The organism is Flavobacterium plantiphilum (genome assembly GCF_046000495.1).
Classification (GTDB): Bacteria; Bacteroidota; Bacteroidia; order Flavobacteriales; family Flavobacteriaceae; genus Flavobacterium; species Flavobacterium plantiphilum.
The window spans coordinates 1-230,686 of sequence record NZ_JBELQA010000004.1 but is presented as its reverse complement, the minus strand read 5'-3'; the positions used below and the strand labels follow the sequence as shown (position 1 = coordinate 230,686).

Annotated in this window: 201 protein-coding genes, 5 tRNA genes, 1 pseudogene and 1 riboswitch (1 of these 208 cut by a window edge); of the genes and pseudogenes, 102 read left to right on the top strand and 105 right to left on the bottom strand. The window is 34.1% G+C overall.

Translation table 11 applies throughout. The features are described 5' to 3' along the window. The 6 genes from ABS764_RS08625 to ABS764_RS08600 all read left to right on the top strand — a co-directional run. Positions 1 to 3,287 carry the 3' portion of a LamG-like jellyroll fold domain-containing protein gene (locus ABS764_RS08625; RefSeq protein ID WP_408081388.1) on the top strand. 1,621 nt of this gene lie to the left of the window's left edge, so only the last 3,287 of its 4,908 coding nucleotides appear in the window; the start codon falls outside the window, past its left edge; the stop codon is at positions 3,285 to 3,287. 202 nt (positions 3,288 to 3,489) lie between these two features. Continuing rightward, complete coding sequence (locus ABS764_RS08620; RefSeq protein ID WP_408081387.1) at positions 3,490 to 5,004, top strand: ankyrin repeat domain-containing protein; 1,515 nt, start codon at positions 3,490 to 3,492, stop codon at positions 5,002 to 5,004. A gap of 4 nt (positions 5,005 to 5,008) precedes the next feature. Continuing rightward, positions 5,009 to 5,491 (top strand): DUF2271 domain-containing protein, encoded by a 483-nt coding sequence (locus tag ABS764_RS08615; RefSeq protein ID WP_408081386.1) that lies wholly within the window; start codon positions 5,009 to 5,011, stop codon positions 5,489 to 5,491. Positions 5,492 to 5,503: 12 nt separating this feature from the next. Beyond that, positions 5,504 to 7,684: a PepSY domain-containing protein gene (locus ABS764_RS08610; RefSeq protein ID WP_408081385.1), complete on the top strand. Its 2,181-nt coding sequence runs from the start codon at positions 5,504 to 5,506 to the stop codon at positions 7,682 to 7,684. A gap of 19 nt (positions 7,685 to 7,703) precedes the next feature. Further along, on the top strand, positions 7,704 to 8,711 hold the full coding sequence (locus ABS764_RS08605; protein WP_408081384.1) for an FAD:protein FMN transferase: 1,008 nt from the start codon (positions 7,704 to 7,706) through the stop codon (positions 8,709 to 8,711). 35 nt (positions 8,712 to 8,746) lie between these two features. Continuing rightward, entirely contained in the window at positions 8,747 to 9,304 is a 558-nt protein-coding gene (locus ABS764_RS08600) for a GNAT family N-acetyltransferase (protein WP_408081383.1), read from the top strand. A 27-nt stretch (positions 9,305 to 9,331) separates the two neighbouring features. Here the strand turns inward: ABS764_RS08600 and ABS764_RS08595 are convergent, their stop codons facing one another. Beyond that, positions 9,332 to 9,790 (bottom strand): DUF4442 domain-containing protein, encoded by a 459-nt coding sequence (locus ABS764_RS08595; RefSeq protein ID WP_408081537.1) that lies wholly within the window; start codon positions 9,788 to 9,790, stop codon positions 9,332 to 9,334. Between the two features lie 150 nt (positions 9,791 to 9,940). Here ABS764_RS08595 and ABS764_RS08590 point away from each other — a divergent pair, with 150 nt between their 5' ends. The 5 genes from ABS764_RS08590 (at position 9,941) to ABS764_RS08570 (ending at position 14,179) form a co-directional block, all read left to right on the top strand. Then, the gene (locus ABS764_RS08590) at positions 9,941 to 10,396 is read left to right on the top strand and encodes a DUF4870 domain-containing protein (protein WP_408081382.1); all 456 of its coding nucleotides are present in this window, start codon (positions 9,941 to 9,943) and stop codon (positions 10,394 to 10,396) included. Positions 10,397 to 10,454: 58 nt separating this feature from the next. Further along, positions 10,455 to 10,793: a PadR family transcriptional regulator gene (locus tag ABS764_RS08585; RefSeq protein WP_408081381.1), complete on the top strand. Its 339-nt coding sequence runs from the start codon at positions 10,455 to 10,457 to the stop codon at positions 10,791 to 10,793. Beyond that, a complete protein-coding gene (locus ABS764_RS08580) occupies positions 10,790 to 12,487 on the top strand; it encodes a PspC domain-containing protein (RefSeq protein WP_408081380.1) in 1,698 nt (565 codons plus the stop codon). The genes ABS764_RS08585 and ABS764_RS08580 overlap by 4 nt, the downstream gene beginning before the upstream one ends. Positions 12,488 to 12,489: 2 nt before the next feature. Then, on the top strand, positions 12,490 to 13,269 hold the full coding sequence (locus ABS764_RS08575) for a head GIN domain-containing protein (RefSeq protein ID WP_408081379.1): 780 nt from the start codon (positions 12,490 to 12,492) through the stop codon (positions 13,267 to 13,269). Positions 13,270 to 13,351: 82 nt separating this feature from the next. Continuing rightward, a complete protein-coding gene (locus ABS764_RS08570; RefSeq protein WP_408081378.1) occupies positions 13,352 to 14,179 on the top strand; it encodes a GIN domain-containing protein in 828 nt (275 codons plus the stop codon). A gap of 85 nt (positions 14,180 to 14,264) precedes the next feature. Here the strand turns inward: ABS764_RS08570 and trxB are convergent, their stop codons facing one another. The 5 genes from trxB to ABS764_RS08545 form a co-directional block, all read right to left on the bottom strand. Further along, positions 14,265 to 15,212, bottom strand: a complete 948-nt coding sequence (trxB, locus tag ABS764_RS08565) for a thioredoxin-disulfide reductase (RefSeq protein ID WP_408081377.1) — start codon at positions 15,210 to 15,212, stop codon at positions 14,265 to 14,267. Between the two features lie 118 nt (positions 15,213 to 15,330). Beyond that, positions 15,331 to 15,861, bottom strand: coding sequence for a hypothetical protein (locus ABS764_RS08560; RefSeq protein WP_408081376.1), 531 nt, complete (start codon positions 15,859 to 15,861; stop codon positions 15,331 to 15,333). Between the two features lie 5 nt (positions 15,862 to 15,866). Next, positions 15,867 to 16,205, bottom strand: coding sequence for a hypothetical protein (locus ABS764_RS08555; protein WP_408081375.1), 339 nt, complete (start codon positions 16,203 to 16,205; stop codon positions 15,867 to 15,869). Next, positions 16,192 to 16,581 carry a hypothetical protein gene (locus ABS764_RS08550; protein ID WP_408081374.1) on the bottom strand — a complete coding sequence of 130 codons (390 nt, stop codon included), beginning with the start codon at positions 16,579 to 16,581 and terminating at the stop codon, positions 16,192 to 16,194. The genes ABS764_RS08555 and ABS764_RS08550 overlap by 14 nt, the downstream gene beginning before the upstream one ends. A gap of 8 nt (positions 16,582 to 16,589) precedes the next feature. Continuing rightward, positions 16,590 to 16,868 carry a YtxH domain-containing protein gene (locus ABS764_RS08545; protein ID WP_408081373.1) on the bottom strand — a complete coding sequence of 93 codons (279 nt, stop codon included), beginning with the start codon at positions 16,866 to 16,868 and terminating at the stop codon, positions 16,590 to 16,592. Between the two features lie 379 nt (positions 16,869 to 17,247). On the opposite strand from ABS764_RS08545, the gene ABS764_RS08540 reads away from it, so the two are divergent. From ABS764_RS08540 to ABS764_RS08530, 3 genes are all read left to right on the top strand, one after another. Then, the gene (locus ABS764_RS08540) at positions 17,248 to 18,810 is read left to right on the top strand and encodes an AsmA family protein (protein ID WP_408081372.1); all 1,563 of its coding nucleotides are present in this window, start codon (positions 17,248 to 17,250) and stop codon (positions 18,808 to 18,810) included. 33 nt (positions 18,811 to 18,843) lie between these two features. Then, a complete protein-coding gene (locus tag ABS764_RS08535; protein WP_408081371.1) occupies positions 18,844 to 19,386 on the top strand; it encodes a hypothetical protein in 543 nt (180 codons plus the stop codon). A gap of 268 nt (positions 19,387 to 19,654) precedes the next feature. Next, positions 19,655 to 21,970 (top strand): glycosyltransferase, encoded by a 2,316-nt coding sequence (locus tag ABS764_RS08530; RefSeq protein ID WP_408081370.1) that lies wholly within the window; start codon positions 19,655 to 19,657, stop codon positions 21,968 to 21,970. A gap of 65 nt (positions 21,971 to 22,035) precedes the next feature. Here the strand turns inward: ABS764_RS08530 and ABS764_RS08525 are convergent, their stop codons facing one another. Next, positions 22,036 to 23,499: a glycoside hydrolase family 130 protein gene (locus ABS764_RS08525; RefSeq protein WP_408081369.1), complete on the bottom strand. Its 1,464-nt coding sequence runs from the start codon at positions 23,497 to 23,499 to the stop codon at positions 22,036 to 22,038. Positions 23,500 to 23,912: 413 nt separating this feature from the next. Between ABS764_RS08525 and ABS764_RS08520 the strand changes: the two genes are divergently transcribed. Then, a complete protein-coding gene (locus tag ABS764_RS08520) occupies positions 23,913 to 25,013 on the top strand; it encodes a DNA topoisomerase IB (RefSeq protein ID WP_408081368.1) in 1,101 nt (366 codons plus the stop codon). Between the two features lie 174 nt (positions 25,014 to 25,187). Here ABS764_RS08520 and ABS764_RS08515 read toward each other — a convergent pair whose 3' ends face one another. The 5 genes from ABS764_RS08515 to ABS764_RS08495 all read right to left on the bottom strand — a co-directional run bounded on the left by ABS764_RS08515 (position 25,188) and on the right by ABS764_RS08495 (position 30,795). Then, positions 25,188 to 25,340 carry a DUF1328 family protein gene (locus ABS764_RS08515; protein WP_408081367.1) on the bottom strand — a complete coding sequence of 51 codons (153 nt, stop codon included), beginning with the start codon at positions 25,338 to 25,340 and terminating at the stop codon, positions 25,188 to 25,190. Positions 25,341 to 25,548: 208 nt separating this feature from the next. Next, positions 25,549 to 26,001 (bottom strand): ferritin-like domain-containing protein, encoded by a 453-nt coding sequence (locus ABS764_RS08510; protein WP_408081366.1) that lies wholly within the window; start codon positions 25,999 to 26,001, stop codon positions 25,549 to 25,551. Between the two features lie 41 nt (positions 26,002 to 26,042). After that, positions 26,043 to 28,181, bottom strand: a complete 2,139-nt coding sequence (locus ABS764_RS08505) for a catalase (protein WP_408081365.1) — start codon at positions 28,179 to 28,181, stop codon at positions 26,043 to 26,045. Positions 28,182 to 28,444: 263 nt separating this feature from the next. Next, positions 28,445 to 29,650 (bottom strand): NAD(P)/FAD-dependent oxidoreductase, encoded by a 1,206-nt coding sequence (locus ABS764_RS08500; RefSeq protein WP_408081364.1) that lies wholly within the window; start codon positions 29,648 to 29,650, stop codon positions 28,445 to 28,447. 122 nt (positions 29,651 to 29,772) lie between these two features. Next, complete coding sequence (locus ABS764_RS08495; protein WP_408081363.1) at positions 29,773 to 30,795, bottom strand: helix-turn-helix domain-containing protein; 1,023 nt, start codon at positions 30,793 to 30,795, stop codon at positions 29,773 to 29,775. Between the two features lie 524 nt (positions 30,796 to 31,319). Between ABS764_RS08495 and ABS764_RS08490 the strand changes: the two genes are divergently transcribed. Genes ABS764_RS08490 through ABS764_RS08480 form a run of 3 tightly spaced genes read left to right on the top strand, consistent with a single transcriptional unit; the run spans position 31,320 to position 32,432 of the window. Then, on the top strand, positions 31,320 to 31,484 hold the full coding sequence (locus ABS764_RS08490) for a lmo0937 family membrane protein (protein WP_408081362.1): 165 nt from the start codon (positions 31,320 to 31,322) through the stop codon (positions 31,482 to 31,484). Positions 31,485 to 31,520: 36 nt separating this feature from the next. After that, positions 31,521 to 31,946 (top strand): OsmC family protein, encoded by a 426-nt coding sequence (locus tag ABS764_RS08485; RefSeq protein WP_408081361.1) that lies wholly within the window; start codon positions 31,521 to 31,523, stop codon positions 31,944 to 31,946. A 33-nt stretch (positions 31,947 to 31,979) separates the two neighbouring features. After that, complete coding sequence (locus ABS764_RS08480) at positions 31,980 to 32,432, top strand: response regulator (protein ID WP_408081360.1); 453 nt, start codon at positions 31,980 to 31,982, stop codon at positions 32,430 to 32,432. A gap of 58 nt (positions 32,433 to 32,490) precedes the next feature. On the opposite strand, the gene ABS764_RS08475 is transcribed toward ABS764_RS08480, so the two are convergent. Together ABS764_RS08475 and ABS764_RS08470 are read right to left on the bottom strand one after the other, a co-directional pair. Further along, a complete protein-coding gene (locus ABS764_RS08475; protein ID WP_408081359.1) occupies positions 32,491 to 33,513 on the bottom strand; it encodes an AI-2E family transporter in 1,023 nt (340 codons plus the stop codon). Positions 33,514 to 33,538: 25 nt separating this feature from the next. Further along, positions 33,539 to 33,778 carry a DUF7218 family protein gene (locus tag ABS764_RS08470; RefSeq protein ID WP_408081358.1) on the bottom strand — a complete coding sequence of 80 codons (240 nt, stop codon included), beginning with the start codon at positions 33,776 to 33,778 and terminating at the stop codon, positions 33,539 to 33,541. A gap of 213 nt (positions 33,779 to 33,991) precedes the next feature. Between ABS764_RS08470 and ABS764_RS08465 the strand changes: the two genes are divergently transcribed. Then, positions 33,992 to 34,186 carry a CsbD family protein gene (locus ABS764_RS08465; RefSeq protein ID WP_408081357.1) on the top strand — a complete coding sequence of 65 codons (195 nt, stop codon included), beginning with the start codon at positions 33,992 to 33,994 and terminating at the stop codon, positions 34,184 to 34,186. A gap of 153 nt (positions 34,187 to 34,339) precedes the next feature. Here the strand turns inward: ABS764_RS08465 and ABS764_RS08460 are convergent, their stop codons facing one another. The 7 genes from ABS764_RS08460 to ABS764_RS08430 form a co-directional block, all read right to left on the bottom strand. Beyond that, a complete protein-coding gene (locus ABS764_RS08460) occupies positions 34,340 to 34,876 on the bottom strand; it encodes a lipid-binding SYLF domain-containing protein (protein ID WP_408081356.1) in 537 nt (178 codons plus the stop codon). A gap of 104 nt (positions 34,877 to 34,980) precedes the next feature. Beyond that, positions 34,981 to 35,787, bottom strand: a complete 807-nt coding sequence (locus tag ABS764_RS08455) for a mechanosensitive ion channel family protein (protein ID WP_408081355.1) — start codon at positions 35,785 to 35,787, stop codon at positions 34,981 to 34,983. A gap of 20 nt (positions 35,788 to 35,807) precedes the next feature. Further along, complete coding sequence (locus ABS764_RS08450; RefSeq protein ID WP_408081354.1) at positions 35,808 to 36,551, bottom strand: MlaD family protein; 744 nt, start codon at positions 36,549 to 36,551, stop codon at positions 35,808 to 35,810. Positions 36,552 to 36,557: 6 nt separating this feature from the next. After that, positions 36,558 to 37,304 (bottom strand): ABC transporter ATP-binding protein, encoded by a 747-nt coding sequence (locus tag ABS764_RS08445; protein ID WP_408081353.1) that lies wholly within the window; start codon positions 37,302 to 37,304, stop codon positions 36,558 to 36,560. Further along, entirely contained in the window at positions 37,304 to 38,122 is an 819-nt protein-coding gene (locus ABS764_RS08440) for an MlaE family ABC transporter permease (protein WP_408081352.1), read from the bottom strand. Before ABS764_RS08440 ends, ABS764_RS08445 begins: the two co-directional genes overlap by 1 nt. A gap of 92 nt (positions 38,123 to 38,214) precedes the next feature. After that, a complete protein-coding gene (gene tamL, locus ABS764_RS08435; RefSeq protein ID WP_408081351.1) occupies positions 38,215 to 40,503 on the bottom strand; it encodes a translocation and assembly module lipoprotein TamL in 2,289 nt (762 codons plus the stop codon). Next, the gene (locus ABS764_RS08430; RefSeq protein WP_456264505.1) at positions 40,490 to 45,472 is read right to left on the bottom strand and encodes a translocation/assembly module TamB domain-containing protein; all 4,983 of its coding nucleotides are present in this window, start codon (positions 45,470 to 45,472) and stop codon (positions 40,490 to 40,492) included. The genes tamL and ABS764_RS08430 overlap by 14 nt, the downstream gene beginning before the upstream one ends. Before the next feature lie 481 nt (positions 45,473 to 45,953). Further along, positions 45,954 to 46,105: riboswitch (cobalamin riboswitch) on the bottom strand. A gap of 175 nt (positions 46,106 to 46,280) precedes the next feature. Between ABS764_RS08430 and ABS764_RS08425 the strand changes: the two genes are divergently transcribed. After that, positions 46,281 to 46,742, top strand: coding sequence for an Lrp/AsnC family transcriptional regulator (locus ABS764_RS08425; RefSeq protein ID WP_408081349.1), 462 nt, complete (start codon positions 46,281 to 46,283; stop codon positions 46,740 to 46,742). 65 nt (positions 46,743 to 46,807) lie between these two features. Here ABS764_RS08425 and ABS764_RS08420 read toward each other — a convergent pair whose 3' ends face one another. From ABS764_RS08420 to ABS764_RS08400, 5 genes are all read right to left on the bottom strand, one after another. Beyond that, on the bottom strand, positions 46,808 to 47,890 hold the full coding sequence (locus ABS764_RS08420) for an alkene reductase (protein WP_408081348.1): 1,083 nt from the start codon (positions 47,888 to 47,890) through the stop codon (positions 46,808 to 46,810). 91 nt (positions 47,891 to 47,981) lie between these two features. Beyond that, a complete protein-coding gene (locus ABS764_RS08415) occupies positions 47,982 to 48,998 on the bottom strand; it encodes a bile acid:sodium symporter family protein (protein ID WP_408081347.1) in 1,017 nt (338 codons plus the stop codon). Between the two features lie 98 nt (positions 48,999 to 49,096). Continuing rightward, positions 49,097 to 50,125, bottom strand: coding sequence for a methionine synthase (locus ABS764_RS08410; protein WP_408081346.1), 1,029 nt, complete (start codon positions 50,123 to 50,125; stop codon positions 49,097 to 49,099). Between the two features lie 25 nt (positions 50,126 to 50,150). Further along, positions 50,151 to 51,155, bottom strand: coding sequence for a DUF1852 domain-containing protein (locus ABS764_RS08405; protein WP_408081345.1), 1,005 nt, complete (start codon positions 51,153 to 51,155; stop codon positions 50,151 to 50,153). 731 nt (positions 51,156 to 51,886) lie between these two features. After that, positions 51,887 to 51,961 (bottom strand) — tRNA-Pro (locus tag ABS764_RS08400). Between the two features lie 200 nt (positions 51,962 to 52,161). Between ABS764_RS08400 and ABS764_RS08395 the strand changes: the two genes are divergently transcribed. The 6 genes from ABS764_RS08395 (at position 52,162) to ABS764_RS08370 (ending at position 57,568) form a co-directional block, all read left to right on the top strand. Beyond that, positions 52,162 to 52,929 (top strand): ParA family protein, encoded by a 768-nt coding sequence (locus ABS764_RS08395; protein ID WP_408081344.1) that lies wholly within the window; start codon positions 52,162 to 52,164, stop codon positions 52,927 to 52,929. A 4-nt stretch (positions 52,930 to 52,933) separates the two neighbouring features. After that, entirely contained in the window at positions 52,934 to 53,833 is a 900-nt protein-coding gene (locus ABS764_RS08390) for a ParB/RepB/Spo0J family partition protein (protein WP_408081343.1), read from the top strand. After that, complete coding sequence (locus ABS764_RS08385; protein WP_408081536.1) at positions 53,830 to 54,393, top strand: DUF5683 domain-containing protein; 564 nt, start codon at positions 53,830 to 53,832, stop codon at positions 54,391 to 54,393. The genes ABS764_RS08390 and ABS764_RS08385 overlap by 4 nt, the downstream gene beginning before the upstream one ends. A 54-nt stretch (positions 54,394 to 54,447) precedes the next feature. Then, entirely contained in the window at positions 54,448 to 55,152 is a 705-nt protein-coding gene (gene dapB / locus ABS764_RS08380) for a 4-hydroxy-tetrahydrodipicolinate reductase (protein WP_408081342.1), read from the top strand. Positions 55,153 to 55,216: 64 nt separating this feature from the next. Continuing rightward, positions 55,217 to 56,794, top strand: a complete 1,578-nt coding sequence (gene lepB / locus ABS764_RS08375) for a signal peptidase I (RefSeq protein ID WP_408081341.1) — start codon at positions 55,217 to 55,219, stop codon at positions 56,792 to 56,794. Between the two features lie 147 nt (positions 56,795 to 56,941). After that, complete coding sequence (locus ABS764_RS08370) at positions 56,942 to 57,568, top strand: WbqC family protein (RefSeq protein ID WP_408081340.1); 627 nt, start codon at positions 56,942 to 56,944, stop codon at positions 57,566 to 57,568. 12 nt (positions 57,569 to 57,580) lie between these two features. Here the strand turns inward: ABS764_RS08370 and ABS764_RS08365 are convergent, their stop codons facing one another. The 6 genes from ABS764_RS08365 to ABS764_RS08340 form a co-directional block, all read right to left on the bottom strand. Continuing rightward, complete coding sequence (locus ABS764_RS08365; protein WP_408081339.1) at positions 57,581 to 58,627, bottom strand: endonuclease/exonuclease/phosphatase family protein; 1,047 nt, start codon at positions 58,625 to 58,627, stop codon at positions 57,581 to 57,583. Positions 58,628 to 58,679: 52 nt separating this feature from the next. Beyond that, positions 58,680 to 59,549, bottom strand: a complete 870-nt coding sequence (locus ABS764_RS08360; protein WP_408081338.1) for a rhomboid family intramembrane serine protease — start codon at positions 59,547 to 59,549, stop codon at positions 58,680 to 58,682. A gap of 37 nt (positions 59,550 to 59,586) precedes the next feature. Then, positions 59,587 to 60,339: a rhomboid family intramembrane serine protease gene (locus ABS764_RS08355; RefSeq protein ID WP_408081337.1), complete on the bottom strand. Its 753-nt coding sequence runs from the start codon at positions 60,337 to 60,339 to the stop codon at positions 59,587 to 59,589. Further along, on the bottom strand, positions 60,336 to 62,207 hold the full coding sequence (gene mutL / locus ABS764_RS08350; protein WP_408081336.1) for a DNA mismatch repair endonuclease MutL: 1,872 nt from the start codon (positions 62,205 to 62,207) through the stop codon (positions 60,336 to 60,338). The genes ABS764_RS08355 and mutL overlap by 4 nt, the downstream gene beginning before the upstream one ends. Before the next feature lie 179 nt (positions 62,208 to 62,386). Next, positions 62,387 to 62,962 (bottom strand): 6,7-dimethyl-8-ribityllumazine synthase, encoded by a 576-nt coding sequence (gene ribH / locus ABS764_RS08345; RefSeq protein ID WP_408081335.1) that lies wholly within the window; start codon positions 62,960 to 62,962, stop codon positions 62,387 to 62,389. Between the two features lie 99 nt (positions 62,963 to 63,061). Beyond that, positions 63,062 to 63,838 (bottom strand): tetratricopeptide repeat protein, encoded by a 777-nt coding sequence (locus ABS764_RS08340; protein ID WP_408081334.1) that lies wholly within the window; start codon positions 63,836 to 63,838, stop codon positions 63,062 to 63,064. A 240-nt stretch (positions 63,839 to 64,078) separates the two neighbouring features. Between ABS764_RS08340 and recF the strand changes: the two genes are divergently transcribed. The 13 genes from recF (at position 64,079) to ABS764_RS08275 (ending at position 78,345) form a co-directional block, all read left to right on the top strand. After that, a complete protein-coding gene (gene recF / locus ABS764_RS08335) occupies positions 64,079 to 65,158 on the top strand; it encodes a DNA replication/repair protein RecF (RefSeq protein ID WP_408081333.1) in 1,080 nt (359 codons plus the stop codon). Positions 65,159 to 65,323: 165 nt separating this feature from the next. Next, complete coding sequence (locus ABS764_RS08330; RefSeq protein WP_408081332.1) at positions 65,324 to 65,713, top strand: rhodanese-like domain-containing protein; 390 nt, start codon at positions 65,324 to 65,326, stop codon at positions 65,711 to 65,713. Between the two features lie 18 nt (positions 65,714 to 65,731). After that, positions 65,732 to 66,409, top strand: coding sequence for a DUF2461 domain-containing protein (locus tag ABS764_RS08325; RefSeq protein ID WP_408081331.1), 678 nt, complete (start codon positions 65,732 to 65,734; stop codon positions 66,407 to 66,409). Positions 66,410 to 66,489: 80 nt separating this feature from the next. Next, positions 66,490 to 67,551: a glycosyltransferase family 4 protein gene (locus ABS764_RS08320; protein WP_408081330.1), complete on the top strand. Its 1,062-nt coding sequence runs from the start codon at positions 66,490 to 66,492 to the stop codon at positions 67,549 to 67,551. A gap of 143 nt (positions 67,552 to 67,694) precedes the next feature. Further along, positions 67,695 to 68,708: a UDP-N-acetylmuramate dehydrogenase gene (murB, locus tag ABS764_RS08315; protein ID WP_408081329.1), complete on the top strand. Its 1,014-nt coding sequence runs from the start codon at positions 67,695 to 67,697 to the stop codon at positions 68,706 to 68,708. Between the two features lie 105 nt (positions 68,709 to 68,813). Continuing rightward, positions 68,814 to 69,920, top strand: a complete 1,107-nt coding sequence (locus tag ABS764_RS08310; protein ID WP_408081328.1) for a glycosyltransferase — start codon at positions 68,814 to 68,816, stop codon at positions 69,918 to 69,920. Further along, a complete protein-coding gene (locus ABS764_RS08305; protein WP_408081327.1) occupies positions 69,911 to 70,462 on the top strand; it encodes an RNA polymerase sigma factor in 552 nt (183 codons plus the stop codon). The genes ABS764_RS08310 and ABS764_RS08305 overlap by 10 nt, the downstream gene beginning before the upstream one ends. 231 nt (positions 70,463 to 70,693) lie before the next feature. Then, positions 70,694 to 71,659: an AAA family ATPase gene (locus tag ABS764_RS08300; protein ID WP_408081326.1), complete on the top strand. Its 966-nt coding sequence runs from the start codon at positions 70,694 to 70,696 to the stop codon at positions 71,657 to 71,659. A 15-nt stretch (positions 71,660 to 71,674) separates the two neighbouring features. Further along, positions 71,675 to 72,295 (top strand): hypothetical protein, encoded by a 621-nt coding sequence (locus tag ABS764_RS08295; protein ID WP_408081325.1) that lies wholly within the window; start codon positions 71,675 to 71,677, stop codon positions 72,293 to 72,295. Positions 72,296 to 72,984: 689 nt separating this feature from the next. Beyond that, positions 72,985 to 73,830 (top strand): energy transducer TonB, encoded by an 846-nt coding sequence (locus ABS764_RS08290; RefSeq protein ID WP_408081324.1) that lies wholly within the window; start codon positions 72,985 to 72,987, stop codon positions 73,828 to 73,830. A gap of 368 nt (positions 73,831 to 74,198) precedes the next feature. Then, positions 74,199 to 75,083 carry a lipoyl synthase gene (gene lipA / locus ABS764_RS08285; protein WP_408081323.1) on the top strand — a complete coding sequence of 295 codons (885 nt, stop codon included), beginning with the start codon at positions 74,199 to 74,201 and terminating at the stop codon, positions 75,081 to 75,083. Between the two features lie 74 nt (positions 75,084 to 75,157). Then, positions 75,158 to 76,153 carry a type I glyceraldehyde-3-phosphate dehydrogenase gene (gene gap / locus ABS764_RS08280; protein ID WP_408081322.1) on the top strand — a complete coding sequence of 332 codons (996 nt, stop codon included), beginning with the start codon at positions 75,158 to 75,160 and terminating at the stop codon, positions 76,151 to 76,153. Between the two features lie 8 nt (positions 76,154 to 76,161). Next, the gene (locus ABS764_RS08275) at positions 76,162 to 78,345 is read left to right on the top strand and encodes a tetratricopeptide repeat-containing hybrid sensor histidine kinase/response regulator (protein WP_408081321.1); all 2,184 of its coding nucleotides are present in this window, start codon (positions 76,162 to 76,164) and stop codon (positions 78,343 to 78,345) included. Here ABS764_RS08275 and ABS764_RS08270 read toward each other — a convergent pair. Further along, positions 78,342 to 79,154 carry a purine-nucleoside phosphorylase gene (locus ABS764_RS08270; RefSeq protein ID WP_408081320.1) on the bottom strand — a complete coding sequence of 271 codons (813 nt, stop codon included), beginning with the start codon at positions 79,152 to 79,154 and terminating at the stop codon, positions 78,342 to 78,344. The two genes, ABS764_RS08275 and ABS764_RS08270, sit on opposite strands and share 4 nt — an antisense overlap. Then, complete coding sequence (gene lpxK, locus ABS764_RS08265) at positions 79,126 to 80,151, bottom strand: tetraacyldisaccharide 4'-kinase (protein WP_408081319.1); 1,026 nt, start codon at positions 80,149 to 80,151, stop codon at positions 79,126 to 79,128. Before lpxK ends, ABS764_RS08270 begins: the two co-directional genes overlap by 29 nt. A gap of 74 nt (positions 80,152 to 80,225) precedes the next feature. On the opposite strand from lpxK, the gene ABS764_RS08260 reads away from it, so the two are divergent. From ABS764_RS08260 to rluF, 4 genes are all read left to right on the top strand, one after another. Next, entirely contained in the window at positions 80,226 to 81,320 is a 1,095-nt protein-coding gene (locus tag ABS764_RS08260; protein WP_408081318.1) for a Nif3-like dinuclear metal center hexameric protein, read from the top strand. A 3-nt stretch (positions 81,321 to 81,323) separates the two neighbouring features. Then, positions 81,324 to 82,103, top strand: a complete 780-nt coding sequence (locus ABS764_RS08255; protein ID WP_408081317.1) for a zinc ribbon domain-containing protein — start codon at positions 81,324 to 81,326, stop codon at positions 82,101 to 82,103. Positions 82,104 to 82,143: 40 nt separating this feature from the next. Further along, the gene (locus ABS764_RS08250) at positions 82,144 to 82,986 is read left to right on the top strand and encodes an alpha/beta fold hydrolase (RefSeq protein ID WP_408081316.1); all 843 of its coding nucleotides are present in this window, start codon (positions 82,144 to 82,146) and stop codon (positions 82,984 to 82,986) included. A 112-nt stretch (positions 82,987 to 83,098) separates the two neighbouring features. Further along, the gene (gene rluF, locus ABS764_RS08245; protein WP_408081315.1) at positions 83,099 to 83,911 is read left to right on the top strand and encodes a 23S rRNA pseudouridine(2604) synthase RluF; all 813 of its coding nucleotides are present in this window, start codon (positions 83,099 to 83,101) and stop codon (positions 83,909 to 83,911) included. A 54-nt stretch (positions 83,912 to 83,965) separates the two neighbouring features. On the opposite strand, the gene ABS764_RS08240 is transcribed toward rluF, so the two are convergent. Continuing rightward, entirely contained in the window at positions 83,966 to 86,506 is a 2,541-nt protein-coding gene (locus ABS764_RS08240; RefSeq protein WP_408081314.1) for a TlpA family protein disulfide reductase, read from the bottom strand. Positions 86,507 to 86,685: 179 nt separating this feature from the next. On the opposite strand from ABS764_RS08240, the gene ABS764_RS08235 reads away from it, so the two are divergent. Continuing rightward, positions 86,686 to 88,923 (top strand): response regulator, encoded by a 2,238-nt coding sequence (locus ABS764_RS08235; protein WP_408081313.1) that lies wholly within the window; start codon positions 86,686 to 86,688, stop codon positions 88,921 to 88,923. A gap of 33 nt (positions 88,924 to 88,956) precedes the next feature. Here the strand turns inward: ABS764_RS08235 and ABS764_RS08230 are convergent, their stop codons facing one another. From ABS764_RS08230 to ABS764_RS08195, 8 genes are all read right to left on the bottom strand, one after another. Continuing rightward, positions 88,957 to 90,336 carry a DUF4153 domain-containing protein gene (locus ABS764_RS08230; RefSeq protein WP_408081312.1) on the bottom strand — a complete coding sequence of 460 codons (1,380 nt, stop codon included), beginning with the start codon at positions 90,334 to 90,336 and terminating at the stop codon, positions 88,957 to 88,959. Positions 90,337 to 90,391: 55 nt separating this feature from the next. After that, entirely contained in the window at positions 90,392 to 90,685 is a 294-nt protein-coding gene (locus ABS764_RS08225; protein WP_408081311.1) for a winged helix-turn-helix domain-containing protein, read from the bottom strand. A 3-nt stretch (positions 90,686 to 90,688) separates the two neighbouring features. Beyond that, positions 90,689 to 91,303, bottom strand: a complete 615-nt coding sequence (locus ABS764_RS08220; RefSeq protein WP_408081310.1) for a hypothetical protein — start codon at positions 91,301 to 91,303, stop codon at positions 90,689 to 90,691. Positions 91,304 to 91,423: 120 nt separating this feature from the next. After that, a complete protein-coding gene (locus tag ABS764_RS08215; RefSeq protein WP_408081309.1) occupies positions 91,424 to 92,350 on the bottom strand; it encodes a magnesium transporter CorA family protein in 927 nt (308 codons plus the stop codon). Positions 92,351 to 92,584: 234 nt separating this feature from the next. Next, positions 92,585 to 93,466, bottom strand: a complete 882-nt coding sequence (locus tag ABS764_RS08210) for a bifunctional 5,10-methylenetetrahydrofolate dehydrogenase/5,10-methenyltetrahydrofolate cyclohydrolase (protein ID WP_073240703.1) — start codon at positions 93,464 to 93,466, stop codon at positions 92,585 to 92,587. A gap of 75 nt (positions 93,467 to 93,541) precedes the next feature. After that, positions 93,542 to 94,900, bottom strand: a complete 1,359-nt coding sequence (ffh, locus tag ABS764_RS08205; RefSeq protein ID WP_408081308.1) for a signal recognition particle protein — start codon at positions 94,898 to 94,900, stop codon at positions 93,542 to 93,544. Positions 94,901 to 95,140: 240 nt separating this feature from the next. Further along, positions 95,141 to 95,752 carry an HmuY family protein gene (locus tag ABS764_RS08200; protein ID WP_408081307.1) on the bottom strand — a complete coding sequence of 204 codons (612 nt, stop codon included), beginning with the start codon at positions 95,750 to 95,752 and terminating at the stop codon, positions 95,141 to 95,143. Between the two features lie 25 nt (positions 95,753 to 95,777). Continuing rightward, positions 95,778 to 97,838, bottom strand: a complete 2,061-nt coding sequence (locus ABS764_RS08195; protein ID WP_408081306.1) for a TonB-dependent receptor plug domain-containing protein — start codon at positions 97,836 to 97,838, stop codon at positions 95,778 to 95,780. A gap of 105 nt (positions 97,839 to 97,943) precedes the next feature. Here ABS764_RS08195 and ABS764_RS08190 point away from each other — a divergent pair, with 105 nt between their 5' ends. Next, positions 97,944 to 98,849 (top strand): DUF6607 family protein, encoded by a 906-nt coding sequence (locus tag ABS764_RS08190; RefSeq protein WP_408081305.1) that lies wholly within the window; start codon positions 97,944 to 97,946, stop codon positions 98,847 to 98,849. Positions 98,850 to 99,077: 228 nt separating this feature from the next. Here ABS764_RS08190 and argS read toward each other — a convergent pair whose 3' ends face one another. The 6 genes from argS to ABS764_RS08160 all read right to left on the bottom strand — a co-directional run bounded on the left by argS (position 99,078) and on the right by ABS764_RS08160 (position 105,132). Beyond that, positions 99,078 to 100,856 (bottom strand): arginine--tRNA ligase, encoded by a 1,779-nt coding sequence (argS, locus tag ABS764_RS08185; RefSeq protein ID WP_408081304.1) that lies wholly within the window; start codon positions 100,854 to 100,856, stop codon positions 99,078 to 99,080. Positions 100,857 to 100,988: 132 nt separating this feature from the next. Continuing rightward, positions 100,989 to 101,996, bottom strand: coding sequence for a 3-oxoacyl-ACP synthase III family protein (locus ABS764_RS08180; RefSeq protein WP_408081303.1), 1,008 nt, complete (start codon positions 101,994 to 101,996; stop codon positions 100,989 to 100,991). A 126-nt stretch (positions 101,997 to 102,122) separates the two neighbouring features. Beyond that, positions 102,123 to 102,455 (bottom strand): YegP family protein, encoded by a 333-nt coding sequence (locus ABS764_RS08175; protein ID WP_408081302.1) that lies wholly within the window; start codon positions 102,453 to 102,455, stop codon positions 102,123 to 102,125. Positions 102,456 to 102,538: 83 nt separating this feature from the next. Beyond that, the gene (locus ABS764_RS08170) at positions 102,539 to 103,483 is read right to left on the bottom strand and encodes an ABC transporter ATP-binding protein (RefSeq protein ID WP_408081301.1); all 945 of its coding nucleotides are present in this window, start codon (positions 103,481 to 103,483) and stop codon (positions 102,539 to 102,541) included. Between the two features lie 442 nt (positions 103,484 to 103,925). Beyond that, positions 103,926 to 104,621 (bottom strand): OmpA family protein, encoded by a 696-nt coding sequence (locus ABS764_RS08165; RefSeq protein ID WP_408081300.1) that lies wholly within the window; start codon positions 104,619 to 104,621, stop codon positions 103,926 to 103,928. 34 nt (positions 104,622 to 104,655) lie between these two features. Further along, entirely contained in the window at positions 104,656 to 105,132 is a 477-nt protein-coding gene (locus ABS764_RS08160) for a hypothetical protein (protein ID WP_408081299.1), read from the bottom strand. 182 nt (positions 105,133 to 105,314) lie between these two features. Here ABS764_RS08160 and htpG point away from each other — a divergent pair, with 182 nt between their 5' ends. The 18 genes from htpG (at position 105,315) to ABS764_RS08070 (ending at position 125,495) form a co-directional block, all read left to right on the top strand. Next, positions 105,315 to 107,198 carry a molecular chaperone HtpG gene (gene htpG / locus ABS764_RS08155; protein ID WP_408081298.1) on the top strand — a complete coding sequence of 628 codons (1,884 nt, stop codon included), beginning with the start codon at positions 105,315 to 105,317 and terminating at the stop codon, positions 107,196 to 107,198. Positions 107,199 to 107,429: 231 nt separating this feature from the next. Next, positions 107,430 to 107,951: a hypothetical protein gene (locus tag ABS764_RS08150; protein WP_408081297.1), complete on the top strand. Its 522-nt coding sequence runs from the start codon at positions 107,430 to 107,432 to the stop codon at positions 107,949 to 107,951. Between the two features lie 167 nt (positions 107,952 to 108,118). Then, positions 108,119 to 108,424, top strand: coding sequence for a GIY-YIG nuclease family protein (locus tag ABS764_RS08145; RefSeq protein ID WP_408081296.1), 306 nt, complete (start codon positions 108,119 to 108,121; stop codon positions 108,422 to 108,424). 63 nt (positions 108,425 to 108,487) lie between these two features. Next, complete coding sequence (locus ABS764_RS08140) at positions 108,488 to 109,021, top strand: hypothetical protein (RefSeq protein WP_408081295.1); 534 nt, start codon at positions 108,488 to 108,490, stop codon at positions 109,019 to 109,021. A gap of 58 nt (positions 109,022 to 109,079) precedes the next feature. After that, complete coding sequence (locus ABS764_RS08135) at positions 109,080 to 109,604, top strand: hypothetical protein (RefSeq protein WP_408081294.1); 525 nt, start codon at positions 109,080 to 109,082, stop codon at positions 109,602 to 109,604. A 335-nt stretch (positions 109,605 to 109,939) separates the two neighbouring features. Then, positions 109,940 to 110,509: a YdeI/OmpD-associated family protein gene (locus ABS764_RS08130; protein WP_408081293.1), complete on the top strand. Its 570-nt coding sequence runs from the start codon at positions 109,940 to 109,942 to the stop codon at positions 110,507 to 110,509. Between the two features lie 43 nt (positions 110,510 to 110,552). Further along, a complete protein-coding gene (locus tag ABS764_RS08125; protein ID WP_408081292.1) occupies positions 110,553 to 111,116 on the top strand; it encodes a DUF4256 domain-containing protein in 564 nt (187 codons plus the stop codon). A 38-nt stretch (positions 111,117 to 111,154) separates the two neighbouring features. Further along, complete coding sequence (locus tag ABS764_RS08120) at positions 111,155 to 111,865, top strand: DUF3784 domain-containing protein (protein ID WP_408081291.1); 711 nt, start codon at positions 111,155 to 111,157, stop codon at positions 111,863 to 111,865. A 118-nt stretch (positions 111,866 to 111,983) separates the two neighbouring features. Further along, complete coding sequence (locus tag ABS764_RS08115) at positions 111,984 to 113,402, top strand: DUF1800 domain-containing protein (RefSeq protein ID WP_408081290.1); 1,419 nt, start codon at positions 111,984 to 111,986, stop codon at positions 113,400 to 113,402. Positions 113,403 to 113,427: 25 nt separating this feature from the next. Then, positions 113,428 to 114,594, top strand: coding sequence for a DUF1501 domain-containing protein (locus ABS764_RS08110; RefSeq protein ID WP_408081289.1), 1,167 nt, complete (start codon positions 113,428 to 113,430; stop codon positions 114,592 to 114,594). Positions 114,595 to 114,720: 126 nt separating this feature from the next. Next, positions 114,721 to 115,611, top strand: coding sequence for an EamA family transporter (locus tag ABS764_RS08105; protein WP_408081288.1), 891 nt, complete (start codon positions 114,721 to 114,723; stop codon positions 115,609 to 115,611). A 198-nt stretch (positions 115,612 to 115,809) separates the two neighbouring features. Next, on the top strand, positions 115,810 to 116,088 hold the full coding sequence (locus ABS764_RS08100; RefSeq protein WP_408081287.1) for a DUF2805 domain-containing protein: 279 nt from the start codon (positions 115,810 to 115,812) through the stop codon (positions 116,086 to 116,088). A 92-nt stretch (positions 116,089 to 116,180) separates the two neighbouring features. Further along, positions 116,181 to 118,040 (top strand): M61 family metallopeptidase, encoded by a 1,860-nt coding sequence (locus ABS764_RS08095; RefSeq protein ID WP_408081286.1) that lies wholly within the window; start codon positions 116,181 to 116,183, stop codon positions 118,038 to 118,040. A 101-nt stretch (positions 118,041 to 118,141) separates the two neighbouring features. Next, on the top strand, positions 118,142 to 118,852 hold the full coding sequence (locus ABS764_RS08090) for a DUF4369 domain-containing protein (RefSeq protein WP_408081285.1): 711 nt from the start codon (positions 118,142 to 118,144) through the stop codon (positions 118,850 to 118,852). A 134-nt stretch (positions 118,853 to 118,986) separates the two neighbouring features. After that, positions 118,987 to 123,045, top strand: a complete 4,059-nt coding sequence (locus tag ABS764_RS08085; RefSeq protein WP_408081284.1) for a response regulator — start codon at positions 118,987 to 118,989, stop codon at positions 123,043 to 123,045. Further along, a complete protein-coding gene (locus ABS764_RS08080) occupies positions 123,042 to 123,854 on the top strand; it encodes a CheR family methyltransferase (RefSeq protein WP_408081283.1) in 813 nt (270 codons plus the stop codon). The genes ABS764_RS08085 and ABS764_RS08080 overlap by 4 nt, the downstream gene beginning before the upstream one ends. Then, entirely contained in the window at positions 123,851 to 124,417 is a 567-nt protein-coding gene (locus ABS764_RS08075; protein WP_408081282.1) for a chemotaxis protein CheB, read from the top strand. Before ABS764_RS08080 ends, ABS764_RS08075 begins: the two co-directional genes overlap by 4 nt. Further along, positions 124,401 to 125,495, top strand: a complete 1,095-nt coding sequence (locus tag ABS764_RS08070; protein WP_408081281.1) for a sensor histidine kinase — start codon at positions 124,401 to 124,403, stop codon at positions 125,493 to 125,495. Before ABS764_RS08075 ends, ABS764_RS08070 begins: the two co-directional genes overlap by 17 nt. A 49-nt stretch (positions 125,496 to 125,544) precedes the next feature. On the opposite strand, the gene ABS764_RS08065 is transcribed toward ABS764_RS08070, so the two are convergent. From ABS764_RS08065 to gyrB, 4 genes are all read right to left on the bottom strand, one after another. Continuing rightward, entirely contained in the window at positions 125,545 to 127,005 is a 1,461-nt protein-coding gene (locus ABS764_RS08065; protein WP_408081280.1) for a T9SS type B sorting domain-containing protein, read from the bottom strand. Positions 127,006 to 127,185: 180 nt separating this feature from the next. Continuing rightward, positions 127,186 to 130,158, bottom strand: a complete 2,973-nt coding sequence (gene secDF, locus ABS764_RS08060) for a protein translocase subunit SecDF (protein ID WP_408081279.1) — start codon at positions 130,156 to 130,158, stop codon at positions 127,186 to 127,188. A gap of 223 nt (positions 130,159 to 130,381) precedes the next feature. Beyond that, entirely contained in the window at positions 130,382 to 131,317 is a 936-nt protein-coding gene (gene mdh / locus ABS764_RS08055; RefSeq protein ID WP_408081278.1) for a malate dehydrogenase, read from the bottom strand. A gap of 89 nt (positions 131,318 to 131,406) precedes the next feature. Further along, positions 131,407 to 133,350, bottom strand: a complete 1,944-nt coding sequence (gene gyrB, locus ABS764_RS08050) for a DNA topoisomerase (ATP-hydrolyzing) subunit B (RefSeq protein WP_408081277.1) — start codon at positions 133,348 to 133,350, stop codon at positions 131,407 to 131,409. Between the two features lie 202 nt (positions 133,351 to 133,552). On the opposite strand from gyrB, the gene ABS764_RS08045 reads away from it, so the two are divergent. Beyond that, entirely contained in the window at positions 133,553 to 134,011 is a 459-nt protein-coding gene (locus ABS764_RS08045; protein WP_408081276.1) for an RNA methyltransferase, read from the top strand. Between the two features lie 186 nt (positions 134,012 to 134,197). Here the strand turns inward: ABS764_RS08045 and gatB/aspS are convergent, their stop codons facing one another. The 4 genes from gatB/aspS to ABS764_RS08025 form a co-directional block, all read right to left on the bottom strand. Then, positions 134,198 to 137,530, bottom strand: coding sequence for a bifunctional amidotransferase subunit GatB/aspartate--tRNA ligase AspS (gatB/aspS, locus tag ABS764_RS08040; protein ID WP_408081275.1), 3,333 nt, complete (start codon positions 137,528 to 137,530; stop codon positions 134,198 to 134,200). Further along, entirely contained in the window at positions 137,530 to 138,927 is a 1,398-nt protein-coding gene (locus tag ABS764_RS08035; RefSeq protein ID WP_408081274.1) for an amidase, read from the bottom strand. The genes gatB/aspS and ABS764_RS08035 overlap by 1 nt, the downstream gene beginning before the upstream one ends. Before the next feature lies 1 nt (position 138,928). Then, positions 138,929 to 139,186 carry an Asp-tRNA(Asn)/Glu-tRNA(Gln) amidotransferase subunit GatC gene (locus tag ABS764_RS08030; protein ID WP_408081273.1) on the bottom strand — a complete coding sequence of 86 codons (258 nt, stop codon included), beginning with the start codon at positions 139,184 to 139,186 and terminating at the stop codon, positions 138,929 to 138,931. Between the two features lie 138 nt (positions 139,187 to 139,324). Further along, the gene (locus ABS764_RS08025; protein ID WP_408081272.1) at positions 139,325 to 139,774 is read right to left on the bottom strand and encodes a hypothetical protein; all 450 of its coding nucleotides are present in this window, start codon (positions 139,772 to 139,774) and stop codon (positions 139,325 to 139,327) included. 183 nt (positions 139,775 to 139,957) lie between these two features. Here ABS764_RS08025 and ABS764_RS08020 point away from each other — a divergent pair, with 183 nt between their 5' ends. Continuing rightward, complete coding sequence (locus ABS764_RS08020; RefSeq protein ID WP_408081271.1) at positions 139,958 to 140,503, top strand: DUF2911 domain-containing protein; 546 nt, start codon at positions 139,958 to 139,960, stop codon at positions 140,501 to 140,503. Positions 140,504 to 140,635: 132 nt separating this feature from the next. Here the strand turns inward: ABS764_RS08020 and ABS764_RS08015 are convergent, their stop codons facing one another. Both ABS764_RS08015 and ABS764_RS08010 read right to left on the bottom strand, forming a co-directional pair. Then, a complete protein-coding gene (locus ABS764_RS08015) occupies positions 140,636 to 142,369 on the bottom strand; it encodes a TonB-dependent receptor (RefSeq protein WP_408081270.1) in 1,734 nt (577 codons plus the stop codon). A gap of 79 nt (positions 142,370 to 142,448) precedes the next feature. After that, positions 142,449 to 145,463, bottom strand: coding sequence for a tetratricopeptide repeat protein (locus tag ABS764_RS08010; protein ID WP_408081535.1), 3,015 nt, complete (start codon positions 145,461 to 145,463; stop codon positions 142,449 to 142,451). A gap of 170 nt (positions 145,464 to 145,633) precedes the next feature. Between ABS764_RS08010 and ABS764_RS08005 the strand changes: the two genes are divergently transcribed. Then, positions 145,634 to 146,317, top strand: coding sequence for a cell division ATP-binding protein FtsE (locus ABS764_RS08005; RefSeq protein ID WP_408081269.1), 684 nt, complete (start codon positions 145,634 to 145,636; stop codon positions 146,315 to 146,317). Between the two features lie 6 nt (positions 146,318 to 146,323). Here ABS764_RS08005 and ABS764_RS08000 read toward each other — a convergent pair whose 3' ends face one another. After that, a complete protein-coding gene (locus tag ABS764_RS08000; protein ID WP_408081268.1) occupies positions 146,324 to 146,929 on the bottom strand; it encodes a trimeric intracellular cation channel family protein in 606 nt (201 codons plus the stop codon). Between the two features lie 170 nt (positions 146,930 to 147,099). Between ABS764_RS08000 and ABS764_RS07995 the strand changes: the two genes are divergently transcribed. From ABS764_RS07995 to ABS764_RS07965, 7 genes are all read left to right on the top strand, one after another. Then, positions 147,100 to 147,885, top strand: coding sequence for a TrmH family RNA methyltransferase (locus ABS764_RS07995; RefSeq protein ID WP_408081267.1), 786 nt, complete (start codon positions 147,100 to 147,102; stop codon positions 147,883 to 147,885). A 176-nt stretch (positions 147,886 to 148,061) separates the two neighbouring features. Next, a complete protein-coding gene (locus ABS764_RS07990) occupies positions 148,062 to 150,281 on the top strand; it encodes a RelA/SpoT family protein (protein ID WP_408081534.1) in 2,220 nt (739 codons plus the stop codon). 173 nt (positions 150,282 to 150,454) lie between these two features. Then, a complete protein-coding gene (locus ABS764_RS07985) occupies positions 150,455 to 150,952 on the top strand; it encodes a Fur family transcriptional regulator (RefSeq protein ID WP_408081266.1) in 498 nt (165 codons plus the stop codon). Positions 150,953 to 151,017: 65 nt separating this feature from the next. After that, positions 151,018 to 152,289 carry an adenylosuccinate synthase gene (locus ABS764_RS07980; protein WP_408081265.1) on the top strand — a complete coding sequence of 424 codons (1,272 nt, stop codon included), beginning with the start codon at positions 151,018 to 151,020 and terminating at the stop codon, positions 152,287 to 152,289. 62 nt (positions 152,290 to 152,351) lie between these two features. Next, positions 152,352 to 152,933, top strand: a complete 582-nt coding sequence (gene nudK / locus ABS764_RS07975) for a GDP-mannose pyrophosphatase NudK (protein WP_408081264.1) — start codon at positions 152,352 to 152,354, stop codon at positions 152,931 to 152,933. Positions 152,934 to 153,090: 157 nt separating this feature from the next. Beyond that, the gene (locus ABS764_RS07970; protein WP_408081263.1) at positions 153,091 to 153,675 is read left to right on the top strand and encodes a helix-turn-helix domain-containing protein; all 585 of its coding nucleotides are present in this window, start codon (positions 153,091 to 153,093) and stop codon (positions 153,673 to 153,675) included. A 71-nt stretch (positions 153,676 to 153,746) separates the two neighbouring features. Continuing rightward, positions 153,747 to 154,190: a response regulator gene (locus ABS764_RS07965; RefSeq protein WP_408081262.1), complete on the top strand. Its 444-nt coding sequence runs from the start codon at positions 153,747 to 153,749 to the stop codon at positions 154,188 to 154,190. A 225-nt stretch (positions 154,191 to 154,415) separates the two neighbouring features. Here ABS764_RS07965 and ABS764_RS07960 read toward each other — a convergent pair whose 3' ends face one another. Further along, entirely contained in the window at positions 154,416 to 155,054 is a 639-nt protein-coding gene (locus tag ABS764_RS07960) for a peroxiredoxin (protein ID WP_408081261.1), read from the bottom strand. A gap of 98 nt (positions 155,055 to 155,152) precedes the next feature. Beyond that, entirely contained in the window at positions 155,153 to 156,064 is a 912-nt protein-coding gene (locus ABS764_RS07955; protein ID WP_408081260.1) for an AEC family transporter, read from the bottom strand. Positions 156,065 to 156,205: 141 nt separating this feature from the next. Here ABS764_RS07955 and meaB point away from each other — a divergent pair, with 141 nt between their 5' ends. Beyond that, on the top strand, positions 156,206 to 157,297 hold the full coding sequence (gene meaB / locus ABS764_RS07950) for a methylmalonyl Co-A mutase-associated GTPase MeaB (RefSeq protein WP_408081259.1): 1,092 nt from the start codon (positions 156,206 to 156,208) through the stop codon (positions 157,295 to 157,297). On the opposite strand, the gene ABS764_RS07945 is transcribed toward meaB, so the two are convergent. Both ABS764_RS07945 and ABS764_RS07940 read right to left on the bottom strand, forming a co-directional pair. After that, positions 157,282 to 157,512, bottom strand: a complete 231-nt coding sequence (locus ABS764_RS07945) for a hypothetical protein (RefSeq protein ID WP_073240840.1) — start codon at positions 157,510 to 157,512, stop codon at positions 157,282 to 157,284. The genes meaB and ABS764_RS07945 overlap by 16 nt on opposite strands. A gap of 72 nt (positions 157,513 to 157,584) precedes the next feature. Continuing rightward, complete coding sequence (locus ABS764_RS07940; RefSeq protein WP_408081258.1) at positions 157,585 to 158,961, bottom strand: MATE family efflux transporter; 1,377 nt, start codon at positions 158,959 to 158,961, stop codon at positions 157,585 to 157,587. Between the two features lie 256 nt (positions 158,962 to 159,217). Here ABS764_RS07940 and ABS764_RS07935 point away from each other — a divergent pair, with 256 nt between their 5' ends. Continuing rightward, positions 159,218 to 159,760 (top strand): hypothetical protein, encoded by a 543-nt coding sequence (locus ABS764_RS07935; protein WP_408081257.1) that lies wholly within the window; start codon positions 159,218 to 159,220, stop codon positions 159,758 to 159,760. A 60-nt stretch (positions 159,761 to 159,820) separates the two neighbouring features. Here the strand turns inward: ABS764_RS07935 and ABS764_RS07930 are convergent, their stop codons facing one another. Further along, positions 159,821 to 160,699, bottom strand: a complete 879-nt coding sequence (locus ABS764_RS07930; protein ID WP_408081256.1) for a PPK2 family polyphosphate kinase — start codon at positions 160,697 to 160,699, stop codon at positions 159,821 to 159,823. Between the two features lie 177 nt (positions 160,700 to 160,876). Between ABS764_RS07930 and ABS764_RS07925 the strand changes: the two genes are divergently transcribed. Beyond that, entirely contained in the window at positions 160,877 to 161,713 is an 837-nt protein-coding gene (locus ABS764_RS07925) for a DUF6929 family protein (protein ID WP_408081255.1), read from the top strand. A gap of 12 nt (positions 161,714 to 161,725) precedes the next feature. On the opposite strand, the gene ABS764_RS07920 is transcribed toward ABS764_RS07925, so the two are convergent. Beyond that, positions 161,726 to 162,598 carry a L,D-transpeptidase gene (locus ABS764_RS07920; RefSeq protein ID WP_408081254.1) on the bottom strand — a complete coding sequence of 291 codons (873 nt, stop codon included), beginning with the start codon at positions 162,596 to 162,598 and terminating at the stop codon, positions 161,726 to 161,728. Positions 162,599 to 162,798: 200 nt separating this feature from the next. On the opposite strand from ABS764_RS07920, the gene ABS764_RS07915 reads away from it, so the two are divergent. The 4 genes from ABS764_RS07915 to ABS764_RS07900 all read left to right on the top strand — a co-directional run bounded on the left by ABS764_RS07915 (position 162,799) and on the right by ABS764_RS07900 (position 167,127). Continuing rightward, entirely contained in the window at positions 162,799 to 163,515 is a 717-nt protein-coding gene (locus ABS764_RS07915) for a 3-ketoacyl-ACP reductase (RefSeq protein WP_408081253.1), read from the top strand. 12 nt (positions 163,516 to 163,527) lie between these two features. Further along, on the top strand, positions 163,528 to 164,022 hold the full coding sequence (locus ABS764_RS07910; RefSeq protein ID WP_408081252.1) for a hypothetical protein: 495 nt from the start codon (positions 163,528 to 163,530) through the stop codon (positions 164,020 to 164,022). A gap of 199 nt (positions 164,023 to 164,221) precedes the next feature. Next, complete coding sequence (locus tag ABS764_RS07905) at positions 164,222 to 164,722, top strand: RNA polymerase sigma factor (protein WP_408081533.1); 501 nt, start codon at positions 164,222 to 164,224, stop codon at positions 164,720 to 164,722. Positions 164,723 to 164,724: 2 nt separating this feature from the next. After that, a complete protein-coding gene (locus tag ABS764_RS07900) occupies positions 164,725 to 167,127 on the top strand; it encodes a vWA domain-containing protein (RefSeq protein ID WP_408081251.1) in 2,403 nt (800 codons plus the stop codon). An 87-nt stretch (positions 167,128 to 167,214) separates the two neighbouring features. On the opposite strand, the gene mtaB is transcribed toward ABS764_RS07900, so the two are convergent. Continuing rightward, on the bottom strand, positions 167,215 to 168,543 hold the full coding sequence (gene mtaB / locus ABS764_RS07895) for a tRNA (N(6)-L-threonylcarbamoyladenosine(37)-C(2))-methylthiotransferase MtaB (RefSeq protein WP_408081250.1): 1,329 nt from the start codon (positions 168,541 to 168,543) through the stop codon (positions 167,215 to 167,217). Positions 168,544 to 168,663: 120 nt separating this feature from the next. On the opposite strand from mtaB, the gene ABS764_RS07890 reads away from it, so the two are divergent. The 4 genes from ABS764_RS07890 (at position 168,664) to ABS764_RS07875 (ending at position 171,081) form a co-directional block, all read left to right on the top strand. Then, positions 168,664 to 168,906: a hypothetical protein gene (locus tag ABS764_RS07890; protein ID WP_408081249.1), complete on the top strand. Its 243-nt coding sequence runs from the start codon at positions 168,664 to 168,666 to the stop codon at positions 168,904 to 168,906. Beyond that, positions 168,899 to 169,192, top strand: coding sequence for a type II toxin-antitoxin system RelE/ParE family toxin (locus ABS764_RS07885; RefSeq protein WP_408081248.1), 294 nt, complete (start codon positions 168,899 to 168,901; stop codon positions 169,190 to 169,192). The genes ABS764_RS07890 and ABS764_RS07885 overlap by 8 nt, the downstream gene beginning before the upstream one ends. Before the next feature lie 202 nt (positions 169,193 to 169,394). After that, positions 169,395 to 170,204 carry a hypothetical protein gene (locus tag ABS764_RS07880; protein ID WP_408081247.1) on the top strand — a complete coding sequence of 270 codons (810 nt, stop codon included), beginning with the start codon at positions 169,395 to 169,397 and terminating at the stop codon, positions 170,202 to 170,204. A gap of 289 nt (positions 170,205 to 170,493) precedes the next feature. Next, positions 170,494 to 171,081 carry a hypothetical protein gene (locus ABS764_RS07875; RefSeq protein WP_408081246.1) on the top strand — a complete coding sequence of 196 codons (588 nt, stop codon included), beginning with the start codon at positions 170,494 to 170,496 and terminating at the stop codon, positions 171,079 to 171,081. Positions 171,082 to 171,293: 212 nt separating this feature from the next. Here the strand turns inward: ABS764_RS07875 and ABS764_RS07870 are convergent, their stop codons facing one another. The 11 genes and pseudogenes from ABS764_RS07870 to ABS764_RS07820 form a co-directional block, all read right to left on the bottom strand. Beyond that, on the bottom strand, positions 171,294 to 172,091 hold the full coding sequence (locus ABS764_RS07870) for a Cof-type HAD-IIB family hydrolase (RefSeq protein WP_408081245.1): 798 nt from the start codon (positions 172,089 to 172,091) through the stop codon (positions 171,294 to 171,296). 52 nt (positions 172,092 to 172,143) lie between these two features. Next, positions 172,144 to 172,362 carry a putative signal transducing protein gene (locus ABS764_RS07865; protein WP_408081244.1) on the bottom strand — a complete coding sequence of 73 codons (219 nt, stop codon included), beginning with the start codon at positions 172,360 to 172,362 and terminating at the stop codon, positions 172,144 to 172,146. Positions 172,363 to 172,381: 19 nt separating this feature from the next. Then, positions 172,382 to 173,053 (bottom strand): DEAD/DEAH box helicase, encoded by a 672-nt coding sequence (locus ABS764_RS07860; RefSeq protein WP_408081243.1) that lies wholly within the window; start codon positions 173,051 to 173,053, stop codon positions 172,382 to 172,384. Positions 173,054 to 173,140: 87 nt separating this feature from the next. Continuing rightward, complete coding sequence (locus ABS764_RS07855; RefSeq protein WP_408081242.1) at positions 173,141 to 174,304, bottom strand: sigma-54-dependent transcriptional regulator; 1,164 nt, start codon at positions 174,302 to 174,304, stop codon at positions 173,141 to 173,143. Positions 174,305 to 174,315: 11 nt separating this feature from the next. Beyond that, positions 174,316 to 175,182, bottom strand: a complete 867-nt coding sequence (locus ABS764_RS07850; protein ID WP_408081241.1) for a mechanosensitive ion channel family protein — start codon at positions 175,180 to 175,182, stop codon at positions 174,316 to 174,318. Between the two features lie 5 nt (positions 175,183 to 175,187). Further along, a complete protein-coding gene (locus tag ABS764_RS07845) occupies positions 175,188 to 176,501 on the bottom strand; it encodes an ABC transporter permease (protein ID WP_408081240.1) in 1,314 nt (437 codons plus the stop codon). A gap of 56 nt (positions 176,502 to 176,557) precedes the next feature. After that, entirely contained in the window at positions 176,558 to 177,487 is a 930-nt protein-coding gene (locus ABS764_RS07840; RefSeq protein ID WP_408081239.1) for an ABC transporter ATP-binding protein, read from the bottom strand. Positions 177,488 to 177,641: 154 nt separating this feature from the next. Beyond that, positions 177,642 to 178,754 carry a molecular chaperone DnaJ gene (dnaJ, locus tag ABS764_RS07835; RefSeq protein ID WP_408081238.1) on the bottom strand — a complete coding sequence of 371 codons (1,113 nt, stop codon included), beginning with the start codon at positions 178,752 to 178,754 and terminating at the stop codon, positions 177,642 to 177,644. Positions 178,755 to 178,802: 48 nt separating this feature from the next. After that, a complete protein-coding gene (locus ABS764_RS07830) occupies positions 178,803 to 179,381 on the bottom strand; it encodes a nucleotide exchange factor GrpE (protein ID WP_408081237.1) in 579 nt (192 codons plus the stop codon). 323 nt (positions 179,382 to 179,704) lie between these two features. Then, positions 179,705 to 180,841, bottom strand: coding sequence for a histidine--tRNA ligase (gene hisS, locus ABS764_RS07825; RefSeq protein WP_408081532.1), 1,137 nt, complete (start codon positions 180,839 to 180,841; stop codon positions 179,705 to 179,707). Between the two features lie 270 nt (positions 180,842 to 181,111). Beyond that, positions 181,112 to 181,303: pseudogene (locus ABS764_RS07820) on the bottom strand (ATP phosphoribosyltransferase regulatory subunit); the annotation flags it as partial. A gap of 191 nt (positions 181,304 to 181,494) precedes the next feature. On the opposite strand from ABS764_RS07820, the gene ABS764_RS07815 reads away from it, so the two are divergent. Beyond that, positions 181,495 to 182,736, top strand: a complete 1,242-nt coding sequence (locus ABS764_RS07815) for an ABC transporter permease (protein ID WP_408081236.1) — start codon at positions 181,495 to 181,497, stop codon at positions 182,734 to 182,736. Positions 182,737 to 182,803: 67 nt separating this feature from the next. Here ABS764_RS07815 and prmC read toward each other — a convergent pair whose 3' ends face one another. Further along, complete coding sequence (prmC, locus tag ABS764_RS07810) at positions 182,804 to 183,661, bottom strand: peptide chain release factor N(5)-glutamine methyltransferase (protein WP_408081235.1); 858 nt, start codon at positions 183,659 to 183,661, stop codon at positions 182,804 to 182,806. 102 nt (positions 183,662 to 183,763) lie between these two features. Here prmC and ribD point away from each other — a divergent pair, with 102 nt between their 5' ends. The 3 genes from ribD to ABS764_RS07795 all read left to right on the top strand — a co-directional run bounded on the left by ribD (position 183,764) and on the right by ABS764_RS07795 (position 186,085). Next, a complete protein-coding gene (ribD, locus tag ABS764_RS07805; protein ID WP_408081234.1) occupies positions 183,764 to 184,807 on the top strand; it encodes a bifunctional diaminohydroxyphosphoribosylaminopyrimidine deaminase/5-amino-6-(5-phosphoribosylamino)uracil reductase RibD in 1,044 nt (347 codons plus the stop codon). Next, entirely contained in the window at positions 184,800 to 185,402 is a 603-nt protein-coding gene (locus ABS764_RS07800; protein WP_408081233.1) for an HAD family hydrolase, read from the top strand. The genes ribD and ABS764_RS07800 overlap by 8 nt, the downstream gene beginning before the upstream one ends. Before the next feature lie 77 nt (positions 185,403 to 185,479). Beyond that, entirely contained in the window at positions 185,480 to 186,085 is a 606-nt protein-coding gene (locus ABS764_RS07795) for an IMPACT family protein (protein ID WP_408081232.1), read from the top strand. A 122-nt stretch (positions 186,086 to 186,207) separates the two neighbouring features. Here the strand turns inward: ABS764_RS07795 and ABS764_RS07790 are convergent, their stop codons facing one another. Continuing rightward, the gene (locus tag ABS764_RS07790; RefSeq protein WP_408081231.1) at positions 186,208 to 186,609 is read right to left on the bottom strand and encodes an acyl-CoA thioesterase; all 402 of its coding nucleotides are present in this window, start codon (positions 186,607 to 186,609) and stop codon (positions 186,208 to 186,210) included. Positions 186,610 to 186,808: 199 nt separating this feature from the next. On the opposite strand from ABS764_RS07790, the gene dnaA reads away from it, so the two are divergent. From dnaA to scpA, 12 genes are all read left to right on the top strand, one after another. Next, the gene (gene dnaA, locus ABS764_RS07785; protein ID WP_373405347.1) at positions 186,809 to 188,236 is read left to right on the top strand and encodes a chromosomal replication initiator protein DnaA; all 1,428 of its coding nucleotides are present in this window, start codon (positions 186,809 to 186,811) and stop codon (positions 188,234 to 188,236) included. A gap of 7 nt (positions 188,237 to 188,243) precedes the next feature. Next, complete coding sequence (locus ABS764_RS07780; protein ID WP_408081230.1) at positions 188,244 to 188,711, top strand: low molecular weight protein-tyrosine-phosphatase; 468 nt, start codon at positions 188,244 to 188,246, stop codon at positions 188,709 to 188,711. A 31-nt stretch (positions 188,712 to 188,742) separates the two neighbouring features. Then, positions 188,743 to 189,465: an SAM-dependent methyltransferase gene (locus ABS764_RS07775; protein ID WP_408081229.1), complete on the top strand. Its 723-nt coding sequence runs from the start codon at positions 188,743 to 188,745 to the stop codon at positions 189,463 to 189,465. A 226-nt stretch (positions 189,466 to 189,691) separates the two neighbouring features. After that, entirely contained in the window at positions 189,692 to 190,819 is a 1,128-nt protein-coding gene (locus tag ABS764_RS07770; RefSeq protein ID WP_408081228.1) for a methionine aminotransferase, read from the top strand. 201 nt (positions 190,820 to 191,020) lie between these two features. After that, on the top strand, positions 191,021 to 191,902 hold the full coding sequence (locus ABS764_RS07765) for an SDR family oxidoreductase (RefSeq protein WP_408081227.1): 882 nt from the start codon (positions 191,021 to 191,023) through the stop codon (positions 191,900 to 191,902). Positions 191,903 to 192,010: 108 nt separating this feature from the next. Beyond that, on the top strand, positions 192,011 to 192,472 hold the full coding sequence (locus ABS764_RS07760; protein WP_408081226.1) for a nucleotidyltransferase substrate binding protein: 462 nt from the start codon (positions 192,011 to 192,013) through the stop codon (positions 192,470 to 192,472). Between the two features lie 3 nt (positions 192,473 to 192,475). After that, positions 192,476 to 192,796 (top strand): nucleotidyltransferase domain-containing protein, encoded by a 321-nt coding sequence (locus ABS764_RS07755; protein WP_408081225.1) that lies wholly within the window; start codon positions 192,476 to 192,478, stop codon positions 192,794 to 192,796. A 317-nt stretch (positions 192,797 to 193,113) separates the two neighbouring features. After that, positions 193,114 to 193,908 carry a GIY-YIG nuclease family protein gene (locus ABS764_RS07750; protein ID WP_408081224.1) on the top strand — a complete coding sequence of 265 codons (795 nt, stop codon included), beginning with the start codon at positions 193,114 to 193,116 and terminating at the stop codon, positions 193,906 to 193,908. 155 nt (positions 193,909 to 194,063) lie between these two features. Continuing rightward, positions 194,064 to 194,672 (top strand): uridine kinase, encoded by a 609-nt coding sequence (udk, locus tag ABS764_RS07745; RefSeq protein ID WP_408081223.1) that lies wholly within the window; start codon positions 194,064 to 194,066, stop codon positions 194,670 to 194,672. 151 nt (positions 194,673 to 194,823) lie between these two features. Next, a complete protein-coding gene (locus ABS764_RS07740) occupies positions 194,824 to 195,147 on the top strand; it encodes an FtsB family cell division protein (RefSeq protein ID WP_408081222.1) in 324 nt (107 codons plus the stop codon). 73 nt (positions 195,148 to 195,220) lie between these two features. Then, complete coding sequence (locus ABS764_RS07735; RefSeq protein ID WP_408081221.1) at positions 195,221 to 196,585, top strand: methylmalonyl-CoA mutase subunit beta; 1,365 nt, start codon at positions 195,221 to 195,223, stop codon at positions 196,583 to 196,585. 39 nt (positions 196,586 to 196,624) lie between these two features. After that, the gene (scpA, locus tag ABS764_RS07730; RefSeq protein ID WP_408081220.1) at positions 196,625 to 198,775 is read left to right on the top strand and encodes a methylmalonyl-CoA mutase; all 2,151 of its coding nucleotides are present in this window, start codon (positions 196,625 to 196,627) and stop codon (positions 198,773 to 198,775) included. Between the two features lie 41 nt (positions 198,776 to 198,816). Here the strand turns inward: scpA and ABS764_RS07725 are convergent, their stop codons facing one another. From ABS764_RS07725 to dapF, 5 genes are all read right to left on the bottom strand, one after another. Next, the gene (locus ABS764_RS07725; RefSeq protein WP_408081219.1) at positions 198,817 to 199,455 is read right to left on the bottom strand and encodes a peptidoglycan-binding protein LysM; all 639 of its coding nucleotides are present in this window, start codon (positions 199,453 to 199,455) and stop codon (positions 198,817 to 198,819) included. A 96-nt stretch (positions 199,456 to 199,551) separates the two neighbouring features. Then, entirely contained in the window at positions 199,552 to 200,466 is a 915-nt protein-coding gene (locus tag ABS764_RS07720; RefSeq protein WP_408081218.1) for a DUF2279 domain-containing protein, read from the bottom strand. 2 nt (positions 200,467 to 200,468) lie between these two features. Next, positions 200,469 to 201,509, bottom strand: coding sequence for an endolytic transglycosylase MltG (mltG, locus tag ABS764_RS07715; protein WP_408081217.1), 1,041 nt, complete (start codon positions 201,507 to 201,509; stop codon positions 200,469 to 200,471). A gap of 10 nt (positions 201,510 to 201,519) precedes the next feature. Beyond that, positions 201,520 to 202,053, bottom strand: coding sequence for a GNAT family N-acetyltransferase (locus tag ABS764_RS07710; RefSeq protein WP_408081216.1), 534 nt, complete (start codon positions 202,051 to 202,053; stop codon positions 201,520 to 201,522). 25 nt (positions 202,054 to 202,078) lie between these two features. Continuing rightward, positions 202,079 to 202,861: a diaminopimelate epimerase gene (gene dapF, locus ABS764_RS07705; RefSeq protein WP_408081215.1), complete on the bottom strand. Its 783-nt coding sequence runs from the start codon at positions 202,859 to 202,861 to the stop codon at positions 202,079 to 202,081. 135 nt (positions 202,862 to 202,996) lie between these two features. On the opposite strand from dapF, the gene ABS764_RS07700 reads away from it, so the two are divergent. Then, complete coding sequence (locus tag ABS764_RS07700) at positions 202,997 to 204,397, top strand: trypsin-like peptidase domain-containing protein (protein WP_408081214.1); 1,401 nt, start codon at positions 202,997 to 202,999, stop codon at positions 204,395 to 204,397. A gap of 294 nt (positions 204,398 to 204,691) precedes the next feature. On the opposite strand, the gene ABS764_RS07695 is transcribed toward ABS764_RS07700, so the two are convergent. From ABS764_RS07695 to ABS764_RS07675, 5 genes are all read right to left on the bottom strand, one after another. Continuing rightward, a complete protein-coding gene (locus tag ABS764_RS07695; protein WP_408081213.1) occupies positions 204,692 to 206,068 on the bottom strand; it encodes a peptidoglycan endopeptidase in 1,377 nt (458 codons plus the stop codon). Positions 206,069 to 206,288: 220 nt separating this feature from the next. Continuing rightward, positions 206,289 to 208,556 (bottom strand): aconitate hydratase, encoded by a 2,268-nt coding sequence (locus tag ABS764_RS07690; RefSeq protein ID WP_408081212.1) that lies wholly within the window; start codon positions 208,554 to 208,556, stop codon positions 206,289 to 206,291. 135 nt (positions 208,557 to 208,691) lie between these two features. Next, positions 208,692 to 211,463 carry a bifunctional aconitate hydratase 2/2-methylisocitrate dehydratase gene (locus tag ABS764_RS07685; RefSeq protein ID WP_408081211.1) on the bottom strand — a complete coding sequence of 924 codons (2,772 nt, stop codon included), beginning with the start codon at positions 211,461 to 211,463 and terminating at the stop codon, positions 208,692 to 208,694. 319 nt (positions 211,464 to 211,782) lie between these two features. Beyond that, on the bottom strand, positions 211,783 to 212,736 hold the full coding sequence (locus tag ABS764_RS07680) for an AAA family ATPase (protein WP_408081210.1): 954 nt from the start codon (positions 212,734 to 212,736) through the stop codon (positions 211,783 to 211,785). A 78-nt stretch (positions 212,737 to 212,814) separates the two neighbouring features. Beyond that, positions 212,815 to 214,248 (bottom strand): peptidylprolyl isomerase, encoded by a 1,434-nt coding sequence (locus ABS764_RS07675; RefSeq protein WP_408081209.1) that lies wholly within the window; start codon positions 214,246 to 214,248, stop codon positions 212,815 to 212,817. A 353-nt stretch (positions 214,249 to 214,601) separates the two neighbouring features. On the opposite strand from ABS764_RS07675, the gene ABS764_RS07670 reads away from it, so the two are divergent. After that, positions 214,602 to 216,191 carry a peptide chain release factor 3 gene (locus ABS764_RS07670; protein WP_408081208.1) on the top strand — a complete coding sequence of 530 codons (1,590 nt, stop codon included), beginning with the start codon at positions 214,602 to 214,604 and terminating at the stop codon, positions 216,189 to 216,191. 77 nt (positions 216,192 to 216,268) lie between these two features. Here ABS764_RS07670 and ABS764_RS07665 read toward each other — a convergent pair whose 3' ends face one another. From ABS764_RS07665 to ABS764_RS07595, 15 genes are all read right to left on the bottom strand, one after another. Next, on the bottom strand, positions 216,269 to 216,574 hold the full coding sequence (locus ABS764_RS07665; RefSeq protein WP_408081207.1) for a hypothetical protein: 306 nt from the start codon (positions 216,572 to 216,574) through the stop codon (positions 216,269 to 216,271). A 210-nt stretch (positions 216,575 to 216,784) separates the two neighbouring features. Further along, entirely contained in the window at positions 216,785 to 217,087 is a 303-nt protein-coding gene (locus tag ABS764_RS07660; RefSeq protein WP_408081206.1) for a DUF3467 domain-containing protein, read from the bottom strand. Between the two features lie 96 nt (positions 217,088 to 217,183). After that, entirely contained in the window at positions 217,184 to 221,491 is a 4,308-nt protein-coding gene (gene rpoC / locus ABS764_RS07655; RefSeq protein WP_408081205.1) for a DNA-directed RNA polymerase subunit beta', read from the bottom strand. A gap of 307 nt (positions 221,492 to 221,798) precedes the next feature. Further along, complete coding sequence (rpoB, locus tag ABS764_RS07650) at positions 221,799 to 225,611, bottom strand: DNA-directed RNA polymerase subunit beta (RefSeq protein WP_408081204.1); 3,813 nt, start codon at positions 225,609 to 225,611, stop codon at positions 221,799 to 221,801. A 267-nt stretch (positions 225,612 to 225,878) separates the two neighbouring features. Continuing rightward, complete coding sequence (gene rplL / locus ABS764_RS07645) at positions 225,879 to 226,250, bottom strand: 50S ribosomal protein L7/L12 (protein WP_408081203.1); 372 nt, start codon at positions 226,248 to 226,250, stop codon at positions 225,879 to 225,881. An 87-nt stretch (positions 226,251 to 226,337) separates the two neighbouring features. Beyond that, complete coding sequence (rplJ, locus tag ABS764_RS07640) at positions 226,338 to 226,841, bottom strand: 50S ribosomal protein L10 (RefSeq protein ID WP_408081202.1); 504 nt, start codon at positions 226,839 to 226,841, stop codon at positions 226,338 to 226,340. Positions 226,842 to 226,863: 22 nt separating this feature from the next. Continuing rightward, entirely contained in the window at positions 226,864 to 227,553 is a 690-nt protein-coding gene (gene rplA, locus ABS764_RS07635) for a 50S ribosomal protein L1 (RefSeq protein WP_408081201.1), read from the bottom strand. 13 nt (positions 227,554 to 227,566) lie between these two features. Continuing rightward, on the bottom strand, positions 227,567 to 228,004 hold the full coding sequence (gene rplK, locus ABS764_RS07630; protein ID WP_071185147.1) for a 50S ribosomal protein L11: 438 nt from the start codon (positions 228,002 to 228,004) through the stop codon (positions 227,567 to 227,569). Between the two features lie 66 nt (positions 228,005 to 228,070). Then, the gene (gene nusG / locus ABS764_RS07625; protein WP_408081200.1) at positions 228,071 to 228,622 is read right to left on the bottom strand and encodes a transcription termination/antitermination protein NusG; all 552 of its coding nucleotides are present in this window, start codon (positions 228,620 to 228,622) and stop codon (positions 228,071 to 228,073) included. An 8-nt stretch (positions 228,623 to 228,630) separates the two neighbouring features. Beyond that, positions 228,631 to 228,828 carry a preprotein translocase subunit SecE gene (gene secE, locus ABS764_RS07620; protein WP_408081199.1) on the bottom strand — a complete coding sequence of 66 codons (198 nt, stop codon included), beginning with the start codon at positions 228,826 to 228,828 and terminating at the stop codon, positions 228,631 to 228,633. Between the two features lie 18 nt (positions 228,829 to 228,846). Next, positions 228,847 to 228,917, bottom strand: a tRNA-Trp gene (locus tag ABS764_RS07615). A 54-nt stretch (positions 228,918 to 228,971) separates the two neighbouring features. Beyond that, positions 228,972 to 230,159, bottom strand: a complete 1,188-nt coding sequence (gene tuf / locus ABS764_RS07610) for an elongation factor Tu (protein ID WP_408081198.1) — start codon at positions 230,157 to 230,159, stop codon at positions 228,972 to 228,974. Positions 230,160 to 230,213: 54 nt separating this feature from the next. Next, positions 230,214 to 230,285 (bottom strand) — tRNA-Thr (locus ABS764_RS07605). 87 nt (positions 230,286 to 230,372) lie between these two features. Further along, positions 230,373 to 230,453, bottom strand: a tRNA-Tyr gene (locus ABS764_RS07600). Between the two features lie 157 nt (positions 230,454 to 230,610). Next, a tRNA-Thr gene (locus tag ABS764_RS07595) sits at positions 230,611 to 230,684 on the bottom strand. Positions 230,685 to 230,686 lie beyond the last annotated feature (2 nt).

Sequence of the window (230,686 nt, the reverse complement as noted above, 5' to 3'; positions counted from 1 at the left end):
CTGCTGTATTAAATGCATTACCGGGACAGGCAATTAATTATTCGCTTAAGATTACCAACGAAGGAACTGAAGCCACTAATAACACTATTGTTTCTATACCAATTCCTGCCACAGCAATTTTCGATACTGGTACAAACATAACCTTTAATAAATATCATGGTTTCAGTACTGCAGAGGTACCTCATTATGATTCGGCTACCAATGCGATTATTTGGGATTTAGGAACTTTGCCTATTACCGCAAATCACCCGGAATACATTTATGCCGATTTAAGTTTTGACCTCAATGTTACCACAGACTGTGCCATTATATTAAATGCAGGTTGTGCGCCTGAAGTTTCATTAGAAACCGGTACTATAACGGGTACAGGGGCAACTTCCGGAACAGCGTTTACAAACTATTTTTTCCAGGGTTATGACAATACTACCTGCCAGCAGCCTATCGACGGTTCTATTAAAGTAGCTATTGACGCCAGTTCTTGTTTATCCGGTTTAGCCGGTCCGGATCAGCTTACTTATTGTGGCGGTGAAATAGTAACATTAAATGCTTCCTCTGGAGCTACAGGCTCATGGTCTATTGTAAGCGGTCCTTCGGGGAACGGAGAAATTTTCTCTGATAATACAAGTCCAACCTCAACTTTCTATAGCCCTAACATGGGTACCTACACTTTAAGATGGACCACTAGTTGCGGAACAACTGATGACGTTCTGGTTACCTTTGAACTTTGTAACGTAGTAAATTTTGACGGAGTGGATGATAATATCAACTTTAAAAATAAATTTAACTTAAACAATGGTAATTTTAGTATTGAGGCTTGGGTAAAATCAAATGTTACCAACGGAAATACTCAAACTATTTTATCCAAACATCTTAGTCCTGCAGCTAATGATGGTTATGATTTAAGGATTATTAATAATGTTATTTCTTTCAATTGGAACAACAATTCCATTACTGCCACACATGGTATCGACACAGACAGATGGTATCATATTGCAGTAACTTTTGACGGAAGTAATTATAATTTATACATTGACGGTATATTAGAAAAAACAACTTCCGGTTCAAATCCCATAGCAAATAATATTGATTTTATTATTGGTGCCATGAGCCAAAATACCGATGTCCCTTATAATTATTTTAATGGATGGATTGATGAACTTCGTATTTGGAATACTCCTTTATCTGCAGATCAAATCCGGAGAATGATGAATCAGGAAATAGAAAATGACGGAAGTAATAATGTAAAAGGTGCTGTTATTCCTAAAAACATCAGCGGATTGAACTGGACAAATTTATCCGGATACTATCAAATGAATAATACTGATGATGTTAGCAATGGTTATTTAGTGGATAAATCCGGAAATAATAATAGCGGAAAATTAAAAGGAATCTATACTCCTGAACCTGACACTGCCCCTATTCCTTATACTTCCGGAGCAGACGGTGCGTGGGAAACTGATGCAAGCTGGACACATTATGATGTTTGGGATCCTCCATACAGTTTAGGTATTGACAATTCAACAATAATTGAATGGAATATTGTAGCCACTTCACACAATATTACTTCTGCAGGAAACAAAACTGTTTTAGGATTAGTAGTAAACAGCAATAAAATCAGTGCCAACAATGATTCTAAAATTAAAATCTCCAGTTACCTGAAACTAGATGGAAAAATAGATTTAGTTGGAAAATCACAATTAATCCAAACCATGGACAGTGATTTAGAGGTAAGTAGTTCTGGTTCTATTGAAAGAGATCAGCAAGGGCAATCCAATTTATTTAATTACAATTATTGGAGTTCGCCTGTGGGCGCAATCAGTACTACTGCTAATAATGTGAATTATTCGGTAGGAAGCGTCATGAAAGACGGAACAACTTCCACTCCGAAAAACATTCAATGGATAGGAGGATATAATGGTTCACCTACAACTCCTATAAGTATTGCAAGATACTGGCTATATAAATTTGATAATTATGCCAATGCTTATGCTAATTGGGTACAAATGAACGAAAACTCGTCAGTGAGAGTCGGTCAAGGATATACTATGAAAGGCAGTGGCACTTCCGCCGATACTCAAAATTATACTTTTGTTGGAAAACCTAATAATGGATTAATCTCTTCCAATAGTGTAAGTGCGAATCAATTATTACTGGCCGGAAACCCCTATCCTTCTTCTCTGGACAGCAAAACTTTTATTGAGGATAATGAAAATTCAATTAACGGAACTATTTATTACTGGGAACATTATGCCAGCAACAATACTCACATTTTGAGAGATTATCAGGGAGGATATGCCACACGCAACTTAACCGGAGGCGTTGTTGCTTCATCAGCCAATGTAGATTTTATAAGTAAACTAGGAACACCATCCAGAGGAATTCCTAACCGTTTTATTCCTGTAGGACAGGCTTTCTTTTTAATCGGAAAAGCGGATTCTGGCGGAACAATAACGTATAATAATAATCAAAGAGCTTTTCATAAAGAAGATGACGCTGCTAATTCAAATGTGATGTATAAAATCACTGCTCAGACCAAACAACATTGGCAGAATAACAATAACGATGAAGTGGTGGAGGAAAAGTATAAAAAAGTCCGATTAGGATTTACTTCTTATAACGATTATCACCGTCAGATATTATTAGGATTTATAGACGAAAAAGCTACTGATGCAATAGATTTTGGTTATGATGCTTACAATATGGACAATCTTCCTAATGATATGTTTTTCTTAATTAATGAAGATCAATTTGTTATTCAGGGCGTTGGAGCTTTTGATAAAAATACTTCTTATCCTATTGGTGTAAAAGTAAATGCCGAAGGAATTGTGAAATTTATGATTGATGAAACCGAAAATTTTGATGACAATCAAGCCATTTATATTTTTGACAGCGAAACCAATACGTATCACAATATCAAAAATCAAAATTTTGAAATCAGCCTTGTTGCCGGTTATACTACCCGATTCTCTCTGCGCTTTTACAATCCCGCAGACGCACCAATTGAACCCGAGGATCCAATAGATATGCCTGAAATGAATCCTGAAATGACAATTATCCATATTCAAAAATCAGACAATATCAATATCAACAATCAAATTAAAAACTGTAGTGTTACAAAAGTGAGACTCTACAATGAATCCGGAATTGAAATTGAGAATTGGAAAATTCAGGAAAACCGAAACCAGTCAAACATTCAGGTTCACATCAAAAAAGCAAAATTAGGAGTATACATTGTAAAAGTAGAAACTACAGCAGGCGACTTTACTAAAAAAATAATTATTGAATAAAAACATTTCTGTTATTTACAATTAAATCATCTCAGATTGATTCTTACATCAGTTCGGGATGATTTTTTATTTAAAAAAACAGCTTACAAACTCTAAAATCTCGTTTTTATTTTTACATTTGCATTATTTTTATTTATTCTAAATAGAATAAAGTATTAAACTATACCTATAAATGTTTATCTAATCGAAAAACGATACCATAATGAAGAAAAATCTATTTGTTTCGTTGGCCTTTGCCGCTACTTTTCTGGCTTCGGCTCAACAAAAAAACTCATTGTTAGAGCAATCTTTCTGGAAAGCATCTCCTGATGTTGCAGCTGTAAAAGCAGAAATAGCCAAAGGAAATAATCCATCTGAAAGTACCCGAAATGCTTTTGATGCTGTGGTTTATGCTATAAATAGTGAGGCGCCAAATGAAACTATTAAATTCTTGCTGGAACAGCCCGGTAATTCTGTTAACAAATCAACTCATGACAACCGTATCTATCTACACTGGGCGGCTTACAGAGGCAACGTTGAACTGGTAAATTATTTAATTGCTAAAGGGTCTGATATTAATCTTGAAGACAGCCACGGAACTACACCTGTAACATTTGCTTTGAATGCAGGGCAAACAAATACGAATTTGTATGATGCTTTCTTTAAAGCAGGTTTAGATGTTAAGAAAAAATACAGAGACGGGGCAAATCTTTTATTATTGGCTGTGCCAAATGACAAAGATTTAACTTTAACAAATTATTTCATTTCTAAAGGATTATCGCTTAAAGATACTGATAACAAAGGAAATACTGCTTTTAATTATGTTGCCAGAACAGGAAATATTGAACTTCTGAAAACACTTTTACAAAAAGGGATCAAGCCTACTGATAATGCTGTAATTCTTGCTGCTCAGGGATCCAGAAGAGAAGCAAACACAATTGAAGTTTTTAAATATTTAATTGAAGATTTAAAATTAAACCCAACAGTAGTTTCAGCCGATGGAGAAACGGTTTTACACAGTTTGGTACGTAAACCCAATCAGACTGAAATTATCAATTACTTTTTAAATAAAGGAGTTGATATCAACAAAACCGATAACGATGGAAACACAGCTTTAATGAATGCTGCCTCCGGAAGAGATACTGAAGCATTAGAATTAGTACTTTCAAAAGTAAAAGATGTAAATGCTCAAAATGCTAAAGGAGAATCTGCTTTAGCAATAGCGGTACAATCCGGAAGTCCGGAAGCAGTAACACTTTTATTAAATAAAAAAGCTGATGTATCTGTTTTAGACAAAGACAACAATAATCTGGGATATTATTTAATCCAGTCCTATCGCCCGCAAATGATGGGTGGACGCGGTCAGGAATCCGGGAACACTCCTAAAGAAGATCCTTTTGCAGTGAAATTAAAATTATTGCAAGACCACGGATTGAATTTAACTCAGGCTCAAAAAGACGGAAACACGCTGTATCATTTTGCGTTATTGAAAAATGATTTAAAATTACTTCAAAAAATCGCTTCTTTAAACATCGATATCAATGCCAAAAACAAAGATGGATTAACCGCTTTACATAAAGCAGTTATGATTGCGAAAAATGATACCCTTATCAAATATTTGTTGGAATCAGGTGCTAAAAAAGACATCAGAACCGACTTTGATGAAAGTGCTTACGACTTAGCTAAAGAAAATGAAACTTTAACCCAAAACAACATTTCAGTTGAAATTTTAAAATAATAAAATGAACTCTATTATTAAAACAGCCATAACAGGCGCATTTATCCTTCTTCTTTCTTTTCAGGCAACAGCACAAAGCAGTAAATACAAGTGTATGCTGCAAATGTCTAATTACATGGGTGAAGGCGCTTATGTAGTAGTTTCTTTGATTAATGCCAAAGGAGAATATGAAAAGACACTTTATGTAATGGGAGATGACAAAAAATGGTACAATAGTCTGAAAGAATGGCATAAATTCAATTCAAAAAAACCTTCTAATATTAGTGCTATCACGGGTGCTTCGGTTACAGGGGGCGATCGTAGTATCACCACTATAGAAATAGAAGATTCTAAGATTAATCACGGATATAAATTACGCTTTGAATCTGCTGTAGAAGATCAGAAATACCATGTTAGCGATGTAGAAATCCCTCTGACTGCAGCAGGAATTGCGGCAAAAACAGAAGGAAAAGGATACATCCGTTATGTTCGATTAAACAAAATATAATAGCAGTTCTAAATGACTCTTTCATTCTGGCGGTACTCACACCTCGCGCTGGCGGTATTTTCTGCTGCATTTTTATTTTTGGCATCCGTTACAGGTACTATACTTGCAGTAGATGCAATACAGGAGAAAATACCACCACATCGGGTGGAAAATTTTGATGATATTACATTGGGACAAACCCTGCCTGTACTACGCAAAATTTATCCCGAAATTACCGAAGTAAGTATCGACCACAATCAGTTTGTAAATTTACAGGCAATTGATAATGATGGAAACGATGTCAACGCCTATATCAATCCGCTAACAGGGAAAATCATAGGTACACCGGTAAAAAAAAGTGATTTTATTAATTGGGTTACCGGGCTGCACCGTTCTTTATTTCTACATGAAACAGGACGATTTATTATAGGAATTAATTCTTTTTTATTAGTGCTAATTACTATTTCAGGTTTTGCACTTGTCATTAACAGACAAAGAGGTTTACGCAACTTTTTTTCTAAAATCATTAAAGAATATTTTGCCCAATATTATCATGTTTTACTGGGACGTCTGGCATTGATTCCTATTCTGATTATTGCGCTTTCCGGGACTTATTTGTCTATGGAACGTTTTCATCTTTTCGAAAACAAAAATGAAAACCAAACAGAAACTCCACCAACAACTGCTGCTAAAAAAACATTAGATTTAAAAAATACTTCTTTAGCCGAGGTTACTAAAATAGAATTTCCTTTTTCAGATGATCCGGAAGACTATTATATTTTCGAACTGACAGACCGAAAAATTGAAGTCAATCAATATTCTAACGAAATTATTTCGGAAGAACTTTTCCCTGCAACTCAATTATTATCTGATTTAAGTCTGGATCTGCACACCGGAAGAGCTAACGGCATCTGGGCATTTATCCTAGGCTTAGCATCTTTAAATATCCTGTTTTTTATCTATTCCGGATTTGCTATGACATTAAAAAGAAGAGCAAGCCGGATTAAAAACAAATTCAAAGCGGAGGAAAGCAAGTACATTTTATTAGTAGGTTCAGAAAACGGAAGTTCGCTTCGTTTTGCCAATGCCATTTTGAAACAAATTACTGATAATGGTGAAAAAGCACATTTGGCACAACTCAATAACTACAGCCTTTATCCAAAAGCCGAACATTTACTGATTTTTACTTCAACTTATGGTTTGGGTGATCCTCCTTCTAATGCCGGTAAATTTGTAAATCTTTTAGAAAAATACACACAACAGCAATCCATTCATTATTCCGTGATTGGGTTTGGTTCAAAATCCTATCCTGATTTTTGTGGATATGCTAAAGAAGTGGATACCCTTTTAGCAACAAAAAACTGGGCAAATCGTTTCTTGGCATTGCACACCGTAAATGACAAATCAGCCGAAGAATTCGTAAACTGGGTAAAATTATGGAGTGCCCAAACTGGTATTGCGCTTACCACTACTCCATCGGTTTACAATCATATTCCTAAAGGATTACAGCAACTAATGGTTTTAGACAAAACAGCCATTTCAGCAACCGAAAAAACTTTCCTGTTAACTTTAAGAGCCGGAATACGAAGTAAATTCACCTCCGGAGATCTTTTAGCCATTTATCCTGCCAATGATAATCGCGAACGCTTATATTCTATTGGAAAAAAAGAAGGAAACATCCAGTTAGCCGTAAAATTACATCCTGAGGGTCTGGGTTCGGAGTTTTTATACAATCTGAAACCCGGAGATACTATTAAAGCGCAAATCATCAACAATCATGCTTTTCATTTTCCTAAAAAAACAAGTCAGGTTGCCTTAATATCTAATGGAACCGGGATTGCTCCGTTTTTGGGAATGATTACTCAAAACAGGAAAAAAGTTCCGATTCATTTGTATTCCGGCTTTCGCCAAAAAACCGACATCACTGCGAATTATGAAAAATTTGCCTCAGAAATGATACAAAAACAGTATTTATCACATTTTCATATAGCTTATTCACGTGAAGAAAACCATCATTATGTAATGGATTTAATCCAAATGGATGCTGATTTTTTTGCTGATTTACTAAAAAACGATGGAATCATTATGATTTGTGGTGCACTGGCGATGCAATTTGATGTTGAAGAAATATTAGATACTATTTGTATTTTTAAAAACAATACAACTTTATCTGCTTACAAAGCTAAAGGTCAAATCCTGACGGATTGTTATTAATTTTACGCACTCTATTTGAATGAAAACCAAATCCTTCTTAATTGTAAGCTTTTTTACTTTTCTGCTATTTGGCTTATCCTGTCATTCACAAGTTTTACGAAAAAGAACAACCTTACTTATGGGCGGACGTTTTGATATTAGCATTATTGCTAAAGATTCTCTTACTGCCGAACAAAATATTGATACTATCATTTCCGAAATCAGCCGCATTGAAAACCTCATTTCTGATTGGAAACCCAGCTCACAAGTTTCTAAAATCAATCAGAATGCCGGAATTCGTCCTGTAAAAGTAGATCCCGAAGTGTTTGAGTTAACAAAAAGAGCGCTCCATCTTTCAAAAATTACCAATGGTGCTTTTGACATAAGCTTTGCCGCAATGGACAAGATCTGGAAATTTGATGGTTCGATGACCGAAATGCCTTCGGCGGAAGCCATCAAAAAATCCGTAGAAAAAGTAGGTTATAAAAATATTGTTTTAGACAGTGTCAATTCGACTATTTTCTTAAAATTAAAAGGAATGAAAATTGGATTTGGAGCACTTGGCGAAGGTTATGCCACCCATAAATGCCAACAAATGATGCTGACCAAAGGAATTCAATCGGGAATTATAAATGCTACAGGCGACATGAGTGTCTGGGGAACACAGATTAACGGAAAACCATGGAATATTGGTATTACAAATCCTTTTGAACCAAGCCAGATTTTCGCCGTTGTTACTTTAAAACAAGGAGCTGTGACTACCTCCGGCTCTTATGAAAAGTTTGTAATTTTTAATGGAAAACGGTATTCTCATATCATTAATCCGGCTACCGGCTATCCATCGACAGGTTTGTGCAGCGTAACGGTTTTTGGTCCAAATGCTGAAACAGCTAATGGTTTTAGTACTTCGGCAATGGTTCTTGGAGAGAAACAGGCTGAGGAATTTTTAAAAAATTATCCTGATTATTATTACATTATGTTTACCGACTCCGGTAAAATGATTAAATCAAAGAATTTCCCTAAACATCATTTTAAAAGGTATAAATAGTATGTTTTTATTATCTTTTCAGTAAAATAATTGATATGATAATTAAAAAAGCAGCTCCTGAAGATTCTAAATCAATTGCTCCTTATTTATTGCTGGCAATGGAAAGTATTATTTATACATTCATCGGAGAAAAAAATCCTGCAAAAGCAACTGAATTTTTACTTTATTTTATAGAGAAAGAAAACAATCAGTATTCTTATCAGAATTGTTGGGTTGTGGAAGATCAAAATCAAATTATTGCGGCTGTCAATATTTATGACGGGGAAAAACTGAAAGAATTAAGAAAACCCGTTACAGACTATATAAATAAGCAATATGGACAAAATTTAAATATTGAAGACGAGACAGAAAGTGGCGAATATTATATTGATACTTTAGGTGTAAATCCTCAATATCAGGGAAAAGGTATTGGATCTGAGCTATTGCGTTTTCTTACAAAAGAATACAGCAAGTACAATCTCCCTTTAGGTCTGCTGGTGGATACAGAAAATCCGCTGGCAAAAAAATTATATTTAAAACTTGGTTTTGAATCAATAGGAAGAAAAAAATTAGCCGGGAAAGAAATGGATCACCTGCAAATAAAACCATTTTAAAATTGGAACTTATTTCATAATCATACATTATTTATTTTTCAATTTAATGGTCCATTCAAAATCCATTTCAGAAACGGATTCTCCTTTTTCATTTGTTCCAACAGATTTTAGCCAGAAAGTTTGTCCTTCTCCTGTACTTATCGTTTGATTGACTGCATTTTCAATTTCATTGTTATTTTGGCAAGTAAAAGTAATTCTGCCCGTTGCTTTTTTAGAAAAACTGCTTTTATTAGCAGCCACCAGCATAGCAATATTTTGCCTGCTGTTTTGAATATGGAGCATAACTAAGGCTCCGGTGGATAATTCGGCAGCCATTGCCTGAACAGCAAAATACATCGAATTAAAAGGATTTTGATTTATCCACCGGTGCTTTACTGCTACAACACATTTATTATATACAATCTCTTTCACCCTCACTCCGCAAATAAATGCTGAAGGTAATTTGAATAATAAAAAACGATTAAAATGGGCAGCCGAAAGTTTCATTGTCTTTGATTTTGAACCAATATACAAAATAATCACAACTTTTGAATTCATTATTAAAAGTTAAAAATATGTTAATTTTAAGTACTTTGTAATACATAATACCTTTCTAAAGACATATATTTGTATAAGAAATTACTAAAACTGATAAAAATGGAAACCAATAGTAACAAAACCACTGCAGCAATAACTCATTTGAGTGCTTTAACGCAGTACTTCATCCCTTTTGGAAATTTTATTTTTCCAATTATAATCTGGAGCAGTAAAAAAGAACAATCTGAATTTATTGACTATCACGGAAAACAACTGCTTAATTTTCAATTGAGTATTTTTATTTATTCCTTAATTCTGGGAATCATAGCAATACCGGTATTGCTCTTTTCTCTTTTTAACGGAGTTTCCCTAGACGCACTGATTAATGACAATGATTTTATATTGTCTCAACTGGATTTAGATAATTTAATTGGGGAAATAACTTTTGGTATTCTACTGCTGATAGCTTTCTTTCTGTTAAAAGTTTTTGAGTTTTTCTTACTAATCATTGCTGCTATAAATGCGTCAAACGGAGAAAGATATAAATACCCTATTACAATAAATTTCATTAAATAAGAAACTCATGATATTTATTCATAAAAAACAATCAAATTCAATAACAAAATAAAATCATATGAACATTGAAAACACAAAAGCCCAGATGCGAAAAGGTGTTCTCGAGTTTTGCATCTTATCTGTCTTAAAACAGAAGGATGCCTATACATCCGAAATATTGGAAACCTTAAAAAACGCAAAACTGTTAGTCGTTGAAGGAACTATTTATCCTTTATTAACACGACTAAAAAATGACGGATTGTTAAATTACCGCTGGGAGGAATCCACTTCAGGACCACCCCGAAAGTACTATGGTCTCACTGAAACAGGACAGACTTTTCTGGACGAACTGAATGGAACCTGGACCGAATTATCCAATGCCGTAAACCTAATCACAAATCAAAAAACGGAGTCATGAATAAAACTGTAAACATCAACTTAGGCGGAATGTTCTTCCATATTGACGAAGATGCATACCAAAAACTATCTCGCTATTTTGACGCAATTAAGCGCTCACTTTCAAATTCATCCGGAAAAGATGAAGTTATCAAAGATATTGAAATGAGAATAGCGGAGTTACTGAATGAAAAACTAAAAAATGATAAGCAGGTAGTTATTTTAAATGATATTGATGCCATTATTGCTGTGATGGGACAACCCGAAGATTATATCATTGAAGACGAACCACAATCATTTGAAAACAGACAATATAACACTGCAACTAAATCTAAAAAACTATATCGCGATGGCGAAAAAGGAATGATTGGTGGTGTTGCTTCCGGATTGAGTTACTATTTTGGGATTGATGCAGTCTGGATTCGAATTATATTAGTACTCTTTATCTTTGCCGGTTTTGGAACAGGAATAATCGCCTATATCATTTTGTGGATTGTAACTCCTGAAGCAAAAACTACATCCGAAAAGCTGGAAATGACCGGAGAAGCTGTCAATATTTCGAATATTGAAAAAAAAGTGAGACAGGAATTTGAAAATGTTTCTGAAAAAATAAAAAATGCTGATTATGACAAATATGGAAATCAGATCAAAACAGGTGCTAACAGAGTGGGAAACTCATTAGGAAATTTTATCATCGGTTTTTTTAAAATAATCGCTAAGTTTCTAGGACTTTTCTTAATCATAGCAGGTCTTAGCACACTGGCCTTTTTACTGATTGGTGTTTTTACTTTAGGAACAAATACTTTTATTGAACTTCCGTGGCAGGGATTTGTGGAGACAGGCAATTTTACGGATTATCCTATTTGGGTTTTTGGACTACTGATGTTTTTTGCAGTAGGGATTCCGTTCTTTTTCCTGACTTTATTAGGTTTTAAACTATTGGCTCCTAATACAAAATCAATTGGTTCTATTGCTAAATACACTTTACTGGCTCTTTGGATTATCGCTGTTTCATTAGTTATTGCTCTTGGAATCAAGCAGGCCTCAGCTTTTGCAATGGATGGTCGTATAGTTAAAAAAGAAACTCTTAATCTAGCTGCAAAAGATACTTTGTTTGTCAAATTCAAACACAATGATTTTTTTGCCAGAGATATACATGATCGTTCTGAATTTAAAATTACTACAGATTCTACGAATAACGATGTGATTTATTCGAATGAGGTGCGTTTTCGAATAAAAAAATCAAACGAAAATTATTCGTATATCCAAATTGAAAAAGAAGCTAAAGGGAAATCATTTTCCGAAGCCAGAAAAAATGCGGATCAAATTAATTATCACTATAAAGTTATTGGAAACCAACTCATTTTTGATAATTATCTGTTAACCGAATTAAGAAATAAATACCGCAACCAGCGTATCGAAATTGTCCTGTTTCTAACCGAAGGAACTGTTTTTAAAACAGATTCTTCCGTTAATGATTACGACCGTTCAGACAATGATTTTTTTGACCTGGATCATGACATTAACGAACCTTTATATAAAGTAGGAGCTTTTGAAGTGTCGTGTTTAAATTGTACTGAAACTGACATGGAGAATGACAATGAATCCTCGTCAATAACTATCAATAAAGATGGAATTACAGTAAAAAATGACAGTGTAAACGGGGTTTCTAAACTAAAAGTAGATAAAAACGGTATCATTATTAAAACCAATTAGTTATGCTCAAAACCAAATTCCATCCCTTGCTTTTGTTTTCATTTATAATACTATTATGCACTTCCTGCATTAATTATGAAAGAAATGAAACTATAAAAACAGTAAAATCATCAGGAAATATAACTCATGAAACCAGACATCTTAACGAAGATTTTAATAAAATAAATGTGAGTAGCGGAATCAATGTAATCATTGAACAGTCTGATAATACTGAAATTACTGTTATTACTGATGAAGATTTTCAAAAAAAAATAAAAACAAAAGTAGAAAACGGGACTTTGTATGTGTCGAATACCACCAATACAACTACATTTAAATTTTTTGGTTACAAGCGTACCAGAATACACGATGCAGCTACTAAAAAAGTGATTATTAAACTACCAGTCATTCATAAACTGGAAGCTAATTCGGCATCAAAAATAGAAAACAAAGGAATTTTAAGAGGGGACCATATCGCATTAAAATCCTCTGCTGCTGCAGAAATTAAACTAAACTTAGAATTTGAAAAAATTGAGTCTGAATCCAGTAGTGCCGGTAAAATTGATTTAAAAGGAATGGCTCTTGATTTACTTACATATACCTCAAGTGCAGCCAAAACCGATGCGGAAGACTTACTTGTAAATAATATTATTGCAGAAGCTTCTTCAGGTTCCAAAATAAATGTATATCCTATAGTAAGCCTAAAAGCAAAAGCCAGTAGCGGAAGTAAAATCACCTATTACAACAAACCCCAACAAATTGAAAAAACAACAAATTCCGGGAGTAAAATTAGCTTTGACTAACAAATAATTTGGATTAAAAACAGATATCGCCTCCTGAAAAGAGGCGATTTTTTTATATTTGTATATAAACATATTATCAAACATGAAAAAAATCAGTATCGTCCTTTTAGTCTTTTTATCCACAACTCTTGTTTTTGCACAAAAAAAAGATAAGATAAGCGGATCAAAAAACATCGTAAAAAAACACAAAAACATAGGGAATTTCAATAGTATTGAAGTTGGAGACAATCTAGAAATTTCATTAGAAAGAGGCGAATTTCCCGGAATCGAAATTCAAGCCGATGACAATTTAATGGATATTATCGCTGTTGAGGTTACAGATCATGTGTTACGTCTTTCCACGTCTAAAAGAATTGTAAAAAGTAAATCATTAAAAGTAAAAGTTACCTATACGGCTCAATTCAATACTATTGTATCCAAAAATGATGCTGTTGTTAATGCAATTCAGGAAATAATAACAGATAATTTTACTATTAAAACCTTTGACGATTCAAAAATATTAATGAATGCCAGCACCAAAGTTTTTGATTTACAGGCTGATGGTGATTCGGAAATTGAATTGAATTTAAAAAGTGAAACTATAAAAATTGAAATGAGTAAAGATTCGGAATTAAAATCTTTACTATCAACGGATAATTTAGCTTTAGATATGTATCAGGATACAAAAGCTGAAATTGAAGGTGAGGCTAAAAGCAGTCTTATTCGCTTAGCAAATGACTGTGAACTGGAAGCTTCTAAATTGGAGATAGATAAAATTGAATTAATTACGGAAGGAAAAAGCAAAGCTGCCGTAAATGCAAAAAAAGATATTGTTATCACTGCCAGCGAAGAAACAGAAACAGAACTTTACGGAAATGCAAAACTTGTAATGAATAAGTTTACTGATAAAGCAAAAATTTCTAAAAAATAAGTTTATAAAATATGCTATTAAAAAAGGCTGTTTTCAAACAATGGAGTGAAAACAACCTTTTTTTTTGTAATCAATTAAAATAAAGTTATTCTTTAGCAGCTAAATATCTTTCCGCATCAAGAGCAGCCATACAGCCTGTTCCCGCAGCAGTAATTGCCTGACGGTATACATGATCAGCAGCGTCACCGGCTACAAAAACTCCTTCAATATTAGTTTTAGAAGTTCCCGGTGTATTGATAATATAACCTGTTTCGTCTAATGTTAAATACTCTTTAAAAATATCCGTATTGGGCTTATGACCAATTGCGACAAAGAAACCTGTTGCCGGAATATCATACGTTTCATTTGTTGCTTTATTTAACACTTTGACAGCTTCAACTACCTGACCGTCGCCTAAAACTTCAACAGTATCATGATTGAGCAAAATTTCGATATTTTCTGTTTTACGTACACGTTCTTCCATGATTTTAGAAGCTCTGAATTTTTCACTTCTCACTAACATGGTTACTTTCTTACAAAGCTTTGATAAATAATGCGCTTCTTCACAGGCAGAATCTCCTGCTCCCACAATTACTACTTCCTGATTTCTATAGAAAAAGCCATCACAAACAGCACAAGCCGAAACTCCGCCACCCATTTGTAAATAATGCTGCTCAGAAGCCAAACCTAAATATTTAGCTGAAGCACCGGTTGATATAATTACTGTTTCACAGTGTAATTCGATAGCATCATTAATCCATACTTTATGAATATCTCCTGAAAAATCAACTTTAGTCGCCCATCCGTCACGGATATCAGCTCCAAAACGTTCTGCCTGTTTTTGTAACTGTACCATCATTTCGGGACCGGTAACTCCATCAACATATCCTGGAAAATTTTCTACTTCATTAGTAGTGGTCAATTGACCTCCAGGCTGCATTCCCTGGTATAAAACCGGATTCATATTGGCTCTGGCCGCATAAATAGCTGCAGTATAACCTGCCGGTCCGGAACCTATAATAAGGCATTTTATTTTTTCGATTGTATCAGACATAATAAATTAAGTTTAATTTTAAAACATCACAAAAGTAAGTTTTTATTATTGGAAAATTAAACTTCAACAATCAGTTTTTATTATTCTGAGATAGATAAGTATTTCATGAAATCATGGATTATAAATCAAATCCATAAGCTAATCGCACCATAATCTGTCCTAATCCGTCATCTGCTACATTATCTTTAATAACCGGAAAATCTTTCAGGAATTCATACCTTAAACTGATGTCAACATATTTAGTAGCATATCCCAGACTGGGGCAAAAAAGAAGAGAATTATCACTATAGGCTTTAGTAGTTGAAAATGCACCACCAAATTCTCCCATGACATAAAATTCATTACTAAAAATAAAGGTTTTATATCCTACTTTGACAGGAATATAGCCAAAATTAGTTCCTCCGTCTTCTACGAATAAATTGTTGTAACCTGTTGTTAAACAAATAGAATAGGTTTCAGATATATTATACTGAAGTCTTGCATCAGCTCCCAGATTAAAAGTATAGGGATCATTAAAAGGCAGACCGGCGTTGAGTCCAAATCCTAATTTAAAATTGCGGTTGTAATTTTCTGACTGTAATTGAGCTGAAGCATAATTACTAAAAAGGAATACCATTAGTATTCCTAAAATGTTAATTGTTTTTTTCATATTTATTAGGGATTAGGATTTGTTTTTTTGGCAATAAAACTTGTCATGCCATATTGTAAAATATAGCCGGCAATTTTTTTAAAAAAGGAGTTTGATTTCCCTAATAGTAGTTTTTTAGATAGGTAACCACCTGCTATACTCACTACAATTTGCAACAAATTTGACTTCAAATCCGGCGCATTGTTAAAATCTTCAACGGTTTCTCTGAGTATGTTTACAGGTTTTATACTTTCATAAGTAGTTGCTAACTGCTCTTTTAACTCTTCCAGCTTCAAATCCCTATCCATTTCTAAACGAGCAATTGCTTTATCTAATTCTGTATTTTGATTTTTATAGACTGCCATCCTGATTAGGTTTAGAGTTAACTGATAGTGATTTCTTTTTTAATAATTTTGCAATAACAACATTGGTTAAGGGCTCTTTTATTATTTTGTCTCTGTAAGAATGTAAGATTATTGCAGCCATTAAATAAATACCTGAAACAACTAAGAATCCCAGGTATTCCTGTCCTAACAATTCACCTAAATACAAGCTTAAAGCAATACTAAAAAACAAAATAAATATTGCAACAATCATAATTACTACTAATCTTGCTAATATAGAGGAAATAACATCTGCTGTTTTATCAACTGCATTTAGCTTTGCTAATTCGATATTGATTTCTGCATAATCTTTAGCTTTTTTATAAAGCAGTTCTATGTTTGTTGCAATTGTTTCCATTATATATGCTATTTAATATTATTCTTTGCTGTATCTAATTCTCTATTTACAGTATTAATACCATTTACAGCCATATCTTCTCCTTTATTAATTAAAGAATTGCATTTTTCCGATACAGTGTCCAGCACTCCGTTAAAGCTTTCAAATGCTTTGTTTTTAACATCGTTGCTCTTTTGAGCAATTTTTTTTCTTGTATTTGTTCCTTTATCCGGAGCAAATAAAATTCCTAATGCAGTTCCTATTGCAACTCCGCCTAATACACCGATAATTGTTTCATTTGTTTTCATCTTTGTTTTTTTTAATAATTTAACGAATGTTTATATATAACTCAATAGAATAAACTTAACTTACTTTTTAATTAGCTTTTTCAACAGCCTTTAATAAATATAAAAAAACTGTCAGTCTAATTTTCTATTCTAATGTAACCTCATTGAGATAGTAGTTATGTGTTTTACAAAGATGCGATTCATTGACTCTAAGTTTCTTATAAAATATTTTAGATTTTTTACAGAATTTGCATTTTATTTGTAAAGCTCATACTTTTTGCATTTCCTTTGTAGATCTCATGTCTTAGTCAGAATAAAGACAAACTAAAAAAACAAAAGCGATTAAAACATAACCACTACGTTTAAAAAAATAAAAAACGACCGGTATAAAACAATTTATATGAGTAGCAAAAACAATAAAAGAATTACATTAATAGTGCTCATAGGCAGCTTTTTAATCGTTGGATTTTTTATCACCCAGTGGTGGGTAAAAAATTACATAAAAGATTTCCTTTCTGATAAAACTCCTTCACTTTTTACCGTTGAATATTCAGATTTGGATTTTAGTTTATTACAAGGAAATATTGTTTTGTACCATCCTTCTGTCAAAATAAAAGACAGTGTGGTTTCAAAAAACCATACTTATTTACAGCTCGAAGAAATCCAGCTGAAAGGAATTGGTTATTGGAATTTATTATTTAATAACACGGTTTCGTTAAGCAATTTAACTTTAACAAATCCAAAAATCAATCACTATCCTTACCATCGTATTGTTTCGAAAAAAGACAAAAAAAAACAGCCTGAAAAGGGAATAAAAACAATAACCATTAACGACCTCAATATTATAAATGGTGATTTGAGCGTAATGAAAAACAAAACCGATTCAATATCCGTTTCTGTTTCGTCTTATGATTTAAAAGCTTCAGGTCTCAAATTAAATTTACAAACATTAGCTACCGTACCTTTTGTTTATACCCGTTTTTATGTCAAAGCAAAAAACATTGTTCTAAATCATAGTGATTATGAAAGTTTTAAAATAGACAGCATCAACAGTATTAAAAACAATGTGGTTATAAAAAATTTGCAACTCATTCCTAAGTACACCAAACAGGAACTTTCTAAGCATTTAAAAAAAGAACGAGATCACATGCAATTAAAAATTCCGGAAATTGTTATAAATGAACCCGATATTAATTATGCCGGCAATCGTTTGGGAATTACTACCGAATCGGTTGAAATTACTGAACCAAATCTGGAAATTTACCGGGATAAATTAATTGCCGATGACCTCACTGTTAAACCCTTATACAGTAAATCGTTAAGAAAATTAGGGTTTAATCTCGATATCCGCCAAACAAAAATAAAGAATGGCTATATTTCGTATGCTGAATTAGTGGAAGCTGATAAAAATGCCGGCAAAATATTCTTCAAAAATGTAAATGCTGTAGTTGCTAATATTTGTAATTTAAAAGATGCTAAAAAAACAGAAATTAAAATACATTCTAAATTTATGGGCGAAGCTCCTCTGGAACTTAACTGGAGTTTTGATGTAAACAATCAGGCAGATGCGCTATATGTATCCGGTTCTATTATGAATTTGCCTGCTCCTGTTTTAAATCCCTTTTTTAAACCTAATTTAAATGTAATTACCGAAGGAACTCTTCAGCAGATGTATTTTACTTTTAGTGGGGATAATATAAAATCATCGGGAACCATGAAAATGAAATATGAAGATTTTAAATTCAATATATTACGTAAAAAAACGTCTAAAATAAATAAATTCCTCACGGCAATAGGCAATATTTTTATTAAAGACGGTGATAAGAACACTAATCCTCAAGGTTTCAGGTATGGCACGATTGAAGCAGAACGGGATCCGACAAAGTCATTTTTTAATTACCTCTGGATTAATGTAAAGAGTGGCGTAATCAGTACGCTAACAGGAGACGGTAAAAAAGAATAACAGCTATAATCATTCTAAAACTGAATTATTTTAATGAACAGTAACAATCATACCAGAAGAGCCATATTAGGCGGACTTATCTCATTATTTATAATTCTTTTGGGAAGTTTACTTCTGGGAGAATTAAGTGGTTATGAAGCTAAAATACTGATACAAAAATCGCTGTCGGGTCTTAACACGCTATGCAATACAATAGCCTTAGCATCAGCTACCATTTTAGCGTTATTATTGACTGTTTTGAGCATTAGTTCTAATTCAAAACCCAAACTAAAAAAAGATCATTACATTCATATTCTTCAAATAGCAAAATTAGATACTGCTGTTTTTATTGCTTCCGTTATTTCTTTTTTAATACTCAACTTACCTATCACAGAGTCAGATAATGTCCCTGATAACTGGTACAATTACATCTATTATTCTTCATTAAGTATTTCAAGTATTCTAAGCTCCGGATTAATTGTGGTGGTGTTAATGCTGTATAACATCATTGTGGATATGATAAAAATAATTGGTCTAAAAATGTATGACCATCCTTTATCTGCTATTGATAAAAATGACGAAGTCGCTGATGAATAATTATTACAGAAAAATATAGTTTTTTACGTAAAACCATTCCGTGATTTCAAATCGGCATCTTTGCTGATTTCAGGCAGATACTTTTCATCTGTTTCAAAAGAGCAAAATTTAATCTGATTGGGTTAACAAATTTCTCTTTAAGGCTAATGACAGTTTTTTATTATATATAACTTAGCCTTAACGGATAGTAAATCCTGTGTGTCAATTAATTTTTAACAACTCTATTAAAAACCAATAGGATGGTGTAACAGTAACAAATTTTTAAATCATGAAACGTAATACAACTATAAGAACCAAGGCAAGTATTAAAGCCTTTAAAGACGAAAGTCTGAAAAACACTACTGCTTTTAGCAAAAGTTCCAAAACATTACCTAAAATACAATTTATAGCTACTTATCCTCCCAGAGAATGCGGGATTGCAACTTATACGTATGATTTGAAAAATGCGCTGGAAAACAAATTTGATCGCTGTTTTGATATAAAAATTTGTGCTGTAGAATCTAATACCGAAAGCCATACTTACATTACAGAAGATGTTAATATGGTTTTGAATACCGATGATTCCGAATCTTTCCGGACGATTTCCGACAAAATCAATTCTGATAAAGACACTAAAATCGTGATGATTCAGCATGAATTTGGTTTATTTAAAAACAATGAAGAAACTTTTATTACTTTTTTAAAAGACATTACAAAGCCAGTAATTATTGCTTTTCATACGGTATTGCCACATCCAAATAAAGATTTGGAGAAAAACGTAAAAGACTTAGTTGCAGTGGCAAAAATGGTCACTGTTATGACCAAATCTTCTTCTGATTTACTGAATGATACTTATGGAGTTCCTTTAGACAAAATAAAAATAATTCCTCATGGAACCCATTTAGTAAAACATCAGGACAAGGCTTTTCTCAAAGAGAAATATAATATTTCAGACAGAAAAGTTATTGCTACATTTGGCTTTTTAGGTCCTGGAAAAAGTATCGAAACAACGCTGGATGCTTTGCCTGCTATAATAAAAGTGCATCCTACAATTATGTTTCTTATTGTAGGTAAAACCCACCCTACACTGTTTAATAATGAAGGAGATGCTTACAAAGATTTTTTACAACAGAAAGTAGAAGCATTAAAATTAGAAAATCATGTCAGTTTTGTAAATAAATTTGTTCCTCTTTCTGAATTATTAGAATACCTGCAACTATCAGATTGTTATGTATTTACTTCTAAAGATCCTAATCAGGCTGTCAGTGGCACTTTCTCCTATGCCGTGAGTTGCGGATGCCCTATAGTCTCCACTCCTATTCCTCATGCTACAGAAGTGTTGCAACAGGGAAATGGCCTGTTATTTGATTTTGGAGATGCTGCCCAACTGGCAGAAAAAGTAAATAAACTTCTGGATGATGATGCTTTAAGACATGATATGAAAATGAAAGGACTGCATACCTCAGCTGCTACGTCCTGGGAAAACTCGGCAATATCACACGCACAGCTTTTCTCTGAATTAATAAAGAAAAGTTTTAAATTAAAATATAAAAAGCCTGAAATTAATCTGAACCATTTGCGGGCAATGACTACGGATATAGGAGTTATTCAGTTTTCAAAAATCAATACACCGGATATTGATTCCGGATACACATTAGACGATAATGCCCGGGCATTGATAGCAGCCTGTGATCATTACAAAATAACACAAAGCGACGCTGATTTAAAATTAATAGAAACCTATGCCAATTTTATTTTAAAATGCCAGCGTGACAACGGACTCTTCCTTAATTATGTAGACAAGGATAAAAAGTTTACAAAGCAAAATGAAGATGAAAATCTGGAAGATGCTAACGGAAGAGCTATCTGGGCATTGGGCTACACCTATTACCTGATGGAAGAAGATGTCGATCTAGATGCTACTTTATTGCAAAACATTTTGTTTGCTATCACACAGTTTAATTTAAAAATACATTTATTTAAATCCCCAAGGGCACTGGCATTTGCTATAAAAGGATTGTACTTTTTTAATGTAAAACTCAACAACACAAAAATTATCGGGATTATAAATAATCTGGCAAATAAACTTGTTGATTTGTATAATTTTCATTCGGAAGAAACCTGGAACTGGTTTGAAAATTACCTCACTTATGCCAATAGTGTATTACCTGAAGCTCTATTATATGCCTGGAAAGCTACGGGAGAATTAAAGTTTAAAGCTATAGCAAAAGAAACTTTTGATTTTTTACTTTCTAAAATTTTCAAAAAAGACAGTATCCGGGTAATCTCTAACCAAAGCTGGCTTATTAAAGGTTTTGATGAAAAACTGATTCTGAATGGCGGAGAGCAGCCCATTGATGTGGCCTATACTATACTGGCATTAAAACAATTCCACCAGGCATTTCCTTCAAAAGGCTATGACGATAAAATGGAGATCGCTTTTAGCTGGTTTCAGGGTAACAATCAATTAAAACAGATTATTTACAATCCCTGTACAGGAGGCTGTCATGATGGTTTAGAGAGCTCTAATGTGAATTTAAATCAGGGTGCCGAATCTACTATAAGCTATTGTCTGGCACGGTTTGCCTTTGAAGACATTGTTTAATTCAAAAAGAGATGCCGTTAAATTTATTTTTAACGGCATCTCTTTTTTTATACTTTATATTAAACTTATTTTGCTTTAAGTGCAGCTAATAAATCATCCATATTTACAGTAACGTAAGATGAAGCATAATCAGAAACAGCATAAGGCAGAATTAAATGATTGTTATGTATAATACTACCGCAGGAATACACCACATTTGGTACATATCCTTCTCTTTCCTCTTCCAGAGGAGAAAGTAACGGTTCTTTTAAACGGCCTATTTCTATAGTAGGATCTTCTAAATCCAATAAAGAAGCACCAATACAATAGCGTCTCATTGCTCCAACACCGTGCGTGATTACTAACCATCCTTCCTCTGTATAAATAGGAGAGCCACAATTTCCTATTTGGGTGAATTCCCAAGGATATTTGGGTTCCTGAATTTTTATCGGATCATTCCACAACGTAATTCTGTCTGAATAAAACAGGTAATTATTTACTCCGTCAATTCGGGCTAACATAGCATATTTTCCTTTAATTTTTCTGGGGAAAAGGGCAAAATTTTTATTTTGTGCACCATCACCATGCATCGGCATAATCCGGAAATTTATAAAATCTTCTGTGGTTAGCAATTTAGGAAGTATTGTAAAACCATCATAAGCGGTGTAAGTGGCATAAATTTTTTCGGTTCCGTCATCTTCGGTAAAACGTACAAACCGGGCATCTTCAATTCCGCGACTCTCCGCTGAAGAAATAGGAAATATAACCCTGCCGGAAATTTTAGAATTTTCATTAAATTCCACATCATAATAAGAATCTACCAGCCAGGTCATTTCTTTAAGCGCTTTTCTCTTTGATTCGTCAATGTCCATCTTTAATATATTTCTGACCGCTTCTTTCAGTTCAAAATATTCAAATCTGTCCGGTAAAGAATCCATAATGGGCAATGAATATTCTTTTGGAATATGCATTTCGTCCATCTTTTTTATAAACCGTTTTTTATTATATGCCTTTTTCTTTTTTATGGTGGGAAGATGAATAAACTTATTCACTTCCGTCATTTTTAAATTATTGGAAGCATCCAGTATTCCTTTTCTAAAAACAATAGACGATAAATGTCCTTCTCCTGTGGCTCTGAAAGATATAATAACTCTTTTTTCACCTTCGGCCAAAAAAGACTGGTCAAAATCTTCAATTATCGAAGGATTAAAAAGTGCCGCAGACTCAATCGAATATTCCATTGTGCTATACGACCCAATCAGAAGGCGACGTTCCAGAGAAAGATCCTTATAATTGATTCCTATTTGTTCTTCAATCAAATTTTTATAGTTATCCGCATGTTTCAAGAAAATTTCCGAAATATTCCTGTGCCTTCCTATAAATCCTTTAAAAGTAACATCGAGTTCATGCATTACTTCTGCTTCAGACAGACGCATTATCCGGTTTACTAAATTAATAGTTCTGGCATCGCCATTATTAAAAAAACGGGCTACTACCCTGCTGGAGTCTGGTTTAAAATATATTTTTTTTCGGGTTACAGGAACTGACATAGTATAATTTTAATATTAATGTTTACTCAAAATTCAGACTGATTATTAAAGTTAAGTATTTTATATAAACAAATTTTATAAATTAATAAATAAAAAACTGTCTGTAAATCAGACAGTATGTAAAATCTAAAATATTGTAAAAGAAGTTCAGATAATCTTTTAATGTTTTAATAATGCTGTTTTTTTTTATTACCAGCTTAAAGGTATTTTTTAAAAAAACGAAAGATTAATCTCAAAAATAAAATTCTTAACCCAAATGAGAACTTTTATAATAGTTGAATAAGTACAGAATTGCTGCAATAAGATTATTTTTTTGTGTTTTTAAGTCAAACAAACAACAATCTGATTATTATATTTGATATGACTGTCCTTAAACCTTAACATCCTCTTCAGAGATATACCATACTAAACCAATGCAAAAAATGATTTCTAAAAAAGGACACTTCCAACAATTAATTACGGAGCCGGAAAACATTGTTTCCCAATATAACCTGGTATATGCTCAGGAAGAAGATTTTCTGATAATCAGAAAGAAACAAGGTAAGGGATTTTGTTATTTAAAGAATAATACACCTCTCAAAAAAAAGACCGATTTAAAACGTATTAAAGACTTAGTAATTCCGCCTATGTGGGAAAACGTTAAAATCAGTTGTATAAAAAACAGCCATTTACAAGCTGTAGGGCGTGATAACAAAAACAGAAAGCAGTATTTATATCATGAAGACTGGAAGAGAATAAGAAATAATACCAAGTTTTATAAAATGTATTCTTTTGGTAAAAAACTGCCGCTGATAAGAAAACAAGTTGACAAAGATCTGGAAAAAAAAGGATGGCCTAAAGAAAAAGTGGTAGCCTTGATTATCCGGTTAATGGAAGAAACTCACATTCGTATAGGAAACAGCTATTACGAAAAAACCAATCGGACATACGGACTGACTACCCTGAGAAAACGACATATAAATATTTACAAGGACAAAATGCGAATTGAATTTGTGGGGAAGAAAGGGAAAGAACACAGCATTACTATCCGCAACAAAAAATTAATCCGATTAGTCAACCGCTGTGAAGAACTTCCGGGATGGGAATTATTTAAATTTATTGATGAAAACGGTGAACGTAAAATAATCAAAAGCAACCACATTAATGAATACCTGCAGGCTATTTGCGGAAAAATTTTTACTGCCAAAGATTTTCGAACCTGGTCTGCTTCATTGTCATTTTTTAATACTTTATCAGAACTGGATAAAGCTGAAACCGAAAAAGAAATAAAAGAGAATATTTTAAAAGGATATGAAATGACTGCATCAGCTTTGGGAAATACTAAAACCGTTTGCAGGAAATATTATATTCATCCCATTATTGTGCAGGCATATCAGGACAAACAATTATATAAATCATTTGACAGAATTAAAAATAATAGCAATGTTAACCCTTATTTTTCTCCATCAGAAAAAGAGATTCTGAAACTATTTAAAACCTACACACCTGAATTTCAGACAGACAATTTAATTTAGTTTTGTTGCAAAAAACAGAGAAGGATCATTAGGAATCCTTCTCTGTTTTTTACTATTTGTGTATTTTACAACTTTTTTCTGTACGGAATTATTTTTCCGGGCTGTAAAGATTCAACCCAAGAAAATCTCCCAAATACATGTTTATATTTTGACAAGCAAAGTAATTTTATTCAATTATCTTCCTCTGATTATTGATATAAGAAACAATATGATAAAAATAAAGAATAAAACTTTTGCGATACTTGCCGCTCCGGCTGCTATTCCTCCAAATCCTAAGACTCCGGCAATGATAGCTAAAATGATAAATATAACTGTCCAACGTAACATAATTTCTATTTTTTAAGTTAATACTACTTAAATAAAACCTCCATTTTTGAGGTTTATTTTGTTTGTTATATCTCAAATTTAGAGTAAAAATACTGTTATAGTTAACTCTAATAAGATAAATTGTAACCCAATAAATTAATATGATAATACTTTATAAAAAAAGAGGAAAACTAATTTCCTCTTTTTTTATAAAGTATATGCAGGAAATTTAATCTCTTAAATCTTCCAGCTTTTTTATGGCATCGAGACCGTTTTCTATCAATTCCTTGTGATTCAGTAAAACGGCACGAATACCTATCGGTACGGTTTCTACACTGAGAATATCATTATAATCATCTAATAAAACCTTTTCACCATTAATCGCTTCTTCCAGCATCGATTCCTCATTGTCAAAAGAAAATAATGATTTTATTTCCATCCAGGCTCTGTGTGCAGCACCGGCAACACTTCCGCTATTATCATCATGAACCTCATAAGTATTGAGTACATTATTAAGTTCATGGCTAAACTTTTCTCTCTCCAGAGATTTTTTTTCAAAAAACTTTCTTAAAAACTGATGGTCAGTATGTGTAGAAGCTTTTTTAAAACCTTTTTCACCATCATGAATTCTTTCTAAGAGATTGTTTAGTTTATTTTTTAAATCTGCTGTATACTTTTCCATAATTCTAAATTTTAAAGATTCGACTTTATTTGAATTTTTATTTAAACAGGGATCTTTTTCACCTCATCCATTCTTTCCCAATTTCTGTGTTGGGCAATAGCGTCAATAAAAACCTGAGCTTTCTGATTGATACAGACAGCTTTGTCTTTTTTACAACTCACCATATAAGTGGCATCAAGTAAATCCTCTCCTTCATTATCTGCGGCTATTGCTTTACAGTGCATAAAAGCTTCGTTTATGAATTTTATAAATTTAGCTTCTGTTTTTAATTTGTCTATTGATTTTGTCCCGCCTGGAATGTACACTGCATCATATAGAACACTTTCGGTAGTTAGTATTGCTGCGTCTACCTTATGTTCCATATTTTCATCACACATTACTTTTCCTCCGTGAGGTGCTACAATTTTTACCATAGCCCCTTCGGTAGTTAGCGCATCGTTCATTTTTTTGAAATTTTCCATGGAAAAGCCATCTGCAACCAGAACAGCAACTTTACGGCTGACAATGCTGTCAAATTTAGTATTAGCCTGACTTAAACGTGGAGAAGCATCCAGATAATTTTTCTTTTTTGGAGGCTGATGCTTTTCTACATCTGCATCAGCACCAATTGCCTGATTTACGGGTTGTTCCACTGACTTAGGTATTTCAAGACCTAATCCGGCAGCCACTTTTTGGGCTAACTCTTTATCAATCTGAGCAATAATCCAAAGCATGCGTTCCTGAATAGGTTGTTGCTGGCATTTACCCAACTCAAAAGTATAAGCATCTACTACGTGCTGTTGTTCCCATTTAGACAAGCTTCTGTAAAATAATGCCGGCTGGGAAAAATGATCATTAAAACTTTCGCTTCGGGTTCTGATTTTTTTTGCATCTATTCGTTCTTCATAAGAAGTAAAACCTCCTTCAGCCATTTTAGCCAGATGAGGACAGCCACCACTGATACTATTTGGGAAATAAGCCGTTTGTCCCTTAGGAATTTCTGTCTGCATCATACCGTCACGCTGATTGTTATGAGTGGGCACTACCGGACGGTTTATAGGAATCTGATGAAAATTAGGTCCGCCCAAACGGGATAACTGCGTATCGCGGTAAGAGAATAAGCGTCCCTGTAATAAAGGATCATTCGTAAAATCAATTCCCGGAACGATATGACCCGGTAAAAAAGCCACCTGTTCCGTTTCGGCAAAGAAATTTTCAGGATTTCTATTGAGAGTCATCTTCCCAATAATTTGCACCGGAACGAGTTCTTCGGGTATTAATTTAGTAGGATCTAACAAATCAAATTCAAACTTAAATTCGTCCTCTTCCGGAACAACCTGGATTCCTAATTCCCATTCCGGATATTGACCCGCTTCTATAGCATCCCACAAATCTCTTCGGTGAAAATCAGAATCTGCACCACTTATTTTAACAGCCTCATCCCATAATACCGAATGAACACCCAATTTAGGTTTCCAGTGGAATTTTACAAAATGAGATTTACCTTCTTTGTTTATTAACCGGAAAGTGTGAATCCCGAACCCTTCCATCATACGAAAACTTCGCGGAATACCCCGGTCACTCATTACCCAAATATGATTGTGAAGCGTTTCTGTAGCATGAGATACAAAATCGTAAAAAGTATCATGAGCGGATGCCGCCTGAGGGATTTCTCTGTGAGGTTCAGGTTTCACCGAATGTATTAAATCCGGGAATTTCATAGCGTCCTGAATAAAAAATACAGGCATATTATTTCCTACTAAATCCCAGGTTCCTTCATCAGTGTAAAATTTAACAGCAAATCCACGCACATCTCGGGCTAAATCAGTCGAACCTTTAGAACCAGCAACAGTAGAAAAACGCACAAAAACAGGTGTTTTACGGCTGGTATCATTAAAAATTCCTGCTTTACTGTATTGTTCTATACTTTCATATAACTCAAAATAACCATGTGCGCCGCTTCCTCTGGCATGAACAATACGTTCCGGAATACGTTCATGATCAAAACTGGTTATTTTTTCTCTTAATAAAAAATCCTCTAATAGAGTCGAACCTCTTTCTCCTGCTTTTAGCGAATTATTAGTATCATTTACTTTTAAGCCCTGATTAGTAGTCATACCAGTATCTTTAATCCCTTTTTGATATGCTTTTAAATCTTCTGTCTTTTTAGTTTCCGGGTTGCTATTTTTTTTCTGATTCATAATATTTTTTTTTTAGATTTTTTAAAATAAATTAAGATGAAGTCTAATCATTTAATGAGAAACCTCTACACGAAAGTCTTAATTTTCAAATACATATACTGACGCTAATCATAAAAAAAATACCTCAATAAAAGAGAAATACTTTTTTATTAAGAGAAATTCTGTTTAAATAAGTACAGCCCATTTTTCTATCAAAAAATGGGCTGTACTTCTAAATTTATATTTTAAGGAAAATGTTGTTGAGACTTATTTTTTAAGAATAATTAACGACCAAAACGGTAATATTCCTGTAAAGGATGTACCTTATTTTTTAGCATATCTTTAATTACATGCGTACCAATAACGGAAAAAGTAATGCCATTTCCTCCAAATCCTAAAACAAAGTAACTGTGATTAAAATCCGGATGTTTGCCAATGTAAGGGAGTCCGTCTTTAGTTTCTCCAAAAGTTCCTGCCCATGCAAAATCAGTTGTAAAATGGCATTGAGGCAATAAGCTTTTAAGTTTTTTTGAAAGTTTTTTGCTTTTATCCGCTAATAGTGCATCTCTCTTTTTATCATCAGCAAAATCTTCATCTTCACCTCCTATTAAAATCCGGTTATCATCAGTAGTTCTCATATAGACATACGGATCTTCGGTATTCCAGAAAAGTGTATCATTTAAATGCGATTGATCCTGATAATTCTGTTCGCCAATAATAGCATAAGTAGAAAGTAGCCTGACAAACTTTTCTTTTATCATTTCGGTACTTTCATAACCGTTGCAATAAATTATTTTCTTTGCTTTAATTTTATACCCCAAATCTGATTGAACTTCTACACTGTTTTTTTTATATATAACCGATTTAATTGCTGTTTTATCAAAAATTTTTAAACCTTTTTTATGGTTGTAAGCAAGTAAATCATGGGTAAATTTAAAAACATCTATGCTTCCACCCTGAGCCGATAAAATTCCTCCATAAGATTTCTTGATTTTATAACGGCTCTCAATTTCTTTTTCAGAAAGCCATTTAACATCAAAACCACAACGTTCTCTAGCTTCCAGTTCTTTTTTTAAAAAAGCTGTATCTTTTTGCTTTGCAGCAAAATAAAGAGAATTTTTCTTCTTGAAACCGCATTCTGAATTAATTTTTCTGACCAGAGCACCCAGTTCGTCTATAGCTTTATAACAGGCAATATAATTTGCTTCTGCTGCCGCCTGACCTATCATTTCAGTCAATTGAAACAAAGGAACATCAATTTCATACTGAAGCATACTGGTAGATGCCGAAGTACTGCCGTTTGCAACTTCTCTTCGGTCAATTACTACGGTTTTATAATTTTCTTCCATACATTGATGAGCCATTAAACTACCGGTTATTCCTGCTCCAACAATCAGAATATCGGTCTCTATATTGTCGTGTAACGAGGGATAAGAGCCTAATAATCCATTTTTTAATAACCAAAATGGTTCATTTGATGTAAGATCCATAAATTTAAATGCATTTTGCTTTAAAATAAGCTTGTATTGCAACTGTAAAATTCAATTACAAAATATCCTTAGTTTGTACTTTTAGATCATCTACATCCGGATACTTAGCTACAGATAAACAGTTATAAATAAGATAAAACCGGAAGGTTATTGAGATAATTTTGATAATGTTTTGGACTGCAGTTGTACTTTGCTTTGAAAATTTTAGAAAAATAACTTCTGCTTGTAAGACCAATGGTATACACAATTTCAGAGATATTTAATTCCGTTGTTCTTATAAGATTTTCAGCCGCTTCAACCCGCACATTTCTAATAAAATCAGTTACCGTTCTATTGTGCATTATTTTAAAACCTTCCTGTAATTTAAAAGGAGACAAACCTGATTTCTTACTTAAATATTTTAAACTGTACTGAATTTCAGGATAGTTTTTTATAAACTCAGAAATGTCTTTTATGGCTTCCATATCTGCTTGTGATAGAGAACTACAATAAGATTCTGTATGAATTAAATCGTATTTATGCTGCTCAATTTCTAAAGCCAGAATTAGATATACAGTGCTGTTTATCAACAAATTTCTAACTAAACCGTTTTGACTGATGGTATTAAGATGTTCAATTTTTTCGGCTATTTTCAGGTTAAAAGAACCTACGTATGAAAAAATATTATCCTCCTGTGTGGGTTGAAATATATTTTGTAACTGTGTTCTTAATTCAATATCAGAGACCGATAAAATATCAACGGTAATAACCGATACTTTAACTTCTTCATTCTTTTTAAAGGTTAAAAGCGTACTTGTTTCAGAAGAGCCTGAAAAAATACCAGTCTGAAACTGACTCAGATGATTTTGTATCCCATCTTCCCCAAAACTCTGAGCAAGATGACCTTTGGAACAATATCCAAAATGAATGAGGTTAGAATTTTGAAGTTTACCTTCAAATGAAACATTTTCTTTGAAAAAAATATCATACTCCAAATAGGCAATCGCATTCTCTATTGAAACTCCGGAAATAAAACCTTTGGCAATTTCATTATCGACTACCAGTTTATATTCTTTTGATTTTATTTCAATTTTACCTCCTAACTGTAGTTGCATTTGTTTAAAAATAACGGAGAGATTATTTGATGTTATTGATATCTTTTTCATGTTTTATTTTTTAGGTTTATATACTAATATCTAAGGGGGCAGCTTAGGTTTTTCAGGTCTTCAGAAGTTTTTATTTCTAAAAACCACCGTATTAATAATGTAATCAGCAATAATTTAACCTGAGACAGAAAAGTTCTTTTTAAGAATACAATCTGTTACGCTTTTAAAATTTATTTTTTTCATCTTAATTAGATTTTTAAATTACTCCTATAAATTACTGTGGTTTACAAAGTTGCAATAAGAACCCACCCTTCTTGTTATATAATTTTTTCATTGTTTTATATAATTTTAATAATGCTGGCTGTATCCATAATTCCTGCTGTAATTTTAAAATTTCACAGGATTGTTTTTAATGTTATTTTAGCATTTTTCCCCACTTATGATTGCAATCTTTTTTTAGAAAAGTTTTTTTGATTACGCTAAAAATTCTTTGCATTCGGGTCAAACCTCCCTGATTATTAAATGTAATTTTACCTGCATAGCTTTTTTGCTTTTACATTAACTAACCCTTAAATTTTAAAATCATGAGAAATATTCTTTGGCTTATTGCCGTAATCTGTATCATTATCTGGATACTTGGATTTTTTGGATTTGCTGCCGGAATGGCAACAGGAAACCTTATTCATATTCTGTTAGTGATTGCTATAATTGCAATTTTATACAATATCATTTCAGGAAGAGGAATCTAAAAACGATTAATTTATAAACCTAAAAAAATAAAAAATATGAAAAGATCAAGCACAGCGGTTTGGAGTGGCACATTAAAAGAAGGAAAAGGCTCTCTAATGTCAGAAAGTAAGGCTCTGGAAAACATGCAATATTCATACAACAGCCGCTTTGAAAACGGCACCGGAACCAATCCTGAGGAATTAATGGCAGCTGCACATGCAGGTTGTTTTACCATGCAGTTAAGTGCCGATTTGACAAAAGCAGGTTTCACCCCTGAAGTTTTAGAGACGAAATGTGAAATTTCATTAGAAAATGGAACTATTACAAAATCAAATCTGACGCTTAACGCAAAAGTTCCGGAAATTCAGGAAAACCAATTTCAGGAAATTGCAAAAGGAGCTAAACAAAACTGTCCTGTGAGTAAAGCATACAGCAATCTGGAAATAACACTGGATGCCAATCTGGAAAATCACATAAAATAATTTTTTTCCGTACAACTTTTTAAAATAATTATGATGAGTTATAAACCACTATTAATTTATCTGGCCGACGATGACCCTGAAGACAGCATGCTTTTTGAAGAAGCATTAACAGAAATTGACAGCAAAATCTGCATAGAAACTTTTGATAATGGGGTAACACTCATGGATGCCCTTTTAAATTCTCAAAATGCTTTACCGGATGCCATTTATTTAGACTTAAACATGCCGTTAATGAATGGTGAAGAATGTGTTGAAGACATTAGAAATGAACCCAAGTTTTCACAGATTCCAATAGTTATTTATTCTACTTATATCGATCGTGCAGTGGCAGAAAGATTAAGAGAAAAAGGTGCAAACTGGTACTTAATAAAGCCGAATACCTTCAGAGAACTCAGAAACTTGTTGGGAAAAAGTTTAGACTGTGTGTATACTAATTTGCAAAAAGAAGCTGACAGCCATTTTATAATAAGTGCTACAAGCCGATAAAAAACATCTAAAAAAAATCCTGACTCTTATAAGTCAGGACTCGTCATAAAAAGGGGTATTAAAGTTTCCCCTTATTTTCTTCGGCATATTCTTTTTTATAAATACGCACAATTAACAAAAATAAACTAATCAATAAAGGACCAAAGACAAGCCCGATAAAGCCGAAAAGAGGAATACCTACGATAACTCCTAAAAGAGTTATTAACGGATGAACATCATCTAATTTCTGCAATACATATAAGCGGATAAGATTGTCTGTAAGTCCTACTATTACGAATCCGTACAATAAAACTCCCCAAGCCTGAAAAGTATCACCATTAGATATTGTTAATATAAAAACGGGAATTATCCCTAACATACTTCCAATGAAGGGAACCATAGAACCAATGGTCACCACTATACTCCAAAAAAACGGACTTTCTACATTGAATATCAAAAATCCTATCAGAGCTACGATGCCCTGAGCTATGGCTACTAGTGGAATCCCTAAAGAATTAGAACGAACCGAAGCATGTATTTCTCTGCCTACTATTTTAAGATTCTCTTTGCTTATAGGAATATATTCCATTAATGTATCCCGAAATTCTTTGCGGTTTGTAAGCATATAATACAGTAAAAAATACATAATTGAAACCGCTATAAAAGTATTAACCGCACTCCCCAGAATATTCGTGATTCCGCTGGTTATTTTTTCAGAAATGGAAGAAGCATCAATCTGATCAGTAATTTTATAGCCCAGATGATGTTCCCAGGTTTCCATTTGTTTTTTAACAGCTTTAACTACCTTTTCTGAATTTTGAGCTGCTTTTCCTATTTTATTTCCCAGCATTAATCCCGCACCGGCTACTGGTACTAAAATAGCAATAAAAGATACAAACATTAAAAACCCGGCAGCCCAATTGGCTTTCCAACCTCTGTTTATTAATTTTATCATAGCTCCCTTAAGCAAAACATATAATGTAATAGCTCCTAATACACCTGAGAAATAAGGGGTCATTTCATAAAAAATAAGGCTTCCTGTTAATATAATTAAAAGAAGTATAAAAATTTGACGGATTATCTTGGGGTTTATAATATTCACAGATTATTGGTTTTTTAAATTTTTATTAATTATTTCTTAAAGCATGAATGAGTTCAGCTTTATTCATTTTTGATCTTCCCGGAATACCTACCTTTTGAGCTTGCCCATACAGATCCTGCTTATTCCAGTCTTCATAAGGCTTACTCTTTCCTCCTTTTTTACCGGCATCAGGTGTATTGGCTATTCTCGCGGACTTTTCTTTACTGTATCCTTTGTCCCGTAGTGCCTCATATTGTTCTTCATTTTTAACTGTTGGTATATCCATGATTTTTATTTTTAGGGTGATACTTAAAATTATAATAATTCAAATATGCCTCTTAAATACTAAATCACTTGACCTTATCAGATAATATATTAACTTAAAAAACTCTGCCATTTTTATTGCATCAATAACACTTTGATTAGAGTTAATTTTTCCTACTTAAATCTAGTACTTTTATTTCAGAATAAAAAAACATTAATTTAAAAATTTAATATTATGAATACAGATCAATTAGAAGGAAAATGGAAACAGATTAAAGGTAAATTCAAACAAAAATATGGTGATCTTACTGATGATGATGTTACCTATTCAGAAGGAAAATTTGACGAAATGTTAGGTAAAATTCAGGAAAAAACCGGTAAGAAAATGGATGACTTGAAAAAAGAAATTAATGATTGGCAAGATTCCTAATAGTAATTAGTTAATCATTAGTAATCAAACCCTACTTATGAAGCTGCTTTATCAATTGATACAGCAGCTTTTTTATTACCATCAGAATAAAAAAAGCTGTTTCATATTATTGAAACAGCTTTTTTCTCTAAAATTAATGTTTAACACACTTAATTATTTTTTAAAAGGATGGTACTCAAATTTTTGACCACCAACAGATGCATCAACCATAAGCCCGGCTTTAGGCAAAGCGAAAACGACAACACCGTCTTTATAACTCGCATTCTCTGCTTCACCTTTATCTGCGGCTACCGCAGACATTTCGGCAGAGAATTCATAATTTCCCTGTTTAAATTTAGCCAGCGCAGCCTCAGTCTGAAAAAAGATTACTTCTATAAGTGCCTGTCCGCCGGCCTGAAGACCAATATTCACCTTTTTTAAAGAAGTCATTCCTATTGCAGTTCCATTTTCATAAACCACTCCGTTACCGCTTGCTCCGCCTATAACAAAACCACCTTTCCCAACATTGGGGAAAATAGCATAACCTGAAGCCTCTTTAAAGAACTTTTTCAAACCCATATTTTTGCTTAAAATCATTTCTTTTGCTTTTTCTGCATCATTCATGATTTGAGTGTCTTTTTTATTTTGAGCCATCACTCCCACTGTTACCAGTAGTAAACCCGTCAGTATTATTTTTTTTAATGTTTTCATGATTTTTATATTTATAATTTATTATATAAATTTAAAGCAATTACCTTTTTCAAAATACCTCAATCCTTTCAATTATTGACTCAAAAAATGTCAGTTCCGGAATTTTAGGTATTTCTGACTGATTTAATATACGAATGGATTTTCAACTGCAGCTCTGACTTTAACTGAACTGCAGGAACTCTGTTCTGATCAATGCTATACCAGTAATAAGCAACCAGATTCACAAAATCATTATCAATCGTGTCTATTACAACATAAGGCGGAGGATTTTTTAAAGTATCGGGATTCTCATTTATAATAATATTTATTGCCTTTATGATTGCATCAATCGGATCGTCATATCGTGCTTTAACGATAAGCGTATCGCGCATTAATTCATCGATGGTATAATTCTTTAAATTATTTTTCAAAATGGATCCGTTAGGAATATAAGCATCCACGCCATCAGTAGTTTTTAGTGTTGTGGAACGCAGTTTCATTTCTATAACCCGGCCTTTGATTCCTTCTATTTCTATTAGATCACCTATTCTAAAAGGACGCTGAAAAGCCATCAGTATTCCGGCAATGAAATTTTCTCCAATATCTTTGAGTGCAAAACCAATTATAAAAGTAGTCAACCCTGCGCCTGCAAGAATCTGATTGGTAACATTATCAAATCCTAAAATTCCTAAAGCAATTACCAGTAATAAAACAGTTAATACCAGTGAAATAATACTCAATATAAAATCAGCTATTAAAGGGTCATTAGCCTTTGAAATAATTATTTTTTTGGAGTATTTATTTATCAGCCTGATAAATAACAAGCCAACTAAAAAAACAAATACAGATAATAAAATACTGGGAAAATAAGCTACTAAATTAATCCATGACTGGTAAACAGATTCTTTAAATATATGTACTTCTGAGTTCATATTTTTAAACTTTTCATTGATTATTTCTTTTCTGCTTTATTTTCTGCCGCTTTTTTGGCTTCTTTTTCAGCCTCTTCTCTTGCTTTTTCCTTCTCTCTCTCTTTCTTTTTAAAATAACCTCTTAAAAGAAAATTATGCTTCGCGGCTTCCATATTCTGCTCTAAACCTTTGGATCCTTTTCTTAAATTTTCCATTGTTTTTTCCATATCTTTTGCTACTCCGTCATCATTTAATAACTTACCTAAGGTTCCCTGCCCGTTATTAATCCCTATTAATGTAGTCGCTAATTCATCAGTAATAATTTCTGCATTTTCAGCTGTGACTTTAATAGAAGATAAAATATCATCAAATTCTAATGGCTCAATGGATCTGATGGAACTACCATCTTTAATTTCAGCTGATTTGGAACTTCCCTGAGAAATTACCAGAATTTTGTCGCCAATAACTCCTTCAGACGCTATAGATGCCTTACTGTCTTTTTTTATAAACTTTTTGAATTTGTTATCCATCATTGCCATAACATTTACAGTAGAATCATTAATGATTTCTATATTTTCAATAGTACCTACAGCAATTCCCAGAAATCGCACCTGACCGCCCACATTTAATCCGCTCACATTCCTGAATTGTGTATTTATTTTAAATTTAGAGCTAAACAATTTTTGATTACTTCCGATGAAAAAAATAATTACGAATAGAATTAATATCCCTAAAGACACAAAAATCCCCAATCTTATTTTATATGCACGAGTATTTGTTTTCATGATTTTTTATTTAAAAAATGATTTAATATAAGGATCCTCATCATTTAGGAATTCCTCTAAACTGCCTTCTTTGTATATTTTACCTTCTTTGATCATCGCTATCCTGTCAGCCACTGTTTTTACACAGTCTATATCGTGTGTGATGATGATGGATGAATTATGAAATTTGGCTTTTGTTTCGTTTATAAGGTCACTTATTTCTCTTGAAGTAACGGGATCTAACCCTGTTGTAGGTTCATCAAACAGAATAATTTTTGGATTGACCACTAATGTTCTTGCTAAACCAATTCTTTTTTTCATTCCGCCGGATAATTCCGAGGGCATTTTATCAATGGAATCCGGTAAGCCTACGTTTTCTAAAGCCTCCCTAATTTTTTCATCTGTTTCTTCTTTAGTAAATTCTTTACTGAGTCTGGAAAGCGCAAAATTCAGATTTTCTCTTACTGTCATCGAATCATAAAGAGCCGCACTCTGAAAAAGGAATCCAATTTTTTTGCGTACTTCAATTAATTCATCTTCTTTTATATCTGTTAATTCGTGCTTGCCAACTTTAATACTTCCCGAGTCGTGTTTGAGTAAATTGACAATACACTTAATTAAAACTGATTTTCCCGACCCTGATTTTCCCAATACCACTAAATTCTCTTCTTTATGAAGCTGAAGTGTGATGCCGTCAAGAACTTTCTGATCACCAAAACTTTTTTTGAGATCTTTAATATCTATTATTACCTTATCATTTACTTTTTTTTTCATTATAATAAGTCCGTTATTTGTACAGCTATTAAGTCTACAATAATTAATAATAAGGAAGAAGTTACAACGGCTGAGTTTGCTGCAATACCTACACTTTCAGTTCCTCTTCCGGCATTAAATCCCTTGTAACATCCTACTAAACCAATCACTGCTCCAAAAAAGAATGATTTTATCACCGCCGGAATAATATCAATAAACTCTACATTATCAAATGCCTGAGTCATAAAAAGCCTTAAACTCACGTCATCTTTGATATTTACACCTAACCAGCTGCCAAAAATCCCAATAGCATCAGCATAAAGTGTAAGTATAGGAATCATCACTGTTACAGCCAGCAATCGCGGAATAATTAAAAAATTTATTGGATTCGTATTCGATACTTCCATAGCATCAATCTGTTCTGTAACCCGCATTGAGCCTAACTCGGCTCCCATACTTGAGCCTATCTTTCCTGCACAGATCAGAGCAGTAATTACAGGCCCCATTTCTCTGATGATAGATATAGCAACCATGCCTGGTAACATACCTACAGCTCCAAATTCTACTAAGGGCGGTCTGGATTGAATAGTTAAAACCAAACCAACAATAATACCCGTAATGGAAATTAATCCTACTGACTTATTCCCGCATTGGTAGCATTGCTTTAAAAATTCCTGAAATTCAAATGAATTAGTAAAAAGGTTGCGGAATATTCTTTTAAGATAATCCACTACATTGGCTACGTCTATCAAAAACGCAACACTTTTTTCTTTTATCAGACTAAAGAATGAAGGCTCCTTCAACAAAGTCTTTTCAGCTGGAAACGTAGTTTTAGGCATAATTTTATTGTTATTATAGTAAAATAAAATTACACCCTTTTTTAAGGTTAAGTTTACAAGATTTTAAGATTTTATTATAAAATACCCGTCGCTTAAAAAGGGTACCCAATAGCCAGATTGAAAATCAGATTTTCTTTTCTCCAGCTTCTGTCACCAAAATTAATATCGTCAATCACCCACTCCTGTCCTTTAGGCAAATAAGGTTTTCTGAGCGGAAAAGCCAGGTCAGTTCTGAGAACTAAAAAATCAAAATCAAACCGCAAACCTATACCCGTCCCGATGGCAAGCTGATTGAGGAATTTACCGCTGAACTTAGCACCCGGTTTGTCGCTGTTTTCATTCAGAAGCCAGATATTACCGGCATCAACAAATACAGCACCTTTGACTATTTTATATATTTGCCCTCTTAGTTCAGTACTGAATTCAAACTTAATATCTCCCGATTGATCCGGTAAAAAAGAATTTGAATTTTGACTGCCATCAAAAGTGCCCGGCCCAATTGACCTTGCCCTGAAAGCCCGGATACTACTGGTTCCTCCTATAAAAAATTGCTTGATAAATGGAAGCTCTTTTGAATTTCCATAAGGAATTCCGGCACCTATTATAATTCTGCTGGCTAATTTTGTCTCCTTATCAAAGTTCAAATAATGACGAAATTCCACTTCGGCTTTTGTATATTGACTAAAAGGAACACTTAAAATGTTCTTGGGATTATTATAATCATTTGCCCCTAAAATCAAGCCCAATGAATTCCCGGATAAATCTATCCCTCCTTTAAAATAAATATTATGCTTCCTGTTTTGCTCCATTGTATTGGTATAGGTATACGAATAAGTGGTTCCAAGAATTAATTGTTTATCAATTACTCTTTGTAAAGAAGGATTAGCTGCTATTTGCGACTGATACAGCTCACTCACATTATTTGGCGAAGTATAGGCTATATTAAGAATATTAAGATTGTGTTCCTTTCTTTCATTTTCTTTCCAGATATAACCAAAAGAAGCATTTAAAGTTTTTAAGGAATATAATTTAGTTCTCAGCTGATATTCATATCCTATCGAAGCTTTTGTATTGGGAACATAAGCACTTCCGGAGTTCATTTGAAACGGCGAAATAAATCGTGGCCAGATCAGGCTGGCATCTCCTCCAAAACGGTATACATTAAAACCATTATTTTGTCCGGAAACCTGAACTTCTAAACCGGCAAAAGCAGAAATCTTTAATAATTCAGCTCCTTTAAAAGTGTTACGGTTACTCCAGTTGATGTTTAATTCTGTTCCTGAATAATTTGCCGAGTTCGTTTTAGCTAAAGTTTCAACCTGAATTGATTTTTTTGGCAACGGAGTCAGATAATAATAACTGTCCAGTTGATTTTTTACAGAATCATTTACCTGAAATTCATTTTTAACAAACTTAAAAGTTCCTAAAGTAATGAGTCTGTTTAATGATAAATTATGAGTCGTTCTATTGTATAAATCGCCTTTGTTAAACAATAATGTTTTATCAAAAATAAAAGGTTTAAAAACAGTTTTGTTATCAATGATGGTTAAATCCTGATAATGGATGGTATCCTGTTTTTTTCTGGCAATGGTATCTCTTCTTAAATTAAAGCTTGGATAAACAAAAATATTATTGATTTTATATTGTTTTTTTGCTTTTTCGGGAGTTTCTTTTTTTATTTTTACAATTAGATCTACCTCATGATTTGCTACAGTACTATCCACCTGAATTAACAGATAATTTTCATTAAAGTAATAAAATCCCTGTTCTTTCAGATTAGCATCAATACGGACTCTTTCATTTTTTATATCTTCCAGATCATAAGTGTTTCCTACTTTTAAAAGACTTTTCTCTTTTAATTTATTAATTTCCTGACTAAGAACAACCGAATCTTTTGGAAAAACAACCGACTTTATTTTGTACTGATTATTTAATTTAACCGTATAATTAGCCTTGGCTTTTTTACCTCTTCTTGTCGAATCCGCTTTTGTTTCAGCATTAAAAAAACCTTTGTTTTCTATATAATTCTGAACTACCTGTTTGTTATATTCTAAATCTACTTTACTCATCAAAACAGGTTCTGCTCCTAATTTGTATTTGACCCAATACTTAAATCCTTTTTCTTTTTTTACTTCTCCAATCAAATTATAAAAAAAGATTTCAGGACGCATTCCTAATATGGATTTATTAGGTACAGGACGAATTAATCCATCCAGTTCTGACTTAATCTGCTTTCTTGTTTTTTTTGATTCCTCGCCTTTTTCTATGTCAATAGTATGACCTACATATAATAAATCTCCTTTAGGAATTTTATGAGTTCCACTACAGCTCAAAAATATTGAAACTGAAAAAAACAATAAGATGTAGTTATTTAGTCTCATTTTGTTTCTTGTCTTTTATTCTGTTTTTGCGATTTTTATGAAATAATTCTCTAAACTTATTGTAGTCCATCGTAATGATAAAGGCTACACCCGTTTCAATAACCTGACCTTGCAAGGCTACCTGATAATTATTTTTTCTGTAGGCTCTCAGTTTATAACGACCGTCTTTGGTTATGAGATAATCGGCAGAAACATCTCCTGCAATGTTTGTAGATTGCTCGTTTTGTTGTGGAGCACCCTCCAGCCCAAAGCTGCTTCCTACGGTAACCTTTAAACGGTCATTTAATAGTTTTTTAGAAAGCCCTACATTCAGGTCAGTACGCTCTTGTTTTTGTCCTGAAGTATAATTTTCCGTCGCTTCAAGATCAAAATCCAATTCGAAACCTTTTATTAAATCGCCTGCTAAATTATTCAGCTGTTGCGATAAAATTTTACTGGCACTTTGTTTCGCTAAGAAAGCCCCGCTTACACCACCGGTTTCACTTTCAAAAGGGTTTTCTCCAATAAAACGGTTTAATAACAACAACGCAAAAACCTGTTTGTTTAAAGCGTCTTCGTCGCGTCTTATCTGCTCTAACTTAGCCTGAGTGGTATTAATTACTTCGGCTGAAACCGTATTATTACCTTCCGGTAAAACAATATCAAAAGTGATTTCAGGCTTTAATAATTCACCTTTCATTTTTAATTCTGTTTCAAAAGGGATTCTTTGTTTGTAAGTATTGCGGGCTTCAGCTGTTATACCTTCAACCTGATCACTCACTAAATCTAAGGGTGGTGCATCTACTTTATACACTGCGGTCACATTTACATTTGCAGTGGTAGGTTCTCCGGTCCACAAAATATAACTGCCGGATTTAATATCAAATTTTCTCTTAATCAGATTTAAATTCATCTGATAAGCTCCATCCGTAAATTCATATTTTCCTGTTAAAGTAGTTTTTCCTGACGGATCAATTCCTCCGGTTAATTCTGCTTCTCCTTTTAACTTTAGATAATCCCCATTAGCTTCATCAATGATAATCGAAATCTCTGCATCTTTGTCAATTCCAATATTTACCGAAGCATCAATCCCTTTAAATTCAGTTTGTGTAATCTGTTTTGTCGGGTCTTCTTCAACAGTCACTAAAACCGGCTGATCCTGGTCTATAAATTCTACAATCCCTTCTCTGTCAGCTATCGAAGGATCACTTTGAGGTAATACAATAGTAAATTTAGTGTCTTCATTTATTTTAACTGTACCGTCAATAACCGGGCTGTTTAAAGTTCCTTTTATCCCCAGATTGTTGTCTAAATACAATTCCCCATAAAACAATTTATTGTCTTTAGCGGTAGAGTTTATCGCTCTGAAATTTCTCGCTGTAAGATTCAGATTAAGTCCTAAATTAGTATAATCCCTGCTGTCCAAGGAACCTTTTATACTTAACGGATTTCCATCTTCATCCTGTAATTTAAAATCTTCAAAGACAATAGTATTCTGTTGGAAATTAATGTTATCATTCAGCAGTTTGAACTTGGAATTTAAAGGAACAACAACAAATCCAACCGAATTAAATTTAATATTTCCATTCACATCAGGATTAGATGCTTTTCCGCTCACATCCAGTTTCCCGTTTAAGAAACCTTCGCTTTCTTTGAGGTTTTCTAATGTAAAAGGCTGTACCGATTTCATCTGAAGTTTTTGAATATCAACCATGAAATCTAAACTTTCGGTGCTTACATTGTAATTTCCGTCAATGTTCAGTTGATTTTCTAAACCTGTCAGCGTTACATTAGCACTATACAAATTAGTGGTTTTATTATCCACTTTTGCATTAATATTCCCAACAGTATCATTTTTTACTTTAAAATTCTCAATATCCAGATCTGCAACAAATAAGGGATTTGAAGTAACATTCTTAATCGTAGCTTCCCCGTTTATTATTCCGCCAAGCTCGAAATTTGATTTGGCAATACTTGTTAAGGATTCCAATTCAAAATTTTTAAAACTGGCTACAATGGGTGAATCAGCCGAATTATTTTCAGACTGAACGCCAAATGATTGCTGATCTTTTTGAAGTATAAAATCCCTAACTACAATTCCGTTTTTTCCTAATTTTACTTCATTGTTCGCATTTACTGCCCAGTCTTCATAATTCAGCAGCAGTTTTTCCGGATTAAGATGCACAATAGATGCTCCCAGACTGTCTTTAAAAACACCTGAAATTAAATATTTGTCTTTATCTTCTGCATCTTTAATATTTAAGGCATAATCAATGGTGTTATTTTCTAATTTTCCGATTAATGTCGTCTTAGGAATTTCGAACTGCTCATTTTTAATCTGACCTAAAGACACATTATACATCAGTGCATTGTCCTGCGTATTTATTTTTAAAACACCGGCAGAGATTTCATTATTCGCATAATTTAAACTGGGAACCGAAGCATTAATCATTATAGAATCATTAATAGAATTGTATTTTCCGTCAAGGGTAATCTCTGATAATTCAATAATCTGCGGAGCTAGTTTTTTTAATAATGGTTCATCTTTTATAGTAAATTCAAATGCCAGTTGCTGATTTTCTTTATTTTCAACATACTTTTTATCCAACTGATAGTACTTCGAAACAGAATTCATAAGCGTATTCCCGATAGTCGAAAGCTTATAATTTCCCGAGATTAAACCATTTACAAATTGAGATTTAATAATAATGGAATCTTTTTCAACCGTAGAAACTGCTCTCACCGAAATAGTATCCAGCGGAAATTGTTCCTTTTCTAAAGCAATTAAAAAATTATTAACATTTAATATTCCATTTAAATTATCCGGATTTAAATCATTAAAATCAGCAGTAATATTTCCTCGCATTTTTAAAGGACCGGCATGAAGATTGAGCTTATTCAAATCAATAAATTCAGCATTTAACTCCAAATCCAGTGTTGGTTTTTTAGAATCAGAAGAACCTTCAGCATCTAATTTAAATTTTAAATTAGGATCACCGGAACTCACATTCGCTGCATACACACCGTTTTTAATAGTTCCGCCAATATTTATATTCTGGTAATTGTAATCATTAAATTGTGCTGATACGATTTTAGAAGTCAGTTTTGCCGTTGCCGTTGCAGGATCAAGACTTCTTCCATTGACAGTAGCATTGGCGGTAATCTTTCCTAATTGTCTGTTTTTAATCAATTTCCCTACATCAAAATTAGTAACGCTGGCATCAGCTATATATTTTTCATTATTTTTTCTGGTTTGGTCAAAAGTTGCTTCCACAATAGCATTTCCTAAAGAACTTTTTAAATCCAGATTAGTTTCAAAGGCAGCCACACTTCCTTTAAAGTTTCCTTTTAAATTAAATTTCTGAGGCAGTTGAATCGTGTTCGGAATCGTATTTTTTGGTGTAAAAGCAGTAATATCTTTTGCCGTACTTTCAAAGTTGGCAATAGCCAGATTAAACACTGATTTTTCAAAATCAGGCAATCCCCTGATGGTTCCTTTCACATCCACTTTAGTATTCCCAATCCCCTCAGCCTTGAAAGTGGTAATTTTTAAATCATCCAGTTTTCCGTTTACTGTCGCATTAAAATTCACGATAGTATTAGGATTATTTTTAAAAACAGCATTCGATTCCAGTTGTGGCACTAATAATAAAATATCTTTAAATGCCAGCATACTGTTTTTTAAATGGACATCTAAAGTGAGCTTTTCAGGATTCTTACTAATGGATTCAATAGATGGATAAGTTGCCAAAATGTTATCCTGTAAATTAGTCTGTGGTGTTTTTAACGATAAATTTTTAAGAGATGCTTCCTTTGAAGTATAATTAAATTTTGTTTTTAACGCATCTAACTGAAATCCGCTTTTTTCTTTGAAAGTAAAAGAATTGACCGTTCCGCTGTAATCATTATCTCTTATAGCAATAGCTTTTCCGTCAAAACTCAGTTCATTTAATTTTAGATGATTGTAATCAATTCCTTTTTTAGTCTGAATTTCATTATTATTATCAAATATAAAATTAAGATTGCTGATAGAAACAGCATTCACATCAATTTTCCAGGCTAATCCGGAATTTTCGACAGCCTCTTTGTTCGTTTCTTCTTTTGTTGTTTTTACAGATTTGGTTAAGGTAAGTTCACCATTTGTATTGTTTAATTCCAATGATTTCAGCGCAATGATTTGCTTTTCCAAATCTATTGTTTTCACATTTGTTTTCAATTTTTCAAACCGGATTTTGGTATCCATATTTGTAAGTGCATCTTTATATCTGACGTCAATATTTTCAAGAAGAATATCTTTTAACTGCAATTTTAAAACATTCGTTTCAGCTTCTTCTTCGATTTTTTCAGCCACTTTTTTAGTTGCTTCGACTAAATCCTGAGTTAGATTTAATTGTAAACCGTTTAGGTTTATTTCTGGAATATTAAAAGAGAGATTATTTAAATCAAAATTTTTAATTTGGGTATCAAAGTGATTGACAAATACATCAATATTGTTTTTTGCAACTGTATCATCATATTTAAATTTTATCGAATCAAGGTTTATTTTCCTGATAGAAATTTCCATTCCTTTCTCATCAGTCTTAGGTTTTTCTTCAGTAGCAAAGGCTTTGATGATGTAATCAAAATTATAAACAGAATCTTTATTTACTTTAATATGCGCAGTAACACCTTGCAAATCAATGCTGTTGATTTGAACTTTACTATTTAGCAATTCAAACAGGCTGATGTCTACTTTTAAAGATTTACCCGCCAGTAAAGTATCTTTTGACTGATCTTCAAAATAGAAATCATGCAGAATAATTTTCTTTGGTAACCCAAGTTCAATACTTCCTACTGCTACATTTGTTTTAATTTTTTCATGAAGATAACTAACAGCTTTGTCTTTTATAAAATTTTGTCCAAACGGAGTCTGCAAAGCAATAACTATCAATAAAAAAACTGTTACAACAAACAATAAAATGTATAATAGAATTTTAGCAACTTTTTTCAACTTAAGATAGATATAAATTAAAATAAATCATATTGATTTATTTGTAAAACAGTTCAACTGACCGTGGGTTTAAGCAATTTAAACAACAGCATTTCTCTATAAAACTACAGCTTTGACTGCTCTTTTCAAAACACAAAAACACTTTTGTGAAGATATTGCAAAGCGGCTGGGATGTATTTATAGAATTATAGAAAATTCTTTTAAAATTATAATTTAATTTAAAAACAAAAAAGGCCCGAACAATGTCCGAACCTTTCTGGGATTACCTCCACATACATGCAATCCTATACGAATCTTTTTAGGCAAAGATGCTATCAGTTCGGCCAGAATCTCAGCTGCCCAAAGGCTATTAAAGATTTAGGAATGTTAACACTCATCTTTTCTTTAAAATGATTGTTTATCACTCTAAAAAATTCTTTATCATTTATAGATGTTAAGCGAGAAAAGAAAGAAAATATAGATTATTAAATACAGGACACAACAAAGCTGTTTAAATTAGGTAGGTATCTGACTTGTAACATTCTTTTATATTCTCCCGCCAGCAATGGAGTTTATAAGCGCGACAGTTAGTGATTTTCCCACGATTCCCTTTTCACTTATTATTAAAAAAAAACCTAATTCAATTTGATAAAACAAATAAAGAACCAATCAACACAATTAGTTTAATATTCTTTATAAATTTAGCAAACAAACTCAAAAAGACCATCAAAAATTAAAAAACAAGATAATTAAACTTAATTATACATAAAAAATAGATTCAAAAACTTTTTAATACTTATTTTTGTCACCACAAAAGACAATTAGTACGATGGAAGAATTAGATACAATAGATTTATTATTATTAAAAATTCTGGGAAACAACTCCAATCAGACAATCAAAGAATTAGCTTTACAGGTAAATTTATCACCTACCCCGGTACTTCAGCGGGTAAAGAGGTTAGAAAATAACGGCTATATCAAAAAATATATTGCTTTACTTGATCATGAAAAATTCAGTCATGGATTCATTGTTTTTTGCAATATCAAACTCAAACAGCATGACCGGACAATAGGTCATAATTTTGTTGATGATATTATGAAAATCGATGAAGTAATTGAATGTTATAATGTTTCCGGTGATTATGATTTTATCCTGAAAGTTTTTGCCCGAGACATGAAGCATTACCAAAACTTTGTATTTAACAAGTTAGGCACAGTGGAAAGCATCGGTAGCACTCATAGTTCTTTTGTAATGGCAGAAATTAAAAATCTACACAATATTAGTATTTGATTGCCCAGTGACAAAAAAAGCTTTTCAACAGCCTTCAAACATCTAAATTCACAAAAAATATTTTTTTATCCGTTCCAAAGGGGATAATCAGTGTAACCCTGTTTTCCGCCTCCAAACATTGTTGCTCTGTCCGGTTTACTAAGCCCGGCATTTTTTTCAAACCGTTCAGGCAGGTCAGGATTTGCGATGTACAAAGTACCAAAGGAAATAAGATTTGCAATACCTTTTTCAAGTTCAGCTTCCGCAGAAGCCTTGTCATAACCTGAATTAGCAATAAGTGTCTGGCGTATCATCCTGCCAAAGAATTCAATCTCGTTTTCAGCGGTATAATGTTCTGGCGAAGGAAAATTCGAACTGCGTCTCATGAGTTCCACATGGGCAAAATCTAATTTGTTCAGTTCTTCAATCAGGTAGGTATAGGTAGCGGCAGGGTCATCCAGTATCATGTCACCATAAGTATGAAAAGGAGATAATTTAATTCCCACCTTTTCACTTCCCACCGCTCTGATTAATTCCTGCATTACTTCCAGTACAAAGCGGGCATTTTTAGGTATGCTGCCGCCGTAATCATCCTTCCTTTGGTTGGCACTTTCAGCCAAAAACTGATTGGGCAAATAGCCATTAGCAGCATGAAGCTGAACCCCGTCAAAACCTGCGGCTATGGCATTTTTTGCGGCCTGACCATAATCCTTTATAGTCCGTTTGATTTCCTGAATTGTCATTTCCTGAGGTATTTCGTAATCCTTCTTACCCTGGGAGGTAAAATGCTGCATTCCCCTTACAGGCAAAGGTGATGGTGCAAAAGGGAGCCTGCCATTCCTGTCTACAGAATGCCCCATACGGCCGGTGTGCCAAAGCTGAGCTACAATAACACCGCCTTTATCATGTACTGACGCAGTAACTTTCTTCCAGGCGTCCATTTGCTGATTGGTAAAAATACCCGGAGTAAGCGGACTGCCGGTAGCTTCTTCACTGATTCTTATGGATTCAGTAAGCAGCATACCTGCACTTGCCCTTTGAGTATAGTATTCTACCGTCATATTACCCACTAAGCCATTTATGTCTGTACGGCCTCTGGTCATCGCAGCCATGACCATTCTGTTTTTTAGGCTGACATTGCCTAAATATGTTTTTTCAAAAAGTTTCATACCATTTTTTTTAAAATTATTATTATTTATAAAAGACAAGAAGCTGAAACTTCATATAGTTATCTGCTGAAGATATTTTTTGCCACATCATTTATACAGAATATTTTTGTAAAAATTGTATTTCTTTCCGTTGAGCCATACGCTGAGCGATGATGCTGGCTGCAATCAATTGCAAGGCATGATAAAGCATCAATGGCAGTAATACTATTCCGGTGATGGTACTGTGCTGAAAGAGCACTTTTGACATGACGGTGCCATGTACCAATGACTTTTTAGACCCGCAAAATAAGACCGTTATACGATCTTCATCTGAAAAACCTAAAAATCGGCTGATCAGCCCTATACAAACGAATACAACGAGAAATAAAACCATCATCCCAACAGCAAGTCCTGCAAGTTCAAGGGTAGTAAAACCTTCAAAAAGATGTTCGGAAAATGACTTGCAAAACGACGTGTAAATGATGGTAAGGATAATTGCCTGATCGAAATATTTGAGTTGTTTTTTATACTTTTCGGCAATGGCACCAAAGCGGGAGTTGAGGGTGATGCCAATGATGACGGGCAACAAAACTTGTAAAAACAATTTGATAACGATATTCGAAACATCAAAACTGCCTGTTGCAGAAGCGATGAAAAGCCCAACCCATATCGGCGTAACCACTACGCCAATCAGGCTTGAAATACTCGCATTAAAAATGGCTGCGGGAATATTTCCTTTAGCAATAGAAACCATGACCACAGAAGAAGAAACTGTGGACGGCAAAGCTGCAAGAAAAAATACGCCCAGCCAGAGCAATTCAAAGCCGTTGCTGACAAACACGGGGCGAAATACTAAAACGATGAGCGGAAAAAACAAAAAGGTTGTTAGCTGGACGACAATGTGCATTTTCCAGTTTACAAGCCCGGATTTTAGTTTTTCAACACTCAGGCGCAAACCATAAAACAAAAAAATAAATGACACGCCAATATTGGCAATATCCTCCAGCGAAACAGGCTCTTTGACCATGCCCGGCCACGGCAGAAAATAAGCCAGCAAAATCATGGTGGCTATCATTAGCAGAAAACCGTCGAGACCTGATTTGCTTAATACTTGTAATAACTTTTTCAATTTGATCTTTACTATTTAATTTTTTTTTAAAGCTAATATTCGGGTGATAATGAAGTTTTTCCTAAAATATAATTAAGAATATACATTAAAGATCGGGACTACATCCCAAATTCTTTACGTATAATTTCTGCTCCAGCGCTTAATGCAATTAATTTGCCTCTTGCCACATCCCGTGATAAAGGAGCCATACCGCAGTTTGTTGAAGGATAAAGGTTTTCGACATCTACAAACTCAAGGGTCCTGCGCAGGGTATCAGCGACTTCTTCCGGTGTTTCTATAGTGTTGGTGGCCACATCAATGGCACCGACCATTACTTTTTTGCCGCGAACCAGTTCAATTAAATTAAAAGGCACACGCGAGTTATGGCATTCCAATGAAACAATATCAATATTGGATTTCTGGATTTTAGGGAAAATTTCCTCGTACTGACGCCACTCTGATCCCAATGTCTTTTTCCAGTCATTATTAGCCTGTATTCCATAACCGTAGCAGATATGTACCGCAGTCTGGCATTTTAAACCTTCAATGGCGCGTTCCAATGCTGCCATTCCCCAATCGTTTACTTCATCAAAGAATACATTAAATGCGGGTTCGTCAAACTGGATAATGTCTACACCTGCATCCTGTAGTTCTCTTGCTTCTTCATTGAGTAATTTCGCGAATTCCCATGCCAGTTTTTCACGGCTTTTGTAATGGTCATCGTACAAAGTATCTACCATCGTCATTGGACCAGGGAGTGCCCATTTTATAGGCTGATTTGTCAGCGTGCGTAAAAATTTGACATCTTCAACAAAAACTCCTTTTTGGCGTGCAACCTCTCCAACAACAACTGGAACACTTGCATCGTAACGGTCACGAATTTTTACGATTTTGCGGTTTTCAAAATCTACACCGCTTAAATGCTCGATAAAAGTGGTTACAAAATGCTGACGTGTCTGCTCGCCATCACTAATGATATCGACCCCTGCCAATTGCTGTTCGTGCAGAGAAATGCGCAACGCATCCTGTTTGCCTTCAATTAACTGATCTCCTTCTAATTTCCAGGGCGACCAAAGTTTTTCGGGCGGTGCAAGCCAGGCAGGTTTGGGTAAACTTCCAACAATTGAAGTCGGTACTAATTTTTTCATAATAAAATATTTTTAATGGCTATAATTAAAGATCAAAATTGGCAGACCACTGCTCTAAAACACTTTTGTAAGGCTTAATGAAGTGCTCTTCTGCATATTTACCCTGTTCGACAGCCAGTCGGCTGCGCTCATCGCGGTCATAATCCACGCGGGTGAGTGAATAATCTTCGTGTTTAAGACTCGGCTGATAGATTTTCCCAGCTACTGAATTTGCATTGTAAATTTCAGGACGATAAATCTTCTGGAAAGTCTCCATTGTGCTGATTGAGCTGATTAGTCCAAGATCAGTATAATCAGCAAGCAGATCTCCGGAATGGTAAAAAGCCATCGGTGCCACACTGTTCGCAGGCATGAAAAAACGAACTTTTAAACCCATTTTGAAGAAATATTCATCAGTGAGAGAATACTCATTCTGCAGATACTCAAACCCCAGAACCGGATGCTGATACTCAGTACGTGTATACGTTTTGTTGCCCGATACACTTAAACAAATTATCGGTGACATCTTAAAGTGCTCTTTGTAAGTGACAGAATTCACAAAGCACTTATAAAGTTTTCCATGCAAATCACCAAAATTTTCAGGAATACAAAAACTAGGTTTATTTTTATTGTACTCGGTCAATAAAATACTGAAATCATAATCACGTACATAAGAAGAAAAATTATTTCCGGCGATACCTTCGATACGCTGACTGGTCTTACGGTCAAAAATATTCGTTTTCAAAACTTCAATAAGTGGCAGATTGTTAATCCCATTCTTATCATTAATACTCATCGTTACTGTGATGATTTCAAGTTCTACAAGATAACGATCAGCTCCAGGATTATCCAAATGAGCCAATGAATTGAATCGATTGTTAATCATATTCAAGGCATTACGTAAGTTTTGCTGACGATTATCTCCTCTGGCCAGGTTTGCAAAATTGGTCGTCAAACGTGTTTTGCTTGAGGGGTGATAATTTTCATCTAAACAAGTGCTCTCGAGCTTGAATGTAAAATCAGACTTGATTGTACTTTGAGTATTTTCCATATATTTTCCGTTTTAGTATTGAAGCTTCTATTAAGAACTATTTCATTTTTTTTAAATAGTTATTTTACACTGCAAATTTTAAAACAAAAGATTTATAAACCAAGTATTGATAAAATATAAAATATTTTAGCTTTATTATAGTAAATAAAAAGATAATTAATCTTTTAAAAGATATAATAATACCAGAAAACAGATAATTTCACTTTAGAGTTAATATTTCAAGTATATTGTTTACAAGATAACCAAACTCAATAAGTATGAAAAAAAACAAGTATCAGGCTATAATATGACCTGAGGCGGGTCACTTAACTTAACAGATATTATTGTGTTCTGTTGTGTTGCATCGACTCTAACTCACTAGAAATATAGTTAAAACGGCTTCGTTTTTATTAATATCCTGATTATAGAGAATCTTTTAAAAAGGAATATAGACTGTTAATACCTCTTTTATCAAAATCACTACACTATTTTGATAACATAAGTACTAATCTATTCAGTTGAAATATGGTTCATGACACAAAAAAAACAACACTAAATGGTGCATAATCTTTCAATGGTAAAATATAAAGTCTTTAGAAGTAAATTTAGAGGCGTTAGAAATGTGGAATTCTTCCTTTTTAGATTATCAAATATTTTTTCTTAATCCCCAATTTTTGAACGTGGTTCCTACGCAGCCCTGATTATCAATTACAGAAAATAAAAAACCTTCCTGAATAACAAGAAGGTTTTAGTCGGGGTGGCAGGATTCGAACCTGCGGCCTCCTGCTCCCAAAGCAGGCGCGATAACCGGGCTACGCTACACCCCGTAACGCGGCTGCAAATATACAACTCTTTTTTGCTTATGCAAACTATAATTTAAAAATAAATGCAATTCCAAAAATAATTTTACAGCAGCGGTCTGAAACCTGACAAAACATCGCAAATCAGGCTTTAACAAATGTTAACAAAATAGATTTTTAGAAACAATAATAAATTGTATTTTTACCGTTCAAAATTATAGAAATAAATGGGCAAAATCATTGCGATTGCTAATCAAAAAGGAGGCGTTGGAAAGACTACTACATCAGTAAATCTTGCTGCTTCCCTGGGCGTTTTAGAAAAGAAAGTTTTATTAATTGATGCTGATCCTCAGGCTAATGCCAGTTCAGGATTAGGTATTGATGTCGAAAGTGTAGAAATTGGTACTTACCAAATACTGGAACACAGTAATACTCCTAAAGAAGCAGTAGTAAAATGTTCCGCTCCTAATGTAGATGTAATTCCTGCTCACATTGATCTTGTGGCTATAGAAATTGAATTAGTAGATAAGGAAAACAGAGAATATATGCTTAAAAAAGCATTAGAAAGTGTTACAGAAGATTATGATTATATCATTATTGACTGTGCACCTTCTCTTGGTTTATTAACATTAAATGCTTTAACTGCTGCAAATTCTGTAATTATACCTATTCAGTGTGAATATTTTGCTTTGGAAGGATTAGGAAAATTACTGAATACTATAAAAAGCATCCAGAAAATTCATAACCCCGACTTAGACATCGAAGGTTTATTATTAACCATGTACGATTCCAGACTTCGTTTATCAAATCAGGTTGTTGAAGAAGTTCAGAAACACTTTAATGATATGGTTTTTGAAACGGTTATCCAGCGAAATGTTAAACTAAGCGAAGCACCAAGTTTTGGCGAAAGCATTATCAATTATGATGCTACGAGCAAAGGAGCAACAAATTATTTACACCTTGCTCAGGAAATTATAAAGAAAAACAGCAATTAATTTTATGGCAAAAGCAATAAAAAAACAAGCCTTAGGAAGAGGATTATCAGCATTATTAAAAGATCCTGAAAATGACATAAAATCAGTTGAGGATAAAAATGCAGACAAGGTTGTTGGAAATATTATTGAGCTCGAGATTGAAGCCATAGAAATAAATCCGTTTCAGCCCCGAAGTAATTTTAACGAAGAATCATTAAAAGAATTAGCCACTTCTATTAAAGAACTGGGGGTAATTCAGCCTATAACTGTTCGAAAATTAGACTTTAATAAATACCAGTTAATTTCGGGAGAACGTCGTTTGCGAGCTTCAAAATTAGTTGGTCTTAGCACCGTTCCTGCTTACATTCGAATTGCCAATGATAATGAATCACTGGTTATGGCACTGGTTGAAAACATCCAGCGTCATGACTTAGATCCAATTGAAATTGCACTTTCGTACCAGCGGTTAATGGATGAAATCCAATTGACTCAGGAGCAGATGAGTGAACGTGTGGGTAAAAAACGTTCTACCATTGCAAATTATTTAAGACTCTTAAAACTGGACCCGATTATCCAGACAGGAATTCGTGATGGTTTTATCAGTATGGGACATGGCAGAGCCATCATCAACATTGAAGATTTAGATGCCCAGACAGCTATTTATCAAAAAATTGTAAGTCAGAATCTTTCGGTTCGTGATACTGAAACTTTAGTAAAAAATTATCAGGACAGTCTCAAACCAAAAGCTGCGGTAAAAGCTAAAACAGCTTCTTTTGATATCGATGAAAACCAGAAAAAGGTTTTGAACAATTATTTTGGAAATCTGGTTGACATCAAAGTAGCCAGTAACGGAAAAGGTAAAATCACCATTCCGTTCCGGTCTGAAGAAGATTTTAACCGAATTATGGAATTAATCAAAGGATAGTGAAGCAAATTATTTCCATAGCACTATTTCTTATCTTCTTATGCAATACCACTGCATGGGCACAAAAAAAAGTCCCGTCAGAAGTAGTTGCAGCTGATACTTTGAAATCAATAGATATTGACCCGTTAACACCTGCAAAAGCTGCATTTTACTCCGCAGTTTTACCCGGTTTAGGTCAGGCTTACAACAAAAGATACTGGAAAATTCCGCTGGTGTATGGAGCCATAGGAACGAGTCTGTATTTTTATATAGACAGTAACAAAAAATACCATCAGTTTAGAGATGCTTACAAACGAAGACTCGAAGGATATACTGATGATGAATTCTCTTATCTGGATAATAACCGCTTAATCGCCGGTCAAAAATTTTATCAGCGTAACCGTGACTTATCTTCTTTATTTATTGTAGGTTTTTATGTCTTGAATATTATTGATGCCAATGTTGATGCGGCATTAATGCAGTTTAATGTAGATGATCGTTTATCAGTAAAACCAACACTTTATCAGAATAGTCTAAATTACAAAACAAACGTAGGGCTTAGCCTTAATTATAATTTTTAATCGAATACAACAGAATTGGTTATTTCCAATTTTATAATTTAAATATAACACAAAATGAAAATCGCGCTTTTAGGATACGGAAAAATGGGTCAGGTAATTGAAAGAATTGCTTTGGAAAGAGGTCATGAAATTGTTTTGAAAAAAGACGAATTTAATACTTATGAAGGGCTTTCAACTGCAGATGTTGCTATTGACTTTAGCGTTCCTATGGCAGCTGTAGATAATATTTCGGCTTGTTTCAACACGAATGTTCCTGTAGTTTCCGGAACCACAGGATGGCTGGATCGTTACGAAGAAATGATTGCCTTATGTAAAGAAAAAAATGGTGGTTTTATATCCAGTTCCAACTTTAGCTTAGGCGTAAATTTATTTTTTGGATTAAACGAATACCTGGCCAGAATGATGGCTAATATTGAAGGCTACAAAGTTTCTATGGAAGAAATTCACCACATTCATAAACTGGATGCTCCAAGCGGAACCGCTATTTCATTAGCACAGGGCGTGATTGAAAACAACAATCAATACAGCAAGTGGACTCTTGAAAATGCAACTGAAAAGGATATTCATATTGAAGCTGTCCGTACGGGTGAAGTTCCGGGAACCCACACAGTAACTTATGATTCCGGTATTGACAGTATCGAAATCAAACATACTGCTCACAATCGTGAAGGATTTGCTCTGGGTGCAGTTATAGCTGCCGAATGGTTAGCCGGAAAACAAGGAATTTTCAGCATGAGAGATGTACTTAACATTCAATAAACCTGATTTTAATTTAAAGTGGATAACTTCATTTTAAATCTTAAAAAACTTAAAACACATAATTATGACACTATATCAATGGTTTGTTTTTTTTCTTTTTGTTCAGGTTATTCATTTTTTAGGAACCTGGAAATTATATGAAGCCGCAGGTAGAAAAAAATGGGAAGCAGCAATACCTGTTTATAATGCAATTGTATTAATGAAAATCATTGGTCGCCCTACATGGTGGACATTATTGCTTTTCATTCCTATTATTAACTTAATTATGTTTCCGGTTATCTGGGTAGAAACCTTAAGAACTTTTGGAAAACGAAGTCAGTTAGACACCTTTTTAGGAATTATAACTTTCGGATTGTACATCTATTACGTTAATTACACGCAGAAATTAGAGTATAATAATGACCGAAACTTCCATCCAAAAAACAAAACCGCCGATACTGTAAGTTCCCTTTTATTTGCTATCATCGTTGCTACATTTGTACATACTTATTTTGTACAGCCGTATACGATACCGACCTCTTCTTTGGAAAAATCATTATTAGTTGGAGATTTTCTTTTTGTAAGCAAGATAAATTATGGAGCCAGAGTTCCAATGACCACGGTAGCTTTACCAATGGTTCATGACACTATTCCTATGACCAAAAGAAAATCTTATCTGAACTGGCCTCAATTACCTTACTTAAGATTACCCGGAATAGAAGACAAAATAAACCGTACTGATATTGTAGTTTTTAACTGGCCTGTAGATACTGTACATTATTTCCGTGAACCTGTAGGAACTCCGGGGGTAATAAAGCCTATTGATAAAGAATCAAACTATGTTAAAAGATGTGTTGGAATCCCGGGTGACAGTCTAGCTATAAAAGATGGAATTATCTACATAAATGGTAAAATACTAGAATTACCTGAACGGGCTAAACCTCAATTTTCTTATGCTGTAGGTATTGATACTAAAAATCCTCCGGTAAATTTAGAACAATTATTAAGAGAAATGGACGTGACTGACGGGGTGGGTTTAAATGACTCCAGAGACACACTTTATTTCAGAGCTTTAACGGCTGCAGGTGCTGAAAGACTAAAAAACACTGCCGGAATTACTGTGGTAAAAAGACAGATAAGCAAAGGTGCTGAGCATGGTATTTTTCCACATATTAACAAATGGAATGCCGATAACTACGGACCTATCTACATACCTCAAAAAGGAAAAACAGTAGCTCTTACATTAGAAAGTCTGCCCTTTTATAAAAGAATTATCACTACTTACGAAAAAGACGATAATGGTAACAAAAACGATTTAAAAGTAACCGGAAACGAAATCAGACTGAACGGAAAAGTAATCAACAGCTATACTTTCAAACAAAATTACTACTGGATGATGGGGGATAACCGCCATAATTCTGAGGACAGTCGTTATTGGGGTTATGTTCCCGAAGATCATATCGTAGGAAAGCCGGTTTTTATCTGGATGAGTTGGGATACCAACGGAAAGGGATGGAACAAAGTGCGTTGGGACAGAGTTTTCACTACTGTTAGCGGTGAAGGTCAACCCCAATCTTATTTCAAAATTTTCCTTATTTTGTTAGCCGCATTCTTCGTGGGTGAATATTTCTGGAAAAAAAGAAAAGAGAAAAACAATATCTAGTTTGATATATTTATAGCATATAAATTCTTTTATTTTGTCACAGATTAAAAAGATTAGCACAGATTAATCTGTTTAAATCCGTGTAATCTGTGGCAAAAAAAATAAAACACTTCGATAGTTTTAACTATTTTAGAGAGCAGTAACAGAATGAAAACCTTATTACACCCTTCTTATTTCCCATCGATTAGTCATTTTGCAGCAATGATTCAGGCAGAAAACATTGTGTTTGAAATGGAAGATAATTTTCAAAAGCAAACTAACAGAAACCGTACTTATATTTATAGTCCTAACGGAATTCAGCTTTTGAATATCCCTATAAAACATTCTAAAAAAGGCCATCAAAAAACAAAAGACATTCAGATAGAAAATGATTTTGACTGGCAAAAACAACATTTTAAATCTTTGGAAGCAGCATACAGAAGCTCTCCTTTTTTTGAATTTTTCGAAGATGATTTCATTCCTTTTTTCGAAAAAAAACATCACTTTTTAATGGATCTGAATTTGGAAGCCCTGGAAATTATTTCCAAATGTATGCGTACCAAATTTAACTTTGAAACTACCACAGAATATTTTCACGAAGTCGATACAAATGAGTTTACAGATTATCGTTTTTTAATAAACGGAAAAAAAGACCCTTCTGTTTTCGAACCTTATACTCAGGTTTTTGATGATAAATTTGGATTTATCAACAATTTAAGCATTCTGGACTTACTGTTTAACGAAGGAAAATTTACCGTTGATTATTTAAAATCGCAACAACTTGTTCTCCCATAAATGAAATAGTTTTTAATCTAGCGAGAGCTTTGCCATTATCGGGAAATGGTCTGAATTATCAAATTCAGGAAAGGTTTCAAACTTTTTAACCTCCATTTTTTTATCGGCAAAAATATAATCAATACGGGCAGGATAATATTTAAAACGATAGGTTTGTCCAAAACCTACACCGGCTTCTTCAAAGGCATCTTTTGATTCTCCTTTTATAATACGGTAAACATAAGAAAACGCACTGTTATTCATATCACCACAAATAATAATCGGATAAGGACAATCTTTTAAACTTTCTTTTAAAATTTCTGCCTGTTCTTGTTGTTGTTTGAAAGCTTTACTGATTCTGAAAAACATCATTTGGGATTTCTCTTTATTCATCACATCGATATTTTCTGAAATCTCATTGACATCCGGCGAAATTTTGATGGATTGTAAATGCATATTATACACTCTGATGATGTCTTTCCCTTTTTTAATATCAGCAAAAACAACATTATTATTAGAATTTGGAAACAGAATTTTTCCCTGTTCGATAACAGGAAATTTAGAAAAAATAGCCTGTCCGGTTTTAATCTGGTTTCCTTCCATAAAAATAGTGCGGTGCGGATACACTTTTAAATCGATTCCTGCAGAATTAGAATATTCCTGAATACATAAAATATCAGGGTTTTTATCATTTACGAATTCTAAAATTGTTTCGGGAATATCTGCTTTATCGTCCCATTTGAACAAATTAAACAAACGCACATTATAACTCATTACCACGAAATCCTTGTCGCTCTCCGGATATTTTTTAGCCGTAAATTTATAAAACTTATTAATAAAAGTGATTCCAATTAAAAGAACCAAGCCCGAAACAATCATCCTCTTTTTGAACTGAATAGCCCAATATAAAAAGAAAAGACTGTTGAGAATAAAAAACAAAGGCATGAACAATGTCAGAACAGACAACCATGGAAAAATTTTAGGTGCCAGAAACGGAAGCACATAAGCTATAAAAGTAACTATAATAAGCGTAATGTTTAAGTAAAACATTCCTGTATTGAACCATGAAAGTTTTTTCATTTTATTTATTTAATGTCTAAAAAACGTTATAAAACAAAGCATTCCTAAACAATTACTTCCCTGACTTGAATAAAAAATCTTTTTCCTCCTTAGTTAAACTATCATAACCTGACTGACTGATTTTATCTAAAATCTCATCAATTTGTTGTTGGGTTTTATCTTTCGTCACTATTCTGGAAGCCCGTTTTTCTACGGGCTTGGAATAATTCTTATGTACTTTCTTAAAAGGTGTCGATGGTGATTTCTTGAAAGCATTAGCAAAAAAGTCAATTATTCTGGTCACAATCACACTCATATCATTGCCATTTTGCAGTCCTTTTATATACATAAATCCAAAAAAAGCGCCCGCTAAATGCGAAATATGTCCGCCCATATTATCTAAACGTATCTGCATTAAATCCAGTATCAGCAACACCGCTGTAATGTGCCATAATTTTACATTACCAATCAGTAATAAACGAACCTGCATCAATGGCTGATATGTTGCTGCCGCCACTAATACTGCCATTATTGCCGCAGAAGCTCCTACTATGGCTCCATTAATATTCATAATATAATAACTTGCCACAAAAACAGCTCCTGCAAAAATTGCACTCAAAAGATACAATCCTAAAAATTGCTTTTGGGTAAAAAAGGTTAAAAACAACTGGCTGGCAAAATTAAGAACCAGTAAATTGAATAAAATATGAAAAAAATCAAAATGAAAAAAAGAATAACTCAGCAACGACCACGGTTTCCATAGTAAATCTTCCGGATTAGCCGACAAACTTACATATTGAAGAAAATCTGCCTGAACATTCCCTAATAATAAAAGCCTTGGCAATACGTATGAAATAAGAAAAAAGCCAATGTTCCAATAAATTAATTTATTAGCGATTCCTCCCAGTTTATATTGTAATTTTAAGTCGTCTAAAATATTCATTTTCCAATTCTTTTTTAGCTTGAATGCTCCATTTTAATTAATTCCAGCGATTATCATTAAACTGGTTTTTCTTCCAATACCACATAATCAGGAAGCCAAATAAGGCTCCGCCTATGTGTGCAAAATGAGCAATTCCCGAATCAATTCCCATTAAGGAATTCCCAAATATACCAAAGAAACCATCAAACAAGAGCATATAAACTGGGACAAAATATTTAGCTTTAACAGGAACAGGGATAAACATAATCCCCAACTCAGCATTAGGAAACATAAAGGCAAAAGCAATCAATAATCCATAAATAGCTCCTGAAGCTCCAACCATAGTCGTTGCAAAAGAACTAATAAAGTTTTGATATTCAGATGCTGTCAAAATAGACTGCCATTGGGTATTGATTTTCCCTTCGTTCAGCAACTGCAAAATTTCTGTTTTTTGAAAACCATTTGATTCTAATATACTTACAGCATCATTAAAGTAATAATAACTCACTCCGGTTTGTACCAGAACAGCTCCTAATCCGCAGGAGATATAAAAAAACAAGAATTTCTTTTCTCCCCAAAAATGCTCTAATGTAGAACCGAAAGAATATAACGCAAACATATTAAATGCAATATGCGCAAATCCTCCGTGCATAAACATATGGGTTAAAGGCTGCCAAAAATGAAAACCCTGATTTTCAGGAAAAAACATTGCTAAAATTTGATATGCGGGTTCACCCACAAAAAGTGTCCCTATGAAAAACAGTACATTAATTATTAATAACTGCTTTACTATTGGTGTTATATTCATCATACTGCAAATTTTTTATCTAAGTCTTCCACACGCATCGTGATGAAAGTTGGTTTTTGAAAAGGTGATACATTAGGATCTTTACAGGCAAAAAGTCCGTTGACTAAATTTTCCTGCTCTTTGACCGTTAAGCTTGTTCCTGTTTTTACTGCCAGACTCTTTGCCATTGATTTAGCAATCGTATCATTCTGACTGAAACTATTTTCGGGTATTCCATCTTGCAAATCGCTTAACAATTGTTCTAACAGGATAGAAATCTCACTTTCGGTTACATTCACCGGAATTCCGGAAATTACCACATGATCGTCATTGGTTTCTTCAAAAACAAATCCGGTATTAACCAATGAAAGCTTCAGTTCCCTAATCAGTTCCATTTCGCCTGACGAAAAATACAAATTCAACGGAAATAACAATTGCTGACTCGATGCCTGATGCACGGTCATATTCGTTAAGAATTGTTCGTACAAAACACGCTGATGCGCACGTTGCTGATCCACAATTACCATTCCGGATTTTATAGGCGAAACAATATATTTTTTATGAATCTGATACACATTCTGAACTGCGTGCTCTACTTCTTCATCATTAAATAACGAACCCGTAACTTCTTCGCTTTCAAAAGAAATTTCATTAGTTTCCGTTGTAAACTCAGGTTCTTGTTCTAAACCTACATACAAACTTTCCCAACTGGCTGTTGAAGCTGGTTTTTTATAACTTGAACCCGATGATCCAGCACCAGCATAATGTTTATTGACTTTATCATCCGAAAATGGATTGAAAGTACTATCTACCTGAATGGTAGGCACCGTTCCTTCTAAATCTTTATAATGATAAGGTGTGTCTAAATTAGCATCTCTGTCAAAGTCTAACACCGGTGCCACGTTAAACTGCCCCAGACTATGTTTAATAGAAGCTCGCAAAATAGCATACAATGCACTTTCGTCATCAAACTTAATTTCGGTTTTGGTAGGATGAATATTGATATCGATAGAATTAGGCGGAACTGTTAAATACAGGAAATAACTGGGCTGTGCACCGTCTTTCAAAATTCCGTCATAAGCCGCCATTACTGCATGATGCAAATAACCACTTTTTATAAATCGGTCATTGACGAAGAAAAATTGTTCGCCCCGATTTTTTTTGGCAAATTCAGGCTTGCTTACAAATCCTTCTATCGTTACAATTTCAGTTTCTTCCTGAACGGGAACTAATTTCTCATTGGTTTTACCTGAAAAAACATTCACCACTCGTTGTCTTAATGTCGAAATTGGCAGATTGAACATTTCGCTGCCATTATGGTAAAAAGTAAAATGTATGTTTGAATGAGCCAAAGCTACTCGTTGAAATTCATCAACAATATGTCTATATTCTACCGTGTCCGATTTCAGGAAATTACGTCGGGCAGGAATATTAAAAAACAAATTTTTAACCGCAAACGAAGTCCCCTGTGGCAACACGGCCGATTCCTGTGAGACAAATTTACTTCCCTCAATAACAATCTGAGTCCCTAATTCCTCCTGTGACTGTTTGGTTTTCATTTCCACATGCGCAATCGCAGCAATAGAAGCCAGTGCCTCTCCGCGAAAACCTTTGGTATGCAGTGAAAATAAATCTTCGGCATGACGGATTTTGGAAGTGGCATGACGCTCAAAACACAATCGCGCATCGGTCACGTTCATTCCTTTTCCATTATCAATCACCTGAACTAACGACTTTCCGGCATCTTTGATAATCAACTTAATATCTGTTGCATTAGCATCAACTGCATTTTCAAGTAATTCTTTCACTACCGAAGCAGGTCTTTGAACCACTTCTCCGGCAGCAATTTGATTAGCAACATGATCAGGAAGTAATTGGATTATACTTGACATTTTTTTTTTTAGTTTTTCAGTCCCGACAGTTATAGGGATTAGTATTCAGAAGATAACTAAGCCCAGCAAATTTAATAAATTTCTGCCGTCTTTTAGGGTTTCTTATATCATAAATAAAACAAAAAACCTATACTATTTAGTCTCAAATAGTATAGGTTTCATTCTGAATTATTTAGTTTTTATTCTTTTAATTCTAAAGGTGTTCCTTCGTCTAACTGCATTGCTCCGGAAGTCAGTAAGTTTTGACCTGCGTAGTCATGAGTCAGTGAAGCCTGCTGACGGATATAAGCCATTTTAATAGCTGCGATAGCTGCCTCTGTTCCTTTATTTCCGTGAATTCCCCCACTTCTGTCAATAGATTGCTGCATCGTATTATCGGTCAGTACACAAAAAATAACGGGAATATCCGTTTGCACATTAAGATCTTTAATTCCCTGAGTAACACCTTCGCAAACAAAATCAAAATGCTTCGTCTGCCCCTGAATTACACATCCAATCACAATAACAGCATCTACTTTTTGGGTTTGCAGCATTTTTTTTGCTCCGTAAATTAACTCAAAACTACCCGGGACATTCCATCGGATAATATTTTGAGCAGGAACTTCATTATCTAAAAAAGCATCTTCTGCTCCTTTATACAAACCTTCTGTTATATTCTCATTCCATTCTGAAACTACCACTCCAAAACGAAAATCTTTCGCACTGGGAAGTGCACTTTTATCGTAAACTGATAAGTTTTTATTAATTGTTGCCATATAAAATTTAATTTTAGACTTTGAAATTAAAAATAAAAATTGGTGATTACAAGCTTTTTTTACGACTCATAATCACCAAATTTTTATTATTGATTTCTGTTATTGAGACAAACCTATCAGGCCATCCACTGAAGCAGCTTCCTGTGAATTTTCGTATTTCTCTTTTATATCTGTGAAATATTTCAAAGCATCTTCCTTATTTCCTATTGCTAAAGCTGTCTTCCCGGCTTTTAAAAGAAAACGCGGTGTGGTAAAATCATTTGTACTGGATTCGGCGGCTTTCAAATAATTTTCTAAAGCCTCTTTTGGCTGCTTATTTTCAGAATACGCATCTCCTATTGCTCCTTTAGCCATCGCACTCAAAACCACATCATCAGATTTGAATTTACTTAAATAATCAATAGCTTCAGTGTATTTTCCGGTATTTAAATAAGCGATACCTGCATAATAATTTGCTAAATTTCCTGCTGAAGTACCTGAATATTCATCAGCAATTTTAAGGAATCCAAATTTTCCTTCTGAACCGTTTAAAGCTAATTTATATAATGAGTCACTTGCTACTCCATTAGCTGCCTGATCAAAATTTTGTTGTGCCACAAACATCTCACTTGCTGCTTCCTCTTCTTTCGGTTCTGCAACAAATTTTTCATAAGCTACATAACCTACTGTAAACAAAGCAATAGCACCTACTATACCAATAATAATTTTTTGATTTTTAGCAACCCAGTCTTCCGTTTTTGATGCAGTTTCGTCTAATTTAGAAAAAACCTCAGCAGTTGTACTGTTTTTTTCATCAATTACTACTTGTTCTTCTACTGCTTCTTTAACTTCTTTCTCTTTTGGTGCTTTATATCCTCTTTTATTATATGTAGCCATTTAAAAATTAATTTAGTGAACCGCAAAAATAAAATTTTTATTCAAACCCACACATAAAAACGAAGATTTTATATATAAATCGAAAATATTTTTATTTTAAAGATTTTTTCAACAAATACTGTGGCTAACTTTTTAATATAGAAAAACACCAAAAGTCGTTTATATGGATATTTTTCAATAATTTGCAGCCTCTTTTGAAAGTCTAAAAAACGACCAGTCTCAATAGCAGCATCCTCAAAAATGTATTTAAAAAAAATAGCTTTATTCAATTATAAAAACTTTTCAGAAGCCAGTTTCGAGTTTGACGGCAAAATAATCTGTTTTGTGGGTAAAAACGGTATCGGCAAAACCAATATTCTGGACGCTATCTACCATTTATCTTATGGAAAAAGTTATTTTAATCCGCTGGCTGTTCAAAATATTAAACATGGCGAGGAGTTTTTTGTTATAGATGCGGAATTTATCAAAAACGAAAGAAGCGAACAACTGCTGTGCAGCCTGAAGAAAGGCCAGAAAAAAATATTAAAACGCAATGGCAAAGTCTATGATAAATTCTCCGATCATATCGGGTTCATTCCACTTGTTATTATTTCGCCTGCTGACAGGGATTTAATTATTGAAGGCAGTGAAACCCGCCGAAAATTTATTGACAGTATTATATCCCAACTGGATTCCCAATATTTACAACAACTCATTCAGTACCAGAAAGTAATGAGTCAGCGCAATGCACTTTTAAAATATTTTGCACTGAACCATGTTTTTGACAATGATACCCTTTCTATATATAATGAGCAATTAAACGATTTTGGCAGCTATATTTTCGAAAAAAGAAAAGAATTCATTGCCGAATTTATTCCTATTTTCAACAAACACCATCATGCCATTACGGATTCACAGGAATCGGTACAATTAGTTTATGAGAGTCATTTGTATGAAACTGATTTACTAACCCTTTTACAGCAAAACATTAATAAAGACCGTGCATTGCAATACACCAGCGTGGGAATCCACAAAGATGATCTGGCGTTTGAAATAGACAATCATCCTATTAAAAAATTCGGATCTCAGGGCCAACAAAAATCTTTTTTGATCGCTTTAAAACTGGCTCAGTTTGAATTCCTAAAAAGGCAAAGCGGTGTAAAACCTATTTTATTGTTTGATGATATTTTTGACAAACTGGACGAAACCCGGGTAGCAAAAATTGTAGAAATGGTGAATTCAGATACTTTTGGTCAGCTTTTTATTTCAGATACACATCCCGAGCGTACCGAAGCCATCGTGAAATCGACACATCAATCGTATAAAATATTCAACTTGTAATTTTTTTTTACCGCAAAGAGAACTAAGTTTTCAGCAATCCCGATAGCTATCGGGACACCAAGCTTTTTTAGCTAAAAAAGAAAAAAATCTGTGGTTAAAATTTTAATATAAATCTATCAAAGTCTATCGTTTTAACTATTTTTGATATAATCAAAATTCAACTAAATGAAATTCAAATCCTTATTCGCAATAAGCCTTTTATTCATTTTATTTTCCTGCCATGCACAAACTTCTCAAAACATTCAAACGGTTGAAGTTGCCGCTTTCGCAAAAGAAATAAAGACGACCCAAAAACCACAAATCATTGATGTTCGCACTCCGGAAGAATTTACCGAAGGACATATTGACACAGCACAGAACATCAATTGGCTTGGAGATCAATTTACACAAAATGCGGAAAAACTAAATAAAGACAAACCCGTTTATGTGTACTGCCGAAGTGGTAAACGAAGCCTGAAAGCCTCTGAAAAACTGGCCGAATTAGGGTTTAAGGAAATCTACAATCTGGATGGCGGTTACCTTAAATGGAAAGCAGAGACAAAAACAGCGCAATAAAAACAAAAAGTTACATTCATGCTTACAAAAGAATCACTACAATTTCTGGACGATTTAAGAGCCAATAATAACCGCGAATGGTTTCAGGACAACAAAAAAAGATACGAAATTTTCAAAAAAGATTATCACCAATTAGTTTCTGATTTCCTGGATGCCATGAAACCTATGGATCCGTCATTAGAAATGCTGGAAATAAAAAACTGCACGTTCAGAATCAATCGTGATATTCGGTTTTCTAAAGATAAATCGCCGTACAAATCCCATTTGGGCGTCTGGCTTTCATCGGGTGCTAAAGATCAGAATCGTTCCGGATATTATGTTCATATTGAAAAAGGAGGCAGTTTTATTGCAGGAGGGTTTTATTCACCTGATCCGGATCAACTAAAAAAAATACGCAAAGAAATTGCTTTTTTCTATGACGATTTAGGAGCCATTTTGAACGAACCTAATTTCAAAAAAGAGTTTGGTGATTTTAACCGAAACGAAAAAAGCCTGTTGAAAAATCCGCCAAGAGGTTACGAAAAAGACCATCCTGCGATTGATTTTCTAAAGCTAAAAAGCTTCGAAACGCTTCAGAAATTTGATATCTCCGAGGTGACTAAAAAAGATTTTGTTTCGAAAATGAGCCAGAAGCTAATCCTTTTAAAACCATTGAACGAATTCCTGAACCGTGCACTCGAAACAGAGGAATTTTAAAATAATACTAAAATTTCTGCCACCAATTCACGAAATCAATATAAAATAATTCGTGAATTCGTGGCGAAAAAATTTCTTTAATGAAAAAAAGAAAAATACTTTTTCTTGGAGAATCCTATCGCGCCGATGCCATTACTTGGATAAATGGCTTAAGGGAATTTGGTGATTTTGAAATTATCAGTTGGGAATTAGAAACGCCTAACCATTCATTCCTGAACAGAATCCTGAGAACACTGGAATTCGTCTTCGCTCCTATTACAATACGTAAAATAATTCGTCAGCAAAAACCAGATATGATTATTGCCGAAAGAACTACCAGTTATGGTTTTCTGGCAGCGCTTTCAGGTATGCAACCATCTGCCATTGCCCAACAAGGAAGAACCGATTTGTGGCCTGAAGATGCTATTACAATTCCGCTTAAAAAAATGATTCAGAATTACGCTTTCAAAAAAGCCACACTTATTCATGCCTGGGGATCAGTTATGGCAGAGCACATGAAAAATTCTAAAGCAGATATGAGCAAAGTTTTGGTTTTACCAAAGGGAATTGATTTAAACAGATTTGAAAACAAAAACAATTCTGATTCCAACAAAATTCAGGCTATTGTTACACGTTCCCTTTTACCCGAATACCGCCATGACGTTATCTTGAAAGCATTTGATATTTTGCATCAAAGAGGAATAGATTTTTCTTTAACTATTGTGGGCGACGGAATTAGGTTAGAGCATTTAAAGGATTTAGCAACAAAAATGCAGATTGAAAACAAAGTTATTTTTACGGGCAGAATTCCCAATACGGAATTACCTAAATTACTCCAAGAATCGAATTTTTATATCAGCATGCCCATAACCGAAGGTGTTTCGGCTTCTTTATTTGAAGCTATGGCTTGCGGTTGTTACCCTATAGTTTCTGATATTCCGGGAAATCAAAATTGGATTCGCCATAGAGAAAACGGACAATTGATTACTGTGGACGATTTTGAAATGCTGGCTAATGAAATCCTCTGGGCATTTGAGAATAAAACCATTTTAGAGAATGCTGTTTCAAACAATCGCAAATTCATTGAAAAACAGGTGAATTACAAAACCAATATGAAAATTATTGCGGACAAATACCATGAATTAATAGATTCTAAAAAATAATTTAACCACAAAGTTGGCTAGGATTTCACAAAGAATACAAAGCTTAGCGAACTTTGCGCAAACTTTGTGTCTTTGCAGTAAAACCAAAAATTATAATCCTTACTTTTGAACCTTCAAATCACGACTAAAAAGCGCTTTCTTTTATGGAAATTCAACATCATTTTTCTTTAAAAAACTACAATACTTTTGGCATTGAAGCCAAAGCCAGACAATTTGTTGCTGTTCACTGCGTAGCAGAATTGAAAACGGTTTTAGAACAACACCAATCAGAGAAAAAATTCATTTTGGGCGGCGGCAGTAATATGTTGCTGACACAGGATATTGATGCATTGGTAATTCATATTGATTTGAAGGGCAAAAAAATCATTAAGGAAGACGATGATTCTGTATGGGTTGAAGGACAAGCAGGTGAAAACTGGCATGAATTTGTGCTTTGGTGTATTGACCAAAATTATGGCGGACTGGAAAACATGTCGCTCATTCCGGGAAATGTAGGCACTACACCTGTTCAGAACATTGGTGCTTACGGAGCAGAAATCAAAGATACCTTTGTTTCCTGTGAAGCTATGAATATTGAAACCCAAGAAATAAAAACTTTCAGCAATGCTGAATGTCATTTTGGATACCGAGAAAGCATCTTTAAACATGACGTAAAAGACCAGTATATTATTACTTCGGTGGTTTTTAAACTGACTAAACGCAACCATAAAATCAATACTTCATACGGCGATATTTTAGCCGAATTAGAGCGTACAAACGTTACTAATCCGGGATTAAAAGACGTAAGCAATGCTGTAATTGCTATTAGAAAAAGCAAATTACCGGATCCGAAAGAACTGGGTAACAGCGGTAGTTTTTTCAAAAATCCTATAGTTTTAAAAAGTGATTTTGAAGCCATTCATAAAAAATTTCCGGAGATGAAATTCTATGAAGTTTCGGCAACCGAAGTAAAAGTTCCTGCGGGCTGGCTGATTGAACAGGTCGGTTTTAAAGGCAAACGTTTTGGCGATGCCGGAATACATAAAAATCAGGCTTTGGTTTTAGTCAACTACGGCAATGCTACAGGACAGGAAATCCTGGCTGTTTCCAAAGACATACAAAAGACTGTTTTGGAGACTTTTGGCATTAAAATTGAAGCCGAAGTGAACGTGATTTAGCCGAAAAACCCCGTTGAAAATTTTCTTTTAAAATTCATATTTTATCATTTACAATTCCTAATTGTATTCTTACCTTTGCAGTCGTTAAAAACTCATTAAACTCCAATGCTTATACTGATTCTTTACTTTTTTATTGCTATTGTTGCTATTCAAATTGCGTATTATTTAGGTGTTTTCGGGAAATTTGCTTTCGCCAAAGCACAAAAAATAACACCCAAAAAAATAGCTGTTTCGGTTATCGTTTGTGCTAAAAATGAAGAAGAAAATGTGGCTAAATATGTTCCGCTGCTAGCTGAGCAAAATTACCCTGATTTTGAGATCGTTCTCATCGATGATGCATCGAGCGATAATACATTAGAACTTTTTGAAGCATTCGAACAACAATATTCTAACATTCGTCTCGTTAAGGTACAAAACAACGAAGCGTTTTGGGGAAATAAAAAATATGCACTGACTTTAGGTATCAAAGCTGCCAAAAAGGAATATTTGCTTTTCACTGACGCCGATTGTTTTCCAACATCTAAAGATTGGATTACCGCTATGAGTTCACAATTTACATTACACAAAACAATTGTTTTAGGCTATGGAGGCTATGAAAAAATTGCCAATTCCTTCCTGAATAAAATCATTCGTTTTGAAACAGTGCTTACTGCGGTTCAATATTTTTCCTGGGCTAAAGCCGGACATCCTTATATGGGTGTAGGGCGGAATTTAGCCTATAAAAAAGAAGAATTCTTTAATGTAAACGGTTTTATCAATCACATTCAGGTGCGTTCAGGCGATGACGATTTGTTTATCAACGAAGCGGCTAACGGGAAAAACACTACTATAGCCTACGCCCCGGAGAGTTTCACCTATTCAGCACCAAAAACCACTTACAAAAACTGGTTTACCCAAAAAAGAAGACATGTAGCTACGGCAAAACATTATAAAACAATCGATCAGTTCCAATTGGGCTTATTTTTCAGTTCGCAGCTGTTATTTATTATCCTGGCAGCCATTTTACTGGCGTTTCAGTTTCAATGGATTTTAGTGTTAAGTCTGGTTGGACTAAGGTATTTATGTGCGTGGATTACTATCGGTTTTTCGGCTGGAAAATTAAAAGAAAAAGACCTTAAATTTTGGTTTCCAATAGTCGAAATAGCACTTGTTTTCACACAACTGAATGTGTTTTTTACTAATATTTTTTCAAAACCGGTCAATTGGAAATAAGCAATCAAATAGAAAAAGCAAAACAAGGAGACCAGACGGCCTTTACTTTTCTGTTGAATCATTATTGGAGTGAAGTTTACGGATTCATGCTCAAACGCACCGAAAACGAAACTAACGCTGAAGACATTACCATTGAAACGTTTTCAAAAGCATTTGACAAAATAGCAACTTATAACCCCGAATTTCAGTTCAATACCTGGCTCATTACCATTGCTAAGAATGTGTATATTGATATGCTTCGCAAAAGAAAATCCAGTCTTTTTGTAGAAATCACTGAGCAGGAAGACCAGAAGGCGTACAATATTGCCGATACTACCCCATCAAAAGAAGACGAATTAATTACCGAGCAAAACCTGTCGCAATTACTGCAATACATCAAAGAACTGAAACCGCATTATCAGGAAGTCATCCAGCTGCGTTATTTTCAGGAAATGAGTTATCAGGAAATAGCCAATAAAATTGACGAACCCCTCAACAACGTCAAAGTAAAACTACTAAGAGCCAAGAAACTTTTGGCTGAGATTATTCATACTAAGCGATAGTTTTTTTACCATTAAGGGATTAAGTTATATTAAGGTTTTCTTTTAGTATAGTTGTAAAAAACATTGTTACTTCTTTTAGCATGTAAGAAATATTTTTATTTTTGTATTGCGCTATAAAAAAATATACGCATCAATTCAAACAAAAACATGCGTATAACATACTATTTTAGAACAAAACAGGTCAGTTTTATACCTGTATAAACTAGTTAGTTGCTATTACATAATCATGATATGAAAATAAACAACATAATCATCCATAATTTTAAGAGATTTACTCATCTTGAAATCAAAGATATTCCAGAGCAGACGAGGTTAGTTCTGCTTGTGGGCCCTAATGGATCTGGAAAATCGTCGTTATTAGAGGCTTTTAACCATTGGTATCGCTATAAAGGATTTACACAAACTGGCGACAAAGACTATCTGGAAAAGAAAGGAGCGATTTCTGAAGGAAATTACTGGTATGATAACAAAGTGCAAATTGAATTTCACGATATTGAAGAGATTACTAAGGACGAAATTAAAGGAAAGTTTTACTTTAGGACAGCATATAGGAATGAACCTGATTTTAAAATTAGCGAACTTAAAAATCAAAACAACCCAACCGAAAATCCAAAACTCGCTAAATTAAATATTAACGACGTTACCGTGTCAGAAAATTATCATCGATTAATTTCTCAAACGCTTGAGGGAGTTTTTAATTATAAGAATGACTCCAAATCCGTTCAACAATTCCGAGATGAAATGATTGGTAATATTAGAAGTTCATTACAGCGCATTTTTGAGGATTTGAATCTTAGCTCTATCGGCGACCCTTTATCAGATGGTAGTTTTTATTTTGAAAAAGGCAATGCGAAAGATTTTCACTATAAAAACTTGTCCGCTGGAGAAAAATCGGTGTTCGATTTAGTACTAGATCTAATTATAAAAACCAAATATTTTCCTGAGGCAATTTTTTGTATCGATGAACCAGAGGCACACATGCACACCAGATTGCAAGCAAAATTGCTTAAAGAATTAGTTCGGCTTCTTCCGGAAAAATCTCAATTATGGATAAGCACTCATTCGATTGGCATGCTAAATCAAGCAGAAGAAATTGAAAAAGAAAACCCAGGAAGTGTTGTGTTTTTAAACTTCGACAATCTTGACTTTGATGTTTCACAAATCATTAAACCCTCTAAAATAAACAAGTCAATCTAGGACAAATTTTTTGAGTTGGCATTAGCTGATTTTTCAAAACTTATCGCCCCTGAAACTTTAGTCTTTTGTGAGGGTGCATCTCAAGGAAGAAAAATTAAAAATTTTGATGCGCAAGTTTTCTCAAATATTTTTGAAGACAAATATCCCTTAACAAGATTTGTGTCAGTTGGTTCGTGTAATGAGATTGAAAATATAGAAAATCAATCTATTAATATTGTTTCGTCAATTTTAAAATCATCAAAAATTATTAAAGTTGTTGATCGAGATGGGAAAAGTGAAAGAGAAATTAAAGAGTTAGCATCTTTGGGTATCAAAACTCTAAAGCGAAGGCATATTGAGAGCTATCTACTAGATGATGAAATTATTGAACTGCTTTGTGATTCAAACTGGGAAAACGAAAAGCTTGAAGAATGTTTGTTAGCGAAACAAACAGCTATCAACGCAAGTGTAAAACGTAAAAATCCAAGTGACGATATTAAATCTGCTAGCGGAGATATTGTTGTAGCTCTAAAGAGAATTTTAGATATTAAAGACGGAGGCAATAACACTAATAGTTTCTTAAGAGATACAATGTGTCCACTCATAACGGAAAAAACAAAAACTTTCAAAGAGTTAGAATTAGAAATATTTCATTAATAAGCAACAGCAACTAACCGCCTTTAACCGCAAACCCGACCGCGGAGATATATCAACACAGCGTTAGCGCAGAATTGCATTCTGTGCCCGCAACAATAAGCAAATAACGCAAACAAAATACTTTGTGGAGTTACCGGATGAGATTCCTCGTTCCTCGCAATGAACAGGATTGCGTTAAAGGCGGAAATATTTTCCCTAACCAAACCAATTAACGAATATCCCTAACTTTTAAAAATCATAGATACGCCTACTAAAACTATAGATGAGCATATAAAAACCAAAGGCATGCCTACATAAAACATAGGCGATGCCTTCAAAACAGTAAGCACGCCATACTAAAACTATAGCCCGCCTACCAAAAACATAGGCAGTACCTTCAAAAATAGAAGGCGTGCCAACCAAATTTACAGCCACGCTTGGCTAAACTATAGGCAATGCTTTTAAAAACAACACCCAAGCCCTGCTATTAGCATGGCGCAGCTGGTTGATAGTATAAATTTGCAATCAATCGCCACAGTGACAATCTCATTTATTCTTAGACTCCGGCAACTAAATTTAAAATTATTCTAAATTATTTAAAAGAACCGTACAGAAATTACATCTAAATTTTGTACCTTAATCGTTCTAAATAAAAATACCACATACGCATACGATTTAACTGAAACCTTTAACCATTAAATCTATATCTTATGTCACAACACAGTCTTTATGAAAGCAACTGGATTAATCTGGTTTTCGAAAACAGAAACAAAGAGTACGGTGCATTCCAACTGCGTCAGCAAACCACCAGAACTTCTTTTAATGCCCTTTTTATTGGTGTTTTAGTGTGCGCTACACTAATCATTTTACCCAATTTACTGCTTCACCCAAAACACATTGAGGCTGACACCACAACTGACTGGACAGAAACTATTATTCAGCTGCAGGACATTTATCACGCAGAAGAACAGGCTGCCGCTGCTCCTGCACTTCCTGAAATTCAGCAACAAGCTCCCACTGAAGCAATCGAAACCAGACAATTAATTGACCCGATAGTGGTAAGTACCTCAGAAGCTCCCGCTGATGTTGAATATACCTTAGAAAAAAGCAATCCTATAGACACCACTAAGGACGGAGTGAATGCTACAGGACTATCCGCAGGTACCGGAGAAGGTGTCCTAAATGGAAGCAGCGAAGGTGCCGGTATTGGTACAGGAACCTCAAATTCTAATGGGAACGAACTCATTATTAACGAAGTCTTGGATAAAAAACCACAGTTTCCGGGAGGAATTGAAAAATTCTACCGTTATGTGGGAAATAATTTCAGAAGCCCCATGCTGGACGAAACTAAAAACGTACGCATCTTTGTTTCTTTTGTAGTAGAAAAAGACGGAAGTATGAGCAATATAAAAGTACTTAATAAACCTGGGCAGGGGTTAGAAAAAGAAGCTATTCGCGTGTTACAATCTATAAAAACCAAATGGTCTCCTGGGATATTGAATGCAAAACCGGTAAGAACCGCTTATAATTTACCTATTGTGGTACAAATTAATTAAATCCATACCCGTTGGGTGTAATTATCAAAAACGTCAATTCGAGTGTTTTTTGCGTAATGAAATGGAGTAAAAAATATATCGGGAATCGTTTTTGATAATAATTTTTCTTGTTCTCGATACAATTTTCTATCTAAAATTACTCGAACTGACGAAAAATTATTATCAAAAACTAATTACACCCAACGGGTTAAGCTATTTATTTTAATATAAATTCAAAGCAGCTCGAAAGGCTGCTTTTTTTTGTCCTATTTCTTTTAGAATAGCAAATATGATTTTAATTTTATAACAAATCCGGCTAAAAGCTTCACCAATTAAAACACTGCATTTTAAATCAAGTTTCCGTATCTTTGTAACCTTAAAATTGATTTATGGAAACTGTTTTAGATACTACTACACCGGTTGCTACTCCAGCCACAGCCAAACCAAAATGGTTAAAAGTAAAACTACCAATTGGGAAAAAATATACAGAACTTCGCGGCTTAGTTGATAAATACAGCCTCAACACTATTTGTACTTCCGGAAGTTGCCCTAATATGGGTGAATGCTGGGGCGAAGGAACTGCTACTTTTATGATTCTGGGCAATACCTGTACGCGCTCCTGCGGTTTTTGCGGTGTAAAAACAGGCCGCCCTGAAACAGTTGACTGGGATGAACCTGAAAAAGTAGCCCGTTCCATCAAAATCATGAATATTAAGCATGCCGTGATTACCAGTGTAGACAGAGACGACCTGAAAGATGGTGGTTCTATTATCTGGATAGAAACGGTAAAAGCCATTCGCAGAATGAACCCTACAACGACTCTTGAAACCTTAATTCCTGATTTTCAGGGAATCGAAAGAAACATAGACCGTATTGTTGCCGCTAATCCTGAAGTGGTTTCACATAATATGGAAACCGTTCGCCGACTGACCCGTGAAGTACGCATTCAGGCGAAATACGACCGAAGCTTAGAAGTATTGCGTTATTTAAAAGAAAAAGGAATCAACAGAACCAAATCCGGAATTATGTTAGGATTAGGTGAAGAGGAAGAAGAAGTATTCCAAACCATGAGAGACCTTCGCGCTGCGAATGTTGATGTAGTGACTCTGGGGCAATACCTGCAACCCAGTAAAAAACATTTGCCCGTTAAGGAATTTATCACTCCGGAACAATTTGCTAAATACGAGCAATTTGGTCTGGAATTAGGTTTCCGTCATGTAGAAAGTGGACCATTAGTCCGTTCTTCTTACAAAGCACAAAAACACATATTATAATAAAGTTCATTTGGTTATTCGCTTATTTGGGTAACGATTAACCAAATAAACGAATAACCAAATAAACAACATAATTGAAAACAAGAATTGCCATCAATGGTTTTGGTCGGATTGGCCGAAACCTTTTTCGCCTGTTATTAAACCATCCTGAAATAGAAGTCGTAGCCATAAATGACATTGCCGATACAAAAACTATGGCTCATTTAATCAAATATGACAGCATTCATGGTGTTTTGCCCCAGACGGTAATTGCCGATGAAAAAGGATTTAGTATTGATGGAATACATTATTTATTTTTCCACGAAAAAAGTATTTCCAATCTTAACTGGAAAGATTTAGATATTGATTTTGTTATTGAATCTACCGGAAAATACAAAACTCATGAAGATTTAAACCAGCATATTATTGCTGGAGCAAAGAAAGTTATTCTTTCGGCTCCTTCAGAAGTAGACACTATTAAAACAGTGGTTTTAGGTGTCAACGAACATATCCTGGACGGAACCGAAAAAATCATCTCTAACGCGAGCTGCACGACTAACAATGCCGCTCCGATGATTAAAATAATCGATCAGCTTTGCGGAATTGAACAAGCCTATATTACTACAATTCACTCTTTTACCACTGACCAGAGCTTACACGACCAGCCACACAAGGATTTACGAAGAGCCAGAGGTGCCAGCCAGTCTATTGTTCCAACAACTACAGGAGCAGCTAAGGCATTAACAAAAATTTTTCCTATCTTAGAGGGCAAAATTGGAGGATGTGGTATACGTGTTCCTGTTCCCGATGGCTCGCTCACCGACATTACTTTTAATGTAAAAACAGCGGTTTCCATTGCTGAAATTAACGAAGCTTTTAAATTAGCTTCGCAAAATGAACTTAAAGGAATACTCGATTACACCGAAGATCCAATCGTATCTGTAGATATTATAGGAAATAGAAATTCCTGTTTATTTGATGCACAGCTAACTTCTGTTATAGACAAAATGGTAAAAGTAGTGGGCTGGTATGATAACGAAATTGGATATTCATCACGTCTGATTGATTTAATACTGTTGACCAAACCCTAAGCGACTAAATGAAATTAAAAATCAAATTTTACCTGATTTTATTTATTTTATTTAATGTTTGTCTGTATGCTCAAAAAGAAGTAACAGACAGCATTAGCTATTACAACAACCAGGCTAATATTAATATCAAAACCAACCAGTATAAAGATGTTTTGCTGTATACGCAAAAAGCTATAAATTATGCTCAGGAGCATTCTAAAATAAAAGAACAGGCTGCTCAGACAGCTAAACTGGGACGATTGTATTACAGCCTGAAAAAATATGATGATGCTATTGAAAAACTAACCGAAAGCATCAACTTATTTAAGACCATCACCCCATCAGCAGAATATGCTGAAGCCTACTATTTCCTGGGATTGGCTTATATTAATAAAAATAATTTTAGTGCCGCAGAAATTTGCATCAACAAAACAGCTGCTATTTCCAAAGCATTTGAAATTACCGGGAACAATGAATTAATACGACTTCAAAAAGCTATTATCTACAGAGCCAATCAAAAATACGATAAAGCTGCAGCTATCTTAAACAGTATCATTTCGAAACCGGACAAACCTGAAATTTCAGATACTAAAGCCGAAGCTTTATACCAGATGGGACTGATTGAAGAGCACAACAACCGAAATAATCTGGCTTTAAACTACTTTAACAAAGCCTTAAACTTAAATGCGAAAAACCAAAATTTAGATCAAAAATCAAATATCTTACTGGCTATTAGTTTAGTTTACGAAAAAATGCTCGATAAAAGTAATGCATATGCTTTTCTAAAACTACACCTTAATTTAAAAGAAAGTATTGCAATAGCTACCAATGAAAAATTAGGTATAAATGATTATGAAGCATTTAAAGAAAAACAAAGAGAACAAAACTTAATCCGTTTAAACAAAGAGAAACAGGAAGAACAAAAAACCAAAAATTTCTCAAGACTAATTAACTATTTATCCATTGCATTAATAGTGATTTTATCACTGCTAAGTTTTTCTCTTTATAGAAATAACATTATCCGAAAAAAATCAAACCAACTGCTAACCGAAAAAAACAATGAGCTGATAAAAGCCAAAGAAAAAGCAGAAAAAGCTTCGAATGCACGTGCCGATTTTTTATCTATTGTAAGTCATGAATTAAGAACTCCGCTAAACGCAATCAATGGAATTACTCATTTATTACTGGAAGAAAATCCTAAAAAATCGCAGCTGCATTATCTTGGCTCTTTACAATATTCCGGCAATTACCTGACTGCTTTCATCAATGATATTTTAGAAATTAACAAAATTGACTCTAACAAAATAGAATTAGAGCACATTGATTTTGACATAAAGCAACTGCTGGAAGATCTTCAAAATTCCCTGATGGAATTAGCCACAAAAAACAAAAATACTTTTATACTTGACATTGACCCGGATATCCCAAATAATCTGATAGGTGACCCTATTAAATTATCTCAGATATTTATGAATTTAATCAATAATGCATTAAAATTTACTAAAAACGGAAAAGTAAGTATTACAGGAAAACTACAGTCTGTTCAGGATACAAAAGCGGTACTGTTTTTTGAAATAAGAGATACAGGAATTGGAATTCCCGAAGAAAAATTAAAAACTGTTTTTGATAGTTTTTCTCAGGGGTCGACAGAAATCAACAGAAAATATGGCGGAACCGGTTTAGGACTGACTATTGTAAAAAAACTTTTAAACGTACTGGGAAGTGAAATTCATCTTAAAAGTACCTTGGGCGAAGGTTCTGTTTTTTCATTTGGATTAACTTTAGCCATCAACAATAATCAAACTCCGATAGAACCAAAACAACAAATTTCATTTGATATTTCCCTAATAAAAGGCAAAAAGATCTTAGTTGTTGAAGACAACAAAATAAACCAAATGATTACTAAAAGAATGCTTGAAAATAAGGAAATCATTTGTGAAATCATCGATAATGGTGAAGAAGCCATAGAAGCGGTGAAAAAAAACAACTATGATTTAGTTCTTATGGACGTCCATTTGCCGGGCATAAACGGTACAATAGCCACTCAGGCAATCAGAAAATTCAACAGTATAACACCTATTATTGCCATGACAGCTATTTCACTAAATGAAAACAGAGCTATGCTTCTTTCTTATGGAATGAATGATGTCATCACAAAGCCTTTTATTCCAAATGATTTTTACATTTTGCTTTGTAAATATCTTGCTGATTAATAGTTCAAAATAAGCTCTTTAATTAATTTTCGGACTTTAGGTTCTGCTTTTCTGGCAGCTTCCAAAACCTCATCATGTGAAATAGTATCGATACTTTCTTCATTACCCATATCGGTAATTACTGAAATGCCAAAAGTTTCTAAATCCATATGACGCGCTACAATAACTTCGGGAACAGTAGACATTCCTACACAATCGGCACCCAGAATTTTTACCATTTTATATTCGGCTAAGGTTTCAAATGTTGGTCCCTGTAATCCCAGATAGATTCCGTCTTTTACCTCAATATTATTTTTTTGTGCCAATTCTTTAGCCACAGCTATCATTTTTTTCGAATAAGGTTCGCTCATGTTAACGAATCTTGGTCCAAAACGCTCGTCATTTTTTCCACGCAACGGATGTTCAGGAACCATATTAATATGATCATTTATAAGAACAATATCCCCTACTTTATAATTCGGATTCACTCCGCCCGAAGCATTAGAAATAATCAATTTTTGAACTCCTAAATATTTCATGACACGAACCGGAAAAGTAACTTCCTGCATCGAATAGCCTTCGTAATAATGAAAACGACCTTGCATGGCCACTACTTTTTTAGTGCCTATGGTTCCAAAAATCAAAGCTCCCTTATGTCCTTGAACCGTAGAAACAGGAAAATTAGGAATATCAGGATAAGGCAAACTAAATTCAATTTGAATATCATCCGTAAAATTACCTAAACCCGAACCTAAAATCACTCCATATTCTGGGGTAAAATTCATTTTATCTTGGATATAACTAACGGTTTGCTGTACTAGTTCCCACATAATTTTTTATCTTTTTATCAAATTGATCTGCCGCCGACAGAAACGAACTTTGTATGGGTAAGTAAAAAAGCTGTTCGTCAGGCAAACTTCCTTTGAGTCTTACATAGTCTTTTTCGGTAGTAATGATAATACTGTCTTTTGCCTTAAGGATAATTTCCTGAATATCATTCTCCGAAAAATGATGATGATCCGGATAAGTAAGACAAACATCATCTGCATTTTTTAAATAAGAGAAAAAAGGTTCGGGCTTAGCAATTCCTGCCAAAAGCAATTTATTCTCCTGCGCAATCTCGTTAACAGTAATTTTACTGTTTTCAGAATAAATGTAATTATCATAAGAGATACAGCTAAAATAAACCTTTTGATTATTCGTTAATTTTAGCCTCTTTTTTATAAAAAGTTGTTCTGATTCAGAAAGATTTGGTGGACATTTGGTCACTACAATTATATCGGCTCTTTGAGCACCACTCCTGCTTTCACGCAAATTGCCTGTTGGCAACATAAAATCATCAGCATAGATATCGCCATAAGCAGTCAGTAAAATATAAAATCCCGCTTTTACTTTTCGGTGTTGATACGCATCATCGAGTAAAATAACTTCTGGTTTTTCTGCCTGTCCTAATAATTGTTCAATACCATTTTTACGATTCGCATCAACAGCCACTTGGATATTGGGGAACTTTTGAAAAAACTGAAAAGGCTCGTCGCCTAAGATTTCTGCATTCTCATTGGCATCAGCCAGAACAAATCCTTCTGATTTTCTTTTATATCCACGACTCAAAGTAGCTACTTTATATTTTGGCGAAAGCAAACGAATTAAGTATTCTATCTGAGGCGTTTTACCCGTTCCGCCTACACTGAGATTACCCACAGCAATTACAGGCAAATCAAACGAGTAAGATTTCAAAACTCCTTTATCAAAAAGAAAATTCCGAATACTGGTAATCCAACCATATAAAACAGCAAACGGAAAAAGTATTTTTCGAAGTACATTCATACTACGAAAGTATATTTTTTATTTTAAAGTTGATTTGTTTATTCGTTAATTTGTTTATCCGAAAATATCCAAAAATGACAATCAAAGAAATAATTTCCGTACTGGAAGAAATGGCACCACTGGCTTATGCCGAAGATTTTGACAATGTAGGCTTACTTGTAGGCGATGCTAAAACTAAAGCAACCGGAGTTTTAGTTTGCCATGATGCGCTGGAAAATGTTATAGACGAAGCGATTGCTAAGCAATGTAATTTGGTGGTTTGCTTCCATCCTATTTTATTCTCGGGTCTAAAGAAAATAACCGGCAAAAATTATGTAGAACGTGCCATTATCAAGGCTATCAAAAATGATATTGCCATCTATGCGGTTCATACGGCTTTGGATAATCATCAATACGGAGTGAACAAAATTTTCTGTGATGCCTTAGGTTTAACCAACACTAAAATATTGATTCCAAAACAAAGTTTTATTCGAAAATTAATCACTTATACCATACCTGAAAACGCTGAAAAACTGCGTAATGCTTTATTTAATGCCGGAGCAGGAAAAATAGGCAACTACGAAGATTGCAGTTTTAATTCGAAAGGAATTGGAACCTACATGGGCAATGAAAACAGCAATCCTGAAATTGGAGAGCGTTTTGAATTTGTAGAAAGTGAGGAAATCAAAATCGAAGTTACTTTTGAAAAATATTTAGAATCTAAAATTTTAAAAGCCCTTTTTAAAAACCATGTGTACGAAGAAGTCGCTTATGAAATTTATGATTTACAAAATATGCATCAGAATATAGGTTTAGGAATGACAGGCGAATTAGAAAATCCGATGCCAGAAAAAGATTTTTTACTGCTAGTAAAAGACAAAATGCAGGCTGATGGAATTCGTCATTCAGCCTTTACAGGAAAAAAGATAAAAAAAGTGGCCGTTCTGGGAGGTTCGGGAAGTTATGCTATAAAAAATGCGATTCAGGCGGGAGCCGATGTTTTTTTAACCGCTGATTTAAAATATCACCAATTTTATGAGGCCGAAAACAGCTTACTTTTGGCAGATATTGGACATTTTGAATCAGAACGTTATACAAAAAATTATATTGTTGATTTTCTTAGAAAAAAAATCCTTAATTTTGCAATCATTTTATCTGAAGAAAATACAAATCCAGTTAAGTACTTATAGAATATGACTAATACAAAAGAATTAAGTGTTGAGGACAAGTTAAGAGCCATCTACGATTTACAATTGATTGACTCAAGAATTGACGAAATTAGAAACGTAAGAGGAGAACTTCCTCTTGAAGTGGAAGATTTAGAAGATGAAGTTGCCGGGTTAAGCACACGTTCTGAAAAATTGAAAAGTGAGCTTGAAGTAATCGAAGAGCAAATTAAAGCTAAAAAAAATAGTATTGAAGACCACAAAGAGGCTATCAAAAAATATACTAAACAACAAGAAACTGTTCGTAACAACCGTGAATTCAACTCTTTAACTAAAGAAGTAGAATTCCAGGAACTTGAAATTCAATTGGCTGAAAAGCAAATGAAAGAAATGAAAGCTTCTATCGAACACAAAAAAGAGATTATTGCTCAATCTAAAGAAAAATTAGAATTGAAATCGAATCACTTAAAGCACAAAAAATTAGAGTTAGATGATATCATGGCAGAAACTGCTAAAGAAGAAGAATTCTTAACTCAAAAATCTATCGAATTCCAAGAGCAAATCGAAGAAAGATTGTTAGCAGCTTACAAAAGAATTCGCTCTAGTGTACGTAACGGATTAGCAGTAGTTTCTATCGAAAGAGGTGCTTCTGCAGGTTCATTCTTTACCATTCCTCCGCAAACACAAGTTGAAATTGCTTCCAGAAAAAAAATCATCATTGATGAGCATTCCGGAAGAATTTTAGTTGACAGTAGTTTAGCTGAAGAAGAAAAAGAAAAAATGGAAAACTTATTCGCAAGTATTTAATTATATTTAAGTCCCGATTTACCATCGGGACTTTTTTATTATGAAAAAAATCGTTTATTATCTTTTTACAAAATCCATTGGTTTCTACATCAATGTGCTTAGTTTTATTTTCCCCGAAAAAGCGAATCAGATTGCCTATGACTTATTTAGTCAGCCTCGTGATGGAAGATTGACAAAAGATAATTTACCTCCTGTCCTGCTTGAAGCCGATAAAGAAATTTACAAACATGAAGGTGAATATTTCCAGACCTATACCTGGAAAGGGAATGAAAATAATATTCTTTTAGTTCATGGCTGGGAGAGCAATGCTTCCAGATGGGAAAAACTTCTTCCCTATTTAAAAAAATCAGGCAGTACCATTATTGCTATTGATGCTCCGGGACACGGATTATCCAGCGGAAAAGAATTCAACATTCCGCAATATGCCGCATTTATTGATATTATTGTACAAAAATTTCAGCCCAAATACCTTATTGGACACTCCTTAGGCGGAAAAACCTGTTTGTATTACCAGTCTACTTATCAAAACAGCAATTTTGAAAAGATGGTGATTCTAGGTTCTCCAAGTGATTTTAAAATTATTCTGAACAATTACATTAACTTACTGAGTCTGAATTCTAAAATTTCAAAAGGGCTTGAAAACCACTATCTGCGTCATTTTAACCTCCAATTAGATCATTTTTCCGGTAAATCATTTGCTTCTACAATAAAAACGAAAGGATTTATTGCACATGATACTGAAGATACTATAGTATTATTTGAAGAAGGAAAAAAAATTGCCAGCAGCTGGCAGGATGCCGTTTTTATCGAGACAAAAGGACTTGGACACAGTCTTCACGGAAAAGAATTGTACCAAAAAGTGTATCAATTTCTGTTTGAATAATTTATTCAGTATTCAAAATCTATGATAATTTCGAAAGAATTGCTTTTGAAATTACCATTGTCATTCCTATAGTTATTGCTATTGTTATTGTATTATTGCTTACTTTTGCTCTATGGAAGAAAATCTAAAACGTCTCAATAAATTCATCGCCGAAACCGGTTTTTGCTCCCGCCGTGAAGCCGATAAATACATCGAAGAAGGCCGCGTTACCATCAACGGCTCTGTTCCTGAATTGGGTACTAAAGTTTCCTCTGATGACGAAGTACGCATTGATGGTAAACTCATTCATGAGAAAAACGAAAAACACGTTTATCTGGCATTCAACAAACCGGTTGGAATTGAATGTACAACCAATTTAGAAGTTCGCAACAATATTGTAGATTATATTAATTATCCAAAACGAATTTTCCCTATTGGCCGATTAGACAAAGCTTCTGAAGGATTGATTTTCATGACTAATGACGGAGATATTGTCAACAAAATTCTGCGTGCCCGAAACAATCACGAAAAAGAATATACCGTAACGGTAAATAAACCTATTACCGACCGATTTATACAGCGAATGGGCAATGGTGTTCCTATTTTAGATACAGTTACAAGGAAATGTAAGGTAGAACAAATTTCAAAATATATTTTCAAAATTGTTCTGACTCAGGGTCTGAATCGACAGATTCGCAGAATGTGTGAATATCTGGGCTATGAAGTTACTGCACTGAAACGCATCCGCATTATCAACATCTCTCTTGATATTCCTGTGGGGCGCTACCGCGATTTAACCGATGCCGAAATCAAAGAATTAAATAAACTTATCGAACCTTCAAGTAAAACGGAAGAAGCCAGCTTACCCAAAACGGAAGCACCAAAACGACGAACGGAATTCATCAAAAAAGATGATCCAAGGTTTAGGAGAAAAAAAGATTCATAAAAAAATCCCATCTCATTTTTTAGTAAGAGATGGGATTTGTTTTTGCATTGCTAACTACATCTGTTTCTCTAAAATTTTCTTTAATTCTTCATTAGAATGCTGTCCAAGTTTAGGATTGATAACTTCGCCATTTTTACCTACTAATACATAATGTGGAATCCCGGAAACATTAAACTTTCCTGCCAAATAATTCCAATCATCAGTAGAAAGACGATAATGTTCTCCTTTTATTTCGGGGATCATCGCAGAATAGGTTTTCTCTGGCGAACTCTGATTAGTAAGATATACAAAGACAATATCTTTATCTTTCATCTCTTCTTTTAAGGTTTTGATTCGTTCAATTCCGGAACGACAAGGTCCACACCAGGTTGCCCAGAAATCTACATAAACTACTTTACCTTTATATTTTTTCATAATACCGGAAAATAATTCATCACCTTCTGTTTTAGGAGTTTCATTAAGCACATAACCCGTTTGTTTTTTATTAGCTTCTATTTTAGCTATCGTTTGCTTGTTGCATTTTTCAATATAATCAGCAATAAATGGTGTTTGTATAGATTGTTGTACACGGATTAAATCGCCATCCGACAAAGGAGTAAGTTGCGCTACAACATTATTACAAAGATCCTGAGACTTCATAATATCGGAAGCAAAACCTTCTTGAACATTAAATAATTCAGCTAATTTTTTGTTTCTGAAATTGGTTCTCATTTCAGAATATAAAAAATTAGTAATATCATTATGCTTCTTATAAAATTTATCAATCAATAGCCCCAAGTTCTTGTATTTTTCTAGCTTTTTCGCTGTTGGTGTTTTAGCTAACTTTCTTGATGTTTTTAAAAATTCCTGTTCTTCCTTAGAAATTGGAATATTATTTTTCAATAAATGCTTTTCTAAACTCTCAAAACTAAAAGACTCAACTTTAGCAATTTCTTTCAGTATTTTTTGGTGTTTAGTAACAAATGCTAACCTTATTTTGGCATATTTTGCGTCAAATGCTTTATGTTCCGGATCATTTTTTAAAATTTCCATTTGTTTCATATCATCTAAAAGCTGTTTCTCTTCATGGGTTAAAGTATAACCTCTTTTTTGAAGTTCATCGGCAATTTCAAAAACAGTTACACTAACACTATTTAAATGAACCAAATCTAAATATTGTAATCGATTAATAACATTTTGATAACTATGCGTCGAAATTACCGCTAATGGATTATTTACAAGCGGGTCTGTTAAAAAATCATAATAATCTGCTGTAAGGCTATCATTTTTTAGGCTGATTTCCCTTTGATTATTAGGTATTTTATTTTTTAATCTAAAAGCCGTTTCTTTATTGCGCTGGAAATTCATCATTTGAGCAATAGCATTGTATTCAATTTCTAATTTTGTAATTTGATAAACTTTAGCTCCAATTGTCTTAGTATTTCTTAAAGCCTCTAATGTTTCCAGCTTTTTACTTACTACATTCTTACAATAAGATTTATAAGTTTCCGGATTCATATCTAAAATATTACGCATTATATCTTCATAATCCGTTCGTCTCACTGTTTGGGCTTTTAACAATTCTACATTTAACTTAGCTGATTCGCCCATAAAAAGAGCCTCTCTGTCTCCAACTAAATGGAAGAGTGTTTTTCCGGGTTCTAAATATACAGAACCATTAAAAATTGAAGAACGTACCCAAACTTCGTGTGGATAGTACAATGGAAGTTTTATAGAGAAAAAACCATTATCATTAATTTTTGCTACAAAAGTATTTTGTGCTCCGGTAATAATATCATCAATATGAATCGCTATTGTTTTTACAGCGGCCTTAGCACTATAATTCTTAATATATCCGCTATATGTGGCTGAATCACTTTGTAAAATAGGCATTTCATAAACTATATCAGTGTTGTTTGATTTTTCTATTTCATTTTGAGATGTGTTAGTATAAGCAATTAGTGATTTTGGTGTTTCACCAATAAAATAGCTTCCTTCTTTTCCTTTTTTAACAAACAAAGTCACTTTTTGATCTTTATTTGTAAGACTTACAGAACCATTACCATTTTTCAAAGCTACTTTCTCATATTGCCACACCTTGCTTTTATAAATTATAGTATTATCATAAAATCCCATTTCCCAATTACCGTTATCAGCATTAAACCAGTTTCCTTCTAATTCTTTATTTATTCCTGACGGATTAGGTATATCCTGTAATGCAATGTCATATATAAACCAGTTTCCGCCATCATTCGCTTCACCGTATTCCATCTTTTTAACTGAATAATCTAACTTCCCAAAAATCAATTTGTAATTTAAAACGCCAGATTCCGGAACGAAGTTTCCACTTTTCATCGAAACGCCTTCGGCACTTTTTACAAATATTTTTTCTTCTTTCGCTACATCTTTGATATAAGTTTGTTTAGGAATGGTAAATTTAAATCCTGGATACTGAGTAATTTCAAATGAAACTATTGTTGTAGAATCTCTCATTTCAATTTTATGAATTGATAAATAAGGTACGGCAGAAAATCCGGTTTTAGGGTTTTCAATTGTTTTTTGTGCAAAAACAAGGCTACTTACAAGTAGCATGAATTGAAGAAAGCTATTTTTCATAATTTATTGGTTTTTAACAGATTCGCAACTTACAAAGATTTATCTTACATAGCATCCTGCTCTATAGGTTTTTTAGAAATAATTATAAAAAAACAATTAATTAACCTTTTCTTCGAATTTTAGTAAACTTCATTCTATACTAAGCATATAATTTTGCTATTGAAATTAACCTGCCACAATTGAAATTCTCAATACCCAACATTCGCGATTTCAGAATCCAGATTTTCCTGTCCTTCTCTGTAATGATAGTTTTAATTTTAATTTGGTTTCTGCTTTATCTCACAATTGATCGAAAAATTGACAACCTCAATGATTTTAGTTATAAATCCTATAGGGTTTCTCAGGATTTTAGTGCGAATATCAAACGTTTCCAAACGTTTCTATTATATGGTTACAAACAGGAAGATTTCTATGTAAACCATAGCCAGAAAGACCTTAAAGAATATATTTCGAATTTAAAAGAACAAAAAGCCGAAATAAATTTACTTTTCAAACAATCTAAAGAACTTCATATTGCTATCAATGAAAAAAGGATGTTTAGTCTTTTTGACAAAATTGATTCTCTTATTTCTGATGTGAATTTATACAAAAGAATAGCACTTGTACGGGGTTTTAAAGATTATGGAATTGAAGGTAAAATGCGTGAAAAAGCGCATTCATTAGAACAACAAAAAACACTTAAATCAGCTGTTATCTTACAATTAAGACGTCATGAAAAGGATTATTTAATGCGTAATGAAACTACTTATATAGAAAGTTTTAAAAAATTATATCAGCATACAATTACATCTGGAAAAACAAACAGCAATACCAAACAAACCTTAACAGCTTACAAAAACTATTTTGAAAAATTAGTATCGCTAAGCAGCAAGCTGGGCCATACACAAAACCAGGGTTTAAATGGTGAAATTAATCAACTGAACGAAGAAATTGAAACTTTATTCATTGAAATTATAAGTTTTAATGAAAAACAAATTAATCATTTAAAAGCTAATTTATTTTACTTTCAACTTGGACAAAGCCTACTGATGATTGCCATTGCATTATTCTTATGTGTTTATATTTCTAAATATTTCACTAAAGATATTCAGTTACTTTCATTAGACATGTCTAATTTTATATTATCTAATTTCAAAAACACAGGTCCAAATTTAAACTATAAATCATCTATCAAAGAGATTGATTATTTGCTGAATAGCTATTCTATTTTAAAAGAAAAACTAACCGAAAATGTAATTTCTCTCGAGAAAAATACAGAAGCAGCCAATAATACAGCTAAATTTAAGACGCAGTTTTTAGCTAATATGAGTCACGAAATCCGTTCCCCGCTAAATGGTGTTATAGGCATGCTGAATATTCTTAAAACAAGTCCGTTGAATACAGATCAGTCTGAATATATTGAAATTGCTGAGCACAGCGCTAACCATTTATTGGGTATCGTCAATATGATTCTGGATCATTCTAAAATGGAAGCAGGAAAACTAAAACTGGAAAAAAATCCTGTTCATCTCAAAAAAGAATTATCTAAATTAATCCGTTTATTTGAGTACCGTATCAAAGACAAAAACATAGCCTTACATTTCGAATTTGATGAGGCAATTGAAAATAATATTTTATGTGATAATTTAAGATTGCAGCAAGTATTGATTAACCTTTTGGATAATGCCATCAAATTTACAGCTGTTGGCGATGTAAAACTCGAAGTACGATACATTAAAAGAAAAGAAAATATCCAATATTTAAATTTCCGCATAATGGATTCGGGAATAGGGATTGATGTCAATAAAACTGAACAACTGCTGTTAGCTTTTGAACAAGCTGATTTAACAACTACCCGAAAATACGGAGGGACAGGACTCGGTTTAACCATTTCCAACCAATTGATCCTTTTAATGGGAGGTTCAAAATTAAATATTATAGCATTAGAAGAAGGCGGTTCAAGCTTTAGTTTTGACATTCCTTTTCAATTAAATTCAGCCTTAGCTGTGGTAGAAAATCAAAATGACAGCTTTGTATGTAATAATAAAAAAACTGTCAACAAAGCCTTGATTGTAGAGGATAACTTAATCAATCAAAAGGTATTACGAAAACTTTTAGAAAAAATAAATATATCGGCTGACATAGCAAATAACGGATTTGAAGCTGTTTCTTTATTTGAAAAAAATGAATATAATATCATTTTCATGGATTTACATATGCCCGAAATGGATGGATTTGAAGCTACTAAACAAATCCATTCCTCAGTAAAATATAAATCGAAAAACATTCCAATCATCGCTGTAACCGCCAGCGCTTTTGAAGAAGATAAAATAAAAGCAATTTCAAAAGGCATGGATGATTTTATCACCAAACCAGTTGTTCTTAAAAATCTGGAAGAAACTATTGTAAAACAGATGCAATTACAGGAAAATTTGTAAAAAGCCCGGAATTACCGGGCTAGTTACTTAATTTTAAATATTTACAAATTCATAATATAATGCTTTCGAAAGAAAACTTTTGTTTTTCTCATAATTGATATCTCTATTTTTATCAAAAAACTGAATTGAATCAATTGATGAATCCGGAAAATATTGCTGACGATACTCTTCATTATAATTTAAACTTTTCAAAAAATCAGGTTCGACACCTTTATTGACAACAATATTATAACGCGTAATTAAATTCCCCCAATTGACAAAACTACAAAGCAGAATTGTTCCATAGAAATACCATAACATTCGATTAAAAAGAAACGCATTTGTTTTTTGTCTGTTGATTTTTATAAAGGAAATTAAAAGACCAATTATTGCTAAAATCAAAAAAGCATATACCCCAAGTCTTTTGTAGGTTAAGCCAAAATACAATACATACTCTGAGTTTTTAATAATGGTGCTCAATATCAAAATACCGTTTAAGACAATCCATATCTTCGCCATTTTTTTAAGATTGTGGGCTTTTTCGTCAAAATTGAAGCCTCCTTTGAAATAGAATAAAATTACTCCAATAGCCATAATTATAGAAAATATAACGGCTCTTACCCTTTCATGAGTATCCGAACTCAGTTTTGATTTTTCGACAATTTCAAAAAACTGCTCATAATTATAGGTCACTATAAAAACGATGAGCAACGCATTGAGAAGAAATAAAGTAATTTCTCCACTTTTTCTTTCAAAATCAATATCCAGAAACGAAAACGAATTTTTATTTTCTGTTTTTACTTCTTCGTTAAAATCATTCGCTAATAATTCATTTTTTTGATAACAAATTTCCGGAATCCAATAATTCCAAAAAGTAAACGAAATATAAAATCCTAAAGCGGTAAGAACAAAGGCTTGCCAGGCATCAATATCTAAATAATAATCGGTAAACATCGCTGAAAAATGATTGCTCCCAAAAGAATATACCATTAGAAACAATCCCAGAAACACAGCCGGTATTATAAAATAAGCAATTAATTGTTTGGCAAAACTACTGTTTACCTTTCGTTTGGGAATGTATTGGCTAAACATTAGAATCCGTCCCAGAGAAGCAAGTCCGTTGACAATTACTAAAGGAAATACCTGTAACAGCTTAAGATTGGGTTCCTGCGTTTTAAATTGCAGAAAAACAACAGACAAAGCCATTGCTAAAAACGATGGAAAATCGCCATACCAGGCAAAAGCAAAACAGGATAGTATGGATGTAACCACTAAAACCAAATGCAAACGGGTAACCAGCTTTTCCTTAAAGAAATAAAAAATTAACCCAATTTGAAATAAACCGAAAATGGCCCAGTTGAGTCCCAAATCTTCGTTGTAAAAAAGCAATGTAAATAATAAACTGCTACCTAAAATAATAGATAATTTTTTCATAATTTTAATTTTAAAAGTACTTTGTAATTCAAAGTTATTGGTCAAAAAAAAGAGATTATTTAGCGTTAATTAATTTTTCCAGATAATTCAGGTGTTCCTTAAAAGCTACTCTTCCAAGATTAGTTATTCGGTAGGACGTCTTCGGTTTTTTACCGACAAATTCTTTTTTAATTTCGATATATTCTGATTTTTCTAAAGCAGCAGAATGGCTGGCTAAATTTCCATCTGTAATGCTTAACAAGGTTTTCATTTCGGTAAAGTCCACCCAATCGTTAACAATAAGGACAGACATAATTCCTAATCGTACACGGCTTTCAAAATTTTTATTTAATTTATCGATAATTCCCATGAACTATTTGTATTTTTTAAAAAGGATTATTCCATAAAAAACATGCAGGATTCCGAAGCCAAACATCCAAAAAAACAATCCTTTACCTAAAAAAAATAATGACAAACATCCTAAAAGAGCTTCAGAAATTCCTAAATATTTTATATCTGAAAAAGTATATTTTTCGGCATTTATCAATGCTAATCCGTAAAATATCAATGTTGCCGGTGCGATAAATGCAATAAGGTTATGATACAGAAGAGCGGTACAAAAAACACCTCCTATCAATAATGGCAAAGCAAGATTGAATAAAAGATTCTTAGAAGAACTGGTCCAGACAGGCAAATTATTCTTTTTGCTTTTTCGGACAGTAAAAAAAATACCAAAAGAAACAGCAAATATTAAAATTAGTAATGCAGTAACAATAAGTTCTTTTATTAGTTCAATATTGTAAACTCTCCTCTCAGCAGTTAAATAATCAATCCCGTATTTACTAAATAACATATAAATATAAGCTCCTCCAATTAATGCCGTTATTCCGGCAAAAATTCCTGACAAACCACTTAATGATATAAAGCGGGAAGAACGCTCCATCATGGAACGAATATGCAATAAATCTTCTTGATGTTTCTGACTCATAATTAAAGTACTTTGAAATACAAAGTTATTTTTTATTTTGATATAACAAACATGAATTTCATTTTTTTTTTACCAAAAAGAAAAAAGCTTCATCAATCTGTACAGAAGTCTCTTAACAACTTAAAACCATTGTTTTCTTTTGAACAAAAAGACACCAAAGAGAGACAATAAAAATGAAATAAGAATAACAATCCATATACCGTAAATATTATTTTCTAAATTATTAGGTACATTCATTCCGTACAAACTCGCAATTAATGTGGGAATCATTAATATGATTGAAATGGAAGTCATTTGTTTCATAATAGTATTCATATTATTTGAAATCACCGAGGCATACGCATCCATCGTGCCGGTTAAAATGTCGCTGTAAATATTAGTCGTTTCCTGAGCCTGACGCAATTCAATTTCTACGTCTTCTAACAGTTCGGGATCAAAATTTTCTCTTTGTGATTTTATGTTTCGAATACGGTGCAACAAAATATCATTCCCTTTTAATGAAGTCATAAAGAAAACCAGACACTTCTCTATTTGTAATAATGCCTGTAATTCTTCATTTTTGATAGATTTCTCCAAATTATTCTCGGCTAATTTGATTTTTTGATTGACTTGTTTTAAATATTTCAGATACCATACACTGGAAGACAACAACAGTTTTAGAACCAGATCAAAATTATCTTTAATATCAATTCGCTTACGCTTGATATAAGCCACGAAATCGGTAAGCATTTCGGTCTGCTGAAAACTTACAGTAACACATATTTCTCCCTTAAAAACTATTCCCACAGGAATAGTCTGGAAAGGCAGCTTTACATCATTACTTTTTACCGGAATGCGGAGAATAATTAAAGTCCAGCCATTTTCGACCTCAATACGCGGTCTTTCGTCTAAATCTTCGATATCATTATAAAAGGCTTCGGGAATCTGAAGCTCCTCAAGAAGGTATTTTTTTTCTTTTTTATCAGGACATTCTACGTTAATCCAGCAGTTGGGAATCCATGCTTCGATTTCTGTTAATCCATTATTATTTTTGTAATATGCTTTCATTATAAAATGCTATAAAAGGGTTAATAGCATTTTGAATAATGTTTCAAATGCTATATTAATTGGCTGTTTTCCGGATAATAATAATCGTCCATTAGAGGGATTGTTTTTTAAAAGTGCTGCAAAAGTAGGCTTAAATTTAGTTATGACAGCACATCTCACAAACTTTAAGCAATTTTTAAGACATAAAAAAAGCCCTAAACTTTCGTTTAAGGCTTCTTGTATTTATAATAATTCTTATTTTCTACTTCTGATTTTTCGGGCCAGAAGTGTATTTTGCAACAACATAGCAATTGTCATTGGTCCTACTCCACCCGGAACCGGGGTAATAAAAGAGGATTTTTTACTTACTCCGTCAAAATCAACATCTCCTTTGATAACATAACCTTTAGGATTTGACGCATCATCCACACGAGTAATCCCTACATCAATAATAACCACACCATCCTTTACCATATCGGCTTTTAAAAATTCAGGAACTCCAAGAGCAGTTATAATAATATCCGCATTTTTAGTGTATTCTTCTAAATTTTTAGTACGACTGTGTGTTAGCGTTACTGTTGAATCTCCGGGATATCCTTTACGGCTCATCAAAATACTCATTGGTCGCCCTACAATATGACTGCGCCCAATCACTACAGTATGTTTTCCGGAAGTTTCAACTTTATATCTTTCGAGCAACTGCATGATTCCAAATGGTGTCGCAGGAAGAAATGTTTCCATTTCCAACGCCATTTTACCAAAATTAGCCGGATGAAAACCATCCACATCTTTGTCAGGATCGATGGCCATTAAAATTTTTTCCTCGTCAATGTGTTTCGGCAAAGGCAACTGAACGATATAACCGTCTAAATTATCATCTTCATTTAAATCTTTTATCTTGTTTAACAGAGCTGCTTCTGTAATATCTTCAGGCAAACTTACCAATGTAGAATCAAAACCAATTTGCTCACAAGAACGCACTTTACTTCCTACATATGTTAAACTTGCTCCATTTGTACCCACAATAACTGCTGCTAAATGAGGTACTTTTTCGCCATTGGCTTTCATTTGTTGCACTTCCGCAGCAATTTCTTTTTTAATGTCTTCCGAAGTTTTTTTTCCGTCTAGTATTTGCATTCTTTTTTAAGTTTAAAGTTTAAAGTTCCAAGTTTCAGGTTTCAACAACATAAAACCTGAAACTTTAAACAAAAATTATTTCATTCCCGGCATTCCGCCTGGCATTCCTTTCATTCCGCCCATCATTTTCATCAGGTTTTTTCCTCCTGGCCCCTGCATCATTTTCATCATTTTACTCATTTGGTCAAACTGTTTCATCAACTGATTAACCTGTTCTATTTTAGTACCGGAACCTTTAGCAATTCTTGCTTTTCTTTTCACATCAATCAAAGCCGGTTTTTTTCTTTCAATAGGAGTCATCGAATGGATAATAGCTTCAATGTGCTTGAAAGCATCATCTTCAATTTCTACATCTTTCATTGCTTTAGAAGCTCCTGGTATCATCCCTACCAAATCCTTCATATTACCCATTTTCTTTACCTGCTGAATCTGAGTAAGGAAATCATCAAAACCAAACTCGTTCTTAGCGATTTTCTTTTGTAATTTTCGGGCTTCTTCTTCGTCAAATTGCTCCTGAGCTCTTTCAACTAACGAAATAACGTCTCCCATCCCAAGAATACGCTCTGCCATACGATCCGGATAGAAAACATCAATGGCTTCCATTTTTTCTCCGGTACCTACAAACTTTATCGGTTTATTGACAACTGATTTAATGGATAAAGCAGCTCCACCACGGGTATCCCCATCTAATTTTGTTAAAATAACCCCATCAAAATTCAGTATATCGTTGAAAGCTTTTGCTGTATTCACTGCATCTTGTCCCGTCATCGAATCCACAACAAATAAAGTTTCCTGAGGCTGAATTGCTTTGTGAACACGTGCAATTTCGTCCATCATTTCCTTATCTACTGCTAAACGACCCGCTGTATCGACAATTACAATGTTAAATCCATTAGCTTTAGCATGCTTAATCGCATTTTGTGCAATTTCAACCGGGTTTTTATTCTCCGGTTCTGAATATACCTCAACACCTATAGAATCTCCTACAACATGCAATTGATTAATTGCCGCAGGACGGTAAATATCACAAGCTACAAGAAGCGGTTTCTTATTCTTTTTTGTCTGAAGATAATTAGCTAATTTTCCGGAAAAGGTAGTCTTTCCCGAACCCTGTAATCCTGACATCAAAATTACTGAAGGCGTTCCCTGCAAATTAATTCCGGCAACATCGCCTCCCATTAATTCAGTCAGCTCATCCTTAACTAACTTCACCAACAGCTGTCCCGGTTGCAAAGTAGTTAATACGTCCTGACCTATTGCTTTTTCTTTTACTCGGGTAGTAAAATCTTTAGCTATTTTAAAATTCACATCGGCATCCAGTAACGCACGACGCACTTCTTTTAAGGTATCTGCAACGTTGACTTCGGTAATTTTACCGTGACCTTTTAGTATATGAAAAGCTTTATCTAATTTATCGCTTAAATTATCAAACATAATATTGTTTTTTTTTGGAACTGCAAATATACTAAGAAGTTGCAAAGGTTCAAAGTAGCAAACTAACAAAGTTCAAAGAAGTTTTTCTTTTATTTTTGTTCGATGAAAAACAAAAAAGAGGCTAGAAAAATCTAACCTCTTTTGACAAAAAAAAATAAAAAAAACCAAGTAATTAACTTAATGACGTAAGGACACTAATTTAATATTGTGCATTGAAAACAGGAACTTAAGTCTATTTTCTTAAAATGTTGTGGTACTGTTAGCCTGATAAGCAAAATTAAAAGTGTAATATTTAGTAGCTTCTAAATTCAATGGATCCGGTGTCAGAGGCGCATCTTTGTAATAGCTCAAAATTTCAAATTTTGCATATTTACCATCATGTGTTTTTACTACAAATACTTTTCCTGCAACCGGTGAAATAAGATGCGAAGTCATGTTGTAGCTGTACCATCCGTTTCCGCTTCCTGTAGGAATAGCATATACTGAAGCAGCATCTTGCTTAAAAGTTGTTGCTTCCGGAAATGCTGTTACAGCTGCAAATGTATTTGAAACAATACTAACCGCAGCCTGCCCTGTCCTTGCAGGTTCCTCAGCACTTTCAGGATTAAATTTAGCTCCTCCATTTACTATAATTGTGGTACCACTAAAAGCAATATCCCATTTATCAGTAGTAACTACTTTATTTTCAGAGAAGCTAAACTTTGTAAATCCGTCTCTTGCTGAAATATTAGTAGCTTTAACTGTTTGAACTTCCGGGATGGTTTCATTATCAGCATTATCATCATCATTACTACAGGATGCTGTAAATAATACTAAAGCTAAAAGAGAAAGTTTTAAAAATTTTGTTTTCATTTTTGGGTATTTAAATAATTATTGATTAAAAATTGTATTGAATTCGGGCAAAAATCTGTCTTCCTGCAAGGTTATTAATCTGATCAGGATTAGTAAAATCAAATACATTATTAGCTCCTGCCTGAAGCATGAATTTGTCTTGTATCTGTTTAGAAATGGATAAGTTTGTCAATACATAACCATCTATAAATTTGTCGTATTTATCCATAATACTATTACCGTTAGTATCAAACATTCCGTATTTACCTCTGTAAAAAACACGTAAATTAATATCAGTTTTCATTCTTGGAATCCGATATAAAAACTTAACGTTAGCCGTATGTTTAGATCTGTTAAATAATCCGAAATAATCTGATTTTTTAATTGCAATTGTTCCGGAACCCGATGAACGAACAAACTTATGTTCTTCAAAATCATCAACAACTGATTTGTCTTTTGCAATTAAATATTGGTATCCTAATGACACTGTAAACTCCTTACTGAAATTATAAGTCGAGTTATATTCTAATCCATAAGTAAAAATTTCACTGATATTAGTGTAACTAAAAACATTCTGACCATTACTTTTAACAGCTACAACCTGTGTATCAATTAAATTAGAAATCGAATTATAAAAAGCATTGACATCTAATCTAAACTTGTTTCTTTTATAGAAAGTTCCCAAATTAAAATTGATGGCACTTTCCGCTTTCAAAGGATTATTAAAATTTATTCCTGAAATTCGGTTAGCAATTTGCCCCTGATTGTCTAATTCTTTCAAACGATCTTCTGCTACATTGTAACCTAAAACAGTATAACCAACTTGTGGATTCATAAAATCGAAATACAACTGACGGAAATCTGGCGCTTTATATCCATATCCTACCGAAGCTTTCAGAGAAAAATCGGCTGTTATCTTATAATTAGCCGCTAATTTGGGACTAAACTGAGAAGCGTATTCACTATGATTATCATATCTGAAACCCGCCAGAATATTCAATTTTTCTGTTGGATTATAATCGTATTGCACAAAAACATATTGCGAATTAAAAACTACATTACCGTCAAAGTAGGTTCGGTCTAAGGTTTCATGATTGAATCCAATTCCTGTGGTTAACTTATTGGCTTTAATCGAAAAAGTAGTTCGCACTTCAGGTCTTAAAAGCCATTGATTGTAATAAGATTCTTCAAAAAGAACGCTATTTTCATCATTTAAAAAAGCGTTATTTTTATAATTAGTCACATAAAACTCATATTCCGAATAGATTTTAGAATTCCAATTATGTTCTAATTTAATTTGTGAATTCCACTCCTTCTCCGTAGCATCGCCCAGATATTGTTTGGTTTCAATTACTGCTTTATTATCTATCTTTTGATTATAAAAACGATTACTTACAATCAGTTTTAAATTTTCCGAAAAATCATAATATAATTTTGGCTGAATCGTATTGTTATGGTATTTTTCAATATTTTTCAACCACGAACTTTTATCCAAATCATAGCCGTCAGAGGAATTGTAATTTGCAAACACGTTAGCCGCAAATTTTTTCTTTTTCCAAAGCAAATTTACATTTGCATCATTCGTATTAAAAGAGGCATAACGATACGACAAACTACCCGAAAACAAATCTTTTTGAGGTCTTTTTGTAATTACATTTATCACACCTCCCATAGCTTCAGACCCATATAAGGCGGATGAAGCACCTTTTACGATCTCAATTCTTTCAATATTTCCAACAGAAACTCTCGACAAATCCAGAACTCCCGAACTTCTCCCCACCAGAGGAACACCGTCAATCATAATCATCGTATAAGCGGCATCTAAACCCTGCATTTGAATGCCTTCAAACCCGCTTTCATCCGGAATCAGAATTATTCCGGTCTGTTCGTTTAAAATTTCACTCAATCGGGTAACTCCGGATTTAACGATTGCATCCGATGTAATAATTGTCATAGGCAAAGGCAATGAGGAAAGCACTCTTTCGGTTCTTGTGCCCGTTACCACCACCTCTGCTAATATTTCATCAGCAGCAATACTGTCTTTCATTTGTCCAAAAACTGCACTGCAAAAAAACAGACTTATAAATGGTGTAATTTTAAACTTCATTATTTTTATTTAATCTTAATAACAGTGCAAATATATAATTATTTTTATTTGTTCTAAATAAAATCTATTATATTTGTCAAAAATTTTTAAATCAATAAATCAGTTATGAAAACAAGAAAAAGTTATCTGACTGCTGTATTAGCTCTTACAGCAAGCCTTGGATTTAGTCAGGAAAATAAAAAACAGCAAGACATTCAATCCATCAAATCCATGTGTGGTTGCTATGAAGTTAAATTTAATTTTACTGAAACTTTTCAATATGCTAAAGATACTGCTAACTATAAACCATCTGAAACCAAGCATGAATCGGCCTTAGAATGGGTTGCATTACTGGAAGACACTCCAGATAAAATCATGCTGCAGCATTTATTGATTGCCGGACCAGACATGATTATCAAACACTGGAGACAGGACTGGATATATGAAAACACCGATTTGTATTCTTTTTATAAAGACAACAGCTGGAAATACAGCAAGCTCAATAAAAAGGATATTAAAGGACAGTGGACTCAGAAAGTATATCAGGTAGATGACAGTCCGCGATATGAAGGATCAGCGAGTTGGGTTCATGTGGATGGAAAAGACTATTGGGTAAATACTACCGATGCACCGTTACCACGAAGAGAACATACCAAGCGTAATGATTACAATGTACTGAAAAGAAGAAACATTCATGAAATTACTAAAACGGGATGGAATCATGAGCAGGATAATGTAAAAATTATCAGAGACAATAACGGAAAAGATATTGTTCTTGCTGAAGAAAAAGGACTGGACATTTACACTAAAGTAGCGGATTCTAAATGTGAGGCAGCTCAAAAATGGTGGGAAGAAAATAAAGCACTCTGGAAGAATGTAAGAACAAAATGGGATGCGGTTTTTACACAAAACAAAGATCTTAACTTAGAAGAAAAAGTAGACAAAAAGACATTATACTCGCATCTGTTTAAATTAAAACCGGATGCGCCAAAAACGGAAACCGATGCGATAATTGATCGTTTTCTAAAATAAAAAATAGTTGAATTTGTGTGTTAGTTTGTTTTGAAAAGAGTCGGTAATCAATATTACCGGCTCTTTTCTTTATCTAAAAACTCTAATATATAACTACAGAATAAATAAATAAATAAATAAATAACCACAGATAAAACTGATTTAAACAGATAATCCCAGACTATAAAATCCGTTTATATCAGCTGTATCGGTTTAATCTGTGGTCAATAATTCGTCCACCTGAAAGACTTACATTCGCTCAGGAACATTAATTCCCAGCAATCTAAAAGAAGCAGCAATGGTATCGGCTACTTTTTTAGATAACTGTACTCTGAATATTTTAATTTCTAAATCGGCTTCTCCTAGAATTGGTACAGCCTGATAGAAGGAGTTGTATTCTTTCACCAGATCATACGTATAATTAGCTAATAAAGCCGGACTATGGTTTTGTGCAGCATTCTGGATTACTTCCGGGAATAATTCCAATTGTTTCAGTAATTCTTTTTCTTTTTCGTGCAACGTTTTCACTTGAGCCACATTCGAAAAATCAAAATCAGCTTTTCTTATAATCGATTGAATTCTGGCATAGGTATATTGAATAAACGGACCTGTATTTCCGGCAAAATCAACCGATTCTTCCGGATTAAACAAAATACGTTTCTTAGGATCTACTTTCAAAATGTAATATTTCAAAGCACCTAAACCAATTGTTTTATACAATCTGGCTTTTTCCTCATCGGAATAACCGTCTAATTTTCCTAGTTCTTCTGAGATTTTCTGAGCCGTATCGGTCATTTCCCGCATCAGATCATCAGCATCGACCACAGTTCCTTCACGGGATTTCATTTTGCCCGAAGGCAAATCAACCATTCCGTAGGAAAGGTGAAATAGATTATCAGCCCAATCAAAACCTAATTTTTTCAAAATTAAAAACAAAACTTTAAAATGATAATCCTGCTCATTTCCTACTGTATAAACCATTCCGCCTACATCCGGCATGTCTTTCACACGCTGAATTGCCGTCCCGATATCCTGTGTCATATATACCGCAGTTCCGTCAGAACGCAACACAATTTTGCGGTCTAAACCTTCGTCAGTCAAATCAATCCAAACTGAACCATCAGGATCTTTTTCGAAGATTCCTTTTTCAAGTCCCATTTGAACTACATCTTTCCCTAACAAATACGTATTACTTTCGTAGTAATAACTGTCAAAATCAACGCCCATATTTTTATACGTAGCAGCAAAACCATCATAAACCCATTGGTTCATCGTTTTCCAAAGTGCTACTACTTCGGCATCTCCTGCTTCCCATTTGCGAAGCATTTCCTGAGCTTCCAGAATGACTGGCGCCTGTTTTTTAGCTTCTTCTTCTGTTTTTCCTTCAGCCATTAATTGGTTGATTTCTTCTTTGTATGCTTTATCAAAAGCGACATAAAAATTCCCAACCAATTTATCTCCTTTCAATCCTGTGGATTCCGGAGTTTGTTCTTTTCCAAATTTCTGCCAGGCTAACATCGACTTACAAATATGGATTCCTCTGTCGTTGATAATTTGGGTTTTATATACTTTTTTACCCGAAGCCTTAATGATTTCAGCCACCGAATAACCCAATAAATTATTACGAACGTGCCCTAAATGCAACGGTTTGTTAGTATTAGGCGAAGAATATTCAACCATTACCGCTTTGTCAGTTGGATTTGGAGTCACAAAACCATAATTCACATTATCTTTAATTCCGTTGAAGAAATTCAAATAATGAGCATCGGCAATAACAATATTCAGGAAACCGGAAACCACATTAAACTTGGCTACTTCAGTCACATTATCTACTAAATAATTTCCTATTTTGTTTCCTAATTCAACCGGATTACTTTTAATTACTTTTAATAAAGGAAAAATAACCATGGTAATATCGCCCTCAAATTCCTTACGTGTCGCTTGAAATTCTATTTTATCAATCGTTACATCAAATAAATCCTGAATTGCTTTTTGTATTGATGGCGTAAGTGTTTGTGATAATGTCATTTTGTAGTTATTTTTTAATGGCTGCAAATATAGGTATTATAGCGCAATTGGGGAAAAGTGATTTGTAAAAAGTAAAAAGTGATTAGTAAGAGCTATTCACTAATCACTTTTTACTTTTTAAAGTGTACAATTCTACCATTTAATAATAGCACTCGCCCAGGTAAATCCACTCCCAAAAGCCGCTAAAACCACCGTATCTCCTGATTTTATTTTCCCTTTTTCCCAAGCTTCCGTTAAGGCAATAGGTACTGAAGCTGCTGTAGTATTTCCGTATTTTTGAATATTATTATAAACCTGATCGTCATTCAAACCAAATTTTTGCTGGATAAACTGAGAAATTCTCAAATTAGCCTGATGCGGAATCAGCATATCAATATCAGAAATTTTTAAATTATTAGCTTCTAAACCTTCATGAATCACTTCAGCAAAACGAACTACCGCATTTTTAAACACAAATTGTCCATTCATGTGCGGAAAATAACTTTCGTCATCCGGATCGTTATCGGCAACAATATCACTTACCCAGCGTCCGCCCATTCCGGGCGCAGTCAATGCAAGTTCTTCGGCATGAATTCCTTCGGAGTGCAAATGTGTCGAAAGAATTCCTTTAGTCAAATCCTCTTCCCTGCTCAACACTGCAGCTCCTGCTCCATCACCAAATATCACCGAAACATTGCGTCCGCGCGTGGTCATGTCTAATCCCGACGAATGCACTTCAGATCCTATCACTAAAATATTCTTATACATTCCTGTTTTTATATATTGATCCGCAACAGATAACGCATACACAAAACCGGAACACTGATTGCGAACATCTAATGCTCCCACAGTGCGTAATCCCAATTCTTTTTGTACTAAAACGCCTGGTCCAGGAAAATAATAATCCGGACTTAACGTAGCAAAAACAATAAAATCAATATCATTTTTATCGATACCGGCACGTTCAATTGCCACTCTGGCTGCTTTTACACCCATTGAAGTAGTCGTATCTTCACCTTTTATGATATGCCTGCGCTCCCGGATTCCGGTTCTTTCCTGAATCCATGCGTCATTAGTATCTATAATTTTTGACAAATCGTCATTAGTAACTACATTAGAAGGCACATAGAAACCTAAACCTGAAATTTTTGAATGATACATATTTTAGTTTTTAATAACATCTATTATAAATATAATAAAAAAACCAGTCTAAACAACTGGTTTACTGATAGGATATTTACTAAAAAAAAATGAACATAACCTGAACGACTAATTTTTATCTCTCAATTATGCTGTTTGATCTTCTATAACTGCATCCGGTGCATTTTTCTTAACTGATTCAATTCCATTTTCACGAGCTGCAACCGACTCATACATTTCACTATTTCCAATAATCTGATTATTACCGGCTTTTAAATTAAAATAGTGTTTCCCATTTGAGGATTCTTTTCGATCAAATCGACTGTCATCCTGGGCATTTTTTCTAACCGATTCAATTCCGTTCTCACAAGCAGCCTTAGTGGTATAACCTTCGCTTGCTAAAATTGCCTGACCATTGCCGGCTTTCAAACTAAACTGAAACTCCCCATTAACTCTTTTTGTAACCAGATATTTCCCCATTGTATTTAGAATTTAAATTGATAATCTGTATTTCAATGACTTAACTAAAATAATAAAAAAAGAATACAAATTTGCAGAATTTATTAACAAATCTTCAAATTGACTTCCTGATTAAATTCTAAAGGAGATTCATGTTCGAAAAAAATCACTTTTCGGTCAAAAACAGCTTTAATAAGATAATGACTTCCTTTAAAATAAGATTGTTTTACAATGACACTCATCAAACCATTTTCGGCAATTTTTAACTGATGCGGATACAATAAAACCAGTTCATCTTCGCCATCTACAGTGATAAGCTGGGATAATTTCAGCTCATTTACTTCACCAAACAATGAAGCCACATATTTATTTATAGGATTATTATACAAATTATACGAGTCCGCTTTATCAACCATTCTTCCATTTTGCAACACAATTGTTTCATCAGCAAAAGAAAGAGCATCAGTACTATCGTGAGTCGCAACGATGACCGTAATTCCCTGCGCTTTTAAATACGCAAATAAATTGCGTCTCAGGGCATTTTTTCTAAAATTATCAATATGGCTAAAAGGTTCGTCCAGCAATAAAACTTCAGGCTCTAAAGCCAGAACTCTTGCCAGAGCTACACGTTGCTGCTGCCCGCCGCTCAGGTATTTAGCCTTTACATCGGCAAACTCCGTCATCTCAACAATTTCCAGCAATTCTCTAACACGTGCTTTTTTCTTGTCCGGATAAATATTCGACAAATATTTCCCCACATTTTCCGCTACCGTAATATAAGGCATCAGATCAAAATCCTGTGATAAATACTTCATAAAAGGCATTCCGGGAACCAAATGAAAATCAGGACCTAAAACTTGTTGGTCATTCCAGAAAATCTGTCCTCCATCCAAATCATACAAGCCGTAAATCAGTTTCAGCAATGTACTCTTACCACAACCGCTTTCGCCTATTACAGCAATATTTTGTCCTTTTTCTACAGTAAAATTTATATTTTGAACTACTGGTTTTTCGGTATAACCAAAGGAGATATTTTGAACTTGGAGCATTTTAAAAGAATGTTTTTTTTTGGAAACGCAAAGATAGATTCTTTGGTATAAAAAGGGAAGAGTTTATAAATAATATTATTACATTAAGTAATCATATTAGGAAAATTATATAATGATTTATAAATTTATGTAGCTTTAACATACAAAATAATTTGATTATTTTTCTTTTTTGCTTGATCAAAAAAGAAACAAAAAAATCAAGTCTTGCGCTTCCTCGTCGGTCAAATTAGTTTTCGAATACTAAAAGAAAAGAACTCACTACGCTCAAACAGCTTTTCTTTTTACGTATTCTTCAAACATTTGACACTCGACTGCGAAAGCTAAGGACGGCTATGCTGATTACACAAGTTTTGTAAAAATCTAAGGAATTTGTGGTTTTAAAAAAAGGTCGTTTTGTTATTAAAACAAAACGACCTTTAAATTATTTCAAAAAAGCGATATACTAGTTACCGGCTTCTTTCTCTGCATCCGCTTTCATTTTTTCATTAGCTACGATAGCAAATTCAACACGACGGTTTTGGCTTCTTCCTTCAACAGTACCGTTGTCTGCAATCGGGTCAGCAATTCCCATTCCCTGAATCATAAATCTACCGGAAGAAATTCCTTTACTTACTAAATAGTTTTTAACTGAAGTAGCACGCTCTCCTGAAAGTTTTAGGTTGTAATCAGCAGGACCTGTACTATCTGTGTAACCAAAAATAGTAATATCAGTGTCCGGATATTCATTGAAAACAGAAACTAATTTATCCAAATTTCCTTTTGCGGCAGCAGTTAAACTAGATTTATTAGTATCAAAACGCACTGCATTTTCGTTTAAAACTAATTGGATTCCTTCCCCTACTCTTTTTACCTCAGCACCCGGAATAGCCTGGTCAATCTGTCTGGCCTGTTTGTCCATTTTGTTACCAATAACACCACCGGCAACTCCACCTACAACTCCACCAATAACAGCTCCCATAGCACCTTTTCCGCCTTTTCCAAGGTTGTTTCCTAAAATTCCTCCTATTATAGCGCCTCCTGCTGTACCTATAGCAGCTCCCCTTTGTGTTTTATTTGTATTTTTTACTGCCTCACAGCTTGTAAAAACCGAACCTGCAATCATTATTATAGCTAATGCTAATACGGATATATTTTTCATAATTTATTCTTTTTTAAATTTTAATTAAGTCTTCTTAGTTTACACGTTGAAACTGGTAAACAACATTTGTTAATTTTCCTCCAACATCAATTCTGTCAATCAATTGAAAAGAACTGTCTGTTAAATTAGATACGCCTAAAACGTAACCATCTCTTACTTTTTTAGCTTTTTCTCCGGCATCTAAAATTTTCAATACAAACTCTCCGTTAGAATTAACAAACCAGGTAATTGGTGAGCTAAAAACAGGACAGTCATACTTAGTCAAAGCCATTTCTCCTTTATTGTTATTAGAAACAAATTTCCAGGTACTTCCTTCAAAACATTTTGAATCAGCCAGTTGAAATGAATTCACTTTAATATATTCTGATCCCGGATAAGAAACAGAACTAATTACCCAATTCCCTTTAATCCCAGTCTGAATTCCTCTATCTAATTTAGTAGCGGTTACTGAGGATGTTTTACAGGAAAATAATGCCAGCGAAAGCGCTGCAACTAAAAATATTTTTTTCATCGTTTCTCATTTTAATATTAAACGTAGTACAAATATACGATGCAATTGGGTTAGAATATTTCAAAATTCAACATTTTTATATCAAAATTCACTGTTAAGACATTTTGTCATCTTACACTGAATTGGTACTTTATTTGAATAGCCTGAAGCTGATTGTAAAACACTCTAAAAAAATTTTAAATATGACAACTGGAAAAATTAACGTTTCGGTGGAAAATATCTTTCCGCTAATCAAAAAGTTCTTATACAACGATCACGAGATCTTTTTACGGGAATTAATTTCGAATGGAACAGATGCAACATTAAAATTAAAACACCTGACTAACATTGGCGAAGCCAAAGTAGAATATGGCAATCCAATTCTGGAGGTTAAAGTTGACAAGGAAGGTAAAAAACTGCACATTATTGACCAGGGTATTGGTATGACGGCTGAAGAAGTTGAAAAATACATCAACCAACTGGCATTTTCAGGTGCTGAGGAATTCTTAGAAAAATACAAAGACACTGCTAAAGATTCAGGAATCATTGGTCATTTTGGTCTTGGATTCTACTCCGCTTTTATGGTTGCTTCTAAGGTTGAAATTATCACTAAATCATACAAAGACGAACCGGCTGCTCACTGGGTTTGTGACGGAAGCCCTGAATTCTCTTTAGAACCAGCTGACAAAACAGACCGCGGAACCGAAATCATTCTGCACATTGCCGATGATTCTTTAGAGTTCTTAGAAGAATTTAAAATCAAAGAATTGTTGAACAAATACAATAAGTTCATGCCAATTCCGATTAAATTTGGAACTAAAACAGAAACACTTCCTAAGCCGGAAGATGCTCCGGAAGATTACGTAAACGAAACTATTGAAGTTGACAACATCATCAACAACCCAAATCCGGCATGGACTAAACAACCGGCTGATTTGAATGAGGAAGATTATAAAACGTTCTACCACGAATTGTATCCAATGCAGTTTGAAGAGCCGTTATTCAACATTCACCTGAATGTAGATTATCCGTTCAATTTGACTGGTATTTTGTATTTCCCAAAATTAGGTTCGGATATGCAAATCCAGAAAGACAAAATCCAATTATACCAAAACCAAGTATTTGTTACCGATAATGTAGAAGGAATTGTACCTGAATTCCTGATGATGCTTCGCGGTGTGGTTGATTCACCTGACATTCCTTTGAACGTTTCCCGTTCCGGATTGCAGGCTGATGGTGCCGTGAAAAAAATCTCAAACTACATTACCCGTAAAGTTGCTGATAAATTAAAATCCTTATTCAACGAAAACAGAGCCGATTTTGAAGCAAAATGGAACGATATTAAAATCGTTTTGGAATACGGAATGCTTTCTGAAGATAAATTCTACGAAAAAGCAGGCGCATTTGTATTGTACCCAACAGTGGATGACAAATACTTTACACTTGACGAATTAAAAGAAAACCTAAAAGACAATCAAACTGACAAAGACGGAAAACTGGTTGTTTTATATGCAGGAAACAAAGAAGAGCAACACTCTTATATTGAAATCGCTAAAGAAAAAGGATACGAAGTTTTATTATTAGACTCGCCAATTATCTCGCATTTAATGCAAAAACTGGAAAACGATAATAAAGATTTAACTTTCGTTCGTGTGGATTCGGATCATATTGACAACCTGATCAAGAAAGAAGAAACCACCATTTCTAAACTTTCTGAGGAAGAAAAAGAAAGCCTGAAAACTTCTTTAGAGTCTTATATCCCAAAAACATACACCGTACAACTGGAAGCTATGGACAGTCAGGCAGCACCATTTATCATCACGCAACCGGAATTCATGCGTAGAATGAAAGAAATGAGTCAAACTGGCGGTGGCGGAATGTTCGGAATGGGCAACATGCCGGAAATGTACAATTTGGTCGTGAATACTAATTCGCCTTTGGCAACTACCATTTTAGCAACCGAAGACAAAACAGCACAAGAAAGCTTAGTAAAACAAGCCTTAGACTTGGCTAAATTATCGCAAAACTTACTAAAAGGAGAAGCTTTAACCGCTTTTGTAAAACGTAGTTTTGAGTTGATTAAATAATTTATTTGGTTACTAGTTAATTCGTTTAACTGATGAATAACAAGACCTGCTGGTGCAAACTGGCAGGTTTTTTTTTGTTTTAGGAATAAACACGAATATTTATTTTGTAAGAATATTTTAATATATTTGAAATTCCAACGAATTTAAGTACAATACAAAACCCCAAGTTTGTCATTACGAGGTACGAAAAAACCTCAGTTAAACAAGCCAAGAAGATAACTAATAAAAATAATGATAATAACTATAAAAAAAATAATTTTCTGGTTTTCTATAATGTTTATTATTCTATCAATTTTAAGCTTAACAATAGTACAAAAATTGCCATATGAATTTGCCGATATTAAAGTTCAAAATCATTTTTATGATACTATTATTTTTGGCCTTCCATTCGCAATTCTTTTGACGTTATTTGGTACACTAAAAAAAGAAAATTCTAATCCAAAAAATTGGACTTTTGGAATCTTAACTGTTTTAACTTCCGCTATATGTTTTATTGGACAATTATATATGATTTTCGCATTTGGTTTTGGTTATTGGACAACTACAAAAACAATCTTTAAACATAGAAAAGAAAATTTAGAAATTAAGGAACAACTTTATGATATTGGAGCTTTTGGTTATGGAGGATTCAGAATAGTTGAGACAAAGCCATTCATGTACTTTTGGATTTTACCTACACCCATTGACACAGCAACAATAAACAAAAAAGAATGGAAATTTGTAAACAAAGAAGGAAACATAAAATTTCCATAATTTGTCTCCACAAAGAGTAGCAACTTTGTAGAATTACTTAATGAGATTGCTTCGTTCCTCGCAATGACCCACTTGATGCAAAGTCATTGCGAGCGATAGCGAAGCAATCTCACTAAAAAGAGTAAATCTAGTCGCTAAAATGCAATTATATCAATAAACCAAAAAAGATGAAACCAGGATTTGTGTATATCATTACCAATAAATACCAAACGGTAGTTTATGTTGGTGTGACATCAAATCTTCCACAAAGAATTTCAGAACATAAAAACAAGAAATACCCAACATCATTTTCAGCCCAATACAATTTAAACCTATTAGTTTACTATGAGCAATTTCAATGGATTGAAGATGCTATAGCCCGTGAAAAAAAAATTAAAGCAGGTTCAAGAGCTGCCAAAAACAAATTAATAAAATCTATTAATCCCACATGGAAAGATTTATTTGACGAAATTAAAAATATAATGACTGAATAATACTCACTAGCTCGGAAATATTTGCCGGCGAACAAGAATAAATAAATTTCTAAAACCTGTATTTTGAAAAAAGCAGCAACTTTAATATCAATAGTACTTATTTCAATAATCCTAAGTGTGCTTTATGGTACCGCACATCATTTCATAGCTTTCCACATTGCACCTGAATTTTACACAAAACTAACTTTTTTTAATTTTGGTATTTTAGATGATTATGGTAGAAAATTCAATGGAAATTGGAATCTTGCTTTATTGTGGGTTAGTTTTTTCTCAACTTGCTGGATTGGATTTTTTATTGGACTTATTGTTGGAATAGTTGCAATAAAGTACCATGTTGGAAAGGAAATTTTCAATAAAACATTTGATGCTTTTTGTATGGTTATGGTAACTACATTTTTACTTGGTTTTACAGGATATATACTTGCAGAAATAAATCCATCAGAAATCATTTTAAATTACAGCTTACCATTCGAAATTGAACATAAAGTACAATTCAATAAGGTAGCTAAAATCCACAATTACTCCTATATCGGAATAGTTGTCGGTTTGATAATTAGTATGTATAGTTTAACAAAAACCAATAATTCAAACTATTAATAGATTCGGCTAAAGCCAAAATCAATTCAATATAAATCAATTATAAAACAACACAACCATGAAAAAATCCATTTACATTCTTACACTTTTATTAATTAGCATTTGCTTTTTCTCCTGTTCAAATGATGATGATTTAAACTATCAGACTGATTTTGAAAAGAGCCAAAAAGCCTGGCTGGATTTTAAAGCACCCTCTAATAATTCCTATCAATATGTGGTATCCGGAGGTTCCGTATTTACCATTTACGGTTGGGAAACCACTATTACAGTGTCAAACGGAATTGTAATTCAGCGACATTTTAAATACATTGGCACAACAGAGAATATTCCTGAAGAAGATTTAGAATGGACAGAAAATGAAAACGAGATAAACAGTCATCCCAATTCTAATGCAGCAAATCCGTTGACATTAGATGAAATCTATGCCAAGGCAGAAAACGAATGGTTAATTAAGAGAAAAAACACCGACACCTATTTTGAAACCAAAAACAACGGACTCATTTCAACTTGTGGTTATACTGCAAAAGGATGTATGGACGATTGCTTTACCGGAATCCGAATCAAAAGTATTTCAACCCTGTAAATGTCCTCGACAAAATTGCAACAACCTTTAATTAAGTTACAAATACCTTTGAGCAAATTGCAAATGCCTCTGAGCAAATTATAAATACCTTTGAGCATTTTGCAAATGCCTCTGAGCAAGTTACAAATACCTTTGAGCATTTTGCAGAGACCTTTGAGCATTTTGCAAATACCTTTGAGCATTTTGCAAATACCTCTGAGCAAATTGCAAATGTCTTTGAGTAAATTACAAATGTCTTTGAGTAAATTACAAATGCCTCTGAGCATTTTGCAGCTCCTTAATGACAAACTAAACTTAATTCTTTATTTTGTAGATTTGATATATAAGCTAAACCAATGCGTGAAATTCCAAACTTATACTTTAAAAATGCTTCCGAATGGAGAGCCTGGCTGCATGAAAATCACAGCCGTTACCAGGCGGTGCATTTGATTTTTTATAAAGTAGCACACGAAGCCGAAAGCATGCGTTGGGAAGAAGCGGTAAAAGTGGCTATTTGTTATGGCTGGATTGATTCTACGGTTAAAAAACTGGACGAAGACCGCAGGCAACAACTTTTTACACCCCGCAAAGACAAAAGTGTCTGGAGCAAACTCAACAAAACGTATATTGAATATTTGATTGCTGCCAACCTCATGCATGAAAGTGGCTTGAAAAAAATTGAGATTGCTAAGAAAAACGGCTCCTGGGAAAGTCTCGATGCCGTAGAAAATTTAGAAATTCCGGAAGATTTACAACTCGAATTTGATAAAAACCAACAGGCTTTTTCCAATTATAACAACTTTAGTAAAAGCTATCGAAAAAGTTATTTGTACTGGCTCAATCAGGCCAAACGGTCAGCAACCCGACAAAACCGAATTGCTCAAATCATCGATTTGTGCGAACGAAATTGTAAAATGAGAGGATAAATAAACTGTCAGTCTGAGCCTGTCGAAGACCTTATAAAACAACATGACTATGAAAAAGAAATTATCATTAAAAGAATCCGCAGAACTTTTAAAAATACTAAAAGACCGCTTTGAAAAAAACAGCAACCGCCATGAAGGTATTGAATGGAATAAAGTTCAAGCAAAACTAGAATCTAATCCGGAAAAACTCTGGTCACTAAACGAAATGGAACAAACAGGCGGTGAACCGGACGTTGTCAATTATGATAAAAACACCGATGAATATACTTTTTACGATTGTTCAGCCGAAAGTCCTAAAGCCCGCAGAAGTCTGTGTTACGACCGTCAGGCATTAGATACCAGAAAAGAAAACAAACCTAAAAACAATGTAGAAGATGTGGCTGCTGCAATGGGAATCACACTTTTATCAGAATCAGAATACCGGGAATTGCAAAAACTAGGCAATTTCGATACTAAAACATCCAGCTGGATTGAAACACCTGCCGAAATTAGAAAATTAGGCGGTGCCATTTTCGCTGATTTCCGTTATGGAAATGTGTTTATCTATCACAACGGCGCGGAATCCTATTATGCTGCCAGAGGGTTTCGCGGAGCGTTAAAAGTTTAAGCTTATCAACCACTTTATTTACAACCAAACCAACAAATATGACATACACACTAATCGGAATGAGTTTGCTTTTTATCGCTATAGGATTCATTGTAAACGAGAATAATGCCAAATACCTTCTTGCGGGATACAATACGATGAGTGACGAAGAGCAAAAGAAAGTAGACCTAAAAACGTATATTGCTTATCTTAGAAAGTTTCATCTTTTTTTAGGTTTTTCGTTTTTACTGATTGGAATTCTGTTAAAGTATTTGGTTAGCGAAAATGCTGTTGGAATTTTCATTGGAATCTATCCTATTGTAGCTTACACCTATTTTATTGCTACGAGTGCTAAATATTTCAGTACCAAAAAAAATAAAATTGGAACTTACATTATGGCTTTAGTTCTAATAGCTATAGTTGTTATGTTTGCCCGCGATTATAAGGAAACCAAACTCATTTTAAATTCGAATTCCATTGAATTTAAAGGAACTTATGGCGAAGTCTTAGCTTTTGAAAGCATAAAAAGCATTGAATTAGTAGATAAAAAACCAAAAATCATTAAAAGAACTAAAGGTTTTTCTGTTGGAACTATTAAAAAAGGTTTGTTTAAAACTGATACTGGAGAGATTGTAAAACTAATTTTGAACTCCGAAAACAAACCTTATATTTTACTCACCAAATCAGATGGCAGGAAAATTTATTATGCAGCCAGAGAAGCATCAAATAAACAATTATTTCAAAAAATTAAGAATATTTCCAATAAATAAAATCAATTATCGTTTTACCAGAATAAAACTTCAATTGCATTAAACCTTTTTATTTATTTCATATCTTAATGAGGCACAATCTGATAGTAAATTATAAAACAACTAAATCCTGCCAGCTATGAATCGCAACACGCTTTGGTCTCTTCGATTAGGATTTTCAAATCAGCAGGCTGCTGTTATTGAGAAAATGGGTATTTCTAAATTTTTGGATGCTTCTTTCAAAATAAATTTTGATGCCACTGTACCTGATTTTTTAAAAGACAGCCCGAAAACAACTGCCGATTTTAAAGAACGTCGGGAAAAAAGCAAAGATTTAAATACAGAGCAAAAAAGAGAACTTAAAAAGGATTTTCAAAAACAGGAAGGAAATACTTCTATAGAAATGAAATGCTGGTGGATTGATAAAATGATCTCTGGTGATTATCCGCTACAGGAAAAAATGACTGTTTTTTTACACAATCATTTTGTATCTACTTATCAAAAAGTCAAAGTAAACCACTGGATTTTTGAACACAATCAACTGCTTCGTAAACATGCATTCGGGAATTTCAGAGAACTGACTAAAGCTGTTTTAAAAAGCAATGCTATGCTGCGTTATTTAGACAATACCGACAACCGAAAAGGTAAAATCAATGAAAATTTAAGCCGGGAATTGCTGGAACTTTTTACGCTGGGTATTGGGAATTACAGTGAAGAAGATATAAAAAACGGAGCCAAAGCATTAGCAGGATTAAGCACCGCTGACAATGGAGGTGTTTACAGAGACAAACTTTCCAATAGTTCTGAAATCACTTATTTGGGTAAAAAAGGACATTTTAAATCCGATGCTATTGTGGATATCATTTTCGAACAAAAAAACAGCCCTTATCTTTTTACTAAAAAAATCCTGCAATGGTTTATTTATGACAATCCAAGCGAGGAATTAGTGACCTATTATGGAGACTATTTCAGAAAAAAAGACTTTGAAATAAAACCCTTGTTAGAAAAAATTTTTACTGAAGAGTTTGAAAAAAACGCTGCGGGTACAAAAATAAAAAATCCGTTAGAATACAACCTGCAATTACTGTCTGAGTTGCATCTGCAGCCTAAGAACAAACGGCCTGTAGTTGCTTTTTTAAAAAGTCAGGGAATGGATTTATTCAATCAGCCTAATGTAAAAGGCTGGGAAGGCGGAAAATCATGGCTCACATCTCAAATTTATCTGCAACGCAACAATCTGGCTGATTTATATTGCAGCGGAAGAGAGAACTTCAACCAGAAAGCAGTGACCAATATGATGATGACGGACGAAAATAAAATGGAGAACCGTCCTGCTTCCAGAAAAAGGATTATTAATCTCGACTGGGACAAAGGATCAAATAAAACTATCATTAGTGAATTATCCAGCAGACTATTGTTTCAGGTAGATGGTGAAAGCCAAAAAGATTTTGAAAAAATATTAAAATATGATTTTGATTCTAATGCCCCAAATGCAGAACAAGCCGTTTTAAGACTTTTTAATGCCATGGTAAAGGAACCTGAATTTCAATTAATTTAAAAGAAACCTTCTAATTATACCGATTATGAACAGAAGAAATTTTCTATCGCTTACAGGAACATTAACAGGGGGAACCCTGCTGCTTCCTAATTTTTTGTTTTCTTATGGTTCCCAAAAAAACCTGGTTATTGGAGAACAATGTCTGGTTTTTGTACAATTGAATGGAGGAAATGACGGACTGAATACTTTTATACCTTTTGACGATCCATTGTATTATGAGTTACGCCCAAAAATTGCACTTTCAAAAGAGGAGGTTATCTCAAAAACCAAAGGCATGGGATTTCATCCTGCGTTAAAAGGATTTGCCCAGATGCAGCAGAATGGTGATTTATCAGTCATTCAAAATGTAGGATATCCGGAACCGAATCGTTCGCATTTCAGAAGTCAGGAAATCTGGCAAACGGCGTCGGATTCTAACAAATACATTAATGAAGGCTGGCTGGGTCGTTACCTTGATTTGCAGTGTACCACACACACACCTACAGCAGGTATCAATATTGACACCATAGACAACTTATCACTAAAAGGAGACAGTCCAAATTCTATTACAGTAAAAGATCCTAACCGATTTAAGATAAAAAACATCAAAGAAGAAACAGGAATGCTCTCTGAGAATTCTTCGCTGGACTTTGTTCGAAAAGTAGCCAACTCGGTTTTGGAAGGTTCAGAAGAAATTCAGAAAGCCTTAACTAAATCAACAACTGAAACCAACTATCCTAAAACAGCACTGGGTAAAAATCTGGAATGGATTGCCCGATTAGTAAAAGGAAACTTAAATTCAAAAGTGTATTATACCTCTCAGGGTGGTTACGACACTCATGACAATCAATTAGTGATTCAAAAAAACAAATTCCTGGAACTGGATGGTGCCATTTACAGTTTTTATCAGGATTTAAAACAAGCCAATCTGCTAGAAAATGTGACTATCGTTGTTTTTTCCGAATTTGGACGAAGAGTAAAAGACAACGGTAACGGAACCGATCACGGAGCAGCCGCCCCTATGTTTATCATAGGCGGACAGAATCAGGGAAAAGTAATAGGCAACAACCCCAATCTTGCTGATTTATCTCAGGGTGATTTAAAATACCAAATCGATTTCAGATCTGTCTATGCCAGTTTATTAAAAGAAAAAATGCAGTTTGACTATTCTAAAATAGGAATAACAAACCCTGCCTTACAAGGACTGTTTTAGAACATCTGATTGTAAACATATTAACTAAAAAAATATTTATAGCTATAAGTACATCAATTTTATCTATCTGTATTTTTTAATCAGATTCATGCATAGCCCTACTTTTGCAAGTCCAAAAGATACACTATGATTGAAAATAAAACTTTAAAAGGAGTTCTGTTAGTAGCACTAGGAGCCAGCAGTTATGGCATGCTGGCTACATTTGTAAAAATAGCTTATCAGGAAGGATTCACGACCGCAGAAGTGAGTGGTTCACAATTTTCATTAGGGCTTCTGGGTGTCTTTTTTTTAACTCTTCTTCGAAGAATAAAAAATAAACCTTCTGAAATTAAAATAACGTCCCAACAAATTATCAAACTTATTCTGTCCGGAACCTCCATGGGTTTTACCAGTGTGTTCTATTATTTATCCGTCAGATACGTTCCTGTTTCCATTGGTATTGTATTATTAATGCAGACCGTATGGATGGGTGTTTTGACAGAAATGCTTTTAGACAGGAAAAAACCTTCTCTGCAAAAAATAACAGCTGTTATAATTACCCTTACCGGAACGGTTCTGGCAACTAATCTGCTGAGCAGTAATCTTACATTAGACTGGCGCGGTTTCTTCTGGGGAATATTAGCTGCAGCAGCTTTTACAACCACCATGTTTAGTGCTAACCGGATAGCCACTGAAATTTCTTCTCTAAAACGCAGTTTGTTTATGCTCATCGGAGGAACAATAGTTGTACTTATTTTTGCACTTATTACGCAAACCACTCCTTTTAACTTTTCTATTTTTGCTAAATGGGGTATCATTTTAGCACTATTTGGAACCATAATTCCACCATTATTACTCACTAGTGGTTTTCCTCTTACCGGAATTGGATTAGGCAGCATTGTTTCAGCATTAGAATTACCGGTGTCAGTTGCTATAGCCTATTTCTTATTATCCGAAAAAGTAAACGGACTCCAGTGGTTTGGGATATTTTTAATCATAACCGCCATAGTCTTAATGAATGTACGCTTAAAAAAATGAGTCTTTTTTTTCATTATACAAAAAGAAAGCCCTACTAAAATAAGGACTACTTATCAAATAAAGAGGTTTTTAAGAAAACAAAAAATCATATAAAAAAAATATATTTTTGGATAAAGTAATTATTTTTTTTATTAATATTGACACATAATACAATTTCATTTTTAATTTAAAAAAACTATTAGAATTAATTTTCACGTGATGAAAAAGAGTAACCGTAAAGAACTGAATTGGGAGCAAACTGAAAAACTTGTTACCTTAGCCTTAGAGGAAAAAAATCCTTTTGAAATTATAAAAAAAGAGTTTGGATTGGCTGAAAAAGAAGTTCTGGAAATTATGAAAAAAAAGATGCCTCTGGAAAAATATGAAATGTGGAAAAAGAAAGCTACAGCATCGAAACCTAAACCTAAACCTCTTAAAATCGATGATTTTGATGATGAGTTAGACGGAAAGTATTATATCAAAAATAAATTAGACTAATTTTTTAAAAACACTCTTAATCATGAGTGTTTTTTTATATCTTATTTGTCGTTTATATTCAAGACAAAAAACACTTGTAAACCTCCTTTAAAATGAAAAGAATAATACTGATATTAGCATTGACTACAATGCTTTGGAGTTGTAAATCAATCAACAATAAAACAGCAAAAGAACAATTAATTCAGGCCACAATTAATCTCACTGAAGTTAAAAACGACCAGGTATTAGTTACTGTAAATGCGCCGCAAATTACTTCTGAGCAAATTATTTACCGCATTCCCAAAACAGTTCCCGGCACTTATTCTGAAGACAATTACGGGAAATACATTGAAGAGTTAAAAGCTTACGATAAAAAAGGAAGGTTATTAACTGTACAAAAACTGGATGAAAACTCCTGGTCTATCACTAAAGCAACAGCTTTAAGCAAAATTACGTACTTAGTCAACGATACATTTGATATTGAAAAAGGAACCGGTTTTGGAAAAGAAGATGTCTTCTCCCCGGCAGGATCTAACATTGATGCAGGCAAAAATTTCATGATCAATACGCATTGTTTTATTGGCTATTTTGAAGATTTCATGGCTACACCCTACCATCTGACTGTGAATCATCCTGCTGATTTATGGGGAAGTACTTCAATGACAGATTTGGATAACAGCACAACTTCTGATAGTTTTAAAACATCCCGTTATGCTGAGCTTGTAGAAAATCCTATTATGTATTCTAAACCGGATTACACAACTTTCAATGTGGATGGAATGGACATTCAGATTAGCGTTTATTCGCCATCAGGAAAGTATACTGCAGAGAGCATTACTCCTGAAATGAAAACGATGATGACCGCACAAAAACACTTTTTAGGAAAAATTAATGCTACTAAAAAATATTCTGTTCTTTTATATTTATCCAATATGAAAGAAGATGACGCGCACGGTTTTGGTGCCTTAGAACATCCTACTGCAACTACTGTAGTATTGCCTGAAATAATGGAAAAAGAAGAATTAGTCAAATCAATGATGGATGTTGTTTCGCATGAATTTTTTCATATTGTAACTCCATTGACTATTCATTCTAAAGAAATTCAGTTTTTTGATTATAACAATCCTAAAATGTCTGAACATCTGTGGATGTATGAAGGTGTTACCGAATATTTTGCTAATCTTTTCCAAATCAACCAAAATCTGATTCCGGAAGAAGATTTTTACAACAGAATTGCCGAAAAAATTGAAGAATCCAAAGCTTTAAATGACACTATGTCATTTACAAAAATGAGTGCAAATGTATTGGAGCAGCCTTATAAAGATCAATATCTGAATGTATATCAAAAAGGAGCTTTAATAGGAATGTGTATTGATATCATCATCAGAGAAAAAAGCAACGGCGAAAGAGGTATTCTTGATTTAATGCAAAAACTAGCCAATGAATATGGTGTTTCAAAACCATTTAACGACAGTGAATTATTTGATAAAATCACTGCCTTAACTTATCCTGAAGTGGGCGAATTCTTAAAAACGTATGTCGCTGGAACTACACCTATACCTTATGATTTATATTTAGCCAAAGTGGGGTTAACACAAACCACAAAACAGGTTCCTGCTTCGGTTTTTATAAAAGACAAAACAACTCCTTATGTTTTAGTTAACCCAAATAATAATGAAATAAGCGTAATTCCGAACAGCGAACTAAATCCGTTTTTTAATCAGCTGGGATTAAAAGGAGGGGATGTTATCTTAGCAATTAATCAGATTACTTATTCCTATGAAAACATTTATGACATGATTAATGAAAGTGACAAATGGAAAGAAAATGAAGCCATTGAGATAAAAATCAAACGAAATGGAAAAGAACAGTTAATCAAAGGAACAGTTCACTTACCTTATCAGGAGAAACTGCATATTGAAGTTACTGACACATCAAAAAAACAGCTAAAAGAAGCCTGGCTGAAAGGCTAAATACCAACTAAAAAAACTCAAAACTATAATTTAAAAATAGTATAAAAGGATTTCTTTGCTTTTAAACTATTTTCTTTACTTTGCACCAAATAACCAACCCAATGAAAAAAACGATTCTTGCATTAGCAGCTATAGTATGCATCGCTTCATGCAACAAAAAAGAACAAAAAGGAGATTTACACATCACAGGAAATGTAAAAGGATTAAAAGAAGGTACTTTATACATTCAAAAAATAGTAGATACTTCATTAATTGCCATTGACACTATTAAAATTGACGGAAACTCTCATTTTGAAAGTGATGTAGAGTTAAAATCTCCCGAAATGCTGTATTTGTTTTTAGACCGTGGTGTCAGCAATTCATTAGACAACAACCTTATGTTTTTTGCTGAACCGGGAAATATAAATATCGAAACTAATCTGGATGCTTTCCTTTCAGGGGCAAAAATTACCGGCTCAAAAAACCACGACTTGTATGAAGAATACAAGAAAACAAGCGCAAGGTATAAAGATGAAAACTTAACGCTGATTGAGCAAAAATTTAAAGCAATCAAAAGAAAAGACAGTAAAGCTATTGACAGCCTGAGCCAATTACAGGATTTAAATTTAAAACGTAAATATTTATTTGCTATTAACTTTGCCATAAACAATAAAGACTACGAAATTGCTCCTTATATTGGATTAGCTGAAGTCTACGATATTAATATTAAATATTTAGATACTATTCAAAACGCTATGACCCCAAAAGTAGCCCAGTCATTCTACGGTAAAAAACTTACTAACTATATCAATACATTAAAAAAAGCCAATTAATTTCTTTTTTTAAATCAATTAAACTAAAGCATTTCAGGTAATATTTGAAATGCTTTTTTTATTTTTACTCAAAATATCCCCAATATTTATATCTCAAAAAAACAAATAAACAGCCATCTAACCTACTGCCTCATATGTGGAAAACCTTATCTTTTAAGAAACAATTAATTTTAATTCTTTTAATACCTGTTTCCGGACTTATTTATTTTACTATTTCAAACATCAATAACAGTTATCAAAAGTTTTCCCGAATTGATAACAGTATTGAAAACATTGACAAGATTGCTGCATTTTCGGAAGCTATAACACTTATTAATAACGAAAGGACGCTAAATGAATATTCCAGATTTGATCCGGCTAAAAAAGTGGATTTCAAATTAAAAATGGAACAATCTAGTGAATGGTTCTCTAAACTAACTTCTACAGACAGCATTGTTATTACAAGTATTCAGGAGGCCAGAACAATTTTAAACAAAATTCATCAGAATGAAAGTAACAACTCTGTTTCGTCATTACAAACATTTAATGATTATACCAATATCAACAATATCCTGAACAATTTAATCGAAAGAGAAATTGTGAATTGCGAAAATGTAAATCTGGCTAAATCAGCTAATAATTTCAAATCTTATATCGAAACAAAAACAGTAGCTAATCTGATAAGAGCTATTGTATTCCATAAATTAACCCATGACAGTGTTCATTCTGATTTGTATGGCTATTATGATAATATGAGGCAGCTAAACAGAAACACTGATTTTAAGTTAAAAAATTTCAACAATCTCAAAATCAATGATGAAATTATTGATTTTAAAAATTCAACAGTATTTCAATCTTTTTTAAAAAATTCAGAAGCTATTCTCAACAATACAGTCACTGTTACACCCGAAGAATGGTGGAATAAATCAACTGCTGTAAATGAAAAAATTAATGCTATCAAAACTAAAAAGCTAAATCATATCCTTGCATTAGCCCAACAGGAAAAAGATAATACGGTGGATTCTGCCATAATTGCCATAATATGGCTTTCGCTGTTATTAATTACAACTACTATTCTGGTCTATAAATTAATAACAAATACTTCTAAGTCCTTAAAAACAATTGCATTTAAAATTGAAAAAATAGCACTTGGATACACTGATTTTCAACATATTCTTAATGGAAATATTGAATTAGATTCTATTAGAGAATCTTTTAAAAAATTAACCGGTGCTATAAAAGAACAAATTAATCTGGCTACAGAAATAAGTTCAGGACATTTTGGTGAAACCATAAAAGTGAGAAGTGAAGCAGACACATTAAATCAGTCACTAAACACCATGTCGTTAGATTTAAAAAGATTTAACGATGAAGCAGTAGAAAACAGTCTTTTAGAAAAAAATATAATTGATGTAAATAAAACCATTATTGAATCTAAAGACATTCAAAACTTTGGCGATAATTTAAGTAAAGTTTTATGCTCTCAAACCCATGGATGTCAGGCTGTATTTTACACCGTCGATTATCATAATAACAACAATAACTTGCTAAAAACAGGAAGTTATGCTGACAATAATTGCAGTCCAGAAATTATCGCCATAGGAGAAGGCTTAGTAGGTGAAGCAGTTAAATCTAATGAACAAAAATGTTATAATAATCTAAACAAAGAATACTCATACATTGCATCTTCATTAGGCAAAGCTCCTGTGTACAATGTTTTGATTACACCACTTTCGTATAAAAACGCAGTAATTGGTGTTATAGAAATAGGTTCTCTTGAGAATTTCACTCAGAGAGATCAAAAATTATTAACGACCTTAAAAGATTCATTAGGAAGTGCAATCGAGGTGTTCATCAGAAATGAAGAATTAAAAATATCTATCGAAGAAATAAATAATAAAAACAACATTTTACAAGTTCAGGAAGAAGAATTAAGGCAAAATAATGAGGAACTGAACAAGCATACTTTATTGCTGCAACAATCTGAAGAAGAATTAAAAAATCAGGCTGCCGAACTCGAGCAGACTAATGCGTATCTGGAGGAAAAAAGCAGAGAACTTGAAACTAAAAATCATGAGATCGAGAAAAAGAACGATGATCTTATCATAGCACAGGAAGAATTAAATAAAAAATCAGAAGAAATTGCTCAGGCCAGCAAATATAAATCAGAATTTCTGGCCAATATGTCTCATGAATTAAGAACACCATTAAACAGTATTTTAATTCTTTCGGATTTATTAAAAGATAATGTTTCCGGAAACCTGACAAATACACAATTAGAAAATTTATCTGTCATTAATACTTCGGGAAAAGATTTATTAAACTTAATTACTGATATTTTAGACATCTCAAAAATTGAAGCCGGAAAGGTCGAAATCTACCCTGAAAACACTGTTTCTGAGAGGATATTTTCGGATATGGACGGACTTTTCAGAGCACAGATGAATAAAAAAGACATCCGATTTGAAACAAAAATCACGGAGGATTGTCCGAGAGAAATTTATAGTGATGTAGGTAAAATTGAACAAATTCTGAAAAACTTCCTTTCTAATGCATTAAAATTCACTCCAAACGGAGGAACTGTTACAATGACTTTTGATAAGCCTTCTGAAAATCGGGAATTTAACAATCCTAAACTGGCTTCATTAGCTAACAATCAAATTCTTTCTATTGAAGTAAAAGACAATGGTATTGGAATTTCTGAAGAAAATAAGAAAAAGCTATTTCAAAGTTTCCAGCAGGCAGACAGTTCAACCAGCAGAAAATATGGAGGAACCGGTTTAGGTTTATACATTTCCAAACAATTAGCTGATTTACTCGAAGGGGAAGTCTTTTTTGACAGTCAGCTCAATCAGGGAAGCAGTTTTGGTATTCTGATTCCTGTAAAGTATGTGGGAAACAATGACAGTATTACTCCTGTGGTAACTGTTCCCGAAACTGTTTCTACAGAACAAATTGAATCAGAATATCCGAAACCTAATGAGGAATTTGTTGATCTCTCTGCCAATATTCAGGATGATCGCCATAAGGCTGATATCGATGATAAAAGTATTTTAATTATTGAAGACGATCCTTCATTTGCCGAAGTATTACTTCAGGTGGCTCATAATAATGGATTTAAGGCAATTATTGCACATCAGGGAGAAACCGGTTTTCAATATGCCAAAAAATACAATCCGAAAGCTATTATTCTGGACATGAAATTACCTGGAATCGATGGCTGGACAGTTTTAAAATGGCTAAAAGAAGATGCCGAATTAAAACATATTCCGGTTCACGTCATGTCCGGAATGAAAAGAGAAAAATTAGCCAAAGAAATGGGAGCATTTGATTTTCTGGTAAAACCTATTACACCTGAAAAACTAAAAAATGCTTTCCAATCAATTGATGATGAAATAAATAAAGTATTTAAAAAAGTGCTTATTTTAGAAGATGATGAAAAACTAAATTATTCAATCAAACAACTTTTACATGCTAATGATAAAAATACCATTTGTCTGCAGGCTTATTCAAGATCGGAGGCCGAAAATATCCTGAGCAATGTGGAAATTGACTGTGCGATTATAGATTTAGGCTTACCGGATTCGGACAATATAAAAGCCATTTCTGAGTTAAAAAGCAGGTCTAAAAATAAAAACATTAAAATCATCATCAATACAGGAAAAACATTAAGTGATAATGAACAATTAGAACTGGAAAAAAGTGCCGACAGTATTGTGATTAAAACAAACAACGCTACGGAAAGATTAAAAGATGAAATTTTATTGTTTTTAAACAAAATAGAAACTGTAGAAAACACCGATTACAAAACGGCTCCTAATTTATCCGGAGGTGAAATTTTAAAAGACAAGAATATTCTCATTGTGGATGATGACATTCGTAATATCTACGCTTTATCAGCAGCTTTAACCAGTAAAGGAGCCGTAATTACAACCGCTTTTAATGGAATTGAAGCCTTAAATGCACTGGAAGAACATCCTGATTTTGATATTGTTCTAATGGATATTATGATGCCTGAAATGGATGGATTTGAAGCTACCAGAAAAATCAGAGAAAATGGAAAATGGAAAAACTTACCGATCATTGCTTTAACAGCAAAGGCAATGAAAGGAGACCGCGATGAAATCATAAAAGCAGGAGCTTCTGATTATCAATCGAAACCTATTGATATTCAAAAACTCATTTCATTAATCAGTATCTGGATATACAAATGATAACATTAAAAGAACTTGATGAATTGCTTTTCACTATAAAAAAACAATTCGACTATGATTTTTCAGATTATTCTAAAGCTTCAATGCTTAGAAGAATCAATCGTTTTATGGATATTCATGCGATGAAAAATGTTGTTGATTTAAAATTTGAGCTGATCAACAATCCGGCTGTTTTTCAGAATTTTATTAATGAAATTGTGGTAAATGTAAGTGAGTTTTTCAGGGATCCCAGCTTTTTTAAATCCTTACAACAAAAGGTGTTTCCTTATCTTGACAGTTATCCTAAAATAAACATCTGGAGCGCAGGCTGCTCTTTTGGCGAAGAAACCTATTCTTTAAATATTCTTTTAAAAGAAAATAATCTTTATACCAAAACAAGAATTTATGCTACAGACATCAGTAGTAATGCTATAGAACGTTCCCGAAAAGGTATTTATGATAATACAAATTTTAAAGAATATACAAAGAACTACTACGAGTGCGGCGGCAAAGAATCGTTAAATGATTATTTTGTTTCAGATCACAGGCATTCGATGATTCATTCGGAGTTTAAACAAAATATCTTATTTTCTAATCATAATTTAGTTGCAGATGGTGTTTTCAAGGAATGCCAGCTTATACTTTGCCGTAACGTTTTAATTTACTTCAACACCAATTTACAAAATAAAGCTTTAGAATTATTTTATCAGAGCCTCCCTGTTCATGGTTTTTTAGCGATTGGGAAAAAGGAATCGTTACGATTTAGTTCGGTTTATGAAAATTTTAAAGAAATAGATCGTGAAGAAAAAATATATCAGAAAATAAAATGAAACCTAAAGTCATCATAATAGGTGGTTCGGCAGGAGCCTTTAATACTATTTTGTCTATTTTAAATCAATTAGACAAACGTATAAATATTCCTATTGTGATTGTTTTACACCGCTTAAAAAATGCGACCTCTTCTTTTGAATCCATTTTACAAAGAAATACTCATTATACAGTCAAAGAAATTGATGACAAAGAGCCAATGAAAAATGGCATTCTCTATACGGCTCCGGCAGATTATCACGTGTTACTGGAAGAAAATTACAGTTTCTCTCTTGATGTATCCGAACTCGTTAATTTTAGCCGTCCTTCCATAGATGTGACATTCGAATCTTTTTCAACTGTACTACTGGAAAAATGTTGCGGGATATTACTATCCGGTTCCAACCATGACGGAGCTAACGGCTTAAAAATTATGGCCGAAAATAATGGAAAAACTATCATTCAGGATTGTAATGAAGCCGAATTTGCAAACATGCCTCAAGCCGCAAAAACAATTTATAACAAACACAAAGAACTAAATACTAAAAATATCATAAACCTGCTGAACAATGAATGCAACCAATAAACATACACTATTACTAATTGATGACAAACCAGCTAATCTAATAGCTTTAAAAAGCATGCTGGAGAAACCTGAGAGAGAAATAATTACCTGCAACTCCGGTAACGAAGGATTACAGATTTTATTAAAAGAAAAGGTTTCTCTTATTTTAGTAGATGTACAAATGCCTGAAATGGACGGTTATGAATTTGTTGAAATAACGAAACAACATCCCAATACTGCCAACATTCCAACCATATTTGTAACAGCTATCAGCGATGAAGCTAAATATATCAATAAAGCGTATGATTTAGGGGCAATTGATTTTTTATTCAAACCATTAGTAACGGAGATAACGCGTAAAAAAGTTGATTCGTTCCTCAAAATTTGGGATTATGATCAGGAATTGAAAATGTTAAACGAAAAACTGGTCGCTAAAAATGGAGAATTAGAGCAATTTGCCAATATTATTGCTCATGATTTAAAAACACCTTTAAATAATATTAAATCCCTGGTTGAATTTATTGAAGAAGAGCATTTACTGGATCTTAAAGAAGAAGCTACGGACTTATTTGATATGGTAAAATCTTCGGCGATGTCAATGTCTAAACTGATTGATGATTTGCTTCATTATTCTAAAAATGTGGAAAACAATGACGGTAAAGAGACTATTAACATCCTGAGCGAAGTGAATGCTGTCATAAAACTGATTAATCCTAATGGGAATATTAAAATAACTAAAGATAATTTAAATCATACCATTGATTTTCAATCTGTAGCTTTCAAACAAATTATTCAAAACTTAGTCTCCAATGCCATCAAATACAATGATAAAGAAACCACTGAGATAAACATTTCTTTTGATGAAATTCAAAAACACATAGCCATTACAGACAATGGTCCCGGAATTCCTGAAAATCAATCTGAAAAAATATTTCAGATGTTTTATACACTCGGGCAATCTTCAAGGGGTGATTCCGGTACCGGAATGGGATTAAATTTAGTACGGAAATTAGCCGAAAGAAACGAAGTAAAAGTATACCACAATGCCCAATATAAAAATGGATCACAATTTATAATCTCCCATTTAAAGACATCATAATTAAAATAAGTAAAAAAGGAATTACCATCTGGCAATTCCTTTTTTAATATTATCGCTTTAATGAAAAATGCGATTTGAATTCTTTATCAATATTGTTTTCTTTATAATGTATCACAAACCAGTAATCATCAGCCGGCAGTAAATAGCCATTATAACTACCATTCCAGCCGTTAGCATTAGGGCTTATCTGTTTTAAGAACTTTCCGTAGCGATCAAATATATGAATGTAAGCTTGAGGCTGTGAACTTAATTCATTTACATTCCAGGTATCATTAAAACCATCATTATTAGGAGTGAAATATTTAGGGAAGTTTACAACTAATACTCCATCCTTAGTTATGGGAACACTACAGCCCGATTCATCTGTAACGGTTATAGAATGAGTACCTGATGCAACTTGTTCAAAAACAGGATTAGACTGAAATGGTCCATCATCTAACTGATACAGATAATTACCTCCTGCAGCTGTTGCCGAAACAGTAATTTTTTGATTTTCAGCAAAAGCTTCTGTTACGGTCCAGCTAAAATCGATTAAAGTATTTGATGGTATAACAGTAACATTTATAGTTTGCTGTGATGCACACTCATCTGGATCTGGTGTAAAAGTATAAGAATCACTATTAATATCATCAACAATATTAGTAGGACTCCAAGTTCCGCTAACATTATTTGGTGACACATTATTCAAAGGAAATGCACCACTTCCTGAACAAATCGTATAATCTTCAAAACCGGGATTATCTGGATTTACAACGATAGTCATTGTTTGAACATTAATACATTTATTGGTCGGAGTAAATGTATAAGTTCTAGTAGCAGTTTTATCTATTACAGAAGGAGACCAGGTTCCCGGATAACCTTCTAAAGATGTGGCAGGTAAAGTTGGTGCAGGGTCACTGGCACAAATTGGTCCAATTGGATCGAAAGTTGCATCGTAACGAGTTGTACATCTTGTAGTACAACTTGCCGAAAGAGTGCGATTAGCAACACAGGATGGAGCATCTACAGCGGTCACTGTAAATACCACCGTTTGTCCTTCTAATAAACCATTAACTGTATAACTGGTGGGAGTTGTTTGTGTACCTGGAAATGGACCTGTAGCATCTACCGTATAACTATAATCAAATCGAGATTGTCCTACATTCGCAAAATCAAAACTTACTGAATTTGATGTACTCCCTGCACAAAACAGAATAAATTGTTTATTAACATTCACTGTAATAGCTTTCCTTGAACTTTCTACTGTTGCAATAGTCTGAGTTACATAATAAGTGGTGGTTCCTGCCGTAGCGGTAGAAGGTGTTGGAGCAGTTGACGACCCTGTACCACCTGAAGCTGAAGTATACCATAATAAATTTGTACCTCCGGCGGTTAATGGAGCTGCGGTATCTCCAATACAATAATAATACGTTACGTTTCCTGTAGGTTGAGGAGTTTGCGCTAACAATTCAGCATTGAAAAAAAGAGCAAAAAGGCTTACAAAGACAAATAAAAAGTAATTCTTTTTCATTGTACAAATTTTAAATAGATTGAAATTTGGGGGTGAAATCAATTATGAAGTAAATATATAAAAAACAGGGTTTTAATAAAAAATTAAATGTTGTTATAATCAAACTGAAAAATCTTTGAATTATTTTCAAAAAAAAGACCCAACATAAGTTGAGTCTCTTTTATATAAATAGATAACAGTTTAGTTTTCTTTATGCTTTTCTTCAATTTCTTTTTTATCATCCACTGAAATACAGTCTACTAATACAGGAGTAGCTACAAATAATGAAGAATACGTTCCTACAACAATACCCACAAGCATTGCAAAGATAAATCCTCTGATTGATTCTCCTCCAAAGACAAACATGATTAACAATACTAATATCATTGTCAATGAAGTATTGATAGTTCTTGACATTGTTGAATTAATAGATTTATTTACAATTTCAGAAAAATTCCCTTTTGTTTTTCCATCCAAGAATTCACGAACCCTGTCAAATACAATTACAGTATCATTCATAGAGTATCCAATAACGGTAAGTATTGCTGCAATAAAGTGCTGGTCAATTTCCATACCGAAAGGCATAAATTTATAGCATAATGAATAGATACCTAATACAAAGATAACGTCATGCGCTACCGCTGCAATAGCTCCTAAACCATATTGCCATTTTCTGAAACTAATTAACAGATACAAGAACACAATAAACATTGCTCCCAATACTGCCCAGTATGCATTCGCTTTGATATCCTCAGCAACTGTTGGTCCTACTTTAGACGCCTGAAGAATACCTACTTTTTTACCATCATAAGCATTAACAAACTTCTCATAAGTGATGTCTGATGCATAATAATGTTTTAAAGTTTCAAATAAAACTTTATTTACTTCCTCATCAGCTTTAGTACCATGCTCTTCTACTTTATATTTAGTAGTAATCTTTAACTGATTGTCGTTACCAAAGATTTTCACCTCAGCACTACCATCAAAAACCTGAGCTAATTCTCCTTTTACAACTTCAGTTTCAACTGGTTTTTCAAAACGAACCTGGAATGTTCTTCCTCCAACAAAATCTACTCCCTGATCTAAACCATTTGTCGCAAGTGAAAATACACTAACAACAATTACGATTGCAGAAAAGATATAAGTGATTTTCTTAACTTTTAAGAAATCAAAATGGAAATTAGTGAAGAAATTTTTAGAAAAATTAGTTACAAAAGATAAATCTGCTTTCTTAACAATGTTCTTATCAATAAAAATTCTCGCAATAAAAATAGATGTAAACAACGACGTTACAATACCTATTAATAAGGTTGTAGCAAATCCTTTAATAGGTCCTGAACCAAAAATAAATAATACAGCACCAATTAAAATATGCGTTACGTTAGCATCTACAATTGAACGCATAGCTCCAGTCCAGCTGTATGAAATTTTAACTGCTTCATCCAGCGATTTTCCTTCGCGCAATTCTTCTTTTGCCCTTTCGTATATAATAATGTTGGCATCAACTGCAGTACCCATCGTTAATACGATACCGGCAATACCAGGCAAAGTCAATACAGCTCCTAAACTTGCTAAAATTCCGAATAAGAATAATAAGTTAACTGCCAAAGCAATATTTGCATACCAACCGGCTTTTCCATAATAAACTAACATCCATAAAGATACTAATAACAATCCTACAATAGCGGATGTTGTACCATTATCAATAGCTTCCTGACCTAAAGATGGCCCTACCACTTCAGACTGAACAATATCAGCAGCAGCAGGTAATTTACCGGCTCTTAAAACATTCGCTAAATCTGTTGATTCATCTATAGTGAAAGATCCTGAAATTTCCGATCTCCCTCCTGCGATAGGTCCGCTGGAAACACCCGGAGCTGAATAAACAACATTATCTAAAACAATAGCAATATTTGTTTTTTGAGTATACGCTCTACCTGTTAATTCTTCCCATGTTTTAGCTCCCTGACCACTCATTTCTATAGAAACAGATGGTTTTCCTAATTGATCAAAAGTTGCATTAGCACCAGTTACAACTCCTCCACTCATTGAAGCAACATTATCTCTGTTTCCTCTTAGAGCATATAAAGCTACAGTTTCAACTTCTTTATCTTTAGCATCCTTAGATTTTTCAATAATCCCCCATACAAATTTAACATAACGTAATTCTGCAGGTAATAAATTTTTGATTTCCGGTCTCTTAAAATAACCGTTGATAACTGCTGTATCTTTAGGAGAAAAAAGACCTAAAACCGGTCCTCCGCCCTGACCAACCATTTTGTCTAATAAAGGATTATTTCCTTTTTTAGCAGCAGCAGAATCTTTAACATCTGTTAATAAAGCACTCAATGAATCCTTAACTACAGGCTTTGCCTCAGTAGTACTTACTTCAGTTTTTTTCAAAGCTTCATTCGCAGCCATTAAAAAGTTACCAACTTCTTCAATTTTATACGTTTCCCAAAACTCTAACTGAGCAGTACTTTGTAATAACTTTTTAATTCTGTCCACATCTTTCGCACCCGGAAGTTCTACAAGAATTCTTCCTGATTCTCCTAATTTTTGAATATTTGGTTGTGTTACACCAAATTTATCAATACGCTTTCTTAATACGCCAAAAGCACTTTCTACCGACTCGTCAACTTTTCTTCTGATAACTTTTTTAACTTCTGCATCAGACATTTGAAAATCAACACCACCTTCACCCTGCAAACTTCTGTTAGCAAAAATATCAGGAGAAGCTAATTTTACTGTTCCTTTAGAATTTGCATCAAAAGCATCAAAAAATTTATCCAAATAAGGCTTGTTTCCTTCTAAATCAGCCGTAGCATCAGCTAATGATTTATTAAAAACCGGATTTTTTGAGTTATTAGATAAACCTTTCAGGATATCTTTAACCGAAATCTGAAGAATCACATTGATTCCTCCTTCTAAGTCAAGTCCTTTATTAATTTGCTTGTCACTTACTTCATTGTAGGTAAAGTCTGTAAAGCCCAGGTTAAATACTTTTTCTTTCCCAATAGAGTCCAGATACCTAAGTTCTTTCTCAGAGTTACCATTAGCAAAAGTTTTCGCATCATTTTTTATATTATTTGCGACAAAAGTGAATGAAAGTTGGTAAATACTTACCAATGCAAATAGAATTGCGAAAAATTTAATAAGTCCTTTATTCTGCATTATTACTAAAAATTAATTATTTTAAATTTATTATTTTGTGTTAAGCCTTCATAAACAAAGACTTAAATAGCATCTATTCCCGAAAATTAAAACAGAATCTACTAAATCTTTTTTTAAACCGAGCAAATATATAATTCTGGTTAAGATTAACCAATTTATTTATTAATTAATCTCAAAAAAAAGACTGCAAAATTGCAGTCTTCACTTTATATGTGAAAAAATGTTAAGCTAAAATGCTTTTCAAGGCTTCATTCATGGTTCGAACAGCATCGGCACTTTTTGCAAACAAGGCTTTTTCATTATCATTTAATTGGATATCGATTATCTCTTCTACCCCATTTTTACCTATAATACAAGGCACTCCTATACAAATATCATTCTGACCATATTCTCCTTCAACGTAAACAGAACAAGCAATCATTCTTTTCTGATCATTCAAAATACTATCAACCAAAAAAGCTACTGAAGCTCCGGGCGCATACCATGCTGATGTTCCTAAAAGTCCAGTCAAAGTTGCCCCGCCCACCATAGTATCAGCAGCAACTTTTTTCAATACTTCTTCTGAAAGAAATTGAGAAACCGGTATTCCATTATAAGAAGCCAAACGCGTCAAAGGAATCATAGTTGTATCGCCATGACCCCCTATAACCATTCCTGAGATATCATTTGCCGGTTTATCTAAAGCAAGAGAAAGATAAGTTCTAAAACGGGAACTATCTAAAATTCCCCCCATACCTATAATTCTGTTCTTAGGCAAACCAGTTGATTTCAATGCTAAATAAGTCATTGTATCCATTGGATTCGAAACCATCACAATAATAGTATCAGGAGAATATTTTAAAATATTTTCTACAACAGATTTAACAATACCTGCATTAATACCAATTAATTCTTCACGAGTCATCCCTGGTTTTCTGGGAATCCCGGAAGTAACCACTACCACATCACTGTCAGCAGTTTTAGAATAATCATTAGTAACTCCTATCACCCGGGTATTAAATCCTGTATCAGTAGCACACTGCATAATATCCAAAGCTTTCCCTTCGGCAAAACCTTCTTTGATATCTAACAATACTACTTCACTAGCTATTCCTCGATAAGAAATAACATCTGCACAGGTTGCTCCAACATTTCCTGCTCCTACAATAGTAACTTTCATATTTTAACGTTTATCGGTTATTTAAAAATTGGTTAACTCCTGCTAATCTACAATTTATTGCTTAAATTCACCACCCAATAAACTATTTTTTATGCGTCAATATTAGCATAAACAGCATTTTTCTCGATAAATTCTCTTCGTGGCGGTACTTCATCTCCCATTAACATAGAAAAAACACGATCTGCTTCTGCTAAACTCTCAATAGTTACCTGACGTAAGGTTCTGAAATTAGGATCCATTGTAGTTTCCCACAATTGTTCTGCATTCATTTCCCCAAGACCTTTATAACGCTGAATAGCGGCACTTCCTCCCATTCTTTCGTTAGCCTGATCACGTTGAACATCAGTCCATGCATATTCTTTTTTGTTTCCTTTTTTAACTAAGTATAAAGGCGGAGCAGCAATATACACATGTCCTTCTTCAATTAATTCTTTCATAAAACGGAAGAAGAATGTCAAAATCAAAGTAGAAATGTGGCTTCCATCAACATCGGCATCACACATAATAATTACTTTATGGTAACGCAATTTAGATATATTCAAAGCTTTACTGTCTTCTTCAGTTCCAACCGTCACTCCAAGTGCTGTAAATATATTTCGAATCTCTTCGTTTTCAAAAACCTTGTGATGCATCGCTTTTTCTACATTCAGAATCTTACCTCTCAAAGGCAAAATAGCCTGAAAATTACGGTCACGACCTTGTTTAGCAGTTCCGCCTGCCGAATCTCCCTCGACAAGATACACCTCACATTTTGCCGGATCCTGTTCAGAACAATCTGATAATTTTCCTGGCAATCCACCACCACCCATAACGGTTTTACGCTGTACCATCTCACGCGCTTTCTTAGCTGCATGACGGGCCTGAGCCGCAAGAATTACTTTTTGAACAATGATTTTAGCATCATTTGGATTTTCTTCCAAATAAGTTTCTACCATTTCACTTACCGCCTGACTTACAGGAGACACAACTTCTCTGTTCCCAAGTTTGGTTTTAGTTTGTCCTTCAAATTGTGGCTCTGCAACTTTCACCGAAATAATTGCTGTCAATCCCTCACGGAAATCATCTCCGGCAATATCAAATTTCAACTTATCTAACATTCCGGAAGCATCCGCATATTTCTTAAGTGAACGGGTCAATCCCATTCTGAAACCTTGCAAATGTGTTCCCCCTTCATGCGTATTGATATTATTTACATAAGAAAAGATATTCTCAGAATAACTGGTATTGTAAATCAAAGCTACCTCAACCGGAATTTCCGCATTTTGATTATCCATTGAAATCACATGCCCAATAATTGGCTCACGGTTTCCATCTAAATAACGGATATACTCTTTCAATCCTTCTTGCGAATGAAAAATCTCCCCTACTGGTTCTCCTTTTTCATCCAATTCTCTTTTATCACAAAAATGAATTGTAATTCCTTTATTTAAAAATGCCAGCTCACGCATACGCGCCGACAAAGTATCGTAAGAATAATCTGTAGTTTGTGTAAAAATAGTCGGATCCGGATAAAAAGTAACAATGGTTCCTCTTTTATTGGTATCTCCAATTTGTTTTACCGGATACAATGCTTTACCTCTCTCATACTCCTGTTGGTAAATTTTACCATCACTACTATGAACGGTAGCCGTTAAATGGGTAGACAAAGCGTTCACACAAGAAACTCCAACTCCGTGTAAACCTCCGGAAACCTTATAGGAATCTTTATCAAATTTACCTCCGGCACCAATTTTAGTCATTACAACTTCCAATGCTGAAACTCCTTCTTTTTTATGAATTCCAACCGGAATACCACGACCATTATCTTCTACAGTAATAGAACCATCTTCATTAATTGAAACACTAATCGTGTCACAATGACCTCCCATCGCCTCATCAATGGAGTTATCTACAACCTCATAAACTAAATGGTGAAGTCCACGAACTCCTACATCTCCTATATACATGGAAGGACGCATTCTTACGTGCTCCATTCCCTCTAATGCCTGAATACTATCTGCTGAATAATTTCCTTTATTGATTTCTTCGCTCATATAATTTATTCTAAAAATGTAATTTTTTGTCTAACACGCAAATATATAAAAACGCAATTTATATACCGTTAAAAATAACCTTTTAAGCTCTTAAGTTATCAACAAAAAATGTCAATTTCACAGGATAAATCAGAAAAGAAGCTGTTTTATTTAAACGATTCAGAAACTTGAAAATTCTAGCAACAGTTTGTACTTTTGCACTATGAATGATAATTTTATAAATGAGTTTTTCGGAATCGGAATTCAAAACGGCAAAACACCGGAAAACCTGGGGGTTTTATGGCGATCAGCACAAAACCTGGGTGCCAGCTTTATTTTTACTATTGGTAATCGATATGCCAAACAAGCTTGCGACACCCATAACGCTGTAAAATCGATGCCTTATTTCCATTATGAAAATTTTGATGATTTTTTCAAAAACCTACCTAAAGGTGCTCGCTTAGTTGGAGTAGAATTAGATGACAGAGCCGAAGATTTAGAAACTTTTGAACATCCTAGACGCTGTGTGTATTTATTAGGCGCTGAAGACAACGGACTTTCTAAACAAGCCATTGAAAAATGCCATTCTTTAGTAAAATTCAAATCCGAAAAAAGTTTAAATGTATCCGTTGCAGGAACGATTGTACTTTATGACAGAGGACTAAATAAGCCGAGATCATAAAAAAATATAATATTCTTCAATCATCAGTTCGAGCGCAGTCGGGAACCGATAAAACATCTCGACTGCGCTCGATGAGACAACGGTATCGAACCAAAAATTCAAACCCCAAAAAAAAAAAAAAAAAAAAACGGATTTATATCTTTCGATACAAATCCGCATTTACTATTTATTTAGATTTTTAAAAATCTATTTTCTCATAATTTTCACATTCATCTCTTCTACTTTTTTATCTGACAAAGGTGACGGTGCACCAAATAATAAATCTTCGCTGGTTCCTGTTTTCGGGAAAGCCATAACTTCACGAATCGATGCTTTTTTCTCTAAAATCATCATCAAACGATCAATTCCCCAAGCAATTCCTCCGTGTGGTGGCGCTCCGTACTGGAAAGCCTTATACATCGTTCCTACGCTCTTTATCATCTCTTCTTTGTTGTAACCCATATTTCTATAAGTTGCTTCCAGAATTTCCGATTTGTGCGCACGAACCGATCCTCCACCTATTTCGTAACCATTTAAAATGATATCATATTGTTGCGCAATTATACTTCCTATTTCTTCATCTTTACCATTCATGTGTTTTTCTAAGTCATAAATAGCAGGCATTGAGAACGGATTATGTGTAAACGTCCATCTTCCTTCATCAGTCCTTTCAAACATTGGGAAATCAACCACCCAAGCCGGACGTAATTCTTTAGGATTAATCAAGTTCAGCATTCTACCCATTTCCTGACGAACCGCATCCAAAGCTTTATTAGCCGTAGCATAATCTGCCGCTGAGAAGAAAACAATATCACCTACTTGTGCATTCGTTGCTTTGATGATTCCAGCCGCAATTTCTTCACCTAAGAATTTAATAATTGGCGATTGCAAATCTTCTTCGTTCACAATAATATAAGCCAAACCTCCTAAACCATGTTGTTGTGCAACAGCAGTAAGTGTTTCAATTTGCCCTTTAGACATACGTTTATTCCCTTGCTCCTGAGCCGAAACTTTGATGCATTTTACAATTCCACCATCTTCAATTGGTTTAGAGAACACTTGGAAAGTAGTATCTTTTACAATTTCGGTAATGTCCTGCATTTTCAAACCATAACGCAAATCAGGTCGATCACAACCATAGAAATCCATGGCATCTTTATAGGTAATCACTTCAAACGGATGCAAAATCCATTTTTTACCGTATACCTTAGTCACAATTTCATTGAATAATTTGGTATTCAAATCAATAATTTGCTGCATACTGGCATAAGCCATTTCCATATCCAACTGCGTAAACTCAGGTTGACGATCTCCACGAGAATCCTCATCTCTAAAACAACGCGCTACCTGGAAATATTTCTCATAACCACTCACCATCAACATTTGCTTGAACTGTTGTGGCGCTTGTGGTAAGGTATAAAAGAAACCTGCCTGTTTGCGTGTAGGAACAATAAACTCACGAGCTCCCTCATCGGTTCCGGCACTTAAAATTGGGGTTTCTATTTCTAAAAACTCCTCTTCATCCAGAATATCACGCAATAACTTAATTACTTTATGACGATTTACGATAGCTCTTCTTACTTCCTCATTTCTGTGATCTAAGAATTTGTATTGAAAACGTGTCGCTTCATTGGTTTTAGCGGCTCTTTTGATTTCAAAAGGCAATGTTTTAGACAAGTTTAAAATCTCTAAAACCGAAGTTTCTAATTCAATTTTACCGGTACGTAATCCGGCATTGTAATCATCTTCATTACGACCAACCACAATCCCTTTTACTGAAATAACCGATTCCGGCTTCAATTTTACTAATTCATCGATATTAGGAAATGATTCTCTACTAATACGGATTTGGAAAATCTCAAAACTGGAATCACGCAAATCAATAAACATCAATTCACCGTGGTCACGAACACTCGCTACCCAACCGGACAACATTACTTCTTGTTGAATATTAGCTTCTGATATTTGCGAAATTTTATGCGTTCTGTAAGTATCTTTTATAACAATAGGAATTTCAGGAAGTGCTTCTTCTTGATTTTCTTTTGAATCAACAACCGTTTCTTTAGCCGCTTTTTCTTCAGTTGCTGCCTTTTCTAAAACTGCCGCTGCTCCTAATTTATCTAAAATAATCTGACGAATAACCTTTCCGTTGGCCCCTTTTCCAATAACACCTAAAACTTTACCAACTAAAATACCGGCTTTCCCTTGATCACCCGCTTTGATATCATTGGCAACAGCCTCATTTTCTGAAATTACTTTCGCAATCACTTCCTGAATTTTATCTTCAGAAATAGTGTTTTCTTCAAAATACTTGTTGTAATCAAAATTTTGATCTTTTAGATAACCTGCAATTGCATTTTGAACCAAAACAGCAGTGATTTTCTCTGCTTTAAACAATACAAAAATGGTTTCTAGATGCTCAATATTATGAATTTTAGCATAATCTTCTGCCTTAACATTGTTAGCCAGGGTTTTGGCAACAAAAGAAGGATCATTTATTTTGTTATTTAAAGTCACAAAAGTTCTGGAACGCAAAGCATCCGCTGTAAAAAACTTAGCATCCTGCGGCAAAACACCTCCATTAATCAAAATAGATTCCACAGCATAAGGCAAAGCACTTGTATCCACTTTAATCGCTTCAATCTCGGCCTTGATATTTACAAAAGGTAAATCCGGTTCCGAAATAAAACGGTAGTCCGCTTCAAATTCTTTTTTACGCATGGTTTTGGTCTGCTTCAAATCAGCATCCCATAACACCGTTGTTTGATCCGGTCTAAACGCTTTGTTTTCTATAAAATAATTGAATTGTTTTTCAACTTCTTCTTTCAAAGCTTCCACCATAAACTTAAATGAGTTCAGGTTTTTGATTTCCGTTCTTGGATTCAAATCAGCGCTGTCTTTTTTACGCAAAGACACCGAAACATCCGATTTGAACTCTCCTTTTTCCAAGTTCGCTTCCGAGATTCCTAAATTCTGAACAATACGCTGAATGTATTGCGCATAAGTCGAAGCATCTTCGATATTTCTAATACAAGGTTCTGTAACAATTTCGATTAACGGCACTCCAGCTTTATTGAAATCAACTAACGAAATTTTCTTTTCATGCATCAATTTGGCAGCATCTTCCTCGATATGAACCTGAGTTAAATTTACCGTAAATTGCGAACCGTCATTTCTATAACAGGAAACTTCTCCGTCTGGAATAATAGGGTTGTGGTATTGCGTAATCTGAATATTTTTTGGGTTATCCGGATATTCATAATGTTTTCTATCCCAAGAAATCACCTCATTACTAAAAGAGGAATTTACCGCTTTACCAAAATAAATTGCTTTTGTAATCGCTTCTTTATTGATAGCAGGCAAAACACCCATTTGTCCCGTACAAACCGAACAGATATTCACATTAGGTGTTTCAATTTCCTGATTGGGACAAGAACAAAACAACTTGGTTTTGGTATTCAATCGAACGTGCGTTTCCAGTCCGATTACCAATTCTAAATCGTGGGCTTTAATAGCCGCATTTAATTGCTCCAATTCCATTATAGTGTATCTTTTAAGAAGTTTGCAAATTGCAATACTAATTCATCATTATTTTTTGCCGCAGTAATCTGCAGTCCTGTTGTTGTTCCTTGTGGCACAGTGATAGTAGGCAATTGTCCTAAACTAAAACCTACCGTATAAGCATCTGACAAATACATTGCCAACGGATCCTTTAAACTATCACCAATTTTAGGTGGCGCAGCTGGTGTAACCGGTGACAAAACTACATCTACTTCCTTGAAATCTTTACTGAAATTTTCCGAAATCTGATCTCTTACTGCCAGACCTTTTAAATAAATAGCATCCGAAAATCCTTGAGATAACACTTGGTTCCCTCCTACAATTCTGCGTTTCGTTTCCTCTGAAAAATTCTCAGAACGCGTAACGGCATAAGTATCAATTAAATTCTCCCCTTCAATACGGTTACCGTAATTGGTTCCGTCCAGACGGGATAAATTCGAAGCCGTTTCCGCCATTGCCAGCGTATAGTAAGTAGAAACTAACAAATCAGATTTAAAGAAATCCAATTCTTTTACTGTGATTCCTTTGGCTTTTATTTTTTCGATACTAGCTAAGAAATCAGCTTTTACCTGAGTATCAATAGCATCACTTTCGATAAAGTTTTTAAAATAACCAATTGTTTTTACAGGTGAAGTAGCCAGTGCTTCTTCGGTAATTTCATGTGAAGCAATAGAGGTTTGATCTTTTGGATCTTTTCCACTCATGACATTCATTACAATTCGAATATCTTCAATTGATTTTGCTAATGGTCCCACACAATCTGTAGAAGACGCATACGCCATTAATCCATATCTTGAAATCCTTCCGTAAGTAGGTTTAAAACCATAAATGTGATTGTATCCTGCAGGCTGACGAATCGAACCTCCTGTATCTCCACCAATAGAAAACACCGTATAATCTTTAGCCACATTTACTGCTGAACCTCCACTGGAACCTCCTGCCACTAATTCTGGATTAACAGCATTTTTAACCGCTCCAAAAATGGTATTTTCACTCGAAGAACCGTGACCAAAACTATCACAGTTTTCTTTCACTAACGGAATTGCACCTGCATCCAATAATTTCTGAATAGCAGTAGCGGTATAAGGCGATTTATAATTTTTCAACAAATCAGAACTTGCAGTAGTATACGTTCCTTGCAACATATACACATCTTTAAGTCCAAAAGGGATTCCTTCTAATAAACCAATGGTTTCTCCGTTTGCAATTTTAGCATCTACCTTAGCTGCTAAATCTAGCGCCGTAGTATCCAGTAAAGAATTGACTGAATTATAGGTGTTTTGTTTTAGTAAGTCTAATTTTTCCTGTACTAAAGCTGTACAAGTGATTTGTTTGGTCACCAATTGCTGGTGTATTTTTTTTATCTGTGAATCCATTTTATCCTTCTATAACTTTAGCAACCACTAAAAATCCATTTTTCTTGTTTGGGAAATTTTCTAAGATGAGTTGTTTTTCTATTTCCGAACTCTCTATCACAACATCTTCCCTTAAATCACTTACAGACACACAATTATGATTGACATTATTCAAGGAATTATTATTTGTTGGAACTGCATTTTTAATCACATCAAATAATTGGTTCACGCTCTCGGAAGGCTGTGCTCCTTTAATACTCGACAAAATGTCGACTGTCATTATTTTACTCATAATTTTGTTAGGTTTTAAAGTCAAACTTTTAAGATCGCGAATTTACGAAAGTTTTTTTTAGGGAATTCGATTTTTTTAAATGAATTCGAGAGTACAAGAAGCACAGTTTGTTCTAAATCACAGAATCTATTCCACACTCTCAATCAAATACTTTGTTCCATTAATCTCAAAAGTAAAACCCACGGAATTCCCCATTAGTTTATTTCCTAATGGCGATTGTGGCGATAACGCAATTACATTTATTCCTTCAATATTTATTTTTGGAAGAGCCAAAGACACATACAAATAAATCCCATTGGCTTTTACCAAACTTCCTAAAGTGATGGATTTTGCACTAATTTCTGGATTTATTTTATCCAAAACTGCTTTTTGTTCTAGCACTTCTCGCAACTTTGTATTGAATTTTTCCTGTTCCAAATGCATCATCGACAAAGCCGTTTCGTGTTTATCACCTGCCGAACCTTTGGCATCGTTTTTAGAATCCTCAGTCAAAGCTGCAATCATATCCCTAAAAGCATCAATCCTGTCTTCTACCAGTCGGGAATAATACTGATGTATTTTTTGTTTAAAAGTCATTTTATTGAAGTACTCGTTTCTTAGATTACAAAGATGTTGCTTTTTTGAAGGGAACAAAAGTAAATTTAATTTATTATTACAAAAGCGGATTATTTTATCACTGGCAGAATTCTTAATGATTAGACATTTTTTTTATTTAACTTCGTAAAAGAATCATTACTAATCTTTTATTTTAAAATTATTATGAAAAAATTAAAATTTATTTCCGCACTTGCTTTTGGTTTGCTATTGCTATTAGCTACTGAGGTACAAGCTCAAAAATTTCCCGGTTTAGATAAAAGTCCAATGGATTTAGCTTTATATCCGGCAGATAATAAAATCCCAACTAAAATGGCTAAAGTAGTTTACAGCCGTCCGCAACTCAAGGGGCGTTCTTTAAGCGAACTTGCTCCTGAAGGAAAAGTATGGAGAACCGGTGCTAATGAAGCCACAGAAATTACTTTTTACAGAGATTTCAAACTAGGCTCTACCAGAATCAATTCAGGAACTTATTCCTTGTACACTATTCCGGGAAAAGATAATTACACCGTTATTATCAACAGAAGCACGAATGTGTGGGGAGCTTACAACTATAAAGCCGAAAACGATCTTGCCCGTTTGAGTGTTCCTGTTACACAAGCAGAAGAATCTCTTGAAGCGCTTTCGATGGTATTTACTCCAGCTGATAAAGGTATGGTGCTAAACATTGGATGGGATAAAACTCGTATTGCAATTCCTTTTACAGAATAATATCTTTTAACCGCAGAGAACGCTAAGTTAGCAGTAGCCAACAGCTAGTTTCAAAAAAAGGTAATAAGTTCACAAATTAAAATCTTTGTGAACTTATTGCCTTTTTTTAAACTTTGAGATTAAGTAAAAAACCTAGAAATCAAATTTAAAATTAGCTCCTACTAATACCTGAAAACCCTGAACCGGGTAGTTCATCCATTTTTGATAAGATTTCCCATTCATATTATTCAGTTTTACAAATGCCGTTAACTGAGAATTATATTTATAACCTACATGCGAATTCAAATCAAAATAGCTTCCTATTTTTGTTGGAGAAGTCACCATTAATGCATCCGATAAATTTGTTTGCATATCTTTTCTTTCTCCTACATAAAATACTTTTGCACCGGCAAACCATTTAGGCGTGATATTAAAATCGATTGACGAGTTTACCTCAACAGCCGGCAAATTCCAGGCTTCCTGCTCATTACTGTTTTTATAACTGTTAAAAGCTCCACCAATAGAAAAACTTACATTTTCTGAAAAATCTGCTTTTAAATCACCTGAAAAACGAAAAGTACGAACATCATCATACACTACCTGAAAGGAATTCCCGAAAGCATAATCTTCATTAGCAGCATTTTCAGTATAATCATTAGCTCTGTATAAAGCCTTATTTCTTTCATTGGTATAAGAACCACGCAGATTATAACTTACGCTTGAAGCTAATTTTCCTTTCAAACCTGCAAAAATATCATACTGTCTGTCTGTTGGCATAATAGCCAGAGTAGGCGACAAAAAAGGATTTTCGTTGACAAATTCCATATAAGAGTTTTGCTCTAATCCCCCTTCGGCACCAGCATAAAAAATCATTAAATCCTCTACAACCGGATAAGAAACATTAATATTTGGATAAATCAAGAACTGACTGTCATTCCCTTCATTATCCATACTGTAAAACAAGGAAGCTCCTAATTTCACATCCCATCCGTTTTCCTGAATTACAAAACTAGGCGAAATACCTAAATTAGTAAAGCCATACTTGATTGCTGCTGTATTGGTATTCAGGTAATTTTTATCGAATGATCCTCCCACATAATCCACTGTAATATCAGTTTTCACAAATTGGTTTCCCACATCAAACCGCAATGAAGGTTTTACAAAAAAACGGTTTTCCGATGAATCAAAATTATCCGAAAAATGACTAAACTTCATAGCTGCTTCTTTTAAAAAACCTTCATTAAATTCCAGTTTACCTCCTAAAGAAATACCATTATAAGTATGTTTTGAATCAATATCATCTAATAATGAGCTATCAAAATCCATAGGTAAACCGTACCAGTTGTATACTTGATTGTGATAACCTAAATCAAGATTCCAGGACATATTATCCAGGTTAGCTCCATACGTCAAATCTAAAGCAGTGTTGTAAAACCAATCGTCTAATTGAACATCGTTTATCCCGCCCTGTGAAGAAAAATGACGAAACATTCCCCCCACATAATTGTTGTTATTTAATTCCTGATTGATAAATAATTCGGCATTAAGATTACCATAGTTTCCATATCCTAAAGTAGCATAATTATTGTAAAACTTTTCTTTAGCTTCTTTGTCAACACCTTCTGCTTTTCCTTTAGCAGGTGCAAAAGTGGAGGCAACAGGAAAAGAAAAAATAGAATAATTGATGGTTTCTTTTTTTGCATTTCCGTCATCATCAAGTACAACTGATTCCTGAACCTTGGAAGCATCAGATATTGTTGGGGTATACGGTTTTACAATATTTACTTCTTCTGAACCAATACTTTTCTCTTTCTTTTGAGCAAAAGAAACTTGTAAAATCATTAGAAACAGACCTATTGTTATTTTATTTTGGAAATTGAATTTCATATTTTATTTTTTAATGTGAAGTACTTCGATCCTTCGATAAACTCAGGAAAGGCTGAGCTCAGTGTGACAACTTTTTTAATTAATTACCTATCGAAGAATTTGTTTTAGACTCTTCTGATTTGATTCGGCTTAACTCTGTTTGCGCTTCCGAAACTACATCCGGGAAATCGGCAAAATTCTTAATTACACTATCCAGAATATAGGTAGCCTGAAAACTGTCTTTTAATCCGTAAAAGTTTTTAGCCATTAAAATCAATCCTTTAGCTCCATACAAACGATAAGCGGAGTAGCTCTTTGCCAGTTTTTGAACTGAAGTATTTGAAGCCTCAAATTTAGCTTCCTTGTTTTTAAAATAAGCATCATAATACAATGCTTCAGCTGCCAATTCTCCTTTGGCAATCGGCATCACTTTTGCATAAGCAGCTTTCGCTTTAGCCTCATCGCCTGTTTGCATAGCCGAACGTGCAATGATTATTTGGGCATCACTTTTAACATTATCATCTGTTTTTGGATTACTCAAAACTTTATCTGCATAAACCACTGCGTTAGAATAGTCTTTGTTCTCATAATACAATTTCATCAGATTGGATTGTGCGAAAACTTTATTCTGGGACAAATCAGCTTCATTTTCTAAACGAATTAATACCGGAGTTGCTTTTTGTTTATCTGCTGAATCTAATAAAATCTGACCAGCTCTTGTTAAGGATTGCTCTGTAAATTCATTTCGAGGCTGATTAATTACATACTCATAATTAGGTAAAGCTTTGTCTTTTTGACCTTCTGCATAATAAGCCTGCGCCAAATTAAAATTAGCTTTCAAAGCATGAATACCATTTGGAAAACTTGAAATATAAGCTCTGAATCCGGAAATTGCCTGAGCTGTATTATTTTGTTCAAATTGTTTCATTGCCGATTCATACGTATCATTATCCAGATCAGCATCAGTAACTTCGACAAAATCCAAGGTTCTTACCCAGTTGGCATATTCGTCCACTTTCCCACCATCAACATAAATTAATCTTGCGGTAGCAACTGCTTCTAAAGCTTCGGAAGTTTTAGGATATTCGGCAGCTACTTTTTTAAATTTCACTAAAGCATCCGTACTCCTGTCTGAATTATAATAAACCAATCCCTGACGCAAAATCGCTCTGGCTGTAAAAGCACTATTTTTATATTCACTGATTAACCTGTCATAAGTTTTTAATGCCTGATCTTGCTTATCACCCGCCACATAGGTATTCGCCAGTTCAAACATGGCATCATCACGGTAAGCCGATTTAGGATAATTTTGAATAAAAGCATTCAAATCTTCAATTTTTCTGTCATTTCTGGCAACAAAACCATAACAAAGGGCTTTTTGATAATGCGCATAATCAGCATCTACACTTTTTAATTCGATTACTTTATTATAAGCATCCATTGCCGGCCAGTATTTAGAAGTCACAAAACGGCAATCTGCTAATCGCAAATAAGCATCTGTCAATCTGGTTTTATCATCTTTTGCTTTATCAATAAATTTCTGAAAAGCATCTCCGGCCGAATCGTATTCTTTTAATTTAAAATAAGCATACGCTACATTATAATTGCTGTTTTTATACTCAGGAGTTGTACTAGCTGCTGAAATTCCTGCAAATTGTTTGAAACTCAACAATGCTTTATTGTAATCATTCAATACATATTCTGTTTCTCCTTTCCAGAAAGTAGCTCTGGCAGTAAACTCAGCATCCATTGCATTTCCTAAAGATTTTTGGAACATTTGCAAAGCCTGCGTATAATTTCTATCGGTATATAATTCTAAACCTCTGTAGAACGTCACTTTTTGGTAAGCCAGTTTATTTTCAGGGCTTTTATTTTTTTCCAATAAAACTAAGGCTTCTTTGTAATTTTTAGAAGAGATATAAGAGTCAATCAATAACTTTTCTACCACCGGACGGCTGGAACTGTTGGGATATTTATTGATAAAACCTAACAGAATAGATGGTACACTTTGATAAGAATTCCCTAATTCATAGCTTAATTTAGCATAATTTAAATACGCATCTTCCTGAATTGCTGCTTCAAATGGCATTTCGGAAGCATTTTTGAAAGCATTCAGTGCTTCTTGTTTTTTATTTAGTTTAAGATAACTTTCACCTAAATGATAATAAGCATTTTGCGCCACTCCGTCTTTTCCTCCAATAATTTTATTGAATTGTGCGATAGCATTTTCAAAATCATTTTGTTTGTAATACGCATACCCTAACTGGTAATAATCGGTATTATTCCATCTTCCTTTTTTTCCTTTATAAGCCACTAAATAAGGAATAGACTCCTTGTATTTCTTTAAATTAAAATAACTCTCACCAATAATTTTATTCAGTTCTGACTTTTCAGCAGCATTGGATTTCCCCATCGCTTTTTGTCCAAGTTCAATGGCTTTTTCAAAATTCCCCGATTTAAAATTCATGTCAGCCTGATAATAGGATAACTTTTCAGCATATTTTTCATCTCCGGCAACAGCATCAAAATATTTATTGGCTTCCTGATAATTATCGCCTTCATATGCCATAAAACCCAGATAATATTTGGCCTGAGGTCCATAAACATCTGATTGTAATACTTTATTGAAGTAAGTTGTAGCTTCTTTTTTATTATTGGAACTAAAAAAACTGTATCCTTTTTGGAAATTAAAACGATCCTTATCTTTAGCACTTAACTGATTTTCATCTGTTTTTTCAAACCATCTTAAAGCCTCATTATAATTTCCCTGATTGAAATAAAAATGAGCTACTTCAGTATATGCCTGATTACTCTTGGAACTCGTAGGGTAATTTTCCAGAAATGATTCCATCAGCACATCGGCATTTGGATGTCCTAAACGTACCGCACAACTGGCATCATAATAAGCACAATCCGACTTCATCTCTTCATTTTGAGTTTTGTCCTTTACTTTTTCAAAAAGATACTGAGCCGAAGCGTATTGATTATCCTTAAACAAGGCCACTGCCCTGCTGTAATCCTTTAAATTATTGGTATATATTATTGATTCCTGTGCTAAAAGCATATTGGTTTTAACAAAAACCAATAAAAAAAAGAGCCACGAGAGTTTACGCATTTTCATTTATTTTTTTTAATATCCCAAATATATCATATTCTAAGATTTATAACGAGGGATTAATTCGTTTTATTATGAACAAATATTTTAACAGAACACAAAAAACTAATATTTTGATATTGCCATTTCATAATTGATAATTACTTTTACACCATAAACAAAATAAAATTATGTCCCAAGCCATATTATCATTAAAAAATGCAACCATTTACCAGGAAGACAAAGTAGTTTTATCGAATGTTAATCTGGAAGTTAATCGTGGAGAATTTCTGTATATTATTGGAAAAACAGGTTCCGGAAAAAGTAGTTTTATGAAAACGCTGTATGCCGATTTACCATTAACAGAAGGAACCGGGCATATTGTAGACTTTGATTTAGAAACCTTAAAAGAGAATGACATTCCGTTTTTAAGACGTAAAATAGGAATTGTTTTTCAGGATTTCAAATTGTTACCGGATCGTTCTATTCAGGATAACATGCTTTTTGTTCTCAGAGCTACAGGCTGGGCAGATCAAAACGAAATGGAACGAAAAATTGAAGAAGTGCTGGACAAAGTTGGAATGAAAAACTATGCACAAAAAATGCCTCACCAAATTTCCGGTGGAGAACAACAACGTGTAGCCATTGCCAGAGCATTGCTTAATGACCCTGAACTTATCCTTGCTGACGAGCCTACAGGAAACTTAGATCCTCAGACCAGTGTGGAAGTTTTAGATGTTTTGAAAAAAATAAACGGAAATGGAAAAACAATTATCATGGCCACTCACGACTATGCTTTGCTAATGAAATTCCCTTCAAAAACACTAAAATGCGAAGACTCTAAAATTTTTGAAGTCGTTCAGAGAACCGTTTAACAAACACTATTTATCACTTTCCAAAGCAGGCAAATGCCATTTGTATTTCACTGCCATCAATCGGATACTAATAATGACAGATACTGTTGTTATATAAATAATCTCATCATTCAGCTGAAAGGCTTTGAGTATAAAAAACAGAATTCCGCCAAGAATACAAATAGTTGCATAAATCTCTTTACGGAAGATTACGGGAATTTCATTGCATAAAATATCACGGATAACACCGCCAAAACATGCGGTGATTGTCCCCAGAGCAATGCAAATAATAGGATGTAAACCTATCTCAATTCCTTTTCTCAATCCCGTTAAAGTATAAACCCCCAGACCAATAGTATCAAAAAGAAACAAAGAAGTTCTCAATCTATCAAATTTCTTCCGAAAAACCACTGCCAGTATAAATCCGGTAATAATCATATAAACATACTCCAAATCCATCATCCAGCCCACCGGAGTCCGTCCTATTAAAACATCACGCAAGGTCCCTCCGCCCACTGCGGTTACAAAAGCAATAATAAAAACACCAAAAGGATCTAACTTTTTCTCCATGGCTGTCAAAACCCCGGACATAGCAAAAGCCATCGTACCCACAATTTCTAAAAAACTAATCATAGCTGATGATTTAATTAATGACTTACAGCAAATTAAAGAAAAACAACTCACTTACATCACCCAAACTTTATTATTCTATCTGAAATGAAATAAAAATTTAAATACAGTTTTACAAAACAATCATTGTCTGTGTATCTTTGCTGTGAATTTAATTTTAAACCCTGCGCCTCTTGAAACAAATAACATCCATTCAGAATCCTTTTATTAAATCTTTGGTATTATTACAGGAAAAAGCCAAAAACAGGAGACAAACAGCGACGTTTTTGATTGAAGGGATACGTGAAATTTCATTGGCAGTAAAAGGGAAATATGAAATTGAAACTATTTTATTCTATCCCGAAATCTGCAGCCAGACAGAAGCTAAAAAACTAGCTCCGGACGCCGGATTAATTGAAATCAATAAAGAGGTTTTTCAAAAACTGAGCTATCGTGATACCACTGATGGTGTTTTGGCTGTAGCCAAATCCAAATCTTTAGAACTTTCAGATCTAAAACTTTCTGAAAACCCGTTAATCTTAGTCGCTGAAGCTCCGGAAAAACCAGGAAACATCGGAGCACTTTTAAGGACTGCCGATGCCGCTAATCTGGACGCTGTAATTATTGCTAACCCAAAAAGTGATTTATACAACCCAAATATTGTTCGTTCCAGTGTAGGCTGTTTGTTCACCAATCAGATTGCCACTGCAAGTACTGCTGAAATTATTGCTTTTTTAAAAGAAAAAAACATCAATTTCTATTGTGCCACTTTACAAAATTCAACCAGCTATCACACTCAGGACTTTACAAATCCAACAGCTCTGATAGTAGGAACTGAAGCCACCGGCCTAACACAGGAATGGCGTGATGCTGCCACACAAAATATTATCATCCCAATGCAAGGCGAAATTGACAGCATGAATGTTTCGGTTGCTGCGGCCATTTTAATATTTGAAGCAAAAAGGCAAAGAGGATTTTAAAATTTAGATTTCAGATATTATATTGCAGATTAAATAGTTATAAATTCGATTTTATTCTTTAAAAACCTGACGTTTTTTAAAATTTAATATCTAAAATCAGAAATCTACAATCTACATTCCCAACTCTTGCATATATGCTAACTTATGATTATTTTTAGAAAATGAACCCTGCAAGTATGACCGAAATAGATATCGAAAAAGAAAATAAAGCAATTGCTCAGGAATATAAAGAATTGCTTCGTATCAGTTACCAAACCTTAACCACAGAAGATAAAAAACTTATACGAAAAGCATTTGATGTTGCAGTTGAAGCGCATAAAGACCAAAGAAGAAAATCGGGTGAAGCCTATATTTTTCATCCTATTGCTGTGGCTAAAATTGTTGCTTCGGAAATTGGTCTTGGAGCAACCTCAATTGCCGCCGCTTTATTGCATGATGTGGTGGAAGACACTCCAACTACAGTAAAAGATATTGAACGAATGTTCAACCCGAAAGTAGCACAACTTGTAGAGGGTTTAACCAAAATATCTATTGTACAAAAAGACATGAATGTGTCTATGCAGGCCGAAAATTTTCGGAAAATGTTATTGACTTTGTATGATGACGTAAGAGTGATTCTTATTAAAATTGCCGACAGATTGCACAATATGCAAACTATGGATTCGATGATTGACCACAAACAGGTTAAGATTGCTTCGGAAACACTTTATATTTATGCACCATTAGCGCATCGTTTAGGACTATACAACATTAAAACAAAACTGGAAGATTTAGGATTAAAATACACTGAACCGGCAGTTTACAATGATATTGTCAGCAAAATAAAAGAAACCAAAGAGCAACAAGATGCTTATATAAAAGACATTTCTGACGTATTAAAAGCCTCTTTAGACGCTGAAGACATTGATTACATCATCAAAGGCCGCCCAAAATCCATCTATTCGATTCGCAGAAAGATGAAGGCTCAAAACGTAACTTTTGACGAAGTTTACGATAAATTTGCGCTGAGGATTGTCTATAAATCAGATCCACATGATGAAAAATTTATCGCCTGGAAAATTTATTCTATCGTTACAGACCATTACAGACCCAGTCCAAGTCGTTTAAGAGACTGGATTTCCTCTCCTAAATCTACCGGTTATGAAGCATTGCATATTACTGTAATGGGGCCTAAAGGACGCTGGGTAGAAATTCAGGTTCGCAGTGAACGTATGGATGAAATCGCTGAAAAAGGATATGCAGCGCATTATAAATACAAAAATGGAGATTCAGAAGAAGGTGGTCTGGATGTCTGGTTAAACTTATTGAGAGAAGCATTAGAAAATTCAGAAACAAATGCTATCGACTTTGTTGAAGATTTCAAAATGAACCTGTATTCAAAAGAAATCTATGTATTTACACCAAAAGGGGATATTAAATCCTTACCTAAAGGTGCCACATCACTTGATTTTGCTTTTAGTATCCACTCCGAAATTGGAATTAAAACCCGTGGAACAAGAGTTAACGGAAAACTAGTTCCTTTAAACTATGAATTAAAAAGCGGGGATCAGGTAGAAATAATCACATCTCCAAACCAGAAACCAACAGCAAACTGGTTTGATTATGTAACCACTTCCAGAGCCAAAAATAAAATCAGAAACGTTCTCAACGAAAACACCAAAAAAATTGCTGAAGACGGAAAAGAAGTACTGACACGTAAATTAAAACACCTTAAGGTTACGTTAAACGAAACTGTCATCAACGAGTTAGTTAACTTTTTCCACCTTAAAACCAGTCTGGATTTATTTTACCGTGTTGGAATCGGAACTATTGATAACCAACAATTGAAAGATTTTGCAGCACAAAAAAGCAATACCTTAATTAATTTCTTTAAAAACAAAATAAAACGCAGTGGAAATACTGCCGATGCTGATATTCATAAACCTGTTCTAAACAGCAATTATGACATGTTGGTTTTTGGAAAGGAACAAGACAAATTAGATTATAAACTCTCTACTTGCTGTAATCCGATTCCAGGGGATCAGGTTTTTGGCTTTGTTACGATAAACGAAGGGATAAAAGTGCATAAAAAAGACTGTCCTAATGCTATCTCTCTACAATCCAATTATGCTTACCGAATCATGCCTGCCAAATGGATTGATTCTTCGCAACAGGAATTCAAAGCTATTCTTAATATTACCGGAATGGATACCATTGGTCTTACTAATGAGCTCACAAAAGTAATTTCGAACAACATGAACGTCAATATTCAGAGTATTTCGCTGAGTGGAGATGCCGGATTGTTTAAAGGACAATTAACTGTTATTGTTCAAAACATTACTATTCTGAAAAAACTAATTGAAAACATAAAAAAAATTGACGGGATTGACCGCGTGACAAGGGTTTACAAGAATTAATAATTTTTGAATGATTTAACATTATTTCACATCCTTTTTTCCGATTTTTGAAAAGCTTTTCAGACTTAAGGAGAATACAAAATTATTGTTTAACTTTATAAAAAAACAAAATTATTCTCTTATAAGTACTTAAACTTGAAAACTATTAAAATAAAAATTTATCTTTGCCGAATATGACACTCATTTCCACAAATAACAACAAAAATCAGGAAATTGTAAAAAATGTTTTTACAATGTATCTTGAAAAAAACGGGCATAGAAAAACGCCTGAACGTTACTCCATACTTCAGGAAATCTATGAAAGTGAAGAACATTTTGATATTGAAAACCTCTATATCAAAATGAAAAATAAAAACTATCGTGTGAGCAGAGCAACGCTGTATAATACTATAGAATTACTTTTAGACTGTGGTCTGGTTCGTAAACATCAATTTGGACAAAACCAAGCTCATTATGAAAAATCTTACTTCGATAAACAGCATGATCATATTATCATGACCGATTCTGGTGAGGTAATTGAGTTTTGTGATCCAAGAATACAGACCATAAAAAAAACCATTGAAGAAATTTTTGATGTGGAAATCATCAATCATTCCCTGTATTTTTATGGAATAAAAAAGACAGCTAAAACAGAGGAACAAGAAGAAAATACTAATAACGAAAACATTTAGTTTTAAAAAAGGCGGTAACTCACTATTACAGCCAAAACGAATTAACGAAAATAAATAAATTAAAAATGACCGTAGATTTATTACTAGGATTACAATGGGGAGATGAAGGAAAAGGAAAAATTGTTGACGTTCTTACCTCAAATTATGATATTATTGCTCGTTTTCAGGGAGGTCCTAATGCCGGACACACTTTAGAATTTGACGGAATAAAACATGTATTGAGAACCATTCCTTCCGGAATTTTCCATAAATCAGCGGTAAATATTATTGGAAACGGTGTTGTAATTGATCCTGTTGTATTTCAGAAAGAAATTGAAGGATTAGCAAAATTTAACATTGATATCAAAAAGAAATTAATCATTTCCAGAAAAGCACATTTAATTTTACCTACACACCGTTTATTAGACGCAGCCTCTGAAGCTTCTAAAGGAAAAGCTAAAATTGGTTCTACTCTTAAAGGAATCGGACCAACTTACATGGATAAAACCGGCAGAAACGGTTTACGTGTAGGAGACATTGAATTAGAAGATTTTAAAGAAAGATACCGTGCTCTTGCTGACAAACATGAGGCTATGATTGCTTTTTATGGTGTAGAATTAGAATATAACTTACCGGAATTAGAAGCTGAATTTTTTGAATCTATCGAAGAAATTAAAAAATTAGATTTCATAGATAGTGAAGAATACATGTATCAGGCTCAAAAAGCAGGTAAATCTATTTTATGTGAAGGAGCTCAGGGTTCTTTATTAGATGTTGATTTCGGGACTTATCCTTTTGTGACTTCTTCTAATACTACAGCAGCCGGAGCCTGTACAGGTTTAGGAATTGCTCCTAATAAAATTAAAGAAGTCTACGGAATTTTTAAAGCATACACCACTCGTGTAGGTAGCGGTCCTTTTCCAACGGAACTTTTTGACGAAACAGGTGCGACAATGGCTAAAGTTGGTAACGAATTTGGTTCTGTTACCGGAAGAGCGAGACGTTGCGGATGGTTAGACTTGGTAGCCTTGAAATATGCTGTTCAGGTTAACGGAGTGACACAACTGATGATGATGAAAGGTGATGTACTTTCCGGTTTTGATACTCTGAAAGTATGTACAGAATACAATTATAAAGGAAAAAACATTGCTCATTTCCCTTACAATGTAGAAGAAGAAAATGTTTCTCCTGTTTACAAAGAATTTAAAGGATGGAAACAAGATTTAACAGGAATGACTACTTATGAGGAATTACCAGTAGAATTAAAAGAATATATTGAGTTTATTGAAAAAGAACTTGAAGTGCCTATCAAAATTGTTTCTGTTGGTCCGGACAGAAAACAAACTATTCTAAAATAAAAAATTAACGCCCTGAAATTCGGGGCGTTTTTTTATACATTAAATCAAATCGCAAATAACAAATGAACGACCCAAAAATAAGCATCAAAGAAACCAAATTATTATCTGACAACTGGTACATTTTAAACAAAGTAACTTTTGATTATAAAAAACCGGATAATAGTGTCATTACACAACAACGAGAAGTGTATGACCGGGGCAACGGAGCTGCTATATTACTCTACAATACTGCAAATAAGACTATTATTTTAACACGTCAATTTCGTTTACCCACCTACTTAAATGGAAATAAAAACGGAATGATGGTTGAAGTTTGTGCCGGATTATTAGATGAGGACGAGCCTGAACAATGCATCATACGGGAAACGGAAGAAGAAACGGGCTACCGCATTTCTAAAGTCAAAAAAATCATGGAAACCTACATGTCTCCTGGCGCTATAACTGAAATTTTATATTTATTTATTGGCGAATATGATGCCTCTATGAAAGTAAGCGAAGGTGGCGGACTAGAGCATGAACAGGAAAATATTGAAGTTATTGAAATGTCTTTTGAGGAAGCTTACGATAAAATAGCAACAGGAGAAATACAAGACGCAAAAACTATTATGTTACTGCAATATGCTAAAATCAATCTGGAATTTTAACCCAATTATCATATACATTTGTAAATCAACATCCTAAAAAACACCATACAAATAAGTAATTACATTTAGTATTTTAACGCAGAATAGCTGATTTTTTTTATTTGGAAAAAGTATATATTTACAAAAAATCCAGAAACTATTTAGTTAAATCATCCTGATGAAAATTTATATTAAAAACATGGCCTGCGAAAGCTGCAAGGTGGTAGTCAAAGAAGCACTAGAAGAATTAAACTTAAATCCTGTAAAAATAGAACTTGGGGAAGCTGTTATCAAAGAAGAAATTACTGCCGAGAAAAAGAAAAAACTGAATGCTATCATAAAGAAAGTAGGCCTTGAAATTATTGAAAGCAAGGGTGGAGTTTTAATAGAAAAAATCAAAAACTATTGTCAGGAATACATCAATATTGACAAACCGGTAAAAGTTAATCTATCCGATTTTTTAACTGAAAAACTGGATTTGGATTACAATTATTTGTCAAATGCTTTTTCTGAAGTAACTTCATCTACAATTATCCATTATACCAACTTATTAAAAATGGAGAAAGCGAAAGAAATGATTTTATTCGAAGAATACAATTTTTCAGAAATAGCCAGCAAACTTAATTTTAGCAGTCTTTCGGCATTTTCAACTCAATTTAAAAAAGTTACAGGTTATAGTCCTACTCATTTTAAGAACTTAAAAGAGAAAAGAAGAAAAGCTATTCAGGAGTTAAATGAAGACTTAAAAAAGAAAAACCAATAAAATTTATAAAATTATAAGGAAAAAAGTGAATTTTTATAAGATATCTTTACCTATTAAAATTATAAAAAAATATGAGTAAAATAAGTATCTTTTATGCTGACGACGACGAGGATGATTTAATGTTTTTTAATGATGCGGTAGAAAGCGTTAGTAATACTTGCAACTTACTCGTCCAGCTTCATATCCATAAAAACGGTGACAATCTTGTTACTAATATTAAAGAGCAAAAACCTGAAAACGGAGTCGTATTTTTAGACTTAAATATGCCAAAAAAATCCGGGTTTCAGATTTTGGAAGAAATACGTAATGAACCCGCTATTAAACACTTTCCGGTAGTTATTTATTCTACCAGTTCTGATAAATCAGATATTGAATTAAGTCTTAATCTTGGTGCCAACTTTTATGCTGTCAAACCTTATAATTTCAATGATTTGATGAAAATGATTCAAAACGTGATTAAAATAAACTGGAATAATCATAAGGTTGATATAGAGAATTTTTTGTTAATTAAATAAAATATTAAACCTTTTACACCAAATTATCAAATAGCCACTAACCCGCATGAGGGATGGAAGCGGCATCCTTTTATGTATTTCTTTAATACATAAAAGATACAGCGTACAGCCCGGCCTTATTGAAAAAAATATTTTTTACTATTTTTTTTTAATAAGGTCATGCAAAAGAAAAGGAGAACACAAATAAAATTGTATTCTCCTTTTTTATGCAATAAAAATGTAAAATTATTTATTAGGCTGCGGAGTCATTCTTAAATAATATTTTATTCTGTTGAAGCCTTTTGGGAATTTCGCGGGGATATCTTCATCTTTAATTGATGGTGATATTACAACATCCTGACCGTCTTTCCAGTTTGCCGGAGTGGCCACACTGTAATTAGCTGTTAATTGCAAACTGTCGATAACACGTAAAATTTCGTCAAAGTTTCTTCCTGTTGAAGCCGGATAAGTCAAAATTAATTTAATCTTTTTATCTGCTCCGATTACAAATACAGAGCGAACGGTAAAAGTATCATTAGCATTTGGATGAATCATATCATACAAATTAGCTATTTCTTTATTTTCATCGGCTATGATAGGATACTGTAAGGTAGTATTTTGAGTTTCCTCAATGTCTTTAATCCAGTTTACATGCGACTCTAATCCATCAACACTTAATGCAATAACCTTGGTGTTTCTTTTTTGAAATTCAGGAAAATAATTGGCTACTGTTCCTAATTCGGTAGTACAAACGGGTGTAAAATCAGAAGGATGAGAAAATAAAACACCCCATGAATCGCCCAGCCATTCGTGAAAATGTATGGTTCCCTGAGTAGTTTCTGCTGTAAAATCCGGAGCTGTATCTCCTAAACGTATTGTTGCCATTGTATATCTGTTTTTAAATTCGAATAAAGTTAATCAAAAAAATAGCGATAGCCGATGGATTGCATTTAAATATTTGTTAAAGAGAGTCCGAATCTTTTTTAAATGTAATGTAAAATGAAATACCAAAACGCCAGTGTAACAAACGAAACAGGAATCCCAAAACCAATCATCATACTGCTCAATCGTGGTTTTAAACCATGAGAAGTAGCCAGAATACTCGCCATAATCATGGGTGCCATGGCGGCTTCGATAATAGCTACCTGAATCATTAAGGAACTTTGTTTCAGGATAACAACATAAAGTAAAAACAGTATGGCTGGTGTAATTAGCAACTTATATGCTAATCCAATCCACAGAAATTTCCAATGCTTGCTCCGGCTGTCAAAATGCAATTGCAACCCAACAGAAATCATGGCTAATGGTGTGAGCAGACTTCCTAATTTCTGAAAAGCCAACTGGAGATAATCATGAAAATCTAAATCCAGAACATTAGCAAAAACAGCCACTAAAAAGCAGATAAAAGGAGGAAACAGCAAAACTTTCTGAGCAATTTTAACTCCGCTTGCTGCTTCTTTAGAATACAATGTTGCCACCACTACGGCAATCGTAGAAAGCACTACAAATGTTCCCGGCTGATCGACCAAAATAGCCATTTTTAATCCTTCGGAACCATACAGGGCATTTACTATAGGATATCCTAAAAAGGAAGTATTTCCCAAACCTGCAGTTATAATCAGACAACCTGTTAATTTTTTAGACCAGCCATATTTTTTTCCTAAAAAACGAAATAAAAAGAAAGCTATGGTAAATCCAATCCAGGTAACACCAATGAGATAAAGCAATTCATTATCCCAGCGAACTTTTGGGATATAATACAGCGCTAAAGCCGGAAGACAGCAGTAAACAACAAATTTATTGATCAGCTTATAACTATCAGAGGGAAACAATTTAACACGCTGAAGCGCAACACCTGCCAGTAAATAGACAAAAATCAGAATAATATTAATCATAATGCTGCAAAGATATTTACTAATTTGCTAGTATCATAAACATATGTGGAATATAACATCTCGGGTAAGATTTCATTGTATTAACAACAGACAGCAAAGTTTAGTCTGAATGTATTATTTTTACAAAAAGCATTCTGTATTTTGAAAAAAGATAAGCTCAATCCAAAAGACAATCAGGACAATCCTGAAATTTTTAATGCTGCTGTGTTGAAAAAAATTCAACAGGTACGCAATTCCCAACCCAGTATCGAAGTACTTATTTCCGGGATTTTATCAGGAGAAATTAGTGCACTGAGCAGAGCTATTACTCTAATCGAAAGCAATAATAAAAATCATTTTGCTAAAGCTAATTCGATTATTAATACCTGCCTCCCTTATGCGAACCAATCTGTCCGAATAGGCATTACAGGTGTTCCCGGAGCAGGAAAAAGTACATTCATCGAAGCTTTTGGTAAACACCTAAGCAGTCTGGGTAAAAAAACAGCCGTTTTAACAATTGATCCAACCAGCAGTATTTCCCACGGGAGTATTCTGGGTGATAAAACCCGAATGGACGAATTATCCAAAGATCCTAATACGTATATCAGACCGTCAGCGTCAGGCGACACACTGGGCGGAGTAGCTCGAAAAACAAGAGAAACTATCATACTCTGTGAAGCAGCAGGTTTTGATGTTATTATAATTGAAACTGTAGGTGTAGGTCAAAACGAGATTGCCGTTCACAGCATGGTCGATTTTTTCTTATTGCTACAAATTGCAGGAGCCGGTGACGAATTACAAGGTATAAAAAGAGGAGTTATCGAAATTGCAGATGCAATTGTAATTAACAAATCAGATGGTGACAACATCGCCAAAACCGAACAAGCAAAAGCCGAACTGAATCGTGCTCTGCATTTTTTCCCTCCTAAAAAATCAGGATGGACTCCCATTGTATCAAGTTGTAGTGCTAAAAATCATCAGGGCATAACAGAAATACAGCAAATAATTACAGACTATATCGAACTGACAAAAAGCAATACTTATTTTGATAAAAAAAGAGCGGAACAAAATGAATTCTGGCTGTTAGAAACCATTAATGAGCAACTAAAACAAAATTTTTACGGAAATACTGAAATTCAAAACCTATTAGAAAAAACTAAAAAAGCGGTGCAAAATAATGAATCTTCACCTTTTGCAGCCGCCCAGTTGTTAATTGAAACTTATTTTAATTCCAAAGATCAGTCTTGCTCGTAACGCTCCATTTCCCTGTCATAAAAAGCATTGGCCTGCTCTATTAAGCCTTCCATTTCGGCATTTAATTCAGCTTCATCAAGATCTTCAGCTTCTTCCATAAATTCTACTTCATCATCTTTCAGATTAATAATAAATCTGGGATAATCTAAATGAATAATAAAAATATCATCAGGAAAATCAGTGTTGTCGCCAAGTAAAAATTTAGGTAATTCCATGCTGTAATTAATTTGATTATTTTTTGAGTTGTCTTTTTTTTTTATTTTAAAAACGACAATAATTTTGTGTTTCTAATGTTGCTCGAAGATTAAGCGTTTCGTTAATCTGATAAAGCGAATATACAAAAATAAAGCTGCCATAGTTAATCCTGCCAAAAGTCCAATCCAGATTCCGACTGCTTTTAAACCGGTATAAAACCCCATATAGATGGAAACCGGAAATCCCACAACCCAGTATGCTACAAAAGTTATATACATTGGAACTTTAGCATCCTGCAAACCTCGCAAAGCACCTAAAACTACCGCCTGAATCCCATCTGAAATTTGGAAAACAGCTGCAATTAGCAGTAATTGAGCAGCTATGGTTATTACTTCAGTATTGGCTGCAAAATCAGCAGTATTATTCATATCTACAAATAAAACCGGCATTTGTTTATGAAATAAAACAAAAAACAGTGCAAAGAAAATTTCTAATAAAACTGCTAGTAAAAAGATAGAAAAAGCGACAATTTTCATTTTTTTATAATCACCTAAACCTTTTTGATTCCCTACTCTTATAGTAGCAGCAACACTTAATCCCATCGCAAACATAAAAGTAAATGAAGCCAGACTCAACGCAATCTGATTAGCTGCCTGATACGCTATTCCTAAACGGCCGGAAAGCCAGACTGCGGCAGTAAACAAACCTACTTCAAAAAACATTTGCATCGATGAAGGAGCACCTAACCGAATGATTTTCAGATTAATTTCGCGCTGAATATTTTTAAACGAAAATCCCTCAAAAAAAGGATGAAACTTAACGTTTTTTTTCATCTTGTAATGCATATATCCCAACATTACAAAACGGGAAACAATAGTTCCAATAGCGGCCCCCACAATGCCTAATTCAGGAAAAATCCAGACTCCGTAAATGAAAATGTAATTCAAAACCACATTCACCACATTCCCTAAAATAGTTGCCCACATGGAATATTTGGTTTCACTCATCCCATCTGCAAATTGTTTATACCCCTGAAAAACTATCAATGGTACTAAAGAAAATGCTACAATATCAAGATAAGGCTGAGAAAGTTCTACTACATTAGCAGGTTGTCCCATAAAAACAATCAATTGTTTAGCAAAAAATACCAGTACAAAAAGAAAAAAACCTAAGAAAGTACATAAATACAAACCATGATGAAACACGCTTCTGCCTTTTTCAATGTTCTGTTCTCCATCGGCCTCGGCAGCCAGAGGTGTAATAGCGGTCGAAAAACCTATTCCTAATGACATGGCTATAAAAACAAAACTGTTGGCTAATGAAACTGCAGCCAGTTCAGCCGGTCCTAATTTCCCTACCATAATATTATCTACAATCCCAACAACAGTATGCCCAATCATCCCTAAAATGATAGGATAAGCCAAATGTAAATTATAGGAGAATTCTTTGGTATAAGTAGCTAGAGTCACTTTGATTTTTTTAAGGCGACAAAGGTAAGCAGAAGTAAATCGACTGCAAGGTGTAATCCTAATATTTATACAACAAAAAAATGCTGTTAAAAAAATTCGTTAGCTAATTGATAGTCAATTGTTCCCGTTTTATAAATATAAAAAAGCAAAAAACAGCACAACATTTAAAGTCAACTCTCGTTTATAAGCTCTATAACCGCCCTAATTACGGGTAGTTTTAAATAAAATTGAAAAAATAATTAAACCCCCTCGAATCATGAAAACAACAAAAAAATTTACAGCTGCCATTTTATTTACACTGGCATTATTTACTTTTAATGGCGCAAAAGCTCAGGAAACACCAAAATACGATCAGGGTTTCCGATTAGGTTTTGGATTAAGTGGTGGTTATGCCACCGAAGATCCGTATAAAGCTGCTGTAGGAGGTGATGTCCGCCTGCAATATGATTTAACTAAAAGGTATTCAATCACTTTAACTACTGGTTACAATCACATCTTTGTGAGCGAAAGTGATGGAAAAGACTTAGGTTTTATTCCTGTAAAAGCAGGTTTAAAAGCCTTTATCTGGAACGACCAGTTTTATCTAACAGGAGAAGCCGGAGCTGCTTTTTCGGTAGCGAATAATTACAATCAAACCTCTTTATTATTAGCTCCTGGAATTGGATATGCGACTAAATACATCGATATTTCTGCACGTTACGAGCATTATTCTGATTTCAAAACAATCAATAACGATGGAACTCCGGGACAGGGTTTTGGTCAGGTAGCGCTTAGACTGGCTTATGGTTTTAAATTATAAAAATTTAAAAGATAACTAACAAAAAACACCTGATCACTTAAATGCTATCAGGTGTTTTTTTTATTCTTTTGTCAGTTGCTCTTTATACATGGCAAAATTCATTTTAATCTTATCATCCAGTTGTGGTTCTTTTATATCGGTATATTTCTGCATTTCTTCCCAAATAGTTTTTGCCACAATATAACGGGACATTTCTTTATCATCAGCAGGAATTACATACCAGGGTGCTTTTTCAGTACTGGTTTTATTAATAGCTTCCTGATAATATTTCATATAATCTTGCCAGCGGTCTCTTTCTTTTAAATCACCGGGCGAAAATTTCCAGTGATGTTCTTCTTTTTCTAAGCGTCTTAACAGCCTTTTACGTTGTTCTTCTTTGCTTAAATGCATATAAAACTTTAAGACAATAGTTCCGTTTTGAGTCAGATGTTCTTCAAAATTCCTAATCTGCTGCATTCTGTTTTCCCAGAACTCAGGAGTAATATCATCTACACTTTCTATTCCGGGTAAATTCTCATTCATGATATATTCAGGATGCACTCTGGTAACTAAAACATTCTCATAATGCGTTCTGTTAAACACGGCAAATTTTCCCTTTTCAGGCAAAGCCAGATAATGCCTCCATAAATAATCGTGTTCAAGTTCAGTAGAATTAGGTGTTTTAAAACTATGCACCACCACACCACGCGGATTAAACTCTTTAAAAACTTCCCTGATTAAACTGTCTTTGCCGGAAGTATCCATACCCTGAAGACAAATTAAAACCCCGTAACGGTTATGCGCATACATGACATCCTGCAAAACACTCAGTTTAGCCTGAACCTCATCTAATTTAGCTTCTTTAACATCATCACTTGCTTCGTTAAATAAATTAGTCGGGATTTTAGACAAATCAATTTCTCTTGTTACTTTAAAATCATCGGGATTTATGGCTTTCATAGGTACTATTTTATCATTATATTCTCAAATATAAGCAATAAATACTATAATTTTAGCCTTTAAATAGCTTTATCAGAAGCTGTTTCCGGTTATTCACTATATCTTTAGCTCCATAAAGAAAGGAGCTAAAGGATACCGCTGCTACCCGGGCTATTCAATCTGTTTTTAAATTAACATATGGAAAAATTTACACTCGAAATATTGTTTCACATCATCGGCATAGGTGCTGCTTCAGGATTAATTTATAAAGACAACTCTCTTTATCTTATTAGCGACAACAGCAGTTATTTATACGAATATCACATGAATTCTCAGGATTTACAACGTCATGCCCTAACAACAGATCCTACTGAGAACATTCCTAAAAAAGACAAACCTGATTTTGAAGCTATGACTACTTTTCAGGATACACTTTATATATTTGGCTCAGGTTCCACTGCCAACAGAAACAAAATGGTCGAATTTGATTTGGCACAAAAAAAGAAAATTGCTACCAATGATTTAAGTAATCTGTACGAAGTAATGCAAAATTTTGCCTCTATAAAACCGGAAGATTTTAATATTGAAGGCATCATGCACGATGGTGAAAACTGGTATTTTTTAAATCGTGGTAACGGAATTGCAAATAAAAACACACTCTTGAGTGTTCATGCTAAAAAGCTCGATCAGGAATTCAGCCTTATGGCAAACGACTATAAATTACCAAAGATAAAAGGAGTACGTACCAGTTTTACTGATGCTGTATTAACAGATAATGCCATTTATTTTTTGGCCACAGCCGAAAATTCAAAATCCACATATCACGACGGAGAAGTATTAGGAAGCATCATTGGACGCATTAATCTGGAAACGATGAAAATTGATTTTACAAAAAAAATTAGCCCCACAAATAAATTTGAAGGGCTAACGGTATATTCAAAAACGGAGCATCAGATTCAGTTTTTGCTGTGTGAAGATAAAGATTCTGATGTATTAGAAAGTACTATTTACAAATTAACAGTTCCTCTAAAATAATTTTTTTTCTTATTATAAATCAGCTCTCTTTTTTTGTTCAATCATAATACTATCCTTAAAAGGTTTCACCACTCTGGCTATTTCTTCTTCAGAAATATTAAGAGCTTTTGGATCATCCAGCAGTTTTAACCATGGCTTTGGTGCTTTAAAATCATAAGATCCAAAAACAATTACAGGTGTTCCTTTTACCTTTACGGTTTCATTGTCTTCAAGTACCCATTCGTCAGCCCAGTCATACAGATAACGGGCATCTTTTTCCTGTAACCTTAAACAGGAATGTGAAGCCGGATAACCCGGTAGGGTATACTGATGAAATCCTACTCCTAATTTATTTTCGATATTAAAATTCCATTTTAAAATCCATTCATCGTTAAAGGTACTGGTAGTTTCTTCGGCTTTCCAATTTGTAAAGAAAAGACCTGTGGGAGTAGGATCTTTTTCTCTTCCCATATTTGTAGGTCCCGTATACACCAAACGTCCTTTATCATAAGCGACAAAAGTTTGAGTAGGATATGAAAATAAAATGATTTTATGTATGTCTTGTAAGGCCTTTACTTCCAGCGGAAACGGTAAATAGAATTCGATATCACCACTTTTATCTTTTGGAACAATAACAGAATCCATTTTTTTTAAATTAGCGGCATCGGTTCTGTTGGCCGCATATACCAATTTTAAGTAAGCTTCGTCTGTTTTATTTTTTGCTAACCATTCTTTTGTATTTACCATCTGGTAAGTCACTTTTTCCGTAGGTTCATGACGTACCGGACTTTCTATGGTTCCTATAATCGTTTTTTCGTTTTCTATAGCTGGTTTTTCATTTTCCTGTTTGCAGGCAACAAATAAAAGGGCAGCCAGCCCGGTACAGAGTAAGAGTATCTTCTTCATATTTTGATATTAAATTATTAAGTTATGCTTATTATTTCATAAAACTCAAGATTGTAAAATTCATATTTTTTATGTCACTTTTTGTTACGGAATTTTCAGAAAATCTTATCATATTTAAAGACTGTCTTTTTTAACTTTTTAATACGATTAAAAAACAATGAAACCTTTAAATTTGTTAAACAAACGTAAATAAAACAGAAATGAACGATTTAAAAAATAAAAACGCACTGATTACAGGAGCGGGAAAAGGAATAGGAAAAGCAATTGCAATTGCTCTGGCAAAAGAAGGCGTAAATCTGATATTGGTAGCCCGCACCCAATCAGAAATTGATGCTGTGGCACAGCAAGTACAGACTTTTGGTGTAAAAGCCCTGGCTCTAACTGCAGATGTTTCCAATATGGATTCTGTAAATACAGCCGTGGAAAAAGCCTTAACCGAATTTGAAATTATTGATATTCTTATCAACAATGCCGGTATTGCTGCTTTTGGTAAATTTTTAGATTTAGAACCTACCGAATGGGAACGCATTATTCAGGTGAATGTAATGGGAATTTATTATGTAACCCGTGCTGTTGTTCCTAACATGATAGAAAGACAAACGGGTGATATCATCAATATTTCATCCACTGCGGGATTAGCAGGAAATGCACTTACAAGTGCTTACAGTGCTTCTAAATTTGCTGTGCTTGGATTAACCGACTCGTTAATGCAGGAAATGCGTAAACATAATATTCGTGTATCCGCTTTAACACCAAGTACCGTGGCTACTGACATGGCCAAAGATTTAAATTTGACAGACGGAAATCCTGAGAAAGTAATGCAATCCGAAGATATGGCCGAATTAATTGTAGCACAGTTAAAACTCAACCGTCGCGTGTTTATAAAAAACAGCAGTATCTGGTCGACAAACCCTTAATTATATATTGAAATGGAACAATATTTAAGACAATTAATCGAAATCGAATTTGAAGACAAAAAAGAACTCTATACCGGATTTCTTATTGACTATTCTGACGATTGGATTTTATTAAGAAACAATCCTGTAGACTTTATAGTAGATGGATTTGTTATTCTGAGGAACAGGAATATAGCAAACATTCACAGAGATGAACAGCTTGAATTTACTGAAAAAGTGATTCGGCTAAAAGGAGTAAAAACAAACGCTGAGGACATTATCCCAATTAGAGATTTAGATACCATTATCCATTATCTTGATAAGAAATATGGTGTTTTCCAAATTGCAAAAAAATCAGCTAAATCTGCCTATTTAGGAAAATTAATAGCACTCAACAATGAAGAACTTACGATTGATTTTCTGGACATCAGAGGTGAATTTGGAGGTGAGTTAAGTTTTAATCCCGAAAAAATAAGAGTAATTGAATTTGATACTGATTACATCAATTCCTTAAAACTATTAATTTAGACAAATAAATTAAAGATTACATCCACACTGAAACCATTAAAAATCAACAGAATATTTTTTATTGCATTGATTTTTAATGGTTTTTATTTATTTTTAAAAAAAATCGAACTTCGCTCCCAACCTTTTTCTCTTTTTAATCCTCTTTAGTAGAAAGACAACAATTGTGATAAACGAAAACTTAATTTCTGACTGCAAAAAAATGCACCGTGATGCCCAGCGTCAGGTGTATGAGCTCATGGCTCCAAAACTGTATCGCACTTGCAAGCGCTACCTAAAGAAAGAAGAAGAAATAGAGGAAGCACTGGCCGATGCTTTCTATACTATTTTTACTAAACTCGATCAACTTAAAGAATGGGGTGCTTTTGAATCCTGGTCCCGAAAAATTACTGTCAACCATTGTCTGGCAACCATCAAAAAGAAAACCAATTTCAATTTATATCTTGATGATGTGAGTATGATCTCACAGCCTTTTACTGATGAAGTAACAGAACTTGAAGAGGAAGATTTACTCCATTTATTGGATCAGCTTCCTGAAGGCTGCAAAACTATTTTTAATCTTTTCGTTATTGAAGGCTATGCGCACAAAGAAATTGCGGCCATGCTTCATATTTCCGAAGGCACATCCAAATCACAATTGAATGCTTCGAAAACAAAACTGAAAGAATTAGTAAACAATTTGTATTACCAAAAAGCAAAATAGTCATGGACAATCAAGATAAAATATTCGAAAAAATAAAAAATGCGGCTCAAAAAAATGAGGGAAAAGACTTTGCTGCATTCGAAAAAGTATGGTCTCGTGTAGAAGAAAAACTCGATAAAAAAGAAGATAAAAAAGTAATTGTACTTTGGAAAAAGTTAGCCATTGCTGCTTCACTTCTATTGTTTTTTTCTTTAGGATATCAATTTTTAAAAACAGACCGAAATCAAATTACTCCAAAAAACACCAAAGAAAATCCAATTGTAATCAAAGGAAAAACTAATCCAAAAATTACTTCTCCAAAGGACACAAAAGAAAACAATGTAGTAATTCAGAAAAAAACGGAGTCAAAACCAACCGATAAATTTTCAAAAAACATCAAATCCAATGCGGAAGTCATCCTAAAAAAACAAATGGAAAACCCAGTTGCTTTGACTGAAGCAGATACAATTTCAAAAATAAATACCAGCACTAATGGAAATGGAATTGCATCAATGCAAGCAAAAAGCGTGGCTTTAAATGAAGTCATTGTTGTAGGCTATGGTACACAAAAAAGAAAAGAGCTCACAGGTTCAGTTACAAGTATTGCTGTAACTAAAGAAAAAAAACAAAAATCTGAAAATATTATTGAAACACTTCAGGGAAGAGTTGCAGAACATAAAATATCAGCTAATACAAGTCAAGGTACCGCTGGTTCCAATCTAAACATTATGATTCGAGGCGGAGGTTCAATTGCATCTGGAAATGAACCTTTATATATTGTTGATGGAGTTCCCATGAATACTGATATATCAGCAATAAAACCTAATGATATTGCAACAATTGATGTATTGAAAGATGCTTCTTCAACAGCTATTTATGGAAGTCGCGGTGCAAACGGAGTGATTCTAATCACTACTAAAAACGGAACACTTCAAAATCTTTCCAAAAAACAATTAGAGCAAAAACTAAAAAAACTGGATAAACAGAAAAAAACAACCTTAAGAATTTTGCCGCCCAAATCGATAGCAGTTTCTCAGGAAGAATACGAAAACTTTGTCGAAAACCAATTTGAAACCCCTAAAAATGCTCCGCTTTCTACTTTTTCAATCGATGTGGACAATGCCTCATATACTAACATTCGTCGTTTTTTAAACAATGGACAAACGGTACCTAAAGACGCTGTGAGAATTGAGGAAATGCTAAACTTTTTCAAATACAAATACCCACAACCACAAGATCAGCATCCGTTTTCGATTAATACAGAATACAGTAATTGTCCCTGGAATCCGAAACACCAATTGCTAAAAATAGGATTGCAGGGCAAAAACATTGCAACCGAAAATTTACCAGCTTCCAATTTGGTTTTCCTGATTGATGTTTCGGGTTCTATGAGCGATGCCAACAAATTACCCTTACTCAAACAATCGATGAAAATTTTAGTAAATGAACTAAGAAAAGAAGATAAAGTGGCCATGGTGGTTTATGCCGGTGCAGCAGGAATGGTGCTGCCTCCCACATCAGGAGATAAAAAACAAACCATCATCAGTGCATTAGACAATCTTAACGCTGGTGGCAGCACTGCCGGTGGAGCAGGAATAGAATTGGCATACAGAACTGCAATGGAAAACTTTATTAAAGGAGGAAATAATCGCGTTGTTCTGGCTACCGACGGCGATTTTAATGTGGGCAACTCCTCTAATACCGACATGCAAAGTTTGATCGAAGAAAAACGCAAATCGGGTATTTACCTGACTTGTCTGGGCTACGGAATGGGGAATTACAAAGACAGTAAAATGGAAATTCTGGCCAACAAAGGCAATGGAAACTATGCGTATATCGATAACATTCAGGAAGCCAATCGATTTTTGGGAAAAGAATACAAAGGTTCGATGTTTGCCATCGCCAAAGATGTAAAAATCCAGATTGAATTCAACCCGAAACATGTGCAAGCGTATCGATTAATTGGTTACGAAAATCGTAAACTCCGTCCGGAAGACTTTAAAAATGACGCCATCGATGCCGGAGAATTAGGAAGCGGACACACAGTAACGGCTTTGTATGAAATTATTCCAACAGGTATTGAAAGTGATTATACCACAGCCGATTTAAAATACACTAAAAGCAATAAAACTGACAATTACAGTAATGAACTGGCAACTATAAAATTCCGCTATAAAAAACCGGATGGAGATAAGAGTATCGAAATGGTGAAAGTAATTGAGAACAAATCCGTTCCATTAAAAAATGCTTCTGATGATTTTAAATTCAGTGCTGCCGTAGCCTGGTTCGGATTAAAGTTAAGAGACTCAGATTTGGTTCCCAATAAATCTACAGACGAAATAAAAAAACTGGCAAAAGAAGGATTGTCTAATGATGAAGACGGTTACAAATCGGAGTTTATCCGATTAACTGAAACTGTAAAATAATAAAAAAGAAAACCATTCATAACTACAAAAACTAAGGATAGTATTTAATTTTTGCAGTTGTGAATGGTTTAAAATTTTATACTAAAATTAAACCAAAGCCTCAACAAATTCCATTCGCACACTGCCATCTTCGTCAATATGTGTCAAATGAACGTGTTGTAAAGTATTGGCTAATTCCGGATTCCAAGGTGTTTTTACTTTAACGTAATTCTCCGTAAAACCGTGAATATACCCTTCTTTATTTTCGCTTTCGAATAAAACGGTTCTGCTCGTTCCTAGCTGACTTTCATAAAAGGCGCGACGCTTTTTAACCGATAAACTGCGTAACATTTTGCTTCGTTTAGCACGTACATTCCCCGGAACTACACCTTCCATCAAAGCAGCTTCGGTATTGTCTCTTTCTGAATACGTAAAAACATGCAAATAGGAAATATCCAAATCATTCAGAAAATGATAGGTTTCTAAGAAATGTTCATCGGTTTCTCCCGGAAAACCTACAATCACATCGACACCAATACAGGCATGAGGCATTACTTCCCGAATTTTACTCACTCTTTCGGTATAAACCTCACGCAAATAACGACGTTTCATTAATTTCAAAATATCATTACTCCCCGATTGTAGCGGAATATGAAAATGCGGTACAAAAGTTCTGCTTTTCGAAACAAACTCAATCGTTTCGTTTTTCAGCAAATTCGGTTCGATAGATGAAATTCGCAAACGCTCAATTCCTTCCACCTCATCCAAAGCCTGAACTAATTCCAGAAAAGTATGTTCGTGTTTTTTGTTTCCAAATTCTCCTTTTCCGTAATCGCCAATATTTACGCCTGTAAGTACAATTTCTTTGATACCTTGTTTCGAAATTTCGTAGGCATTTTTTAATACATTTTGCAATTCGTCACTACGCGAAATTCCACGAGCCAGCGGAATCGTACAATAAGTACATTTGTAATCGCAACCATCCTGCACTTTCAGGAAAGCACGGGTACGATCGCCAATAGAATAACTGCCTACATAGAAATCAGCTTCGGAAATCTCGCAGGAATGCACTTCGCCAATATCATTTTTAGACAAATCATTGATGTAATCGTTTAGTTTGAACTTTTCGGTGGCACCCAAAACCAAATCCACACCATCCACATTGGCCAATTCTTCCGGTTTCAATTGCGCATAGCAACCCATCGCAGCAATAAAGGCGTTGCTGTTTAGTTTCATCGCTTTGCGAACCACTTGTTTGAATTGTTTATCGGCATTTTCGGTTACTGAGCAGGTGTTGATGACATACATATCAGCCACTTCCTCAAAATCCACACGGTCAAATCCTTCGTCCTGTAAGTTACGGGCAATTGTCGAAGTTTCTGAAAAGTTCAGTTTACAGCCTAAGGTATAGAAGGCTACTTTTTTTCTTTTTTCCATAAGTAAGCGCTAATAATGAAATCGTTGTCAAAAATTAGCGTGCGCAAATTTACAAACAAATACGGGAATTTAAAACCCGATTTTCATTATATTTGTAAATAGATTTTAAACCTAAAAATCATGCAATCCACTAATTTACAAAAGGATAAACTGGCATTAATTGAAAAAATTATCCACACGGAAGATCAGAGTACTATAGATTTTTTGAAAAGCATACTTAATGATGAATCTTCTGGTTACGAATTGACCGATGAACAGCAAAAAATCGTTCGGGAAAGTACCGAAAATTATTTATCAGGAAAAGATAAAGGAAAATCCTGGGATGAAATTAAATCTAGATTAACTTCTAAACGAAATGAATAAGTTAAAAGAAGTTCTTTCCATTCAGGCTGAAAATGAATTGGAAGACGCGTTTGACTTTTACAACTTAGTTTCCACAAAAATTGCTGATGAATTCCTTTTTCAAATCAACAACTGTATTCAATCTATTTTATCACATCCGGAATCCTATCCAATAGAATTTGATTCTTATAGAAAAGCAGTTGTGAAAAAATTCCCCTTTGTAATCATTTATACCAAAATTGATACTATCATTTTTATTTCTACCATTTTCCATACCAGTAAAAATCCAAAGAAAAAGTTTAGATAAAAATTTGGGTTTGGCTTCTGTAAAAACTTCGGGCCGGGCTATTCGCTACAATCTTTTACTTCGCTCCGCTTCATAAAAGAATTTTCTCTGCTATCCCTCCCGCAAAACTGCTTACCAATAATATTTTCATTCCTATTTAACTTTTGTAGTTATTTATTGATATATTTGAGATTTAAAAAAATTTAATTAGTAGGATTTACAAATGAAACTTAAAATGTTGGATATAAATTATTATCACGGTCTAGCACTTATTTGTACAATAGGAGTATTTATTTTTAGTTATTTAGCACAAAAAAAAGATGGGAATAATGACCAAAAAGAAATGAGAAATATTATTACTCAACAAAGTAAAAAACTACAAAAAAATCAAGAAAAAATCAGTAAATTGACTTCAGAAAATAATTACCAAATTTCTTTAAGTAATTCTTTAGGAAATGAAAACAAGAGACTTGGAGAAGAAAATAACAGATTAGCTAGTGAAAATAATAGATTAGCTGGAAAAACCAAAGAAAATACAGAACAGATTATCGGTGCAGGGAGTTATCCTATTATTTCAATTGGTGGAGGTGGGAACAACACTCTACAAATAATCATAATGTTAAAAGGTAAATATGCTATACCTAATCTAACGGCTCGAGCTGTAGTTATACCTAATTATACAAATGTTAGCGGACTTGACATGAAGATTACACCTCTCTTTGGTGAAAACATAGAATTTGGAACATTAAGACCACACGAATTTAATTCTTATTCAATCCCATTCAATCAAAAAGAGGTTGCTGCACTTTTTTATTTTAAGTCTGACAACAATAATTGGAATTCAATTATTAGAATAAAAAAAATTGATAATAAACTAAAAAAACTAATAATCATTTCTGAATCTGGAGACGAATATAAATTCGTTCATATTGATGATGATTTCCCAATGAATTCAGAAAATTCGATAACATTATGGAGTAATTCTAAAGTTTCTAGATCAATATTAATAAATGCTGCTAATAAGAATAAATAAATTCCAGCGCGACAAATTCAGAAACTTATCTGGACAATAACAAAAAACCATTAAAAAATCAAGATTAAGAACAACTCTTAAATTCCCCCGCTCCGCAAAGTCTCCGACTTGGAGGATGTATTCATCGGTCTGTGACTGATATAAAAAACAATCGAAAATTAAAATCGATTAAAAACCGCTAGTCAATATATCAAAAATTAAAACCGAAAAAGCAACAATTTTTACAAAATATCTCAGCATATTTCTTACACATTAGTATCTTGCAGTTTTTTTGATAATTATACTCCAAATGAGAAAAACAGCATCACTTCTATTTTTATTCTTCCTTATTTCATTTTCATTACTTGCTCAAAATGATGTGGAATGGGATGGAAAATATCAAATCCAGCTTTCGGATTTTCAATCAAAAGCAACTCAAATTGGTAATGTAAATACAAATAGCATACAAACGGCTTCTGGATTGAATTTTAGTATCCAAATGAGCAATATCGAATTTATGTTTACCAAAAATTTCAATTCAAAAGTCAGTACCACTTTTAAACGAGAATCAGCTTTATTAATAGCAACCGATACCACGACGGCAAACCGAATGGTAAAATTTGCTCAATATGAATTTGATTTATCAGAACTGTACGCTCGTAAACTGAGACAAAAATTATACCTAAATAAAGGAGCTTTTTCAGATATTAGTTTTCTTCAACCACTTTATGATACAATTCAAAAAGAATATGTTGAAGAGCACGGAGAAGCTTCTAAAAAAACCAATTTAGGACAAAAAGAAGAGGTGTTGAAAACACTTAATGAGGATGTTTTAACAAGAATTCAGGAGTTTTCTGATTTTTGTAAAAGCTGTAAACCACCTAAGAAAAAGAAGTAAACCCCCGCTCCTCAAAGTCTCCGACTTTGAGGATGTATTTATCAGTCTGTGACTGATATAAAAAACAATCGAAAATTAAAATCGGTTAAAAACCGAAGTCACTACCTCAAAGTCAGAGACTTTGCGGAGCACTGTAAAATTAAATACTGCATAAAAAAACCATCAAGAAACTAAATAAATTTCTTAATGGTTTTTAATATAAGTAAAAAAGTCTAAGTCAATATAAATCGTTCAATTACCTCAGCAACGCCGTGATCGTTATTAGACGCTACAATTAAATTGCCTTTGTGTCTTAACTCCTGCTCTACATTATCAACCCAAACACCCAGACCGGCATATTCAATCATCGTGACATCATTTTCTGCATTGCCTACTGCAATAATTTCGGTAGGACTAATATTTAATTTTTCAGCAAGAAACTGCACGCTCGCTCCTTTATCAATTCCAGTCTGAGCTACTTCTAAGAAGAAAGGCTTGGACATACAAACACTCAAATGAGGCATAGCCGTTTTCAAATCTTTTTCTACTTCCTTTAAATAATGAGGTTCTTCAAGCAAAATACATTTTATGGCCGGTGATTGCACCCGTTCTTTAAAGTCAGGTACCACTTCGTGTTTCAAACCTGTAATATCTATTTCGATATCAATATATTCTGAACGGGTTTCGCTCACCACATTTCCGTCCAGATAGGTAATAATATGTGTTTTCTTGTATTGACTGTAATTGTACAGCGCATGAATTTGTTCGACAGTCAGATTTTGCTCAAAAATAACTTCATTGCGTGTTAAGTCAGTAATCACACCACCATTAAACGAAATCATATACGAATCCATCAACCCCAGATCCTTAGCATATTCAATCATCGCAGCCGTTGGACGACCGGAAGCTAAAATTATCTTTACACCTTTTTCTTTCGCTTTTTCTAACATCGTTCTGTTCTCAACTGAGATTTCATGATCATCATTCAACAGGGTATCATCCATGTCAAGAACTAACATTTTGTATTTCATATTTTATTTTTTATTTTTTATTGATCATCAAAGTTAAAACTTCAGTGATCTATTAAATATTCAATCGAAACTCTTCAATAACGGGATTAGCCTTAGCAAAATCCGTTTCCTGAATAAACAACTCAACAGCAGCAGACAGACTTCCAAAACCCGCTAATCTGGCCGATTGAATATTGTCTTTCAACAATACATCCACACCTATTGCTTCAATTTTTTCTTTTAAAGCCAACGCCAAAATTTCACTCCCCGAAAACACCTTCATTAATCCCATATCTATTTTTATTTATTTTTTATACTTCCTGTTCATTGTTCTCCTCTTCTTCTAAATCTTCTTCTTCATCATACTCCACATCTTCAAAATCAAATATCTCAGGCTCTTCCATCATTTTTTCGGCTAAAATTTCGATTCTTTCAGAAAACTGATTACCAAAAATAATTCGCTGTGTTTTAGCAATACTATTAGAAATACGCATGATTTTTGTTTCATGACGCAATTTCAAAATTGGATTCGCATCATCCAGAATAAACATTTTCAATCGGTTTACATTATATCCGGCTGTAGAAAACATTTCATTCAGTTTATGTGGTGTACCTATTAAAACGTCGATTCCTGTTGAAATGTAATTTTTATCATAATCCATATCACCTTTATCATGAACGCCATAAACCTCCAGATTACTGTATTTTCCATATTTTTCAAAAAGCGCTTCCATTTCCAGCACTTTGGGTTTGTCTTCCACAATAATCAAAGCTCTTGGCGATTCTTCATTGGAACCTATCAGCCGCTGAATCACATTGAGTACAATTGTTGTCGTTTTTCCTTCACCATCCGGAGCAATGATAATACAATCCACTCCGCTTTTTATAGTCGAAAAAGTTTCTTTCTGAATATCATTTGCCTCTGTTAATCCGTTTTCAATTAAAGCTTGCTTTAAGGTTTCGTTTATTTTTTTTAGTTTCATCTATTTTAGATTGAAAAATTTAATCATTGAAAAATTAAAAGATTATTTCTCCTAATTTTAAAACCTTTAAATCTTTAAATTATTCCATTATTTGGAAGCAAACAGCTTCACATCATTTTCAGAAATCTGGCTTCCGCCAAGGATAATCAAACGCTCAATTACATTTCGTAATTCACGAATATTTCCTGTCCAGTCATATTCCTGAAGTAATTTAATCGCATCATCAGAAAATTTCTTCACTGCTGTTCCCTGTTCTGAAGCAATTTTGTTTGAAAAATGATTCACTAACAAAGGAATATCTTCCCGTCTGTCATTCAGCGAAGGTACTTTAATTAAAATTACCGCTAACCGATGGTATAAATCTTCTCTAAAACGTCCTTCTTCAATTTCCTTTTTCAAATCTTTATTTGTGGCAGCAACAACGCGTACATCTACTTTTATGTCTTTATCAGCACCCACTCTGGTAATGATATTTTCCTGCAATGCACGCAACACTTTGGCCTGAGCCGAAAGACTCATATCACCTATTTCATCCAGAAAAATTGTTCCTTTATCAGCTGCTTCAAACTTTCCGGCACGGTCTTTAACCGCCGAAGTAAAAGCGCCTTTTACGTGACCAAAAAGCTCACTCTCAATCAATTCAGAAGGAATTGCAGCGCAGTTTACCTCAACAAGAGGAAAACCGGCACGTTCACTTTTTTCATGCAACTGATGCGCTACCAGTTCTTTTCCGGTTCCGTTAGGACCTGTAACCAGAACACGCGCCTCTGTGGGTGCGACCTTATCAATCATCATTTTGATGTGATTAATAGCTTCGCTTTCGCCAATCATTTCGTAGTTTTTGCTTACTTTTTTCTTCAGAATTTTATTTTCAACGACCAGTTGTTTCCGGTCTAAAGCATTGCGAACCGTATTCAATAACCTGTTTAAATCAGGCGGTTTCGAAATATAATCAAAGGCTCCCAAACGCATCGCATTAATGGCCGTTTCCATATCTCCATGTCCGGAAATCATCACTATCGGAATTTCCGACTTTATTTTTTTGACTTCTTCCAATAATTCAACACCATCCATTTTAGGCATTTTGATGTCACACAATACCAGGTCGTAATCGTTATTTTTTATTTTTTCACATCCCGAAACTCCATCTTCTGCTTCTTCTACCTGATAACTTTCATTTTCTTCAGAAAGAATTTTTGTCAGCACTCTTCTGATAGCCGCTTCGTCTTCTATAATTAATATTTTACTCATAGTTTTTTTATTTAATCTCTCTGATTGTTCTTTTGAGAATCAGAATCAGCTTTAGTCTTAATTAGATGCACATCCAGTTGCGGAAACGAAATACGGATATCATTTTTAGCAAATAAATCATAGATTTTAAAACGTATCTGACTTTGAATTCCCGGAGTCTGCATGCCGTGATACACATAAAAATGTACTGCAAATTCTAAGGAAGAATCTCCAAACTCATCAAAAGTAACGTTGATTCTGCTGGTAGGCACAATCCCTTCTATGGAATCTACTGCTTCTAAAAGTAATTTTTCAACCAGACGAACATCACTTTCATAGGCTACCCTGACAGATACTTTTTCGCGATTACTGGAATTATTTTGTGTCCAGTTAAAAAGCGTATCTTCCATAAATTTATGGTTCGGAATGACCATTACACGATCGTTTCTGGTAAACATAACTGTAGTACGCAATTTTATTTCCTGTACTTCTCCTACTCTTCCGTCAACTTCGATAATATCACCTACGTGCAAAGACTGATCCAGTATTATTAATATTCCGGAAATAATATCCTGGAAAAAAGTTTTTAAGGCAAAACCTAATCCAACAAATAAGGCTGCTGAAGCGGTTAAAAGTACATTAACATTGACGCCTGTAGCATTTAAAATCAATACTATTACAAATAGAAAAACAATGTATCTGAAAACCTGAAAAACACTGTTAAATCGCTTCTTATCGTTAAGAGGAAGTTTTCTGCTGAATAATTTCTGAATTAATTTTAAAACAATTGAGGTGACTGCAATGGCAATAATTATTAGTCCTACATCTAATAAAGAAATCTTTATATCTTTTCCGTTTATGAAATCATAGGAAACAAAATCAACAATATCCTGCCACATAATTTTTAATATTTAAGCCATTTGTAAAGTTCTTTCCACGATGGTTTCTTACCATACATTAATATGCCTACACGATAAATTTTGGCTGCAAACCATACTACTGCCAAAAAAGTAGCAAATAGTAAAGTTAATGAAATTGCAATTTGCCACCAAGGAACTCCAAAAGGAATCCTCATCAGCATCACAATAGGGGATGTTAATGGAAAAATCGAAAAAGCAACTGCAATAGTACTGTCAGGATCGTTTACAACACTAAAAAAACCAATATAGACACTTAATATCAAAGGCATAATTATCGGTAACAGAAATTGCTGTGAATCCGTTTGATTATCAACAGCTGCGCCAATAGCAGCATAAAAGGAACTGTATAAAAAATAACCGCCTATAAAATAAACGATAAAACTTATCAGAATACCGGCAATAGGTAAATTCCATATTTCCTTAATAAATAGTTGTGCTGTTCCGGCAAATTCTGTTTGTGTATGAGTTAATAATCCTGAAGACAAATGAGCTGAGGTCCCTACATCGACACCTAAAAAAGCAGAAGCTAAAAACAGCAGAGAAAGTCCTATAATTACCCAAATACTAAACTGTAAAATTCCGGCCAGAGAAGTTCCTATAATCTTTCCAATCATCAGTTGAAACGGCTTTACTGAAGAAATGATAATCTCTATAATCCGGTTTGTTTTTTCTTCGATAACACTGCGCATTACCATGTTTCCATAAATAATGATAAACATCATAATCAGATAGCCAAAAGCACCTCCGATAGCAATTTTCGCTTCATTTAGCCCTTTAACACCTTGTTCTCCGGATGTTTTAGCAATAGTAATAGTCACATTTGCCTGCGCTTTTTGAATCGCTAAAGTGTCTAAATGCGCTTTTTCAAAATTAAGCTGAGTAATTTTCCGGGCAATAACAGCCTGTGTATTTTCTATAAAAGAAATGCTTGGACTGGCATTTGAAATAAATTCGATTTTATGTTCTAATGCTGTAACATCAGTTGTTGCCGGAATTATTAATAATCCTTCGTACCCATTATTTACACTGTCTTTTAAATACTGATTGTCAATTTGCGAAAAATCAAGATACTTATAAGCTCCGTCTTCTGAATTCTGGGCTAAAAAGTCTTTTACAAACAATCCTGTTTCATCATGAACAGCCACACGCTTAACGGTAGTTTCAGTGGTACTTAAATAGCCCACAAATATTGCTATTGCTACAAATAATAACGGGCTTAAAAAAGTCATTACAATAAAAGATTTATTGCGCACTTTGGCAAAAAACTCTCTTTTTATAATTAGTGATATGATGCTCATTTCCTGATTTTAGATATTAGATTTTAGATATTAGATTTTAGATTTAACTCCGAAATCTAAACTTTGTTTTCTGTTACAGTTTGAATAAAAATATCATGTACTGTTGGAATTTTTTCTACGAAATGAGTGAGTTGCCCCCGTTGGGTTAAAAGATTCAATAATTCATTTGGAGCCGAATTCCCTAACTGTATTTCCAGTTTTAATTCATTATTCAAAGATTTAAAATGAGCCGGACTCACCATAAACTGCTGAGTAATATCATACATTAGTCCTTCTACATTGTCAGTTAAAATACCCACTTCAAAACTGTTGGTTTTATGCTGTCTTTTAACATCATCTAATTTCCCTTCGATTAATTTATTAGATTTATGAATCAGTGCAATATGATCGCATAATTCCTCCACACTTTCCATTCTGTGAGTCGAAAAAATAATGGTAGCTCCCTGTTCTTTCAAAGCGAGAATTTCGTCTTTGATTACATTTGCGTTTACTGGGTCAAAACCGGAAAATGGTTCATCAAAAATCAGCAATTTGGGCTGATGCAGTACACAAACCACAAACTGAATTTTTTGTGCCATTCCTTTAGAAAGTTCCTGGATTTTCTTATTCCACCAGCCCTGAATTCCTAATCTGTCAAACCAGTAATCCAGCTGCTTTTTGGCCTCAGTCTTGGACAAACCTTTCATTTGTGCCAGATACAAGCATTGTTCACCTACTTTCATACTTTGATACAAGCCTCTTTCTTCAGGAAGATACCCAATGTATTGAACGTGCTTAGGCTGCAATTTTTCTCCATCAAGAATAATTTGTCCGCTGTCGGGCATAGTAATTTGATTGATAATGCGAATGAGTGATGTTTTTCCGGCACCGTTAGGACCTAAAAGTCCGTAAATACTACCTCTGGGAACATTTAAAGAGACTTCGTTAAGCGCTACATAATTACCGTATTGCTTCACTACTTTATTGACTTCTAATAAGATATTCATCTTTTTTTGAATTTTCTTCTTGGGTTTGGTCTTTTTGACCTTGCGTGTGTAAAAGTAAATAATTACTACCTAAATAGCTTAGATTATGGTATAAAAAAACCCATCTTCATTTTATTCGGATGGGTTTTTACAACTATTTGAATTACAAAAAAGCTTAAGAAAACATATCTTTTACTTTTTCGAAAAATGATTTATCTGATTTTTCAGGATTTGGAGAAAAATTATCATCTTCTAAATTTTTCTCGAAAAATTGTTTTTGTTCTTTATTCAGCGTTTTAGGTGTCCAGACATTTACGTGAACCAGCAAATCTCCGTTTCCATAACCATTGATACTTGGAATACCTTTTCCTTTTAATCGAAGAATTTTTCCGGACTGAATTCCTTCTTCTAATTTAATTCTCACTTTACCATTGATAGCTTCAATATCTTTAGAAACTCCAAGAACCGCTTCAGGGAAACTTACATATAAATCATAATGCAGATTTTCTCCTTCACGCTTTAAAAATTCATGTTCTAATTCTTCAATTGCCACAATTAAATCTCCCGGAATACTGTTTCCAGGTGCATCGTTTCCTTTGTTGGAAACTTTTAACTGCATACCATCAACAACACCGGCCGGAATTTTAATAGAAACAGTTTCGTCTTCTACAATCATCCCCTGTGCATCCGCATTAGATGGTTTTTTATCTAAAATCTGACCGGAACCGCCACAGGCAGGACAAGTTGTCGCAGACTGCATTCTGCCCAGAATGGTATTTGTCACCCGCATTACCTGACCCTGACCATTACAGGTAGAACAGGTTTTATAGGAAACTCCAGGAGCCTGAACTTTTCTTTTAACTTTTACTTTTTTCTCTACTCCATTAGCAATTTCTTCCAAAGTTAACTTTACTTTGATACGCAAATTACTTCCCTTAGCACGACGGACTCCGCCACGGCTTCCGCCTCCGCCAAAGCCACCGAAACCACCGCCAAAGATATCACCAAACTGACTGAAGATATCATCCATATTCATGTGTCCATGACCGCCAAATCCTCCGGAACCATCAAAAGCCTGATGCCCATACTGGTCATACTTTGCTTTTTTGTCAGGATCTCCTAAAACTTCATAAGCTTCCGCTGCTTCTTTGAATTTTTCCTCTGCCGCTTTGTCTCCCGGATTTTTGTCAGGGTGAAACTCAATTGCTTTCTTTCTATAGGCTTTCTTTATTGCCGCAGTGTCCGCATTTTTAGAAACACCTAATATGTCGTAAAAATCTTTTTTCATTTGTATTTATTTTTTTTAAAATGCACAGCTGTACATTTCTAACCCAATTTACTGCCCAATAACTACTTTTGGAAAACGGATAATTTTATCTCCCAGTTTGTATCCTTTTTCAAGAACATCCACTATTTTCCCTTTTAATTTAGGTGTTGGTGCAGGAATTTGAGTAATTGCTTCTGCAAAATCAGCATCAAAACCGTCTCCTACCTTTACATCAACTAATTCTAATCCTTTTGAAGATAAAGTGCTTTTAAGCTTTTCATGAATCAGCTCAACTCCTTTAGTCAGTGTCTCGTCTTCTGATTTAGCAATTTCAATTAAAGCTCTGTCAAAATCATCTAAAACAGGTAACATTGCCAGTAAAACTTCCTGGTTAGCTGTTTTAAATAAATCAATACGCTCTTTTGAAGTTCTTCTTTTATAATTTTCAAATTCAGCAAATAATCGTAAGTGTTTGTCTTTTTCATTCGCTAAGTCTTTTGCTAATTGCTCTTCAACACTTAACTCCTCAGTAACTGCCTGCTCTTCGCCTGCTGTATTTTCAATTGTTACCTCATCTTTTTCTTTATCGATTTCTGTATTCTCAGTACTCATATTTCCCTTATTTTTAAAAATATTCTTAAACTTCATTTTTACACTTTCCTTTGGATAGCAAAAGTACTGCCAAATCAGACTAAATGTCAAATTGTCACTCTTTTTCCTAATAGTTATTTTTAATAGCTGTTTTTTCTTAAATTATTTTTTTTATACTTTTAAAATAAAAATTTAGTAATTTTTTAAGACATATTTCAAATAGATTCTATATGTTTGTTATTAGGTTCTAATCAGTTTCTGATTTTTAGAATATAAAAATCGATACTGGTTCCAAAACAATTATTAATTCACCATTACTCATATTAAAAAAAGCTTTGTCTTAAAGGGGACAAAGCTTTTTTTATATTATTTTTTTCTGATTAAATCAAAGCATTTTTCAAACCTTCAAAGTCCAGATTTACTTGTTCTCCTGAAACTAAATTTTTAAGCGAATAACTCCCTGAACTCATTTCTTCACCGCCCACAATCACCGCAAAAGGGATATTTCGCTTATCAGCATGCTGAAATTGCTTTCCCACCTTCGCCTTATCAGGATACAATTCTGCTTTTATACCTGAATCTCTTAATTTTTTAATAGCCTGTAAAGCATAAAATGCTTCGGCATCACCATAATTAATAAACAAGGCTTTTGAACTTGCGGTAACAGTCTCCGGAAATAAATTCAATTCCTCTACAACCAGATAAATACGATCCAATCCAAAAGAAATCCCCACACCGCTCATGTTTTTCAAACCAAAAATCCCGGTCAGATCATCATATCTTCCGCCGCCGCCGATGGACCCCATAGCCACTCCCTTAGGCGCTGCCACTTCAAAAATAGCTCCTGTATAATAATTCAACCCACGTGCCAGAGTCACATCCAGATCTAAAATAGCTGTTGACAATCCCAGTTTAGTGACATTATCACATATAAAGCGTAACTCTTCTACTCCTTTCATTCCTTCTTCAGACGTAGCTAACAAACCTGAAAGTTGTTCAATTTTTTCCGAAATAGTTCCTGAAAAAGAAAATAACGGCTGCACTTTTACAATCGCTTCCTCGGTAATTCCTTTTTCAACCATTTCTTTTTTTACACCCTCTTCTCCAATTTTATCCAGCTTATCCAAAGCAACCGTAAAATCAATTAATTTATCCGAAGCACCAATTACCTCAGCAATTCCGGATAATATTTTTCGGTTATTGATTTTAACCGTAACTCCGTTTAAACCTAAAGCAGTAAAAACAGTATCGTACAATTGAACCAATTCTACTTCCTGCCACAATGATTTCGAACCCACAACATCGGCATCACATTGAAAAAATTCTCTGAAACGTCCTTTTTGCGGACGGTCAGCACGCCAAACCGGTTGGATTTGGTATCTTTTAAAAGGAAACTCAATTTCATTCTGGTGTTGCACCACATATCTGGCAAAAGGTACTGTCAAGTCATAACGCAACGCTTTTTCAGAAATACTGGATGTTAATTTTGAAGATATCTTTTCTGTTAAATGAACAATTAAAAACTTATCTAATTGCTTTTTTAAAGCATATAAATCGGATTCTTTTTGTTCTCCTTCTAAATAAAATTCTATTGCCTCTCTTATACTGTTATTTTCAGAAAGAAAATCTTGAATATCTTTAGGAAAACTAACTAAAAACTTATTTTTTCCTACCTCCTCAGTTTTATCATAAAGATTTTGAAAATAATTTTTAAGTTTTTTTTCTTCATCTTTAAATGTAACTAAAACATTTTCATTGAAATATTTACCCGAATTCAATATTTTAAAAATCAATCGGTCGCCTTCTTCTCCGTATTTACCCATTAAGGTTTCTGAATTTTCAAACGAAGGGGTTTCTATCGGTTGGAAACCAAATTTCTCAAAATTGCTTTTTATTGTTTGAATGATATATTGACGTTTAGCCACCTCAGCCGGTGAAAAATCTCTTGTCCCTTTAGGAATACTTGGTTTTGATGCCATTTTAATATGATTTCAGATATTAGATTTTAGATTTAAAATTGGAACAGATTTTAAAAAAGCAGCTTCTTAAATTGAATGTCAAAAATCTTAAATCTTAAATTTCGCCTGCAAATATCTTATTTTTAAAATAAATAATCATCCTTGAAAACAAACTTCTGTCAAAAATTGTATTTTCGTATCAAACTACAATCATGAGCAATTTATTAAAGGAAAATATAAAGATAGCTTCCGGTTCGATAAAAACCCAAATCCTAAGAACAATCCTTACTATAGTTATTATCGCTATTGGAATCACGGCTCTGGTAGGAATTCTCACAGTAGTTTCAGCTTTAGAAAACACGATTTCTTCTGATTTTGCTTCAATGGGAGCTAACACTTTCAATATTAACCGTTATGAAAACACCGTAAAAAAACAAGGTGGAAATGAACGGGAAATTATCAACCCTGTTATTTCTTATCCGGAAGCAGTAGCTTTTAAAAACAAATACAACTTTCCGCTTTCGCAAACCTCACTTTCCTTTAAAGCTACTTCTACAGCCGAAGTAAAATTTGAAGCTCAGAAAACTGATCCTGAAATTTCTGTTTTGGGTGTAGATGAGTATTTTGTAACTAATTCAGGACTGGAAACCAGTCAGGGACGTAATTTCAATAATTTTGATATCAGCAACAATAATTATGTTTGTGTAGTAGGTTCTGATTTTGAAAAAGGTCTGTTAAAAGACGTTAACCCCATTAATAAAATCATTTCGATACGGGGCGCACGTTTTAAAGTTATTGGTGTTTTAAAAGAAAAAGGCTCTACTTTTGGCAACAGCCAGGATCTAAGAGTCCTGATTCCTATTCAGCTGGCACGGTCCTTATTTACAGCTCCTAACATCAATTACAGCCTGAGTGTAATGGTAAATAACAAAGATTTTATGGAACAAGCCACCGATGATGCCATTAGCACCATGCGTAGTATCCGAAAACTGAGTCCGGTAAAAGAAAATAACTTTGGTATTGTCAGAAGTGATGATCTGATTAACCGAATACTTAGCATTACCCAATATCTTGGCTGGGCAGCATGGGTGATTAGTATTGTAACAATTTTGGGGTCGTCGATTGCTTTAATGAATATCATGATTGTTTCTGTTACAGAACGCACCCGGGAAATTGGAGTGCGAAAAGCATTGGGTGCCAAACGCTCAACGGTTGCCATTCAGTTTTTTATAGAAACACTATTAATTGGTCAATTAGGAGGACTCGCCGGTATTATTTTCGGAATATTAATAGGTTACGGAATCGCCACTGCCTTGAGTTTCGCCTTTATAATTCCATGGATGGCTATTTTTGCTGCTTTTGCAACAAGTTTTGTCGTAGCCATTGTCTCCGGATTATATCCCGCCATTAAAGCAGCCAAATTAGATCCTATTGAAGCGTTGCGATACGAATAAGTAGTAGTGAAGTGTTTTTCGGTAATCAGTCTAAACATTCGTAAAAAAGCAAAACACTAAATATTACCTACAGAATACTACATCTTGTCATCCTGTCATTCTCATAAATATCTTTTCGCAGTTCAATATTTTTGAAATTCATTTTTTCGAGTAACGCTACCATTTCTTTTCCAAGATACTGATTAATTTCAAAAAATAACTGTCCGTTTGGAGTTAGATGATGTTGCGCTAATTCGGCTATTTTCCGATAAAAAATTAAAGCTTGATCGTCTTCAACAAAAAGAGCCAAATGCGGTTCATGATCCAGAACATTCTTCCTGATTTCGTCTTTTTCCAAATTTCGGACATAAGGCGGATTAGAAACAATGATATCAAACTGTTGCTCTAAATCCTCTGTTCCTAAAATATTCTTATGAATAAAAGTGACATTCACCTGATTTTTTTCGGCGTTTTTCCGGGCTGTAGCCAAAGCTTTCTCCGATATATCAATAGCAAAAACTTCTGCATTCTGAATATTTTTAGCCAATGAAATTGCAATACAGCCACTGCCGGTACCAATGTCTAAAATTCTTAACTTCTCACTTCTCCTTGCAGACTTCTCACTTTCAACAATCCAATCGACAAGTTCTTCCGTTTCTGGTCTCGGAATCAAAACATTCTCATTTACTTCAAATTCCAATCCGTAAAAATGAGTTTTTCCAAGCAGGTATTGCACCGGAATCTCTAATTTCAGTTGTTCCAAAATAACATTCCAATCTGCAATCTCTGCTTTAGAAAAAACCAAATCAGGATACAAAGCCAGATCAATTCGCCTCAGTTGTTTTTTTTCTTCTAAAATCAGATAGAAAAAACTTTCCGCTTCTACTGTATCGTAAAAGGGTAAAAGTGCCTGAATAAACTGCGTTCTGTATTGCTTGATTTGCATGTTTCCACTAAAATTTAAAAAAGCAAAAATAAGAATACTTTATTGTAATTTTTAGTGCTTTTAAAACTAAATCATAAACTCAAAAATAACTACTTTTGTCTTGTGAAGATACATGAAAAATACCTCGCACGCTGCATTCAACTGGCTAAAAACGGCTTAGGAACCACCTACCCTAATCCGATGGTTGGCAGTGTGATTGTTTATGAAGACCAAATTATTGGCGAAGGCTGGCATAAAAAAGCAGGCGAACCGCACGCCGAAGTAAATGCTGTAAACGCTGTAAAAGACAAATCATTATTACGAAAAGCAACGATTTATGTGAGTTTAGAACCCTGCAGTCATTTTGGAAAAACACCGCCTTGTTGTGATTTAATCATTCAAAATAAAATCCCAAATGTGGTTATAGGAACGGTAGATCCTAATGAAAAAGTAGCCGGAAAAGGAATCAGAAGGCTCCGGGAAGCTGGAATTAATGTTACTGTAGGTATTCTGGAAAATAAATGCAATGCGCTAAACAAACGTTTTTTCACTTTCCATCGACAAAAAAGACCTTATATTATCCTGAAATGGGCAGAAAGTCCTGACGGATTTATTGCTCCAACAGAAAGAAATGAGCAAAAACCTGTGTGGATTACTAATCCCTATTCGAGACAATTAGTTCATAAATGGCGTAGTGAAGAACAAGCCATTCTAGTGGGCACACAAACCGCCATAGACGACAATCCTAAATTAGATGTAAGAGACTGGTCAGGAAATAATCCGGTAAGAATCGTTTTAGATAAAAACAACAGAATTCCCAAAGAGGCTTACCTGCTGGACAATCAAATCAAAACTATTGTTTTTTGCCAGACAGAAACAAATATAAACCGGGAAAAGCTTATCTTTGAAGTAATTGATTTTAAGCAGAATATAGCTCTGCAAATCGTAGAAATTCTATTTCAGCATCATATTCAATCAGTTATTATTGAAGGCGGCCGTCAGACTTTACAAACTTTTATCGATGAAAACCTTTGGGACGAAGCCCGCATTTTTAAAGGAAAAACAAGCTTTAAAAACGGAACCAAGGCACCACATTTACAAACCAACACAAACCAAAAACAGTTCATTTTAAAAGATGAACTCATAATTTTTACCAATCATGATTAATACTATTATTTTTGATTTTGGAGATATCTTCATCAATCTGGATAAACAAGCCACAATAGACGGACTTAAAAATTTAGGTCTGAAAGAATGGAACAGCGATTTAGATCAATTGAATTTTCAATTTGAAAAAGGTAAAATCTCCAAAGATGAATTTCTAAGCGGTTTTCAAAAACACATGCCCAATGCCGGCATTGATGAAATCTTAAAAGCATGGAATGCTGTTTTACTGGACTTTCCTTTGTATCGCCTGGAGTTTTTACAAATACTTTCGCAAAAGTACCGCCTATTTCTATTAAGTAATACAGATGCCATACACATTGAAACTTTTGAGCAAACAGTAGGCTCTTCTTTTTATGGAGATTTTTATCAGTGCTTTGAAAAAGTTTATTTTTCGTTTGAAATGGGAATGCGAAAACCCGATTCAGAAATCTATCTTACTCTTTTAAACAAACATGAACTACAGCCAAAACGCACTTTATTCATTGACGATAAAAAAGAAAATACAGATGCTGCAGCAGCTCTTGGAATTCATGTCTGGAATCTTCAGGTAGGAAAAGAAGATGTAATTAATTTATTCGAAAAAGAAATACTTTAAAATAGCCTAACAAAATTCAACAGCAATGGCAATTCTGCTTTGAAATTGAATTTTGTTATTGAAATTGACATTGATTAATGAAAGATATTTACCAGACTATTGCATCTCCATCAGAAGAAATTCTGTTTAAAGAAAAAGGAAGCAAATTCTTTGGTTACGCTTACCCGATAACATCAGAAACAGAAGTAAAACCCCTACTTGATATTTTAAGAAAAAAACATCCTACTGCCTGCCATTATTGCTATGCCTATCAAATTGGAACTGAAAAAATCAGCTACAGAGCTAATGATGATGGCGAACCCAGTAATTCAGCAGGAATGCCTATTTACGGACAAATCCAGTCTTTTTCCGTTACAAACATTCTGGTGGTAATCGTCCGTATTTTTGGCGGCACAAAATTAGGTGTCGGCGGATTAATTACCGCTTATAAAACTGCCGCACAACTTACACTTGAAAATTGTCTCATTATCGAAAAAACGATTGATGTTCATTATTTAATTTCTTTTGATTACAAAAACATGAATAAAGTAATGCGTATTATCAAAGAAAAAAATCTGGATATTGTAAATCAAACCATGGAAATGAGCTGCGAAATTGAAATCAAAACCCGTAAAAAAAATGCCGGACCGCTAGTCGGCATTTTTAATTCTTTATTTGAAATCGGGATAACAGAAAAAAAATAAAGTGTAATTTTCTATTACAGTTTACAAAATACTATTGTAAAATAAATTCCGATATTCTTAAATTTCCACTTAAAAAATCACACAAAAATTAAGGATAAAAGAATATTAAATTCATCCTGTTTTTATATTCCTAAAAGTTTATCTTTTATATACTCCGGAGCTGCCATAGGACGCCCTGTTTTCATGTTCACAAACACCAAAACTGAGTTCCCAATTGTTAATAACTCATCCTGTTCATTATATATCTCATAATCAAATTCTATCTTAACAGAAGTCTGACTTTTAAAAATTGTTTTCACTCTTAATAAATCGTCATATCGCGCAGGCTTTTTATAGTTCATTGATAAAGAAACTACCGGAAGCATCACACCGTTATCTTCCATCGATTTATAAGAAACTCCAATGTTTCTAAGCCATTCCACGCGTCCCATCTCAAAATATTGCGCATAATTTCCATGATAAACTACTCCCATCTGGTCTGTTTCCGAATAGCGTACGCGCACTTTAAACTCGTATATTTTCATTTGTAAATTGTATTATTTTATCTATTTTTTTAAAAGCCTCTCTTTATTACTTACAATAATTTTTCTTCAAAATCAACCCCGATAAATTTTTTTTTAACGAAAATTGTTCACATATTTGTTACCCCGATAAATAACATCTTTTTTTGATATTATTTACTTCAGACAACCTAATACAAAATATAATAATTTAACAGAATTTATGAACAAAACTGCTCAATCAGTATGGGATAACTGTTTGTCTTTCATAAAAGACAATATTCAAGACCAGGCATACAAAACTTGGTTTGAACCAATTAAGTCAGTTGAACTTACCGATAACGCATTATACATTCAGGTTCCTAGTAAATTTTTCTACGAATGGTTAGAAGAGCACTATGTTAAATTATTAAAAGTTGCCTTAACTAAAGAACTTGGAAAAAACGCAAAGTTACTTTATAAAATCAAAATGGAGAACACTTACGGCAACAAACAGCCGTTTACAGAACAATTGCCAAGTGCAAACCGTTCTCCAATGAAACCTCAGAATGTTGATGCCCCTTTAAAGAATCTTGATCCTGAATTAAAAAATCCTTTTGTAATTCCCGGAATCAGAAATTTAAAGATTGAATCCCAACTAAATGCCAATTATAGTTTTGATAATTTCCTGGAAGGAGATTCTAACCGATTAGCACGCTCCGCAGGTATGGCTGTTGCCAATAAACCGGGTGGAACGTCATTCAATCCATTATTAATTTTTGGAGGTGTCGGATTAGGAAAAACACATTTAGCTCATGCTATCGGAGTTGAAATTAAAGATAAATATCCTGAAAAAACCGTTTTGTATATTTCTGCTGAAATTTTCACGCAACAATATATTGACTCGGTAAAGAAAAACAATAGAAATGATTTTATTCATTTCTACCAATTAATCGATGTGTTAATCATCGATGACGTGCAATTCTTATCCGGAAAATCCGGAACGCAGGACGTATTTTTCCATATTTTTAATTATTTACATCAAAACGGAAAACAAGTTATCCTGACTTCTGATAAAGCACCTGTTGACATGCAGGATATTGAGCAACGCTTATTATCCCGTTTCAAATGGGGACTTTCTGCTGAATTGCATCAGCCCGATTACGAAACCCGAATTTCTATCTTAAAAAACATCTTGTATCGCGATGGTGTTGAAATGCCGGACGAAATTATTGAATATGTAGCCCGCAACATTAAATCTAATGTTCGTGAACTGGAAGGAGCTATCATTTCATTGATTGCACAATCTTCTTTTAATAAAAAAGAAGTGACTATTGAGCTGGCCAAAAGCGTTGTAGAGAAATTTGTTAAAAATGTAAAACGCGAAATTTCGATTGATTACATTCAGAAAATTGTTTCAGATTATTTCCAGTTGGATATCGAAACTTTACAATCTAAAACCAGAAAACGTCACGTAGTCCAAGCCAGACAATTAGCAATGTTTTTTGCCAAGAAGTTTACTAAATCCTCTTTGGCTAACATTGGTTCGCAAATAGGTGATCGCGATCATGCAACAGTATTGCACGCCTGTAAAACTGTAGATAATTTAGTTGCTACTGACAAACAATTTAAAAAGTTTGTCGAGGACATCCACAAGAAATTAACGCTATAAAAAGCTTATGTCGGTCAAAATTTTAATGGTGTGTTTAGGAAATATCTGCCGGTCTCCTTTGGCCGAAGGAATCTTAGCTTCTAAACTGCCTAAAAATAAATTCACTATTGATTCAGCCGGAACAGGTTCCTGGCATGTAGGACACCAGCCAGATTCCCGTTCTATTGCTGTTGCAAAAAAATATCAGCTGGATATTTCCGGACAAAAAGGAAGACAATTTAAACCCGCTGACTTTGATACTTTTGATTACATCTATGTTATGGATAATTCCAATTACAGAGATGTAATTCATCTGGCTAAAAATGAAAGCCAGAAAGCAAAAGTCCAAATCATTCTCAACGAATTATATCCCGGGGAAAACGTAGATGTTCCCGACCCATATTACGGAATCGAAAACGGATTTGAAACAGTATACCAGATGCTGGACGAAGCCTGCGAAAATATTGCGGCAAAATTAAAAGCAAAACATACTTAAATCTTTTTCAATACTTTCAAAAAACAACATAATGAAACCAAACGCTCTTTTAGGAAAACTATATTTAATCCCAACCACCATGGGAGAATGTGACCCAATGGATGTGTTGCCACAAACTATAAAAAGAACGATTGATTTTATTGACTATTATATTGTTGAAAACGAAAAAACAGCCCGAAAATCCATCAAAGCAGTACATCCTGAAAAAAAACAATCCGATTTAGTACTTTTTGCTTTAAACAAACATACGGAAGCCAAAGAACATTTAGACTTCATCAAACCTTTATTGGAAGGAAAAAATGTAGGTTTAATGAGTGAAGCGGGCTGTCCCGGTGTTGCCGATCCCGGTGCTGTAATTGTAAAATTAGCTCATGACAGAGGCATTCAGGTGATTCCGTTAGTAGGACCTTCTTCTATATTATTGGCTATGATGGCTTCGGGAATGAACGGACAAAGTTTTACTTTTCACGGTTATTTGCCTATAGAAAAAGATGAAAAAAGAGCAAGTTTTAAAAGCTTAGAAAGAACCTCTTTCGAAAAAAATCAATCTCAAATTTTCATTGAAACCCCTTATCGCAACAATAAGTTACTGGAAGATTTAATTCAGACGTTGCATCCGGAAACCCATTTGTGTATCGCCGCCGATATTACTTTACCAACGGAATATATCAAAACCAAGAAAATTTCAGCCTGGAAAAAAGAAAGGATTGATTTACATAAACGTCCTACTATTTTTATTATTCATAAAATGTAGTTTTCTTGTTCATTTTATAAGTTTATAAAATTAAAACTATTAAGAACTTAAACTTCATTAAGTTTTCTTTCTTCGAAAGAGGAGCTTATGTGACTTTTATGGTAAAAAAAACTAAAAAGAAAACCTTCCTCCTGCTTCTTGCATCTTTATTCTTTTCTCTTTCTTCTCTTTTCTTTTTCCACAAATCAAGACCTTTCCTTACTTTTAGCCTTTCAAAAAGTAAAGTATGTCTAAACTTTCCAATATAAGCACCAGCATTTTCACTGTCATGTCAAAAATGGCTACTGAACACAATGCGATCAATTTATCACAAGGATTTCCAAATTTCCCTGTTGATGAAAAACTGACTGATATAGTAGCTCAACTAACCAAGCAGGATGTACATCAATACACTCCGATGGCAGGCTATCCTCCATTAATGAATAAAATTACAACACTGGTTGCCCATTCGTACCAAAGAACAATTCAGTCTGAAACCGAGATTTTGGTCACTACCGGAGCCACTCAGGGAATTTTCAGCAGTGTTCAGGCTTTAGTGGGCAATGGAGACGAAGTCATAATTTTAGATCCCAGTTACGACTCTTACGAACCTAATGTTTTATTATCAAATGGAACTCCTGTTCGGATTGCATTAAACGATGATTACACCCCCAATTGGGAAATCATCGAAGCGGCTTGTTCGGAGAAAACCAAAATGATTATCATCAATAATCCACACAATCCAACAGGAAAAATTCTAACCGAATCGGATTTTGAAGCCTTAGAAAAACTACTGGAAAAATTTCCAAATATCATTTTGCTATCTGACGAGGTGTACGAATACATCACTTTCGAACAAAAGCACATTTCTGTTCACACCAAACCATTGCTTCGCAACCGGACCGTTGTGATTTCTTCTTTTGGAAAAACCTTTCACATTACGGGGTGGAAAATTGGTTATGTAGTGGCTCCAGAACATTTAATGACAGAAATTAAAAAAGTACATCAATTTCTGGTTTTCAGTGTCAACAGTCTTTCGCAAGCAGCTATTAGCGAATATTTAGATATCGTTTTCGTTGACAACATTGGTGATTTCTACCAACAAAAAAGAGATTGTTTTAGACAGTTACTTGGCAAAAGCCGATTCAAATTATTGCCTTGTGAAGGGACTTATTTTCAGGTAGTTTCTTATGAAGCCATTTCGAATGAAAACGATGTGGATTTTTGCAAACGCCTCATCACTGAACATGGCGTTGCTGCCATTCCTATTTCTACTTTTTACGAAAACGAAAAAGACTTAAAACTTATCCGCTTTTGTTTTGCCAAAGACAATGCTACCTTAGAAGAAGCAGCGAGAAGACTTTGCGAAATTTAATCTAAAAAATCCTTTGTCAGTGTGAGCCTTTTGAAGACTTCATTTTGACAAACATAAAAAACATTTCGACAGGCTGAGTGTGACATAAATATTGGATACAAAATAAATTCCCAACTTCATTTCGAGTATTTTTTTGTTTCTTTTTTGATCAAGCAAAAAAGAAAAACCTATTTCGTATATTTACCATAAAACCTCAACAAAATGAACTTTAGCCAAAAAATGCTTCGCGACGATGCTCTTCAGGGAAAAGTAATTGTAGTTACCGGAGGCGGTAGTGGATTAGGAAAATCGATGACTAAATATTTCCTGGAACTGGGTGCCAAAGTTGCCATTACTTCCCGAGATTTAGACAAACTCAAAAATACAGCTGCCGAATTAGAATCTGACACAGGCGGCACTTGTTTGCCCTTGCAATGCGATGTGCGTCATTATGAAGATGTCGAAAACATGCTACAGGAAGTCCTCAACAACTTTGGGAAAGTCGATATTTTATTGAACAATGCAGCTGGAAACTTCATCTCTCCTACCGAACGATTGTCGGCTAATGCCTTTGACACTATTATAGATATTGTTTTAAAAGGAACAAAAAACTGCACCCTGGCTTTTGGAAAACATTGGATAGACAGCAAGCAAACATCAGCTACGGTTTTAAATATTGTAACCACTTATGCCTGGACCGGTTCGGCATATGTGGTGCCCAGCGCCACTGCTAAGGCTGGCGTTCTGGCCATGACCCGAAGTCTGGCGGTAGAATGGGCTAAATACGGTATTCGTACCAACGCCATCGCTCCGGGACCATTTCCTACCAAAGGTGCCTGGGACCGATTACTTCCCGGAGATCTTGCCGAAAAATTTGATATGGCTAAAAAAGTGCCGCTAAAACGTGTAGGCGATCATCAGGAACTGGCGAATTTAGCCGCTTATTTAGTTTCCGATTTTTCTGCCTATATCAATGGCGAAGTAGTGGTCATTGACGGTGGCGAATGGCTCAAAGGCGCAGGACAATTCAATCTATTAGAAGCCATTCCCGAAGAGCTTTGGGATCAGCTGGAAGCAATGATTAAGGCTAAGAAGAACAAATAATTTATAGCATTGTCATTGCTATTGATTTTTGACATTGCCATTGTTATTGACAATTATTTTAGGCTATACACATTGAAAAACTTAACTTCGTAATCTTATTTTTTAAAGATGGAAAAGGACATCAGATGGGAACAACGCTTTTCAAATTATATAAAAGCTGTTGAAAAATTAAGTCAGTCGGTAAAATACATTCAGGAAAACTTTACAACAGAAGCATCTTTGGAGGATGAAATTCTGGATGAAATGATAAAAGAAGGAATTATTCAGCGTTTTGAATACACACACGAATTGGCATGGAACGTAATGAAAGATTATGCTGAATACCAAGGAAATTCAAATATAGGTGGTTCAAGAGATGCTACTCGTGAAGCTTTTCAATTAAAATTAATTACCAATGGTCATTTATGGATGGATATGATAACAAGTCGTAATAAAACATCCCATACCTATAATGAAGAAACTGCCAATGAAATTTACAATAAGATTTTAAAGGAATATTATCCGGCTTTTATTGAATTTAAAAACACAATGGAAGAAAAAATAACCGGAAACCAACAAAATATTTTTTAATAAATGACAAATACAGGATTAGACAATTTAGATATCAAAAAAATACAATCCGTATTTAATCTGCACCCTGAAATAGAAAAAGCAATACTATTTGGCTCACGTGCCAAAGGGAATTACAAAGCTGCTTCAGATATTGATTTAACCTTAGTAGGTAATTCTTTAACACTGACCATCCAACAGGAAATTGAACATGAATTGGATGATTTGTTATTACCCTATAAATTTGATATTTCTATTTATCACACGATAAACAGTACTGAATTAGTAAATCATATCAATAGAGTGGGACAATTATTTTTTCAAAAAGAGAAAGCTGGAAATTAATTAACTCCCGCCCTTTTCTTCTTAAAACACGAATTGGAATGGGCTTCAGCCCATTTTTAAAATAAGATTCCTAATTGGCTTTAGCCAAAACTATTTTTTTTAAGCTAAAACCTTTACTAACAATCAATTACAACATCTAGCTAAAACCAGACGCTATTCAAACTATTCTCTTTATTTAAAAGAACTCTTTTATTATTTGTAAATATTTATTGATATATTTGAAAATTCTAATTCTGAATAGAATAGTGAGAATCTGGCTATTTTTGACTTTAAAGTTGCTATTTTATAACTAGTAAATACAAATTAACTGTATTTGAATGAAAACACCCGAAGAACTATTAAAACAATTTGATCAAATAACATATTCTCTTTCAAAAGAAGATATTTTTAGATTTGACAAAGACGATAATGGACCAATACACAATGTGATTACACGAATTCACAGACATTGTTATGGTGTTAGATTGTTTGATGAAGAAGTTGGAATTATACTTGAAATGTTTTATGTAAATAATGACAAAGAATTAACTGGCAATTTAATTCAATTACATCTAAATGATGAAAATTACTTTCAGTTTCTAATTCGATTTACTACAATGTTAGCCGATAAATACGATGATGTCAATGCTTTAATTGCCTTCAATACATTTCAAATTAAACTTAGAGGTTTTTTAGAAAAACTTGGTTTCTTTACTACGACATCTATAGAATTGAAACCATACGAAAACAAAAATACGTTAATATTTGGATCTTCAGAACGAGGAATCAAAAACGTAATTCTAATTGCTCAAAAAGATTTTTATCGAGACTTTTTTAACGATATATACTCATTAGAAATTATTCCTGATTGTGAATATGTTTATTTAATGGTAAATAGTGATACTGGATATATAAAAATTGGAACAAGCAAAAATCCAAAATACCGCGAAAAAACGCTACATTCTCAAGAACCAAAAATTCACATGATCGCTTTATGGAAGTGCGATAAAAAAATAGAAAAAAAATTACACGAAAAATACAAAGAAAAGCGAGTTCGAGGTGAATGGTTTGATTTAAAACTTTACGACTTAAAAGATATTGAAGAATTCATGAAAATATACAATTACAGTTAGCCAAACATACTGCTGATCGAATCCTTTCCTCATGACACAAAAATAAATTAGCTAAAAACTCCCTGTTGAAAACCCACCAACATTTCACCTTCAAACCCCAAACAACTCCCAATTAAATTCCTATTTTTGTTTTACGATAAAAGAAAAAATAGACCATGCTCATTATAGGAATTGCAGGCGGAACCGGAAGCGGAAAAACAACGGTAGTACGCCAAATCATGAATCAGTTACCGGATGCCGAAGTGGGCGTTATTTCTCAGGATTCCTATTATAAAAAAAATGATCATCTGAGTTATGATGAACGTGTACTGATTAACTTTGATCACCCCAGAGCCATTGATTTTGATTTATTGGTCAGTCATTTAAACGAACTCAAAGCAGGCAAAACCATTCAACAACCTGTCTATTCTTTTGTAACCCACAACCGCACCGAAGACAGCATCAGCACACATCCCAGAAAAGTAATGATTGTAGAAGGCATCTTAATTCTGGCTAATCCGGAATTAAGGGATTTATTTGACATTAAAATCTTTGTACATGCCGACGCTGATGAAAGACTCATCCGCAGACTCAAAAGAGACATTGCCGAACGTGGTCGGGATATGGAAGAAGTTTTAAACCGCTATCAAAAAACTTTAAAACCAATGCACGAACAATTTATTGAACCTACAAAAGCTTTTGCGGATATTATTATCCCAAACAACAACTACAATACTGTTGCCATCGACATGCTAAGAACCGTAATTAATCAAAAAATCATATAATTTTATTGTAACTTTAGTGTTCTGAAAAGGCAAAAAATAGTATTTATATTTAACAAATAAAAAACGATAGCAAACAGAATTTGTCAGACTAAGCTCAAAGTCTTACAAACAAAACGAATAGAACAACTGCTCAACCCGACATATACAACGAATGAAAAATCCATATAAAGAGAAAAGCTGGTTTAAATTTTTAAGTAACAAATACATGTGGTCTCTAAGTTTTTTTGCCGTTTGGATGCTGTTTCTCGACAATTATTCTTATTTTGATCATCGCGTTTTAGACAATCAAATTCAAGAATTAGAAGACAATAAAACCTATTACCAGGAAGAAATTAAAAAAGATGAAGCACAAATAAAACAGCTCAAAAATCCGGAACAAATAGAAAAATACGCTCGCGAAAAATACTATATGAAAAAAGATAGTGAAGATATATACATTATTGAATTTGAAGGTGACACTATTGAAAAAAAATAAACACTTCCGTTTATAACAACTAAAAAACATAGCCTTAGTCCCTCTCAACAGAGAAATTAAAATCAAAACTAAAATGAATACTCCATTATTCGAAGATTTCGCCCCAGTTACATCCAAACAATGGAAACAAAAAATCCAGTTTGAATTGGATGGCGCCGATTATAACGAGACTTTAGTGTGGAATTCACCGGAAGACATTAAGGTAAAGCCTTTTTATCATCGTGATGATTTTAATAAAACGGCTACAACTGATAGTCACACAGGAAATTTTAAAATTTGTCAAAACATCTTTGTTTTTGATGTTGAAAAATCTGTGGACAGAGCCTTGGATTTACTTCAAAGAGGAGCCGAAAGTTTACGATTTACCATCGATAATGAATCTTTGGATATCAATAAACTTCTCGAAAAACTTCCGTTAGACAAAACCCCTGTTTATTTTGATCTGAAGTTTCTATCCGTTGATTTTATTAGTAAAATAAACGACATTATCGAACATAAAAAAGCGACTGTTTTTTACAATTTGGATCCTATTGGTCACCTGGCCAAAGAAGGGAATTGGTTTACGACCAAAGAAAAAAACAATTTCGAAACCCTGCAAATTATTTCTAAAAACACTCGTGAAAGCTCATTAATTAGCATTAATCTGGGCTTATATCAAAATGCCGGTGCCAATATGGTACAGCAAATTGCTTATAGTCTGGCTCATGCCAATGAATACCTCAACCGTATTCCTACCATCCATCAGCCTATTGTTTTTGAAATTGCTGTGGGAAGTAATTACTTTTTTGAAATTGCCAAATTGCGGGCTTTGCGATTGTTATTTCAATTAATAGCTAAAGAATATTACCACGACAACGATTGTCATTTTTTAGTAACACCAACTAAACGCAACAAAACCCTGTATGATTTTAATACCAATATGCTGCGTACCACTACCGAATGCATGTCGGCTATAATTGGAGGAGCTGATACTATTGCCAACTTACCTTATGATGCCATTTATCATAAAAACAATGAATTTGGAGACAGGATTGCCCGCAATCAACTGCTGCTGTTGAAAAACGAAAGCTACTTTGACAAAGTAAAAAATCCTGCCGACGGAAGTTACTACATCGAAACGCTGACGCAGCAATTGGCAGACAAAGCCTTAACTCTATTTAAAGAAATTGAAGCCAATGGCGGATTTTTAAAGCAGTTAAACGACGGAATTATCAAAAGAAAAATTCAGGAAAGTGCTGATAAAGAACAACGCCTTTTTGATACAAACAAAGAAATTCTGGTTGGAACGAACAAATATCAGAATCCCAAAGACAAAATGAAAGAGCAAATTGAACTCTATCCATTTGTAAAAACAAAACCAAGAAAAACACTGATTACCCCAATCATTGAAAAACGACTGGCAGAGAAATTAGAACAGGAACGACTGGCTTCGGAATAATTTAATCACCGATACCCTAAAATCGTAAAAAGCATCCAAATGATTCGAAAAGACCTTAAACATATTCAACTTCATCCTGAAAAATCCAAAATTAATACTGGTTTTGCAGATAAAAATTCGGCTATCCCAGATTTTGTTACAGCTGAAGGAATCGAGCTGAAAGCTGCCTATTCAGAAAAGGATACTGAAGATTTAGAACATTTGGACTTTGCGGCCGGATTCCCTCCGTTTCTTCGTGGTCCTTACACCACCATGTACGTTCAAAAACCATGGACGATTCGTCAATATTCCGGTTTTTCTACTGCAGAAGAAAGCAATGCTTTTTACAGAAGGAATATCAAAGCAGGACAAGAAGGACTTTCTATCGCTTTTGATCTAGCTACACATCGCGGCTATGATTCTGATCACGAACGTGTAACAGGCGACGTTGGAAAAGCAGGAGTTGCTATTGATACTGTTGAAGATTTTAAAATATTATTTGACCAGATTCCTTTGGATACAATGTCTGTTTCCATGACTATGAATGGAGCGGTTTTACCTATTATGGCATTTTATATTGTAGCCGCCGAGGAACAAGGAGTCAAACCCGAGCAGCTTTCAGGTACTATTCAAAATGATATTCTTAAGGAGTTTATGGTACGTAATACCTACATTTATCCGCCGGAAGCTTCGATGAAAATTATTGCAGCTATTTTTGAATATACCAGCAAAAAAATGCCCAAATTCCATTCGGTTTCCATTTCCGGTTATCACATGCAGGAAGCGGGCGCCACCGCCGATATTGAACTGGCTTATACACTGGCCAATGGATTAGAATATGTAAGAACCGGTCTTTCAGCCGGACTTAAAATAGACGACTTTGCTCCCCGATTGTCTTTCTTTTGGGGAATTGGAATGAATCATTTTATGGAAATTGCCAAAATGAGGGCGGCAAGAATGATCTGGACGAAATTAATTAAAGATTTTAATCCCAAAAACAGTAAATCCCTCACTTTACGAACCCATTGTCAAACCAGTGGCTGGAGTTTGACCGCTCAGGATCCTTTTAATAATGTTGCCCGCACTTGTATTGAAGCTACAGCAGCTGTTTTTGGCGGAACACAATCGCTCCACACCAATGCTTTAGACGAAGCAATGGGATTGCCTACTGATTTTTCTGCCCGAATTGCCAGAAACACACAATTATATTTATTAGAAGAAACTAAAATCAATAAAACAGTTGACCCTTGGGCAGGCAGTTATTATGTTGAAAGTCTGACACATGAACTTGTTCAAAAAGCCTGGAAACTAATTGAGGAAATTGAAGCATTAGGAGGTATGACTAAAGCCTTGGAAACCGGGATTCCTAAATTAAGAATTGAAGAAGCAGCAGCCCGAAAACAAGCCCGTATCGACAGTGATCAGGATATAATTATAGGTGTGAATAAATTTCAAGCTAAAAAAGAAGTATCTTTAAATATTCTGGACATTGATATTGAAAAAGTCAGAAACCAACAACTGGACAGGCTCAATCAGGTTAAATCAAAACGAAATATTTTAAAAGTAAAAGAAGCTTTAGAAAGAATCACCCAAGCTGCCCAAACCGGAACCGGAAATTTACTGGAATTAGCTATTGAAGCTGTCAGAGAAAGAGCTACATTAGGTGAAATTAGTGCCGCTTTAGAAAATGTTTTTGGAAGATATAAAGCGCAAATTAAATCTTTGAACGGTGTGTATAGTAAAGAAATCAAAGACAATAAAAGTTTTAAAAAAGCAAAATATTTAGCCGATGTTTTCGCTAAGCAAGAAGGTCGCAGACCAAGAATTCTGATTGCTAAAATGGGACAGGACGGACACGACAGAGGAGCCAAAGTTGTAGCTACCGCATTTGCCGATATCGGTTTTGATGTAGATATTGGTCCTCTTTTTCAAACAGCTGCAGAAACAGCCAAACAAGCCATGGAAAATGACGTCCATATTTTAGGTATTTCTTCTCTTGCGGCGGGACACAAAACATTGGTTCCTCAGGTCATAGAAGAACTTAAGAAATATGGCCGTGAAGACATTATGGTTGTAGTAGGCGGAGTCATTCCAACTCAGGATCATCAATATCTTTTTGATGCCGGTATCGCCGCTGTTTTTGGCCCGGGAACTAATATTAGCAAAATTGCAGTAAAAATCCTGAGTTTATTTATTAATGAAGAATTATAAAAAGACACCCATTTGCAATTAAACAAATGGGTGTTTATTTTTTAACGAGAAACTACTGCATTTATATTAGGCACAATAAATGAAGTATCATAACCTCCAAAAGCTTTTAAGTAACTCCTTATCGAAGTTCCGTAAGCATCTTTAATGTATTTTTTTCCATTATTTTTAAAATACCTTTTTACAGAACCTGCTCCGCCAAGATGAGCCGCTGCTAAAATACCAGATTCAGTTATTAAAATTCCGTTTACAACTTTTCCGTCATATTTCTCAATAACATCTTTTAAAATAAATTTGTTTTTTGATAACAAAGCAACAAAGGCCTTTTCCTGTAATTTCGGGCTTTTTAAGAATTTATCAGTATCATGAATTCCAATAGACCTTAAAGTTTCATTTCCAAATTGATATTTTCCTAAATATCCTAATGAATTTACTTTTTTATACTTGTTTTCAGATTCTCTAAAGCCCAGAGCTTCTTTAAAACCAATGAATAAATTTCCGGTGAAAGGAATATTCAGACTCGTATAATCTTCTTGCTTGACAGATGGAAATAAGTAGGGAGTTCCATTATCATTTTTTCTCAAAAACCACTCTTTAGTATCTAATTTTAGTGGTTTAAAACTGTAACTTAAAAAAGCTATAATTACAGTTAAACTGGTGTAAAAATACCATTTTTTTATCATAAATTGTTTTTCTTCTCAATCTGTCACCTCGAGAAATTTCTGCATGCAAAGATACAACTTTTTTCATAAATCTGAAAATCAAGCTGTTAATGCTTTCTAAAAATACAAAACATGAGCTCTAAATCCCTCGTTAACTGTATATTCCAAGGTGGGTGCAGGAATTTTTAAAACAGAAAAAACAGAGAAAAAAGTCTTCCAAAAATGAGATTTTGTTTCAATTTTCGTCAGGTCAATGTCGAAACTCAGATAAAATTGTCGTGATTTTGAAAAATTTTGCTCCGGAAAAAACGATGAATTTTCTGCTGTTCCACTAAGCATACCATCGGCACCGTACCCAACAGCTAAATTTAAGATTTTTGGAATTTTAGAGTCTTTAAAAAATGATTTCAGATTGGCCGATAACCAATAAGTTTGTCCATTGTAATCTTTCAGTATTTGTTCAGAGAAACTGCTTCCTAAAACCTTAGGTCTGTATTTTGCAAACCGGGTAGTATGAAATGAAAATTTAGGCGTGATGCGTTGTTCTTTCCACAGTAATTGTTGCGAAACGTACAAAGCTGTTCCGCTCGCATTAGCAATAATATCACCTGATGAAGCTCCCCATTCTGATGAAAAGCCATCTAAAACTTCTACAGCCGTTAAGAAAGCAAATCCTAAACCTGCACCGTACACTAACTGCTGTTTACGGCTCACTCCGCTCCATTGCAGCATTTCACTTCCCAAACGTCCTAAATGATACGAAGAGTATAAATGTCCTATTTTATCCATTTGCAACCATTCCTTATTATCATTTGTAAAATGAAATTTAGATTGGGGATAATCAGCATACCATAATTGATGTAAACCAATCAATGCACTAACTGAAACCACAGATTCAGCTATAAAAACCGCATTTTTTCTTTTGAAATTTAATGTATCAGATGGTTTTAAGAAAGAGTTTATTCCACTCTGAGCAATACAATTAGAAATTGTAAATACAAAAATTAAGAATAAAGATTTTTTTAACTTCAAAACTATCTTTTAACTCCCTGTGCATTAATCCAGTTGGAATATTTTTTAGCATTTACAGTATGCTCCTGTAAAGTAGCCGCAAACTCATGATAACCAAAACGATCTACAGAGGCACAGAAATAAATAAAGTCATGTTTTTCCGGATTTAAAACAGCTTCTAATGCCGTAATATCGGGCATGGCAATAGGTCCGGGCGGAAGACCAATTACTTTATAAGTATTATATGGTGAGTTCAAAAACAAATCGTTATAAAACACCCTTTTAATTACCTGATCAAAATCGTTGTCCTTTTTCTTTTTAGCAAAAATGACTGTTGGGTCAGCCTGAAGCGGCATTCCTAATCGTAATCTGTTTAAATACACACCGGCAATTCTGGGTCTTTCGTCTTTTTTAACTGATTCTTTATGTACGATTGAGGCTAATATTGTAGCTTCTGTGGGAGTAAAACCTTGTTTTTCCGCTTGCGCGATTCGTTCGGAAGTCCAAAAATTACGGTATTCTTTTATCATTTTATCCCGGAACTTAACAGCCGATGTATTCCAGTACACTTCATAAGTATTAGGGATAAACATAGCCAAAATGTTTTCCTCGGTAAATCCATTTTCTTTTAAAAAAACCGAATCTTTAAAAGCTTTAAGTAATGAAACACTGTCCGCTTCTATTTGAGAACCTACACGACCGGCCAGATTTTCCACACGTTCCTGATTATTAAAAGCTAATTTTACCGGAACATTGTATCGCATGGCTTTTACTAACTCATAACTGTTCATTCCATTTGTCAGCAAAAAGCGTCCTGATTTTACATTCTCAGGATAATTCATCTTACTGGCGACCATTTCAAAACGATTTAAATTTGTGACATATAGAGCCATGGAATCTAATACCTGTTCATAAGTCGCATCGGTTGGAATATGAACATATATTTCCTGCTTATCAAAGCTTGTGTTTTTTGAAAATATCTGAGTAATAAGTACAAAACCGTAAATAATCAATCCTGAAATAACAGCTATAGAAACGATTGAAATAATTTTTTTTGGAGTCAAAACTATGAAATTAAAATTGTTGATTAATCAATTGATAGATGGCTTCGTCTTGATACACTCCATTAGTAAGGTTCCAATCCTTTTTAACACCTATACATTCAAAGCCAAATTTAGTAAAAAGAGCTTTACTTGCTTCGTTTTCTATACTAATATTTGCATACAATTGATGCAAATTTAGATGCTTAAAGGAATAAGTAATCAATAGACTCAAAGCTTCTGAACCTATTTTTAAATTTCTGTTAGCAACATCCTGAATCAGAATTCCCACTCCGGCTCTGTTATTTTTTGGATCAAAGTCGAACAAATCAATTAAACCCAGCGCCGGAAAATCTTCATCCTGACAAATAGCTAATCGTAATTGTTTAGCCTCATAAATATCCTGATGAGCATTTTCAAGATATTGCCTTATCAAAAACCTGCTGTAAGGAGTTTGTGTATTACTTACTTCCCAAATGCTCTGATCATTTTCCATAATATAAATAAATTCTAAGTCATTAGGTTCAAGCGCCCTTAAGTAAATAGAATCACCTTTTAATGTTACCATTGGGAAGTAAGTATTTTTTATTAAGTTATATTTCGATTATTCCTTCAAAAACAAATTTGGCAGGACCATTCAGGAAGACATTCACATATTTATTTCCTTCTTTTTGAAAAGAAACCGATAATTTTCCCCCTTCAACATTCACATTGATAGCAGTCAAATCTGTTTGCCCGATGGCATTCATTGCTATGGCAGCGGCAGTTGCACCGGTTCCGCAGGCTAATGTTTCATCTTCTACTCCACGTTCGTAAGTGCGCAATGCAAAGGTGGTATCGTCTATTTTTTTAACAAAATTGATATTGCTTCCTGCTTTACCATACAATTCGCCATAGCGAATAGCAGCACCGTTTTCTTTTACATTATAATTTTCTAAATCATCCACTAATTGTATATGATGCGGTGAACCTGTATTTAGAAAAGTATAGTCAGCATTCGTTTTTATACCATCAACATCGATCATTTGCAAAGAAACAATTCCTTCCTGACTAACGGAAGCATGATGCAATCCATCCACTGCATTAAAAGAGGTAGTATCTCCTATAATATTTAATTGTTTTGCGAAGGCAACCAGGCATCTTCCGCCGTTTCCGCACATCGTGCTCTGATTTCCATCAGAATTGTAATACACCATCCTAAAATCTGTTTCATCATCATTTTCGAGTAAAATAAGTCCATCAGCTCCAATTCCGAATCGTCTGTCGCAAAGACGCTCAATAAGTTTTGTATCTTCTTTTGGAAAAAAATCGGAACGATTATCAATCATTACAAAATCGTTTCCGGTACCCTGATATTTATAAAATTGTATACGCATTATTTCTAATTTTGTTTTACAAAAGTACGAACTATTAATGAAATGTTAATCATTGTTAAACAGCGTTAAAGTGTTTTTTAACATTCGATTTTACTCTTAATTTTACTCTACAAATAACACAAAACGATCGCTATTATGAAACGATTTTCAAATCTATTTTTAGTGTCTTTATTGAGCGGAGCTATCACATTAGGCGCTTATAAATTTTTGTTTGACAACGATGGTTATTTTTCGAAAGACCGGAGCTCTTTAACCACTCTGGCTTCTGAAAATTATACCAAAAGAGTTGGTTTATCATCTGATGTTCTTGATTTTACAGAAGCTGCAGATAAGACAATTCATAGTGTTGTTCACGTTAAAAATGTTTCTTATCACAAAGTAAGCAATCCTATGCTGGAGTTTTTCTACGGTTATAAAGGAGGTCAATCTCAGGAACAGGTAGGAACAGGTTCCGGAGTTATCATTTCTGAAGACGGATATATTGTGACTAATAATCACGTAATCAGAGACGCTTCGGAAATTGAAATTACTTTAAACAATAAAAAATCGTATACCGCAAAACTGATAGGAACCGATTCTAAAATGGATATTGCTTTACTGAAAATTGATGCCGATGAGAAATTACCTTATACTACTTTTGGTAATTCTGATGATGTTAAAGTTGGCGAATGGGTTCTTGCAGTAGGAAATCCGTACAACCTGACTTCTACAGTAACAGCAGGAATTGTTTCGGCGAAGGCCAGAAATTTAGGAACTGACGGAATTCAGTCCTTCATACAAACCGATGCTGCAGTAAACCCAGGAAACAGTGGTGGTGCATTAGTAAATACCCGTGGTGATTTAATTGGAATCAACACCATGATTACTTCGATGACGGGATCTTATGTAGGTTACTCTTTTGCAGTTCCTTCTAACATTACCCGAAAAATAATTGAAGACATTATGGAGTACGGCAATGTACAGCGCGGCATTTTAGGTGTTGAAGGAGGCGAACTAAATGCAATGGCTTCAAAAGAACTAGGCGTAAAAGAAACACAGGGTTTTTATATTAAGAATGTTAGAAAAAATACCGGTGCAGCTAAATCAGGATTGCAGGCAGGAGATATTATTGTAAAAATTGACAATCAAAATATTTCCACTTTTGCAGACCTTTCCGGTTACATCAACACTAAAAGACCTAACGATAAAGTTGCTGTGACCATCATCAGGAATGGAGAAAACAAAACAATTCCTGTGACTTTAAGCAAAAACGAACTTTTCAGCGTTGAGTTTAAAGGGATGGAATTAGAAAATATCTCAGCCACTGACAAAAAGAAATTCAAAGTTGATTATGGTGTAAAAATTAAGTCTATCAATAACGACAACTTAAGAGAATATACAGATGAATTAGTCGGAAATATTATATTGAGCATTGATAATATAAAAGCCACAGATGTTGAAGGTGTCTCTAAATTCTTAAATAGTAAAGATGAAAGACAAAGCGTCCGAATTGAAATGGTAAATAAAAACGGAGAAATTATTCGCATCATCATTTAATATATCATTTCTCATTTTCTAAACAAAAAAGCCAGTAAATTTATTCTTACTGGCTTTTTTAATTCTAAAAAAAATAAGTTTAAAAACTTCTCTCTTTAAAGTTATACTTAATCGTAGCATAAAGACCTTTCATTTATTAAAAGCGGCTCATTAAACGCAAAACTGTCCTAAAAAATCTAAGTCTTTCTCTGAGGGTACATACTTTAAAAAGTTTTTCAAAATAACACCACAAAAAAAGGCTATCCTTATTTTCCCGGAAAGCCTCTATAATTGTGATATTAATAACCTCAGTAATTACAACACCCTATTGATCTGAGTAACTCTTTTGCTGTAATATTTTTCTTTTATTGATGAAATTATAACTCCTCCACCTACAGATGCATGAATAAATTTTATATCCCCATTGTCTACTTCAACTACCATTCCTACATGATTGATCTGGCTGCGTCCATTGGTTTTAAAAAAGATCAAATCTCCCTTTTGAGCTTCCTCACTATTCACTTTTACACCATATTGCGACTGTTCAAAAGAAGTTCTCGGTAGTTGAATATCAAATGCGCCAAAAGTAGTACACATTAAACCCGAGCAATCAAAACCATCTTTCGTTGTTCCGCCTGTTCTGTAACGAACACCTATATTTTCTGAGGCAGTAGCGATTAATTTCTCAATAAAATCTGCATCGTGAAGGGGTTCCACTACATAAACAGATTCATTTTTACTGATTCCCTCATCAGTGAAATCAAACTTTTTAGGTGTTTTTACATTGGATTTCAGTGTACGTATTTTTAATTTCTCTCCTATTAAAAGCTTAGCTGTAATTTTAGGATTCTGAATTTCTAACTCCTTTACTGTAATTCCGTATTCTTTAGCAATTCCGTATTTTGTTTCTTTAGCTACAACCTCATGACTAACTTCAACTTCAGCATCATCCAAAGTTTTTTGTACATCCTCTACAGTTGGACGCACTTCATTTTTTAAAGCAGTTTCTTCTTTTTTTATTTTATTGTTGGTGGTAGGAATTACTATTTTCTGACCAGTTCTTAGTGCCTGTGTTTCTAAAATCGGATTAGCCTTTTGAATATCAGACACTGATACACCATATTCCTTAGCTATACCATACAGCGTTTCTTTAGCCAAAACTTCTTTTATTACATTCATTGTTAAATGAAGGTTAATACCGTTTTCAGTATCCTGCTTTACTTCAGGAGCAGAAATCTCTTTCTGGGCAGTAGTAACCTCATCTTTTAATTCCTGACCAGGTATAATAATCGAACTTCCAACACGAAGCCCTTTTTTCTTTAATAACGGATTTGAACTGTATAAATCAGTCACTTTAACGCCATATTGCTTAGCAATTCCGTATAAAGTTTCTTTAGCTAAAACAAGATGTTGCTTTTGAGTACTAATCCCTTCTGAATCATCCTTAATATTAGCTGTTAGTTTTCCATTTTTATCGCTAACAAATGGTATTAATAAAACCTGTTCAAATTTAATTCCATCCTTAGCATTCGGATTAACAGCATAAATCTGAGAAGCATCTAAATGGTATTGTTGTGCAATTTTAAAAACAGTTTCTCCTTTAGCCACTATATGCTGAATGTATTTCTCCTGAGAAAAAACATTCCAAGTACCAAATAAAAGAAACATTAAAATCCAAAAATTACACCTCATAAAATCGTTTAAATAATTTCTTAATCTATTGTATTGTTTAAAACTAATAAACAGACAAAGAACTTCATAGCTAACTATAATTTTTTTACGAAAGCGAATTTAATGTTTTAATGACAAGAATCCCAACTTTTAACACCACTTTAAATTATTTTTTGCACTAAAACCAAAAAAAAGCACCTTGTTCACACAAAGCGCTTTTAAATATAAATTACAAATCATTTTATTCATTTGCTTCTGCAGCAATTAAATTCAACGCTGAACCAGCTACAAACCAGCCTATCTGACTCGCATTGTAAGTGTGGTTAGCCAGAATAACATCTTTAGAACCGTCAGCATGAACAAATTCTACTGATAATGGTTTTCCTGGTGCAAAATCAACTAAATCAATAAAGTTAATTGTATCATCTTCCTGAATTTTATCATAATCATTTTCATCTGCAAATGTCAACCCTAAAAGACCTTGTTTTTTGAGATTAGTTTCATGAATACGGGCAAATGATTTTACTAAAACCGCTTTTACTCCTAAGAAACGCGGTTCCATAGCAGCATGTTCACGTGAAGAACCTTCGCCGTAATTATGATCTCCAATCACAACCGAAGGAATTCCTGCGGCTTTATAGGCACGTGCCACAGCAGGAACAGCATCATACATTCCTGTTATTTGATTTTTAACTGCATTGGTCTTTTGATTAAATGCATTTACGGCACCAATTAACATATTATTAGAAATATTATCTAAATGCCCACGGAAACGCAACCAGGGTCCAGCCATAGAAATATGATCTGTAGTACATTTTCCAAAAGCTTTAATTAGCAATTTTGCTCCTGAAATATTTTTACCATCCCATGGCTCAAATGGAGCTAATAATTGCAATCTGTCCGAATCAGGATTAACTGCTATCTGAACAGCTGAACCATCTTCGGCCGGAGCCTGAAAACCTGCATCTTCTACATCAAATCCTTTTGAAGGTAATTCTTCCCCAAAAGGTGCGGTCAATTTAACTTCCTGACCATTATCATTTAATAAAGTATCAGTTATGGGATTAAAATCCAGTCTTCCCGAGATTGCTAATGCAGCAACCATCTCCGGCGAAGTTACAAATGCATGTGTATTTGGGTTACCATCTGCTCTTTTTGAGAAATTACGGTTAAACGAATGCACAATAGTGTTTTTTTCTCCTTTATCAGCACCTTCTCTGTCCCATTGCCCAATACATGGTCCGCAAGCATTAGTAAACACCTTAGTGCCTAATTTTTCAAAAGTAGCAATTATACCGTCTCTTTCAATAGTATAACGAATTTGCTCAGAACCCGGATTAATTCCAAACTCAGCTTTTGGAGTAATTCCAAGCTCAACAGCCTGACTTACAATAGATGCAGCTCTGGTCATGTCTTCATAAGAAGAATTAGTACAGGAACCTATTAATCCCCACTCTACTTTTAGTGGCCATCCATTAGCTTCAGCTTCCGCTTTCATTTTAGAAACCGGAGTACCTCTGTCCGGAGTAAAAGGACCATTGATATGAGGCTCTAATTCTGAAAGATTAATTTCAATAACCTGATCAAAATACTTTTCCGGATTAGCATAAACTTCAGCATCTCCCGTCAAATAATCCGCCACTTCATCAGCAGCATCAACAACATCCTGACGGCCTGTAGCAGCTAAATATCTTCTCATGGAATCATCATATCCAAAAGTTGAAGTTGTAGCACCAATTTCAGCCCCCATATTACAAATCGTACCTTTACCGGTACAAGACATATTAGTAGCACCTTCACCAAAATATTCAACAATAGCTCCCGTTCCTCCTTTTACCGTAAGAATATCAGCTACTTTTAAAATAACATCTTTTGGTGCCGTCCATCCGGATAATTTTCCTGTTAGTTTTACACCTATTAATTTTGGAAATTTCAATTCCCATGACATTCCCGACATTACATCCACTGCATCTGCTCCTCCAACACCAATTGCCAGCATACCCAATCCACCTGCATTAACTGTATGAGAATCGGTTCCAATCATCATTCCACCGGGGAAAGCATAATTTTCCAATACAATCTGATGAATAATTCCAGATCCAGGTTTCCAGAAACCAATACCATATTTATTTGAAACTGATGATAAAAAATCAAAAACTTCTTTAGATTGTGAATTGGCTACAGCCAAATCATATTTAGCACCATTTTTTGCTAAGATTAAGTGATCACAATGCACTGTGGTGGGCACAGCAACTGTTTTCTTTCCGGCGTGCATAAATTGCAATAAAGCCATTTGAGCCGTTGCATCCTGACATGCTACACGGTCAGGAGCAAAATCAACATAATCAACCCCTCTTACATAGGCTTCCTTAGCCATACCTTCCCAAAGGTGGCTATACAAAATCTTCTCTGTTAAAGTAAGTGGTCGATCAACTATTTTTCGTGCTGCATCAACACGAGTACTCATGTTGGCATACACTTTTTTTATCATTTCAATATCAAATGCCATAAGATTTATTAATTGTTTTTTTATTATTATTTTTTGACATCACAATATACGAAAAATAGAGTAGCTATAAAAGAAAAGCCTGAGTTTATTACTCAGGCTTTGGATTATGATGAACTACTATTAGTATAAAAATAATTATTTCACTAACTGTTTATGAGAAGGCGCAAATTTAGTCAGGTTGATACCCTTAACTGCTGTTTTATATTCATCTATAGTAGGTGTTCTACCTAAAATAGTAGAAAGAACTACAACAGGAGTTGAAGAAAGTAATGATTCTCCTTTTTTACCCTCAGCATCTTCAACAACTCTTCCCTGGAAAAGGCGAGTAGAAGTTGCCATAACCGTATCTCCTTTTGCTGCTTTTTCCTGATTTCCCATACAAAGATTACAACCCGGACGCTCTAAATACAACATTTTCTCATAAGTTGTACGTGCCGCTATTTTTGGTGCGTTATCATCAAATTCGAAACCTGAATATTTTTGTAAAACCTCCCAGTCTCCTTCAGACTTCAGTTCGTCTACAATATTATAAGTAGGAGGAGCAACTACAAGTGGCGCTTTAAATTCCACTTTACCCTGCTGCTCTTCTATGTTTTTAAGCATCTGAGCAAGGATTTTCATATCTCCTTTATGAACCATACAAGAACCTATAAATCCAAGATCTACTTTTTTATCACCTCCGTAAAAAGACAAAGGTCTAATTGTGTCGTGCGTATATCTTTTAGAAACATCAATATTATTCACATCAGGATCAGCAATCATAGGTTCAGCAATAATATCAAGATCAACCACTACTTCAGCGTAATACTTAGCATTTGCATCCGGAGCCAATGCAGGTTTTTCACCTGATTTTATTTCAGCAATTCTTCTGTCAGCAATAGCAATCAATCCTTTAAGAACCTGATTTTTATTATCCATTCCTTTATCAATCATGATCTGGATTCTGCTTTTAGCTATTTCTAAAGACTCAATCAAAGTTTCATCTTCAGAGATACAGATAGAAGCTTTCGCTTTCATCTCTGCAGTCCAATCCGTAAAAGTAAAGGCCTGATCTGCTGTAAGCGTACCAATATGCACTTCAATAACTCTACCCTGAAACACATTTTCACCTTTAAACTGCTGTAACATCTGAGCCTGAGTAGCATGAACAACATCACGGAAATCCATGTAAGGCGCCATATCACCTTTAAACGTAACCTTAACAGACTGAGGGATCGGCATCGTTGCTTCACCAGTAGCCAATGCTAAAGCAACAGTTCCTGAGTCAGCACCAAAAGCAACACCTTTGGACATTCTTGTATGAGAATCACCACCAATGATGATAGCCCAGTCATCTACCGTAATATCATTAAGCACTTTATGAATTACATCGGTCATTGCATGGTATACTCCTTTAGGGTCACGAGCTGTAATCAAACCAAAATCATTCATGAACTTCATCAATCTTGGAATGTTTGCTTTAGACTTGTTATCCCAAACAGAAGCAGTATGACAACCAGATTGGTAAGCACCATCAACAATTGGCGAAATTACCGTAGCTGCCATAGACTCTAATTCCTGAGAAGTCATCAAACCAGTAGTATCCTGAGACCCTACAATGTTTACTTCTACACGTACATCAGAACCTGCATGTAATACTTTGCCTGGTGTAGTTCCAACAGCATTTTTATTAAATATCTTCTCTACTGCGGTAAGTCCCTGACCTTCATGAGAAATTTCTTTTGAAGGAGCATAAACAGCCGGAACAGGAATATTTAATGTTTTTGCAGCGAATGTTTGTAATTTTTTACCAAAAACGATAGCATAAGAACCACCAGCTTTAATAAATTCTACTTTTTGTGGAGTTAATGAAGATGATATATCAATCAGCTCTTTATCCCCATTATATAATTTTTTTGTTTTTGTATTAATAGTAAGAACCGTTCCTGTAGCTACAGAATACACTTCTTCCAGCACAGGCTCTCCTGATGCATCAACTATAACATTCCCCTGTGCATCTAGTTTTTTAACCCAGTTTTTAAGGTCGATACCAATTCCTCCTGTAACTCCTACAGTAGTAAGGAAAATTGGAGAAATACCATTAGTTCCTGCAATAATTGGTGCAATATTAATAAACGGTACATAAGGACTTGCTTGTCTTCCGGTCCATAATGCCACATTATTTACACCTGACATTCTGGATGATCCTACTCCCATAGTACCTCTTTCGGCAATTAGCATCACGCTTTTATCAGGATGCGCTTCTCTCAGGGATTTAATATCAGCCTGAGCTTCTGGTGAAATCAAACATTTACCATGAAGTTCACGATCTGATCTTGAGTGTGCCTGATTCCCCGGAGAAAGTAAATCAGTCGAAATATCTCCTTCACCTGCAATATAGGTAACTACTTTAATTTCTTCAGCAATTTCAGGTAATTTAGTAAAAAATTCTGCTTTTGCATAGCTTTCTAAAATAGCTGCAGCAATTTCATTTCCTTCTTTATAAGCTTTCTCTAAACGATCTGTATCTGCTTCATAAAGATAAACCTGAGTTTTAAGAACTTCTGCTGCTTCTTTAGCAATTACGGCATCATCACCTAAAGCCAAATCCAGTAATACTTCTATAGAAGGTCCACCTTTCATATGTGATAATAATTCTAAAGCAAATGCCGGAGTAATTTCTGCAACCACAGATTCTCCCAGAATTATTTCTTTCAAAAATTTAGCTTTTACACCAGCAGCACTGGTAGTACCAGGTACAACATTATAAATAAAAAAATGAAGAGAATCCTCTCTATACTCATTATCCAAATCTTTAATTTGTCCAATGATTTCGCTTAGTAATTCAGCGCCATCAATTGGTTTTGGGTTAAGACCCTGTACTTTTCGTTCTTCAATCTCTTGGATATAATCCTTATAAGTATTCATAATAGAAATCTTTTCATTGTTAGAGGTCAATTACTATGAAAATTTCAATGTAAAAGCCATAATACCTAGGTTTTTTTTTATTTGTGGCGCAAATTTAGTTATTTATGATGAGATTTAAAAAAATTTTAACCTCCCTCTTCAGACCCTTACAGACATTATTAAAAAATACGCATTCTATTAGATTTAAAATAAGAAAAAAAACGAATTTCAACTCATTTTATAAACAATCAATAATACAGAAACTATTTTCTAACAAACTTAAAACATGTTGTTATATCGAAAAGCATTTTAGAGACTAGAAAACACCGCAAAATCAGCACTAAACGAGCTTAGCAATAATCATTTCTTCGGTAATTCCTTCGGCATCCGCCTTGTAATTTTTAATGATCCGATGTCTTAAAACTGAAGTCGCCACAGCCACTACATCTTCTATATCCGGAGAGAATTTTCCATTAAAAGCTGCATGCGCTTTAGCCGCTAAAATTAGATTTTGTGAAGCTCTGGGTCCGGCACCCCAATCCAAATAATTTTTAACGAAGTCGGTTGCTAAATTACCGTCAGGACGTGTTTTACTCACCAGACTCACCGCATATTCCACTACATTATCTGCCACAGGAATCCTGCGTATTAAATGTTGAAAATCGATGATTTCCTGAGCTGTAAATAAAGGAGTTATTTTCTGATTCACATCTGAAGTAGTTCTCTTAACAACCTGAACTTCTTCTTCAAAAGAAGGATACTCCAGCTTAACTGCAAACATAAACCGATCCAGCTGCGCTTCAGGCAAAGGATAGGTACCTTCCTGCTCAATAGGATTTTGAGTCGCTAAAACAAAATAAGGCAAATCCAGTTTATGGTTCACCCCCGCTATTGTAACCGATCGCTCCTGCATAGCTTCCAGTAAAGCGGCCTGAGTTTTAGGCGGTGTTCTGTTAATTTCGTCTGCTAAAATAATATTTGAAAAAACAGGTCCTTTTATAAATTTAAACTGTCTGTTTTCATCTAAAATTTCACTTCCTAAAATATCCGAAGGCATTAAATCAGGCGTAAACTGAATTCTTTTAAAATTTAGTCCCAATGCTTCCGAAAGCGTATTAACCATTAATGTTTTTGCTAAACCGGGAACCCCAATTAAAAGCGCATGTCCTCCTGAAAAAATACACAACAGCAACTGATCGATTACCGCTTCCTGACCTACAATGATTTTTGCTATTTCACTTTTTAACTCAGTCCGTTTCTGAACTAAATTCTGTATTGCCGTTACATCAGACATTTTAAAACTATTTTAAATTAAAAAAGAGTCAACTCTATAAATTTATAAAGCTAACTCTTTTTATATGTTTTGACCAAATTATTTTTTCAACCAGTTATTTGTAAAATCGCAATCTCTGTATTCACCAACAATCTTAATGTATGTTTCTTTAATCTTCTCATCAAACCACTTTGCAATGGCTTTGATTTGTTTTTCTTTAAGAGCCAGATCCTTAATTTTCACATAATCCTGTGCATAATCAGCAGTATGCTCATTAATCCTGTTTGTCACCGTAATAATTTTATACTGTTTTTTCCCCGATGGTGTTTCATCTAAAATAGGCATTGAAATCTCATTGTCTTTTAAATTAGAAACCTGGGAATATAATGTAGGATCCATTTTAGTCAATTCAAAGCGTGCATCCTGTGTATTTGGATTAATTAAAACTCCGCCATTCGCTCTGGTTTCTTTTTGATCAGAAGTACTTCTTGCAGCATCTGCAAAAGAAATTTCTTTATCTACGATACGCTTTCTAATTAGAGTAATTTTTTCTTTTGCTTCATCCAGAGATTCTTTAGTAACTGTTGGAGTCAATAAAATATGACGCAGCTCCAGCTCCTGACCTTTAATTTTCTCTAAATAAATAATATGAAAACCATATTCTGTTTCAAAAGGCTCCGAAATTTCACCTTCATCTAAACTAAAAGCAACATCTTTAAACTCTTTTACAAAAGGTGTTTTTCGGGTCATTTTATAAAAACCTCCACTTGATCTTGATCCAGGATCCTGAGAATACAATACTGCCTTAGTAGCAAAGCTTGATCCTTCCTGAATATCTTTTTTAAAACCATTTAACCGGTCTATTACTTTTTGTTTTTCTGCCTGTGTAATTTTAGGCTCTATCACAATTTGTGCTACCTCCATTTCAGCACCAAAAAGCGGTAACTCATCCTTAGGTATTCTTTTGAAAAAATTACGCACTTCTTCCGGTGTGATTTCAACTCCGTCAACTATCTTTTTCTGCATTTCAGAAGTGAGTTTATTTTCTTTTAAAATATCAAAAAAATAACTTCTGAACTCTTCTTCAGAATCTTTCTTATAATACTTTATTACCTTATCCATTGAACCAATTTGCTGGATCATATAACTCAAACGTTCGTCCATCATTGCCTTTACTTCGGCATCCGTAACCTTAACACTATCCTGAATAGCCTGATGTGCATATAATTTATCCTCCAGCAATTTCCCTAACATCTGACACCTTGTAATGTCTTTTACAGAACCTCCCTGACTTGAAATCTCCAGATAAGCTTTATCAATATCTGAATCTAAAACTATATAATCCCCCACTGTAGCAATTACACCATCTATTTTTTGCCTTTGACCCGTTGTTTTCATCTTTTTCTCTGAAACAACAGCACTGTCTTTTATTATTTCCTGTGCATTTACTGCGGTATTTAAAAACAGAACGCAAAAAAACAGAAGGGCATTTTTAATATGTATGGATTTCATTCTAAAGGATTTTACAAGCATTTGCTTTTAGGTAATTTATATTTTTTAATTGTTTTCCTATGTGATTTTCAAAGAATAAAAATCAGCCGGTAAGATAACAACTTAAAAAGACATTTGTTATAATTTATTTTAATAAAAACGAACAAAAATAACAATTCAATTACATTAAACAAGTTTACACCTGACTATTAACAAAAAATTATATTCAAAAAAAAAGACGAGAAAAAACTTTTAGAAAAAACTTTCTTTTCTAAAATCGGAATAAGAATTAAGAAAACTGTCATTTAAAAAGAAAAGATATCTATCAAGGGGGAAGTTATTTATTTTTAAATCGAATTTATAAATAGTACTTTTGCAAACTATTTATATTTACTATGAGCTTTTTAACAGAAATACAACGTAGAAGAACCTTTGGAATTATCTCGCATCCTGATGCAGGAAAGACAACACTTACTGAAAAACTCCTTCTTTTTGGAGGTGCAATTCAGGAAGCAGGAGCTGTAAAAAACAATAAAATTAAAAAAGGAGCTACAAGTGATTTTATGGAAATTGAACGTCAGAGAGGAATCTCTGTATCAACTTCTGTTTTAGCATTCAACTACAAAGACAAAAAGATAAACATTCTGGATACTCCCGGACATAAGGATTTTGCCGAAGATACTTTTAGAACTTTGACTGCTGTCGACAGTGTAATCGTGGTTATTGACGTTGCAAAAGGAGTTGAGGAACAAACTGAAAAATTAGTTGCGGTTTGCCGAATGCGTAAAATCCCCATTATTGTTTTCATTAACAAATTGGATCGTGAAGGTCATGACGCTTTTGACCTGATGGATGAAGTAGAACAAAAATTAGGTCTTACTGTCACTCCATTGAGCTTCCCTATCGGAATGGGTTATGATTTTCAGGGAATTTACAATCTTTGGGAACAAAACATCAACTTATTTAGTGGAGACAGTCGAAAAAATATTGAAGAAACTATTGCTTTCGAAGATGTTCAAAATCCGGAATTAGAAAAAATTATTGGTCAAAAACCAGCTGAAAGATTACGTGAAGAACTGGAATTAATTGATGAAGTCTATCCTAAATTCAACCAACAAGACTATCTGGACGGGAAATTACAACCTGTATTTTTTGGTTCTGCTTTAAATAATTTTGGTGTCAGAGAATTATTGGATTGTTTTGTTGCTATTGCTCCTTCGCCAAGACCTAAAGAATCAGAAACCCGTTTGGTTGATCCAAAAGAAGAAAAATTATCCGGTTTTGTATTTAAAATCCATGCTAATATGGATCCAAAACACCGTGACCGTTTAGCCTTTATCAAAATTGTTTCGGGGACTTTTGAAAGAAACAAACCTTATTATCATGTTCGTCAGAAGAAAAATTTAAAATTCTCGAGTCCAAATGCCTTTTTTGCAGAGAAAAAAGAGATTGTTGACATTTCTTATCCGGGCGATATTGTAGGATTGCACGATACTGGAAATTTCAAAATTGGTGACACTTTAACTGAGGGAGAAATTATGAATTTTAAAGGAATTCCGAGTTTCTCTCCGGAACATTTCAGATACATAAATAATGCCGACCCAATGAAAGCCAAACAACTGGACAAAGGCGTTGACCAATTAATGGATGAAGGTGTAGCACAGTTATTTACTTTAGAAATGAATAACCGAAAAGTAATTGGTACTGTAGGAGCGCTTCAATATGAAGTAATTCAATACCGTTTGGAACATGAATATGGCGCAAAATGTACCTACGAAAATTTCCCGGTTCACAAAGCGTGTTGGGTAAAACCGGATGATGCTAAAAATGAGGAATTCAAAGAATTTAAACGTATCAAACAAAAATTTCTTGCTAAGGATAAATACGATCAATTGGTATTCTTGGCTGATTCAGACTTTACCATACAGATGACACAAAATAAATACCCAAGTGTTAAATTGTTTTTCACTTCTGAATTAGATTAAAAACAATCACTTAAACGCATAAAAAAACGTCTCACTTATTGAATGAGACGTTTTTTTTATGATTTTTATCTTTCTATTTAAGATAATGAATTTTCGTAATTCACTACTTTTTTCAAAAAAGCTTTAATTAACAAACGATTAGGAGCTATTCCCGAAGTGATAATTAATTTCTTAGCACTTGTACCTTCTGAAGACATTATAGAATTAGGATCTTGTTTTGTTCCCATAAACCATAAAGCAAATTCCATGTTAGAAGTAGCTCTGGAGCTTTCAGCTTTCACATTAGCTGATACTTCTTTTTCATTAAATCCTACCGATTGATTTTGACTGAATCCGGAAAAAGAAAACATAAAAAACAGCACAAATACAAATATTGATAACATCAGTTGAGAATTTGTATTATTTGTTTTAGAGTTATTCATGGCTTTGTTTCTTCAGTTATTATTTTATTATGAAACAAATCTATTGCAATACAAAAGCAGTAAAAAACATTTCCGACAAACTACCCTAATACTCGATTAGTTACTGAAAAAACAGCAATTACATCTTGTAAAAAACAAAAAAGGCTTTCATTTTCCTGAAAGCCTTTGTGTTTATGCTTGTCCCGCAGGACCAAAATTAAGCGGAATAGGAGTCTGCTCTGTATCTTTGATTTCGCCATGAGCCACTTCAAAACGATGAATATTTTCGCCTATAGCTTTTAACAATCTCTTAGCATGCTGCGGAGTCAGAACAATTCTGGACTTTACTTTAGCTTTAGGAACTCCCGGCATAATGCTCACAAAGTCTAAAACAAACTCTGAAGCCGAGTGATTGATTATAGCCAGATTAGAATAAATTCCTTCGGCAGTTTTTTCATCTAATTCAATATTGATTTGCTCTTGTTGTTCTTTCATATCAGATCTTTTTTAAAACTAAAAAGTTAAAAGTAAAAAAAATAGAAAGACTACACGAGGTAATCTTTCTATTTTTAATTCAAAGTATATAATTTATTAATAAATATATTCTTCTTTATTTGCCATCATATCGTTGTAATCTTCTTTAGAACCTACAATAGCGTTATCGTATTCTCTCATACCTGTACCAGCAGGGATTCTGTGTCCTACAATAACATTTTCTTTCAATCCTTCTAAAAGATCTACTTTTCCGGCAACAGCAGCTTCGTTTAATACTTTTGTTGTTTCCTGGAAAGAAGCAGCAGAAATGAATGATTTTGTTTGAAGCGATGCTCTCGTAATACCTTGTAATATAGGAGTTGCAGTTGCAGTAACTACATCACGGGCAACAACAAGGTTTTTATCAGAACGTTTCAACAATGAATTCTCATCTCTTAATTGACGCGGAGTAACAATCTGACCTTCTTTTAAGTTAGAAGAATCTCCTGCATCTTCAACTACTTTCATACCATATAATTTATCATTTTCAACGATGAAATCTTTAGTATGAATCAATTGATCCTCTAAGAATAAAGTATCACCAGGATCCTGAACTCTTACTTTACGCATCATTTGACGAATAACTACCTCAAAGTGCTTGTCGTTAATTTTTACCCCTTGTAAACGGTAAACTTCCTGAATTTCATTAACAAGATACTGTTGAACAGCAGCCGGCCCCTGAATTCTCAAGATATCATCCGGAGTAATAGCTCCGTCAGACAAAGGAACACCTGCTCTTACAAAGTCATTTTCCTGAACAAGAATCTGACTTGATAATTTTACAAGGTATTTCTTAATTTCACCAAATTTGGATTCGATGATAATCTCGCGGTTACCACGTTTAATTTTACCAAAAGAAACAACACCGTCAATTTCAGAAACTACCGCTGGATTTGAAGGATTACGAGCCTCTAAAAGCTCCGTAATTCTTGGTAAACCTCCAGTGATATCTCCTGATTTAGAAGAACGACGAGGGATTTTAACCAATACTTTACCTGCTTTAATTTTCTCTCCATTCTCAACCATCAGGTGAGCTCCAACTGGTAAGTTGTAAGAACGAATCAATTCACCATCTTTACCGTAAACTAATAAAGTAGGAATTAATTTTTTGTTTCTCGCCTCAGAAATTACTTTTTCCTGGAATCCGGTTTGCTCATCAATTTCAACCATGAACGATTGTCCTTGCTCTAAATCTTCGTAAGCAATTTTACCCGTAAACTCAGAAACAATAACTCCATTATATGGATCCCATTTACAGATTACATCTCCTTTTGCAATAGACTGGCCATCTTTTACAAAAATACTGGATCCGTAAGGAATATTATGTGTATTTAAAACAATGCCTGTTTTTTCATCCACTAATTTCAATTCTGTAGAACGTGATACAACGATATCCACTTCGTTTCCTTCATTGTCTTCACCTTTTACAGTTTTTAAGTCTTCAACCTCTAGTTTCCCCGGAAATTTAGCAATAATACTGGATTCTTCAGAGATACCTCCTGCAACCCCTCCAACGTGGAATGTACGAAGTGTCAACTGTGTACCTGGCTCTCCAATAGACTGTGCAGCAATTACACCTACAGCTTCACCCCTTTGAGTCATTTTTCCGGTTGCTAAGTTACGTCCGTAACATTTAGCACAAATACCTTTTAACGCCTCACAAGTTAATGGAGAACGAACTTCGATACTCTCTAATGGAGAAGCATCGATAGCCTTAACAATTGCCTCAGTGATTTGTTGTCCTGAAGTAACTAACACTTCATTAGTTAAAGGATTAATTACGTCTTGCAATGCAACACGTCCTAAGATTCTTTCTCCTAATGATTCAACAATTTCTTCATTTTTCTTCAATGCTGAAACTTCAACACCTCTTAAAGTACCACAATCTTCGATGTTCACAATAACGTCTTGAGAAACGTCATGTAATCTACGTGTCAGGTAACCAGCATCGGCTGTTTTAAGAGCCGTATCCGCAAGACCTTTACGAGCACCGTGAGTAGAAATAAAGTACTCAAGGATAGAAAGACCTTCCTTAAAGTTAGAAAGAATCGGGTTTTCGATAATCTCACCACCACCGGCAGTAGATTTTTTAGGCTTAGCCATCAAACCACGCATACCAGTTAACTGACGAATTTGCTCTTTAGATCCACGAGCTCCGGAATCAAGCATCATATACACCGAGTTAAAACCTTGTTGGTCTTCTCTAATGTTTTTCATTGCTAATTCTGTCAATTGGGCATTAGCAGAAGTCCATACGTCAATAACCTGGTTGTAACGTTCGTTATTGGTAATAAGACCCATGTTATAGTTAGCAGAAATTCCTTCTACCTGCTCTCTTGCATCAGCAATCAGTTGAGTTTTTTGTTCCGGAATTCTAATATCACCTAATGAGAATGATAATCCTCCTCGGAAGGCGAATTTATACCCCATATCTTTCATGTTATCCAAGAAGGCAGCCGTTTCAGGTACACTTGTTGAATTCAATACGTGACCGATAATATCTCTAAGGTTTTTCTTAGTCAATACTTCATTAATATATCCAGCTGCTGGTGGAACTACTTCATTAAACAATACACGTCCTGCAGTTGTCTGGATAATTTTATATACTAATTCTCCTTCATCATTAAAATCTTTTGCTCTGATTTTCACACGGGCATTCAATTCTAATCGTCCTTCATTTAATGCAATATTTACTTCCTCAGCAGAATAAAAAGTAAGTCCCTCTCCTAGAATTTTCTTTTCCGGAGTAGACAAACGCTCTTTGGTCATATAATAAAGACCCAAAACCATGTCCTGAGAAGGTACTGTAATAGGAGCACCGTTAGCAGGGTTAAGGATGTTGTGAGAAGCTAACATTAATAATTGAGCTTCAAGGATTGCTTCTGGTCCTAATGGCAAGTGAACTGCCATCTGATCCCCGTCAAAATCCGCGTTGAAAGCCGTACATACTAATGGATGTAATTGAATTGCTTTTCCTTCAATTAATTTTGGTTGGAAAGCCTGAATACCCAATCGGTGCAAAGTAGGAGCACGGTTCAGTAATACTGGATGTCCTTTAATTACATTTTCAAGAATATCCCAAACTACAGGTTCTTTTTTATCTATAATTTTCTTAGCAGATTTAACTGTTTTTACAATTCCTCTTTCAATCAATTTACGTATAACGAAAGGTTTGTATAATTCAGCTGCCATATCTTTTGGCAATCCACATTCGAATAATTTCAATTCAGGTCCAACAACAATTACCGAACGAGCAGAATAATCCACACGTTTTCCAAGTAAGTTTTGACGGAAACGTCCTTGCTTACCTTTTAAGGAATCTGATAATGATTTTAATGGTCTGTTAGATTCTGTTTTAACAGCAGAAGCTTTACGTGTGTTATCAAATAATGAATCTACAGATTCCTGTAACATACGTTTTTCGTTTCTTAAGATAACTTCTGGAGCTTTAATCTCCATTAATCTTTTCAAACGGTTGTTACGGATGATTACACGACGGTATAAGTCATTTAAATCTGAAGTTGCAAAACGACCTCCATCAAGTGGCACAAGCGGACGTAATTCCGGTGGAATAACAGGAACCACTTTCATAATCATCCATTCCGGACGATTTTCGCGGTTTAAGTTAGACTCACGGAAAGATTCCACAACTTGTAATCTTTTTAAAGCTTCCGTTTTACGTTGTTTAGACGTTTCGTTGTTAGCGCTGTGTCTTAATTCATAAGATAAAGCATCTAAGTCAATACGAGCTAATAAATCCATAATACACTCTGCTCCCATTTTGGCAACAAATTTATTAGGATCCATGTCATCTAAATATTGATTTTCTTGCGGAAGAGTATCTAAAATATTTAAGTATTCTTCTTCAGTTAAGAAATCTAGTCTTTGTAAAGATTCTCCATCTGCGTTTTTAGCAATACCAGCCTGGATTACTACGTATCTTTCGTAGTAAATAATCATATCTAATTTCTTAGACGGAAGACCAAGGATATAACCAATTTTATTAGGAAGAGAACGGAAATACCAAATGTGAGCGATAGGCACAACAAGGTTGATGTGTCCTACTCTGTCACGACGTACTTTTTTCTCCGTAACTTCAACACCACAACGGTCACAGATAATACCTTTGTAACGAATTCTTTTATATTTACCACAAGCACACTCAAAATCTTTTACTGGTCCGAAGATTCTTTCGCAGAAAAGACCATCACGCTCTGGTTTGTGCGTTCTGTAGTTGATAGTTTCCGGCTTCAAAACCTCACCTCTTGATTCTTTCAAGATAGATTCCGGAGAAGCTAATCCTATCGAAATTTTGTCAAACCTTTTTACCTGGTTTTTCTCTTTATTATTTCTGTTATTCATCATAGTTTTTACTATTGATTTATTTGCAATTAAAAAATTGATTCTCGTTTTAGTCTAAAGTCAAATGTCATAAAGTTTCTAAAGTCATAAAAGACTTTGGACTTTCGGCTTTCAAACTTTCGACTTAAACACTACCTCGAATTACTTCTCTAAACTTCAAACGACTATTTGAAGTGCTAGTTATAAAAACCTTTTGGTTTAAATAAAAAATCGGAACGGTTTACGGGTATAAATCCTGAAAACTAAAAAAAGTGTTCAGTGTTTGATTGACTATTAACTGCAACCAAACACTGTTCACTGAATACTATTATTATTCTTCTAATCTAATGTCTAATCCAAGACCTTTCAATTCATGCATCAATACATTGAATGATTCCGGCAATCCTGGTTCTGGCATAGTTTCTCCTTTTACGATAGCTTCGTAAGTTTTAGCTCTACCAATTACGTCATCAGACTTCACAGTTAAGATTTCACGTAGTGTACTTGAAGCTCCATAAGCCTCAAGTGCCCAAACCTCCATCTCTCCAAAACGCTGACCTCCAAATTGAGCTTTACCTCCAAGTGGTTGTTGTGTAATCAACGAGTATGGACCAATAGAACGTGCGTGCATCTTATCATCAACCATGTGTCCTAATTTCAACATGTAGATAACCCCTACTGTTGCAGGTTGGTGGAAACGCTCTCCTGTTCCTCCGTCATACAGATAGGTATGACCAAATCTTGGAATTCCAGCCTCGTCAGTCAGTGCATTTATTTGGTCAAGAGAAGCACCGTCAAAAATTGGAGTAGCATATTTTCTGCCTAATTTTTGTCCAGCCCATCCAAGAACCGTTTCATAAATCTGACCAATGTTCATACGTGAAGGTACCCCAAGTGGATTCAATACAATATCAACTGGTGTTCCGTCTTCTAAGAAAGGCATATCTTCATGACGAACAATACGGGCAACGATACCTTTGTTACCGTGACGTCCTGCCATTTTATCCCCTACTTTCAACTTACGTTTCTTAGCGATATAAACTTTAGCTAATTTCAAAATTCCTGATGGTAATTCATCTCCAACAGTAATGGTGAATTTCTCTCTTCTTAATGCTCCTTGTAAATCGTTCAGCTTAATTTTATAGTTATGAATTAAATCATTCACCATTTTATTAGTTGCATCATCAGCTACCCATTGACCTTTGCTTAAGTGAGCAAAATCTTCAACAGCGTAAAGCATTTTTTGAGTGTATTTTTTACCTTTTGGTAAAACTTCTTCACCCAAATCGTTCATTACACCCTGTGATGTTTTTCCGTTTACGATTAAGAAAAGTTTCTCAATTAATCTATCTTTTAATTCTGTAAATTTAACTTCGAACTCCATTTCCAATGCTCCTAAAGCATCTTTATCCTGAGTACGTTTGCGTTTATCTTTTACAGCTCTTGCAAATAATTTTTTGTCTAAAACTACACCATGAAGAGATGGAGAAGCTTTTAATGAAGCATCTTTTACATCACCAGCTTTATCCCCGAAGATAGCTCTTAATAATTTCTCTTCCGGAGTTGGATCAGATTCCCCTTTTGGCGTGATTTTACCAATAAGAATATCACCAGGTTTTACCTCGGCACCAATTCTAATCATACCGTTTTCATCCAAGTCTTTAGTAGCCTCTTCAGAAACGTTAGGAATATCATTCGTTAACTCTTCGTTACCTAATTTTGTATCACGTACTTCTAATGAATAATCATCAACGTGGATTGAGGTAAAGATATCATCACGAACTACTTTTTCAGAAATTACAATCGCATCCTCGAAGTTGTACCCTTTCCATGGCATGAACGCTACTTTCAGGTTTCTACCTAAAGCAAGTTCACCATTTTCAGTAGCATATCCTTCTGATAATACCTGACCAGGAATCACTCTGTCCCCTTTTCTTACGATAGGTTTCAGGTTAATACTTGTTCCTTGGTTGGTTTTTCTGAATTTAATTAAATTATAGGTTTTCTCATCAGCATCAAAACTTACCATTCTTTCTTCCTCAGAACGATCGTATTTGATAGTAATAATATTAGCATCAACATATTCTACAGTACCATGCCCTTCAGCATTAATCAATACTCTGGAATCAGAAGCTACCTGACGCTCTAAACCAGTTCCAACAATTGGAGCTTCAGGACGAATTAATGGTACGGCCTGACGCATCATGTTAGATCCCATCAACGCACGGTTCGCATCATCATGCTCCAAGAAAGGAATCAAAGATGCAGAAATCGAAGCAATTTGGTTAGGAGCAACGTCTGTATAATCTACTTTCGATGGGTCAACAACAGGGAAATCACCTTCTTCACGTGCAATTACGTTTTCAGCTGTAATTTTTCCTGAGTCTTCCATTTCGATGTTTGCCTGAGCAATCAACATTCCTTCTTCTTCTTCAGCACTTAAGTAAGTTGCTTCAGAAACTAAATCAACTACACCATTCGTTACTTTACGGTAAGGTGTTTCAATGAATCCCATTCCGTTTACTTTAGCATAAACTCCAAGAGATGAAATCAAACCAATGTTTGGTCCCTCAGGAGTTTCAATAGGACATAAACGTCCGTAGTGTGTATAGTGAACGTCACGAACCTCAAATCCGGCTCTTTCTCTCGAAAGTCCACCTGGTCCAAGTGCAGATAATCTTCTTTTGTGTGTGATCTCAGCTAATGGATTCGTTTGATCCATAAATTGAGACAACTGGTTCGTTCCAAAGAAAGAGTTGATAACTGATGATAACGTTTTAGCATTAATCAAATCAATTGGTGTAAACACCTCGTTATCTCTAACGTTCATTCTCTCACGAATAGTTCTGGCCATACGTGCTAAACCAACACCGAATTGTTGAGACAATTGTTCACCAACTGTTCTCACACGACGGTTTGATAAGTGGTCAATATCATCAATATCCGCCTTAGCGTTTATCAACTCAATTAAATACTTCACAATAGTTATGATATCTTCTTTGGTAAGCACTTGCTTTTCCATTGGGATATCCAACTGTAATTTTTTATTCATTCTGTAACGACCTACTTCACCTAAGTTGTAACGTTGGTCAGAGAAGAATAATTTATCTATAATACCACGAGCAGTTTCTTCATCAGGCGGTTCTGCATTACGCAATTGTCTGTAGATATGCTCAACAGCTTCTTTTTCAGAGTTTGTTGGGTCTTTTTGTAACGTATTATGAATGATAGCGTAATCAGCCTGATTAGCATCTTCTTTATGTAACAAAATAGATTTAACGTTAGAATCAATGATTTCTTCCACATTATCTTTGTCGATAATAGTATCTCTATCAAGGATAATTTCGTTACGTTCGATAGAAACTACCTCTCCAGTATCTTCATCTACGAAATCTTCATGCCATGTATTCAATACACGGGCAGCTAATTTTCTACCGATATATTTTTTAAGTCCTGTTTTAGAAACTTTAATTTCTTCAGCAAGGTCAAAGATTTCAAGGATATCCTTATCTCTTTCAAAGCCAATAGCACGGAATAAAGTTGTTACAGGTAATTTTTTCTTTCTATCGATATAAGCGTACATTACGCTATTGATATCTGTAGAAAATTCGATCCAGGAACCTTTAAAAGGAATTACTCTGGCAGAATATAATTTGGTTCCATTTGCGTGGAATGATTGTCCGAAGAAAACACCTGGAGATCGGTGAAGCTGAGAAACAACAACACGTTCAGCACCGTTAATAACAAAAGTACCACTTGGAGTCATGTAAGGAATTGTACCAAGATATACATCCTGAACAATAGTTTCAAAATCTTCGTGTTCCGGGTCTGTACAATATAGTTTCAACCTTGCTTTTAAAGGTACACTATGCGTTAAACCTCTTTCTATACATTCTTGAATTGTATAACGTGGCGGGTCAACAAAGTAATCCAGGAATTCCAACACAAAGTTATTTCTTGTATCTGTGATTGGAAAGTTTTCCATGAAGGTGTTGTATAACCCTTCGTTGCCTCTTTCATCAGATTTAGTTTCTAATTGAAAAAAATCTTGAAAAGATTTCACCTGAACATCCAGAAAATCCGGATACTGAGGTATATTTTTTGTAGAGGCAAAATTCAATCTTTCAGTCTGATTTGTTATCATCAATGGACAAAATTTTGATTAAAAAAAAGTAGTTTTTGTGTAAAAACACATTGTTTAATGGATACTTTCTTTTTAGAATCAATACATCTTTAAAAACAAACCGATAAATTTCGGAGCTATTTTTTTTCTTCGTACTGATCAAAAACTTTTTCGTATTTTAAACTATTAATATTATAATAAAATTGATCTATTTTATTATACGAAAAATGGTTTAGGCATTAAGTGATTAACTTAATACCTAAACCTAGTTCTTAAAACTGTTTAAACTTATTTAAGCTCAACTACAGCTCCAGCTTCTTCTAATGATTTTTTAAGACCTTCAGCCTCTTCTTTAGAAACACCTTCTTTTACGTTAGATGGAGCACCGTCAACTACGTCTTTAGCTTCTTTAAGACCTAATCCAGTTAATTCTTTTACTAATTTTACAACAGCTAATTTAGAAGCACCAGCCTCTTTTAATACAACTGTAAATTCAGTTTGAGCTTCTTCAGCAGCATCTCCTGCACCACCTCCTGAAACTACTACAGCTGCAGCAGCTGGTTCGATTCCGTACTCATCTTTTAATATTGTTGCTAATTCGTTAACTTCTTTTACAGTTAAGTTAACTAATTGTTCTGCGAATTGTTTCAAATCTGCCATTTTTTCTATCTTTTAAAATGATTTGTGAAATTATAATTTATTTATTGTGCGCAATTTAAAATAAAACAGAGCTTATACTCTGATTTATTATGCTTCTGTTTCTGCTTCTTCTCCAGCAAATTTGTTTTGAAGAGCAGAAATAATTCTTTGAGCTGGTGACTGAAGTAATCCGATGATTTCTCCAATAAGTTCTTCTTTAGATTTAATAGTTGCTAATGCCTCTAATTGATCATCACCAATATAAATCTCAGAATTTACATAAGCTCCTTTTAAAATAGGTTTTGCTGCTTTTTTTCTAAAGTCTTTAATAACTTTTCCAGGCGCATTAGCAACATCTGAAATAAGAATAGCGCTGTTACCAGTCAATACTGAAGGTAAATCACCATAATCATTATCAGAAGCTTCCATAGCTTTAGCAAGCAAAGTATTTTTTACAACCTCCAATTTAATTCCGGCTTTAAAACAAGCTCTTCTTAAGTTTGAAGTTGTTTCTGCATCAAGTCCAGAAATATCAGATACATAAATAATATTTGTACCAGCTAACTGTGCAGTTAAATTTTCAATCGCGATTGATTTTTCTTCTCTAGTCATACTAAAAATTTTTAACTACCAATTATACTGCTTTTGGGTCTAATGCAATAGCAGGACTCATTGTGCTTGTAAGGTGAATACCTTTAATATAGGTACCTTTAGCAGCAGTTGGCTTAAGTTTGATTAATGTTTGAATAATTTCGTGTGCATTGTCATAAATTTGCTCCGCTCCAAAAGAAACTTTACCAATTCCTGCATGTACAATACCAGTTTTATCAACTTTAAAGTCAATTTTACCAGCTTTTACCTCTGTAACAGCTTTTGCAACATCCATAGTTACAGTACCTGTCTTAGGGTTAGGCATTAAACCTCTAGGTCCTAAAATACGACCTAATGGACCTAATTTACCCATAACAGCAGGCATAGTGATGATTACATCAACATCTGTCCAACCGTCTTTAATTTTTTGTAAGTACTCGTCTAACCCCACGTAATCAGCTCCAGCTTCTTTAGCTTCAGCTTCTTTGTCCGGAGTAACTAATGCTAATACTTTTACATCTTTACCAGTTCCATGAGGCAATGTTACTACACCTCTCACCATTTGATTCGCTTTTCTTGGATCTACACCCAAACGAACTGCGATATCAACAGACTCATCAAATTTTGCAGAAGCAACAACTTTAATTAATGCAGCAGCATCTTTTAAAGAGTATAATTTGTTCTTTTCAATTTTTGAAGCAGCCTCTTTTTGCTTTTTTGTCAATTTTGCCATGTCTTTCTCTTAATTAAAAAGGAGCGTCTCCTGATACAGTTATACCCATAGATCTAGCTGTTCCAGCAACCATACTCATCGCTTTTTCAATTGTAAAAGCATTTAAGTCCGGCATTTTGTCTTCAGCAATAGTTCTAATTTGTTCCCAAGTAACACTAGCTACTTTTTTACGATTAGGCTCACCTGAACCAGATTTTAGCTTTGCAGCTTCCAATAACTGAACTGCTGCAGGAGGAGTCTTAACAACAAAATCAAATGATTTGTCTTTATACACAGTAATTTGTACTGGGCATATTTTGCCAGGTTTATCTTGTGTTCTAGCATTGAACTGCTTACAGAACTCCATGATATTAACCCCAGCAGCTCCTAAAGCAGGTCCAACCGGTGGCGACGGATTCGCAGCACCTCCCTTAACTTGTAGTTTAACTACCTTACTAATTTCTTTAGCCATTTTTTAAAAAATTTAACACAACAATTTACGGAAGCAATTGAAGTGATTATTATAGTGTAACAAAAATTATACTTTTTCTACTTGCATAAAACTTAGCTCTAATGGGGTTTTTCTACCGAAAATCTTAACCATAACTTCAAGTTTACGCTTTTCATCATTTATTTTTTCAACCGTACCGTTAAAACCATTAAAAGGTCCATCAATAACCTTAATAGTTTCACCTAAATTAAATGGTATTGCCTTTGTATCTGTATTAACAGCTAACTCATCAACCTTACCTAGCATTCTGTTTACTTCAGAAAGACGTAGTGGCACCGGCTCTCCCCCTTTTGTTTCCCCCAAAAAACCTATTACACTGGTAACTGATTTTATAATATGAGGAATTTCACCAACTAAATTTGCTTCTATCATAACATAGCCAGGAAAATATACTTTCTCCTTAACTAATTTCTTACCATCTTTTACTGATACTACTTTCTCAGTAGGAACAAGAACCTGAGACACATAATCAGCCATCCCTAATCTGGAGATTTCTGTTTCAATATATGCCTTTACTTTATTTTCCTGTCCACTTACTGCACGAACAACATACCATTTCTTAACATTATTATCTGCCATAATAAAACTTAAGCTTTTATCCAGTTAAAAAATCCAGCTAGTGCTTTTGCAAAAAATTCATCCACTCCCCATGTAGCCAAAGCGAATAGTACTGAAAAAACAGCCACAACAATTGTTAGACTCTGCACCTCAGCCCAAGTAGGCCAAGTTACATTTGACTTCAATTCTTCAAATGCTTCTGATATGTAATTAACAATTTTTGCCATTATGATATATTTTTTTTGCACGGGCGGAGGGATTCGAACCCCCATCAACGGTTTTGGAGACCGCTATTCTACCCTTGAACTACGCCCGTATATATCAGTGCCGTTATTACTAACGGCACTGATTAAATAATTTATTTATAGAATTACTCTACGATTTCAGTTACCTGACCCGCTCCTACAGTTCTACCACCTTCACGGATAGCAAAACGTAAACCTACATTCATAGCGATTGGGCTTAACAACTCAACATTAATAGTTAAGTTATCTCCAGGCATTACCATCTCTACTCCTTCTGGTAAAGTAATAACTCCAGTTACATCAGTTGTACGTACGTAGAACTGTGGACGGTAGTTATTATGAAATGGAGTATGACGTCCACCTTCTTCTTTTTTCAAGATATAAACCTCAGCTTTGAATTTTTTGTGTGGTTTTACTGAACCTGGCTTAATAATAACCATACCTCTTTTAATATCAGCTTTATCAATACCTCTCAACAATAAACCTACGTTATCTCCAGCTTCACCTCTGTCAAGGATTTTACGGAACATCTCAACTCCTGTAATAGTAGAAGTTAATTTTTCAGCTCCCATACCAATGATTTCAACAGGATCTCCAGTATTAGCAACTCCAGTTTCGATACGACCTGTAGCAACAGTACCACGACCTGTAATTGTAAATACGTCCTCAACTGGCATCAAGAATGGTTTAGCTACGTCACGTACTGGCTCTTCGATCCAAGCATCAACAGCTTCCATTAATTCAAGAATTTTAGGAACCCAAGCAGCATCATTATTCAATCCTCCTAAAGCAGAACCTTGAATAACCGGACAGTTATCTCCATCATACTCATAGAAAGATAATAAATCTCTAATTTCCATTTCTACAAGCTCTAACAACTCAGCATCATCAACCATATCCACTTTGTTCATGAAAACAACGATACGTGGAATACCAACCTGACGTCCTAAAAGGATGTGCTCACGAGTTTGTGGCATTGGACCATCTGTAGCAGCAACTACTAAGATAGCACCGTCCATTTGAGCAGCACCAGTAACCATGTTCTTAACGTAATCCGCGTGACCTGGACAGTCAACGTGAGCGTAGTGACGGTTAGCTGTTTCATACTCTACGTGAGATGTATTAATAGTAATACCTCTTTCTTTCTCTTCCGGAGCGTTATCAATTTGATCAAAAGACTTAGCTTGACAGTATCCTGCATCAGATAATACTTTAGTGATTGCAGCAGTCAAAGTAGTCTTTCCGTGATCTACGTGTCCGATAGTACCAATATTTAAGTGTGGTTTCGAACGATTAAAACTTTCTTTTGCCATTTTACTTAATTTTTAATCTTAGTTATATATTAATTTCAATTTCCTACTTACTTGAGCCAATGTCGGGATTTGAACCCGAGACCTCTTCCTTACCAAGGAAGCACTCTACCCCTGAGCTACACCGGCAGAGAGTTCTGATTTTAGATTCTTGAATTCAGATTTCAGATTTAAAAATCCACAACCTACAATCCGAAATCTTAACTTCTTTTTTTGTGGGGAGAGCAGGATTCGAACCTGCGAAGTTCACACAGCAGATTTACAGTCTGCCCTCGTTGGCCGCTTGAGTATCTCCCCTTTTTTTTTATTCAACTTAAATACACTTTAGTTAGTTTTTGAAGCACCTCAAACACACATCAAGTACATTAAATCAAATCTACAATATTTCAACCTTACACCTCAAACCTCTGATTCTGAATTCAAAATTAAAGATTCAAACACCATAAATCTACCGAGCCGATAGAGGGACTCGAACCCACGACCTGCTGATTACAAATCAGCTGCTCTAGCCAGCTGAGCTACATCGGCAT

What these genes read in the sequence shown, in the direction of transcription:
- ABS764_RS08620 (WP_408081387.1), top strand. Translation starts at nt 3,490, where the DNA reads ATGAAGAAAAATCTATTTGTTTCGTTGGCCTTTGCCGCTACTTTTCTG.
- ABS764_RS08615 (WP_408081386.1), top strand. Translation starts at nt 5,009, where the DNA reads ATGAACTCTATTATTAAAACAGCCATAACAGGCGCATTTATCCTTCTT.
- ABS764_RS08610 (WP_408081385.1), top strand. Translation starts at nt 5,504, where the DNA reads ATGACTCTTTCATTCTGGCGGTACTCACACCTCGCGCTGGCGGTATTT.
- ABS764_RS08605 (WP_408081384.1), top strand. Translation starts at nt 7,704, where the DNA reads ATGAAAACCAAATCCTTCTTAATTGTAAGCTTTTTTACTTTTCTGCTA.
- ABS764_RS08600 (WP_408081383.1), top strand. Translation starts at nt 8,747, where the DNA reads ATGATAATTAAAAAAGCAGCTCCTGAAGATTCTAAATCAATTGCTCCT.
- ABS764_RS08595 (WP_408081537.1), bottom strand. Translation starts at nt 9,790, where the DNA reads ATGAAACTTTCGGCTGCCCATTTTAATCGTTTTTTATTATTCAAATTA.
- ABS764_RS08590 (WP_408081382.1), top strand. Translation starts at nt 9,941, where the DNA reads ATGGAAACCAATAGTAACAAAACCACTGCAGCAATAACTCATTTGAGT.
- ABS764_RS08585 (WP_408081381.1), top strand. Translation starts at nt 10,455, where the DNA reads ATGAACATTGAAAACACAAAAGCCCAGATGCGAAAAGGTGTTCTCGAG.
- ABS764_RS08580 (WP_408081380.1), top strand. Translation starts at nt 10,790, where the DNA reads ATGAATAAAACTGTAAACATCAACTTAGGCGGAATGTTCTTCCATATT.
- ABS764_RS08575 (WP_408081379.1), top strand. Translation starts at nt 12,490, where the DNA reads ATGCTCAAAACCAAATTCCATCCCTTGCTTTTGTTTTCATTTATAATA.
- ABS764_RS08570 (WP_408081378.1), top strand. Translation starts at nt 13,352, where the DNA reads ATGAAAAAAATCAGTATCGTCCTTTTAGTCTTTTTATCCACAACTCTT.
- trxB (WP_408081377.1), bottom strand. Translation starts at nt 15,212, where the DNA reads ATGTCTGATACAATCGAAAAAATAAAATGCCTTATTATAGGTTCCGGA.
- ABS764_RS08560 (WP_408081376.1), bottom strand. Translation starts at nt 15,861, where the DNA reads ATGAAAAAAACAATTAACATTTTAGGAATACTAATGGTATTCCTTTTT.
- ABS764_RS08555 (WP_408081375.1), bottom strand. Translation starts at nt 16,205, where the DNA reads ATGGCAGTCTATAAAAATCAAAATACAGAATTAGATAAAGCAATTGCT.
- ABS764_RS08550 (WP_408081374.1), bottom strand. Translation starts at nt 16,581, where the DNA reads ATGGAAACAATTGCAACAAACATAGAACTGCTTTATAAAAAAGCTAAA.
- ABS764_RS08545 (WP_408081373.1), bottom strand. Translation starts at nt 16,868, where the DNA reads ATGAAAACAAATGAAACAATTATCGGTGTATTAGGCGGAGTTGCAATA.
- ABS764_RS08540 (WP_408081372.1), top strand. Translation starts at nt 17,248, where the DNA reads ATGAGTAGCAAAAACAATAAAAGAATTACATTAATAGTGCTCATAGGC.
- ABS764_RS08535 (WP_408081371.1), top strand. Translation starts at nt 18,844, where the DNA reads ATGAACAGTAACAATCATACCAGAAGAGCCATATTAGGCGGACTTATC.
- ABS764_RS08530 (WP_408081370.1), top strand. Translation starts at nt 19,655, where the DNA reads ATGAAACGTAATACAACTATAAGAACCAAGGCAAGTATTAAAGCCTTT.
- ABS764_RS08525 (WP_408081369.1), bottom strand. Translation starts at nt 23,499, where the DNA reads ATGTCAGTTCCTGTAACCCGAAAAAAAATATATTTTAAACCAGACTCC.
- ABS764_RS08520 (WP_408081368.1), top strand. Translation starts at nt 23,913, where the DNA reads ATGCAAAAAATGATTTCTAAAAAAGGACACTTCCAACAATTAATTACG.
- ABS764_RS08515 (WP_408081367.1), bottom strand. Translation starts at nt 25,340, where the DNA reads ATGTTACGTTGGACAGTTATATTTATCATTTTAGCTATCATTGCCGGA.
- ABS764_RS08510 (WP_408081366.1), bottom strand. Translation starts at nt 26,001, where the DNA reads ATGGAAAAGTATACAGCAGATTTAAAAAATAAACTAAACAATCTCTTA.
- ABS764_RS08505 (WP_408081365.1), bottom strand. Translation starts at nt 28,181, where the DNA reads ATGAATCAGAAAAAAAATAGCAACCCGGAAACTAAAAAGACAGAAGAT.
- ABS764_RS08500 (WP_408081364.1), bottom strand. Translation starts at nt 29,650, where the DNA reads ATGGATCTTACATCAAATGAACCATTTTGGTTATTAAAAAATGGATTA.
- ABS764_RS08495 (WP_408081363.1), bottom strand. Translation starts at nt 30,795, where the DNA reads ATGAAAAAGATATCAATAACATCAAATAATCTCTCCGTTATTTTTAAA.
- ABS764_RS08490 (WP_408081362.1), top strand. Translation starts at nt 31,320, where the DNA reads ATGAGAAATATTCTTTGGCTTATTGCCGTAATCTGTATCATTATCTGG.
- ABS764_RS08485 (WP_408081361.1), top strand. Translation starts at nt 31,521, where the DNA reads ATGAAAAGATCAAGCACAGCGGTTTGGAGTGGCACATTAAAAGAAGGA.
- ABS764_RS08480 (WP_408081360.1), top strand. Translation starts at nt 31,980, where the DNA reads ATGAGTTATAAACCACTATTAATTTATCTGGCCGACGATGACCCTGAA.
- ABS764_RS08470 (WP_408081358.1), bottom strand. Translation starts at nt 33,778, where the DNA reads ATGGATATACCAACAGTTAAAAATGAAGAACAATATGAGGCACTACGG.
- ABS764_RS08465 (WP_408081357.1), top strand. Translation starts at nt 33,992, where the DNA reads ATGAATACAGATCAATTAGAAGGAAAATGGAAACAGATTAAAGGTAAA.
- ABS764_RS08460 (WP_408081356.1), bottom strand. Translation starts at nt 34,876, where the DNA reads ATGAAAACATTAAAAAAAATAATACTGACGGGTTTACTACTGGTAACA.
- ABS764_RS08455 (WP_408081355.1), bottom strand. Translation starts at nt 35,787, where the DNA reads ATGAACTCAGAAGTACATATATTTAAAGAATCTGTTTACCAGTCATGG.
- ABS764_RS08450 (WP_408081354.1), bottom strand. Translation starts at nt 36,551, where the DNA reads ATGAAAACAAATACTCGTGCATATAAAATAAGATTGGGGATTTTTGTG.
- ABS764_RS08445 (WP_408081353.1), bottom strand. Translation starts at nt 37,304, where the DNA reads ATGAAAAAAAAAGTAAATGATAAGGTAATAATAGATATTAAAGATCTC.
- ABS764_RS08440 (WP_408081352.1), bottom strand. Translation starts at nt 38,122, where the DNA reads ATGCCTAAAACTACGTTTCCAGCTGAAAAGACTTTGTTGAAGGAGCCT.
- tamL (WP_408081351.1), bottom strand. Translation starts at nt 40,503, where the DNA reads ATGAGACTAAATAACTACATCTTATTGTTTTTTTCAGTTTCAATATTT.
- ABS764_RS08425 (WP_408081349.1), top strand. Translation starts at nt 46,281, where the DNA reads ATGGAAGAATTAGATACAATAGATTTATTATTATTAAAAATTCTGGGA.
- ABS764_RS08420 (WP_408081348.1), bottom strand. Translation starts at nt 47,890, where the DNA reads ATGAAACTTTTTGAAAAAACATATTTAGGCAATGTCAGCCTAAAAAAC.
- ABS764_RS08410 (WP_408081346.1), bottom strand. Translation starts at nt 50,125, where the DNA reads ATGAAAAAATTAGTACCGACTTCAATTGTTGGAAGTTTACCCAAACCT.
- ABS764_RS08405 (WP_408081345.1), bottom strand. Translation starts at nt 51,155, where the DNA reads ATGGAAAATACTCAAAGTACAATCAAGTCTGATTTTACATTCAAGCTC.
- ABS764_RS08395 (WP_408081344.1), top strand. Translation starts at nt 52,162, where the DNA reads ATGGGCAAAATCATTGCGATTGCTAATCAAAAAGGAGGCGTTGGAAAG.
- ABS764_RS08390 (WP_408081343.1), top strand. Translation starts at nt 52,934, where the DNA reads ATGGCAAAAGCAATAAAAAAACAAGCCTTAGGAAGAGGATTATCAGCA.
- dapB (WP_408081342.1), top strand. Translation starts at nt 54,448, where the DNA reads ATGAAAATCGCGCTTTTAGGATACGGAAAAATGGGTCAGGTAATTGAA.
- lepB (WP_408081341.1), top strand. Translation starts at nt 55,217, where the DNA reads ATGACACTATATCAATGGTTTGTTTTTTTTCTTTTTGTTCAGGTTATT.
- ABS764_RS08370 (WP_408081340.1), top strand. Translation starts at nt 56,942, where the DNA reads ATGAAAACCTTATTACACCCTTCTTATTTCCCATCGATTAGTCATTTT.
- ABS764_RS08365 (WP_408081339.1), bottom strand. Translation starts at nt 58,627, where the DNA reads ATGAAAAAACTTTCATGGTTCAATACAGGAATGTTTTACTTAAACATT.
- ABS764_RS08360 (WP_408081338.1), bottom strand. Translation starts at nt 59,549, where the DNA reads ATGAATATTTTAGACGACTTAAAATTACAATATAAACTGGGAGGAATC.
- ABS764_RS08355 (WP_408081337.1), bottom strand. Translation starts at nt 60,339, where the DNA reads ATGATGAATATAACACCAATAGTAAAGCAGTTATTAATAATTAATGTA.
- mutL (WP_408081336.1), bottom strand. Translation starts at nt 62,207, where the DNA reads ATGTCAAGTATAATCCAATTACTTCCTGATCATGTTGCTAATCAAATT.
- ribH (WP_408081335.1), bottom strand. Translation starts at nt 62,962, where the DNA reads ATGGCAACAATTAATAAAAACTTATCAGTTTACGATAAAAGTGCACTT.
- ABS764_RS08340 (WP_408081334.1), bottom strand. Translation starts at nt 63,838, where the DNA reads ATGGCTACATATAATAAAAGAGGATATAAAGCACCAAAAGAGAAAGAA.
- recF (WP_408081333.1), top strand. Translation starts at nt 64,079, where the DNA reads ATGTATTTAAAAAAAATAGCTTTATTCAATTATAAAAACTTTTCAGAA.
- ABS764_RS08330 (WP_408081332.1), top strand. Translation starts at nt 65,324, where the DNA reads ATGAAATTCAAATCCTTATTCGCAATAAGCCTTTTATTCATTTTATTT.
- ABS764_RS08325 (WP_408081331.1), top strand. Translation starts at nt 65,732, where the DNA reads ATGCTTACAAAAGAATCACTACAATTTCTGGACGATTTAAGAGCCAAT.
- ABS764_RS08320 (WP_408081330.1), top strand. Translation starts at nt 66,490, where the DNA reads ATGAAAAAAAGAAAAATACTTTTTCTTGGAGAATCCTATCGCGCCGAT.
- murB (WP_408081329.1), top strand. Translation starts at nt 67,695, where the DNA reads ATGGAAATTCAACATCATTTTTCTTTAAAAAACTACAATACTTTTGGC.
- ABS764_RS08310 (WP_408081328.1), top strand. Translation starts at nt 68,814, where the DNA reads ATGCTTATACTGATTCTTTACTTTTTTATTGCTATTGTTGCTATTCAA.
- ABS764_RS08300 (WP_408081326.1), top strand. Translation starts at nt 70,694, where the DNA reads ATGAAAATAAACAACATAATCATCCATAATTTTAAGAGATTTACTCAT.
- ABS764_RS08290 (WP_408081324.1), top strand. Translation starts at nt 72,985, where the DNA reads ATGTCACAACACAGTCTTTATGAAAGCAACTGGATTAATCTGGTTTTC.
- lipA (WP_408081323.1), top strand. Translation starts at nt 74,199, where the DNA reads ATGGAAACTGTTTTAGATACTACTACACCGGTTGCTACTCCAGCCACA.
- ABS764_RS08275 (WP_408081321.1), top strand. Translation starts at nt 76,162, where the DNA reads ATGAAATTAAAAATCAAATTTTACCTGATTTTATTTATTTTATTTAAT.
- ABS764_RS08270 (WP_408081320.1), bottom strand. Translation starts at nt 79,154, where the DNA reads ATGTGGGAACTAGTACAGCAAACCGTTAGTTATATCCAAGATAAAATG.
- lpxK (WP_408081319.1), bottom strand. Translation starts at nt 80,151, where the DNA reads ATGAATGTACTTCGAAAAATACTTTTTCCGTTTGCTGTTTTATATGGT.
- ABS764_RS08260 (WP_408081318.1), top strand. Translation starts at nt 80,226, where the DNA reads ATGACAATCAAAGAAATAATTTCCGTACTGGAAGAAATGGCACCACTG.
- ABS764_RS08255 (WP_408081317.1), top strand. Translation starts at nt 81,324, where the DNA reads ATGACTAATACAAAAGAATTAAGTGTTGAGGACAAGTTAAGAGCCATC.
- ABS764_RS08250 (WP_408081316.1), top strand. Translation starts at nt 82,144, where the DNA reads ATGAAAAAAATCGTTTATTATCTTTTTACAAAATCCATTGGTTTCTAC.
- rluF (WP_408081315.1), top strand. Translation starts at nt 83,099, where the DNA reads ATGGAAGAAAATCTAAAACGTCTCAATAAATTCATCGCCGAAACCGGT.
- ABS764_RS08240 (WP_408081314.1), bottom strand. Translation starts at nt 86,506, where the DNA reads ATGAAAAATAGCTTTCTTCAATTCATGCTACTTGTAAGTAGCCTTGTT.
- ABS764_RS08230 (WP_408081312.1), bottom strand. Translation starts at nt 90,336, where the DNA reads ATGAAAAAATTATCTATTATTTTAGGTAGCAGTTTATTATTTACATTG.
- ABS764_RS08225 (WP_408081311.1), bottom strand. Translation starts at nt 90,685, where the DNA reads ATGGGAATTATCGATAAATTAAATAAAAATTTTGAAAGCCGTGTACGA.
- ABS764_RS08220 (WP_408081310.1), bottom strand. Translation starts at nt 91,303, where the DNA reads ATGAGTCAGAAACATCAAGAAGATTTATTGCATATTCGTTCCATGATG.
- ABS764_RS08215 (WP_408081309.1), bottom strand. Translation starts at nt 92,350, where the DNA reads ATGAAAGCATATTACAAAAATAATAATGGATTAACAGAAATCGAAGCA.
- ABS764_RS08210 (WP_073240703.1), bottom strand. Translation starts at nt 93,466, where the DNA reads ATGCAAATACTAGACGGAAAAAAAACTTCGGAAGACATTAAAAAAGAA.
- ffh (WP_408081308.1), bottom strand. Translation starts at nt 94,900, where the DNA reads ATGTTTGATAATTTAAGCGATAAATTAGATAAAGCTTTTCATATACTA.
- ABS764_RS08200 (WP_408081307.1), bottom strand. Translation starts at nt 95,752, where the DNA reads ATGAAAACAAAATTTTTAAAACTTTCTCTTTTAGCTTTAGTATTATTT.
- ABS764_RS08195 (WP_408081306.1), bottom strand. Translation starts at nt 97,838, where the DNA reads ATGAAGTTTAAAATTACACCATTTATAAGTCTGTTTTTTTGCAGTGCA.
- ABS764_RS08190 (WP_408081305.1), top strand. Translation starts at nt 97,944, where the DNA reads ATGAAAACAAGAAAAAGTTATCTGACTGCTGTATTAGCTCTTACAGCA.
- argS (WP_408081304.1), bottom strand. Translation starts at nt 100,856, where the DNA reads ATGACATTATCACAAACACTTACGCCATCAATACAAAAAGCAATTCAG.
- ABS764_RS08180 (WP_408081303.1), bottom strand. Translation starts at nt 101,996, where the DNA reads ATGTATCATTCAAAAATTTCAGGTTTAGGTTTCTATGTGCCTTCTAAT.
- ABS764_RS08175 (WP_408081302.1), bottom strand. Translation starts at nt 102,455, where the DNA reads ATGGGGAAATATCTGGTTACAAAAAGAGTTAATGGGGAGTTTCAGTTT.
- ABS764_RS08170 (WP_408081301.1), bottom strand. Translation starts at nt 103,483, where the DNA reads ATGCTCCAAGTTCAAAATATCTCCTTTGGTTATACCGAAAAACCAGTA.
- ABS764_RS08165 (WP_408081300.1), bottom strand. Translation starts at nt 104,621, where the DNA reads ATGAAAAATATATCCGTATTAGCATTAGCTATAATAATGATTGCAGGT.
- ABS764_RS08160 (WP_408081299.1), bottom strand. Translation starts at nt 105,132, where the DNA reads ATGAAAAAAATATTTTTAGTTGCAGCGCTTTCGCTGGCATTATTTTCC.
- htpG (WP_408081298.1), top strand. Translation starts at nt 105,315, where the DNA reads ATGACAACTGGAAAAATTAACGTTTCGGTGGAAAATATCTTTCCGCTA.
- ABS764_RS08150 (WP_408081297.1), top strand. Translation starts at nt 107,430, where the DNA reads ATGATAATAACTATAAAAAAAATAATTTTCTGGTTTTCTATAATGTTT.
- ABS764_RS08145 (WP_408081296.1), top strand. Translation starts at nt 108,119, where the DNA reads ATGAAACCAGGATTTGTGTATATCATTACCAATAAATACCAAACGGTA.
- ABS764_RS08135 (WP_408081294.1), top strand. Translation starts at nt 109,080, where the DNA reads ATGAAAAAATCCATTTACATTCTTACACTTTTATTAATTAGCATTTGC.
- ABS764_RS08130 (WP_408081293.1), top strand. Translation starts at nt 109,940, where the DNA reads ATGCGTGAAATTCCAAACTTATACTTTAAAAATGCTTCCGAATGGAGA.
- ABS764_RS08125 (WP_408081292.1), top strand. Translation starts at nt 110,553, where the DNA reads ATGACTATGAAAAAGAAATTATCATTAAAAGAATCCGCAGAACTTTTA.
- ABS764_RS08120 (WP_408081291.1), top strand. Translation starts at nt 111,155, where the DNA reads ATGACATACACACTAATCGGAATGAGTTTGCTTTTTATCGCTATAGGA.
- ABS764_RS08115 (WP_408081290.1), top strand. Translation starts at nt 111,984, where the DNA reads ATGAATCGCAACACGCTTTGGTCTCTTCGATTAGGATTTTCAAATCAG.
- ABS764_RS08110 (WP_408081289.1), top strand. Translation starts at nt 113,428, where the DNA reads ATGAACAGAAGAAATTTTCTATCGCTTACAGGAACATTAACAGGGGGA.
- ABS764_RS08105 (WP_408081288.1), top strand. Translation starts at nt 114,721, where the DNA reads ATGATTGAAAATAAAACTTTAAAAGGAGTTCTGTTAGTAGCACTAGGA.
- ABS764_RS08100 (WP_408081287.1), top strand. Translation starts at nt 115,810, where the DNA reads ATGAAAAAGAGTAACCGTAAAGAACTGAATTGGGAGCAAACTGAAAAA.
- ABS764_RS08095 (WP_408081286.1), top strand. Translation starts at nt 116,181, where the DNA reads ATGAAAAGAATAATACTGATATTAGCATTGACTACAATGCTTTGGAGT.
- ABS764_RS08090 (WP_408081285.1), top strand. Translation starts at nt 118,142, where the DNA reads ATGAAAAAAACGATTCTTGCATTAGCAGCTATAGTATGCATCGCTTCA.
- ABS764_RS08085 (WP_408081284.1), top strand. Translation starts at nt 118,987, where the DNA reads ATGTGGAAAACCTTATCTTTTAAGAAACAATTAATTTTAATTCTTTTA.
- ABS764_RS08080 (WP_408081283.1), top strand. Translation starts at nt 123,042, where the DNA reads ATGATAACATTAAAAGAACTTGATGAATTGCTTTTCACTATAAAAAAA.
- ABS764_RS08075 (WP_408081282.1), top strand. Translation starts at nt 123,851, where the DNA reads ATGAAACCTAAAGTCATCATAATAGGTGGTTCGGCAGGAGCCTTTAAT.
- ABS764_RS08070 (WP_408081281.1), top strand. Translation starts at nt 124,401, where the DNA reads ATGAATGCAACCAATAAACATACACTATTACTAATTGATGACAAACCA.
- ABS764_RS08065 (WP_408081280.1), bottom strand. Translation starts at nt 127,005, where the DNA reads ATGAAAAAGAATTACTTTTTATTTGTCTTTGTAAGCCTTTTTGCTCTT.
- secDF (WP_408081279.1), bottom strand. Translation starts at nt 130,158, where the DNA reads ATGCAGAATAAAGGACTTATTAAATTTTTCGCAATTCTATTTGCATTG.
- mdh (WP_408081278.1), bottom strand. Translation starts at nt 131,317, where the DNA reads ATGAAAGTTACTATTGTAGGAGCAGGAAATGTTGGAGCAACCTGTGCA.
- gyrB (WP_408081277.1), bottom strand. Translation starts at nt 133,350, where the DNA reads ATGAGCGAAGAAATCAATAAAGGAAATTATTCAGCAGATAGTATTCAG.
- ABS764_RS08045 (WP_408081276.1), top strand. Translation starts at nt 133,553, where the DNA reads ATGAATGATAATTTTATAAATGAGTTTTTCGGAATCGGAATTCAAAAC.
- gatB/aspS (WP_408081275.1), bottom strand. Translation starts at nt 137,530, where the DNA reads ATGGAATTGGAGCAATTAAATGCGGCTATTAAAGCCCACGATTTAGAA.
- ABS764_RS08035 (WP_408081274.1), bottom strand. Translation starts at nt 138,927, where the DNA reads ATGGATTCACAGATAAAAAAAATACACCAGCAATTGGTGACCAAACAA.
- ABS764_RS08030 (WP_408081273.1), bottom strand. Translation starts at nt 139,186, where the DNA reads ATGACAGTCGACATTTTGTCGAGTATTAAAGGAGCACAGCCTTCCGAG.
- ABS764_RS08025 (WP_408081272.1), bottom strand. Translation starts at nt 139,774, where the DNA reads ATGACTTTTAAACAAAAAATACATCAGTATTATTCCCGACTGGTAGAA.
- ABS764_RS08020 (WP_408081271.1), top strand. Translation starts at nt 139,958, where the DNA reads ATGAAAAAATTAAAATTTATTTCCGCACTTGCTTTTGGTTTGCTATTG.
- ABS764_RS08015 (WP_408081270.1), bottom strand. Translation starts at nt 142,369, where the DNA reads ATGAAATTCAATTTCCAAAATAAAATAACAATAGGTCTGTTTCTAATG.
- ABS764_RS08010 (WP_408081535.1), bottom strand. Translation starts at nt 145,463, where the DNA reads ATGCGTAAACTCTCGTGGCTCTTTTTTTTATTGGTTTTTGTTAAAACC.
- ABS764_RS08005 (WP_408081269.1), top strand. Translation starts at nt 145,634, where the DNA reads ATGTCCCAAGCCATATTATCATTAAAAAATGCAACCATTTACCAGGAA.
- ABS764_RS08000 (WP_408081268.1), bottom strand. Translation starts at nt 146,929, where the DNA reads ATGATTAGTTTTTTAGAAATTGTGGGTACGATGGCTTTTGCTATGTCC.
- ABS764_RS07990 (WP_408081534.1), top strand. Translation starts at nt 148,062, where the DNA reads ATGACCGAAATAGATATCGAAAAAGAAAATAAAGCAATTGCTCAGGAA.
- ABS764_RS07985 (WP_408081266.1), top strand. Translation starts at nt 150,455, where the DNA reads ATGACACTCATTTCCACAAATAACAACAAAAATCAGGAAATTGTAAAA.
- ABS764_RS07980 (WP_408081265.1), top strand. Translation starts at nt 151,018, where the DNA reads ATGACCGTAGATTTATTACTAGGATTACAATGGGGAGATGAAGGAAAA.
- nudK (WP_408081264.1), top strand. Translation starts at nt 152,352, where the DNA reads ATGAACGACCCAAAAATAAGCATCAAAGAAACCAAATTATTATCTGAC.
- ABS764_RS07970 (WP_408081263.1), top strand. Translation starts at nt 153,091, where the DNA reads ATGAAAATTTATATTAAAAACATGGCCTGCGAAAGCTGCAAGGTGGTA.
- ABS764_RS07965 (WP_408081262.1), top strand. Translation starts at nt 153,747, where the DNA reads ATGAGTAAAATAAGTATCTTTTATGCTGACGACGACGAGGATGATTTA.
- ABS764_RS07960 (WP_408081261.1), bottom strand. Translation starts at nt 155,054, where the DNA reads ATGGCAACAATACGTTTAGGAGATACAGCTCCGGATTTTACAGCAGAA.
- ABS764_RS07955 (WP_408081260.1), bottom strand. Translation starts at nt 156,064, where the DNA reads ATGATTAATATTATTCTGATTTTTGTCTATTTACTGGCAGGTGTTGCG.
- ABS764_RS07945 (WP_073240840.1), bottom strand. Translation starts at nt 157,512, where the DNA reads ATGGAATTACCTAAATTTTTACTTGGCGACAACACTGATTTTCCTGAT.
- ABS764_RS07935 (WP_408081257.1), top strand. Translation starts at nt 159,218, where the DNA reads ATGAAAACAACAAAAAAATTTACAGCTGCCATTTTATTTACACTGGCA.
- ABS764_RS07930 (WP_408081256.1), bottom strand. Translation starts at nt 160,699, where the DNA reads ATGAAAGCCATAAATCCCGATGATTTTAAAGTAACAAGAGAAATTGAT.
- ABS764_RS07925 (WP_408081255.1), top strand. Translation starts at nt 160,877, where the DNA reads ATGGAAAAATTTACACTCGAAATATTGTTTCACATCATCGGCATAGGT.
- ABS764_RS07920 (WP_408081254.1), bottom strand. Translation starts at nt 162,598, where the DNA reads ATGAAGAAGATACTCTTACTCTGTACCGGGCTGGCTGCCCTTTTATTT.
- ABS764_RS07915 (WP_408081253.1), top strand. Translation starts at nt 162,799, where the DNA reads ATGAACGATTTAAAAAATAAAAACGCACTGATTACAGGAGCGGGAAAA.
- ABS764_RS07910 (WP_408081252.1), top strand. Translation starts at nt 163,528, where the DNA reads ATGGAACAATATTTAAGACAATTAATCGAAATCGAATTTGAAGACAAA.
- ABS764_RS07905 (WP_408081533.1), top strand. Translation starts at nt 164,222, where the DNA reads ATGCACCGTGATGCCCAGCGTCAGGTGTATGAGCTCATGGCTCCAAAA.
- ABS764_RS07900 (WP_408081251.1), top strand. Translation starts at nt 164,725, where the DNA reads ATGGACAATCAAGATAAAATATTCGAAAAAATAAAAAATGCGGCTCAA.
- mtaB (WP_408081250.1), bottom strand. Translation starts at nt 168,543, where the DNA reads ATGGAAAAAAGAAAAAAAGTAGCCTTCTATACCTTAGGCTGTAAACTG.
- ABS764_RS07890 (WP_408081249.1), top strand. Translation starts at nt 168,664, where the DNA reads ATGCAATCCACTAATTTACAAAAGGATAAACTGGCATTAATTGAAAAA.
- ABS764_RS07885 (WP_408081248.1), top strand. Translation starts at nt 168,899, where the DNA reads ATGAATAAGTTAAAAGAAGTTCTTTCCATTCAGGCTGAAAATGAATTG.
- ABS764_RS07880 (WP_408081247.1), top strand. Translation starts at nt 169,395, where the DNA reads ATGAAACTTAAAATGTTGGATATAAATTATTATCACGGTCTAGCACTT.
- ABS764_RS07875 (WP_408081246.1), top strand. Translation starts at nt 170,494, where the DNA reads ATGAGAAAAACAGCATCACTTCTATTTTTATTCTTCCTTATTTCATTT.
- ABS764_RS07870 (WP_408081245.1), bottom strand. Translation starts at nt 172,091, where the DNA reads ATGAAATACAAAATGTTAGTTCTTGACATGGATGATACCCTGTTGAAT.
- ABS764_RS07865 (WP_408081244.1), bottom strand. Translation starts at nt 172,362, where the DNA reads ATGGGATTAATGAAGGTGTTTTCGGGGAGTGAAATTTTGGCGTTGGCT.
- ABS764_RS07860 (WP_408081243.1), bottom strand. Translation starts at nt 173,053, where the DNA reads ATGAAACTAAAAAAAATAAACGAAACCTTAAAGCAAGCTTTAATTGAA.
- ABS764_RS07855 (WP_408081242.1), bottom strand. Translation starts at nt 174,304, where the DNA reads ATGAGTAAAATATTAATTATAGAAGACGAAGCGGCTATCAGAAGAGTG.
- ABS764_RS07850 (WP_408081241.1), bottom strand. Translation starts at nt 175,182, where the DNA reads ATGTGGCAGGATATTGTTGATTTTGTTTCCTATGATTTCATAAACGGA.
- ABS764_RS07845 (WP_408081240.1), bottom strand. Translation starts at nt 176,501, where the DNA reads ATGAGCATCATATCACTAATTATAAAAAGAGAGTTTTTTGCCAAAGTG.
- ABS764_RS07840 (WP_408081239.1), bottom strand. Translation starts at nt 177,487, where the DNA reads ATGAATATCTTATTAGAAGTCAATAAAGTAGTGAAGCAATACGGTAAT.
- dnaJ (WP_408081238.1), bottom strand. Translation starts at nt 178,754, where the DNA reads ATGAAAAAAGATTTTTACGACATATTAGGTGTTTCTAAAAATGCGGAC.
- ABS764_RS07830 (WP_408081237.1), bottom strand. Translation starts at nt 179,381, where the DNA reads ATGAAGTTTAAGAATATTTTTAAAAATAAGGGAAATATGAGTACTGAG.
- ABS764_RS07815 (WP_408081236.1), top strand. Translation starts at nt 181,495, where the DNA reads ATGAGCAATTTATTAAAGGAAAATATAAAGATAGCTTCCGGTTCGATA.
- prmC (WP_408081235.1), bottom strand. Translation starts at nt 183,661, where the DNA reads ATGCAAATCAAGCAATACAGAACGCAGTTTATTCAGGCACTTTTACCC.
- ABS764_RS07800 (WP_408081233.1), top strand. Translation starts at nt 184,800, where the DNA reads ATGATTAATACTATTATTTTTGATTTTGGAGATATCTTCATCAATCTG.
- ABS764_RS07795 (WP_408081232.1), top strand. Translation starts at nt 185,480, where the DNA reads ATGAAAGATATTTACCAGACTATTGCATCTCCATCAGAAGAAATTCTG.
- ABS764_RS07790 (WP_408081231.1), bottom strand. Translation starts at nt 186,609, where the DNA reads ATGAAAATATACGAGTTTAAAGTGCGCGTACGCTATTCGGAAACAGAC.
- dnaA (WP_373405347.1), top strand. Translation starts at nt 186,809, where the DNA reads ATGAACAAAACTGCTCAATCAGTATGGGATAACTGTTTGTCTTTCATA.
- ABS764_RS07780 (WP_408081230.1), top strand. Translation starts at nt 188,244, where the DNA reads ATGTCGGTCAAAATTTTAATGGTGTGTTTAGGAAATATCTGCCGGTCT.
- ABS764_RS07775 (WP_408081229.1), top strand. Translation starts at nt 188,743, where the DNA reads ATGAAACCAAACGCTCTTTTAGGAAAACTATATTTAATCCCAACCACC.
- ABS764_RS07770 (WP_408081228.1), top strand. Translation starts at nt 189,692, where the DNA reads ATGTCTAAACTTTCCAATATAAGCACCAGCATTTTCACTGTCATGTCA.
- ABS764_RS07765 (WP_408081227.1), top strand. Translation starts at nt 191,021, where the DNA reads ATGAACTTTAGCCAAAAAATGCTTCGCGACGATGCTCTTCAGGGAAAA.
- ABS764_RS07760 (WP_408081226.1), top strand. Translation starts at nt 192,011, where the DNA reads ATGGAAAAGGACATCAGATGGGAACAACGCTTTTCAAATTATATAAAA.
- ABS764_RS07755 (WP_408081225.1), top strand. Translation starts at nt 192,476, where the DNA reads ATGACAAATACAGGATTAGACAATTTAGATATCAAAAAAATACAATCC.
- ABS764_RS07750 (WP_408081224.1), top strand. Translation starts at nt 193,114, where the DNA reads ATGAAAACACCCGAAGAACTATTAAAACAATTTGATCAAATAACATAT.
- udk (WP_408081223.1), top strand. Translation starts at nt 194,064, where the DNA reads ATGCTCATTATAGGAATTGCAGGCGGAACCGGAAGCGGAAAAACAACG.
- ABS764_RS07740 (WP_408081222.1), top strand. Translation starts at nt 194,824, where the DNA reads ATGAAAAATCCATATAAAGAGAAAAGCTGGTTTAAATTTTTAAGTAAC.
- ABS764_RS07735 (WP_408081221.1), top strand. Translation starts at nt 195,221, where the DNA reads ATGAATACTCCATTATTCGAAGATTTCGCCCCAGTTACATCCAAACAA.
- scpA (WP_408081220.1), top strand. Translation starts at nt 196,625, where the DNA reads ATGATTCGAAAAGACCTTAAACATATTCAACTTCATCCTGAAAAATCC.
- ABS764_RS07725 (WP_408081219.1), bottom strand. Translation starts at nt 199,455, where the DNA reads ATGATAAAAAAATGGTATTTTTACACCAGTTTAACTGTAATTATAGCT.
- ABS764_RS07710 (WP_408081216.1), bottom strand. Translation starts at nt 202,053, where the DNA reads ATGGTAACATTAAAAGGTGATTCTATTTACTTAAGGGCGCTTGAACCT.
- dapF (WP_408081215.1), bottom strand. Translation starts at nt 202,861, where the DNA reads ATGCGTATACAATTTTATAAATATCAGGGTACCGGAAACGATTTTGTA.
- ABS764_RS07700 (WP_408081214.1), top strand. Translation starts at nt 202,997, where the DNA reads ATGAAACGATTTTCAAATCTATTTTTAGTGTCTTTATTGAGCGGAGCT.
- ABS764_RS07695 (WP_408081213.1), bottom strand. Translation starts at nt 206,068, where the DNA reads ATGAGGTGTAATTTTTGGATTTTAATGTTTCTTTTATTTGGTACTTGG.
- ABS764_RS07690 (WP_408081212.1), bottom strand. Translation starts at nt 208,556, where the DNA reads ATGGCATTTGATATTGAAATGATAAAAAAAGTGTATGCCAACATGAGT.
- ABS764_RS07685 (WP_408081211.1), bottom strand. Translation starts at nt 211,463, where the DNA reads ATGAATACTTATAAGGATTATATCCAAGAGATTGAAGAACGAAAAGTA.
- ABS764_RS07680 (WP_408081210.1), bottom strand. Translation starts at nt 212,736, where the DNA reads ATGTCTGATGTAACGGCAATACAGAATTTAGTTCAGAAACGGACTGAG.
- ABS764_RS07675 (WP_408081209.1), bottom strand. Translation starts at nt 214,248, where the DNA reads ATGCTTGTAAAATCCTTTAGAATGAAATCCATACATATTAAAAATGCC.
- ABS764_RS07670 (WP_408081208.1), top strand. Translation starts at nt 214,602, where the DNA reads ATGAGCTTTTTAACAGAAATACAACGTAGAAGAACCTTTGGAATTATC.
- ABS764_RS07665 (WP_408081207.1), bottom strand. Translation starts at nt 216,574, where the DNA reads ATGTTATCAATATTTGTATTTGTGCTGTTTTTTATGTTTTCTTTTTCC.
- ABS764_RS07660 (WP_408081206.1), bottom strand. Translation starts at nt 217,087, where the DNA reads ATGAAAGAACAACAAGAGCAAATCAATATTGAATTAGATGAAAAAACT.
- rpoC (WP_408081205.1), bottom strand. Translation starts at nt 221,491, where the DNA reads ATGATGAATAACAGAAATAATAAAGAGAAAAACCAGGTAAAAAGGTTT.
- rpoB (WP_408081204.1), bottom strand. Translation starts at nt 225,611, where the DNA reads ATGATAACAAATCAGACTGAAAGATTGAATTTTGCCTCTACAAAAAAT.
- rplL (WP_408081203.1), bottom strand. Translation starts at nt 226,250, where the DNA reads ATGGCAGATTTGAAACAATTCGCAGAACAATTAGTTAACTTAACTGTA.
- rplJ (WP_408081202.1), bottom strand. Translation starts at nt 226,841, where the DNA reads ATGACTAGAGAAGAAAAATCAATCGCGATTGAAAATTTAACTGCACAG.
- rplA (WP_408081201.1), bottom strand. Translation starts at nt 227,553, where the DNA reads ATGGCAAAATTGACAAAAAAGCAAAAAGAGGCTGCTTCAAAAATTGAA.
- rplK (WP_071185147.1), bottom strand. Translation starts at nt 228,004, where the DNA reads ATGGCTAAAGAAATTAGTAAGGTAGTTAAACTACAAGTTAAGGGAGGT.
- nusG (WP_408081200.1), bottom strand. Translation starts at nt 228,622, where the DNA reads ATGGCAGATAATAATGTTAAGAAATGGTATGTTGTTCGTGCAGTAAGT.
- secE (WP_408081199.1), bottom strand. Translation starts at nt 228,828, where the DNA reads ATGGCAAAAATTGTTAATTACATATCAGAAGCATTTGAAGAATTGAAG.
- tuf (WP_408081198.1), bottom strand. Translation starts at nt 230,159, where the DNA reads ATGGCAAAAGAAAGTTTTAATCGTTCGAAACCACACTTAAATATTGGT.